Origin of the sequence: Clostridium manihotivorum (genome assembly GCF_004015185.1) — a bacterium.
GTDB classification, from domain to species: Bacteria; Bacillota; Clostridia; order Clostridiales; family Clostridiaceae; genus Clostridium_AR; species Clostridium_AR manihotivorum.
Genome location: NZ_CP025746.1, coordinates 4,901,662 through 5,132,347, shown reverse-complemented (window position 1 = coordinate 5,132,347; position 230,686 = coordinate 4,901,662). Strand labels below are relative to the sequence as shown.

The window sequence follows — 230,686 nt, the reverse complement described above, 5'->3', positions numbered from 1 at the left end:
CTTACGCCTAAGCAAGCTATACTTATGTCTGCTTTCTTAAACTTTGTAGGTGCATTTATAAGTACTAGTGTTGCTAAGACTGTGGGATCAGATATAGTTAATACACAGTTAATATCGCAGACAGTTGTACTTGCAGCATTGGTTGCTGCAATTATATGGAATCTTATCACTTGGTATTTTGGTATACCTAGTAGTTCTTCACATGCACTAATTGGAGGCCTTATAGGAGCTGCAATAGTTTATAAAATGAGTTTTGCAGTTGTTTATTGGCATAGCTTTTTATTGAAAATAGTATTATGGTTATTTTTATCACCAGTTATAGGTTTTATAATGGGGTATTTATTCATGACTGCTCTAAATTGGATACTAAGAAAAGCTAAGCCAGCCCAAGTTACAAAGTCATTTTCAAAGCTTCAGATATTGTCGGCTGCGCTAATGGCATTTAACCATGGCGGAAATGATGCTCAAAAATCAATGGGTATAATATCGATGGCTTTAGTAAGTGGAGGGCTTATAAGTACATTTCATGTACCTTTCTGGGTAAAGGCTGGATGTGCTATCTCAATGGCACTTGGAACATCAATTGGTGGATGGAAAATTATAAAGACAATGGGTGTTAACATGGCTAAACTTGCGCCAGTTAATGGATTTGCAGCTGAAACTGGAGCTGCTGCAGTTATATTTACTGCGACTATGCTTCATGCACCTGTAAGTACTACTCATATAATTTCAGGATCTATAATGGGTGTTGGTGCATCAAAGAGATTTTCATCTGTAAGCTGGAGTTTAGCACAGAGTATAGCGTGGACATGGGTTATAACAATTCCAATCTGTGCAACGTTAGGTGGACTAACAATATTCTTAATAAAGCTAATATAATTACATAAAGATATATGGTTCCAAAGTGGACTGAAACAACTAATATAGAAACATCTATTATTAGTATTACAGTTCATTTTGGAACCTTTTTGTTTGTCAGAAGATTAAGAAAGTATTTATACTTAAATTAACCGATTTCCAAACGTAGCTTTAACAACATGTTGTTTTTTAAGAAGTAGTATAAGAAAAGTTATAGATTGTTAGAAAGTAAATCTCTCAATACATCTGGATAATTGGTTATTATACCATCCACACCTAAATCTATTAGTTTTGACATATACTCAGGGTAATTAACAGTATAAGTGTTTATTTCAAAGCCTTTTTGTTTTATGTCATCTACAAATTTCTTATCTAGTACGGAGCAAAATTGAGGATGCATAGCATCAGCATTGCAAAGCTTGCAGTAGTCACCAGGCTTATATATCCATGAGTCATATAGTAGGCCGGTCTTTATGTTGCTATCTATGTTTTTTAGCTTTACCATGGAATAATGATTAAAGGAAGAGATTATGACTTTATCTTTTGGATAGTTATACTTATAAAGCAGCTCTAAAGTTATATTTTCTAAATTACTATAAGGTATTATGCTGTTTTTTAGTTCAATATTCATGAATAGGTTATTTCCTTTGGAAAAGGCTATGAACTCTTCTAGGGTTGGTAGCTTCTCACCATTTCCAAAGTCTAATTTTATAAGTTCAGAGTAGTTGTAATCTTTAATAAATCCAAAACCGTTAGAAGTTCTATTAAGAGTTTCGTCATGAATCAAAACTGGAATATTATCTTTAGTCAACTGTACATCTGTTTCAATTCCATCACACTTCGCCTCAAGGGCCTTTTGAAAAGCTAACATAGTATTTTCTGGGTATTGTCCACTAAATCCTCTGTGTGCAATATTAATAGTCAAGATATCACCTCGCAAATATTTATTTTTGGCTATGTTTAATAATACTATTAAAACTAAGTGGATATGTAGCTCATGATTAACTGCATAATTTTAATAAAGTAGCTTAACAGCACCATATAGACTTAATAAAATTAGTTTAGTACATTATTTTTGTATAAACAAGCATCAAGGTATTAAGATGCTGTAAAGTTTTTATATTAAACTTTGATTTTTTACTAAAAAGTTGGTAAAATTTTATTTATGAAGTCAGATGTTGATTTGGGTTTATATATTCATGTAAATAAAAGTAGGAGATAAGTAAAAAAATATGGCGACAATAAAAGATATAGCAAATAAAGCAGAAGTTTCAATAGCTACTGTCTCTAGAGTACTAAATTTTGATGATACTCTTAATGTATCTGATAGTACTAAAAAAAGAATATTTGAGGCTGCGGAAGAATTAAATTATATAACAATGAAACAAAGAAAGAGCAAAAGGAGCATATATAAAATTGGATTGATTCATTGGTATACTGATAAGGAAGAGTTAATCGATCCGTATTATATGTCTATAAGAATGGCAATTGAGAAAAAATGCGCTGAAGAAAGTATTTCCTTTATTAGAATAAATGAGGTTTATAATTTAGTTGATGAGGTGGATGGTTTAATTGCTATAGGAAAGTTCGGGCAAAAAGATATTGATAAATTTAAGAACTTTTCAAAGAATATAGTTTTTGTAGATTGTTCTCCAGATGAAGAAACTTATGATTCGGTAGTTATTGATTTTAGGAGAGCTGTTAATAATATACTAGATTATTTAACTAGTCTTGGCCATAAGAAGATAGGATTTATTGGTGGACGTGAAGTTATAAACCAAGGAACTGAGGATATAGTAGACTATCGAGAGGTAACTTATATTCAATATATGAATAGTAATAATAACTTTAATCCTAATTATGTGAAGTTAGGGAAGTTTACACCAGCTAGTGGGTATGAATTAATGATTGAACTGTTAAGGCAAGAAGAGGTTCCTACAGCAGTTTTTATAGCTAGTGATTCAATGGCTATAGGAGCGTATAAAGCTATAAATGAATTAGGGTTATCAATTCCTAAAGATATAAGCGTGATAGGCTTTAATGACATTTCTACTGCTCAATATATAACGCCTTCTCTTACCACAGTAAAAGCGTATACTGAATTCATGGGAGAAGTGTCTGTAGATCTACTGATAGAAAGGCTAGGGAAAGACAGAGAAATTTCAAAGAAGGTTATAATACCTACTAAGCTTATAGTTAGAGAAAGTTGCAGAGAACCAGGAGAATGTAAAGTAGACTAACATACATTATTACGAAAGATAAGGATGAGAAAAGTGAAATATAGGAGTACAAAAGAAGGTAGATTGAGAAAATTTATTTTCTTAATTTATTGTATTTTAATTGGTAAAACTTTTTTATATGACGGTTACAGCAACATAATTATGAAGTTAATTTTATACACGGTTATTTTGTTTATTGTATATTTAGGATTAAATAGATATATAAACAGAAAAGTACTTAAAAGTGGTATTGATAAAATTGATAGGCTTAGCGGTGAAGACTTTGAAGAATATTTGGCTGTAAAGTTTAAAGCCTTAGGCTATAAAGTAAAGTTAACACCTGTTACTGCTGACTATGGCGCTGATCTAGTATTAAAAAAGCATAAGGAAAAGATTGTGGTTCAAGCAAAGCGATATAGTAGCAAGGTTGGTGTAGAAGCAGTACAACAAGTAGTAGCTTCCATGAAATACTATGATGCTGATAAATCTATAGTTATAACAAATAATTACTTTACAGAAAATGCGAAGATTCTTGCCAAATGCAATTCGGTAGAATTGTTAGACAGAAAATATTTATATCAGTTATTAGAAATGGATTCTAAGTTTAGAACTAGATACGAAGATAAAAAATTATGTCCTAGATGTGGAGCTAAATTAGTTGTTAGAGAAGGAAAGTATGGCAAGTTTTATGGCTGTGAAGGCTATCCAAATTGTAATTTTACTGTGAATTTTGATGATAAAGCTAAAAGCTATAATTTAAAATAACATGTTGAAATTAAATGGTTAGTCATCCGATACTTAGATGAGCATCTCCTTCATAACCACTTAATTTCAATAATATTATTAAAAATAGCTTTAAATAAAAGATTAATTAGGACAGTAAAATAAATAAAAATTTACAAAATAAGGAGATACAAATGAAAGTTGAAGTTTACCTAAATGGTACGAAAGAACCACTAGTGTATATAGGTGATAGAATAGATGTTTTAGATCTTAATCTGAATAATATAAACTATAAGCAGATAAGATGTTTTAAAAATGGATTCAGTAAAAGTGAACTAATTGAGGCAAAGTTGGTTAAAAGAGTAACAGAAAAGGCTGAATAAAAAGAGGGACTATCTCTAAAACTAAAGATAATAGTTTGGAGGTGATTTTATGTCTAAGAAGAACCAACAATGGTCATGGAACAGTAAAAGATTTAAGAGTCCTGAAAAAAATGAACAAGAACCTGTCAAAGAGATTCAAAATAAACATAGAGATAAGTAATATAAATATAGATAATGAAATAATAAGCAGATTACTTTAAAAGTAATCTGCTTATTATTTTGCTTCTTTTAAAGTGTCGTTTTGAAATTAGGTTTAGTGGGCTTTAGTAAAATTTATATTAACATACATATTTTATTTAAATATAAGGAAGATTAATAGGGAAAATTATTAATACAAAAAGGAGTGTTTTACTGGTGAAAAGAAAGCTTATCATTTCTACATTACTTATTATGGTCTTATCTATTCCTTCTGTGGCTTATGGTATGGTAGGAGAGCGTAAAGATAATAATACTAATATGAAAAGTTCCACTTACGAAGATAGAAATAACAAGGAACATCATCATAAGGTTGATGGGCATATAACTAATCATAAATATAAGGCTCTATTAGAAGTTGAAGGGCTTAACAACGATAATAAGAAAGCTATGGAAGCTGCTTTAGATAAAAGAGCTAAGTTGAAAGAACAGTTCATTACTGCGACTAAAGGTAAGGATAAAGAGAGAATTGGGTTTGATGAGTTTAAGAAAGAAGCTAAAGCTATAAGAGATAGAGTTATCAACAAAGAAATAACAGAAGAAGAGGGAAAGAAACAGCTTGAAGGACTACAGGTTAAGAAAAGGGAAGCTTCAGAGATCTGGAATAGCTTAAGTGAAAAGGGGAAGAAGGATATAGAGGTATTAGAAAAAGAATCAAAGGCCATAAGAGAAGAAAATAGAAAGTACTTTGAGGAATACAGAAAGTCTGCCGAGAGTAAAGATTCTAATGGCTTGAATACTTCTGCTAAACATGTTATTAAGGCTATAAATAGACAAAATGAACTAATAGAAAAAAAGATAGAAATTATTAAAAAAGAGATGAAGTAGTATATGAAAAAACTTAAAAATGGATAAGGGTTTCATAATTACATTCAGGGATAATATATTAAAAATCGCAAAGTATATGACTTAGCGATTTTTTTACTGTATAGAGATTATAAATAAGCAAGTTACAGCAACTTATAAGTTATAGATTTGATATCATTAAGCGAATAAAAGAAAGGAATCACCTGTAATAATTTCGTCATATGTAGTTAATAAAATATATATGAATAAAAAAATATTTGCATAATTTGTTATAAAATTAGTACAAGTTTATATAAAAATACATTATAATAATCTAAGGGAAAATGACAATAATATGAAGAGGCGTGGGGGAAATTATGCAAGGAGACTTAATTTTACTATTAGGTATTGCAAATATACCATTATATAAGACCATTTATGATACCTTCTTCCAAGAGACTATGAGAAGAGATGATCCTAAGAATAGGGATGCTTCTTCAACACATATTACAAGAATAAAAAGTATTGGAAAAAGAGATGAAAGACTTTCGCTTTTTATATTACTATGTGTTTTAGCTGTTATGTTTGAGTTCTTCATAATTGAAGGAGCAATTTCTATTTTTATCTAATATAGTAAATATTTGTGCATACAGTAGGCAAAGGCTATTCTTAAAAGTCGTTGATTATGTCAATATTAACTTGCTGACCATACAATATATCTATAAATGCAAAAACAAGATTATTATAAAAAAGGTTTTACATAAGATCCTTAAAATAAATTTTACACCATTAATAAGTTTAACAATGATAAGAAATGAAGTACTATTTTAGGAGGCTATTATGAATAAGAGAAAACCAATAATAGGAATTATGGGGAATTTGCTTCCCATTGAAAATGGGGCATTCCTAGGAAGTGAAAGGGTATATGTTACTGATGCCTATGTAGACTCTATAGTAAGAGCGGGAGGAGCTCCAATAGTCATTCCTCCAATTTTAGATAAAGAAGCACTAGATATAATATTAACACAAGTAGATGGAATACTATTATCTGGTGGATATGATGTAGATCCATTTCTTTATGGGGAAGAACCAAAGCAAAAGATTGGGTATGTACACAGAACTGTTGATGATGCAACCATAGAAGTGATAAAAAATTCATATGATAGTGGTAAGCCGATCTTTGGAATATGCAAAGGGATTCAAATACTAAATGTTGTATTTGGTGGAACCTTACACCAAGATATGTCTTATATTGAAGGAAGTTATGTTAAACACGAGCAAAATGCACCTAATTTTAGAGGAACACACTCTGTAACTGTTGAAAAGAACAGCCAGTTGTATAAAATAATAGGTGGCGATGTATTAGTTAACAGCTATCATCACCAGGCTATAAATAAAGTAGCTGACGGATTTGATGTGGTAGCAACTGCAGATGATGGAGTAGTAGAAGCTATTGAAAAGCCTGGAGATAGCTTTGTAATTGCAGTACAATGGCATCCAGAGATGATGAGCAAATACAATCAAAATATGCAAGCTCTTTTTGATACATTTGTTGAGGCATGTTATAAATAGATTTAGATAAATATTTTTATAAAGGATTGAAGTTATGAAAAGAAATGTAACATTGTACACAGTAGATAGCTTTACTGAAGAGATATTTAAAGGTAATCCTGCTGGTGTATGTATACTAGATGAAGAGTTAGATGATCATACAATGCAGTCAATAGCTAAGGAACTGAAATATTCTGAAACCGCATTTATACTAGACTTCAGAGATAATATATACAGTATTAGATGGTTTACACCAGAATATGAGGTTGATTTATGCGGACATGCTACCTTAGCTGCATCACATGTATTATTAAATGATATAAAAATACCTTTTGATTCAATATTATATAGTTATAATAATGGAGTTATCAAAGCTTCAAGTGAAGAAGACGGCAAGATAGGTATGGACTTTCCAATGGATGAGCCTGAAGCTAATGTTAGCTTTGATTATAGTGATATACAAAAGGCATTAGGTATAAGTGAATATACTAATGTGATACTTGGTAAGCATACAGGAAAGCTAGTCTTTGAATTGAAGGATGAAAACTCAGTAGAAGCTATAAATCCAGATTTTGATATGTTGAAGAATATCAGTATACAAGGTCTAAAAGGAGTAGGTGTTACAGCTAATTCCTTAGGGCAATACGATTTTGTTACTAGATACTTTAATCCTTGGGCTGGAGTAAATGAGGATTATGTTACAGGTTCTGTTCATACCTTGCTAGCTAAGTATTGGTCCGTTAAGAAGAATAAGAAAGATTTAAAGGCTAAGCAGCTTTCTTCAAGGGAAGGGGAAATAGAGCTGCATATAATAGATGATCTAAGAGTAAAGCTAACTGGAAAAGCTAGAATATTTACAAAAGGTGAAATTTTCTTATAAAGAAAGAAATAGAGTATAGACAAAGTCTATACTCTATTTCTTTCTTCGTTTTTTAGGAAGGAATCAATATTCTTATATACTTCTAAGATTAATTTCTGTCTTGCTTCTATGCTTGCCCAAGCTATGTGAGGAGTTATAAACAATCTATTTGAATTTTTTACTTGCATTAGAGGATTATTCTCTTCAATAGGCTCCTTGCTTATTACATCTAAACCAGCACCAAGGATTAGATGCTCATCTAAAGCTTTTGCTAAGGATTCTTCGTTTATTATTCCTCCACGTCCCATATTAAGTAGAATAGCAGTGTTTTTCATTATTTTAAGCTCTTTGTAGTCTATAAGATTTCTGGTGAGTTCATTTAATGGGCAGTGAATAGTTACTACATCACTTTCCATAAGCAGTTGATTAAGTTCAACTCTTTTATAAGAGCTGTTTGAGTTTTTTCCAGAGGTTGAGTAGTAAATTACTTTAGCGCCAAAGGCTTCAGCAACAGCTGCTACTCCTCTACCAATTTCTCCTAGGCCAATGATTCCAAAGGTTTTATTGGTAAGTTCCCAAAAGTTTTTCCCTATATGTGTAAAAATTTCACTGTTAGCATACTGACCACTCTTTACATATTCATCATAGTATCTGAGATTTTCTAGAATATAGAGTAATGAAGCAAAGGTATGCTGAACAACACTGTTTGTTGAATATCCAGCTACATTTGTAACCACAATGCCTCTATTTTTAGTATAATTCAAGTCTACATTGTTAGTGCCGGTAGCTGTAAGGCAAATTAGTTTTAAGTTAGAACACACATTAAGATTAGATTCATTTAACAGAACCTTATTAGTTATTATTATTTCTGCATCTCTTATTCGTTCTACCACTTTGCTTTCAGTTGTTGTTTCGTATATAGTAAGCTCACCAAAAGCTTTTAATATGCTTAGGTCTATATCAGATCCCAGGGTCTTAGAGTCTAGAATAACTATGTTCATTTTATCTCCTCCATAATCTTGAATTGGTATATATACATTATATGATAATAGCTTACTTATTTATAGATAGTTGACTACATAATATACATATTCAAAATAAGTGTTTTCAGACGATATTATAGATTGTAGGCTTATGAGTAATTTTATAAGTTTAGGTTTAACATTATCAAGGAAATAATGATATAATAAAAAGGTTAGGCTTTATAAGTGGTAAATCACTTTCAGCTATAACGGGAGGTGAAGTTTATGAACTTTAAGTATGGTAATTTAAAAGATTTATGTAAACCTCATATATTGAAAAAAGGAGAATCCTATTATGCAGGAGATTATGCTTTTGATTTTGAGGTTCAGGAGTTAGAAGAAAACTTAGCTAAAAGCATAAGATGCTATGTAGCTTCAGAATATTTTGATCAGTATCTAGTTAATTTTGAAATAGATTTAAAGAACAATCTTTTAACTGGTAGATGTACCTGTGCAAATTATGCAAAGGATGGAAAAGTATGCAGTCATATAGCTGCAGGATATTTATATTATCTTAATAGGCTTGCTAAGAAAGAAAGAAAAGCTTTAGGAATTGTTGATCAGATTCTAAAGTTATACGATGGTTCAATTAAAATTAATGATAAAAGGGAACAGCTGAAATTAGATATAAATCTATCTATAGATAAGTCTAATATACTATTAGATTTAAAAATAGGAGTAGACAAATTATATTCAGTGAGGGATTTACAAAGCTTTATTATAGATATAGATAAAGAAAGCTGTATTATTGAATTTGGTAAAGGGTTTATTTTAGACTTTCAACAGCATTATTTTTGTGAAGAGGATCGTAGATTCTTAAAGTATATTCAAGATTTAGCTCTTATAGGAGAACTGGCTTCAGATAAAAACTCTGCAAACAAAATGTTTGACGGAAAATATATGAAACTTGTAGATTCAACTGCAAAGAACATATTGAACTACTGTGAAGATAAGAGTTTTTCTATTACAGTTGGTTCGGATAAATATGATGATTGTATAATTGCAGAAGAAAACTTGAAGTTTGATATAAATATCGAGGAGACCTCAAAGGAAATATTGGTGACGGCAGTTAACGAATTACCTATACCTGTAACATCAGATTATGAGTATGTTTTTTATCAAGGTAAAGTTTATAGATGTAATGAAAATACTATAAAAAGATTTAAGGCTATTTTGCCTTTTCTTTTAAATAGTGAAGAAAAATCATTTGTGATCCATAAGAAGGAAAAGAACTTGTTTGTAGGAAGAGTACTACCGCTACTTAATTCCATATCTCAAGTAGAGCTTTCAGAAAATCTTAAAAATGAAATAGTTGAACCGGGTCTTAATCTAAAGAGTAAGTTCTATTTTGATAAGGTTGGTAAATCGGTAGTATTGTTTATTAAGTTCGACTATGGTGTGGTAGAGATTGATGCTGTTACAGAACAATACAATCCTAAGGATATAGCTGTTATAAGGGATATAGATAGTGAAGAAGAAATAAAAAAATCAGTATTAGCTATGGGGTTTATAAAGAACAAGAATCACTTGGCTATAACGGATGAACTTAAAATAATTGAGCTTCAAAATGAAGGCTTAGAAAAGCTTGGTCATTTAGGAGAAGTATATTATTCGGAAGCTTTCAAGAAATTTAAAATTATAAAGAAGCTTACCTTTACAGCTGGAACTAGAGTTAATTCAGAAGATTTGTTGGAGTTTTCATTTAATATAGAAGAGCTTACTAGAGAAGAGCTAATGGGAACCATTAAGGCCCTTAGAAGTGGAAAGAAGTATTATAAGGCATCTGAAAAAGGCTTTATAATGTTAGATGATCCGGTATTAGTTAAGCTGAACAACCTTTTGGAATCACTAAATATAAAGGAAAACAATATTCTAGAAGATGCTGTTGAATTGGAGAAATATAATGCTCTGTATTTAGATGAAAAATTGAATCAGTACCTTGGAGATAATACCATAAATAGAGATGAGAAATATGTTAAATTGTTAGAGTCAATAAAGAAGGTAGATATAGAGGATATAGATATACCTAAATACCTAAATTGTAATATGAGAAACTACCAGGTTGCTGGGTATAAGTGGTTAAAGACTTTAAATAAGTACGGGTTTGGAGGAATATTAGCAGATGAAATGGGCTTAGGAAAAACACTTCAGACTATTTCCTTGCTTTTATCTTATAAAGAAGAAGAAAAGCTTAATCCGTCTATAGTTGTATGTCCGACTTCACTTTTATATAATTGGAAAGAGGAGTTAGAGAAATTTGCACCATCATTAAAAGTGCTTATCTACTATGGAAGTAAAGCTCAAAGAAATAAGCTTGAAACCGAATTTTCTAATTGCGATGTAATACTAACGACTTATCCAATTGTAAGAATCGATATTGAAGAATTGAAGGGCTATAGTTTTAATACTATCATAATAGATGAAGCTCAAAATATTAAGAATAGTACCTCTCAAAATTCTAAGAGTGTAAAAGAGTTAAGAGGGAAAAATAGATTTGCACTTACTGGTACTCCTATAGAAAATTCTCTTATGGAATTATGGTCTATATTTGATTTTATAATGCCTGGATTCTTGTTTTCTTCAAACTCTTTTAGAAGAAAGTATGAGGTGCCTATAGTTAAAGAGGAAGATAAGAAGGTTTTAGAAGATCTTCTATCTAGAGTTACTCCTTTCATATTAAGGAGAAAGAAGAAGGAAGTTCTAAATGAGTTGCCTCCAAAGATAGAAAGAAAAGTCACTGTAGAACTTAATAAAGATCAAAGAAAACTATATTCAACCTATGTTAAGGAATTTAGAAGCGAGATAGAGAGCAATATTGAGAAGAACGGAATAAACAAGAGTAGAATTCAGATACTATCTGCAATAACTAGGCTAAGACAACTATGCTGTGATCCATCAACTTTTATAAAGGATTATGCAGGCGGTAGTGGTAAGCTGGATACGTTGTATGAATTAATAGAAAGCTGTATACAGGAAGGGCATAGGATATTACTTTTCTCTCAATTTACTTCAGCGCTAAAGAATATTGCTAAGCAGCTTAAGCTAATGGATGTATCCTATATGTATTTAGACGGTTCAGTAAAGTCAGAGGAGAGATTAGAGCTTGTAAACTCTTTTAATAGAGGAGATACTTCAGTGTTTTTGATATCATTAAAAGCTGGAGGGGCTGGGCTTAACCTTACATCAGCTGATGTAGTAATACATTTTGACCCATGGTGGAATCCAGCTGTTGAGGACCAAGCAACTGATAGAGCACATAGAATAGGTCAAGAAAATAGTGTGGAAGTTATAAAGCTTATTACAAAAGGAACCATAGAAGAAAAGATTTATAAACTTCAAGAGAAGAAGAAGGATATAATAAATAACGTTATGGAAGAAGAGGCTATAGCTTCTTCAGTGATAAGTAGCATGGACTTAGAAGATATCAAAGATTTATTCAAAGAAATAGATATATAGAAAGAGGTACCATATAAAAAACTTCACTAAAGAAGGTAGCTTTAGTGAAGTTTTTATATTTAAGCTATTAGTTCATTCCTTTGAATTCTAGATATTCATCGTAAGATGATTTTCTATCAACTACTGTTTCAGGAGTTACTTCTATAACTCTGTTTGCAATAGTTTGAACGAATTGATGGTCGTGACAAGCGAATAATAATACGCTCTTGAAGTCTATAAGACCATTATTTACAGCTGTAATTGATTCAAGGTCTAAGTGGTTTGTAGGTTGATCAAGAATTAATACGTTAGCTGAGCTTAGCATCATTCTAGATAACATACAACGAACCTTTTCTCCTCCAGAAAGTACGCTAGCTTCTTTTAGTGCTTCTTCACCGGAGAATAACATTCTTCCTAAGAAGCCTCTTAAATAGCTTTCAGACTTCTCGTCTGAGAATTGTCTTAACCAATCAACAAGGTTTAGGTTGCAGTTGTTAAAGAACTCAGTGTTATCCTTAGGGAAGTAAGCTTGAGAAGTAGTTATGCCCCACTTGAAGCTACCGCTATCAGGTTCAAGTTCGCCATTTAGGATCTTGAATAAAGTAGTAACAGAGATTTCATCTCCTACGAAAGCTATTTTATCTTCTCTTCCAACCATGAAGCTTACATTGTCAAGTACTTTAACTCCATCTATTGTCTTGCTTATTCCATCAACAGTAAGAACATCATTTCCAACTTCTCTTTCAGGCTTGAATCCTACGAATGGATATCTTCTGCTTGAAGGTTGAATATCATCTAATGTTATCTTATCTAATAATTTCTTTCTTGAAGTAGCTTGTTTAGACTTAGAAGCATTAGCACTAAATCTTGCGATAAAGTTTTGAAGTTCTTTAATCTTTTCTTCCTTTTTCTTGTTTTGATCCTTTGACATTTGAAGAGCTAATTGGCTTGATTCATACCAGAAATCATAGTTACCAACATAAAGCTTAATCTTACCAAAGTCAACATCACAGATGTTAGTACATACCATGTTTAAGAAATGTCTATCATGGGATACTACTATAACTGTGCCTTCAAAGTCTGCAAGGAAGTTTTCAAGCCAGTTTATTGATTTTATATCAAGGTGGTTTGTAGGTTCGTCAAGTATTAGTACGCCTGGTTTACCAAACAAAGCTTGAGCAAGTAAAACCTTTATCTTTTCTCCACCAGTTAGTTCACCTACATTTCTATAATGAAGATCAGTTCCTATACCTAAGCCTTGAAGTAAAGCTGAAGCTTCTGATTCTGCTTCCCACCCATTAAGATCTGCAAATTCACCTTCAAGTTCAGAAGCTCTTATACCATCTTCATCGCTAAAGTCTTCTTTAGCATATAGAGCATCTTTTTCAGTCATTATTTCATAAAGTCTTTCATTACCTCTTATTACTGTTTCTAAAACTTGGCTATCGTCATATTGATAGTGATCCTGTTTAAGTACAGAAACTCTCACATTTGGAGCAACAATAACTTCTCCAGTGTTAGGTTCCACTTCCCCTGATAATATCTTAAGGAAGGTTGATTTTCCTGCTCCATTTGCTCCTATAACACCATAGCAGTTTCCAGGAGTAAATTTTAGGTTAACATCTTCAAATAGTTTACGTCCACCATATCTTAAGCTTACATTACTTACGTTTATCATTTACACTTTCCTTTCCGTTTTTCATCATTTTTATAACAAAAGCATTTTGAATTATAATTATTAATGCTTTTTATTGCAATATATAAAATATATTAGTAAACAACTTTAAGAATAATACTGTCTTAACAAACACAAACTAAAAAGTTGCTGTAGGTTAAAACACTTTCAACACAATTCAAGATTATATCATAAAAAATAGGTTTTAGTATATATATTAGAATGGAAAAAAAGTAAGCTATCTCTTATTGAGATAGCTATAGTTCTTTAGGTTTTATGCGTAATTTTCTGCTTCACTAATTAGTTCATCCATTAATTCTCTAACAGTTACAATTTTATCAACTCTATGGGCATTGCTTCCACAGAAAATTAAAGCATTATCAAGGTCACCTTCAACTGCATTGATAAGAGCCTTGGTTATGCAGTAAGGGGTAGTAGCTGGATTACACTTAGTTATGCACTTGTAGCACTTTGTAACCTTAATATTTCCTTCCTTTGTTCTTTCAACAAAAGGATTAAGTATAGCACGGCCAGGCATCCCTACAGGACTTTTAACTATTGATATATCTTCAATAGTAGAATTTACATAGGCCATCTTAAAATTGATGTGGGCATCACATTCTTCAGTTGCCACGAATCTAGTTGCCATTTGAACTCCACTTACTCCTAGTTCAAGCATTTTTGCTATATCGGTACCAGTAAATATTCCGCCAGCAGCTATAAGTGGAATAGATTTATTATATTTTTCTTCATATATTTTAATAGTCTTTAGGATTTTCGTTAACTCATCTTCTACAGAATAAGCTTCATTAGTTAACTCAGCAAGTTTAAAGCCAAGATGACCACCAGCTTGAGGGCCCTCATACACTAATGCATCAGGAGCAACTTTATAGTTTCTATCCCAAACCTTCATTATTACATTGGCAGCTTTGTCAGAAGATATGATTGGTGCCATTTTTACATCAGAACCTTTACATAGTTCAGGTAGATGAGTAGGAAGACCAGCACCAGATATTATTATTTGAGCACCAGCTTCTATTGAAGTTTTTACTAGTTCATCATAGTTATTAGCAGCACACATTATATTAACACCGATAATACCATCTTTAGCTTTGCTCAAAGCAGTCATTATATGATTCTTTAATGCTCTTAAGTTTGCTTCCAGTGGAGATTTTTCAAAATCAGGCTCTTTAAAACCTATTTGAGCAGCTGAGATTATTCCAATCCCACCACAGGATGCAACAGCAGATGCTAAGTTTGATAAAGAAACGCCTACTCCCATTCCTCCTTGTATTATCGGAACCTTTGCGATTAAATCACCAATTTTCAGTGGTTTTAGTTTCATAAAAATTTCCCTCTCTCGAATAAAAAAAATATTTTGATAGTCAAAGTATTTATATTATAGTATAGTAATGTATGTAGAGATTAATGTCAACTAGAGATTTACATAACAATTCGTAGCTTACTTATCTAAAATAATCATCATTAATAATAAATTGAAAAAACAAGCTTAAATCAACTAATTTGTTACATAAATATAGTTATATATGTAATTATAGGCAATAATTAAAAATAATCAATGAATTTGCAATATTTCATATTTGAATATAAGGATTTGGAATGCAGTATATTTCGTAATTATTATAGTTTAATAATAAAAAGTCATAGAAATATATTGATTTTATTAAATTATAATGCAATTTATTCATTAATTAATCTTGCCAGATAATATTTTTTGTAAGAAAATAAAAGTAAGTTGTAGAAAGAAAATAATTAGATTTGGGAGAAACTTAATGGAAACTATTTTAGATTTTTTTAAGAATAGAGGTTTTAAAAGAATAGCAATCTTAGCAGTAATTGCTGTTTTGGCTTATTTGCTTAGAAGCTTTGCTAATATATTTTTGATAACTTTTATATTGGCTTATCTTATGTATAGGCTTCAAAGCTCTATTAATAGAAGGCTTAGCAAATTTGTAAGGTTTGATAAAAGAATAACCATAGGTATATTATATGTTTTATTAATAGCCATAGTTGCTTTTGGGCTAAGTAAGTATTTGCCTATAATAGTTTACCAAGTTATTCAAGTAGTAAAACAGGCAGTTGCCTTTTATATGGCTCCTCATGACAGCCCTATACTAAACTACGCAATAGAGCATACAAAGAAGCTTGAAATAGGTGGCTCTGTAAATCAGTGGGGAGATGCCTTAATAAGATATGTAGCGGATATAAGCAAACTAGGCTTTAATATATTTGTTTCTCTAATTTTAAGCTTATTTTTCTTATTAGAGCAAGGTAAAATCGTTGAGTTTACTAAGAAATTTAAGTACAGCAAGATTTCAAGCTTTTATATAGAATTAGAGTATTTCTGTCAAAAGTTCATAAGATCCTTTGGTAAGGTAATAGAGGTTCAGATAATAATAGCGGTTGTAAACAGTGTTTTATCAGTTTTTGCCCTGACACTTGTTGGTCTTCCTGATGTATTAGGATTAGGAATAATGATTTTGATTTTAGGGTTGATACCTGTAGCCGGTGTATTTATATCCTTAATACCTCTTGCATTGACAGCCTATGCAGCTGGTGGAACAACAAAGGTTATATATGTGATAATAATAGTTGCAATACTACATGCACTAGAAGGATATGTATTAAATCCTAAATTAATGTCATCAAAAACTGAACTTCCAGTGTTTTATACCTTTATAATACTGATAATATCAGAACACTTTTTTGGAGTTTGGGGACTTATCATAGGAATTCCAATATTTATATTTTTGATTGATTTAGTTGAGATTGATGATGGTGAGGAAAAGAAGTTGTTGTAAATAATGATATAAAGAGGAGAAGATCATGTATAGTATAGTGAATATAAGCAATTTGTGTGGAAATCTATATACAATTGAAGTTAATGCAAAAAGAGTGGCTAAATCAGCAAAACCAGGTCAATTTATAATGCTTAGAATAGATGAGAAAGGTGAAAGATTGCCTTTCACCATTTGCGATATTAATAAAGATAGTGGGACTATAACCATAGTTTTTAGATTGGTTGGGGATTCCACTAAAGAGTTAGCAGCTTTAAAGCTAGGAGATGAGCTTCTAGACTTTGCAGGACCTTTCGGACAACCATCAAAATTGATAAATGAAAAGAGAGAAGTTCTTAAGGACAAAAAAATACTATTTATTACTGAAGGAACTGCAGCAACAAGAATTTACTCAGAAGTTAAATATCTGGCTGAGATAGGAGTAGGTTTTAAGGCCGCTTTGAACTTTAAGGATAGAAATAGTCTAGTATACATAGATGAAATAAAAGAAACTACTGATAATTTATTTATATCAACTGTTGATGGATCAGTAGGCTTTAAAGGTACAGCAATAGATACTTTAAGTAATTTGCTCCAGGAAGAAAGCTTTGATCTAGTTATTGCTATGGGTTCTATAGATATGATGGAAGGTGTATGCAATTTAACAAAGGAAAAAGAAATTGAAACAGTAGTTAGTTTGACCACTCTTATGTTAGATGGTACGGGTATGTGTGGAGCGTGTAGAGTGACTGTAGGTGGAAAAGTGATGTTTGCTTGCCAAGATGGTCCAGAATTTGATGGACATAAGATAGATTTCGATGAAGTAAGAAGAAGACAGAATATATATAATTCATATGAAGCAAAGGCTGAATTTAGAGATTTATACGGTAAAGAACACAGAATTCAAGAAGAGGCTGCATTTGAGGTGAGTGAAAATGATTAGATTAGAAAGAGTTCCTGTAAAAGAGCAAGAGGCTAAGATAAGAATAAATAATTTTAATGAAGTTAATCTAGGGTATGATGAAGATGAAGCTGTACAAGAAGCAGAAAGATGTCTTCAATGTAAGGTACCAAAATGTGTAGCAAAATGCCCAGTTAATAATAAGATTCCAAGTTTTATAAAATCCATTAAGGAGAGAAACTTCAAAGAAGCTGCAGATATAATAGCAACAGCAAATGCGCTTCCTTCAGTTTGTGGAAGAGTATGTCCTCATGAATTACAATGCGAAGGTGGTTGTGTTATGGGGATAAAAGGAGAGTCTATAGCTATAGGAAGACTAGAGAGATTTGTAGGGGATTGGAGTATTCGTAACGGAATAGAATTTGATAAGCCTGAAGTTATTTTGGATAAGGCTGTAGCTGTTATAGGTAGTGGACCAGCAGGGCTTGCCTGTGCAGGTGATTTGGCTAAGCAGGGATATCAAGTTACCATATTTGAGGCGCTTCATGAATTTGGCGGTGTTTTAACTTGGGGTATACCAGAGTTTATACTGCCTAAGGAACTTGTTGTTAACAATGAGATAGAAAAGCTTAAAAAGCTTGGGGTTAAGTTTGAAAAGAATGTTATGATAGGTAAAACTATAACTATAGATGAACTTTTGGAAGAAGAAGGCTTTGATGCAGTTTTTATTGGAACAGGAGCTGCTATGCCAAGCTTTATGGGCATTAAAGGAGAAAACTTAAACGGTGTAATGTCAGCAAATGAATTTTTGACTAAGAATAATCTTATGAGAGATTACAAAGAAGATTATAAAACTCCTCTAGTTGTTGGCAAGAAGGTAGTAGTTGTTGGTGGAGGAAATGTTGCTATGGACGCTGTTAGAACTCTATTGAGAGTTGGAGCAGAAGCGCACATGGTATATAGAAGATCTGAAGCGGAGCTTCCAGCAAGAAAAGAAGAAATAGAATATGCAAAAGAAGAAGGAGTACACTTTCATCTTCTAAACAATCCAATAGAAATAGTTGCAGATGAGCATCAATGGGTAAAAGGGGTAAGATGTATAAAGATGGAACTAGGAGAGCCCGACCAGTCAGGAAGAAGAAGTCCAGTTCCAGTTGAAGGCTCTGAGTTTATCTTAGAGGCTGACATGGTTATAATGGCTATAGGAACAAAGGCAAGCTCCTTAATAGGTGATACTACAAGTGGATTAGATACTAATAAGTGGAATCTAGTTGAAATAGATGAGGAGACCGGAAGAACTTCTAAAGAATATGTTTATGCTGGAGGAGATGTTGTAACTGGACCAGCTACAGTAATAAAGGCTATGGGAGCAGGAAGAAAAGCTGCGAAAGCCATAATCGAAGATTTATCAAGATAAGCTTTTTAGTATACACAGTAATGGAAGCCATGCATAAAAGTAGATTAATCTGCTTTCTGTGCATGGCTTTTTTACTTTATAAGAATTCACTATGCATCCTAAAGTCGCCACAAAGTATAATTAAAAGTTTCTTTATTTGTAGGTAAGTATAGAAGTTTTTGTGGTTAAAACTAGCAATTTCAGGGAGCTAAAAAACTTCCTCCTCTATTGCTGTAGCTTCCATGTAGTTTATAAAACGTCTTAGTTTACTTGCAGTTTCACGAGTTATTTCATTATTTTCAAGTAAGGTTTGAACTTCATCTCTTTCAGCTTGAAGAGCCTTAAGATGAAGGCGGCTTCTTTGCTTACTTATATCATTGGAGATTTCACCAAGGTTAATGGTATTAAGACGTCTTATTATTTCGTTATAGTGATCTATTACTGCAAGTGAAGCGTTTCTATTTTCACTGTTTATCTGTGTTTTAATTGCTTCAACTGCAGCCTTTGAGGTTAATATTTTAATTCTCTTTACCTCCTTCATATTGATTGGGTTGATATTTAACTGTTTCTTAATAAGCTTTGCTAAGGCTTTCCTTATTAAATCAATTTTAGTTAAGGTTTGAATAATAGGAGGTTTATCTAAACAACTCTCTACTTTAGATATAGCTTCTTCAAATTTTTCTACAGTAGCTGGATTTATTTTTTTATCTTGTAGCAGTCTATTTATTTCCTTTCGTTCAGCATTTAGACCAATTAGGAAAATATCTCTTTCCTTTTTTCTATCTTCTATTGTAAGATTAATATTTTCAGCGTTTATAGGATTATCATTTTTTATTTTTTCGCATACGGTTATAAGGGAAGAAGCTGCTAGTTTATTTTCTTGATTAGTTTCGTCGTTTATAAGTCTTATTGCAGCATCCATAACTTGTTTAAGTGCCTTGTGGCTTGATTTATTAGTATTATCAGCTTCATTAGTTTCTTTGCTCAATACCATTGGTAGAATAAAGCTTGCTATTGATATAGTTAGTAGTATTACACCAGCACATATAAATATGATAAGATCACGTTGCGGGAAGGAGCTGCCATTGTCAAGGTAAAATGGGATTGAGAATGCTCCTGCAAGTGTTATGGTGCCTCGAGCTCCTGCTAGTGCGGTTATAAGTGAATTTAAAAACCTATTTGGTTTGTCTTCCATGCATTCATCCTCACTCCACTTTTCATTCCACATACTATATACCCATAGAAACCTCAATAAAATCATGCTTAAAGAGATAATAATAATGTACATTAATACCTTAAAGTTACTTATGGTGTCATCTCTAAATATTACTGACATAACCGCTGGAACTTGAAGTCCTAAAATTAAGAAAACTAATCCATTTATTATAAATAAAAGTACAGCCCAAGTGCTTCTAGAAACGAACTTTAATTTTGATATGATAGGCTCAGAATAATCAGCTTGTAAAGAATGGAGTATACCTGCAGAAACTACTGCTAGTATTCCAGATACTCCAATCTCTTCAGATATCAAATATATTATAAAAGGAGTAAGAAGCTGCATAAGTACATGGAAGGTGGCATCTTCAAGTCCTAGTCGGCGTATGAAAGCCGTAAGTTGAGCAATTACTAAGGATAGAACAGCACCAATTAAGAAGCCGCCTATTGATATAATAAAAAAGCTAAAAGCTGCATTTGAAAAGGAAAATGCTCCAGTTACAGTGGCAGCTATGGCAAACCTAAAGGTAACTAATCCTGATGCATCGTTTGTAAGAGCTTCTCCTTCTAAAAGTGTCATGATCTTAGAGGGAAGATGTATTCTTTCTGACAAGGAACTTACTGCTACAGCATCCGTAGGAGATAAAATAGCTGCCAAGGCAAAGCAAGCGGATAATGGAATATTGGGAATCATAAGATTGATAATATAACCAACTATAAAAACAGTGGCAAAGACCAAGCCGAAGGCCATCAAAAATACTGGACTTTTTAGCTTCCAGAGCTCTTCCTTTGGAGTCATTTTTCCATCATTATATAGTAGCGGAGCTACAAATAATACCATAAATAGTTCTGGTTCTAGAGGCATATGTATTCCAGTAGGTAATATAGCTAATATAATTCCTATAGTAATTTGAATTAGAGGTACTGGTATAAAGGTAATAAGCCTACTGAGAATATTAGATACTACGATACTAAGAAGCAGAATTAGCACAACTATAAATATATCCATATATTTTCACCTTTCTTTAGCTGTGAATAAAGAGTTAATTAAGCGAACTCTACATTTAGTATTTTGTGCAGCATTTTGTATCATATTAATAATACAGAAATATTAATTGCAAAAACTATTAATTATAAGACTTGAGATAAAATCCTATGTCTACATGTAAGAAACCAGGCTTAGTTAAAATAATGTGCTGAAATTGAAATATGAAAATAATACTATATGTTAATAAAATAACAGTGATGTACTTAAAAGTATTGATATTAGATCCATAAGGAGTACTGAAATTTAATATAAAGTAAAAAGACTGTCTATAAATAATGCCTATGCTTAAAATCTTGCACTAAAGTATGTAAATTGATTGAAACCCAGGGCATAGCCTCTAAGTGTGAGTAATAGACAAGGTTAGTTCTTATAAAATTAAAAAGAAATCATAGCTTTAAAAGGGTAATTCATAAATAAAATTTATGGATTATGCTTAAAAAATTAATTGGATTAATATAAGACACCACTATATAATAAAGATGTCACATTGTTAAGTGATTAACTTCACAATCTTTTTCACAACGCTAGTAACAATTATAAGAATATATTTTTAATTTGAAGGAGAGATTTATTATGGCAGAACGTATTACAGGACATACAGAACTTATAGGATTAATAGCTTACCCTATTAGACATTCAAGCTCACCAAGAATGCATAATGAGGCTTTTGCAAAGTTAGGTTTAGATTATGCATATCTAGCTTTTGAAGTTGATAACAGCACTTTAGAAGATACTATAAAAGGTTTTAGAGCTATGAAGGTAAGAGGAAGTAATGTTTCTATGCCTAATAAAACTGTTGTACATAAATATTTAGATAAACTATCCCCAGCGGCAGAGCTTTGTGGAGCTGTAAATACCATAGTAAATGATGATGGAGTATTAACTGGACATATTACAGATGGAATGGGATATATGGCAGCATTAAAAGATGCAGGTATAGATGTGATTGGTAAGAAGATGACTATAGTTGGAGCTGGTGGAGCTGCTACAGCTATTGAAATCCAAGCAGCCTTAGATGGAGTATCTGAAATATCAATTTTTAATATAAAAGATGGTTTTTGGGAAAGAGCAGAGCAAACAGTAAAAAATATCAATGAAAAAACAAACTGTAAAGCCACACTATATGATTTAGCTGATTTAGATGTGCTAAAGAGAGAAATAGAAAGTAGTTACATTTTTACTAATGCGACAGGGATGGGAATGAAACCGCTAGAAGGAAAGACATATATTCCAGATACAAGTTTCTTCAGACCTGAGCTTATAGTAGTAGATATAGTTTACTCTCCAGCAGAGACAGCTATGTTAAAGATGGCTAAAGAAGTAGGGTGCAAGACAATGAATGGACTTGGTATGATGTTATTCCAAGGAGCTGCAGCCTTTGAAATGTGGACAGGAAAAGCTATGCCAATTGAATACATGAAAGAGATATTAGACATCAAGTACTAATATATTGAAGGGATGAAAGAATAATGGAACAGAAGATTAATTATAAAAAGTACTACCTGACGGCATTTGTATTGTATTTAAATTATTTTATTCATGGTATAGGAGTTTCGATTTTAGCTCAGTATAAGCAGCAATTTGCAGCTCAATGGGGCGGAAAGCTTCTAAGCAACGGTACTTATGATGTTAGTTCAGTTGTAATGGTTATAGCAGCACTTGGGCTAGGTCGTTTAGTAGCACTTCCTTTTGCAGGGCCACTATCTGATAAGATTGGTCGTAGAGCTTCAGCATTAATAGGTATTGCTTCATACATAATATATCTAGTAGGTATAGCTTTTTCACCAAATGCTTCAGTAGCATATGTATGTGCACTAGTAGGTGGTATAGCTAACTCCTTCCTTGACACAGGAGTAATACCTGCTTGTATGGAAATATTAGTAGAATCAACTGGACTTGCAAGTATATTGACGAAGTTATTTATATCAGTAGGACAGTTAGGGCTTCCTATGATGATAGGATACATAGCCGCAAACCATATGTCTTATAAAACATTATTTTATGTTATGGCTGGTTTATTTGTTGTGATAGCTTTACTTGTAGCTATTATGCCAATGCCTAAAACAAGTCTTGGGAGCAAGGGACAAGGAAAAGAAGAATCATTATTTCAAAAGATTAAGTCAGTTAAGTTTACACCAACAAGTATCGCGCTTATCTTAATTGGATTTACTTGTACTTCAACCTTCCAATTATGGTTAAACTGCATACAAGAGTTTGCTAAGTCAACAGGACTTAAGAATCCAAGTGTTATACAAACATATTATTCAATGGGAACAATTGTAGCTGTTATTTTAACAGCATTATTGGTAAAACAAACTGTTAAGCCTGTTAGAATATTGGTTGTATATCCTCTTATAGCTATGATAATGCTTATAATTGTTTATGTGGTTAAGACGCCTCAAATAACACTTATAGGTGGGTTTGTAATTGGTTTCTCAGCAGCTGGAGGAGTATTGCAGTTAGCAGTTTCAACTATAAATGATATGTTCCCTAAGATAAAGGGTATAATCACAAGTATAATAATGATAGCATCTAGTGCAGCTAACTACGCGGTGTTATCAGTAGCTGGTGGTATAACTAAGTCTTTTGGAGTGAATGGACCTAAATACGTATTATTATTGAATATAGCTATAACATGTGTTGGAGTGTTACTTGCAATATATGTTAATATGAGTTATAGGAAAACTTCAGTATCAAATAATAGTGCAAAGGCATAATACATGGAGGTAATCATGAATACAGTTAAAGTTAAGGATATAGTTTTAGGAGATGGAATTCCTAAAATTTGTGTACCAATAGTAGCTAAGACAAAAGAGGAGATTATAGCAGAAGCTCTAAGCTTTAAGGAAATACATGTAGACGTAGTAGAATGGCGTGTAGATTGGTTCGAACATGTATTTGACATAGAAAAAGTTAAAGATGTGTTGAAAGATCTAGTACCAGCGTTAAATAATATACCGCTTCTATTTACCTTCCGTACTTCAAAAGAGGGTGGAGAAAAAGCAATAGAACCTAGAGCTTATGCTGATCTTAACAAGTCAGTAGCAGCTACTGGTTTAGTGGATTTAGTTGATGTTGAAGCTTTTACGGGAGATGAGATAGTTAAAGAAATCATTGAAGGTGTACATGCATATGGAGTAAAAGTAGTGGCGTCAAATCATGATTTCGGAAAAACTCCATCTAAAGATGATATAATATATCGTCTAAGAAAAATGCAGGATTTAGGAGCAGATATTCCTAAGATTGCGGTAATGCCAAAGTCAAAGCTAGATGTTCTGGAATTATTGGAAGCAACAGTTATAATGTCAGAAAAATATGCTAATAGACCAATAATAACAATGTCAATGGCTGGAACTGGTGTTGTAAGTAGACTGACAGGAGAAGTTTTTGGATCTGCCTTGACTTTTGGAGCAGCTAAAAAAGCTTCAGCTCCAGGACAAATAGGTGTTGAAGACTTATATGGAGTACTGCAGTTATTACATAGAAGTATTCAATAAGTATACATTTAAATAAGGTTCTGTTAAAGTAACGTGTTTAAATCATGTCACTTGCTAGAATTTTTTCGCATAACGTTCATAAAAAACAGATGCACAAAAAAATCCACTGAAGAAGATCGCTTCAATGGATTTTTTATTCTTTAAGAAATTATATTCTAGATAAATTTGTGGATAACTATGTGTAGATGGCTTAAATGCATATATTGGAGAAAGAATAAAAAAGAGAAATTATGTCGCCTGCCAGATTTTCCTCATATACATTCGGAAAGGCAGATGCGCAAAAAAATCCACTGAAGAAGGGCGCTTCAATGGATTTTTTATTCTTTATCCTGTGTAACTGAAAAGTTATTTTGGCTATAATTTACAGCAAAGTCTTTAAATAAATGAACTGTAGGACTTAGATATTTATTCTTTATGTAGGCCATATAAATAAAACGTTTATGTGGAGGATTTGTTATCTTGATGGTTTTTATATCAAAATGGTTGAGAACCCATACCTTTGGGACAACAGCTATACCATAGTTTATTGCAACCAAGCCAGCGGCGGCGCTATCTTCTTCTACCTCGCAAATTATTTTTGGCGTAACACCTATCTCATTAAATAAACTATCAATTAAGGGACGGATTCCACTTTGCTTATTGTAATAAACAAAAGGATAATCAGAGGTTTCTTTTAAATCTATACTATCGTAGTTAGAAAGAGGATGGTCTTTAGAGGTTATAAGTACTAGTTCTTGCTCAACTAGCGGTGTGAAATTTATATTTTGTTCATCCTCAACTAAAGAGCAAAAGGCCAGATCAAACTTTTCTTCTTTTAGCCCCTTAATGATATCCTTAGTATTACCTTGATTGAAGTTAAAGGATATATTTTTATTTGCATCATCGCTGATAAATTCCTTAATCATATTAGGCACAAAATGAGGGCCTAGGGTATAAATAAAAGCTAAATCAATGGTTCCGTGAGAAGGATTAACTAATCTCTTGAGCTCTTTTTCACCTCTTTCAAGCTCATTTAGAGATCTATCAACATAGTTAAGAAAAAAACGACCATATTTGGTTAGTCTTATGTTTCTTCCTTGTTTTTCAAATAGATAAACCCCCAGTTCTTTTTCTAGTTCAGAGATGGCGTAAGTCAAATTAGGCTGTGTTATTGATAGTTTTTCAGCAGCTAAGGTAACATGCTCAAGCCCCGCCAATACTCTGAAGTACTCTAATTGTTTTAAGTTCAAAGGTATTCACTCCTTACATATCTGTTAGTATAAGTATAATTTAATTCATAAAAAATATCTATAGATAAAGCTAAAAATATTGATTAGATTTATGATAATCAACATATTATAATTAATTATGTTAGTTTGTTATTTAACAAATTAAGTTTCGGTGTTGTGATGGAAAAGTGTGAAAATTATTTTGTAACTATAACTTTATTACTTCATTAAAAAATATTTTTAATCTTCTTAGCTTAGAGAAATGGCTAGCGATTTTACTGGTGTTAATAAGATGGAGAAAGTATAGATATAGGTGAACGTATGCAAAAGAATAAATAAGAAACAGTTAAATTACTTGTTTTTTTATGGAGGTAAGAAACTTATGAAGTATAGTAATATTTTTAGTCCTTTAAAAGTTAAAAACATGACAATAAAGAATAGAATAATAATGCCGCCAATGGGAAGTAACTATGCTAGCCAAAGTGGTGAAATAAATAACGATCATATAAAATACTATGAACAAAGAGCAAAAGGTGGAACAGGACTTATTATTGTTGAGAATGCAGCAGTAGAGTTTCCATTAGGTTCAAATGGTACAACTCAGCTAAGAATAGATCATGATAGTTTTATTCCAGCTTTATATAGATTAACAGAAAGATTACATAAGTATGGAACTTGTGTAGCTATGCAAATTAATCACTCAGGAGCATCAGCAGTTCCAGAAAGAATAGGCTGTCAGCCGGTTTCATCTTCTAATATACCTTCAAAAACTGGAGGGGCAGTTCCAAGACCTCTTGAAAAGGAAGAGATATTAAGGATTGTTGAAAAGTATGGTAAAGCTGCTAAAAGAGTTCAGACTGCAGGCTTTGACGCAGTTGAGATACATGCTGGACACTCGTACTTGATATGCCAGTTTTTATCACCACTGTATAATAAGCGTACTGATGATTTTGGTGGAAGCTTAGAAAACAGAGCTAGATTTGCTAGATTAGTAATAGATAGTGTAAGAGCTGCGGTAGGACCAATGTTTCCAATATCACTTAGAATAAGTGCTGATGAGCTTCTAGAAGGTGGCAATACCTTAGAGGATACTCTGAAGATATTGGAATGCTTAAATGAAGAGGTTGATATATTTAACGTTTCTGCAGCGTTAAACGATTCTCTTCAATATCAGATAGACAACATGAATTTAGAGGATGGCTGGCGTTCTTATATGGCTAAGGCAGTAAAGGAAAAGTTCAATAAGATAACCATAACTACAGGAAATATAAGAAGACCAGAAGTAGCTGAGCGTCTTCTAGCAGAGGGACATGCTGATTTAATAGGAATTGGCCGTGGGCTTATAGCTGATCCTAATTGGGTAAAGAAGGTAGAAAATAATGAGGAAGATATGATAAGAAAGTGTCTTTCTTGTAATATAGGCTGTGCAGGTCATAGAATAGGTTTAAATAGACCTATAAGATGTACTATGAATCCAGATACAATCAATGAAGATGAATATAAGAGTTTAAAGGTTAAAAAACCTACTACAGTTGTAGTTGTAGGTGGAGGAACTGCAGGACTTGAAGCAGCATGCACAGCAGCTGAAGTAGGGTGTACAACTTTCCTATTTGAAGAAAAAACTTACTTAGGTGGACTAGCAAAAGATATTTCTACACTGCCAGATAAAAATAGAATATCATTTTTGCCAGAGTACTTAATAAGAAGAGCAGAAAGCTTAGATAACTTGGTGATTTACACAGGTACAAAAGCTGATCTTAAAGCTATAGAAAACCTTAAGCCTAATGTTATAGTTAATGCAACTGGTTCTAAGCCATTACTTCCACCTATAAATGGTTTGCTTGATCGTATTGATAAAGAAGGAGAAAATGTTCATTCAATTTTCGGGCTTCTTAAAAATATAGATGGATTTGGGGATGCTGAAGGAAAGAAAGTAGTAGTAATAGGTGGAGGAGCTGTAGGACTTGATGTTGTGGAGTTCTTTGCTGAAAAGAAGGCTGAGGTATCAATAGTTGAAATGATGCCTATGTTAGGAAGAGATTTAGATGTAATAACAAAGCTTTCAATGATGGCCATAATTGAAAAGAATAAAGTACAGGTACATACAAGCACAGCTCTTACAGAAGTTGCCTCAGATCATTTTAAAGTTAAAAAGGATGATGTAATAGAAAACTTAGATTTTGATTATGGTTTTGTATGTTTAGGAATGAGACCAGAAAATCCAATATTAGATGATTTAAAGAAGTATTTTGATGATAAGAATATTGAAATATTAAATATTGGAGATAGTGCAAGGACCAGAAAGATAATAGATGGTATTGCAGAGGGTAGAGATATAATTCTTACATTAGAAAAGATAGGCTCTATATAATATAAATGATTGAGTACTAGGGAAAAATAGCATAAAATATATTAACCAAACACCTGAGTTCATTGAAATTTTTACAATGCTTAGGTGTTTGGTTAGCTGGTTTTGTAGGGTTTCTATATCGAAACTTATAGATAAAACTAGTTTTGTTTATACAATTAATAAAAGTTAGATTTAATTACAAGGTAAATGAACTTTTGCTAAACTACTTACTCAACTAAAGAAAATTGGAGGATTGTATGGGGAAAAATAAATACTTTAAGACCGCGCTTGGAATATATATAAGTTATGGGATGCTTGGAATGATTCTTATCCTGCTTTCATCAAACTTAGTTTTTTTAACTAAGCAATTCAATACTGATGCAGCAGGGATAAGTTTTCTTATATCAGCAGAAGGTATAGTTCGTTCTGCTACATTATATATTGCAGGGAGACTATCAGATAAATATGGAAGAAAGAAGTTCTTATGCTTAGCACCATTGGTAATGATAGTGTTTTTAGTGGGGATACCTTTATCTCCAAGCTATGAGCTTGCTATAGTATTTTCAGCCTTTGCAGGGATATCACATGCATTTATGGATGCTGCAAGTTATCCTACACTTATGGAATGCTTTCCTAAGACCCCTGGTACTGCTAATGTTTTAATTAAGGCATTTATAGCCACAGGAGGTGCACTGCTTCCTTTCATAATAGCTTTCTTTGTAGAAAGAAATATGTTTTATGGAAACACCTTCTTTTTAATAGCTATAATCCTGTTCATCAATGGAGTGTTCATAATGGGAAGAAAATTTCCAGATAAGACCGAGATAGCAGCTTCAAATCAGGAAGTACAGGAAAATAATAATATAGTTTCAGAACCTGTCTTTAGAAAGGAAGGAATAGCGGTAATTATAATTGGGTTTACTTCAAATTCAATATATACAGCTTTCCAAATGTGGATGCCAACTTTCGGACAGAAGATGCTTGGTCTAAGCCAGTTGACCTCTTTAAAGTTCATAACTTATTATAGTTTAGGAGCTATTGTATCTGTATTTATTTTGGCAAAGCTTTTGCAAAATACCATCAAGCCAGTATTAGTTACAGTTGTATATCCTATAATTGGAATAGTAATGCTTATATTATTACTAATCTTTAAGACAACAACCATTGCTATTATAAGTTTTACTTTAGCAGGTTTTTCCTCAGCGGGGGTTCTTCAAATGGCTCAAACTACTATGGGGGAGTTGTTCTGGAAAAATAAAGGAGCTATGATAGCTTTAGTATCTACAGCCAGTGGTATAGCTGCAGCGGTGATACCAGCTTCCACAGGGCTTATATTAAGACATTTTGGTATAGTAGCAGTATTCTATTTTCTACTGGTTATATACATTATTGGAATAATAGCATCAATTGTTGCAAAATCAAGGTATGATAAGGTATATGGAAGATAATTATAGGGAAAATATCCTTAAATCTATGAAAATACATATTGGTACAATTCGTAATAAATAAAAAGTTACATAGTTAGTAAATTAAGAAGGCAGAGATATATTACATAATATAGCTCCGCCTTCTTGTTTGTATTTTTAAAAAAATTTGATAATATTAAATATGTAATACTTAGGAAATTCTAAAAAATTAATATGGAGATTAGTGTTATGACAAAAGATATGACTTCAGGAAGCCCAACAAAGCTTCTTATTCAATTTTCTATCCCATTACTTATAGGTAATTTATTTCAACAACTTTATAGTATGGTGGATAGCATCGTTGTAGGAAAGGAGATAGGAGTTAATGCCTTAGCTGCTGTTGGTTCTACAAGTTCCATAAGCTTTATGATTATAGGTTTTATAACTGGACTAGCCAATGGCTTTGGGATTTTAGTTGCACAAAGATTTGGTGCTGGAGATAAGAGTGGTGTAAAAAAGGTAGTTGCTATGTCAGTTTATCTTTCTATCCTGATAGCGGTAGTAGTAACGACCTTAAGTCTTATTGGTTCTAAACCTCTATTGAGGCTGTTAAATACCCCTAAAGATATAATAGATGATGCAAACATCTATATAAGTATAATTTATGCCGGCATTGTAGCCACTGTTTTTTATAACCTGCTTTCAGCTATCTTAAGAGCTTTTGGAAATAGTAAGACAACCTTGTATGTAATGATTATTTCTTCCTTAGTAAACATAGTTTTAAATATTACCCTTGTTATAGGCTTTAAGCTAGGTGTTGCTGGCTCGGCTATATCAACAGTAGTAGCTCAAGTATTATCCTGCATTCTTTGCTATAGTGTGGTTAGAAAATATGATGAACTAAAGATGAAAAAGGAAGACTGGAAGCTAGACTTGTCGGTGTGTAAAAGATTGTTCATCTTGGGTATTCCAGCGGCGCTGCAGAATTCAGTTACTGCAGTTGGTGGAATGATATTACAAACTCTTGTAAACGGCTTTGGAGCAGTATATGTAGCCGGTTATACTGCGGCTATGAAGATAATGGCCCTAGCTGAACAGCCTGGGGTTACCTTTGGCTTTGCAATGTCTACTTTTACGGGACAAAATTTAGGAGCTAAACAATACAATAGAATAAAGCTAGGAATTAGGAAATGCATAAAGATATCAACTACAGTTAACATAGTAATTAGTTTGATTCTATTTTTCTTTAATAAACAAATAGTAGGTTTATTTGTACCATCAAATGAAATAGAAATATTTAAAGTTTCAGGACAGTTTTTAATAGTTATGTCACTTCTTATATGGAATCTAGGATTACTTTTTATATACCGCTCTGCATTGCAAGGTATGGGAAATACTATGATTCCTATGGTTTCAGGTATACTTGAATTAGTTATAAGACTTTCAGTGGCTATGATATTACCGATGTATCTTGGATTTTTAGGAATTTGTATCGCAGAAGTTGCTGCATGGGTAGGTGCGGAGGTTCTGCTTATGGTTGCTTATTATATTTCTATAGCTAAATACAAAGATTTAATGGTAAGTGGCAAAGTGCAAGAACTTAAGGCTTCTCAATAAAAAATATTAAGGCTGTATTATAGCTATATATGTTAAAAAGTAAATAAATAAAATTATGTCGCTGAAGGTTGCTTCAGCGAATTTTTTATTTCTTAAAAGTATATTGCTCCAAGCATTAGCATTGGTGTAAGAATTTTAAGTCTATATTTGAATGTATTAAAAAAATGTGGGTGACTTTATTTTAGTTTATGATTGTATTAATTAATGAAATACTTGAAGTCCTATTCTGCTTTGCAAAGATTATTGGTGTTTTCTTAAAGAACCACAGCTACTAACAGTAAGGAGTAACCTTCTGGCCAACTTATGTGGAAACTTTAATTAGCGTGCTAAATTATACCTGACTTAAAGGTAGTAACAACATTTATTGAATACATAGCAATATATCACTAAAATATATACTTTAATAGATTGTTTTTTAAATAGATTTTGAATCAAAGTGGTACATATTTAGTGAAGGCTTATATTGTAGACCTCAGCAAAACTTAGTAGACTTAGTAGAAATATCTTGACATTGATGTGGCTCCAGGTTTTATAGTAAAGCTAAGAATATAGCAAGAGTGGTTATATTAGGTATCCTTTACGAAAACTTAATTTATACATGTTTGATAACACAGGCTTCTGGGGATTATCTGGCATGCATAAATTAATAGTTGAAGTTGGATAGCTATAGAGATAGTGGAGGAGATTATGGATATTGGTGAGTTTTCAAAAAGTACTGGTATAAGTATTGACACCTTAAGGTACTACGATAAGTTAGGAGTACTAACCCCTAGAAGAGTCAAAGCTAGAAGAGATTATGGAGAAGTAGATGTTGAAAAGGCTTTTGCAATCATAAAACTAAAAAAGCTTAATTTTTCTTTAGAGGAGATAAAAGCACTATTTAAGCTTGAGGATGATATAGAAGCCTCTCAAGAGAGCTTAACTAGTGGAGGAGAGCTGAATTATGAAAATTCAGAAGCATTGAGTAGCTGCATCAAGATAGTTGAAGAAAAGTATAGAGAAATAGAGAGACAAGAAGAGGAGTTAAGGCAAGTGAAATTATCATTAGGCAAAATGATAGATAAAGCCAATAAACTAATAACCAATAAATATTAAATATTAAATATTGGCTCTGTTAAAGTACTGTGTTGAAATTAAGTGGTCAGTCATCCGATGCTTAGATGATAGATGTATCACTTCGTAATAAAATTTATATTTTTAAATTCTCTCACCAAAACAAGTGAGAGCTTTAAAAATGGTTTAAGGATCGAAGTGATACATCTGTTCAGATGAATAGATAAACTACTTCAATCCTTGAACTCAAAATAAAGCTTTCGATGAATCTGCGAAGTTTTATTTTGACAAATTTCAATATGAAGTAGTTTATCTCTAGCTTGTGCAAAGAATTAATATGATTTTGTCATATTCCATGGCTAAAACTGTAAACTCACTACGTTCGAACATACAGTTTTACTCTTTAATGATCATAACTTTTATAAAATTCTTATATTTTGATTTAAATGAAAATAATATAAAATGTCTTGATTAAAAAGAGTAAAGAGTAAAAAATTATGTCGCCTGCCAGAATTTCTTCACATACGTTCAGAAAAGGCAGATGCGCAAAAAATCACTAATGAAGAACGTATTAGTGATTTTTAAAGCCATTCCATCTGAAAAAATCATTTAATTCTAATTGCTCGCTCATATAGCATCTCCTTCATGACCACTTAATTTCAACAATATTATTAAACATAGCCTAAATATTAAGTTGATTTTAGGTATAGCTTAGAAAAGTGATTTAGAATCTAATATAAAGGGGACGAGTATATATGGATTTTATATTTAAAGTGTTAATTATCATTTATGGTAGTTTTGATATTATAGCGGGAGCATTTGGACTAAAGTATAAGAAAGGCTCCAGGTTAGGATCGATACTTATGATAGTAGCAGGGGGGATGCTTATAGTTGTAGGTATTACAAGAAATCATAGCATTCTAAACACTACAACTCTTCTTGGAGGTCTTATTCTTACTCATATAGCAGCTATGTTAAATGGTATTAAGATGTATGTAAATATAAATAAGGGACATCATATAGTTAGACTGATAATTTCCTTAGCTATGATAAGTTTATATCTTTGGACAAAATAAAAGATAGAGGTTAGAGCTAGTATACTGATAGATAAGTTATAGAGATAGGACATAAAGTAAAACTGTACAGGCGTTTTAATTGGTATTAATTCGAAAAATCATTGAGGGTAACTACAAAAATATATATATAGTCCTATGTAATATATAAGCTAATAAATTATTCGTAGATAACCATACTAAATTTATCAAAAGGTCGCTTTAGCGACTTTTTTTGTATATGTGTTATAATTTTATAAGAAGAATACAAGTATTTCTATATATGTTGTTTTAGTAAGGAGAAATTATGTACAAGATAATGATTATAGAGGATGAAGAAAAAATAAGAGATATAATTAAGGATTCCTTGAAAAAATGGGGATTTGAAGTTTACTGTGTTGAAGAATTTAGCACAGTTATGGAGCAATTTACACAGGTATCTCCAAGTTTAGTTCTTATGGATGTAAATCTTCCAGTATTTGATGGTTTTCACTGGTGCAATCAGATAAGAAGCATATCTAAGGTTCCAGTTCTATTTTTATCTTCAAGAAACACCAATATGGACATTGTTATGGCTGTGAATATGGGAGGAGACGACTATATAACAAAACCTTTTTCTATGGAAGTGCTGATAGCAAAGATAAATGCAATCTTAAGAAGAACTTATTCTTATTCTGATACTTCTATGGATGTAATTAATCATAATGGTGTTATGCTATCACTTAAAGATAACATTTTATATTATGAGAATAAAAGCATAGAGCTCACCAAAAATGAATTTAAGATACTTTATATACTTATGAAGAATAATGAGAGAATAGTAAGTAGAGAGAAAATAATGCAGGAGCTATGGGAAGATGAAAGTTTTATTGATGATAATACCTTAACTGTTAATATAAATAGGCTTAGAAAAAAAATAAAGGAAATGGGGCTTGAGGACTATATAAAAACCGTTAAGAACCAAGGGTATATAATAAAATGAGTTTCTACAAATATTTAAAAGAAAACTTAAGGCTGTTGATTTTTTACATTATCCTTATAACTTTTATTTCAGCGTCTATATATCTTGATAGAAGCAATAGAATGCTGCCTTCAAATGCTATATACATATTAGTTGTATCGATGATAATGATGATATTTTTCTTAATCTATGATTATGTTAGAAAGAATGATAGCGTTAAAAAGTTAAAGGAAATCCAATCCTCAGAAGATAAAACTCCTATATTTCCAGAAGCCAATGAATGTAAGGACGAACTATACCAATTAATCATCTCTGATATATATAATGGATATGTTGAGTCCTTGAGAAAGATAGAAGAACAATTTACGGAGAATAGCGAATTCTTGATAAGCTGGGTGCATGAGATAAAAACTCCAATTACAACTATTAAACTTATCTTAGAAAGTGGAGATTTTACTGAAGAATCTACTGTTAGTTCGCTGAAGGAGGAGCTTGACAAGATAGATGATTATGTTGAGAAAGTTTTATATTATTCAAGAAGTAACGATTTTTCAAAGGATTATGTAATAAAAGAGGTTGTTTTGAACAGTGTTATTAAGGAAAGTATAAAGAAGCACTCTATCATCTTTATAAGAAAGCATATTAGCTTTTCAAGTACCATAGATGATAAGTTAGTAGTAGACAGCGATAAAAAGTGGTTAAGTTTTATAATAGATCAGATAATATCCAATTCTTTAAAATATACTGATAAAGGTGGAAAGATAAGCTTTAATACCTCCAACAATGAAAAGGAAGTAATTCTTACAATAGAAGATAACGGCGTAGGAATAAAAAAGGAAGATTTAGAAAGAATATTCGCCAAGTCCTTTACGGGCAATAATGGAAGAGACACTAATCTAAAAGCAACTGGTATGGGATTGTACCTCTCTAAAAAGCTTGCAAAGAAGCTAGGTCATTATTTAACCGCTGAATCGGAATATGGAAAGGGAACAAAGCTTCATGTACACTTTCCACGTTACATGTAATGTACAACTTCATAATAGAAGTTATATTTTCAAATTATCCTTTTAGAACCAAGAGGAGTTTTGAAAATAGTTTTTCGATTAAAGTGGTACATCTTTATAGGGTTCCAACTTCAACTATTAATTTATACGTTCCCGAAAATCCCCAGAACTCGGGATTTTCGAACAAGTATAAATTAAGTTTTCGTAATGGAACCCTATATACTAATATTACAAAAATGTAAGTTTTGAAAACAAAATGTAAGCTGAAGAAATGGCTGAGCATTTTGTTTTTTTATATAATTTAATCATAGGTTGTGAGCTTGATACTTAATAAATGCCTAGTAGGGATAAATATTTAATTGCTTATTAGATACAAAATTAATTTCTATTATTAAACTCACAGTTATTAAAAAGTATGGTTCTAGTGCATTGGTAAAATAAATTTGGAGGTATTGGTATGGAAGTATTAAATATAAGAAATTTGAAAAAGGTTTATGGATCAAGATTTGGGGGAGTAAAGTATACAGCTTTAGATAATATAGATTTAAAGATAAATCAAGGTGAGTTTGTTGGGATAATGGGGCCATCTGGCTCAGGAAAGACAACCTTTTTAAATGTTATATCAACTATAGATAAGCCGACTTCAGGAAGTGTTTTTATAGATGGAAAGGATGTAACTAAGCTTAGAGAGCCACATCTATCTCAGTTTAGAAGAGAAAAATTAGGATTTATATTTCAGGACTTTAATCTTTTAGACAATATGACTCTTAAGGAAAACATAGTGCTTCCTTTAGCGTTGTCAAAGACACCTTATAGTACAATAGAGCAAAGACTTAGTGACATAACAAAAAAACTTGGAATAAATGAAATCTTAAATAAACACCCGTATGAGGTTTCAGGAGGGCAGAAACAAAGAGCAGCAGCGGCTAGAGCTATTATATCCAACCCGTCTTTAGTTCTTGGAGATGAGCCAACAGGAGCACTGGATTCCAAATCTTCAAAGGAGCTTTTAAGTGCATTACAGAATTTAAATGATAATAATAATGCAACTATACTAATGGTAACTCATGATAGTTTTGCAGCTTCTTATTGCAAGAGAGTTATTTTTATAAAAGATGGTAAGTTATTTAACGAGATATATAAAGGAGATATGAGTAGAAAGGATTTCTATCAGAGAATATTAAAGATTCTTTCTGTAATAGGAGGTGATTCTGATGACATTGGTTAGTATTACAACAAGAAATATAAAAAGTAATTTTAAAAGCTATTGGTCATATTTCTTGAGCCTTTCCTTTAGTATATTTTCTGTATATCTCTTTATGTCTATTCTATATAGTAAATATATACAAGACGAGCTTGGTGAAATGAAGAAGTTTATGATACTGTTCAATATTGGGGCAGTAATGATTATTATGTTTTCAGCCTTCTTTATATGGTATTCAAATTCCTTCTTTGTGAAATCTAGAAAAAAAGAGTTTGCAACCTATATGCTCTTAGGAATGTCTAAGAATCAAGTTGCAAGGGTAAATTTTTACGAGAATACATTTATTACCTTGGCTGCATTGATTACTGGTATTTCATTAGGATTAATTTTTAGTAAGTTTTTTATAATGCTATTATTTTATATGATTAAGACTTCCGCAGTGGTGCCTTTTCAGTGGAATATTAGAGCGATAATACAATCGCTTAAGATATTTGTTGTTATATATATTGTTATTTCTCTACATGGTTCTATTATAGTTAGAAAAAGCAGTTTAATAGATTTATTCAACGCATCTAAGAAAGTAGAAAAGGGACTTAAGGTATCTGCAATAACCTTACTTTTCGCTGTGGTTTCAATTGTATGCTTGTATTTTGGTTATAGCATGGCAATAAAGCAATTAGGAAGTAACCTGCTAAAAGCTCCTATAGTAGTACTATTGGTAGTGGTAGGAACAATATTATTCTTTACTTCTGCCACAACCTTTTTAATTTATGCAAACAAAAAAAATGAAAAGAGTTTATTCAAAGGGACAAAACTAATCTCTACCTCTCAATTGTATTTTAGATATAGAGGGAATGTTGGGACTTTGAGCATTATAGCAATAAGTATTACAGTAGCACTTTGTGCTTTAGTTACTTGTGTAGGCTCTTATACGAAAACAGAGGAAAACTCAAGATATATGAGACCATTTTCTATAGAGTACTTTAGAACAAAGGACGAGAATAAGACTTTTAATAGTATATTAGATAAGCATAAGGAAGTAAGCGTAAAATTCTCTGATAGTATAGATATTGTAAAAGTTACGGCTAAAGATCCATTAGTTAATAAGGATTCAGGTTTCTATGTCATAGGTGAAAGCGAATTTAATAAGCTTAGTAAGCAACAAAAGCTTGATAGAAGGGCTAATCTTAAGGATGAGAATGACTGCTATTTTATACAGTTACAAAGCTTTGCCACAAACGAAGCAGCTCTTAATAAAGTCGTTAATATTAATATAAAGGATAAGAGTTACAATCTAAAAGTGACAGCATCGGATATAAAACCGTTTTTAGCTTTAGATCATTTTACCCAAACCTTTGTTGTTAAAGATAATGTATATGATTCAATAAAGTTAAATTCTGATGAGGCAAATATAAGCAAATTAGATGGATATATGTTAGAGGATGACTTTAAAGCCGAAAGCTTCATAAATGATTTATCTAAGAATTTGCCTAAAGAAAGTGGTATGGTGACTTTTTACGAGCATTATAAAGATGGGTTAAAGCTTTTGGGAATGATGGCGTTTATAGGATTATTTATTGGAGCTTTATTTATAATGGCTACAGGAAGTATAATATACTTTAAGATGGTGATGGAAGCAAGAGAAGATAAAGAGAAATTCATTACCTTAAGTAAAATTGGCGTAAGTAATAAGGAAATAAAAACTGCAGTTGCCAAGGAGTTAGGTTTGCTTTTTGGAGCACCTTTCGTAGTAGCTTTTGCTAATTCATTACCTGCAACCATAGCATTAAGTAAAATGCTTTCCTTAAAGTTAATGAACAGTTTCTTAATAATAGTTTCCATATATGCTTTAATCTATTGTATATATTATTTTGTAACCTTAAATACTTATACTAAAGTAGTTAGAGATAGTAATTTATCAGATTAAGCATTGAAATAGGGAATAAAGTATAATATTATATAAATAATTATTATTGTTTATAATTTATTCCCTAAGGAGATGATGTTTTGAAGATATATTCTTGGAATGTTAATGGGCTTAGAGCAATTATGAAAAAAGAATTTCTAAGCTTTATAGAAAATGATTCACCAGATGTACTATGTATTCAAGAGACAAAACTGCAGGAGGCTACCTTGGATGATGCAGCTAGAAATATAGAAGGGTACCACTCTTATTTCTCTTTTGCAGAAAAGAAGGGATACAGCGGAGTAGCTACATATACTAAGGTTGAACCAATAAGTGTAAGTCACGGTATAGGTATTGAAGAGTTTGATAGTGAAGGAAGAATCTTAATAACTGAATTTGAGAACTTTACTTTATTAAATATTTATTTTCCAAATGGACAGCAGAACGAACAAAGACTTGACTATAAGATGAGATTTTATGATGCCATACTTGAGTACTGTAATGATAAGGTAAAGGATGGCAAAAAACTTATAATTTGTGGAGATTATAATACTGCTCATACTCCTATGGATATAAAAAATGCTAAGGCAAATGAAAAGACCTCAGGCTTTTTACCTATGGAAAGAGAGTGGATGGACAAATTTATAGCTAATGGGTACACTGATACCTTCAGATATCTTAATCAAGAAACAATAAAGTATTCTTGGTGGAGTTATAAGTTTAAGGCAAGAGAAAGAAATACAGGGTGGAGAATAGATTATCATTTCGTATCAAATAATCTTCTTGATGAAGTTACTGGCGCGGAGATATTGAATGAGGTTTATGGTTCAGACCACTGTCCTGTTGTAATAGAGTTGAAGGACTAAAACTATGGGCTTTGTTAAAGTACCGTGTTGAAATTAAGTGGTCAGTCATCCGATGCTTAGATGAGCTTGCGCTGAAAAATCGCCGAAGAAGGTCAACTTCGGCGATTTTTTACTGTTGTGATAAGTTATACAATAAAATTTCTTTTTATCTAGACCGGCAATATCAAAGGTTTAGAACAGGTACTTAGGGCAAACATTAAAAAAATAAATCATATTCGCCTGCCAGAATTTCTTCACATACGTTCAGAAAAGGCAGATGCGCAAAAAAAGCCGCTGAAGAAAGGTCGCTTCAGCAACTTTTTTATAAGACATGGCTCAAATTTTATATTTTTTAGATTAAATAGGGAATAGGTTATAGCTTGGGACTATCTCTTTCTTATTTGTTGATGAGGACCATTGCAAGGCTATCTTGCCCTTTGAGTTTCCAACGTAGGTTATTTCTATATCATAAAAATTATCTTTTTCAAAATCTATCATATCAAAAGCATAAGGCAAGGAGTAATAATCCTTGACAGTCAATATTTCTTTTCCGTTTAGCTTAACTGTGGCATTGCCTATGCAGAATAACTGCAGTTTATATCTTTGAGGAGTTGATGCTTTTATTTTTCCAGTCCATTTAACTGAGAATTCTTCTTCTAAGTCCTTGGGCTTGTCACAGCTCCAATCAAAGCTTATTCTTTCATCCAGTCTTTTCAGTATAACGTCATCAAATTTCTTATCTCCATAATAACTTCCAAGGAGACCTCCAGATTCAGGAGCATCTATTTGAATATAGGTAAGCTGTCCACCAGGATAAGTTCCGTCATTAGTTACCTTATAGTCGTCATGGTTGTGCATAGGATAAAATTGAGGGAAGAAGTTGATGTTTGGACTGTCTTTTGGTTCATCACAGATTTCTATATAGTTTACAGTTTTTATATTATTTACATCTACAGGCTCAGTAGGTATATTAGCTATAACAGATGGATCGGATTTTTGAAGAGTATGGAACTGACTGCATATTGAAGGTATAAGATCTTGCCCCCTAACTATATACTTTCTATAAATAGGACTCTTATTCTCAGCATTTATTAGAAGGTCATAGGTTTCTCCTGAACCAATGGTACAAGTGAAGCCCATTTCTGTTATAGGATGTTCCATGTGATCCATACAATCCATTGTAGTTGAAGTTGAGTTCATTTCTAAGAATGGACTTATATGAGAATCCTTACCGATGACTTTAAAATGCCAGCCATGTATATGCCAAGGAATAACTTGATAACTAATATTAATCATTCTTAGTAAAAAGTCTTCGCCAGTTTTCACATGGACATAGGATTCATAATTAATTTGTGATAAGTCTTCATCGCTGCCCTTTGGAGGAGTTTGAGGATGTGGAAGTAATGAATATGGGAATGGTCTTCCGTTAACAAGCCAAAAGTTAGGTTTGTAATCAACAGGATTAAATGGTGTTCCGTTTAAGATACTGTCGTGCCATGCTTGATCTATATCAGATAACAACATTATATATTCTCTGTTGAAGAAGGAGTGAATATTGTTGTAAGCAAAGTTTCTATTTGTAGCAGTAGAAGGTATAGAAGGTACATATTCTCCATTGTTATACCATCTTCCACACTTATCCTTTTTGATTCCATTCATAGCTAGACTTTCATATGATGGATATATTACAAGTGCACCATACATACCCATTTGAACATGTTCAGAGGCTTCTTGATGACAATGGTACATTAGAGTACCAGGATGTTCTGGGTAGAAGTAATAAGTTAAGGTGTCAGGTTTGTTTTTGCCAGTAAACTCCCACATAGGTACGCCTACAGACATTTCTGGGAAACCGTCTATCTGAGTGGCTACATGAGCACCATGCATATGCACAGTATGAGGATCCATTATATCTACATATTTCATGCCAAGATTTATTAAGGTTACATATATTTTATCTCCTACTTCACCCCAGATAATAGGAGATGGGAGAGATGCGTTGCCTTTTAAACTATATAAGTAATTCCAATTTGAGGACTTATGCCAATTTAAATTTTCATCAACTACCTTGTCATCAACTTTGTATAGACCGCCTACAAAACCATATATAAGAACCTCCACTTCTGTGGCAGGGTCTGGTGGAAGGTCTGGAGTTGTAGGAAGCTTTGTTTTTCCATCTGTAGCAAGCAAAACATAATGTCTTACGGCCATAATAATCATCCTTTCACATACAAAATACTTTCAAAGTTTGTACATTGGTATATTATATGGCGTAATATGTAAAAGGTTGAAGAAAAATAAAGTATATTAAATAAAAAAATTGCTAAAGAACTGTTCTTTAGCAATTTTTTGTGCAAGTTCCAATAAGCAGAAAGCCTGAAGGAACTTTGCAGGTTACTAAGTTTTTTCATTGTAGAGAGAGAATAACCTAGTTTAATTTATCTTAAGCTTTATGGATATACCACTTCATGTAAAAATTTATATTTTCAAATTTTCCTCTCAAAAGCAGAGGAGTTTTGAAAATAAATATTGGATTGAAGTGGTACAGTTTTATATTGCATTAAGAGCAAGACTTCCGATATATTCACAAGCTCTTTCTAATCCTTTAAGTGATTCTTCTTTTGCTGAGAATCTTACTCTTATAGGAAAAGCTACATCGGACATACCAGTGGATTTGATTACAGTTGATGTGTCAAGAACCTTTGCATTGGTTTCTAGTAGATAGTCTTGAATAACTTCTATAGCTTCACCACTCCAACCATAAGAACCAAAGGCTGCTAAAAGTTTATTGGATAAGTCCATGGCTTTTAATTCTTTAAGGATGTCTTCTAAGGAACCTATCATGTCACCGTATCTTGTTGAACTTCCAAAAAGAACAATGTCTGAGCTACTTATCTTTTCTAATACTTCTTCTTTTGAAGTTTTGTTTACATCAATAGAAGATGAAGATATACCTTCAGCAGCAAGATATTCAACTATATTTTGGGATAACTTTTTAGTATTACTTGTCATAGTTGAGTAGATAACAACTGCTGATTTGTTGGTACTAGTGTTTCTGCTAAGCTCATCGTAAAGTGCTATATACTTGTTTATTTCAGTTCTAAGCACAAAACCATGAGAAGGCGCAATGATTTGGATATCTAGATTTTTTATCTTGTTTATCATATATTGAACATGTTTTCTATGAGGATGCATGATTAGTGTATAATAAACTTTGAAGTCTTCAAATATATCGTACTTAGCTAAATCATTAAATACTTCAGTGTTAGCAATATGTGTACTAAATATATCACATGGGAATAAAATTTTATCTTCTATACAGTAAGTGATCATGGTCTCTTCAGTATGTAGATAGGGGGTTTCTAAGAATATTAAAGTCTTTCCACCTATGTCTAGTTTATCTCCGTCTCTTACTACTAAAAAGTTTCTGTTATGAAGTTTATACATTTCCTTAAGCTCTTCTACTGCTTTATCTGTGCAGACTATTGTTGCATTTTTAGCTTGTGATGCTAAGCTTCCAAGCCCCCCTGAATGGTCAGGTTCTGTGTGGTTTATAACAATATATTGAATCTTCATCAAGTCAATAGTTGCTTTTAAGCTATCAACAAATTCTTTACCAAAGCTTATGTCCACAGTATCTATTATTGTTGGTTTATCAGTGTTTAATAGATAACTATTGTAAGTTGTGCCTTTAGTTAATGTAAGTCTATGGAAAGGAACGTCTCTATCATCGACCTTAGCTATACTATAAATATTTTCTGCTAATTTCATTTTATTTATCATAATTAAGCCTCCTAGAATTTATATCAAATATGTTTTTCTTTTCTATGGCTTAATTATATGAGTATTAGAATTTAAAAAATATGATTCAAATCAAATTATAAAAAATCATTTAATTTATTAGGATCTCTTATTATTAGAGTCTTATTTCCCACAAGAGATATAGCTCCTGAGTCTTGTAACTTAGTTAATTTTCTGCTTATGGTTTCTCTTGTAACTCCAATATAATTGGCCATATCTTCCCTATTCATTGGGAGGTTGACCTCAATACCTAAATCTGTATTGTGACCAAACTTTTCTCCAAATTCGGCAATGAGGCTGGCTACTCTTATGTCTGCATCATTTGTAGCTAAGTTTTGTGCCAGATTTTCAGCTTCCATAAGTCTTTTTGACACTTCAGTTAATATTTTTATCGAAATTTCAGGATTCTCCAAAAGTATTGAATTCATACTTTCCTTACTTAGTGAACAGATTTTCACCGAAGAAAGAGCATAAGCTGAAAAGTTATATTTGTCTTTTTCATTAAATATGCTTAATTCTCCAAAAAAATCTCCAGAAGATAATACCCTTATTATTTGTTCTTTTCCTTCCTTAGTTACCTTCGTAAGTTTTACCTGTCCCTGATTTATTATTACTAAGGCATTAGAGTAATCACCTTCTATACAAACGGCCTCGCCTTTATTAAAGCTTAGGTGATTGATTTTAGAAACAACCTTAGTCAAATGCTCTCTGTTAAGAGAAAAAAATATAGGAACCTTGCTAGCGCAAAGTTTTGTTTTACAACTTTCACATTGAATTTTATTCAAAACTAACACTCCTTAATCGTAGTATTTTATCTATAATATAATACTTTTAGAGTACCTAACTCAACTATTAATTTATACGTGCCCTAAAATCCTCAGAAACCATGATTTTAGTACAAGTATAAATTAAGTTTTCGCAAAGGTTACCTATAAATTCAAATCTTAAGTATCATTTTAGATTTAATTACGTATATTGTAATAAAAGTGAAACTTGCTTAATATTTTATTGCATATTTTGAATATTGTCTCATAAAAATTAATTAATATATTGATTTTTTTGACACTTTAGTGATATTATTATTTCACAATATAAAATAAAAAAATTAATGTAGTGTTAAAAAATACAAAGCAAAAATGTGGAAGATATCTATTTAGTGAAAGAATATTAATAATCTATAAGGTAATTGATGTTTTTTATAAACATATTGATATTTAATAGCTAAGGATAGACCACTTAAAGCATAAAACTATTTTCAAAAGTTCTTTGTATTCTTAAAGAAAAGTCTTTGAAAGTATAAGTTTCATTATGAAGTCGTAACTCTATGGCAGTATAGGCTGTAAGAGGTACAGACATCTATGCATATCATAAAAATTAGCAGCAGATACACAATAAATCTATAATTATACTAAAAGTAATATTAAAGGGGGACTGGCTATGTTTTGTAACTTTCCAAAAGAGCAAGGGATGTATGATCCGAGTTTTGAAAAAGATGCCTGTGGTATTGGGGCGATAGCACACATCAAAGGTAAAAAAAATCATGCTATTGTAAAAGATGCATTAGACATTCTTGTAAAGTTAGAGCACAGAGGGGGCGCTGGTGCTGATCCAAACGTTGGAGACGGAGCAGGAATATTGATTCAGGTATCACACAATTTTTTTAAAAGAGTATGTGAGTTTGAACTACCGAAGGAAGGGCATTACGCTGTAGGAATGTTCTTCTTATCACAAAATAAAGAAAACCAAGAAAAAGCAAAGGCGCTTTTTGAAAATATTGTTCTTAATGAAGGGCATTGCTTTTTGGGATGGAGACAAGTTCCTGTTAATCCAGAGGATTTAGGGGACGCATCTAGAGAAGCGATGCCTTTTATAATGCAAGGATTTGTAGCTTCAAGCAGTGAAGATTTTGATTCAAAGACTTTTGAAAGGGAACTTTATGTAATAAGAAGATTGTTTGAAAAAGAAGCTGTAGAGGCATATGTTGCTAGTCTTTCCTCAAAAACCTTAGTTTATAAAGGTATGCTTACTGCTCTTCAAGTAGAAAAGTTCTATCCAGATCTACAAAGTGAATATATGGATACAGCCATCGCTCTTGTTCACTCAAGATTTAGTACAAACACTTTCCCAAGCTGGGAAAGAGCACATCCAAACAGATACATCATCCATAATGGTGAGATAAACACCATAAGAGGTAATGTGAATTGGATGAATGCAAGAGAATCTGATTACAAATCTGAGGTCTTTGGAGAAAAGTTAAACAAGGTTCTCCCTGTAATAAATAAAAATGGTTCAGACTCTTCAATGCTGGACAATACTATAGAGTTTTTATATATGAATGGAAGAGAGCTTCCACATATAATGATGATGCTTATACCAGAACCGTGGAGTAAAAACCATGAGATGGACAAAGAAAAGAGAGCCTTTTATGAATATAACTCCACAATGATGGAGCCTTGGGATGGACCAGCAGCTATAGCTTTTACTGATGGAGAAATTCTAGGAGCTACTTTAGATAGAAACGGTCTTAGACCTTCAAGATATTATGTAACAAAGGATGACTATTTAATCTTATCTTCTGAAGTTGGAGTTATGAACGTAGATAGTGATAATGTTAAGTATAAAGGAAGATTAACTCCAGGAAGAATGCTTCTTGTGGATACTGTAAATGGACAGCTTATAGATGATAGCGATTTAAAGAAAAACTATTCAACCTTAAAGCCATATGGCTCATGGGTTAAGAACAATCTATTGAAGCTAAGAGAAATTCCTTCTAATGATTTTTTAGAAGAGAAAGTATCAGAAGAAAAACTAGCAAGACTTCAAAAGGCCTTTGGATATAGCTATGAAGATGTAACTTCAACTATAACACCAATGTGCTTAAATGGAGACGATCCATTAGCATCTATGGGAATTGATACTCCATTAGCAGTGCTAAGCGACAGGCCACAGCTTTTATATAATTATTTCAAGCAGTTATTTGCTCAGGTAACTAATCCACCTATAGATGCAATAAGAGAGGAAATAGTAACTTCAGTAAGGGTATATCTTGGTGCAGAGTCAAACATTCTATCTGAAGGAGAAGAAAACTGCAGAAGATTAAAACTAGACAATCCGATATTATCAAACAATGACTTTAATAAAGTACTTTCTATTAAGGATGATAACTTTAAGAATATAGTTATTCCGATGGTATTTGCTAAGGATAAGGAAGAATCAGCACTTGAAAATGCTTTAGATGGAATATTAGAAAAGGCTGACAAGGCTATAGAAGAAGGAAAAACTATAATTGTGCTTTCTGATAAGATGGTTGATGAGAATAATGTTCCAATACCTGCATTACTTGCAGTTTCAGCTTTGCATCATCACTTGGTGGAAAAGGCTAAGAGGACAAAAGTAAGTATAGTTGTAGAATCAGGAGAACCTAGAGAAATACATCATTTTGCTTTATTACTAGGTTTTGGTGCCAATGCTATCAATCCTTATATGGTGTATGAATCTATAAGAAATCTAGCTGAGGAGCAAGAAATAGCTTTAAGTTACGAAAAAGCGGTTTATAACTATAATAAAGGGGCTTTGAAAGGTATTGTAAAGGTAATATCCAAGATGGGTATATCTACAATTCAGTCCTACAATGGAGCGCAGATTTTTGAAGCTATAGGAATAGCTAAAGAGGTTATAGACAAATACTTTACACTAACTCCATCAAGAATAGGGGGAATAGATCTAGCTGATATCGAAAAGGAAGCCGTATTAAGACATACACAGGGCTTTGATAGAAGACTTATAGATTTTACCCTTGATTCTGAAGGAAGTCATAAGTTTAGAAGCAATAAGGAAGAGCATTTATATAATCCTCTAACTATTCATAAGCTTCAAAATGCTTGTAAGACCGGAAGTTATGATGAATTTAAAGAGTATACTTCTTTGATAAGCAACGAGAAAAATAACCTTACCCTTAGAAGTCTTTTAGATCTGAAGTTAGACAATGAACCTATTGCTATAGAGGAAGTTGAATCAGTAGAATCAATAGTAAAAAGATTTAAAACAGGAGCTATGTCTTACGGGTCAATAAGTAAAGAAGCTCATGAATGTTTGGCCATAGCTATGAATAGAATTGGTGGAAGATCTAACACCGGTGAAGGCGGAGAAGAGAGAGAAAGATTTGTAGTTGATGAAAATGGAGATTTAAGATCTTCAGCTATAAAGCAAATAGCCTCAGGTAGATTTGGAGTTACTTCTGAATATCTTGTGGATGCAAGAGAAATTCAGATAAAGATGGCGCAAGGAGCTAAGCCAGGAGAAGGTGGACAGCTTCCAGCAACTAAGGTGTATCCTTGGGTAGCTAAAGCAAGACACTCAACTACTGGAGTTGGCCTAATATCACCACCACCACATCATGATATATACTCAATTGAGGATTTGGCTGAGCTTATATATGATCTTAAAAACGTAAACTCAAAAGCTAGAGTAAGCGTAAAGCTTGTGTCAGAGGCTGGAGTTGGTACTGTTGCAGCTGGAGTTGCAAAGGGTGGAGCTGATGTAATACTGATAAGTGGATATGATGGAGGAACTGGTGCATCACCAAGAACTTCAATAAAACATGCAGGTTTGCCATGGGAACTTGGACTTGCTGAAGTACATCAAACCCTGATACTGAACGGTTTAAGAGAAAGAGTAGCAATAGAAACAGATGGAAAGCTTATGTCAGGAAAAGATGTTGCTATTGCAGCACTTCTAGGTGCAGAGGAGTTTGGTTTTGCTACAGCACCATTGGTAGTTATGGGATGTGTAATGATGAGAGTATGTAATCTGGATACTTGTCCTGTAGGGATAGCAACTCAAAACGAAGAGCTTAGAAAGAGATTTAAAGGTAAACCAGAACATGTTATAAACTTCATGTACTTTATAGCACAAGAACTTAGAGAATATATGGCTAAGCTTGGCTTTAGAACAATAGATGAAATGGTAGGACGTACTGACAAACTAGTACAAAAGTCTGTAGGAGGCTGGAAGTCTAAAAAGGTAGACTTAGCTAGACTTCTATATAATCCAGAGATTCCGCACGATAAGATATATAAGTATAAAGAAAGCTATGATCATAAGTTATACAATGTTATAGATTCAAAGGTATTAGTTCCTAATGCATTAGAAGCCTTAGAGGGAAGAGGTAAAGCTAAGCTTGAAGTCAAGGTTGGCAACACAGACAGAGTATTTGGAACAATCTTAGGAAGTGAGATAACTAAGAGATACGGAGAAGCAGGACTTCCAGAGGATACTATTTGGGTAAGGACAACTGGTGCAGGAGGACAAAGCTTTGGAGCATTCATCCCTAAGGGACTTACTTTAGAACTTGAAGGAGATGCTAATGACTATATTGGAAAAGGTCTTTCTGGTGGAAAAATAATTGTGTATGAACCAAAAGAGTCAGCCTTGAAGCCTACAGAAAATATACTTGTTGGTAATGTAGCTTTATATGGAGCTACTAGTGGTAAGGCCTTCATAAAGGGAGTTGCAGGTGAGAGATTTTGTGTAAGGAACTCAGGAGCAACAGCTGTAGTTGAAGGGGTAGGAGATCATGGTTGTGAGTATATGACTGGTGGAACAGTTGTTATCTTAGGGCCTGTAGGAAGAAACTTTGCTGCTGGTATGTCTGGTGGAGTAGTCTATATTTTAGATGAAGCTGGATCAAAGAGAAAAAATATAAATGAAAGTATGGTTTATGTAGAAGAATTAGATGCTTCGGATGAAAGTAACTTACTTGAGCTTCTACAACAGCATGAAGAATATACTGGTTCAGAAGATGCTAAGAGAGTAGCTTCCAATTTTGAAGAATATAAAAAAGCATTTATAAAAGTAATGCCAAAGGATTATAAAAATATAATCACTTTAATAAAAGAATATGTGGCTTCTGGATCTTCTAGGGAAGACGCAGAGAGAATGGCCTTTGATGTAATAAAAGGAGTAAGAAAGTAGGAAAGAGGAGGGGTAATAATGGGAAAGCCAACAGGTTTTTTAGAATATGATAGGAAAGTTTCAGCAAAGAAAAAACCAAAGGAAAGATTAAAAGATTACAATGAGTTTGTAGCTCCTCTTTCCAAAGAGGAACAGCAAGTACAAGGGGCTAGATGTATGGATTGCGGCATACCATTCTGTCAGTCAGGAATAATGATAAACGGAATGGTATCTGGATGTCCAGTTAATAATCTTATACCTGAATGGAATGATTTGATATATAAAGGCAATTGGAAAAAAGCTGTTGAGAGACTGCTTAAGACAAATAATTTTCCAGAATTCACAGGCAGAGTGTGTCCAGCTCCATGTGAATCAGCATGTACTGCAGGAATTAACGGACCAGCAATATCTATTAAGGAAAATGAACGATCTATTATTGAAAGAGCCTTTGAAGAGGGACTTATAAAAGCTAATCCTCCTAAGGTAAGATTGGATAAAACTGTTGCGATAATCGGTTCAGGTCCAGCTGGACTTGCTTGTGCAGATCAGCTTAATAAGAGTGGGTATAATGTAACTGTATATGAAAAAAATGATAGAGTTGGCGGACTTCTTATGTATGGTATTCCAAATATGAAGCTAGATAAGGCTGTCATAGATAGAAGAGTTAATATCATGAAGGAAGAGGGCGTAAGCTTTATAACAAACGCTAATGTAGGAGAGAATATAGATGCTAAAGAGCTATTAGGAAAGTACGATTCTGTTGTACTAGCTTGTGGTTCTTCCAATCCTAGAGACTTGAATGCTAAGGGAAGAGAGCTTAAGGGAATTCACTATGCAGTGGATTTCCTAAGAGCTACAACTAAGAGTTTATTAGATTCTAATCTAGCAGATAAAAACTATATTTCCGCTGAAGGCAAAGATGTTATAGTAATCGGTGGAGGAGATACAGGTACAGACTGCGTAGCTACTAGTTTAAGACATAACTGCAACTCCTTAGTACAGTTTGAGATAATGGGAAAATCACCAGAGCAAAGAACAGAACTTAATCCATGGCCTCAATACCCTAGGATTCATAAGGTGGACTACGGTCAAGAAGAATATGCTGATTTATACGGAAAAGATCCAAGAGAATTCTTAATTACAGTAAAAGAGTTTATTGGAGATGAGGACGGGAACTTAACAGCAGTAAAAACAGTTAACGTAAATTGGGAAAAAAACGAAAAAGGGTCCTTTATTCCAAAAGAAGTTGAAGGGTCTGAGAAGGTATGGAAAGCAGACATGGTGCTTCTTGCCATGGGGTTCGTTGGAGCTGAAAAGTATGTAGTAGACAGTTTTCAAGTAGAAACTGACGGCAGAACTAATGTAAAAGCTCAGTACGGAAAGTTCCAAACCAATGTGGAAAAAGTGTTCTCTTGTGGAGACATGAGAAGGGGACAAAGTCTAGTGGTTTGGGCTATAAACGAAGGAAGAGCTTGTGCAAGAGAAGTTGACAAGTTCTTAGCTGGTGATACTACACTGGTTTAGTAAATATAAAAATTTAAGAAAACATGCATATTAGGGAATATCCTTAAGTATGCATGTTTTTTCTATATGATTATAAGGAGGTTAAGACATCAAAAATAGTATATATTAACTTTACATAGAGGTGTAACTAAATAGATGATATAATTATCTAAAGTAGTATTAATGTTAAAGTTATATTTTAGTTAAAATAGAAAATTGTTTTGAAGGTACTCTTATTTAGAGCGTCTTTAATATAAATGAAAATTAACCTATGTAAGCAGGAGGAAACTTTGAGGAAAGATATTTATCAAAGGCTCATAGCCTTAACAGAAGAAGAAGAAAAGATATTAAACGGTGAAGAGACAGTAAATAAGAGTTTATATACTGATGATGGAGAGTTTATAATAGATAGTAAAAAACTTCTTCAAGCTGGTGAGCTTATTGATATTAGAAGACACACTCGTTTTGTAGATTTTCCTAAACATAAACATAATTATATAGAGTTCAATTACGTTTATGAGGGAAAGTTAACTCAGACTATTGATGATAAGAAGATTACTTTAAAGCAAGGAGAATTGATTTTTCTAAATCAATATATAACTCATGAGATAGAAGCATCTAGCGAAGAGGATATAATAATAAATTTTATAATAAAGCCAGAGTTTTTTGATTACATAATAACCTTATTAGATGATGAGAATATAATAAGTAAGTTTCTCCTTACTACCTTATATAAAGACTATAGTGAGGGAGAATACTTGTATTTTAAGGTAGCTGAAAAGAAACATATTCAGGAGCTTGCAGAGAAAATAATAACTGAGCTTTATGAGCCTTCCATCATGAGTAAAGCCACAATTAAGCTTTTGGTTGGCTTGCTATTAGTTGAGTTGGTAAAGAGATCTAAGGACATTGAAACCTACTCAGCTAACAATTATGATAAGCTTTTAATTATTCAGAGTCTTAAATACATAGATAAACATTATAAGGATGCAAATCTATTTGAGCTTTCAAAAAAATTAAATCAGCCTCATTATAAGCTTAGTAAGCTTATTAAAAAGCATACAAAGATGACTTTTAAGGAATTGCTTCAGGAGAAAAAACTTAGTAAGGCTGTAGAGCTTCTAAAATTTACAGAGTATTCGATCGTAGAAATAATAGATTTGATAGGCTATGAAAATCCTACATATTTCTATAAGATATTTAAAGAAAAATACGGGGTTACTCCAAGAGAGTATAGAGAAAACTCATAGTTATGTTGATTATAAATATAATTTAAACCGTATATTAATGTTATTAGTAAAGATACCACAGCGATTTCGCTGTGGTATTTTTTGTTAGGTTTTGAAGTCAATTCGGTATGTTTTTTCAACATTTTAGTAAATTAATATACAACTATATAAAATAATCGTATACAATTTCACTTGTAAAAAACAGTAATACAAAAAGTAGGTGACTATTGTATTACTTAAAAATATTTATATAGGGGGAAGAGAGATGAGAAAGATAACTTCACTTAGAAAAGTTTTAGCTTCACTTATGATTATGCTGTCAGTTCTAGTTGTTAGTGAATTTGGTGTACAACCTATAACGGCTTTAGCTGCTTCAGCGCCAATAGTCCGTAGTGACGAAGTACCAGGTGCATACACCGGAAATGGTCCATATTCATATAGTACGTACAGTTTACCAACTAGTTATTCAACAGGAGGTGCAACAGTATATTATCCAACTAGCTATAAAGCTATAGCTCCATTTTCAGCTTTAGTATATTGTCCTCCTTATACAGCAACACAAATTGCACTTGCAGCATGGGGACCATTTTTTGCTAGTCATGGCATTGTGTTAGTAACTTTTGATACAACAACAATCTATGATACAGTTGAGTCTAGAGCTGCTCAGCAAAAAACAATTTTAAATACTTTAAAAGCAGAAAATACTCGTATTGGCAGCCCGCTTTACGGAAAATTAGCTACAGATAGAATTGGAGCTATGGGCTGGTCTATGGGAGGTGGAGCAACTTGGATAAACTCAGCAGAATATCCAGGGTTAAAAACAGCAATGACTTTGGCTGGGCATAACCTCAGTGCTATGGATATGAACTCTAGAGGAGTGAATACTAAATGTCCAACGCTTATAATGAATGGTGCAATGGATATGACCTATTTAGGTGGAATGGGACAATCAATTGGTGTTTATAGCAATATACCAGTAGGAGTTCCTAAGATAATATATGAAGTTGCATCAGCAGATCATTTTAGTTGGACAACCCCAACATATGCTAGCCCTAATGTTGCAGTTATATCACTAGCTTTCCAAAAAACATATCTAGATGGTGATGCACGTTGGGCTAAGTATATAACAAGACCAAGCATAAACGTTGCAACATGGCAAACCTCAAGTCTTAAATACTAATAAGACTAGCATAAAGAATAATATTACAACAATATATATATAATATGATTGCATTACCCTTCTATAAATTATTGAAGACACTGCATCAGATTGAAAAATGACTTCTAAGTTGCTTAGAAGTCATTTTTTTACCTTATAGTAATCCACAATGAACCCAAAATCCATCACAAAAGTATAATGCAAAAGTTTTTTCGTAAGAAAGTATAAAATTTTTTCCTAGGTAAACCAAGTAATTTCAAGGTATTATTACAGATATTCATGGTAGACAGTAAAAAAAGTTATTTAGCGTGGCAGAGCTGCTTCACATATGCTCAAAAAGACAGCTGTACAAAAAACTCACTGAATAATTGGTTTCAGTGAGTTTTTACTAATTATTATGTACTTTAAAGTAATACTACAATAGATTATGACTATTCTAGATCCATATAATAATCTAACAAATCTTCAATGGTTACTATACCTAAAAGTTTATCATTTTCAACTACAGGCATAGAGATAATATCATTTTTCCTTAAGCGCTTGGCTACAACTTCAACATCTTCATTAGCTTGAGCTAGAATAACAGAATTTGACATAACCCAGTCTACAGGACAGTTTTCGTAGTGACCAGGGGTTATCATAAATCTATAGATATCAGCCTTTACTACCATTCCAACTAGTGTGTTATTTTCATCGACTACAGGCATACCATTTAGGTTAAGTTCATCCATTATCTTTAATGCTTTGTCTATGTCATCGTTTACTATAAGTGCTTTAGTGTTGGACTTTAATATACTTTTTATCTTCATGATATCATCTCCTGTTTAAGTGATTTTATATATTTATTTTACTACAAAATAATATATAAAAAAACATTTATTCAGAAAATTTCGAATAAATAAAATGATAAGAATGCATATTTTTACTAGAGCAAATTATTACTGGTGTTATTTTGATATAAAGTTATAATTTTAATATACATATTTTGTAATATATTATATAATAAGCATGTATATTTTAGTTGTAGCAGAGTATCTTCAGAATATCAATAAGGAGGAAAAGCTATGAAGTATATCTATAGGTTGAAGTATTTGATTATAGTAATAATTTTCGGAATATTCAATTTTATACTTTTGGGAATCTTTCGAGAGCCTGCTACTGAGAGAGCGCAAATAAAACCAGAGATAGTACTTATTTGCCATGTAAAGTCTAATCCTTACTGGCAATATATAAAGAATGGAGCGGAAAAGGCAGCGAAGGAAAGAAATGCAGTTGTAAAGGTTGAAGGACCTGACTACGCCAATGTGGATGAAGGGCTTAAGCTTATTAATATGGCTTATGCAGCAAAGGTTAGTGGCATAATAACTTATGTGCAGGAGGAGAATAAGTATAATTCAGTAATTAACAAGGTTGTTGATAGTGGAATACCTATTTTAACCATTGATTCAGATGCTCAGGAAAGTAAACGTTTAGCATATATTGGTACAGATAATATAGGTGCTGGAACTGAAGGAGCAAAAGAAATGATAAGACAAATAGGTACAGAAGGAAACATAGGCATAGTCATAGGTGGAAAAGAGGTAACTAATCAAAAAGAAAGAGTAGAAGGGTTTAAAAAGTATATAAATGACAACTCTAAGCTCAATATAGTAAGTATAGAATCCTCTGACTCCTATCTTCTAGAAGCGGAGCTGGCTGCTAAGAAGATTTTGACTAGTAATTATAATATAAAAGCATTATTTTGTACCTCAGCACTTGATGGAGTAGGTGCAGCTAAGGCAGTATCAAGTCTTGGACTTGTAGGAAAAGTAAAGATAGTAGCTTTTGATGACTTACCTGAGACTCTTCAGCTTATTGAATCCGGTGTTATCTCTTCAAGTATTGTACAGAAACCGTATCTTATGGGATACAATTCAGTAAACATGACAATGGACATATTAGAAGGAAAGAAAGTAAACAAAATAAATTTAACTGATGTACAAGTAGTTGATAAAAATAATATTGACTCATATAAGAAAAAGCAAGGAGAGTAGAAGGATGAAGAATAGTTTAAGGAGAAAATTCATTATTTTTGCTCTCATTATTATTGTGCCTTTAGCTACAAGTAATATAACCGCAGTATTTACTAATAGAAAAATAAATGATAATTATTCCATAATGCTAAGCAAGTTAAATACAATAAATGAAATAAAAAATCTTCTTAGTGAGTCAGCGGATAACTTTAATAAATATATTCAGACTAATAATGGACAGTGTAAAAATGATTATGAAAGATATTTGGACGAGGCATTAAGTAAGGTCAATTCTCTTAAGGAGATTTCTGATGTTGAAAGTCAATATATTTTAAGAGATTTGATAAATACCCTTTACAGTTATAAGGCTGAGGGAGATAAAACCATAGAACTCTACGGAAATCGAGGACCTATAGACACCTATTATGATCACTATGTTTCTGCCAAGGAGGTTCAGTCTTACTGCAATATTTATATAACTAATCTAACTGACAGTTATATAAGTTATAACGACAGTATTTATAAGAACTATGAAGTGAAGGAAAGAAATATAAACAAGATAATAATTCTATATATTGTTCTTGCTTTGCTTATAAGTTCCTTATCTACATTGTTTTTTATAAAAAATATAAGTTTAAAATTGAAACAGTTAGTTAAGGCTTCTAAGAAGGTTGCTAATGGTGATTTTGAGCTTGTTGAAGGAGAAAACACAGGTATATATGAATTGGACTTATTATCAGAAGCCTTTAACAGCATGACAAAGGATATAAATATATATATAAGTTCTATAAAGAGAAATGCGGAGCTTGAACGTAAAGTAATAGATGATGAAATAACCATACTAAAATATGAAAATGCACTAAAATTAAGTCAATTAAAAGTACTTCAGTCACAAATAAATCCCCACTTCTTATTTAACACTCTAAATTGTATAAATCAAACAGCCATAAAAGAAAATGCAGCTACTACCGAAGAGCTTATAAAATCTGTAGCTGGAATTCTACGATACAGCCTAACTATGATGGAAAGAAATGCGACTTTAAAGGAAGAAATAGATTTGGTAAAGCAATATATATTCATACAAAAGGTTAGATATGATGATAGAGTTACATTTATACTGGATTTTAAAATTGATTTGTCGAAAGTAAAGGTTCCTGGCATGACACTCCAACCTTTTGTGGAAAATGCTTTTATACATGGCATAGAACCTAAGGAAGAGGGAGGTAATATAGGAATATTTATATATGAAGAGGATGAGTATACAATGGTACGTATTGAAGATAGCGGTTGTGGGATTGATGAAGAAACTCTAACTAGGATAAGTTCAGAAGAAAATTCTGGTGAACATATTGGACATACTACTGGAATGGGGATAAAGAGTGTAATTAACAGGCTGGAGCTGCTTTACGATGAGAAAAACTTATTCTCCATAGAAAGTAAAAAGGGGCTAGGTACAAAAATCTATTTAAAAATTCCTAAAAAGGAGTTGATGTAGACATGGTAAAACTTCTTATAGCTGACGATGAAAAGTATGATAGGGAAGCTATTATAAGTATTCTAAATGGGGAATTCGGTAATAAGCTTGAGGTGTTTGAGGCTCGTAATGGTAGAGAAGCTATTGAAATATCTGAGCAATATAGACCAGATATAGTTATAACTGATATAAAAATGCCTGGAATAAATGGAATTATTGCTATCGAAGAGATAAAAAGATCTCTTCCTAATACTTATTTCATAATACTAACTGCTTATGACTACTTTGATTTTGCAGTTGAGGCTGTTAAAAATAATGTTAAGGAGTATATACTAAAGCCCTTTGGAAGATTAGAGCTTGTGGACAAAATAAGAAAAGCTATAACTTATGTGGATAAGGAAAAAGCCAAGAGAAAAAGCGAAATTGAGAATGCAGAAAAACTCAACAATTTGATTTCAGCCATGGAAAATGAACTAAGCTACTATATATTAAGTAATACTTTTGAAGCCATAGATGAACAGATGTATAAGGATTATCTAAACTTGACCTTTGAGAATACCTGCTCTATGGTGATAGAAATAGATGATAATACTGGACTTTGTAATAATCAAACTAAGAAAAAGATTGGAGAGTATATTAAAGGATATATTAATTTGAAGTATAGAGCCATCGGAACTTATAGGTTTACTAAGGAATTGGTGTACTTTATAGAGGCTCCTATGGATCGTAGTGATGAAGATAAGAAGATTACAGTTGTAAAGCTTGCAGTTGATATAAGAAAAGAAGTAAAAAGATTATTTGAGCTTCCTATAAATGTAGGAATAGGTAGGTGCTACACTGGACTTTCTGACATTTATATTTCTTATAAGGAAGCTTGTGCTTCCTTAGATAAAAGAGGTGATAGTAATATTACGCATATTGATAACATTAAGGAAAATCAAAATGATAGTGGACATAATGTAGATAGTAATAAATTAAGTCTATTTAAAGATATAGAAAAATATATAATTGATAATATGGTGGAGGAGCTTGATCTAGATACTGTAGCTGCAAAGTTTAACTTGAGCTGTTATCATTTCAGCAGAACCTTTAAAGAGGTGGTAGGGTGTAACTTTTCAGATTATATAAATATAGTTAGGATAAAAAAGGCTAAAGAAATGCTTAGAGATAATTCAAAAAGTATAAAAGAAGTTTGTTTTTCTGTAGGTTATAATGATCCAAATTACTTTAGTAAGGTTTTTAAAAAGTACGAGGGACAAAGTCCTACAGAATTTAGAAGATAGACCTTGGCTATAGCAGCTCCATAGTACAACTTTATATATAGGGAACCAACTTCACCTATTAATTTATACTTGTTATAAATTAAGTTTTCATAAAGGTTCCCTATAGTACTGTTTATCCATGAGGTAACTTGATTAAAGCTAGAGGGCAAATAATCTATAACAGTACCTATGTAGTAGTTTTATAAATTACTATATAGGTATTTTTTTGTCTTTAAAATCTCAACAATAGATTACCAGTATAAAGCAAGTAAATACCTTTAGTTAAACGTATTCACAAACTATAATAAGGCTGTGGTCAAAATCCAAAAACAGTGTGAAATAAATTTACACTAACTTATAAAACAAGGGGGAATAGAAATGAAAAAATTACTTGCATCTATCTTAAGTTTAGGCTTAGCGGTAACTTTAGCTGGCTGTGGAGGTACTGGTGGAAAGAAATCAGATTCTGCAGCTTCAAACAAGCAGCTTATAGGTGTAGCTATGCCTACGCAATCACTTCAAAGGTGGAATCAAGATGGAGCAAACATGAAATCTGAATTGGAGTCTAAAGGCTATAAGGTTGAACTTCAATATGCCAATAATGATGTTAATACCCAAACTCAACAGTTAGAAAACATGATAACAAAGGGTTGCAAGGTTCTAGTAATAGCTTCTATTGATGGATCTGCTCTTTCAGATGTACTTAAAAAGGCTGCTGACAATGGAGTAAAAGTAGTAGCCTATGACAGATTGATAATGAAGAGTCCTAACGTAGATTATTATGCAACCTTTGATAACTTTAAAGTTGGAGTTATACAAGGGCAATATATAGAAAAGCAACTTGGATTAAAGGATGGAAAAGGTCCATTTAATATAGAGTTATTTGGCGGTTCACCTGATGACAATAATGCTACCTTCTTCTATAACGGAGCAATGAGCATATTACAACCTTATATAGACAATGGAAAGTTAGTAGTTTCTAGTGGACAAAAGGATTTTACTACTATAGCAATCCAAGGCTGGGATTCTGCTAAAGCTCAAGCAAGAATGGATAACTTAATTACTGCAAACTATGCAAAAGGCAAAAAACTTGATGCAGTATTATCTCCAAATGATAGCTTAGCAATAGGTATAGTAGCATCTTTGAAAAATGCTGGTTATGGTAGTGCAGATAAGCCATACCCAATATTAACTGGACAAGATTGTGACAAGCCAAATGTAATAGCTATGATTAATAAGCAGCAATCAATGTCAATATTCAAAGATACAAGAACTTTAGCAACTAAAGTGGTTGAGATGGTTGATAGTTTATTACAAGGTAAGGAAGCTTCTGTAAACGATACAAAGACCTATAATAACGGAAGTAAGGTTGTACCATCCTTCTTATGTGATCCTGTTTACGCTGATTCTTCTAACTATAAGCAAATACTTATAGATAGTGGTTATTACAAGGAAGCAGATTTAAAATAATAAAAAACAGTAGTAAATTTAGCCGAGTTACAGTGCTCGGCTTTATAAACATAGCATGAAAACAGAAATAAATGTATCAAGATTGGAGGGGACAAGATGGAGGATTATATTCTTCAAATGAAAGACATAACAAAGACCTTTCCTGGAGTAAAGGCTTTAAATAATGTAAATATAAATGTAAAAAGAGGAGAAGTTCATGCTCTTATTGGAGAAAATGGAGCAGGAAAATCCACTCTAATGAATGTTTTAAGTGGTATATACCCCTATGGAACTTATACTGGAGACATCGTATATGAAGGAAAAGAATGCAGATTTACTAATATAAAGGATAGCGAGAAGCAGGGAATAGTAATAATTCATCAGGAATTAGCCTTAATTCCATATCTATCAATAGCTGAGAACATATTTTTAGGTAATGAAAGAGCAAAAAATAGTTTTATAAGCTGGCGTGAAACTAAAGATAAAGCAGCAGAAATGTTGAAAAGAATAGGTTTAAGTGAAAATCCCAATAAACAAATTATTGATATAGGGGTTGGAAAACAACAGTTAGTAGAAATAGCGAAGGCTTTGGCTAAAAATGTTAAGCTTCTAATACTAGATGAGCCTACGGCAGCTTTAAATGAAGAAGATTCGGATCATTTGCTTAATCTTATATTAGAACTTAAGCAGCAAGGAATTTCCTCAATACTGATTTCTCATAAGCTTAATGAAGTGGTAAAAGTAGCCGACAGAGTTACAGTAATTAGAGATGGAGCAACTATAGAAACCTTAGAAAATGATGGTGATATAAGTGAAGATAGAATCATCAAGGGAATGGTTGGAAGAGACCTAACCCATAGGTTCCCAGAACATACTCCGAAGATTGGAGAGGTAGTTTTCGAGGTAAGAGATTGGAATGTGTATGATCCGTTGATACCTCAAAGAAGAGTAATTAAGGACATGAATATAAAAGTAAGAAAGGGAGAAATAGTGGGACTTTCAGGTCTTATGGGAGCAGGAAGAACAGAGTTTGCTATGAGTATCTTTGGAAAGGCTTATGGTACCCATATTAGTGGGCAACTACTAAAAGACGGAAAGGAAATCACAATTAATAATATAAGGCAAGCTATAGAAAAGGGAATAGCCTATACTACAGAAGATAGAAAAACTGCAGGCTTAAATCTAATAGACAACATAAAAAATAACATAACTATAGCCAACTTATTTGGAATAAGCAGAAATTATGTTATAGACAAGGGAAGACAAACTAAAGTTGCTGAAGAGTTTAGAAGAAAATTAAATATAAAAACTCCATCAATACTTCAAAATGTAGGCAATCTATCCGGTGGGAATCAGCAAAAGGTAGTCCTAAGTAAGTGGATATTTACTGAACCGGATATTCTTATATTAGATGAACCGACAAGAGGAATAGATATAGGTGCTAAATATGAGATATATAAGATAATAAACGACTTAGCTGATAGTGGTAAGTCAGTAATCTTTATATCCTCAGAATTGCCTGAGATACTAGGAGTTTGTGATAGGATCTATGTTATCAATGAAGGAAAAATAGTAGGTGAGTTGGATAAAAAAGATGCATCTCAAGAATCAATAATGAAATGCATAATGAATAGTAATAGGGAGGTTATTTAGGATGCAAACAGTTCAAAAATCTGGAGAAAATACTAAGCACAATGTTGCAGATTTAATAAAAAATACTTTTAGGAGCAATGTAAGGCAGTATGCAATGCTTATTGCATTGGTAGTTATTATAATTATATTTCAGGTTTTAACCGATGGAATACTGCTAGTACCAATGAATGTAGCCAATCTAATACTTCAGAATAGTTATGTATTCATTTTAGCCATAGGTATGACTTTATGTATCTTGACAGGAGGAAATATTGACCTTTCTGTAGGTTCTGTATGTGCATTCATAGGAGCTTTACTTGGAACCTTTATCATAAGTATGAAAATGAGCACTGGTGTAGCTATAGTTCTCTGTCTTGTAGCAGGATTGATCATAGGCATATGGCAAGGTTTTTGGATAGCCTATGTCAGAATTCCGGCATTTATAGTAACGCTTGCAGGTATGCTTATATTCAGAGGTCTTACTATTACAATGCTTAAGGGACTAACCTTGTCGCCATTTCCAGAAAGCTTTCAAAAGATAAGTGGAGGTTATATACCAGATATTTTTAAGGGAACTGGTGGATTAAACCTAACAGCACTTATAGCAGGAATCATAATTTCTATAATCTATGCTCTCTTAGAGGTAAGAAAATGGACGCTAAGTAAAAAGAATGAGTACGAAAGTAACTCCCTATATCTTTTAATAGGAAAGCTGGCAGTTGTAGTTTTGGCTACAAACCTAGTATTTTATTGGTTTGCAAAATACAAGGGAATACCTGTAATCTTTATAATAGTTTGTATATTGGTATTCATATACTCTTTCTTTGCAAACAACACTGTTCAAGGAAGATATCTATATGCTATGGGAGGTAATGAAAAGGCAGCCAAACTATCAGGAATAAATACTAATAGGGTACTATTCTTCTCCTATGTAAATATGGCGGTATTAGGAGCAGTAGCTAGTATAGCATTTACTTCAAGATTAAATGCAGCAGCACCTCAATCTGGTACAAACTTTGAGCTTGATGCAATCGCAGCTTGCTTCATAGGAGGGGCTTCAGCTTATGGTGGTGTTGGTACGGTAATAGGAGCTATAATAGGAGCTCTTGTTATGGGTGTATTGAATAACGGTATGTCAATAATGGGAGTTGGCAGTGATATGCAGATGACCATAAAAGGTTTCGTACTACTGATGGCAGTAGCCTTTGACGTATTTTCTAAATCAAAGAAATAATTAAAAGGAGGGGATATCCCCTCCTTTTAATATGACATATGAGGAGTTTCAACTTTATCTGATTTTAGATCATTATAATATAAATAGGCATTAGAGATTTTAAACACATTTTCAGATATGAAATATGACTCTTTTAAAATAAGTTTCCATCTTTTTATAAAAGGTGGAGTATAATTTGTGAACTCACTGAAGAAGATCGCTTCAGTGAGTTTTTAATTAAGAATTGCAAATAAGGATAATAAATTATACAAACCTAGACATTATATTATCTTAAGGCAAGAACTATAATTTACTTGTGTAAATGATTTCGAAGCTAAGGAGGATAAGTTATGGAATATCATCTAGCCATTGATATCGGTGCTTCTAGCGGAAGACATATCTTAGGCTATATAGAAGATGGACAAATAAAGATAGAAGAAGTATATAGATTTGAAAATGGAATAAGTAAGGTTGAGGGTGAATATTGCTGGGACTTAAAAGGCTTATTTGAGGATATAAAAAAAGGTATCCATAAGTGTAAAGAACTTGGCAAGCTTCCTAAAAGCATAGGAATAGATACTTGGGCAGTAGATTTTGTACTACTAGATGAAGAAGACAAGATTCTTGGCAATACTGTAGCTTATAGAGATGATAGAACAGAAGGTATGATGGAAAAAGTTTTTGAAGTAATACCTCAAGATATGCTTTATCTGTATACGGGGATACAGTTCCAAAGATTTAATACAATATATCAGTTGATGGCAATTAAAGATAAAAAGCCAGAAATATTGTACAAGGCAAAGACCTTTCTAATGGTGCCAGATTATTTAAACTATCTTTTAACTGGAGTAAAGGCAAATGAATATACCAACGCTACAAGCACTCAGTTAATTAATTCCTTTGATAGAAACTGGGATGAAAAGATATTAGATGAGATAGGAATTGATAAATCTATATTCCAGGAAATAAAGCTTCCTAAAACTATTCTTGGAAATCTTAGAGAAGAATTAGTTAAGGAGTTTGGGTTTGATATGGAAGTCATACTTCCAGCTACTCATGACACTGGATCAGCCTTTATAGCTTCAGTATGTAATGATAATGACAGTGTTTATCTAAGTTCTGGAACTTGGTCACTTATGGGAGTAGAAAATCATTTTCCTATATGTGTACCTCAATCAATGAATTATAACTTCACTAATGAAGGCGGAATAGATTATAGATTTAGATTCTTAAAGAACATAATGGGACTTTGGATCATTCAAGAAGTTAGAAGAAAGTATGATAATAAATACTCTTTTGCAGAACTAGTAATAAAAGCTAGAGAAGCTGAGTATTTCACTTCAATAATAGATGTAAACCATGACAGATTTTTAAATCCAGAAAATATGATTGAAGAGATAAAGACTTACTGCAGAGAAACAAATCAAAAGGTTCCAGAAACCGTTGGAGAAGTTGCCTTCTGTGTGTTTAATAGCTTAAGTTCTAGCTACAAAGATTCCATTGGAGAACTAGAGGAGATTTTTGAAAAAGAATATAAGAGGATAAATGTTTTTGGAGGAGGCTGTCAAAATGAGCTTCTAAATGAACTGCTTGCAAAGGTAACTAAGAAAGAAGTACTAGCAGGTCCAGTAGAAGCTACAGCCATAGGAAATATAGTAGCACAGCTTTTAAGCTATAAGAAGGTAGCAGATTTGGAAGAGGCAAGGAAGCTTATAAAAAAATCTTTTGAAATAAAGACTTATATGCCTTAAAGCTAACAATATTTTAAACATAAATCTAAATTTAATTATGGCTGAGATTATATTTAGGGTAACTCATATAGGAATGAGTTAAACATTAAGCTACAGTCCATATATAAGTTATTTGTAGAAATTCACTTAAAGTATTAGGGATAAGTTAAAACCATGGAAATGAAAGTTAATTAATTGTATAAAGGAGAACTATGATGAATATAAAAGAAAAATATGAAGCAGCAAAACAAGAATATGCAAAGTTTGGCATTGATGTAGATAAGGTATTAGAGGAACTTCAAAAGGTTAAGGTTTCAGTTCACTGCTGGCAAGGGGATGACGTAACTGGTTTTGAGGTAAGTCAGAATCAATTATCTGGAGGAATACAAGCTACAGGCAACTACCCAGGTAGAGCAAGAAATCCTGAGGAACTAAGAGCTGACTTAGATAAGGCTTTGAGCTTAATACCAGGAAAGCATAAGATTAACTTACATGCTATATATGCAGAAACTAATGGTAAAGCAGTTGAAAGAGATGAGATTAAGCCAGAACATTTTGAAAATTGGGTAAACTGGGCTAAGGAAAGAGGACTAGGTTTAGATTTTAATCCAACTATATTCTCACATCCAAAGGCTAGTGATGGATTAACCTTATCTCATCCAAACAAAGAAATAAGAGATTTCTGGATAAGACATGCAATAGCTTCAAGAAAGATAGGAGAATACTTCGGTAAGGAACTTGGACAAACTTGCTTAACAAATCTTTGGATTCCAGATGGATATAAAGATATTCCAAGTGATCGTTTAGGCCCAAGAAAGAGACTTAAGGACTCTTTAGATCAAATATTTGCAGAAAAGGTAGATACAAAATACAACTTAGATGCAGTTGAATCAAAGGTGTTTGGAATAGGAGCTGAATCTTATACAGTAGGTTCTAGCGAATTCTATATAAACTATGCTGCTAAGAATGGAATATTATCATTATTAGATACAGGACACTATCATCCAACAGAAGTAGTTTCTGATAAAATCTCTTCAATGCTATTATTCTCAGAAAAGGTTGCGCTTCATGTAAGTCGCCCAGTACGTTGGGACAGTGATCATGTTGTTATATTTGATGACGAACTTAAAGAAATAGCTAAGGAAATAGTAAGAAATGATGCATTAGATAGAGTAATAATAGGCTTAGATTTCTTTGATGCAAGTATTAATCGTATAGCGGCCTGGGTTATAGGAACTCGCAACATGCTTAAAGCATTACTTTCTGCAATGTTAATACCTCATGATCAGTTAATAAAACTACAAGAAGAAGGTAACTTCACAGAAAGATTAGCTCTAATGGAAGAATTAAAAACATATCCATTAGGTGATATATGGAATTATTATTGTGAGATAAACAATGTTCCAGTAAAAGAAGACTGGATCAAGGACGTTAAAGAATATGAAAAAACAATATTAGAAAATAGAAAGTAGGGAGAAAATATGGCTTTACAAGATATGAAATTTATAAAAACTTTTGTTAAAATAACTCACGATGCATGGCTTAAGGGCTGGCATGAAAGAAACGGCGGAAATATATCCTATAGATTAACACAAGAAGAAACTAATATAATTAAGGAATATATCGATGAGTCAGCTGAATATACTCCAATAGGAATAAAGGTTGAAAACCTAGCAAATGAATACTTCCTAGTTACTGGAAGTGGAAAATTCATAAGAAATATATCTGTATGCTTAGAAGAAAATGTTGGACTTATTAAAATAGATGAAAAGGGAGAAAACTACAAGATAGTTTGGGGACTTGTTAATGGTGCTAGACCGACAAGTGAACTACCTTCACACCTTAACAGCCACTCAATAAAGAAAGCTGCAACTAATGGGAAACACAGAGTTATAATGCATTCACATACTACTAACCTAATAGCATTAACCTTCGTTCTTCCTCTAGATGGAAAAGTATTTACAAGAGAGTTATGGGAAATGGCTACAGAATGTCCTGTTGTTTTCCCAAGTGGTATTGGCGTAGTTCCTTGGATGGTGCCTGGTGGAGCTGAAATAGCAAGAGCTACTGGTGAACTTATGAACCATCATGACATAGTTATATGGGCTCATCACGGAACCTTCTGCTCAGGAGATGATTTAGATTTAACTTTCGGACTTATGGATACTGTTGAAAAGTCTGCTGAAATATTGGTTAAGGTACTATCAATGGGCGGAAAGAGACAAACAATAACTTCAGATAATTTTAGAGACTTAGCTAAGGGCTTTAATATAGAAATAGACGAGAAATATCTATAAAACTAGGAATTAAAGCATCTTGCTTAAGTATATATTATAAATAGGTTGATCCACTTTGGGTTGTATTTCAGATATATTGTATATATAGCAAATTGTGTACTAATGAAACACAAGACATAAAAAGTGGACAAACCTTTAACAATGTAATACTAAAAAATTAAATATAAATCATATATTGAATATTTTGGGAGGGAATTTATTATGGTAAACAGAATAGTATTAAATGAGACCTCATATTTTGGTCCAGGAGCTATAAGTATAATTGGAGAAGAGGCTATAAATAGACAGTTTAAAAAGGCTTTTGTAGTAACTGATAAGGATCTACTAAAGTTTAATGTGGCTCAGAAGGTTACAAAAGTACTTGAAGAAGCAAAGCTTCCTTATGTTATATACGATAATGTAAAACCAAATCCAACAATAGAAAACGTTCTAACAGGGGTTAAAGCTTATGCAGAATCAGGAGCAGATTTCATACTAGCTATAGGTGGAGGATCTTCAATAGATACAGCAAAAGGAATTGGTATTGTAACTAACAACCCAGACTTTGCAGATGTTAAGTCACTTGAAGGTGTTGCTCCAACTAAGAATAAATCAGTTCCTATAATAGCTGTTCCTACTACTGCAGGTACTGCTGCTGAAGTTACTATAAACTATGTTATAACTGATGAAGATGCAGTAAAGAAGATGGTTTGTGTTGATCCTAAAGATATACCAGTTTTAGCTGTAATAGATCCAGAAATGATGACTTCAATGCCTAAGGGATTAACAGCTGCAACAGGAATGGATGCTTTAACTCATGCAATAGAAGGTTATACTACTAAAGGCGCTTGGACTATGAGTGACATGTTTGAGTTAAAGGCTATAGAATTAATAGCTAAGAACCTTCCAAAGGCAGTAGCTAATGGCAGTGATGTTGAAGCTAGAGATGGAATGGCTACAGCTCAATATATAGCAGGTATGGGATTCTCAAATGTTGGACTTGGAATAGTTCACTCAATGGCCCATCAATTAGGTGCTGTATATGATACTCCACATGGTGTTGCCAATGCTTTATTGCTACCATATGTAATGGAATATAATGCTCCAGCTACTGGCGAAAGATATAGAGAAATAGCTCGTCAAATGGGTGTAGCTAATGTAGACTCAATGACTGAAGAAGAATACAGAAAAGCAGCTGTAGATGCTGTAGTTAATCTTTCAAAGAGCATAGGGATACCACAAAAATTAGTTGAAATTGGAGCTAAAGAAGAAGATTTAGAAAAGTTAGCTAAGATGGCTTATGCTGATGTTTGTACTCCAGGAAATCCAAGAGATACAAATGTTGAAGAAATATTAGAGATATATAAGAAAGCATTTAAATAGAAGTAATTTTAGAACAATAGGGCTAGTAGTCTTATTGTTCTTTTTTACTGTTAAGTAAGGTAGAAGAAAACATTATATAATAAAGATAGTGATTTTTTGGGGATAAAATAGGTTCTTAGAATATATTTGAAAGTAAGTATGTTGTAAATATTATATAAACATCCATATTATATAGTATAATAGAAAAATAAAAAGGTATAAATATAAAGCTGAATATACATATGAAAGGAAAATAATTATGTTTGGTTTTGGAAAAAAGAGACAGCAAGATAATAAAGAAAGAGAAGAAGTTTTAGAAGCTAGAAAAGAAGCGATACAAGATGGCTTCATGCCAGTTTACAATGTTCAATTGCTATATTCTAAGGAGCCTAAACTGAAAGTTAATAATATAATTAATAGAATTAAGGCTTATTGTGGGGAAATAGATCTGATCACTGGTGATGATAAAGGAAATATGATTGGATTAGCTTTTAAGGAGCATTGCGTAACTTATAAGGATAATAAACAAATTCCTTCACAAGGAATCATTACTCAAGGAAGTTTTGAACTGGATTTTGAAAAGATAAAAGATTCACTTCAGCAAAGTTGGAGCTTTAGAGAGGCAGAGCAAGTTGTGAAACAGGCTAAATATCAGGTAATAATAACAGATATGATGGCTGGAGGTCTTGAATATAAGGAGAGATTGAATTTATTCCAAGGTATGGTGAGAGCTGTACTTGAGGAAACTGATTGTATAGCGGTTAGTTGGAATCCAAGCAATCAATTTATAGAACCTAAAAAATATTTAGAATGCATATCTAATGATCCTTTAAATGCAGCTATAAACGTTAGATTTTATAATATATCAAACGGAGATAATGGAGAAATGCTAATGGATACCGTTGGGTTAGCTGCCTTAGGTATACCGGATTTACAATGTCACTTTTATAATCTAGATCCAGATAGTATAGCTAGCATGCTTTATAATACTGCTTACTATATCTATGAGAATGGTGACATAATCGAAGATGGACATACTGTTCAAGGTATAAAACCAGAGGATAAATGGAAATGTCAACATGAAATGTCTTTAGTAGCTCCTGAAAGGATAGTGTTGGACATAAACCCTGGAAAGGGATTTGCAGCTGGTAACAGAGAATAAAATTATAAGTAAATAAAACTCATATAATTTGGAGTATTCTTTTGTGTAGGTTAATAAGTAGGTTTCTTTTATATGGTTCCTAGCTCAACTATTAATTTATACGTGCTCGAAAATCCCCAGAAACCGCGATTTTCGAACAAGTATAAATTAAGTTTCGATATAGGAACTCTATACTTAGAAGCTTTGTTTGAGTTTCTAAGAAATAATAGTATATAATTGAAGTATACAATATATAGAGTTCTTAACTGAACTACTAATTTATGGCTGTCCCAAAATTCAAAGAACCAATAGATTTTAGAATAATTGTAAATTAAGTTTAGTTATATGAATTCTTTAGAAACCGAAAGGATAGTAGAAAATGGACAATAAATTTGAAATATTATCAGATGTAACAAGAGAGTATAGTGAAGATGACTTAGGATTTGTAATATTTAAGGGAAATATCTTAGTGAAAAAGACAAGTAACAGTTCTAGTATTCCATCCATGAGAGAAATAATTGAAGTAAATTTAAATAAAAATGATAAATTCTTTATAGGAAAAATTGGAGATAAGGCTTGTTTTGCAATGGACTGTGACTCTGAGCCTAGGATGCCAGAAAACTTTCAGCTTATTTCTTTAAGAGATTTTGCTATAAATTCAGAGGAGTACCTATTCTTAGCTGCAGGAAGGGCAAATCAGATATTACATTGGAATAATACACATAAGTTCTGTGGTAGCTGTGGTACTAAAACAGAAAACAAAGTTGATGAACTAGCAAAGGTTTGTCCTAGTTGTAGTAATGTAATGTATCCGGTTATTTGTCCTGCAATAATAGTAGCAGTAAAGAGAGATGATAAGATACTTCTTGCTCATAATGCTAATTTTAAGAATAACATGTATAGTTTAATTGCTGGATTTGTTGAAGCAGGTGAAGAATTAGAGAGAACAGTAGAAAGAGAAGTATTTGAGGAAGTAGGTATAAAGATTAAGAATATAAGGTACCACCATAGTTCCCCTTGGTCTTTTCCGAACTCATTAATGCTTGGCTTTGTAGCTGATTATGAATCTGGAGACATAAAGGTTGACGGTAAAGAAATACTTCATGCAGATTGGTTTGATATAGACAATTTTCCTAACATACCTGAGAAGTTTACACTTGCTAGAAAGCTTATTGATGCAGTTATGAATATTTAAGAATTGATATATATAATGGGTTTAAAATAATTAGAAAGGAATCTAAGATTCCTTTCTAATTATTTTTTTAAGTTTTCTCTTAAACTTTCAATTATGTTCTTAGGGTCTTTCTTAATTTCGTCTACAATAAAATCTATAGTTTTAATAGAATAACTATAATTAGGACTAGAATTTATTTTATATATAAAGCATAATTTAGGGTTTTCCTTTATCCTGTAATATTCACAAAAAAGTTCAAAATGATATCTGTTAAATTTTAAATTTATACCTAAGCTCTTAAGTCTTTTGTTTATTTCGTTATTGCAGGATCTCATATTATATTTATGGGTGTTATTAGGATCCTTGAGTTCCTTTATTATCTTGATTCTATCCTCATTGTTTATTGAAAGAATACTTTTATCTTTAGTATTAGCTATATGGTTATAATTTTCTATATTTGTAGCAAAAGTATGATTATTTTGAGATGTTAAGGTTGAAATGTAATTATTAGCATTAATTATTTTATTAGCTATTTCTTGTGGATATTTGGCCTTTACTTCATTAGCATTTATAGAATTTATATTTAAAGTCCGTGTAAAAAGGTTTGGTGGTATAATTTTTGTCATATCAATATCATGAAAATCCTTCATTTTTTCTATGAAATTAAAAATGCAAGATTGAAACAATGGCAAGTAAATAAATTCATACTCTTCAGTAACAAAAATTGTGCTCATATTTCTCAATTCAAGTATCTTTTCTAGGTTAAGTCTAAGCGGTGAGGTTTCGTTAGCAAAGACAATGCTAATGCATCTTTTTAAGGTTATAGTTCTATTGGGGTTGTTTTCATAATAAATACTATCTTCACCAAGCTTATGAATCATATAAGCTTTAAGCATAAGCTCCCAAGAATTGCAAATAAAAAAGCTAAAACCTTCAGCTCTGTAATGAAGTGTGGGCTTATTATATATTTCGATTGCTGTCATAAAGGCTTCTTTTGATTTATATAATAGTTTGGTTATCATTCTGTCCATGTAATCTCACCTCTTCTCATTTGAATCTTAATTAACAGCTTTATGCAGGAAAAAGAACAATAAGACCAGTTAGTCCTATTGCTCCATAACTAATTCTATTCATAAGCTTTTTTGTATATTTCTAGTATGTCTTCAGCATTTGTTTTTCTTGGATTTCCTGAAGTACAAACATCAACGTAAGCCATATTAGCTAACTTCTCTAAATCTTCTTCCTTAGCTCCAATTTCAACTAATTTTTGTGGTATCCCTATGCTCTTTGAAAGATTAACTATAGCATCTACAGCTACTTTTCTGTATTCTTCCTCAGTCATTGCGTCTACACTAGCTATGCCCATTTGGCGAGCAATTTCTTTATACTTTTCTCCAGTAGCAGGAGCGTTGTATTCCATAACATATGGTAGTAGTAAGGCATTTGCAACTCCATGTGGGGTATTATATACCGCCCCTAATTGATGAGCCATTGAGTGAACTATTCCTAGACCAACATTCGAGAAACACATACCAGCTATATATTGAGCGGTAGCCATCCCATTTCTAGCTGCTATATCATTTCCATTGGCTACTGCCTTTGGAAGATTCTTAGCTATTAGTTCTATTGCCTTTAAAGCAAACATATCACTGACAGTCCAAGCTTCTTTTGTTATATATCCTTCTATTGCATGAGTTAAAGCATCCATTCCTGTTGCAGCAGTTAACCCCTTAGGCATTGAACACATCATATCTGGATCTATTACTGCTAAAACTGGTATTACTTTAGGATCAATACAGACCATCTTTCTTACTGCAGCTTCGTCGGTTATAACATAATCTATTGTAACTTCTGAAGCAGTACCAGCAGTAGTAGGGACAGCTATTATTGGAACGGATTTGTTCTTAGTTGCTGCAGAACCTTCAAGTGGCTTAACCTCTGAGAAATCTGGATTATTAGCTATAATTCCAATTCCTTTTGCTGTATCCATTGAAGAACCTCCGCCTATAGCTAGTATAAAGTCAGCTTCTGAATCTTTATACTTTTTAACTCCAGTTAGTACATTCTCTATTGTTGGATTAGGCTTTACATTGTCGTATATAACATATGCAATATTGTAGTCTTCAAGAACTTTGGTAACTTTTTGAGCTACATTAAATTTTAATAAATCTTTGTCAGTTACAACAAAAGCTTTATTGAATAGTCTGTTTTTTGCTTCTTCTCCTATCATACTAATAGAACCTTGTCCGAAATAAGCTGTTTCGTTAAGAATTACACGATTTACCATAAAGTTCTGCCTCCTTAGATATCTTTTATAAAACTAAATTTTTATCTTAGTTATCTGAAAGATAGTCATAAACAATCTTAGGTGTTCCTAGAGTTAAATCTGTAAGAATATGAGACGCTGATATAATTTCTAATACAGGTAAATCAGAAAGAGGAGCCAGTGCATGGCTAAACAGTTGTAAACGGGCACTGCCAGTCCAAGCTTCATGGATTGTTATATTGGTATTTTCTGCACATATAAGCTCACAAATTCTTGGATTACCATCATAGCCTTGTATGATTTTTAGCATGAAATTAGGTCTAGCAATTTGTTTGTAAGCTTCCTTAAGGCCCAAGGGTGCATGTTTATATCCCATGGTAGCAGTTGCTACAGGTAATGTGCCATATTTAAGTGTTCCAACTAAAGTATCTGAATCTACAAATAGTTTTGGACTTCCAAGTTTCTTAGGATAAGCACTGCTTTCTCTGCCAACAGCAATAGCAGGTTCATTATCTAGGTACATCATGTGCAAGTAATCACCTTCAACCCCATTAAACCTTACAGGAATAGCTTGACCGCATTCTGTATATGCTCCCAATCCAGTTGTATCAGGCATAGCCATCATCTCGAATCTAACATATGGAACGTCAAGTTCAAGAGGCTCTGGAACTATCTTTCGAAGAGCTTCCAAATCTGTTCGGTATATGATGTTTAGGTACTCTCTATTGTGAAACCTATATGGTCCTCTAGGAAATGCTGGAGCAGATATAGGAGTTGTAATTTGTTTTAATATTTCACTTTTTAACATATAATCATCACACTCTTTTCTTATTAAAAATATCCATGATTCTTTAGCAATATAATTTCAACATGATACTTTCAAAGTGTTAAGTTTTAAAATACTAGATCTATACATTCATAATCCTTATATTATCTGGGATAATTAAATTTGCATCAGTCAAAGATTGTATTTCTTTAACGTTAGTATATTTATGAATTTCTTTTAATACCAATCCATCACTTGTCACTTCAATTACACATAGTTCTGTAACTATTAGATTAACTTGAGCTCTTGCAGTAAGTGGTAGAGTGCATCTTTTTAATATTTTAGGTTTTCCTTTTCCGGTGTGCTGCATTGCTACTATTACTTTTTTTGCACCAACAGCTAAATCCATAGCACCGCCCATGCCTGGAACTAATTTATTTGGAATAATCCAGTTAGCTAGATTTCCTTTTTCATCTACTTCTAATGCTCCTAAAACCGCTACATCGACATGTCCCCCTCTAATCATTGCAAAGGACATTGAGCTATCGAAAAATGAACCTTGTGGCAACAGTGTTACGTGCTGACCACCAGCGTTTATTATATCTGGATCATTTTCACCAGAGGATACTAGCTTGCCCATACCAACCATACCATTTTCAGATTGAAAGCTGATGTTCATATCCTGTGGTATATAATTTGCAACTAAGGTTGGAAGACCTATACCTAGATTAACAAGTTGTCCTGGTTTTAATTCTTGTGCAACTCTCTTAGCTATTATATCTTTTATTAGGAATTTATCAGAAAACACCTAAATAACCTCCTTTACTATATAATCTACTAGTACTCCTGGAGTCATTATATTTTCTTTATTCAATTCATCGGGTTTTACTAAATTTTCAGCTTCTACTATAACTGTTTTGGCTGCCATTGCCATGTATGGATTAAAGTTTTTAGTAGTTGCCTTATAAAAGGTATTTCCAAATTCATCTACTATGCTGCCTTTTATAAGTGATATATCAGCATACAAAGGTAATTCTAATAAATATTCCTTACCATCAATAGTAACCTTCTGTTTTCCGTTTTCTACATTAGTTCCTATTCCAGTTGGTGTTAATACTCCACCTAAACCAGAGCCAGCTGCACGAATTTTCTCAATCAATGTTCCTTGTGGATAAAGTTCAACCTGAAGTTCACCAGAAGTCATCTTTTTTCCTGTCTCGGGGTTTGTTCCAATGTGTGAGGCAATCACTTTGGATACTTGGTCATTTACAATAAGTTTTCCTATACCTTTATCTGGAAAAGCAGTATCATTGCATATGACAGTGATATTTTTTATATTTAAATCAACTAAAAAGTCAATGATTTTATCAGGTGTTCCGCAGTCTAAAAATCCACCTATCATAACTGTCATACCATCCTTGAAGATATTTTTTAATGATTCTAGATCAGTAACTTTAGTCATTTTAGAAGCTCCTTTCTAAATATTTTTTAAGATTTTAAATGAAAGTATATAAATGGAAGTGATAGTTTAGCAAGTGAGTACACATCTTCTCTGTCTTGTAAAGTTCTTTGCAGAAGTTATGCCTTCACCACTAGAGCCTGCAATGGTGAAGGTTGTAAAGCCCTCAGCGTTATAACCAATTCCTGAAAATGAACTACCGTTTTTTACGAAAATGGTAGTATCTATCTCTTTTTCAAACCTATTTAAGTTGTCTATATTTTTTGAATGAATATAAGCACTGTGTTTTCTGTTTTGTTCTGCTATCTTTGCATATTTAATCGCTTCGTCAATATTTTTAACTCTTACAATTGGAAGAATTGGCATCATTAGCTCTGTCATTACGAATGGATGATCTGCAGCTACTTCGCAAATTATACACTTAACGCTAGAAGAAGCTTCTACATCTATCTCATCTAAGAATAATTTTGCATCTTTTCCTACCCAATCTTTATTGATGATATATTCTTGAGTTTGATTATTTCTTAATAGTACTAAATCAACTAGTCGTTGAACTTGGTCTTCATTTATGATAACAGCATTATTTTTCAGCATATTGGTTATTAAACTATCTGCAACATGGTCAAATACAAATACTTCCTTTTCTGCAATGCAAGGCAGGTTATTATCGAAAGAGCAACCTTCGATTATATTTTTACTAGCTTTTTCTATATCAGCAGTATCATCGACAATAACAGGAGGATTGCCAGCACCAGCAACTATGGCCTTTTTACCAGAATGCAAAAGAGTCTTTACCATTCCTGGACCTCCAGTTCCACACAAAAGTTTTATTGAAGGATGTTTTATAATTGTATCTAAAGACTCCATAGTTGGATTTTTTACAGCGGTTACTAGATTTTTTGGGCCTCCACAGGAAATAATAGCTTTATTTATCATATCTACAGCAAAAGCTACACATTTTTTTGCACCTGGATGACCGTTGAATACTACAGAATTTCCTGCAGCTATCATGCCAATGCTATTACAGATTACAGTTTCAGTTGGATTTGTTGATGGAGTTATTGCTCCTATAACTCCATAAGGAGAGGTTTCAACTACTGTAAGTCCATGATCCCCTGTCCAAGCAGTTGTGGTTAGATCCTCTGTGCCTGGAGTATATTTAGCAGCGAGTTCATGTTTTAATACTTTATCCTCATATCTACCCATTTTTGTTTCTTCTAGGATCATTTTAGCTAAAAGCTCTTTATTTTGTAGCGCAGCTTTTCTTATCTCAGTTATTATTTCTTCTCTTTGCTCTTTTGTGTAATAAAGAGATAACTTTTCTTGAGCTTTTATAGCTTCATCAATAGCGACCTCAACATCTTGGAAAACTCCTAAATATGAAATATCCTCTAGGCAATTTTTATAATCAATGCTTTCAATAGTTTGTTTTAGTTTTAAATTTTTGGTTGAAGATATTACTGTTTCTTTATTCATAATAATTCCTCCATATAATTTAAAAAATAGTGTAGTATAAGCTTGCTTGTAAACCATATAATTATTATTAGGTTAATAATTACTGTCTTTCTAATAAGTATGATAGCACTGTATGTTACAAAAACAATCTGTATATATGATAAAATTAGGATGAATGAAATAAAACGTTAACATATTATGAAATATAGAAGTATTTTTATGTTATAATTTGTAAAGACGAAAGATTATAGTATTTAATCAATATAGACTAATATAAGAGTTTATTATATCTTTATAAGTTGTATTTATCTTCAATATGAAGATAAACTTACGAGGTTTTTGGATCTGTTTGCATTAGATTGGCTTGAAAATATATAAAAGATGAAGCTTAAATTAAACTTCATCTTTTATATATTTCTTAACCTTTTACTAACATTACTAGAAAAGTAGACGAGTTATTAACTTACAAACATTGATTAGAGATATGGCAATTAGACACGAAAGCTATAGTTAAAGTTCCACTAGTTCCTGAAGGTATAATTGGAGAATATAAGATTATAACAATATAAAATGTTAAAAATATAAGAAGTTATAAATATAACTTCTTAAGAATTTATTGGAAAAATGCGGGCTTAGAGGCTTTTTTCTATTAAACTAATACCTAAATTAAATGCCTTCTTCAAGTCCTTAGGGAACTCTTCATCTCTTACTTTTGCCTTTTGAGTTTCGTCAAACATTGTGGAAACATATTTAGAGTAATCATCGAATTGATAAGTATCATTTACGATTAGTGATTCAGCTTCTCCAAAGAATCTTTTCATCATTTCTTCAGTACTTAAAAATTTTTTATCATAGCCTGCTAAGCTCATATGTTCACTTCCAACATTCATAGTATAAATCAAGCCTATAGGTAATTTCTTATTAAATAGGTTAGTGTGATCTTTATCATATACTAAATATTGAAATAAGAAACGTTCTAAGAAGGATCTAACTTCACCAGTTACTTCACCAAAGTATATTGGAGAGCCTATAAGTAAAGCATCACACTGTTCAATTTTTCTAAGAACAGATTGTAAATCATCCTTCACTGCACATTTTCCGTAGCTTTGTCCACCAATTCTTTTACAAGCAAAACAACTAATGCACCCTTTGTAGTTTAAATCATAAAGATTGATTAATTCAACTTCGGCACCTTTTGACTTAGCTCCTTCTAGAGCTTCATTTAATACTTTTGCAGTATTTCTGTTGCGTCTTGGACTTCCGTTTAGGGCAATGACTTTCATCTTAAACTCCTCCTAATATAATAAATTTAATGCTATATTTTAAAGCGAAGAATCATGACGGCAAATAAACATATGTCTTGTCTTTTATAAATATATGTAGCATTATCTTATAATATAGATTATATATTCTTGTGGTAGAAATATTAAGTATGCACTTATTTGTTATATACTTAACAAAAGGTAAGTAAAGAGATATAATGTAGGATGAAAGAAGTATATATTTAAATTAGGTATAACATCTTATAGGGGGAAACTATGGACAACTTTAATGATAGATATGGGGAATGCCCTATGTATTATACAATTTCTATTTTAGAGGGGAAATGGAAGTGGATAATATTATGGGAGATATATAGGCAGGAAGTAGTAAGGTATAGCAGATTAAAGGAAGCTCTTCATAGCATTGCTCATAAGACCTTGAGTCAGCAGCTCAAGGAGCTTGAAGCCGATAAAATAATAAATAGAAAGCAATATAATGAAGTGCCTCCAAAAGTTGAGTACTCTTTAACTGATAGAGGAAAGAGTCTTATTCCAATTCTTGAAATGATGTCTAATTGGGGACAAGACAACAGGTTATAGAATAGAAAGGAGTATCATTATGGGTTTTAGAAAAGAGAAGGATATGCTTGGGGATAGAAATATAGATACTTCCAAGTATTATGGCATAAATACTCTAAGGGCAATGGAAAACTTTGATCTTGGTGATAGGTATGTAAACTTAGATTTCGTAAAGGAAATAGCTTTGATAAAGAAATCTGCAGCAATGGTCAATATAAGATTAAAGAGTTTGGAAGAGGAAAAAGGAAAGGCAATAATTAAAGCAGCTGAAGAGGTTATAGAGGGCGTTTTTGATGAAGATTTTAAGATAAATGCCTTTCAAGGTGGGGCAGGAACTTCTACTAATATGAATGTTAATGAAGTAATTGCAAACCGTGCTTTGGAACTTTTAGGAGCAGAAAAGGGGAGTTATGATTTAATTCACCCATTGAATCATATAAATATGTCTCAATCTACCAATGACGTATGTCCTACAGCTTTAAGGATAGCAGCTATAAGGAAGATTAGAAAGCTTGCAGATGCTTTAGCAGAGCTGCAAGAAGCTTTTCAAATTAAGGAAAATGAGTTTGCAAACATATTAAAGTTAGGAAGAACAGAACTTATGGATGCTCTTCCTATGATGGTTGGACAAGGCTTTGGAGCCTATGCAAAAGCTATTGAGAGAGATAGATGGAGGATATATAAGGTAGAAGAGAGACTTAGAGTTGTAAACATAGGTGGAACTGCCATAGGTACTGGATTAAATGCTACTAATAAGTATATATACATGATGACAGATATGCTACAGCAGCTTACAGGACTTGGGCTTGCCCGTTCTGACTTTCCTATGGATGTTACTCAAAATGCAGATGTTTTCGTAGAAGTATCTGGGCTGTTAAAGGCTTGTGCAGTTAATCTTATGAAGATATCCAATGACTTAAGGCTTTTAGGTTCTGGACCTAAGGGAGGTTTGGGAGAGTTAGTTCTTCCTATGAGACAGCCAGGTTCATCAATAATGCCTGGAAAAGTAAATCCTGTAATTCCTGAAATGGTTGCTCAGGTAGCAATGAGAGTGGTTTCAAATGATGCAGGAATAACCTTTGCTGCTGCTAGTGGTCAGCTTGAACTTAATGCATTTATTCCACTAATAACAGAAAATCTATTAGAATCTTTAGAACTACTTGAGAAAGCTGTTATAATATTTAGAGAGAAATGCATTGAAGGCATTGAGGTAAACAAGGAAGTTTGCAAGGAAAATCTAGAAAAATCTACAGCAATGACCGCAGCATTAATACATCATATTGGCTATGATAAAGCTAGCGACATTGCAAAGAAGGCATTATCACTTGGAATAACCCTAAGAGAAGCCATATATCTTGAAAATATACTAACTAAGGAAGAAGTAGATAAAATACTTAATCCTCTAGAGCTAACAAAACCAGGTATACCTGGTAAGTAAGGAGAGTAAATATTATGAGTTTAAATTCTACACCTCGTTCAGAAAGAGTTCATATAGCTCTTTTTGGAAGACGAAATGCTGGGAAATCAAGCGTGATAAACGCTATAACAGAGCAGGAAATTTCAATTGTTTCAGAAGTTAGAGGAACTACAACAGATCCAGTTTATAAGTCTATTGAAATACTTCCTATAGGGCCATGTGTGATAATTGATACCGCTGGTCTTGACGATGAAGGTGATCTTGGAGAACTTAGAAAAAAGAAGACTATAGAAGTATTAGATAAAACTGATGTAGCACTAATAGTTGTTGATGGTACTGTTGGCGTAACAGAAGAAGATATAAAGATAGTAAAAGAGGTAAAAGAGAAGAATATACCTGTTCTAGGGGTTTTAAATAAAATTGACCAGTTGACGTCTTACGATGAAGTTGCTCAAGACATGGCTAAAAAACTTTCAATTCAAGTTGTACCAGCTTCAGCGGCTTTAAATAAGGGAATAAAAGAAATCAAAAATAAGATAATAAGCCTTCTTCCACAGGAGGAAGATAAGTTTAAAATAGTTGGTGATCTTATAAATCCAGGAGACTTGGTAGTGTTAGTTACTCCTATCGACAAAGCTGCTCCCAAAGGAAGATTGATATTACCTCAGCAGCAAACAATAAGAGATATTCTAGAAAGTGATGCTATAGCAGTAGTTACAAAGGAGCATGAACTAAGACAAACTCTTGAAAGTCTAGGAAGAAAGCCTAAACTTGTTATTACAGATTCACAGGTTTTCTTAAAAGTTTCTGCAGATACACCTAAAGATATAATGCTTACATCCTTCTCAATCTTATTTGCTAGATATAAAGGTGACCTTGCAGAAATGGTTAGAGGAATTAAAGCAATTAAAAAGCTTAAAGATGGAGACAAGATATTAGTATCGGAGGGATGTACTCATCATAAGCAAGCGGATGATATAGCTAGAGTAAAGATACCTAGATGGCTTAGACAGCTTACAGGTAAGGAGCTTACCTTTGAGTACTCTTCTGGGGTAGTATTCACAGATGATGTTAAGCAATATGCATTAATAGTACACTGCGGAGGCTGTATGCTGAATAGAACTGCAATGTGTTCAAGAATTGATGATGCAAAGGCATACAATGTTCCTATAGTAAACTATGGAATGCTTATCGCTTATGTTCAAGGAATATTAGAAAGAGCCTTAGAGCCATTCCCAATGGCTAAACTTGAATATGAAGAATTAGACTAATAAAAAATCAGGTATAGTATGGCGAGGATTTGCCTATTATACCTGATTTTTTAAATTTTGGCATATGTTTAATAATATTGTTTAAATTAAGTGGTCATGAAGGAGATGCTATATGAGCGAGCAATTAGAATTAAATGATTTTTCCAGATGGAATGGCTTTAAAAATCACTAATACGTCCTTCATTAGTGATTTTTTGCGCATCTGCCTTTTCTGAACGTATGTGAAGAAATTCTGGCAGGCGACATAATTTTTTACTCTTTACTCTTTTTAATCAAGACATTTTATATTATTTTCATTTAAATCAAAATATAAGAATTTTATAAAAGTTATGATCATTAAAGAGTAAAACTGTATGTTCGAACGTAGTGAGTTTACAGTTTTAGCCATGGAATATGACAAAATCATATTAATTCTTTGCGCAAGCTCATCTAAGCATCGGATGACTGACCGCTTAATTTAAACATTGTACTTGAATAGAGTCTAATATTAAAAATTTTTCTTCATTGAAAGATTTTATAATGGTATAATAACTCCTAATAATAAAATTCTTATACTTACAGACAGATAAGTTTGCTCTTTCTGCCTACGATAAAAAAACTTCTAAAATTAACCTATTTATATAAAAAATAATAACCATGTATATGTAATTAGAGTATAATTATGATAATAAAATTACAAGCATGCTTAAGAGGAGATAAAATATGAGCTATAAGATATTCTTAGTTGAAGATGACAAAAATTTAAATTCAGTTTTATGCTCTTATTTAGTAAGAGAAGGGTTTGAGGTAGTCAGTTTCCATAATGGAGAAGAAGCTATTGAGTCTATAGATAAAAGCCCACATCTATGGATATTAGACATAATGCTTCCTGATGTAGATGGTTTTACAGTATTAAAAGAGATTAAAACAAACAATAGAAATACACCTGTAATATTTATATCTGCTAGAGATGCTGATATAGATAGAATAGTTGGACTTGAGATGGGAAGCGATGATTATCTTTCCAAACCATTTATGCCTAGAGAATTAGTTATAAGGACAAAGAAATTGCTGGACAGGACGTATAAAGAATTGGATCTTTCTGAGGGACAGTATTTATATGGATATTTGATAGAAACAGATAAAAGAATAGTAATAAAAGATGGACAGGATGTAGGTCTTAGCTCTAAAGAATTTGATTTATTGATGTTATTTCTAGATAATAAACAAAAAGCTTTCTCAAGAGAAGATATATTAGAGATTATATGGGGAGAAAGCTATTATGGCAGCGATAGAGTAGTTGATGATTTAGTTAGAAGACTTAGAAAAAGAATGCCTGAACTAAGAATTGAAACTGTTTATGGTTTTGGATATAGGCTTAATTAAGGCGTGAGGTGTTATATATGAAAGATAAATCATTGGCTTTCCAGGTTTGGGCTGTAAGCGCAGGGATATTAGCCGGAGTTTTTATATGTTTGGTGTTGTATTTTAACGTTTCAATAAGTTCTTTTTTTACTGATGAAACCTATAAAACCATAGAACTTGCCCAGGATACTTTTTTGGAATCTAAAAATAAAGAAAAAAATCTTCAGTTAGAACAAATAACTGCGGAGAATTTAGGCATGATTCAAGATATAAGGTCAGTAACTCAAGTGGTTTACCCCTATCAGAACTTAACCATAATAAAGAGGTTTTCAAAGTCTTCCCTTACTAATAATCTTATGAAGATAATAGAAAATGAAACGAGAACACAGACTGAAGATAGTAAGAGATATGAGTATAAGCTTAGTAGTGGCAGGTTGTATTATGTAATAAAGAAGATTACCTTTGAAGGAAAGGAAGCTTATCTCGTTTCTTTTATGATGGATACTTACAGAAATAAACTTGTAAAAGATGTTACTGAAAAACTTATAGTTGGTGGAGTAATAGCTATAATTATCAGTCTTATGGTTTCTATGGTTTTCTCAAATTATATCACAGCGCCTATAAAGTTTTTAGAAAATAGGGTAAAGAGAATTGCGAAACAAGACTGGTTTGACTCTCTTAGTCTAGATAGAGAAGATGAGCTGGGGAGTTTAGCGGCAAGCATTGAAGATATGAGGATTCAGCTAATAGAGAGAGATGAATGGAAGCAAAACATGTTGCAGCAAGTTTCCCATGAATTAAAAACACCAGTTATGGTTATTAGGAATTATGTACAAGCTGCTGAAGATGGAATATATCCTAATGGAGATATGCCTGGTACTATGAGAGTTATAGATGAAGAAGCTATAAGGCTTCAGAAGAGAATAAAGGACCTATTACAGCTTTCAAAACTTGAGTATATAAACTCAAGAGCATTAAAAAAACAGCCTTATTCCCTCTGTGATATGATATCAGAAGAATTTTATAAAATAAAAGCAAATAATATGAATCTTCAGTGGGATATTGAAACCTTAAAAAATGCTTACACCTTAGGGGATAAAGAGCAATTTACTGTTGTAATAGAAAATCTTTTAGATAATGCATCTAGATATGCAAAGGAAAGAGTTGAAGTAAGCATATATGAAGAAAATGGAAAATATACTATAAGAATATTCAATGACGGAGATAAGATTAAAGAAGAGGAATTTGAAGGTCTATTCAAACCTTTCAACAAAGGAAAGAATGGTAAGTACGGTTTAGGTTTATCAATAGTAAAAGAAATAGTGGGATATCACGGTGCAGAGATTGAAGCTAAAAACGAAGATTTAGGAGTAGCTTTTTATATAAAAGGTATACGGAATATTGATTAAAAGAGGGTGATTGTTTGAAACTTGAAAAACTACTATCTTTGCCTAAGGTTCATCTACATTGCCATTTAGATGGCTCTGTAAGACCTTCTACTATGTTAGGGTTATTAAAAGCTGATTCAAGTATAAAAAATATTGAAGAGCTTTTACAAGAGGTGGCTGTTCTTGATAAAACCTCTTCCTTGGAAGCTTATCTTAAAAAGTTTGATATTCCCATAATGGTTATGCAGACGAAGGAAAATATAAAAAGAATAGCTTATGAATTAATAGAAGATTGTAATATAGAAAATATAAAGTATATTGAAATAAGATTTGCACCATATTTTCATTGCAAACAAGGATTATCAATGGAAGAAGTGATTCAAGCAGTTCTAGACGGAGCAAATGAAGGTAAGAGTAAGTACGGAGTAGAGTTTAATCTTATCGTGTGTTTTCTAAGACATGAAAGTTATGAGAAAAATCTTCAGCAACTTTATGTTGCAAAGAAGTTTTTAGGACACGGTGTAGTAGCGGTAGATCTTGCAGGAGACGAGGAACTATATCCTGCAGACAGCTTTGTAGAACTATTTGATGAAGCAAAAAGATTAGGCTTCCATATAACTATTCATGCTGGAGAAACAGGCAACTTTAATAATATTAATAAATCTATAACTCTGCTGCATGCTGAAAGAATTGGACATGGAACAGCTGCAATGTCTAGCGAAGAGACTATGGAGCTTTTATATAATAGAAGGGTGCCTTTAGAAGTCTGCGTTACAAGTAACTATAATACTGGAATAATTACCAGATTAATAGACCACCCAGTATACAACTTTATAAAGAAAAATATAGTTGTTACCGTTAATACTGATAATAACACAGTTTCAAATACTACACTGACAAATGAGTACTCTAAGATAATAGATAATTTTAAGCTTACAGATTCAGAAATTATAAATACAATACTAAATTCTATAAATTATGCTTTTTGTGAAGAGCATATCAAAGAGAGATTAAGAAGAGGATTAGTGGAAGTAACTGATAAAAAGTAACTTGTGCTAAAAAAGATACTATGTTATAATTTCAAAAATAATATGTTAATATATTTAAGGATGTAATTAATTTGTACTTTATATAAGTAAATGTATTATATCTAAAGACTTCTTATATTTAAACTCAATTTATACTTGTTATAAAATTGCGGGTTCTGATGATTTTCGGGCGTGTGTAAGTTAATGGTTAGGTTATGAAGTCTATACAATTAATAGAAGATAAAGTAATGGGGGCGTAAACATGGAAGATATAAAAGTTTCTTTAGATGCTAACAGAGAAGAAAATTATAAGTTTATGGTATGGGGAGTAAGAGATCAGCTTGAAACTGAAACAGATTTAATAGCTAATCTTTCCAATATTTCTGCTCTTATAAAATTCTATATGGATGATTGTAACTGGGCTGGATTTTATATTATGAGAGAAGATGAATTGGTACTTGGGCCTTTCCAAGGATTGCCAGCATGCTATAGAATAAAGCTTGGAAGCGGAGTGTGTGGAACAGCTGCACAAGATAAGAAGGTTCTTAGAGTTCAAGATGTACATGAGTTCCCAGGACATATAGCTTGTGACAGTGCGTCTAATTCTGAAATAGTACTTCCAATAATTAAGGATGGAAAAGTTTTTGGAGTATTAGATCTAGATTCTCCAAACGTAGGAAGATTCGGAGAGCTTGAAGAAAAGTATCTAAGAGAAGCAGTAGCAATAATAGAAGCACATATTTAATAGCAAAAGACCTCCAACATTTGTTGGAGGTCTTTTGTTAGATTGGGTGTATCAATCTAACAATACAAAGGACGAATATTTAATCAGGCATATAGTTAGAAGAGGTTAAGAATATAATGCTGGTGGATTTTGGATAGGATGGCTGCGATAAATTTAATTCTTCAAGATAATGAATTTAAAATAAATTATTATGAGAATCCTAATCCAAAATCATAATTGACCTATCTAATATACATCTACAACTTATAATATTTCTCCCCTTATCATAAGTTAATGCTCTTTAGATAATATATAGTATTAACCATAAGCAAAAAATGTTACTAAATAAATTTTAATTCTATTTGCTCGCTCATATAGCATCTCCTGAATAAACACTTAATTTACTAATATTTTTTAAAAGTAGTTTATTTATTATAGACGAAAAAGTTAGGTTTAGTATTGACTGAATTTATAAATTGGATATAATTTACACTGTATAGAAGTTTACAAGGCCAGAGATTATTGATGAACCGCCTAGTAATAAAATTTTATTTTTTAAAGCCCTTCTTATTAATAGAAAATAGATCGTGCTTTTGAAAAAAGTTGAGCTATGTAGTGCGGCAACACATGAGTTAAATGTGAGTCTTTACAAATAATTACAAGTAGACTGATGATAATACAAAATATTATTAATATTTCTCGGGAAATATGGTGTGGAGATTGGAAGGAGAAAAGATGGATAACGAACAAATTAAGGCAATGGATCCGAATATATTAGTAAGTATAATAAATATGAAATTGAGAGATTTTTATGAAAGCTTAGAAAGTTTATGCTACGATATGGATATTTCTAAAGAAGTTTTAGAAAACAAACTACTTTCAGCAGACTACAAATATGTGAAAGAAAATAATCAGTTTATAGGTTAAATTAATTTTAATTATATAATTTTTTCACATGACTTAAGAAAATTAGTGGTTAGTTAAGAGAATTAACAAATTCATAAAGATGTATAACTTCATTTTAGAATCTGTATTTTTAGATTGAAGTGGTACATCTTTTAATATATAAATAATTATTGTGTTAAATATATTAATGGATACAAGTTAGTTTGTGAAATTTAGGACTAAATACAAAGTATAATGTAAAAAAAATAATTTATATGAATAAATATGTTTTCAACAGCAATAATTTCTAATATAATAATTTATATGTTAGTCAATGTAAAGGAGATTATTCTTATGAAAAAAGGAAAATTGTTACTGTTAGTAGCTGCTTCAGCAACACTTATAGCAACTTTAATAAAAGACAAAAAAAATAATGAAGTTGAAAACAGTAGTTTTGAAGTAGAAACAAATCTTGATTTAACTGAAGATAAGCAATAATTTACTCAAACTTTACATAAATTTGGAGGTAATTATTTGAAAAAGAAAATATATATATTAGGATATGTTATTTCTATATCAGCAATGGTAACTATAAATATAGCTGATTTAGAAATTATTGAAATCCTATTTAATTGGGCAATTATATCCTTCTTATTTATGGTGTTGTTAAGGCTAGATCGTGAAAAAACTGCGCTAGTGAAGCTAAATAAGCAACTACAGGAAGAAGAAGAAAAATATAATGTAGCTGTAGAAGGTACTAGAGATATAATATTCCAGTGGAATATAGTTAAGGATGAAGTTCATTTTAGTGAAAGAATTAACGAAATAATTAAACTGGACAATAATAGTGATCTTAGCTATAGTAAAGATTGGCTTTCTATTATTCATGAAGAGGATAAAACAAAAGCTAAAAAGCTTTTGTTTGATAAAATCCAAGACGAAAATGTGAATTATTATGAGACCGAATATAGGATAGTAAACCATGAAAATGCTGTAAAGTGGTTGAATATAAAGTCGAAGATTATAAGAGATGAGACTGGAAGAGCAACTTGGATTTATGGTTCAATATCAGACTCAACAGATGCAAAGGAAAAAGAGTTAAAGATAAGTTATATGAGCTATTATGATTCTGTAACAGGACTGCATAATAGAAACTATCTGAAGGCACTTATTAACAAATCTGTTAAGGAAAATAAAGTAGTATCAAGTAAATCAGCACTTATTTTAATAGATTTAGATAATTTTAAGTACATAAATGATGTATTTGGTCATGACTATGGCGATGATATGTTAATGATTATAGCAGATGCTTTAAGAGATGTAGTTAGTGCTAGAGGTGACTTACTATGTAGGTTTGGTGGAGATGAGTTTGTAATCTTTATGCAGGATATAGATAATATACAAGAGGTTGAAAGAACAGCTAAGCAAATAATTACTGTTTTTAATAATACTAAAAAGTTGATGGACCAAATGATATTCACTACAGCAAGCATAGGAATAACTATTTTTCCTGATGATGCGTCTGACTATAAATCTTTATTGAGAAATGCTGATGTAGCTATGTATAAAGCTAAAGGAAATGGAAAGAATAGTTACCAATTCTTTGATGATCAGATATCCCGTGAGCAAAATAGATTCTATACTTTGGAAAAGGGATTGAGAAATGCTTTAGAAAATAGAGAATTATATGTTCAGTTTCAACCAAAAGTGGTCCTTGATGATGCGAAAATTATGGGTTTTGAGGCACTTATTAGATGGAATAGCAGAGATCTTGGAATGGTAAGTCCAGCAGAGTTTATACCTGTAGCAGAAAACACAAGGCTTATAATACCAATAGGTTCCTTCGTAATAGAAGAAGTATGCAAAAAGTGTAAGGACTTGTTGGAAAAGGGACATGACGACTTTAAGTTAGCTCTAAATTTATCAGAAATTCAACTTAGAGATGATAACATAATTGAATCTTTTAGAAAACTGACAGAAAAATATAATATAGACCCTAAATACATAGAAATAGAGATTACTGAAAGTTTACTTATGAAATCTTTTGATAGAAATATAAAGATACTAGCTTTTTTAAGAGGACTAGGCTTTAGCATAGCGTTAGACGATTTTGGAACAGGATACTCCTCGCTTAATTATCTAACTAAGCTGCCAATTGATGTGTTAAAGATCGACAGGTCTTTCGTTTCAGAACTTGGAGATAATCAAAAGAGTCAATACATAGTTGAGAACATAATACAATTGTCGCACAAGCTTGGAATTAAGGTAGTAGCTGAAGGTGTGGAATATAAAGATCAAGTGGACTATCTAAAGAGCATATTCTGCGATTTTGTTCAGGGGTATTACTATAGTAAACCTGAAAGTTATGAAAAGATAGTTAAGCTTATGGAAGAAAGATATATTGTAGCATAAAGTTTAGGAAATTATCCTAAACTTTTTTACTGTTTAGGGTAAACAGTAAAAAAATCCTATTCGCCTGCCAGATTTTTCTAATATGCATTCGGAAAGGCAGATGCGCAAAAAATCCACTAAAAAATTTCGCTTTAGCGGATTTTTTACAGTAAAAGAAAAGTCAGATAAACTAGAATGGGATTAATAAACCAGGGGGATAATCAATGAAAGAAAGAATTACACTTACAGAAGGTAGTATACTAAAAACTCTTATTAAGCTTTCTATACCTATAATGGGAACTTCTTTTATACAGATGGCTTACAATATGACTGATATGCTTTGGCTTGGTAACTACGGAAGCAAGGCTGTGGCAGCCGTTGGAACTGCAGGTTTCTTTAGTTGGTTTGGAAATTCTTTGGTGCTTATATCAAAGACAGGAGCAGAAGTAGGAGTAGCTCAGGCTTTAGGGAAACAGGAAGGAAATGAAGCGAAAAAATTCATAAACAACAGTATAAGATTAAATTTAATCATAGCAATTATATATGGTTTAGGGCTTATCTTGCTTAGAAAGCCATTAATAGAGTTCTTTAAGCTTGGAGATGCTGAGGTAATAAAAGAGGCAAATATATTTTTGGTAATATCAGCATTAGCTATGGTTTTTACATTTATTAATCCAATACTTACAGGTATATTTAATGCCTCTGGAGAAAGTAAAATACCGTTTTTAATAAACACTATAGGGTTGATATATAATATGGTGTTAGATCCTATTCTTATATTTGGTATAGGTCCCGTACCTGAAATGGGAGTAACCGGTGCTGCTATTTCAACTGCAACGGCACAAATGGTTGTAACCTTACTTTTCTTATACGCACTAAAAAATAAAAGAGAAGCTTTCTTTAAGATAAAGGTATTTGAAAAGCTTGATATTGTATCTATAAAGAAGATAGTAAAATTGGGTTTGCCAGTAGCTATGCAAAACGGATTATTTTCAATATTTGCTATGTTCATAGCTAGAATTATAGCTGTATATGGATCTACTGCCATTGCTGTGCAAAAGGTAGGTGCACAAATTGAAGCTATATCTTGGATGACTGCTGGAGGTTTATCCACAGCTCTAAGTGCTTTTGTTGGACAAAACTTTGGAGCTAAGAAATATGATAGAATAATAAAAGGTTACTTTGCGACAATGTTTCTTGCTTCAGCTGTAGGAGTATTTGCTACTGTTCTATTGGTATTCGGAGGTAAAGCCATATTTGGTGTATTTATACCTGAAACACAGGCCATAGAACTTGGTAGTATGTATTTGAAAATACTTGGATATTCACAGTTATTTCAATGCCTAGAGATAACAACTAGTGGGGCTTTTAATGGCCTAGGAAAAACTATTTATCCTTCGATAACTAGTATAATATTGACAGGGGCGAGAATACCTATGGCTATACTTCTATCAAGACCTAATCTACTAGGGCTTGATGGAGTTTGGTGGAGTATAAGCATAAGCAGTATATTTAAAGGAATTATATTAACAACTATTTTCGTCATAATTATCTTACGTCCTATAAAAAAACAGCTTAAATCTGTACAAGCTATTTATTAAATATATTTGAATCTAAATGTTGACAGTAGATTTAATTAATGATATCATGAAAATAAATAATGAATCCTTTGATAAGGGATAGTAACGGGAATAAAAGTGTTACAGAAAGCTGCGTTGATGAGAAGCAGTACATGGATATCCAGTGAATGGGCCTTGGAGGAACTATACGAAATCTTTTGAAAGTAGTTGATGTCGTGTTCTGCACGTTATAGCAGAGAAGGTATGATTGTACCTGATTGAATGAGAGACCTTTATTGGTAACTTAGGTGGCACCGCGGATATATACTCCGTCCTATTTTTAGGATGGAGTTTTTTTATTTTTAAATTTAAGGTGAAACCATTAAATAGCATTTAGAAAAGGGGTCTTTAAATTTGTTAAATTGTACAGAAACTTATTTTATATTTGTTCGAAAATCCAGGGTTCTATGAGGGCATGTATAAATTAATGGTTGAGTTAAGAACTCTATAATACAAAAATGTACAAGAACAATCTTAATATATTAAGGAGGTGATTCTGATGAAGTGAAGTTATAAATTTAATGTACTGAATATTCAAAATTATAAAAAAATATTAATTAATCAAGGAGGTTTTCGTGATGAAAACAAGAAAAATGATAATAAATGCAATACTACTAGCAATTGGAGCTTTGCTACATCAGATTACACCGGCTTTAGGACTACCTATACAGCCAGATTTTGCGCTTACAATGTTATTTATAGTTCTTATGATAAACGATGATTATAAAACTGCTTTCATAGCAGGGATAATTATAGGGATATTTACAGCAATGACAACAAAGTTTCCAGGCGGACAAGTACCTAACATGATAGATAAGATAGTTACTGCCAATATAGTATTTGTGATTTTGAAGGTCTTAAAAGGTAAGTTAAAAGATAATATTACTATGGCAATAGTTCTTCCTATAGGAACACTTATAAGTGGATTGGTATTTTTAGAGTCTGCAGCACTTATTGTAGGACTACCAGGAGCATTTACTAGCTTATTTATGGCAGCGGTAGTTCCTGCAATGGTATTAAACTTGATTGTAGGTTTGATAGTATATAAAGTAGTTGCGAGTACCTATAAAATGTATAATAAAGCTGATACAATGTAGAAAATATTTTATTACCTTAAGAAAATGCACATATGCAAGAAAAAATCGCTAAAGTAATTTGCTTTAGCGATTTTTTATTCTTCTAATACATAATCTAAAAAGTTATGTAAAGGTTTAACTTAAATCTAAATAAAAAAATTTAGATATGAATAAAAATTATTCATATTTAAATTTTACTATAATTTCTTTAATTTCACCCTTGCTGTTTTTTCTAATTTTGAAGTCTCTAATATCAGCAAAATCATTACTTAGTTGATAGTTCAATTCTGTAATAGTTGCTTTAGCTTTTTTTGCAAGATCGCTATCTTCAACCACAGTGAATCTATCTTTTTTTGTAGTAATTTCGTTTTGAGTATCGTCTAAAATAACGTAATATCTGTCACCTTCATCAATAACTAGATATTCTTTGCCAAGAGTTAAGGTACTGCATAGTGTATTATTTGAACATTTCACTAACATATAAAAATCCTCCTTTTTAATAGAATTACCCTTAAGTAAAATATATCATAGAATGAACAAATTTAAATGCTTTTTTTCAGGAAAGTGTATTTAAAAAGTAAAATTGTATATTATGACAAATTATAATTTGGATTTAATTATAATATTATTAATACTCACAAAAAAAGTATGAGTGGCTAAACTAATGTGCCAAACTCATACCCTTTATTCTTTAAATCATCTATTATATCAGGCAAGGCATCTGCAGTTGTATCCTTTCCGAAAGAATCATGCATAAGTATAACTACCTTATCTTGACCACCAAAAGTTTGTTTATATCTATTAAAAAGTTCAGTTCTTGATTTTGGACTACCTTCTGCATCACTTGTCATATCATTCCAATCTATAAAAAAGTAACCTTCCTTACTTAACATTTTATCTACTTCTGCTGTTTTATGCCAGGTTTTATGTCCTCCTGGGAATCTTATTACTTTTGTGTGAAAATGATCTCCTAGTACTGACTTGAGGACTTCTTCGTTCTTTTTTATATCTTCCATAAAGTATTTTGCATCAACATTTGTTTTAGGATACAATTTAATAGGGTCGTGATCATAGGTATGATTTCCTATAGAATTTCCTTGAGTATAAGTATCTATAAGAATTTTTCTTGAGTCAGGATATAGATCTAGCTGCTTTCCTACGATGAAAAATGTGGCTTTTATACCATTATCGTTAAGTATCTTTAGTATTCTAGGTGTTACAGTAGTAGAAGGACCATCATCAAAGGTTAAGAAAGCAACTTTTTTACCGTCGGATTTTTTCTTGTTTTTCACCAAATAATCATGTATCATAGATGCATCAAATTTATTGTTTGATGTATCAGTATGAGCAGGGGGAGCAGAAGCAGGCGGAACAGCAACGTTAGTTACAGGGGCTTTTTCATCCTTTACATCTTCTTTAGCATGAGATTTATTATCATCATGTTGATCCGATACTCTATCAGAAGCTTTAATGTTTGTCTTTTCTGATGTTTCTAAAGATAGGGGCTCAACCTTATTCTTATAGCTAGTTCTTTTGTAACATAGGTAAATTAGTGATGTAGAAAGTATAATGATGATGATTAGAGGTAAAAGCCTCATATTCTTTTTTTTATAAAGTTTTTTAAATAAATTCAATTATCTGACCTCCATTGATGAGACATACAAACAATGTATGACATTTTTTCCAATAATAATTATAATCGCAGAGCATTCGATTTTATTTACAAATAAATAAAAATAAATTACAAAATTAAAACAAAAATAATATGTAACTTTAGTTACCGAAATTTTATAATTTTTATTATAAAATAAGATTGTTAAATAAATACGATAGAAATGTAAAGAATAATTATTATATTTGAGGTCGATAAAATATATAGTATCTTTTATGAAAACTTAATTTATACATGTTCTCTTGGAATTATAGGGCATGCATAAATTAGTAGTTGAAGTTGAGAACTATACAGCAATATTTGAATTATAAATATAATATTTTATACAAAATTATACGAGGTGATTTTAAGATGAGCATGTTTTTAGGAAAAATTCATTATTGGTTATTTAATAAAATAGAGTGGTTTGAAGGTTTAGAAGAAAGTATCGTTAAGGCTGCTGAGAATAAAGGAATAGATGTTAGTACCTTAAGAGATGAGATTTATTCAAAATACGGAGCGCCAACAGAAGATAGACCTTTAGAAGATATGATCGATACAAACAATATACACGGATGGCTTCAAGGCAAGATAAGTGCAGCAGAGGCAAGACAGGCAGCTTGGGTTACTAGATTACTAGAAAAGGATAGCATGCTAATAAATGATATGCTAGAAGTTTTCAAAGAACAAGGTAAGATTGCTGCTAAGGAATATAAGAATGACAAAGGAACACCTAACTTACCTTCAGAGCTTTACACAGCTATGAACGATTATATATTAGAAGGTATGCCTTGTGACAGAGTAAATGAGATAACAGCTAATACAGAAGAGAGAATTGAATGGGTAGCAACTCAATGTATACACCATGAATATTGGGATAGAGAAAATGGAGATGTTGGGTTATTCTATAGATTAAGAGATAACTGGATAAAAGAATTTGTTTCTGAATTAAATAGTAGTTATGAGTATAGAATAAATGATAATGGAACAAAAATAATTAAACTAGTAGGCTAGGATGTGAGATTATGAATTCGATTGAATTAATGATGGAAGAACATAAGAATATAAAAAGAATGCTAAGGGTTGTTAGAAATTTTTGTTTTGAACTTTTAAAAGGAAAAGATGTTTCTTATGATGATTTGTATTCAATGATAGATTTCATAAGGAATTATGCAGATAAGCATCATCATGGTAAGGAAGAACAATTGCTTTTCAATAGAATGCAAGAAGAATTAAACGAAGCAATTAAGAAAACAATTCAATATGGGATGCTTGTTGAACATGATGAGGGAAGATTTTTCATCAACAGCTTAGTGGAAGTAATAAAGAAAGTACAAGATGGTAATGAGGAAGCAAAACTTGATGTTATAGCTAATGCTATAGCTTATACAAACTTGTTAGATAGACATATTGATAAAGAAGATAAAATTGTATATAAGTTTGCAAAAAATAATTTATCTAATGATTCTAAAGTTGATATAGATGAAAAATGTGAACAGTTTGAAGTTGAGGCTAAAAGTCAAGGTATTCAAGATAAGTATATAAATATGCTAGAAAGATTAGAAAAGATGTATATATAGATATAAAGCTATTAGTTCTAAATGAAGGACTAGTAGCTTTTCCTTTTATGTAGGCACAAATGATTTTTAATGAATAATAGTTACCTTTATAACAAACAAGCATAGTATGAATATATAGGACTATTATTTTAGGTGGTGATAGAATGCGGATTGCAAAAGGATCTACTATAAGTGGAGATGCTGGACATAACTGTTATCCTGATATAGGAGCCAAAGGGATAAGAAGTGAAGGTAGTTGTACTAAGGCTGTATGGAAGCTTGTAATTAATAAGCTTGAGGCAATGGGATATGAAACCGTAGACTGTACGCCGTGGGATAAAACCTTTAATTCTGCTGGAGCTTCAAAGGGATATAGGGTTAAACTTGCAAATGGGAGTAATTCATCACTGCATCTTTCTATTCATTTTAATGAAGGAGGTGGAAGAGGGGTAGAATGTTGGGTAAGCAAACTAGGAGGAAGATCGGAAAAGTTTGCCTACCAGATTTGTGCAGAGATCTCAAAGCTCGGTTTTGTTAATCGAGGAGTAAAGTATAGTAATATATATGTAACAGAGTATACAAAAATGCCTTCTGTTTTGATTGAATGCTGTTTTATTGATTCTAGAGAGGATATGGATAACTATAATCCTGACAAAATAGCATCAGCAATTGTTGTGGCTATAACTGGTCAACAAGATACATTAAAGCAATGAAAAGTGGATAAGCTATATTTTTTCGATTACTAGAAGAGTCGAAAAGGAAAAACTCACTAATGCTAATTTCATTAGTGAGTTTTTCAATATTTATAAACTTATGTTTTATATTTTGGCTCTGTTAATGTACCGTGTTGAAATTAAGTGTTCAGTCATCCGATGCTTAGATGAGCTTGCACAAAGAATTAATATGATTTTGTCATATTCCATGGCTAAAACTGTAAACTCACTACGTTCGAACATACAGTTTTACTCTTTAATGATCATAACTTTTATAAAATTCTTATATTTTGATTTAAATGAAAATAATATAAAATGTCTTGATTAAAAAGAGTAAAGAGTAAAAAATTATGTCGCCTGCCAGAATTTCTTCACATACGTTCAGAAAAGGCAGATGCGCAAAAAATCACTAATGAAGGACGTATTAGTGATTTTTAAAGCCATTCCATCTGAAAAAATCATTTAATTCTAGTAGCTCGCTCATAGAGCATCTCCTTCATAACCACTTAATTTCAACAATATTATTAAACATAGCCTGAATTTTATATAAAGATTCTTACATAGTAGATGGTATCTTTAAAATATTGACTTTTTATATGAGAGTTTAACTCATCATAAGTATGTTGAGATATTAAAGGTGTTCCATCTTTATCAAAAGAGGTAACTATTGAGCCGTGGAAAACTTTCTTGTTAGAATTCTCAAAAAAAATTAAATCCCCTAGAGTAAGTTCTTCGATTCCATTTAAAAGTCGTCCTTTTGGGCCTAGATTTTTCTTGGAAGCATTACTTATTAAAAATGAGTACAAAGAGCTTGCTACTGACCAATTTAACGAACACTTATAGTAAGGAGAATATGATACTGGTTCATAGAACCATGGAAGGTTATCATATTTCATTTTTGCACCACCAGCTATAAGACATTGAGATAAAAAACTGGCACAGTCTCCTCCTATTTTACCGAAAGGTTTCATATACACATATTTATTATTTGGGGCTAAAGCGTGAGTGCATGCATATGAGATCGCTGCTATATTGTTATAATACATAATATTACCATCTATAATTATTATCCTTATATAATATTCAAAATTAAGGAAAGGTTACTTAGGATACATTAATTACCTAAATAAGGTAAGTTAAAGTTTCGATTTACTAAACACATAATTTTATCATGAGGCTTTAACAATGCCAAAAATAAAAATTCGTAGACTTACGTAAATCCACGAATCTTTATAACTATAGGATAACTATCTGTTCTTTCTTAGTTTATATACTTCTGGTGTATCTTCGGTTATTACCTTGAATTCATAGCCTTTACTTTTATAGTAGTCTATTATCTCTGGAAGAGCTATAGCAGTATTTTTGTTTAAATAGCCACAATGCATTAGTACAACTGCTGGATTTTTATCACTTTTTGCTTTAGATAAAATCTTATAGGGCGCTAGTTTAGGGTTCATACCATCAGTTGTATCTACATTCCAATCATATATTTTGAAGTTATTATCATGAAGAGCGGTTACCATAGAGGTAGTAAGTTTATAAATATTGTTATTACAGCCAAAAGGAAATCTTAAAATATTTGTTTTTACCCCTGTAGTATCATAGATTATTTGCTGGGTTAAACGCATCTCATCAACAAAACTAGTATTGTTTCTGTAGATTTTATCTTTCTCATGACTATAAGTATGAAGCCCCACCGAATTACCTTCATCTACCATTCTTTTAACTAAGGCTTCTTGACCTTTTATCATATTTCCTATCAGAAAAAAGGTGGCGTGAACATTCTTTTCTTTAAGTATATCTAATACCTTATTATTCAACTTTCCGCTAGGACCGTCATCAAATGTAAGGTATACTACCTTAGGTTCTTGACTTGCTTCTTCAGTAGCTAGTGCTTTAACGCTGCTTAAATCAGTTAACATGATAAAAATAAGTATAAAAATGAAAAACTTACTAATACGCTTCATAAAATCACCTTCTAAATATTTTGTTATTGTTTTAAAATTTATCACTTTTTTATTATTTCTATTAAGCAAAAAAATATTGACTTAAATAATAGGTAATATAAACCATGACGAAAGAACACTTTATTAAAAGGTAGTATTTACCTCTTTAAGTGGTATTCTAAAATAAAGTTAACAGTTTGTTAATATACTTTTTCTGTTGAGATGATATAATTAAATTAACTTAATTATAGTGTTCCATTACAAAAACTTAATAGTTGCAATTGAAACCCTATAATGATGTCCAAGTTCAATAAGAAAACTATTTTTAAAATACTTTTATGATGAAGTTGTATATCGTTAAGCTAATTTAGAATGAATATAAGTATTTAAAAAGATAGCAACAAATCAGCATTGACATCCTGATTAATATTTACTTATGGGAGAGAGGTATCAATTAAATATGAGTGATTTTTCAAAGGTTTTTATAGTTTTAGTAATAGTAATAGGAGCTGTATTGTTTATTCGCTTTTTATTGCCGGTGATATTAGTGATAGGGATAGGTATATGGATATATAGAAGTATTAAGCGTAATATAATGTTCTCAAAATCCACCCCTAGTAATAAGGAAAATATTGCAACACCTAAAGAGAATATAAATAGGCAAAATTCAAATAATGAAAAAAAAGTAGTGGATGTAGATTATGAAGAAATTTAATTCTACACTACATTAAGATCTAGCAGTTTTATAATGCTAGATTTTTTTATTCTTTAGGAATTTATATTAAAGATAGGCTCTGTTAAAGTACAGCTTTGAAATCAAGTGGTAAGTTATCCAATGCTTACGCAAAAAATATTAGCTAAACTTAGCGATTTCATGAGATTAGAATAGTTTGTAACTTAAGGGACCAGGATGAATTAATAGGATATACATTATATAATAAACCGTAAAAAGTGGCATAATACCTGTAATATATTAATAATAATAATATTGCTCAAGAAAAATAAGTTTTTTGCTTTTTAAAGTTATTATCATCTATGATGAACTTGGACACAAGTATGATTAAAACATTATACTATGATGTAAGTGAGAGAATAAAAAAGAAAGAATAAATTACTTAAAAAATACAAACAATAGTATTATAGAGAAAAAGTTAAATAAACCATGATAAATTAAAAATTTCCATGAATACGATTAAAAAAAAAAAAAATAAGTCTAAAAAATGTTGACAACGTATTCATCACATCTTATAATGAAATTACAGTAGATCACAAACATTAATGCAAGCGATTGCACGGTGTTTGCAAAAATTATGAATAATTAAACAAAATAAATTAATTGATTATGGGGGGTACAATATGAGTAAACGTGTTAAGGTTTTAGCAACAGTGATGTCAGCTCTAGTAATTTCAAGTGCATTTATAGGATGCAGCAAGAAGGATGATTCTTCAGCATCAAATGGAGGATCTAAGAGTGGAAAAGAAATAGTTGTTTGGTCACACTTAACTACAGTAGAAGTAAAAGAAGTGGACAAGATAGCTCAAGAATGGGCAAAGCAAACTAATAATAAAGTTAAGGTTGTAGAAGATAAAGGTGATATGCAAGGTTATATCCAAGCAGCTCAAAGCTCTAAGGGACCAGATATAATGTTTGGTTTAGCACAAGATAACCTTGGAACATTCCAAAAAGCAGGCTTACTTGCAGAAGTTAAAGATGGAGTAATAGATGAAAGCAAATATGCTTCTAAGTCAGTAATTGATGCAGTTACTATAAAAGGTAAGAAGTATGCAGTTCCTCTTTCAATGGAAACTTATGCTTTATTCTACAATACTGATAAGGTAAAAACAGTACCAAAAACAATGGATGAACTAGTAGAACAAGCTAAGACAGTAGGATTCAAGTATGATGTTAACAATTTCTACTATGCATATGCATTCTTAGCTGGAAACGGTGGCTATGTATTTAAAAACAACAATGGTTCACTAGATGCAAAAGATATAGGCTTAAACAATGAAGGTGCTATAAAGGGATATCAATTCATTCAAGATTTAGTAGTTAAGAATAAATTTATGAATGCAGACATAAAGGGAGATGCAGCTAAGGGAGACTTCCAAGCTGGGAAGATAGGTTTCTACATTTCAGGACCATGGGATGTTGATGGATTTAAGACTGCTAAGGTTCCATTTGCAGTAGCTCCACTACCACAAATTAATGGAAAAGCAACACCATCATTCATGGGTGTTCAAACAGCTTTCGTAAGTTCAAAATCTAAGAATCAAGATACAGCATGGGATTTAATGAAGTACTTAGCAGACAAGACAGCAATGCCATTATTTGAAAAAGGAAACAGAATACCAGTTTTAAATGATGCATTAAACAGTGATACATTCAAAGCTAGTAAAGAAGCTGTACAGTTTGCTGAACAAGCAAAGGTTGCAGAACCAATGCCTAACATACCTGAAGTTCAAGCTATGTGGACACCTGGTGGAAATAATCTACAACTTTTAACTGCTGGTAAAGAAGATGCTAAGAAAGCAGCTGATACTACAGTTGAACAAATCAAACAAGGTATTGCTCAACAAAAATAGTTTGTAATAAAATATAGTAGGGGGAGAAATCCCCCTTTTTTAAAAAAATAACTAGGGGGGTTAGTTGTGGAAAGAGTTATTAAAACCAAAAAAGACGGAGCTAAAGCTATTCCATATTTATTACCAGCACTTATTTCTATATTTGCATTAACATTTTTACCAATAGTATATACAGTATACATCTCTTTAACTGATTTCACCATGTACACACAAAGTAATTATCATTTCATAGGTATTCAAAATTTTATTGATGTTTTAACAGGGCCTTTTAAACAAGTTTTCTTACCGGTTTTCGGATGGACATTCTCTTTTGCATTAATATCAACAGCAGGTTGCTTTTTTGTAGGATTGATAATAGCGCTTGTGCTATCTAATAAGCATATGAAAGAAGCGTTCGTATATAAAAGCTTTTTGGTTATACCATGGGCATTACCAGTAACTGTTGCTATACTATCATGGCAAGGCTTATTAAATACAGATTATGGTGCAATAAACAGAGTACTAATTAATCTTCACATACTAAGTGCACCAGTGCAATGGCTTACTAATCCTTGGTGGGCAAGAGTTGCAGTAATAATAGTTAACATATGGTTAGGATTCCCTTATATGATGAATATCTGTATAGGAACTATATCAGCAATATCAGAAGATCAATATGAAGCTGCTGAAGTTGATGGAGCTAGCAAGTTCACTCAATTTGTAAAGATAACTTTACCAGAACTTGCAAGAACAGCATATCCTTTATTAATTTCAAGCTTTGCATTTAACTTTAACAACTTTGGATCAGCATTCTTACTTACTGAAGGTTTACCTGCAAGACTTGATACTCAGTTTGCAGGATATACAGACATACTTAGTTCAACAACATATAAATTAGCAACTCAATTTGGAAGATATGATATAGGATCAGCTTTATCAATAATAATATTTGTAATAATCGCAATAATTTCAGGAACACAAATGAAAATGTCTGGACAATTTAAGGAGGTTGATTAGTATGCTATCAGTTAACCAAAGTAATGTTAAGAGTAATTTGAAATACAAGAAAAAGTTAAGACCTTCTGAACTTAGAAACTTATGGATTTCTAGAGTATTCATGTGGGTAGTAGTAATAGTTACTATGATACCTATAATAGCCATTATTTCTTCATCAATGGCTACAGGCGATGCATTTGTACAAACTACCTTCTTCCCTAAAGTGTGGACACTTAAGAACTATGCTAAAGTAATTAATGAAACAGATTTCTTAATATGGATGAAAAACTCTTTATTATTATGTTTTTCTGTTGCTATAATTCAATTAGCTATGACAGTACCAGCAGCCTTTGCTTTTGCTAGATTAAGATTCAAAGGTAGAAAAAATGGATTGATGACATTGCTTATACTTCAATTCTTCCCAGCAACAATGGCTTTACCTGCTATACTAGGAATAGCAATGAATTTAGGATTTATGGACAGACTTTGGACATTAGTGCTTCTTCTTGCAGGCGGATCTGCTTATAACATTTGGTTGCTTAAAGGATTTATAGACGGTATTCCAAAGGATTTAGATGAAGCTGCTTTTGTGGATGGTGCTACAACTTGGCAAATGTTTGTAAAGATAATATTGCCTTTAACAAAATCTATGCTAGTAGTTATCTTCTTATTTTCCTTTATAGGAACATATTCAGAATTTATGTTTACTTCAGCACTTATGAAGGATGCTGGTAACCAGACTATAGCAACAGGACTTAGATCATTCATAAGGAATCAGTTCTCTGCTAACTGGACTCAATTCTCTGCAGCATCTGTAATGGCATCACTTCCAATAGTTATAGTATTTACTGCTTCACAGAAATTTATAGCTAAAGGACTTGTTGCAGGATCAGTAAAAGGTTAATAATAACTTAGCAAGCAACCCCTTGATAAGTATTTATATAATAATCTAATAGTTAAGATTTCAAAACTTTCTTATGTAAAAGTAAGAAAGTTTTGAAATTTAATGAGAACTTTGAGCTTGTAAATCTATATATAGTAAAATGTACATATATATTAGAAAATAAAGTTTGTCCATTCTACTTAGAATTGAAGTAGATATCTTACTGTAAAGAAAAATATAATTTATTTTCTAATTAAGTAGTAACATATATAATAATAAAAATACTAAGGGTGAACACTTCATTGTTACTAGTATTTTATGCTGAAGTGAAGAGCATCCACATATATTTTGATTAAGAGGTGATACAGATGAATAAACAGGCAATACATCATATTACAGAGGCACCCTATGCTTATGGAGTAGGTGAAAAGAGTCTATGTTTAAAACTTAGATCAGCAAAGGATGATTTAAGTTCAGTAGTGGTTTATTATAAGGATAGATATAATTGGGAAGGAGAATTTCAAACTTCTTCTTTGAATAAGGTCAACACTTCAGATTTATTTGATTACTATGAAACTATTGTAGAGGTAGATGAAAAGAGATTTAGATATTTCTTTGAAATAACAGACCTTGAAGGCAATATTTCTTATATGAATGAAAGAGGGATATTAAATAAGAAGCCAGATATTGCAAATACATTCCAGTTTCCATTCCTTTGTAAGGCTGATTTGTATAACGAAGTTAAATGGGCACAGGAAGGGGTAGTTTATCAAATATTCCCTGATAGGTTCAATAACGGAGATAAAAACAATGATCCAAAGGGAATAAAACCTTGGGGAGATAAAGTAACTACTGAAACTATGTTTGGAGGAGATCTGCAAGGTATAATAGATAAAGTTGATTACCTAAGTAAATTAGGAGTAAGTATACTTTATATGACTCCTATATTCATGTCTAGATCTAACCATAAATATGATACTACAAACTACTATGAAGTTGATCCTCAATTCGGAGATAATGAAAAATTAAGAGAGCTAGTTAAGAAATGTCATGATAATGATATAAAAGTTGTCTTAGATGCAGTATTTAATCATTCAGGAAGTGATTTCTTTGCATTTGAAGATTTAATTGAAAAAGGTGAAAAGTCAAGATATAAGGATTGGTACTTTGTTGATTCTTATCCTGTTGATACTAAGGAAGTCAACTATGTAACCTTTGCAAACAAGGTTTCTAGAATGCCAAAGTTAAATACTGGCAATCATGAAGTTAAGAACTATCTACTAAAGGTATCTAAGTATTGGATTGAAGAGATTGGTATTGATGGTTGGAGACTTGATGTTTGTGATGAAGTAGATCATGCTTTCTGGAGAGATTTTAAGAAGGCTGTTAAAGAATCAAAGGATGATGCGTTTATAATAGGGGAGATAATGCATGAATCAAATTCTTTCTTAAAAGGAGATCAGTTGGATTCCATTATGAACTATCCTTTTAGAGAATGCTGCTTAGATTTCTTTGCTAGAAAAGCAATTGACGCTGATGAACTTGATCATATATTAGCGGAAAGCAGAGCTTTATATATGAATTCAGTTAATAGACAGCTTCTAAATCTTATAGACAGTCATGATACTGCTAGATTTCTAACTGAATGTGATGGAGACAAGGATAAGATGAAGCTTGCTATAGCTCTTCAATATACATATGTTGGAATACCTTATATCTACTATGGTGATGAAGTTGGTATGGAAGGTAAAACTGATCCAGACTGTAGAAGATGTATGATATGGGATGAGAAGGAACAAGATTTTGATATGCTTAACCATTACAAAAATCTAGCTGAAGTTAGAAGTCAATCTAAGGCTCTTGTTTACGGAGACTATACAAATGTATGTAAGGATGGAATGGCTTTAGGTTTTACTAGAAAGTATGAGGGTGAAGAAGTGTTAGTGTTGATTAACAACGGTACTGAAGCTTATGAATACTCACTAGGACTTCAAGGAAGCTTTAGCAATCTTTATGATGGAAGAGAAGAGGCTATAGATAATAAGATAGTATTAGAGCCTATGTCTTTTAAGATACTAAAAATCAAATAATTAGCTGTAGGGTTTCAACTTCAACTATTAATTTATACGTGCCATAAAAGCCTCAGAACCCGCGATTTCGAACAAGTATAAATTAAGTTTTTGTAAGTACCCCTATACATAGCGATTAAAAGGTAAGCATTAATAAAAAATGCTTACCTTTTTTACTGTCTAGAAAATTATAAAGTTTTTTATTAGCTAAATCTAATAATATCAAAGATTGAGAGTAGTTATTTAGGCTGAATAGTAAAAAAAAATCATATTAGCTTGTCAGATTTTTTTAATATGAATTTGGGAAGGTAGATGCAAAAAATATATATTTCCATGATTCACCACAAGTATTATAGAAGAATATAATATTTATTGCTATAATCGAAGGCTTTATAAAAGAAAAGAATTATAATTTTACACTAGCTTTATTGTCGAAGGCAATCACATAACTGGTATCTCTTACATAATATGTAGAAGAAGGATGAAAAGGAGGGATACCACTATGGGTATGAAGTTCTCTGATGACTTATATAATAATGATACTTTAGATTGGCTAAATGGAAATCACGAAATGGGAAGTAAATATAATACTAGTGAAGAAGTTGACATTCAAGGCGATTTTGATCTAGAATTTAGTGAACAAACTATAAGAGAAGAAAAACATCACGACGGATGCAGTAACAATAACAACGATCACCACGATGATTGCGATCATCACGATCACCATGACGACTGCGATCATCATCATGACCATCATGACGGATGTGATCACCATCATGATCACCATGATGATTGTGACCATCATCATGATCATCCTGCAGTAAGAGGTGGCAGAATAGAGGTAACTTCTAAACTTGGAAGTGATTGTGGGGAACCAATAAGTGGAGTAAAGGTATACCTATTTAGAATTGAAGACTATAATCTAAGATTTGCTTGCTTTAAGATTACTAACAAGCATGGTAAAGTTGTATTTGATGGACTAAGAGATGGAATATATAAAGTAGTTCAACCTATGGATAAATGCATCTTCAGAGATCCAGTTTATCTTCCAAGTGACCAAGTGCCAATAGATAGAGTTCATAGAGACTATAATATAACTGTTATCAATAGAATAAGACCAAGTGTTTTAAGAGAATTTAATGACCGTCGTAACTGCTGTAATAATAATTGCAATTGTTGTGGCGGTGGCTGGAATAATGGTTGGGGCTGCGAAGGCTTCTGGATACTACTATTATTATTTGGATTCTGTGGCTGCGGATTCTGGTTTTAGGTAAAGATGTAACACTTCAATTCTAAAACAATTTTCAAAGCTCGTATCGCCTTTGAGAAGAGAGTTTGAAGATATAAACTTTATTATGAAGTGGTACATCAAAGCTATTACAAACTTGATATAAATATATATTATTTCTAATAGCAGTTGACAATTTAGAACTAATTTGAGCTTAGATTATTAATATATATTGAAAGTATAAAATAGGTAAGGTGCTATTTTGGTACCTTACCTATTTTATTTCTTTTTGCTATAATAAATAGAGTTCTTAATATGAAGAAATTTACCTATTAGAACATATTAAATAAAATGTACTTAAATGGAGGATAATACTATGGGAAACTATACATTAAAAGTTAAGAAAATAAATGATGACGCTATATTACCAAACTATGCTCATGAAGGGGATGCAGGCCTGGATTTGTATTCTGTAGAAGAATTGATTCTTCATAGTGGTGAGTGTAAACTTGTTAAAACTGGAATAAAGATTGAATTACCTAAAAATACTGAAGCACAGGTAAGACCAAGAAGTGGATTGGCATTGAAGCATACAATAACTCTTTTAAATACCCCAGGGACAATAGATGAAGGTTATAGGGGAGAGGTTGGAGTTATAATGATCAATCACGGTAAGGGTGATTTTAAGGTAGAAAAAGGTATGAAAATTGCGCAATTAGTAGTAAAGCCTGTATGGAAGGTAAACGTAGAAGAAGTAATAGAACTTACAGATTCAGATAGAGGAGAAGGCGGATTTGGATCTACTGGGTTAAGATAGTAGATTTAAATATACCCCTTAATAGGATAAATATGGTATAATGTTTCCTATTGGGGGAGATAATATGAAAAAATATATAGCCAAAAGGACAGCACAGGTTATCTTAACTGCAGTTGTAATTGTAATACTTCTTACAACCATATTTGTACATATGCCTGGAGATTATGCCTCAGGATTCATGGGGAGAGAACTAAAGATTCATATGAGACAGGAACTAGGGCTTGACCTGCCTAAATCAGTGCAAATTATGAATTTGGTAAAAAGTATTTTGACTGGAAAGTTATTCTCTGTAAATTCTTATGCTTATAATGTACCAATAGGAAAGGTATTGTTGCCTGTTGTTACGAGAAGTTTATTCTTATATGGAATATCTTTCTTTTTGAGTAGTATTATAAGTATTTTTTTAGGAGCACTAACTGCGTGGAAAGGCAGAAGTAAGCTTGATGTAATAGTAAGAATAGGATGTGTTTTGGGTATAAGTGTACCATTTGTTATTATGGATCCTATTATAGAATATTATTTATTCTGGGTAAAAAGAATTTCTTATGATACATATGATCAATATTTTTTAATAAGAATAAATATAGTGGTTATGTTGTTGTACATGTTGCCTCTTATGACTAAATATACAAGAGCCATAATGATTGATGTATTAAGCAAAGATTTTATAACAACAGCTAGAGCAAAGGGCCTTAGAGAAAGTATTATAGTATTTAGACATGGCATGAAAAATATTTATACTGAATTATTTACTATAATGGGGGTTAATATAAATAAAATTTTATTTTATGGGTTTCTTATAGAAGCTATATTTAATTACCCAGGGCTTGGTACACTTTCTACCTTTGCATTTAAAGTTAGAGACTATCCCTTAATGATAGGGTGTACAATAGTAACTTCTTTAGTAATAATCCTTTTTAACTATATTTTTGATATACTTGCAGGTTTGTTAAATCCTCTTATTAAAATAGAATAAGGGTATGTATTAATTTTAACATGTTAATTTAAGAAAGTCTAAAATAAAAAAGTAGATTAATAATGAACTTTAGATTTCAGTATTAATCTACTTTTTAACTATTAAGAATTTGCTTCTAGCTCTTCCCATTCTTCATATAAAGCATCTATTTGGGTTTGGGTATCAAGTATTTCCTTATTTACCTTTCCGCTTTCGGTAGGATTGGAGTATACTTCTTCTAAGCACAAATCTTCTTGAAGCTTAACTAATTTTTCTTCCAGCAAAGCTATATTTTTTTCAAGGTTTTTTAACTTTAAGCTATTTTCTTTTTCTAATTTTTCAGCTTCTCTTTTCTTTTTACGTTCTTCTTTTATTTGAGTTTTAGTTTTTCCAGATTGATCTTCTTCATTATCATCGTATCTATTTGGATTTTTCTTCTTCTCTGTATAATAGTTATAATTTCCTAAATATTCTTTTATACCACTTTGCTCTAATTCATAGATTTTGTTTATAACTTTATTTAAGAAGTATCTATCATGAGAAATTACAACAAGGGTACCATCATAATCCATGATAGCATCTTCTAGTGCCTCTCTAGACATTATATCTAAATGGTTGGTAGGTTCGTCTAGCAAAAGAAAGTTAGATTTAGAAAGCATCAATTTAAGTAGGTTTATCCTACAACGTTCTCCACCACTTAAATTCGAAATCTTTTTAAATACATCTTCATTATAAAATAAGAAGGATGCCAAAGCAGTTCTTATTTCAGTAGTAGTCATCTTAGGAAATTCATCCCAAACTTCATCAATTACTGTTTTTTCTAGATCTAAATTGGATTGCTCTTGATCATAATATCCCAAGAAAACATTCTTGCCTAAGTAAGTTATTCCACTGTCAGCTTCTAGATTTTTCATTATTATTTTGAAGATAGTTGTTTTGCCTCTACCATTTTCTCCTATAAGAGCAACCTTATCGCCTCTCCTTAAATCAAAATTCACATCCTTAAATAAAAGCTTATCTCCATATCTTTTTGAGAGATTTTCTACATGAAGTACATCATTACCGCTTTTTATCTGGGATTGAAAAGAAATTCTTGTGCCCATTTTTTCCCTGTCAGGAGCATCAACTCTTTCCATCTTATCTAAGGCTTTTTGTCTGCTTTCAGCAGCCTTAATACTTTTTTCTCTATTAAAAGAACGGAACCTTTCTATGATTTCTTCTTGCCTTTTAATTTCGGATTGTTGTAGATTAAAAGCTTTTAGCTTTGTCTCGTAATCTTTCTTTCTCAACTCTAAATACTTTGTATATGGAGCATTATAGCAATTTACATGACCGTTGATAAGTTCATATGTATGAGTTGTTATGCTATCTAGGAAGAATCTATCATGGGAGATGACTAGAACGGTCCCTTTGTAGCTTTTTAAGTACTCTTCCAACCATTCAATAGCATCTAAATCTAAATGGTTTGTAGGTTCATCTAAAAGCAATAGCTCAGGTTTTATCAAAAGAAGCTTACAAAGTGCAACTCTTGTTTTTTGTCCTCCACTTAGAACGTTTATTGATTTACCAAAATCCTCTTCTACAAAGCCAAGCCCCTTTAATACTCTGGATATTTCTCCTCTAAATACATAGCCGCCTCTGTTTTCGTACAGTTCTTGACCTTGGGTATAATCTTTAATTAGTTTGTCGTGATAATCTTGTTTTGATGGATCATAAGGCTCATTCATCTTTTCTTCTAAAGTTTGAAGCTTTTTTTCTAAGTTAATAAGATCTGAAAACACAGTAAGCATCTCTTCCATTATTGTGTTTTCAAAATCTAAATCAAGATGCTGAGAAAGATAACCTAAAGTACTTCCTTTATCTATAAAAACTTCTCCACTATCATAGTATACTTCCCTTGTAAGTATGCGGAATAAGGTGGACTTGCCTTCCCCGTTTGCTCCTATAAGTCCAACTTTTTCTCCTTCATTTATATTAAATGTCACGTCTTTTAAAATTTCATCTATTCCAAAACTTTTTTTTATGTTTTTACAACTTAATACTATCATTAATTAAACTCCTTTGAATAAGTTAAGTATTACATCTTTAGATATACCGCTTCATACTAAAGTTTATATTTTCAAATTCTCATCTCAGAATCCAGAGGAGTTTTGAAAATAAATGTCGGATTGAAGTGTTACATCTTTATATACAAACACGATTAATTATACTATTCATACAAGTTTTATACAAATGGATAAATTAATAATATTATTTTTACTATTATAGATAATAATATTATGTAGATTAAAAAAGTTAGGGAAAGGAAGTGAACCTATTAAGGGTGATATGAATAAGAAAAGAAATATTATAGCAGCAATAATTTTGGTAATTCTAATAGGTATAACCTGGGCAATCGTATATTATACCAGAAGTAAAGATGATGTTATTTCAGTAAAAACAGAAATAGTAGGAAAGGGAAATATAAAATCTTATTTAAATACCACTGGAGTTATAAAGGCAAAAAGTATTAGAGATTATTATGGTTCACAATTGAAGGTAACAGGTATTAATTTTAAAGTAGGAGATAAAGTTAAAAAGGGGGATGTTCTTATATCTTATGATAACTCAGATCTTCAAAACGCTGTAAAACAAGCACAAATTCAATACAATAATACTGTTTTACAAAGGGAAGATTTATTAAGTCAAAGCAAAAAGATAAATGGCACCATAAAAAACTTAGACAGCGAAATAAAGGATATTAAGAACAAGATACAACAGTTGAAGAATAGTACAAGTTCTTCCATTTCAACCATAGAAGGTATAAAGAGTACAATTAGTGGATGGAAGGGAAAGCTTTCTAAGGAAGAAATCTCAGAAGCCAATATAGCAGATGCTGGAGAAAAAGATCTAAAGCTTGCACAAACAGAAAATAGCTCAAATGCCGAGCTTATAAAGCAGCTATCAACTGCATTAATATCTTTAGAGAGCCAAAGAAATAGTATACAGCCAATTTCAGAAGAGAAGATAAAGCAAATGGATAATGCAGTATCTTTGTCTAAGTTAGCATTAGATTCAGCTAACTCTAAGCTTAATACCTTAGCTGGAAACGTAACTGCTGATTTTGATGGTACTGTCACTTCAATTAATGCCAATATTGGGGGTGTTTCTAATCCTACATCGCCGGCCATTACGATTGCAGATCTTAACAACTTGAAGGTAGTGGTTTCTTTAGGAAAGTCTGATGCAAGTAAAGTAAAGCTGGAGCAAGCTGCCACTATAAGAAGTAATGGCAAAGAGTATAATGGAAAAGTATCTTTTATTAGCCCTTCTGGTAAAAAAGGTGTCAGCGGTCTGGGTGCTATTTCAGCGGCTCCAAGTAGCGATGTGACAATGGATGCAGAAATTGAACTTTTAAATTCTGATGAGAATTTGAAAGCAGAGTTTGATGTTGATGTAGATATACTTACTGCAGAGCGAACTGGAGTAATAGTAGTCCCTACTGAAGCAATTAAAGCTGAAAAAGGCTCAAAATACGTAATATATACAGTAAGTAACGATAAAAAGGTATCAGAGCATAAGGTGGAAGTTGGTATACAATCTGATATAAATGCTGAGATAGTTAGTGGAATAAAAACAGGGGATAGAGTTATATTAAACCCAAGTGCAATGGTAAAACAAGGTGTTACTGTTAAAACTAATGCTGGAGGAAGTAGTTAATGATTGAGATAGTAGATGTTTACAAGACGTATAAGACAGGGGATTTATCCTTTACAGCATTAAAAGGAGTGAATCTTAAGATACAGCAAGGAGAATTTACATCTATAATGGGGCCATCAGGTTCTGGAAAAAGTACGCTTATGAATATTCTTGGATGCTTAGATAGGTTAGATAGAGGTAAATATAGATTAAACAATAAAGATGTTTCAAATATGGGGGATAATGAGCTAGCTAGGGTAAGAAACAAAGAAATAGGCTTTGTATTTCAAAACTTTAATCTTCTACCTAGGATGACAATTCTCGAAAATGTTGAGTTACCTATGATATATGGGGGAGTTTCATCTAAGGATAGAAGAGAAAGAGCCCTTTCTGCTCTAGAAAAGGTTTCTTTGACAAAATGGATAAAGCATCGTCCAAATGAGATATCCGGTGGCCAAAAACAAAGGGTGGCTATTGCTAGAGCTATTGTAAATGCTCCATCGTTTATAATGGCAGATGAGCCAACTGGCAACCTAGATTCTCAAGTTAGCTTGGAGGTTATGAAGATATTTCAAGATTTAAATGAAGAAGGTTCTACTATAATAATGGTAACCCATGAGCCTGATATAGCCTCCTATACAAAAAGATTGGTAAAAGTTAAAGATGGTCTAATAATTGCAGACGAAAAGGTTAAAAATAGAATAGTTATCAAAGACAACTAAAACAGTATGGGGGATTAATATGCACTTTATAGAAAACTTCAAAATGTCCCTAGATAGTATAAAATCTAATAAACTAAGATCATTTTTAACGATGCTAGGTATAATAATAGGAATAAGTTCAGTAATTGCCATATTATCATTGGGGAGCGGAGGAAAAGCCAGTATAACTGGTGAACTGGAGAAAATAGGATCTTCAACAGTAGAAATTAAGGTTAGCGGACAAGAGATAGCACAATCAGATTATTTTAATTTAAATGATATAAAGGCCATAAGAGAGAAGAGTGATAATGTCAAATATATATCACCTTTAATACAAAAATCAGGAACAGCTAGAGTAAATAACAAAAGTAAAAGAGCTGTAGTATATGGTGGCAATACGGATTTTAGTTATATACAAAACTACGAATTTTTATATGGCCGTTTTTATAATGAGAAAGAACTAGAAGATGGTAAGAATGTAGCGGTGATTGATGAAATTTCAGCTGAATATTTTTGGGGATATAAAGATGTAGTAGGGGAATCTTTCTTAATAGGAAGAAGTGGTTCTCCTAAAAAGGTTACTATAATTGGGGTAACAAAGTCTTCAGAACTAATGGCTGGATTTGCTCAAGATCAAATACCAGTATTTTTATCAGTACCTATAACTACATCGCAGTGGATTTATGATATTGGTGGAGATTTTGACGGCATATATATATTAGCAGAATCAAAGGATGAGGTGGATAGTGCAACCAGTGAGGCAATAAATATCTTAGAATCGCGGCACAATAATAAAGGGAAAAATGTTTATACTGGAGAAAAGTTGATGAAGCAGGTTGAACAAATCAATAGAGTAATTGATATATTTACTTCATTTATAGGTGCTGTTGCAGCTATATCTCTACTAGTTGGTGGCATTGGGGTAATGAATATAATGCTTGTTTCAGTTACAGAGAGAACTAGGGAAATAGGTATAAGAAAAGCTATTGGAGCTACAACTAACACTATATTGATTCAGTTTCTAACTGAATCAGTTATAATATCTCTTATAGGTGGAGTAATTGGTATGATTATAGGTATTGCTGGTGCTTATGCCATAGGGAGCTTAGCAAATGTGACACCTATATTATCTCTAAAGCATATTTTATTAGTAATACTATTCTCTACAAGTGTAGGTGTTTTCTTCGGCATATACCCAGCGAGAAAAGCAGCAAAGCTGGATCCTATAGATGCATTAAGATATGAATAAAAAACAAAAATTATGTGGCCTGCCAGAATTTCTTCACATACGTTCAGAAAAGGCAGATGCGCAAAAAACTCACTGAAGAAAATCGCTTCAGTGAGTTTTTTACTGTTAAGTAAAGAATAAAATTTTTTATTAGTAAACCTAGTAGCGTCAAGGTTTTGGAGTAGCTATTTAGGGTTAACAGTAAAAAATAAAATTATGTCGCCTGCCAGAATTTCTTCACATACGTTCAGAAAAGGCAGATGCGCAAAAAAACTCACTGAAGAAAAATCGCTTCAGTGAGTTTTTCATTAATTCTATTCATTTGAATTGTATTGTAAGGACAGATAGATTACTTTTTTTATAATCAATCTATATACTGGTGCAGGGATCTTATAAGCAGCCAAACTTTTGATTATTGAATCATTATTGAGCTCAATTTGATTTAATATTTGATTTATTTTTTCACCCACTATTTTATCATCAAAATCCTTATCTAAGTCTTCGAATAGATGAAGCGGAACAGGAACATAGCCTCCGTTTATTTCTGTCGAGTTATTGAACAGTGAGTTGAACCAATAAGTAGAAGAAAGCTTCACTTTATTAAAAGTATCGCCTAGAGCTGATCTGTTATTCAAATTGCCTAAGTATAGATTTTCAGAAAATTGAGCCGGTGTATCTGAAAATGGAATAAATTTGTCTGTAAATATGTTGGAACTTTCGTAAAGTGGTATTGGAGCATCAGGAAAGGAAGATTCATACTCACTTTTAAAAGGTTCAAAGTTTAAATCATCATAAACTGGTTTATTCACTTAATAATACCTCCAAATAAAACTCTTATTAAGTATATGTGATATATATACGAATATTTCATTAATTTCATATAAATTTACATTGGGTAATGATAAAACTAAAGTTGCTTATTATATCTGACCTTGAAGTTAAGGCTATGTTAAAGTACTGTGTTGAAATTTTTAAAAATATTATTAAACATAGCCTAAGTTAAAACAGTAATATAAACAATAGTATTTAATTGATGATTTTATTTCTTTGAAATAATTAGTTTATCAGCAGAAAGAATATAGGGAGTTTTATGGACATTAGGCTAAAGTGTGAATAGTATATATTGGAGGGAGTTTGTTATGATGAGAAAAAGAGAAATGAACTTTAGAGAATTGTTTGTAGGTATAGAACAAGCTGTTCCATTAGCCAATGGAAGAAATATAACTCCTATTAATTTTGATAATGCTGCTACTACACCACCATTAAAAAGAGTTTTGTACTGCGTAAATAAATTTTTACCTCTTTATGGATCCATAGGAAGAGGTAAGGGGTATAAGTCGAAAATAAGTACTGAGCTCTATAATGAAGCAAGAGATGAAGTGCTGAAGTTTTTTAACCTCATCAATAGAGATGACTATACTGTTATATTTGTAAAAAATACTACCGAAGGTATAAATGTATTAGCTGATACTTTGGTAACTGATAAGAAAGATATTGTTTTAACCACAAGAATGGAACATCATTCAAATGATTTACCCTGGAGAGAGCGATGTTCAGTAGAATATGTTGAAGTGGATCATAGTGGTAAACTTAAAGTAGCGGATTTTGAAGAAAAACTTGTTAAAGCTAATGGAAGTATAAAATTAGTTAGTGTAACAGGAGCCTCCAATGTTACTGGTTATGTAAATGACATTCATAGAATAGCAAGTATTGCTCATAAATATGGTGCCCAAATAATAGTCGATGGTGCACAATTGGTGCCACATAAAAAAGTAGATATGAATTATGTGAATGATGACGATGATATAGACTATTTGGTGTTTTCTGCACATAAGATGTATGCACCCTTTGGAAGTGGGGCAATAGTTGGTAAGAAAGATGAATTTAATAATAAGGTACCATTTTTAAAAGGTGGAGGAACAGTTGATATTGTTACAGATGACGAGATTTATTGGTTAGATGCCCCTGAGAGAGATGAGGCGGGGACTCCTAATGTGCTTGGAGTTATAGCACTTGTAGCAGCTATCTACGAATTCAATAGGATTGGCTTTTCTAATATAGAGGAACATGAAGAGCTTCTCAGAGATTATATGATTGAAGGTCTTAGAACCATGCCGGATGTTATTACCTATGGAGATATAGAAGATAAAAATAAACTTGGCTTGATATCTATCAATTTAAGAGATATGTATCATGAGGAATTAGCTTCAAGGCTATCAGATTTAAGGGGAATAGCTGTTAGAAGTGGTTGCTTTTGTGCACAACCCTATGCAAAGAGGTTGTTGGGTGTTAGTGATAAGGAAGTAATAAAGTTTATCCATGGAACCGATGAAGGAAAGCCAGGGATGGTTAGGATAAGCTTTGGTATGTACAATTCTATAAATGAGATTAATGAATTTTTGAATGTTTTAGAGTTTATAATAAGAAAGAATCTCTATAAATAGAAGATAATCAGAAGGCAGATATTATTAAAGCCTCCCAAAGTAATGGGAGGCTTTAAAGAAGTATTTTAACTAACTTCTAAATACTTTATATTGTGGAAGTGAATCTGAGAATTTAAGTTCAGGTATATCAAAAACTAGAGGCTTAAGGTAAGCAATTGCCTCTTCAGTTATATTATTACCTTCACTGTTTACCCAATCTAATGGGAAATACTTAACCTTATTGGCTACTTTATCTGCTTCTATTAAGAAAGAAGAAGAACTATAATCGTTACCTTCACTTCTCTTTATAGCAACCATATAACCAGTGTAGCCTTCTGCAGAGTATTTAAGGGCGTCTCTTCCTACCATGTGAGCTTCTTCAAAATCAATCTTCGAAGCAGAGTGCATTGCACATCTTTGAAGTACACCAAGCTCTAAAGTCTTTACTCTACTTGTAATTCCAGCATCTATTATTAAAGTACGAAGGTAATGAGCAACTCCACCAAGTTGGGTATGTCCAAACTTATCGTGATTAGCTCCAAGTGAAGAGGCTGTTAAGAAGCTGCCTGTTTCATCTCTTAGTCCCTCTGATGCTACTATATAAACATGATTATTTTTCATAAAGGTTTCTCTTACATCATTTATAAACTTTACTTTATCAAAAGCGACCTCAGGAAGATATACATAGTCCGCTGCTCTTCTACCATCTACAGTAGCTAGTGCTCCAGCAGCAGCTAACCATCCAGTGTCTCTTCCCATAGTTTCTAATATAAATATACCATTATCTATATATACTGTTGAGTCAAGATAAGTTTCCAGTACAGAAGTAGCTATGAATTTTGCTGCACTACCAAAGCCAGGGGTATGATCTGTAAACATCAAATCATTATCAATAGTTTTTGGAATACCAATAAATTTGATATCAATACCATGTTCCTTCGCATATTTGCTAAGCTTAGCAGTAGTATCCATAGAATCATTTCCGCCTATATAGAAGAATGCCTTAATATTAAGCTCATTAAGTATTGACATAAGTGAAATATATTCATCTTCACATAAGGAAGAATCCTTAAGCTTATATCTGCAAGAACCTAAGCCTGAAGATGGAGTTCTTCTAAAAGTATCAAGTTCATTACTATCCATTGCAGATAAATTTATTATGTTCTTATTTAAGATTCCTTCTATGCCATTTAGTCCAGCATAAACATTATCATAGATTTTTAATTCTTTATTAGCCTCAACTAAACCAAAAACACTAGAATTTATAACTGAAGTTGGACCACCTGATTGGGCAACAATACAATTCATTATATCTCTCCTTTGTACTACTTAGTTTAAATGTGCTATACTATTTCGATAAATAATACGTACAATGAATACTATACTATAAAATATAACTGATATAAACCCCATTAATCAAAAAAGATATAGTTTATATATTTAGAATTATCTCATAATTATATTTAGTAATAATTGAATTGTTTCCTAAATATAATATTATGAAGATTTTGCTTATTTCTCGCTTATCCATAAATAACATTTTATGCAGAAAAACAAATCTTATTTATGATAAGATATTTTGATCTATGAAGAAAAGAGGGACAAACTATGGATATTAATTGTTTAATCATTGTTTCCATTGCATTAGCTATGGATGCATCGGCTATCGCATTGAGTATAGGGATAAATTCCAGCGTGAAAAGATACAACAAAGTGGTATTTGCTATATCCTTTGGATTTTTTCAATTTCTACTATCTTTTTTAGGAATTTATTTTGGAGTGTTGTTTGAGCACTACATAACATCTATACCTAATATAATTGGTGGAATGATAATTGCCTTTACTGGAGTGTTTATGATAAAGGATGGTATGGAGCAGAAAGATCAGTGCCTACTTTTAAATCCAAAAATGTACCTTGTATTAGGCATTTCTGTGAGTATAGATGCTTTGGTTGTAGGGTTTACAGTTTTTCATCATATGGAGAAGTTTTATATGATAGTTGTTAGTTCCGTTACCATTGGGATAGTTACGTTATTCCTTAGTATATGCGCTTTTTTTCTTTCAAGGTATATGAGAAGGATAGAGTTAATCTCGAAGTATGCAGACTACATAGGTGGAATAATTCTTTTGTTATTTGGATTAAAGATGATATTTTCATAATTAATAAATGGACAACCATCTTATGTAAGAGGCTGGCGTAATAAGTTTAGAATTATATATGGCACCATATGTTGAAAACACCATATTATATGATATAATTAAAGAAAAATGTTAGGAGTAGAATATGAGAATTGGCGAATACTTAAATGAAAAAGGAATAAAGGTAACAAAGAGTAGGATAGCCATATACGAAATTCTCTCTGACAATGATTCTAGTATATCTGCAGATTTCATTTATGATAAATGCAGAAATATCGGTATGGATATAAATCTTTCAACAGTGTATAGGACCTTAGAAATATTTGAAGAGAAAGAGATAATAGAAAAGTTTGATTTAGGCAATGGTAAGTATTCCTTTACTATCAGAAAAAATAAGCACATGCATAAGCTTGAGTGTTCCAAGTGTCATAAACAAATAGAAGTGCCTTGTCCTATGCAGCAAGTAGAAGAGCTTTTAAAGAATCAAACTGGCTTTGTACTTACAGAACATAAATTGATGCTTAAAGGTATTTGTGAAGAATGTAAGGATAAAAAGTAAAATAAGTGTTAATTAATTATTAATTAGCACAATACTTTTAGTGTGGTTGTAATAATTAAAAAAACTAATTAAACCGCAGATAAATTCTGTTAATAATACGTATAGTTAGTAAGTTAACTATTGAAGTATATTAATAAAATTGTGAATAAATTTTTAATATATTAGGAATAATATAAAGCTATGATTATTTTCGCTATATAAAAGTGAAATAATCATAGCTATTTTTAATTAAATGGATTAAATATGTAATTTTGAGCACATATCATTAAAAACTCTCTATTGACTGATATAAATAATTCCCATATACTTTGAATATAAAAAAGTTTGATTATCAAAATATATTAGGAGGCAATATGAATAATACTCATAGTATTATCAACTCTTTACTGGTAGATATTTTTAATGAGATTTTAAACATAGAGGAGTATGCTCTAAAGTCAGGTAAATTTAATGATGTTTCCATAACTGAGGTTCATACCATTGAGGCCATAGGGTACTATGACTCAAAGAGTATGAGTGAGGTGGCAAAACAATTAAGTATTACAGTTGGCACCCTGACTATTGCTATAAATAATCTTGTTAAGAAAGGTTATGTGGAGAGAATAAGATCTGAAGAAGATAGAAGAGTTGTGAAGATTAGTCTTACCAAAAAGGGTAAGTTACTTTATAGAATTCATGAAAAGTTTCACTTGGAGATGGTAAAGGCAACAGTAACTGACTTATCAGAACAAGAAGAAGCGGTACTTATTCATGCACTGGAAAAGCTAAGTGTGTTTTGCAGAAATACATATGATTTATTCAATAAGGAAAGCAAGGAGTAGTTATGATTTATACAAAGATAATATCAACAGGAAGTTATGCACCAAGCAACGTAGTTACTAATGATGATTTATCAAAGATAGTTGAAACTGATGACCAGTGGATAAGCTCTAGGACTGGAATTAGAGAAAGAAGGGTATCAGAAGGAGAAAATACTTCTTCTTTAGCTGCAAAAGCAGGAATTGAGGCTATAAAAAATGCAGGATTAACTGCGATGGATATAGACTTGATAGTAGTATCTACTACTACTCCAGATTGCTTTACACCTTCAACTGCATGTATAGTGCAGGATATAATTGGAGCAAAGAAAGCTTATGCATTTGATGTAAGTGCGGCATGTTCAGGTTTCATATATGCTTTATCTGTGGCAGATAAAATTATGAGAGCTGGGGAGGAACAAACAGCTTTAGTTATAGGAGCTGAAGTTCTATCAAGGATTGTTAACTGGGAAGATAGAAGTACCTGTGTGCTTTTTGGAGATGGAGCAGGAGCTGTGGTTCTTAAGAAGAGTGAAACTAAAGGAATCATAAGTTCAATTTTAGGTTCAGACGGAACCTTAGGAAGAAGCTCGCTTACTTGCGGAGAGTTCATTACTAAAAATCCATATGTTAAAGAAGCTAAAGAAGAACAAGACATTAACATACATATGGATGGGAAAGAAATATTTAGATTTGCAGTAAATACTATTCCCCAAGCAGTAAAAGAAGTTCTTGAAAAGTCTGGTACAGGATTGGATGAGCTGAAATATATATTCCCTCATCAAGCCAATCTTAGAATAGTAGATGCGGCAGCTAAAAAATTAGATATGCCGAAAGAAAAATTCTTTATAAATCTAAATAAATATGGAAACACATCGGCTGCATCTATTCCATTAGCGGTAGATGAAGCAAATAGAGAAGGATTGCTAAAGGAAGGCGATAAGCTTGTACTTGTTGGTTTTGGTGGTGGTCTAACTTGGGGAGCTATATACTTACAATGGTAATAAGCTCTGATTAGGTTTCAAGTATACAAATAGTTTTAGTTAATATTCATAATATAAAATTACTGACTTGATAAAACTTATACTTAGCATTAATATTTACTAAATTAATTCAATATAGATCTAGAAGTTTCTAAAGGAATAGCTTTAGAAACCTGATTATTACTATATGTTTATATGATTTTATAAATATATGTTTTTATGCAATTATATCAGTTATTTTAAATTTAAGATGTACCACTTAAATCCGAGAATATAAATTTTATTAGGAAGTTGTACATCTATAGAGTTCCTAACTCAACTATCAATTTATACATGCACGATAATCCCCAGAATCCGTGATTTTCGAACAAGTATAAATTGAGTTTCGATATAGGAACTCCTTATAGACAAATCGAAGTTTATCCAGTCAGATAATAATAAAACATCAAAGATATTAGGAGGAAAAAGTAATGGTATTTGAAAAAATAAAAGAGGTAATAGTAGAACAATTAGGAGTTGACGCAGAAACTATAACTTTAGAAACAACATTTCAAGAGGATTTGGGAGCAGATTCATTAGATTTATTTCAAATAATAATGGATTTAGAAGAAGAATTTAACGTGAAGATAGAAGATGTAGAAGTTATAAAGACAGTTGGAGATGCAGTTAGTTTTATAGAAGAAAGAGTTTAAAACTTAGGAGGGAAATATGATTAAAGCAGATATATGTGAACTTCTAAATATAAAATACCCTATCATTCAAGGGGGTATGGCATGGGTAGCAGATGCTTCTTTGGCATCTGCTGTGTCTAATGCTGGAGGTCTAGGTATAATAGCTGGAGCAAATGCACCAGTTGATCATGTTAGAGAACAGATAAGAAAGGCTAAGCAATTAACAGATAAGCCTTTTGGTGTAAATATAATGCTGCTTAGTTCAAATGCTGATGAACTTGCAAGAGTAGTTTGTGAAGAAGGCGTAAAGGTAGTGACTACTGGTGCCGGCAATCCAGGAAAGTACGTTGAGATGTGGAAGAGTCATGGTATAAAGGTAATTCCTGTTGTACCGTCTGTAGCTTTAGCAAAGAGAATGGAAAGAAGCGGAGCTGATGCAGTTATTGCAGAAGGCTGTGAATCAGGTGGTCATGTAGGTAAGCTTACTACAATGGCATTAGTACCTCAGGTAGTGGATGCCGTTAATATTCCAGTTATAGCCGCTGGCGGAATTGGAGATGGAAGAGGTATTGCAGCTGCTTTTATGTTAGGAGCAAAGGGTGTTCAGGTTGGTACTAGATTTTTAGTAGCCAAAGAATGTACAATACATCAAAACTATAAAGATATAGTTATAAAAGCTAAGGATATAGATACAGTAATTACAGGAAGAGCCACTGGTCATCCAGTTCAAGTAATAAAGAATAAGCTAGCGAAAAAGTTTGAAAGTCTTGAGAAAGAAAATGCACCTTCTGAGGCTTACGATGAACTAGGCCGTGGAGCTTTAGCAAAAGCTGTAGTTGAAGGCAATCCAGATGAAGGCTCATTTATGGCAGGCCAAATAGCTGGTATGATATCAAAAGAACAAAGTTGTGAAGAAATCATAAAAGAGATGTTTGAAAAATATGATTCTCTTATAGCACAATTTAGCTAGGAGGACAAAATGAAGATAGCATTATTATTTTCCGGTCAAGGTGCTCAGTATGTTGGTATGGGAAAAGAACTATATGATAATTATGACTCTGCAAAGAGAGTTTTTGATAAAGCCGACAAAGTTCTAGGAATTTCACTAAAAGAAATTTGCTTTGAAGGACCAGATACAGAGCTTAATAAAACAGAGAATACGCAACCAGCCATATTAACTACATCTATTGCTGCACTTAAAGTGATAGAAGAAAAAGGCATAAAATACGATGTGGTTGCAGGTTTAAGCTTAGGTGAGTACTCTGCTCACGTAGCTGCAGGAACTATAAACTTTAATGATGCAGTTACTTTGGTAAAAAAGAGAGGCTCATATATGCAAGAAGCTGTTCCACTAGGTATAGGTGCTATGTCTGCAGTACTTGGTATGGAAACAGAAGCCTTAAATGCATGTGTTGAAGAAAGCAAACAGTTTGGTATAGTTGAAGTTGCTAACTATAACTGTCCAGGACAAATAGTTATAGCTGGAGAAAAAGATGCAGTAGAAAAATGTGGTGCATTACTTGTTGAAAAAGGTGCAAAGAAAGTTGTACCATTAACTGTAAGTGGACCATTTCATACATCAATGATGAAACCTGCCAGTGAAAAGTTATCAGTTGAGCTAGATAATATAGAGTTAACACAATTTAATACTCCTATTATTAGCAATGTTAATGCAGAGTATGTAATTTCTTCTGATGAAGTAAAAGCTTTATTGGTTAATCAGGTTATGAGTTCTGTAAAATGGGAAGAATCTATAAGACTTATGATTAAGGATGGCGTAGATACGTTTATAGAAGTAGGTCCAGGTCGTGCCTTAAGTGGATTCTTAAAGAAAATAGATAGAAGTGTAAATGTATTTAATGTAGAAGATATAAAGTCTTTGGATAAAACAATAGATGGATTAAGCAAGTTAAATGGCTAGGAGGGTGTGAATTCATGTTAAAGGGAAAAACTGCAGTCATTACTGGAGGAAGTAGAGGTATAGGCAAGGCAATTGCCTTAAAACTTGCTGAGATGGGTGCTAATATAGTTGTTAATTATAGAAGCAGCTCTATAGAAGAGGTTTTAAACGAAATAAGAGCTTTAGGCGTAAATGCAATAGGAGTTCAAGGTGATATATCCAATAGTGAAGATGCCGATAAGCTTATAAAAACAGCTCATAGTGAATTTGGCTCAGTAGATATACTTGTAAATAATGCAGGTATAACTAAAGATGGACTATTAATGAGAATGAAAGACGCAGATTTTGATAGTGTTATAAACACAAATCTTAAAGGTACCTTCAATACTATAAGATCAGCGTCTTCAATAATGATGAAACAAAGAAGCGGAAAGATAATAAATTTAACTTCTGTTGTTGGTATAACTGGTAATGCAGGTCAAGCAAACTATGCTTCTTCAAAGGCTGGTGTTATAGGACTTACAAAATCAGTTGCAAGAGAGCTTGCATCTAGAGGAGTTACTTGTAATGCTGTAGCTCCAGGATTTATAGAGACAGACATGACAGAAGCATTATCAGACAAAGTAAAAGAAGCTACTTTAAGTACCATACCTCTAAAAAAGTTAGGAACAACAGAGGATGTAGCTAATCTTGTGGGATTTTTAGCAAGTGATTTATCAAATTATATTACTGGCCAGGTTATAAATGTAGATGGCGGAATGGTTATGTAAGGATGGTGTAAATATGGAAAGAAGAGTTGTAGTAACGGGAATGGGAGCAATAACTCCTTTAGGCAACAGTGTTGACTCTTTTTGGAAGGGTATAAAGGAAGGCGTATGTGGAATTGATGAAATAAAAGCCTTTGATACTACAGAACAAAAAGTAAGATTAGCAGCAGAAGTTAAGAACTTCATACCAGAAGAGTATATAGATAAAAAAGAAGCTAGAAGAATGGATAGATTCTGCCAGTTTGCATTGGCTGCAGCTCAACAGGCTGTAGAAAATTCAAAACTTGACCTTGATAAGGTAAACAGAGAAAGACTAGGAGTAATAGTAGGAGCAGGTATAGGAGGTCTTTCAACTATAGAAGAACAGACTATAAAGCTTCATGAAAAGGGACCATCTAGGGTTTCACCATTTTTCATACCTATGTCTATATCAAATATAGCTGCAGGAAATATAGCTATAAGATTTGGAGCAAAAGGTATATGTACATCAGTAGTTACTGCTTGTGCAAGTGGAACAAATTCTATTGGAGAAGCCTTTAGGAATATAAAATTTGGATATAGTGATATAATGATAACAGGAGGAGCTGAAGCTTCAATTACTCCTCTTGGAATTGCAGGCTTTGCATCAATGAATGCTCTATCTAAGAATGAAAACCCTAAGAGAGCATCTATACCTTTTGACAAGGACAGAGAAGGTTTTGTAATGGGTGAAGGAGCAGGTATATTAATCCTTGAAGAGTTAGAGCATGCTATAGAAAGAGGCGCTAAAATATATGGTGAAGTAGTTGGTTATGGAACTACCTGCGACGCATATCATATGACGTCACCATCACCAGATGGAGAAGGTGCTGCAAGAGCTATGGCACTAGCTATAGCAGAAGGCGGTATAGCTAAAGAAGAGGTTAGTTACATAAATGCTCATGGAACAAGTACACCATACAACGATAAATTTGAAACAATAGCTATAAAAAGATTATTTGAAGAGCAAGCTTATAAGGTAGCTATTAGTTCAACAAAATCAATGACAGGTCATCTTTTGGGAGCTGCAGGTGCTATAGAAGCTATAGTTGCAGTTAAGGCTATGGAAGAAGATTTCATACCAGCTACAATAGGATATGAGAATGCAGATGAAGATTGCGACTTAGACTATGTAGTTAATGAAGGAAGACATGCAGAAGTCAATTATGTACTTTCAAATTCCTTAGGATTTGGTGGTCATAATGGAGTACTGCTATTTAAAAAATGGACTGAGAGGTAATATTTTATGGATTATGGTTCAATTAAAGAATTGATAAAAATAATTAACTCTTCTGATTTGACTAATTTTGAAATGGAGTTTGATGGAGTTTCCTTGAAGATGAGTAAAGAAGGCAATGGTACTCCAAAGACCTCAACAACAAAGGAAATAAAAGCTGTTGAAGCTAGTAAACTAGAATATATATCAGAAAGTAAGACAGAACAAGTTATAGAAGAACCAGAAGTTAAGGGAGGAACTTATGTTAACTCCCCAATAGTAGGAACCTTCTACACATCAGCAGGTTCAGATAAGCCGGCTTATGTAAAGGTTGGAGATAAGGTTAAAAAAGGTGACGTACTTTGTATTATAGAAGCTATGAAGATAATGAATGAAATACAGAGTGAAATTGATGGAGAAGTAGCTGAAGTGCTAGTTTCTAATGAACAAATGGTAGAATACGGCCAAAAGTTATTCAGAATTAAATAATGGGGGCAGATTTTATGCTAGATATAAAGCAAATACAGGAAATAATACCACATAGATATCCATTCCTATTCATTGATCAAGTGGTGGAGCTTGAAATAGGAAAGAGAGCAGTGGCAATAAAAAATGTTACAATGAATGAATGGTTCTTTCAAGGACATTTTCCAGGTCACCCAGTAATGCCAGGAGTTTTGATGGTAGAAGCAATAGCTCAAGCAGGTGCTGTTGCATTGCTTTCAGTTGAAGAAAACAAAGGGAAAACTGCATATTTTGGAAAAATTGACAAGGTTAAATTTAGAAGAAACGTTGTCCCAGGAGATACCTTAAGATTAGAAGTGGAAATAATTAAATCAAAGGGTAAAGTTGGTATAGGAAAAGGAATAGGCTACGTAGGTGATGAAGTAGCTGTAGAAGGCGAGTTTATGTTCGCTATAGGAGAGTAATTCCTTAATTGAGGTGATTAAATGATAAGAAAGATACTTATAGCAAATAGAGGCGAGATAGCAGTAAGAATAATAAGAGCATGTAGAGAGATGGGAATTGAAACTGTAGCTGTGTATTCTGAGGCTGACAGAGAAGCTTTGCATGCTGAAATTGCAGATGAAGCAGTTTGCATAGGACCTGCTAAGTCAAAGGACAGCTATCTAAATATGGGTAATATAATAAGTGCTGCTGTACTTACAGGTGCTCAAGCTATACATCCTGGTTTTGGATTCCTATCTGAAAACTCTGTGTTTGCAAGAATGTGTGAAGAATGCAACATAAAGTTCATAGGCCCATCTCCTGAAACTATAGAGATGATGGGTGACAAATCAAGAGCTAGAGAAGTGATGGTTGAGGCAGGGGTTCCTGTAGTACCAGGTACAGATGGCATTATTGAAAGCATAGAGGAAGCCTTTAAAAGTGCTGAAAACATAGGTTATCCGGTTATGGTTAAGGCTTCTGCTGGTGGCGGTGGAAAAGGTATAAGAATAGTTAATAAAGAAGAAGAGCTAGAAAAAGCCTATGAAACTGCTAAGAGTGAAGCCAAAGCTAATTTTGGAGATGACAGGATTTATATGGAGAAGTTCATAGAAAATCCAAGACATATTGAATTTCAAATCTTAGGTGATGAATACGGTAGTGTGATTCATTTAGGTGAAAGAGATTGCTCGCTTCAAAGAAGAAACCAAAAGGTACTAGAAGAAGCTCCATCAGTAATTTTAGATAGAGAATTACGTGAGAGAATGGGAGCAGCGGCAGTAAAAGCTGCTAAGGCAGTAAACTACAAGAATGCAGGCACTATAGAATTTCTTCTAGACAAACATGGCAGATTTTACTTTATGGAAATGAACACTAGAATACAGGTAGAACATCCAGTAACAGAAATGGTTACAGGAATTGATCTAGTAAAAGAGCAAATAAGAATTGCATCAGGGGAAAAGCTTTTAATATCTCAAGAGCAGTTAGAGATAAAAGGTCATGCCATAGAATGTAGAATAAATGCTGAAAATCCTCATAGAAACTTTGCACCTTCACCAGGTAAGATAGATTTCCTTTTCATGCCAGGAGGAAATGGGGTAAGAATAGACAGTGCTGTATTTAATGGATATGTCATACCTCCATATTATGACTCAATGATAGCTAAATTAATAGTTTATGGAAAAACTAGAGAAGAAGCTATAGAAAAGATGAAAAGAGCCTTATGGGAGTTTACAATAGATGGTATAGAAAATAATATAGACTTTCAATTAGAAATCTTAAATCATCCGAAATTTATAGAAGGAAACTTTGATACAGGATTTATAAATAAGGAAATAATTAAATAATAGGTGAAAGCTTATGGGATTGTTTAAAAAGAAAAGATATTTTACTGTTCCTATGAACGTGGAAAATAACAAAGAAGAAGACGAAATACAACCAGCAATTCCTGATGGAATGTGGGTTAAATGCAATTCTTGTGGTAAAATCATATACAAAAAGGAAATAGATGAAAACCACAAGATTTGTACTAACTGCGGTGGTTATTTTAGAATGTCTGCAGAAGAGAGAATAAGATCTATAGTGGATGAAGGTACTTTTAAGGAATTTAACAATGGAATGATTGCTAAGAATCCATTGAACTTTCCTGGGTACAAAGAAAAACTTATTGAAAGTCAAGAAAAATCAGGTATTACAGATGGAATAACTACAGGTCTTGGAAAGATTAATGGGTCAGGCATCGTTTTGGCTGTTATGGATAGCAACTTTATGATGGGAAGCATGGGGTCTGTAGTAGGTGAAAAGATTACTCAGGCCATAGAGATTGCTGCAGCTAGAAAAGAACCTATAATTATCTTTACTTGCTCTGGTGGGGCAAGAATGCAAGAAGGTATTATTTCATTAATGCAAATGGCGAAAACAAGTGCTGCTTTGAAGCGACATGATGAGGCAGGTTTATTATATATATCAGTTATTACAGACCCAACTACAGGGGGAGTTACCGCATCTTTTGCTAGCCTTGGTGATATAATACTAGCTGAGCCTAAAGCTCTTATAGGCTTTGCAGGAAGAAGAGTAATAGAGCAAACAATAAAGCAAAAATTACCTGATGAATTCCAAACTTCTGAATTTTTATTAGAGCATGGTTTTATCGATAAAATCGTGAAGCGAGAAGAAATGAAAGAAACTTTATCACTGCTTCTTTCACTTCATGGATGTTAATTAAGGATGTGACTTTATGAGTGAAGTATTAAGTGCATGGGAACGATTGATGATAGCGCGTATGGCTGATAGACCTACTGCTTTAGATTATATTAATAGAATATTTACTTCTTTTATTGAATTGCATGGAGATAGATCCTTTGGAGATGATAAGTCAATTGTCAGTGGTATAGGAAGACTGGATGGAGAAGCTGTTACCATAATAGGCATACAAAGGGGAAGAGATATTAAGGAAAATATAGAAAGAAACTTTGGAAGTCCAAATCCAGAAGGTTATAGGAAGGCTTTAAGACATATGAAGCTAGCTGAAAAGTTTAACAGGCCTATAATATGCCTTATAGACACCAAAGGAGCTTTTTGTGGAGTTGGAGCAGAAGAAAGAGGTCAAGGTGAAGCCATAGCAAAGAACTTAATTGAGATGGCAGGAATTAATGTTCCTATAATATCTATAGTTATAGGAGAAGGTGGAAGCGGTGGTGCTTTAGCTTTAGGTCTAGCTGATAGAGTTTGGATGTTGGAAAACTCTATATACTCGATTCTTTCACCTGAAGGTTTTGCCTCTATCTTATGGAAGGATTCTAAAAGAGCTAAAGAGGCTGCGGAAGTTATGAAGATAACCTCTTTAGATTTATATGAGATGGGAGTTATCGATAAAATAATAAAAGAACCTAAGGGTGGAGCTCAAAAAGATGTTGAACTTGTAAGTAAGTCAATGAAGGATAATCTCATAAAAGAACTTAGAGTATTAAGAAAAAAATCAAAAGAAGAACTTCTTGAGTTTAGATACAGAAGGTTTAGAAAATATGGCGAATTTGACTATATATAGTAGTATAAAAAGACATTAATGTAAATTTCATTAATGTCTTTTAGCTTTTGAATTATAATAAACTATGTATACGAATTTATTCCTCTAACAGAAACCTCACCTGAGAAAAGAGGTTTTATGCTTCCATCTTCATAGGTTACTATTAAGTTTCCATCTTCGTTAAGGTCTGCAGCTGTTGCATAAGTCTCAGTACCTCTATGTAATATCTTTATTTCCTTACCTAAAACAGAAGAGTTCACTTTACATATTTCCAAGGCTGCACTTATAGAACCAGATACTAAAAAATCCTTATAAAGAGCTTCAAAGTTTTTAATTATGTCAGCTAAGATAACTTTTCTGTCTATATTTTTAGAAGCTTCTAGCTTTAAAGAAGTCGCCTTGTCCATTACTTCTTCAGGGAAATCTTCTTGGTCTAAGTTGATGTTAAGACCAATTCCAACTACTATATAGTTTATCTGAGACATCTCACAGCTCATCTCAATTAATATACCACCAATCTTTTTGCCATTTAGTATAATATCATTTGGCCATTTTATCTTAGGAGACAAACCTTGCTCAGATATTGCTAGATATACCGAAGCAGCTGCAATTTGAGTTATTCTAGTGACTAAGATTGGATCTATATCTGGTTTTAATATTATAGAACTCCAGATACCTTTGTATTTGGGTGATATCCAAGTTCTATCAAAACGACCTTTACCTAAGGTCTGTTCTTCAGCTATTACTAAAGTACCATCTAAGGCATCGTTAGCTACTTTTTTTGCATAAGTATTTGTAGAGTCAATGGACTCAAAATAAAGTATATCTTTAATTAAATTACTGTTTTTTAAATAAGGTTTTAATTCAGGCTTACTTAGATGATCTGGACAATTTATAAGCTTATAGCCCTTTTTAGTGAAGGATTGAATATCATAGCCTTCCTCTTTTAAAGCTTTTATATATTTCCATATGGCAGATCTAGTTATTCCGAACTCTTTACAAATTAATTCACCTGAAACAAAATCATCATTTTCTTTTAGTATTCCTAAAATTTTATCTTTCATATAACACCTAAATTCTAAAAATTATTCTCTCTTAAACAATATAAGGACAATTATCAATAAAGCTACTGATGTTAATGCTATGGTTCCCCCTGGAGCAGAGTTATATATGTATGAAGCGAAAAGTCCAACTAATATATCTATAAAACCGAAAAGCATTGAAAATACTAATGTTAATGAAAAGCCTTTCTTCAATTGCATAGCTGTTGCCACTGGCACTACAATAATAGATGATATAACCAGGATGCCCATAACTCTGATTGAAACAGATATTGTAGCACCTACTATCAAAGTGAAAATATAATTTATAAGCTTAACATTAATTCCAGAAACCTTGGCACCTTCTTCATCAAAAGTAGTATAAATTAATTTTTTATATAATAATGCAATAGTTGCAAAGCAAATTATACCTATGATAACAATAAGTGTAAGATCGCTTTTTGAAACGGTTAAGATACTTCCAAATAGATAACTATTAACCTTAGCACTAGCCTTACCGGTGCTAATAAGCACAATGGCTATGCCTAGACTCAGTGTTAAGATTATAGACATTACAAGCTCAGCGTATTTTTTAAAGTAATCTCTTAACAGTTCTATGACAATAGCACATACTGAGGTAAATATAAATGCAGTAATAATTGGATTAAAGCCAAAGACTAAACCTATTGCAACTCCTGCAAAGGAAGAATGAGAAAGCGTATCTCCAATCATGGAATATCTCTTTAACACTAAGAATAAACCTATGCAAGGACATAAAAGAGAAATCATAATCCCTGCTAGAAAGGCATTCCTCATAAATTCGAATTCAAACATACTATTCTACCTTCCTATCCAAGTAAATTTTACTATCATTTATTATTTTTTTATATTCATTTACATTGTATAGGGTTGCAGAACCTTCGTATAATTCAAGAATATGAGTAGAATACTCCACAGCCATTCTAAGATTATGCTCTACAGAAATTACTGTTATATTATGCTCCTGGTTTAATTTCCTAATTAACTCGTATATCTCTTTTTGAGATAAGTGATCTACTCCAGTGCTCAATTCATCTAAAAATAGAAGTTCTGGTTCTCCCATAAGAGCTCTAGATATAAATATCTTTTGCTGCTGGCCGCCAGAAAGGGCGCCAATAAGTTTATTGGAGTACTTAAGCATATTAACTTTTTCTAAAGCCTTATTAATTGAAGCTTTATCACTTATTTTTAGTGCGTTAGCATGACAGGACAGTACTTCTTTTACTGTTATCGCAAACTGTGAATTAAAACTGTCTACTTTTTGGGGCACATATCCTATTTTGTTTGTTGAAAGTTTTATGCTACCCTTTGTAGGGGAAAGTTGATTCAACATTAACTTAACCAAGGTAGTCTTAGAACTACCATTTGGACCTATTACTGAAACAAAGGTACCCTTCGGGATATTCAAGTTTATATTGTTTAAAATATACGGTTCTTTTCCTGTATATGAAAAACACAAATCCTTTATATTTATCAAATTTATCAGCTCCGTTTTATAATCTAAACTTTATTATACAACTAAATGCAAATGGTTTGCAATAAAAGGACAAGATAAAAACTTGAAATGTATAAAAATTTTTAATTGTTTTTGTTAATATCATCCGTAATATCCTTTATATAATCTAAAGTCCACATTTTGCCCTTATTTTTAGAAAGTGAAATCTGATATTTTTTCCTAAAGTGAGGGGCTTCATAATAAAGACCGCTTACTTCAGCTATAGTTTTATTATCATCAGAAAATGTAAGCTTCATTCCGTTAACCGCAAGTACCTTATTATTATTGAAAATACCACTTGTCATATAGTAGTCTATAGCGTAATTTATATCCTTACACCTAGAATTTACATAATTAATTCTAATTAAGACTAATATAATTACTATTATTAGAGATACAATTGATATTTTTCTTATGTTTGCTTTTTGACGTTTTTTTGATAAAGATGTATTTTTCATTTTAACCTCCACTTATGGCTATTTCTGAAACATTAAACTTCTTTGGATTTTTTATTAATAATTTATATAGGCTTACCGCTTCGTAAATAAAAAATATATTTTTAAAATATTCTCCTGAACCAAGAGGAGTTAGAAAGATAAATTTCAAATTGAAGAATTATATCCGCTAGGAGAAAGATTTATTCTGTCCTAGTAACTAATAAAATTAAAGCGACAAAGATATATTACCAAATTATGTAAAATAAATAAAGGCATAGATTTCTTTAAAATATGATTCATAGTTGAAAAAATTAATGGATAAAATAATTTAAGGATAGTTTATTCATATAGATAAAAATATATTTTTTCTTTGTATAAAATAAAGCATGGGATGACTAAAAGCTTAATTTAAACAGGATGCATTAATGGTTAAATCCAATAACATAAGTAAAATAGCTTTTTAGAACATATAAAAGGATTTATTTTAAGAAAATGTATGAGATTACTTGAAAAAGTGGTTATTATAACAATATAATATATTTATAATTTTTTACATTCTGAAAGGAAGAACATTATGGATTTTTCATCATTAGTATTAATAGAAAAAGATAAAGAGACAGGAAACATAATAAGTGAATTAGGAAGCTATGCTGTAAATGACGGTGCTATATATGTTACAAAATTATATTGCATAGACAATGAAGTAAGTCTATATTTTGATACGAATAGAGATGTAGAAGAATGGGAATATTCAGCGATATACGATCTTTTTGAAATCGAAGCTTTTGAAGAGATTGGGTATGATATAAAGGAAAAAGATGATGAATACAATCCAACTTGGCTTGTAAAGTTCCCTTATGATAAGGATCACGAAGAAACTAGAGCAGTGATTAATGAGCTATGTACCATAATAAAAGAGAAGATAGAGAAGGTTTTCGAGGATATTAAAGGGAAAGAAGAAGAATATAAATAATTGATTATAGATAAAAGGTATAAATTTTGAGAGGAGTTGTTATATATGGGAGAAGTAAAAAGTCTTAAAAAAAGAGATGAAATTGATTTAAAACATAAATGGAAGGTTGAAAAGATATATAATAGCACAGAGCAGTGGGAAGCTGATTTTAAGAGCTTAAAAGAGGAAGCTTTAGAGACTAGGACTTATGAAGGAAAGTTAAATAGTAGTAAGGAGCTAGAGAACTTTTTAAAGCTTAACGAAGAGATAGTAAGGAAAGCAGAGAAACTCATGATATATGCTCATTTGAGAGCTGATGAAGATACTTCTAATCCTGAGTTCCAAACTTTAAAAAGTAAGATAGATTCATATTTTGCTGAACTTGCTAGCTACTTAGCTTTCTTTGAACCTGAGTTATTATCCTTACCTGATGGAACAATAGAAAAGTTTTTAGAAGAGAATTCTGAACTTAAGGTATATGATTTCCTATTAAAAAATATTTTAAAAGAAAAGCCACATATACTTACCAAGGAAATGGAAGAGGTTCTAGCTTCAGTTTCTGACTGCCTAGATGCACCTTCAAATATATTTAATATGCTTACCAATGCAGACATGACTTTCCCTGTCATAAAAGACGAGGATGGAGATGATGTAGAGCTTACAGAAGGTAATTATTCTAGTTTTATAAAGAGTAAGGATAGAAGCGTAAGAGAAGCTGCTTTCAAAGCTTTATTCAATGAATATAAGGGACTAGAGAATACTTTATCAGCTTCATTGTCTTCTTCAATAAAGAATTTTATATTTAATGCAAGAGTTAGAAAGTATGCAAGTGCATTAGATGCGTCTTTGAACCCTAATGATATACCACTAGAAGTATATAAGAACTCTGTTGACACTATTAATAATAACCTAAACTCACTGCATAGATATGTTACTTTAAAGAAAAAGCTTTTAGGTTTAGATGAAATTCATATGTATGATCTATATGTTCCAGTAGTTGATATAGAGAAGGAACGTATAGAGTATGATAAAGCGGTAGATATGGTAACAGAAGGGTTGAATCCTCTAGGTGCAGAGTACCTAGGAATATTCCAAGAAGGAATTGCCAGTGGATGGATTGACGTGTTTGAGAATAAAGGTAAAAGAGGCGGAGCTTATTCTAGTGGAACCTATGATACAATGCCTTATGTGCTTTTAAACTATAATTATTCATTAAATGATGTTTCAACACTAGCTCACGAAATGGGCCATTCGATCCATACTTATTATTCTTCTAAGAATCAACCATACATCTATTCAAACTACACTTTATTCTGTGCAGAAGTTGCTTCTACAACAAATGAGATAATTCTAATACATCATTTGATTGATAAAGAGCAAGATAAGAATAAGAAGCTTTACCTTGTTAATCAAGAGTTAGAGCAGATAAGGACCACTGTATTTAGACAGCTTATGTTTGCAGAGTTTGAACTTAAAACTCATGAATTAGTTGAACAAGGAGAGGCATTAACTGCTAAAGAGTTCAATAGTTTATGGCATGATTTAAATACAAGATATTTTGGTCCAGACATGGTGGTTGATGAGGAAATTGATATTGAGTGGGCAAGAATACCTCACTTCTATAGAGATTTCTATGTTTATCAATATGCTACTGGCTACGCAGCTGCATCTGCTTTTGCTAAAAACATATTAGAAAATGGGGAAACAGCTGTTGAAAAGTATAAAGGTTTCTTAAAAGCAGGCGGTTCAGACTATCCAATAAACGTACTTCAGAAAGCGGGAGTAGATATGACAACTCCAGCCCCACTTGAAGCTACAGTGAATAGATTTAATGAACTTTTAGATATGCTAGAAGAGTTAATATAGTTATTTAAAATTAAATTTTAAAAATATTGTGTTAGAATATAACTTTATTTTTCTATAGACCAAAAAGGGTTGCTTAGGCAATCCTTTTTATGTATATAATAAAAAAAGGCGATGTTAAAGTACCTTGTTTAAATTAAGCGGTCAGTCATCCGAGGCTTAGATAAAGAAGTATAGTTTAGATATTAATATTATGCAAAATAGTATTACTTTTGAAGATGAGAATTATAAGTTGAATTGTTAAGGAGAAAAATATGAAAATTGATGAAAACTCAGTACTGCAATATTTAGTACAGAAACAAGGGTTTTTTATAGAAGAATATGACTGTGTACCGATGAATACGAAAAGATGGATTGCCATTAGAGATATTGATAATGGAGTATATGCAGTAATTGTTTCAGAGGAGAGTTATGAGGAAGTTAGTGCAGAGTATGCAGGATATTATTTGAGGCAAAGAGGGGAAGCTTTTACTTTAATAAATGTAGTTATAACAGAAGGCAATTATAACAATAACGAGGAGAGATTTTATTCCAGAGTTATATATGATAAAAATAATAATCAAGTACTAAGATTTGAAAGGAATGGAGAGTTTGTTGTTAACTGCATAAAAGAAATGAATGGCGGTACTCAAAACAAATTTAACTTTTCTGGAAAGTCAAAGATAACCTTTGTACTTATTGCTATAAATATAGTTATGTTCATAATAACAGCTTTGGCATCAGGGGATTTTTTTGATATAAACGGTTATGTGCTTGTGTATTTTGGAGCTAAGCAAAATGATCTTATACAAGCAGGGCAGTACTACAGATTGGTAACAGCTATGTTCTTACATGGAGGGTTAATGCATATTGCTTTCAACATGTACGCACTTTATGGTTTAGGTAATATGATAGAAATGATATATGGAAAGTGGAGATATTTAGTTATATATTTTGTCGCTGGAATCTTATCCACTCTTACAAGTTATATATTTTCTTATGGGGTATCTGTAGGAGCTTCCGGTGCAATATTTGGACTTTTAGGAGCGGCAGTTGTATTTGGATTAACAGAGAAAGATAAGATTGGAAAGGGCTTTTTAAGAGAGATGGTCACTGTTATAGGCTTAAATGTTTTGATTGGGATATCTACTCCTAACATAGATAACTTTGGCCACTTTGGAGGTTTACTAGGGGGAATAATTATTTCATTCCTGATATATGATAGAAGAAGGTTAAAGCAGGCATAGTTTTAATATCATGTGCTGTTAAATAATGTTGTTAAAACTAAGGCTTTATACTGTATGAAAGTAGCTGAAGCGCCATTACAAGTATATAAGAAGATATCAGCAATCATAGAGGACAGTAATGTCCTTTTTTACTATTTATAAGGCGGGTATAGTTTGCAAAATAAAGTTGGGTGTTTACTATGCGAAATGTTACTATCCCAGTGTATATGATGAGAATATGTCATGTAAATCAGATTTGTTTTTTTACTGCTTCTCCTAAATAACTCTTATAGACCTCTGAAATTACTAGGTTTGGCTAACAAAAAATATACTTTTATAAATAGTAAAAAAACCTCCTCGTGAAGAAGAGGAGGTTTAAATATAATGTTAAGATTGAAGTGCTTTATCACTACTCATTTCGCGAGCAAGGTCTTCTTCAAATAGGGTTTCATTTTCAAGAAGGTATAGAGACATACTGTGAAGCCTATCAATATTATCAAGCAATATCTGCTTAGTTTCCTCGTACAATTCGTCTATCATTGCCTTACACTCTTCCACAACAGAAGTTCCACAGGAATTAGCAAGTTCTCCAAGACTTGATATCTTAAGTAAGCCTAAGTTTTTACCCATTCCATATTCAGATATCATATCCTTAGCCATGCTTGTAGAATGAGTTATATCACTATAAGCACCAGTAGTTATATTGTCACTGCCAAATATTATCTCCTCAGCAGCTCTACCACCAAGAAGAACCATGATTCTCTTTCTTAGGTAGCTATAAGTCTTGTAGGCAGAGTCCTCGGGGATAGTTAGAGTATATCCGCCTGCCCCCTTTGTAGTTGGAATAATCGTTACCTTAGATATTTTTTCCTCAGGAAGTTTTATAAGAGAAATTATAGCATGTCCTGATTCGTGGTAAGCAGTAATCTTTCTATCTATTTCTCTTATGGAACTTCTATCAGCTTTTTCATGACCTGCGATAACTATTGAAAAAGCTTTGTCCATATGAATTTCACTTATATTAGAAGCATTGTCTTTAGCGGCCAATATAGCTGCTTCATTAACTAGACTTTCAAGCTTTGCGCCTGAAAAGTAAGTTGTCTTGTTTGCCCAGTTTCTAAGGTCAATATTGTCACTAACTGGTTTATTTTTAAAATATAATTTAAGTATCTTTTCTCTTGCATTTACATCAGGTAGTATAACTTCTACATGTCTGTCAAACCTTCCAGGTCGTAATAGTGCTGGGTCTAAGATATCTAATCTGTTAGTAGCAGCCATTATCACTATACCTTCTTGTTCTCCGAAACCAGACATTTCTGTGAGAAGAGCGTTTAGCGTTTGATCTCTTTCATCTGATCCTCCAGAGGCTTTACCGCCATCTCTTCTTTTTCCTATAGCGTCTATTTCATCAATAAATATAACTGCTTTTCCGTTAGCTTTAGCCTTTTTAAATAAACTTCTTATTCTAGCAGCACCTACACCTACATACATCTGAACAAAGTCAGAACCACTCACAGCATAAAACGGTACATTTGCTTCACCTGCAACTGCTTTTGCAAGAAGGGTTTTTCCTGTACCAGGCTCCCCGTATAGTATTATTCCCTTTGGCATTCGTGCACCATACTTTTGATATTTCTCTGGGTTTTTTAAGAAGTCTACGATGTCCTGAACACTTTCTTTAGCTTCCTCATTTCCTGCCATTGAGTGAAAACCAAAGCTTTTTTTATTATTTTCCTTAACATCAGCTCCTTCCACCACTGTCATAGAAGAGGTTGATACTCTGCCGCTATAAACTGATATCAATATTATAGAAAAAATAGATATAGTTAATATTGTTGAAGGAATGGTTTTCTCTAGTGGAGCTGTAAGTGAACTCTTCACATCTATGCCTTTAGTAAGCAAAGTTTCCTTTAAAGTTGGACTATTTGGATTTTCAACCATATAAACTTCTCCAGTTTTTAGGTATACTGTAAGCTTTGTTGAATCGTTTATATTTACCTTACTAACAGTACTTGAATCCAAGTCCTTTACAAATTCCGAATAATTCTTCTCCATTTTTGTACTAGGCAAATAATAAGTGTAAAAGATTAACGCAAATAAAGACATTATTGCTGTAATAATAGGAACAATAATAATCTTGTTCTTTAATTTATTCATTGGTATCCCCCTACCCCATAGTCATTTATCATAATTTAAATTATACTTTTTTAAAATCTTATGTCTAATCAAAATCATAACTTTTGCCAATGTAAGTTATGGTGGATTTGGCTTTAAAAAATATAGTAAATAATGTATACTGAATAGATGAATGAAAGTTAGATTAACATAGGTTAAGAGGGGGAGCGGGAATGCAAATTTCTCAAGTTACAGCTAGAATAAGTGGACAAGATATAATGTCTATAATAAGTGATTTTGTAAAAGTTGAAGGACTAAGTTTTGAGAATATAGAAATAAGGGATACTATAGAGGTAGAGGGAAACTTTAAGAAAATAGTAAATATTAAGTTTAAGGGTAAAGTTGAAATATATGGAGTTAGTGATAATATTATTTCCTTAAACATATCAAACGTTAAGGTTATGAAGTTAGGTATACTTAATTTTGTAAAGAACTTAGCTTTAAAGGTTGCGTTTAAAAGTTTAGGGGATATGGGTATCTCTTTAGAGGATAATATAGTTAAGATAAATGTAAACAGTATCTTGAGATTGGTTCCTTTTCTTAAGTTAAATATTAATAAGCTTAACCTAAAAGACGGTTTTGTTATGGCAGATATTGATTCTGCAAGTATTGATATGAAGAGGATAGGAGAAGAGCCAGAGGATATAAAAGAAGCAATAGCTGAGGATGAAGCTTCTTCACAGACTATAGTTTTATCAGAGATTGAGAAGGTAAAAGATGGTTATACAGAGAAAAGAGATAAAGTAGCTGAGAAGCTTCCTAAAAAGCTTGAGAAATACTCTGAATACATATTCATACTACCAGATATAGTTGCATTGATATATAGGTTATTAAAAGATAAGAGAGTGCCTAAGAAGACTAAAATAAGTCTTGTAGCTTCTATGGCGTATGTTACTTTACCTTTTGATTTTATCCCAGATAAACTGCCTTTTATTGGGTCAGTAGATGATCTTGGTGTTGTTTTCTTTGCATTAAATAGAGTGGTTGAGGATGTGCCTTTAGAGGTTATATTAGAAAACTGGCAGGGAAAAAATGAATTTATAGAGATATTAAAAAGCGCAGTTGAGTATTTAAGTAAATATACTGCGGCTAAGAATATAGATAAGGTTTATAATGTAATAAATCAGCTTGTAGAGATTTAAGAAAGTCACATAAGGGTGTACCATTTCAAGTTGGTAATATAAATTTCAACTCAGTTTTAATACGAATCGGTACATCTATAAAAATATAGCGAGGTTATATATGGGAAAGAAAGTATACGCAATAAAAGAAGGCTTTGACTTTTCTAAGAATGAAAAGGTAGAAAATATAATAGTAAACACTTGGGATCAGTGCTTGAAGCTTGTTAAGGGCGTAAAAGGAGCAAAATACAAGAGTTTTGAAAGCTTAGAGGAAGCTAGGAAGTTCTTAGATGAACAAGGAAATATATTGAAAAAGGGTGAGCATGAATACCCAATGGATTGTTTGCATGCCTATGTTGATGGAAGTTATAACATAAGTACTGAGGAATATGCCTACGGGGTAGTGGCGGTTCGTGACAATGTGGTGGAATATATTGATAGTGGTGTTGGAAAGAGTAGTTCCGAAAAGAACATAAGGCAAATTGCTGGAGAGCTTGAGGCAGCTGTAAAAGCTGCAGAGTATGCTCTTAGTATTGGAGAGAAAAAGATGGTTCTTTTCCATGATTATGCTGGAATATGCTATCATGCTACTGGGTTTTGGGAAAGAAAAGATGACTCATCTAAGCAGTATCATGCCAGGATGAATGAGATTATGAGTAAGGGTCTTGAAGTAATATTTGTAAAGGTTGATAGTCATACCGGTGATTTCTTTAATGAGCTTGTAGATGAAAAATGTAAAGAAAAACTAGGCATAGCTTCTGAGAAGGTTGTATCTAGATGGCTAAGCAGCAATACATTAAAGGTATCAAATGAAACGATAAAAAGGGAAATCGAGAGATTATCTCCTAAGCACTCAGAGAATATTATTGTAGATGGTGAGGATAATACTAAGGTTTCTATGGATAGTAATAAATCTAAGATTCAAGTGCCTGCATCAATTATAGATATAATAGAGGCTCTTCCAGAAGGAAAACAAGAAGAGATTATAAGTTATGCTAAAAAAGTTTATTTAGATCACTTCAATAAGGCTTAAGTTAGAGGAAGCACTCAGAAAAAGCCACTCAACAATATATAATAGAGAAGTTTCTATGTTTTTTGTGGAAAAGTAGGAGTTTCATAGGAATATATTGGAGCAAATAATTTGTTGAAAAATGCATAATCTATAAATGAAAATTTAATAAAAAGAGGTGCTGGATTATGGGAAAATTTATGAGTGGTGTAACTACTGGAGCAATAGTCGGAGCAGCATTTGGCATGATGATCTTGCCTCAGCTAGATAGAAAAACTCAAAAATCTTTAAAGAGAGCAGGAAGAATGGTTATGAGTCTTGCTGAAGATAGAGCTGATGGAATGATGAACATATTTAAGTAAAAATACTCGAGGATTTTCCTCGAGTATTTTTTTGCTTTAGTAATCAAACACTAAGACTAGATATCTAATAAAGTATAATTTAAAAGCTTGTCTCTTTCATAGAAAATTGTATTTCAGATAAAGTTGTGGCTAAATGTCACTGGGTAGACTAAATGAATATATAGGACAAGAAATGAAAATATGTATTATACTTCATATTTTACCCATATGTAGCTGGAAAAAAGGAGGCAAAAAAGTGAAGTATTTCCAGTAATTAATCCAAAAATAAAATTAAAAGTATAAAATCTTACAAAAACTTTGTATAAAATAGGGAATTTTATAAAAAATAAAAGAAATTTGTTAGTTTAACAGTTCTAATAGTATATATTTATGTTATAATAAATTATAATTTTAATTTATAAAAAAATTACATAATTAAGGAAAAAGGAAGAGTGCGTATGGAGATTCTTTCATTAGGAGAAAAGATAAAAAGAAGAAGAAAAGAATTAGATATGACATTAAAGGATTTAGCTGGTGACAGAATCACACCTGGGCAGATAAGTCTTGTAGAGTCTGGAAGATCAAATCCATCCATGGATTTACTTGAATATTTAGCTGCAACATTAAAAACTTCTGTAGAGTATTTAATGGAATCAGAAGAAACTCAAGCGGAAAACATATGTACGTATTTTGAACAAGTGGCAGAATCTTATATATTAGATAATGATACAATAACCGCAGAGAAGTATATAGAAAATTCACTTTACTATGCGGAAAAATACAACTTAGAATATAGAAAAGCTAGGAACCTATATTTAAGGGCTAAGATCTATATGGCTAAGGGTGAGAATGTGTCTGCACAACAGTTTTTCCTTTCAGCTAATGTTATTTTTATAAAAAACAACAACTACGAGGAAATGGTAAAAACCTTTCTATATTTAGGAAAGATAACACTTGAGTTAAAAGCGTATCATTCAGCTACATCATATCTGAAACAAGCGGAAAAGCTATATATAGATCGTAATATTGGTGATGACTTCTTACTAGGAGAGATATATTTTACAATCTCAAAGACATACTTTAAGTTAGAAGATGCCAAGAATTCAATGAATTATGCATTTTTAGCTAAGCAAAAGTTTGAACAAATATATGACCAGAAAAAATATGCAAAAACTTTGTTGTTAATATCAGAGGAATATAATAGTAAGGGTGACTTAACTAATGCTATAAAGTATTCTAAGAAAACTTTAGAAGTGTATAAAGGACTAGAAGATCTAGAGAATATATCTTATATTGAAAATAATTTAGGAAGATTATTCTATCAATTTGAAAACTTAGAAGAGTCTTTCAAGCATTATGAGATAGCTAAGGAACTTAGAGAGAAAAATAAGGACAGCAAATTACCTGAAACACTTATTAATATCTGTGAGAATTATATTAAGCTAAAAGACATTTCCAAGTGTACAGCGGTTATGAAAGAGATTGAAGAACGTATAGATCCAAGTAATTACTCAGATATTATAGAGTTTATGCTTATCAAGTTTAGAGTTCTAGTAATAAAAGAAAGCTATTTGGAGGCAGAAGCTGTGTTGTTAGATGCTTTTAAAGTTTCAAAGGATAGCGAAAACTTTAAAAAAGCTGGAGAAATTGCCGTTATGGTAGGAAAGTTCTATTTAGATCAAAGAAACGATAGCGAAGCAGCAAAATTCCTAGATGAAGGTGTAGGAATTTTTAAAAAAATTGGCGTTATTAGAAATTAGTTTTTTTTGATAGGTGAGGGGAATGGAGATTTTATCAACCGGAGAAAAGATAAAAAGAGCTAGAATATATAAGGGAATAACATTAAAAGAGTTGTGCGATGAGAATATATCTATTTCTAAGATGAGCTGTATTGAGAATGGTAAAGTAAAAGCAGAGCCTTGGATCATAGAGATTGTTGCGCAAAAGCTAGATTTAGATGTAAGTTACTTAAATGAGGATGTTAAAGATCAACTTGAAAATAATCTTGAAGCTTTTAAGAAGAGAATCAAGGATTATGACTATGAGGAAGATTTAAGGTTGAGTATAAGTTACGCTATACATTATGGTTATAATGATTTAGCTTTTGAATTTATGCATCTTCTGTTTACTTATTATTTGGACGAGCTTAAGTATAGTGATATACAAGGTATGATGAATGAATACTATGATATATCTCAAAAGCTAGGAGACAAAACCGTTACATTTTATAGAGATATGGCTAAATATTTCTTCAATAACAAAGAATTTAATGAGGCTTTAGCTTATTACAGCAAGCTAAGAATAAGCTCTGATGATATCAGTCAGGAATATATTGCAGATATCATATATTCTGAGGCTCGCTGTTACTTAAAGTTAAAGCAGGATGATTTAGCCTATGACTTGCTAAAAAAATATATTAATAGTTTTGAAAAAATAGAAGATGTCATCATAAGGGGCAAGGTATTAAGCTTATATGCAGGACTATTAATAAGATTTGGTGAAATTGATGGTGGGGATTCTAGGGATAAGGCCTTGACTTATCTTAAGGAAGATCAAAGGGAATTAGCAAAAGCAAAGTTATTTTATGGAGAGTGTTATTTTAAGAACAGCGAAAGAGAAAAGGGGATAAAAGAAGTAAAGGAAGCAATGGATATGTTTCCGAGAGACAGAAATGACTATTTTTGTGAGTTACTAAATAAGGCTGTTGCCATATACATAGAAAATGGAGAGTTAGAAATTGCAGATGAAATAGCTTCAGAGGCACTTAACATAGCAATAGGCTGCGACAATGTGAGACTTATTGAGAGATCATATTATTTAAAAGCTTATGTATTCCAGAAAAAAGGACTTTATGAGCAATCAGAAATGTACATGAATCTCTCTATAGATTCATTGGTTAAGTTCGGAAACCATTCTCAAAGATATACCAGATACATTGAGATGGCAAATATGTACCATGAAATTGGTGAAGTGAGAGAAGCAATTAAATATTTTACGCTTGCAATGAATATAGAAAAGAGGCTTTAACTTTAGGGTTAGAGCTTCTTTTTTTATTATATTTGTAAGATAGATAAAGTTGTGCGTAAATATGCTTTTGATGCTTAAATGCAAGTATAGTATAAAGAATAAAAAAGAAAATAGCTAAATTTTCTTAATTTATCATAATTGGTATAGTATTCTTAAAAAAAGTATGATAGAATGATTTATAATAAAAAGTGTATATAACTATACGTAATAAATTATAAGTTAAAATTACAAAAGATGACAAAATATGTATTGATTAATGTGATAGTTTGTCGTGCAATAATTAAAGGGGGTTACTCAAATGGCTGTTTTTGAAAAAGGAACAGGTAAAAAAATTTATGTAGTGGATACAACATTAAGAGATGGTGAACAAACAGCAGGTGTTGTATTTGCAAATCATGAAAAAGTGTCCATAGCTGAAATGTTAAGCGATCTTGGGGTGGATCAGCTTGAGGTTGGTATTCCAACTATGGGAGGAGACGAAAAAGAAGCTATAAAGGCAATTGCAAAGAAAAACTTAAAATCAAGTATAATGGCTTGGAATAGAGCTGTTATAAGTGATATTGAGCAATCAATTGACTGTGGGGTGGATGCAATAGCCATATCTATCTCTGTTTCTGACATACACATACAGCATAAACTTCAGACTTCAAGAGAATGGGTGCTTGAAAATATGATTAGAGCAGTAGAGTTCGGAAAGAAAAATGGACTCTATGTTTCTGTAAGTGGTGAGGATTCATCAAGAGCTGATAGAGATTTCCTTGTTCAGTTCATAAACGAAGCAAAGAAAGCTGGAGCTAATAGGTTTAGATACTGTGATACTGTGGGTATAATGCATCCAGCAAAGATACTAGAAGATATAAGTTTTTTAAGTAACAATACAAACTTTGATATAGAAATGCATACACATAATGATTTTGGTATGGCTACTGCCAATGCCTTAGCTGGACTTGCTGGTGGAGCAACTCATTTAGGAGTTACAGTAAATGGGCTAGGTGAAAGAGCTGGTAATGCTGCACTAGAGGAAGTGTTGATGGCTTTAAAACATGTATATGGATATGATGTAACTGTGGATACAAAAATGTTCAAGGAAGTATCCGAATATGTTGCTAAGGCCTCAGGAAGAGAAATTCCTGCTTGGAAGGCTATTGTTGGTTCTAACATGTTTGCACATGAATCAGGTATACATGCTGATGGTGCTATAAAAAATCCTTTAAATTATGAAGTGTTCCAACCTTCTGATGTAGGACTAGAAAGACAAATAGTTATAGGCAAGCATTCAGGAAAGGCAGCAATAGTTAATAAATTTAAGGAATATGATATAGTGCTTTCTCCAAAAGAAGCTGATGAGCTACTTGCTATGGTTAGAGAGCTATCAGTGAAGCTTAAGAGAAGTCTTTTTGATAAGGAACTTGTACAACTATACAAGGACTTTTCAGATAAGTAATACTTAAAACAAGGGGGAGCCTACTATGGGATTAAATTTAGTATATAAGATTTTAGAAAAACATTTAGTTGAAGGAGAACTTGTACAAGGGGAACCTATAGGGATAAAAATAGATCAAACTCTTACGCAGGATTCTACTGGAACAATGACGTATCTTCAATTAGAAGCAATGGGAATAGATAGAGTAAAGACAAAAAGATCTGTAGCCTTTGTTGATCACAATATGCTTCAACAAGGTTTTGAAAATGCAGATGATCATAGATATATACAAACAGTAGCAGCCAAATATGGAGTTTTATTTTCAAAGCCTGGCAATGGTATATGTCATCAGGTGTTCTTAGAAAGATTCTCAACTCCTGGAGATACCTTGATTGGATCTGATAGTCATACTCCAACTGCTGGCGGAGTTGGAATGATTGCTATAGGAGCAGGTGGACTTGATGTAGCTGTTGCTATGGGAGGCGGAGCTTATTTTATAAATGCTCCAAAAGTATGTAAGATTAATCTTACTGGAAAGCTTTCTCCAATGGTTTCTGCAAAGGATGTAATACTAGAAGTTCTTAGAAGGCTTACTGTAAAAGGCGGAGTTGGAAGAGTATTTGAATATGGTGGAGAAGGTGTCAAGTCTCTATCTGTTCCACAAAGAGCTACAATTACTAATATGGGAGCAGAGCTTGGTGCAACAACTTCCATATTCCCAAGCGATGAAAGAACCTTAGAGTATTTCAAAGCTCAAGGAAGAGAAGAAGATTGGAAAGAACTTCTACCAGATGAAGATGCTTTATATGATGAAGAAATAACTATAGAGCTAGAAAAGCTAGAACCTCTAGCTGCAAAACCACATAGCCCTGACAATGTTGAGGAAATAAGAACAATCGGCAAGATTAAAGTAGATCAAGTAGCAATTGGAAGCTGTACTAATTCTTCCTATGAAGATCTTATGAAGGTGGCTAAGATACTTAAAGGTAATAAGGTTCATTCAGATGTATCCTTAGTTATAGCTCCTGGTTCAAGACAAGTTATGGAGATGATTTCTCGTAATGGAGCTCTTGGAGATATAATCAGTGCTGGAGCAAGAATACTAGAAAATTCTTGTGGCCCATGTATAGGAATGGGGCAAGCGCCTGGAACAGAAGGGGTTTCTCTTAGAACCTTCAATAGAAATTTCTATGGAAGAAGTGGAACTTTAACTGCTAAGGTTTATCTAGTAAGTCCTGAGACTGCAGCTGTCAGTGCAATAACTGGAGTATTAACAGATCCAAAGGAATTTGAAGCTGATTTAACTGTAGAGCTTCCTGAAAGATTTATCTTAGATGATTCTATGATACTAAAACCATCTGAAGCTTCTTCTGAGGTTGAGGTTGTAAGAGGACCAAACATAAAGCCATTTCCAAACGGTGTACCATTAACAAATGCTCTAGAAGGGAAGACTTTATTAAAGGTAACAGACAATATAACTACAGATCACATAATGCCATCAAACTCAAAGCTTTTACCATATAGGTCAAATGTACCTTATCTTTCAGATTTCTGCTTTAATACAGTAGATACAGAATTTCCAGCAAGAGCTAAGGAATATAAGGGCGGATTTATAGTTGGAGGAAACAACTATGGTCAAGGTTCAAGCAGAGAGCATGCTGCTTTAGCACCATTATATTTAGGCGTTAAGGCGGTAATTGTGAAGAGTTTTGCAAGAATTCATAAGGCTAATTTAATAAATAGCGGAATACTACCTTTAACCTTTAAAGATGAAGCTGATTATGACACTGTTGAACTCTTAGATGATTTAACAATAAACAATATTGAAAAAGATATCTGTAATGGAGAGCTTACAGTTGAAAATATAACTAAGGGAACTAACTTTAAGGTAATAGCTGACTTATCCCAAAGAGAGATCGAGATACTTTTAGCTGGTGGAAAGCTTAATTACACTAAAGATTTAATGAAAGAAGGTAGCGTCAATGCATAAAATAACCTTAATACCTGGAGATGGAATAGGACCTGAAGTAAGTAATGCTATGAAGATGGTGTTAAGAGCATCAGGAGTTGATATAGAATGGGAAGAGGTTGAAGCAGGAGAAGCTCAGATAGAAAAGTATGGTACACCTCTTCCAGAACATGTAATAGAAGCTATAAAGAGAAATAAGATTGCTATAAAAGGGCCAATAACCACTCCAGTTGGAAAGGGATTTAAAAGCGTAAATGTTACTCTAAGGCAAAATCTTGATCTTTATATAAATCTTAGACCGGTTAAGAGCTTTAAGGGAATAGAATCAAGATACTCTGATGTGGATCTAGTAATAGTGAGAGAAAATACGGAAGATCTTTACGCTGGCATTGAACATAAAATTGGGGACTATGCTGCTGAAAGCATAAAGCTTATAACAAAACCAGCCTGTAAGAGAATTGTTGAATTTGCTTTTGAATATGCAAAAAACAACCAAAGATCAACGGTTACTGCTGTTCACAAAGCTAATATAATGAAGCTTTCAGATGGCTTATTCTTGAATACTGCAAGAGAATTAGCGGAAGAAAACAAAGAAGTTAAGTTTAACGATTTAATTGTAGATGCTGCAGCTATGAATCTAGTTATAAATCCTCAAAAATATGATGTTATGGTAATGCCAAACTTATATGGAGATATATTATCGGATTTATGTGCTGGTCTTGTTGGAGGTCTTGGAATAATCCCTGGGGCTAACATAGGAAAAGATTATGCTGTTTTCGAAGCGGTGCATGGAAGTGCTCCTGACATAGCAGGTCAAAATAAAGCAAACCCTACTGCATTAATCCAATCTGCTATAATGATGCTTAAGCATATCGGTGAATATGATCATGCAACAAAGATTGAAAATGCTCTTTCAAAGGTGTTTGTAGAGGGAAAGGTACTTACTACAGATTTAGGCGGCACAGCTACAACCACTGAATTTGCAGAAGAGATTTGTAAGAATTTATAGTTTTTTACAAATCAGTTATGTTTGGAATAATATTTTGAGTTACAAAAAAATCGCTAAAAGACTTTAGCGATTTTTTTGTTAATGATTAGTGTTAGATGAAAATTGATTCATAACCGTTTGAACTTCTGCTATTTTTTCAGGTTTTAGTATAGCAAGCATCTTAGGAATAAACTCCATAATATCTTGTTGTGTGAAAGTATCTTCATCTTGCTTTCTGAAGTTTTCAAGAAGCATTACTTTTGCTTCTTCTAATTTATCTTCTTGAACTCTTTCTAAAATAAAATTTAAAAATTTCTCTTGACCATTATTCATAAGTTAATCTCCTTAAAGTTTTTTATTCTATATCTTTAAAATATCGTGAAAGTCTATCTCTGTTTGGGATAATAATCTTTTTACTTTCAAATAACATCAAATCTAGTTCTGTAAGCTTTTTTAAGGCTCGAGAAACAGTTTCTCTTTGACTTCCAAACATATCTGCAAGGTAAGTTACAGATACATTAAGATCTATTAAAGTTCCTAAAGGATGAGGAATACCGTAGTCCTTGGATAGTTTCCAAAGTTTTGCGGCGATCTTTTTCTCTATTTTTATAGGCGTTGTGTTTTTCATTTGCCTATAAAGTCTTCTTACTTTTATTGCTAAGGAATTGAGAACATTTCTAGTAAGGTCAAAGTCTTCCCTCATAAGTTCAATAAAAGCCTTTTTATCATATACAAGAAGATTACCATCTTCAAAGGTTTCGCAGTAGATTGAAGCTGGAAGATCGTCTAAGATTACTTCATTTAGTATTTTTCCTTCTCCAAGTATAAATATTATTTTCTTTTGAGCGTTTTCGCTTAATTTATATAAAGAGAATTTCCCACTGAGGACAATAAATATATTGTTTACAGTATCCTTATCTAAAAACACCTGAGAGTTTTTTTTATATTCCTTTATGGTTCCAAGATCACAGAGTTTCTCTAAAGTTTCATTATTAAGTCCTAGAAATATCTCTAAATCTTTTATGTTTTCAATACTGAGCTTTGTCATATAAACCTCTTCTTAAAAAATGTATAAAACTATTTTATCAAACTTTAGGTTAAAGATATACCACTCCTAAGCATATAAGTTCTAAAAATCTTATGCATAGGAAAGAGTAGTAGAGTCAGTTATTCAAAAAAGTTCTCTACTGTGAATTATTTATAGACTATTTACACATAATAATTTCGTTGAAAAGAGGCTTGAGAATATATATTATAGTTCTCTGGTCAAATTATATAAAAGGAGGGATTAGTGATGGCAAACGCAAGACAAAACGTTCAAACTACATTTGATGAGTTAAACCATTGCAAACAACATCTTCAAGATGCTTTAAACACAGTAGAAAAAGATCAAAACAGACAAAAGATTCAAAGATCTTTAGATGCTGTTAATAATGCAATAAACGTAACTCAAGATACAATCTCAACTTATACTGAAAGCTAGTATACCTTTGGTAGATAAGAACCCTTGAAGACTCAAGGGTTCTTTTTTTACTTTTAAGGAAAGTGAATTTATAATGTTAGTTACACTTGGAATTATAAAGAGTTTAGGATAGCTTTTTAGTATAAAAAGTAAAAAAAGAAATCTTATTCGCCTGCCATATTTTCCTCATATACATTCGGAAAGGCAGATGCGCAAAAAAAGCTCGCTGAAGAAGGGCTCTCAATGGCATTAAGTTAAGGAAAGGCTTGCATCACAAATATGTGCTGTGGGTCTTTTTTATTTTTTTAATTATCACTTGACAGCATTTCAAAAATATGTGGCCGCTTTCACTACCAATGGTTTTAAAGGTAGTGAAAGCGGCCCTTGTAATTAGAGAGAAATTTCAATTACGAGGAGAATACATATGAATACTAAGTCACAAGAATTGAGATCCACTTTATTTGAACTTATTCAAGAGCTTCGCGATAATCCTAAAGAGAATATTAGGAATCCCGACAAGGATTTCCTTAGAAATCGAAAACTTCCCTTTGATAAAATAATTTTTTCTTTGCTAGGAATGGAAGGAAATACTTTAAGTAATGAGCTTTTAAATCAATGGGGATACTCTATTGACACAGCTACATCGGCGGCCTTTGTTCAACAAAGGGCAAAGATCTTGACTACGGCATTTGAAAAATTATTTCATAACTTCGTTAACAAAACAACAACTGATTATCTATTTAAAGGCTATCGCCTTTTGGCTGTCGATGGATCTGACATACATATTCCAACAAATAAAAACGATTTGGATTCCTTATATGAATTTAAAGACTCTAGGAAACCGTACAACCTTTTGCATTTAAATGCATTATACGATCTTAATCAACATACCTACGAGGACGTAATTGTGCTGAGAAGAAAGCTTTCCAATGAATGTAAGGCATTAACAGACATGGTAGACAGATCTACTATTAAAACTCCAGCAATTATCCTTGCGGATCGAGGGTATGAATCTTATAACAATATGGCACACATTCAACAAAAAGGATGGAAATTCCTAATAAGAATAAAAGATTTTCATGGTCATGCATCAGGTGTTTTACATGGATTTAAACTTCCATCTGCTGATGAATTTGATGTTGATATTGATTTAAACCTTACTAGAAAACAAACTAATAAAGTGAAAGAATTGCTTAAGGATAAAAATCATTATAGACTAATTGGGAAAAATAAGACATTTGACTATCTCCCAGAGACAAATAGAAAAAGTGATCCTACAGTAATGTACAAACTACCGTTTCGGATTGTACGATTTAAAATTACTGATGATACTTATGAGGTTGTTGTTACAAACCTAGATAGAACGAAATTTTCACCTCAAACACTAAAAGAACTCTATTTCAAGCGTTGGGGAATTGAAACATCATTCCGTGATTTGAAATATACTATTGGATTGCTACATTTTCATTCAAAAAAGGTGGAGTACATACTCCAGGAAATATATGCAAGGCTAATTATGTACAACTTTTCTGAAATAATTACCCAACACGTAATCATAAAGAAAAGGAACAGGAAATACGACTACAAAGTCAACTTTTCTGTTGCAGCGCATATATGCCGACAGTTTTTCCTTGGTAAAGTTACTCCACCTAATATAGAAGCTTTGATTGCTAGGCACATAACACCGATTCGACCTGGTCGTTCGCGACCTAGAAATATGTCTGAAAAAACATCCGTAAGCTTCATGTATAGAGTAGCATAATAATGATTAATTTAATAGTTTTTTTTAGCGGGATATATGCCTGCTTTATTTGCATGCAATTTTTAAAATTATTTTCTTCATTTCGGTTGAACATTTACAGCTAACTCTGAAAAAAGAAGCTATCACTTTATGTAATAGCTTCTTGAATTCTCTTAACTTAATGCCATTGAGAAGGGCTCTTCAGCGACTTTTTTAGTATTCTTTATTTATAAGATAGTACTTTAGGTGAAGTATTATTTAAATATGCATAAATGGATTAAATGTATACACGACATAAAGAATAAAAAAAGAAGAATTATTATCGCTTGTCAGAATTTTTTCACATAGGTTCAGAAAAGGCAATTTGGCCAGTTTTTTAGATTTGTATGAAATTACCATGGGATAATGTGTTGTAAATAAGAATTATTTTTGATACAATGAGTCTGCTATTTTTGGATAAAGGAGGGTAGGGTGTTAAATAATTTAATTTTTGTAAAGGAGATTTTATGAAAAGTTTTAAGGGATTTTTAAAGAATTTTGTAATTATGTTTTTAGTCACGGTTTTCACTGCTATAACTGTGTCTGAAACAGTTTTAGCAGTTGAAAGCAGTGATTTAGTTGGATTGGAAATGGAACTTGCTTCAAAGACTATCTATGTAGGGAATAAGATAGATTTAAAGGCCTATGGCGTTTACAAAGAAAGCACTATAGAGCTAAGAGATGATGTTAAATATGAGTCTAATAATAAAAAGGTTTTTACCATAGAAGATAAAAAAATAGTAGCTGTAAGCACTGGTATGGCTATATTGACAGCTTCTTATAAGGATAAGACTGTCACTAAGTTTGTAGTAGTACAAGATCTAAAAGCTCTAGAAAATAAGTTAGATAAGAATAACTTACAGATTAAATTGAATTGGAAAAGAGAGCCTAACAGTATAGAATTAAAGTGGGACAAGGTAGAAGCCTTAAAGTTCTACACAATTTCAAGAAGAGCTGTTGGTGAAGAGAATTATAAGACTATAGTAGAAAGAGCAGAGGGAAATCTGTTTTTAGATGAAACTATAGACTTAGATAAGGAATATGAGTATCAAGTAGCTCTTATAGATGATAATGGAGCTAAATATCCGTTAAATAACTTTAAGGTTCCTTTATATCATGAAGAAGAAAAGGAAGTCTCTAAGGTAAATAAAGAACAAAAGGCTGAGGTGGCAAAGGAGAAGAACGTAAATATCAATGAGCAAAGTAAAAGTGATGCTACTCCTAATAAAGCCAACACAGTTCAGTTAAGTAATGAGGAGTATGAAAAGCTTTTACAAAAACTGAAGGAGCAGTCAGAGCAGGAATTTAAAGAACATAGCTTTAAGGCTGTTTCTGAGGATCTTTATGGTGTAGAAGATTTGATTGTTATCAATAAGGATAACACAGAGGTTATCAATAGGGAGTTAACCTTAAGTTATTATTATGATAACAATATAAAAATAGATGAGAATAAACTCACTATATATGCTATGGACGATAAAGGCTTACTTACAGAGCAAAAAAATGTGAAGCTTGAAGTAAGTACTAAGAAAATAAGTTTCCTAGTAAAGCAGCCAGGCATATATATGATAAGAGAACGAGCAGAGCAGCAAGAGATAGTAACTTATGTGGATGAGGTTACAGAAAATAAAGCTGATAAAAATGAGGCTTCAACCAATTTAGAAAATGAAGCTAATGTAAGAAATACAAAAAAAGATGAGCAAAAACAAGAGAACACTAATCAGAAGGAAGATAAAAAATCTGATGAAAATACTGTAGGAGCTTCAACGGAAGCTAATAGCGAAAACAAATCAGGAGAAGCGCAAAAGATAGCTGTACCTGATAGTAAAGAAAAGAAAGAAGCAGACAAGGTTAATACTTTTGATACAAGTACTAAAGCAGAGGAAGAAAAGCAGCAATTTAAGGAAGATGTGAAAGATACTTCTGAGAAAAAGGAAGAACCTACCTTAACTAATAAAGAGGAAAATAGCAAGCAGCCTCCTAGCACTGAAATAAAAGCAGTAGAAAAAGTAAATATAACTGAGGAATTTATTGAAAGTACCTTAGACACAGAGCTTAAGATAAACCAAGAGTATATTGAAAAACATAATGGAAAATTAAGTTTTAAATATATTATAGCTAATAATTCAAATACAAAGCCTGAAGCGTTAGGAATATATTCCTTAGAGAATAATGAGTATAAGGAAGTAGGTAAGGAGTTTGTATTAGATAAGGAAAAAGGTTTAATAAATATTACCTTAGATAAGGCTGGCAGCTATTTTGTAAAAGACAAAGCTTCAATTTTACCAAAACAAGATGGCAATAATCAGCCTGAAAAGCCTTTAGAGGATAAAGCTAAGCCTGATATTGCAAATAATAAACCAGAAGAAAAGCCAGAAGTTAAAGAAGAGAATCCATTAACTACGAAGGAAGGTAAGTTCGAAGCAGGCATAGCGGGACTGTTTTCTGAGGCTACTTCTCTAGAAAAAGATAAGCTATCAACTTATCTTAATAAACTGCCAAAGGAGAACGGTATATGGATACCAGAAAAAGATAGGCAGTTTGTACTTAACTTAATTAATTATATTTCAAGCAAGAAATACTACATAAATGAAAAAGGCTATCTAAAGTCAGAGGAAAAGGGAATTATAGATTCATTAAAATCAGATATCTTTTCTAAACTTTTAGATAAGCTGATCAATGGTGATAAAAGGATAATACTTAGCAAGGATAATGGCTTTGTATATTATGATGATAAAACTGACGCTTTATTAAAAAGTAAATTTACGACTGAAGAAAGTTACAAGCTAATCAATGAGACTAGTGAGCTAATTATATTAAACTCTAAGGTATTTGAAGAGCTTGAAAGCGGCAAGTTAAGCAATGAATTAGCCTTAAAGCTTCTAAATCAGCTTGACGAAAGTTCAAGGGAAAGCAATGCCACTATACTCAAGGAAATAAGTGATAAGAAGCCAAAAACTAAACTTAGGGTTGTAAGTAGAGTTGCATTGTATGCAACTATAGGTACACCTAGTACAGTGCAGATGCTTCAAGGAAATGCTGTGTATACAGGGCCAGATACAGTAAACTATGTTAATATAGGAAGTGTAGATACCAATGAGATGGTTACTGGCTTTGGAGCAGAGAGAGGATGGCTGTACATTGAATATAGTACAGCAAATGGGCCTAAAAGAGGTTTTGTTCCCCTTACTAGTGTTAAAGATAAAGAAGATGTATTTTCACGACTAGGAAGTATATCTTATACTGGCTACAGTGATGGATTGACAAGTGATTCAACTATATATTCAGGACCAGGAACTAATTACGTTTCTGTAGGTACAGTATATAATGGAGAAGGTATCACTGTATTTAATAAAACTCAAAACGGATTTGTGTATATTGAATACAGCAGTAGTTCAGGAACTAAGAGAGGTTTTGTGCAAGCGAACCTTCTTATGGGAAGAAAAAGAGGGTTCTTAGGTAGTGCTAAGGTAGATACACCAACATACTCTGGCCCAGGTAATCAAGGCACATATGTATCTATTGGATCTGTGAATAATAGTGAGTTTGTTATTGCTTTAGAGTGGAACGATAATTGGTATCATGTTGAGTATAATACCAAATCAGGAAGAAAAAGAGGGTATACGGATAGAAACAATATAGCAGATAGAGGGAGTCTTTCTGATGCTCTTTATATAAGATCTCAGCAATATAGAGGAATATCAAGTACAGCTCAAACTACTTACACAGGACCATACTCAACCTATGCAACGCTTGGAAGTATTGAAAATCAAGAAAGAGTATCTGTACTAACTCCAGATGAATACGGATATGCATATATAGAATACAGTACTCCAAATGGTTTAAAAAGAGGTTATGTACCATCTAATACAATCTCTAAAGCTGAACCTATAGTTTTACCAACTATATCAGTGCAAGGTGTACAGGCAAATCAGTATGGGACAAGCGGTGAAGGAAGAAGTCTTAATGTATACAGAGTAGGAAATGGAAAAAATGCTTTAGTGGCAGTATTTGCTATTCATGGTTTCGAAGATGCGTGGGCCTCTGATGGTCTAGAATTAGTTAAGATAGCAGCGAATCTTATCTCTAATGTAGCTGGTTACTCAGCAGCCAATGGAGGTTTGGATGTTTGGTCAGTATATATAGTGCCATGCGCTAACCCTGATGGAGTTATAGATGGTATAACCAATAATGGACCTGGAAGAACAACTATAAAAGAAGGAATAGATTTAAATAGAGACTTCCCAGATGGTTTTAGTATATTTACTAATCCAAGAAATAAAACAGGAAATACTAGCTTAATACCATCAGAAGCTAAGGCTTTAGCAAACTTAGTAAATGGTATTAAAGCACAGTCTGATGAAATGGTAGTGCTAGATATTCATGGATGGGAAAATACAACTATAGGAAATAGTGAAATTGGTGGATATTTTGATAAGGAATTCGGATTTGCTCATAAGGGTGGATTAAATGGGCAAGGATATTTTTCTTCTTGGGCACAGTCCATAGGAGCGAAAGCAACCTTAGTAGAATTACCTTGGCCAAGTAACAGTCAAGATATCATTAACAGAGCTTATTCACAAAAAGTAAGCAACGCAGTAATTAATATATTAAAATCTAATATTGGCAAACTACCTTCAGTTATGAATCTTGATTATCCTACTAATGACCTTGTGCTTAAAGGAGACTTTAATGTAGAAGGATGGGCGTTAGTTCAAACAGGAGTAAGTAGAGTAGAAGTATATTTAGATGGAAAATTACAAGGCAATGCTAGTTTAGGAATTTCAAGACCAGACGTAAAAAATGCTTATCCTAAATATGAAAATGCAGATACAAGTGGATTTAGGTATACAATAAATGAGGGAGCTGTCTCACCAGGAAATCATACAATATTAGCTAGAGTAATAGGTAGAGATGGAAGCAGTATTGAAAGCAGCAGAAATATAGTAAAGTTAATTCCAAGAATTAATATTGACTCTTTGACTGAAGGACAGAATATTAGTAGTAGTTTAAAGGTATATGGATGGTCCTTAAACCAAAGTGGAGTAAGCCAAGTTAAGGTATATATAGATGGAAACTTTATAGTTAATGCAACTACTGGCTTGTCAAGACCAGATGTAAAGAAGAGTTTTTCACAGTATGATAATGCTGAGAATAGTGGTTTTCTATATAATTTAGATATAAATACACTAAAGGCAGGAAATCACAATATAAAGATAGAGTCCATAGGAAATGACGGAAATGTGGTAAGCCAAAGTAAAAATGTTACTATAGCAAAAGCGCCAGTAATGATAAATATCGAAAGTGTAAGTACCTATGATAATGATAGTAATAATTTAATGGTTAGAGGGTGGTCACTAAATCCTTCAGGGGTAAAATCAGTTAAAATACTAATAGATGGGAACTTTAAAAACTATGCAGTGACAGAAATAGAAAGTCCAAAGATAAAGGAACAATACCCTAGCTATATAAATGCAGATAAGAGCGGATTTGAGTATGCTATAGAAGTATCAGAATTAGCAAATGGAGATCATACAGTAACGGCAATAGCAACAGGAAATGACGGAAGCTACGCTCAACAGACTATGGGCTTCAATGTAAATGTAAGCAATAGTGGAAGTAAAGTAACTGCTTTAACTTTGATAGGAAGTTTCTTAGGTGGGATAAAAGATGCCGCAGCAGATAATCTACAAGGAATGTTTCAGATTATAACACATCCGATAAAATCTGCAGAAGCAGTTGGATTCTTGTTATATGCAGCAAACAATAAAGACTCAGAAGAGTACAAAATGCTAATGGAAATGGTAAAAAATGAACTTGATGAAATAGCTAATAAGTTCACGAATGGTGATGGCAATGTAAAGGCAAGAATGATAGGAAGAGCAGTTGGAGAGCTCTTTATAGCAGTAGTAGGACCCAAGGGTATAAAACAAGGCTTAGAGCTTCTGAGCAAGGTATCAAAAGGAACAAAGCTTGGATCACTAGTACAAAAAGGAATGACGGCTGCTGAGGCGTTGAATATTACTGAGGGAGCGGCAGAAGCTGTTTCTAAGATAAGAACTGTTTCAAGTGATTTCCTAAACTATGTAAGTGGTAAAGTAGTCAAGTTGAGAGATGGACTTGGATTTAGACCAGCTTTTGCAGGGGGAGGCGATTCTGAAGAACTTCTGACGATACTAAATAATTCAGAAATCAGCAATATGTCAAAGATTGAAAGTATTGCTGGAGCAGCGGGAAGATATTTAAGTATCGATGAAGTAGCATCTGACATTGCTGGAGTAGTTAAAAAAGTAAGGTTTAGAGGAACTGTTTTGGATTTAATGGATGATTCAGGAAAAGTTTTAAGAAGGGTTGTAGTACCAGAAGGATATAGAAGTACTCAGCAATTACTTTATAAAGCTTTTACAGGCGAAATTGATGTAACTAAATGGGGATATACAAATGCAAATAAACTTGAAGAAACTATTAATAATGTAAACAGATATCTTAATAGAACTGATTTAAATAGGGCACCATCTTTAATAAACTCTAAGAATGCAGGAAAGGTTATTGATTTTGGTGGAGGAATTGTAGTTGAGTATGACCCATTAGGCTTTCCGATTTTTAAAGGAAATCAAGTTAAGGTTGATTTACAGATAGTTGATGATGTGGTTGTAAAACAAAAAGGGCTTAGTAATATGGCTAGTGAAGAACATATGAAGGTAGCTACAAGAAAATTTAAAAGTGCTATGCAACAAGAATCAAATAAATCAGGACAAACATTAGAAAGTTACCTTAAAAATAAAGGATTTAATGATGTTCAGATTAGTGATATAATAAACGAAGAATCAAAGATAAGAAATTACACTTGGCATCATCATCCTGAAACAGGTAGAATGCAGCTTGTTGATGAAACGACACATGCCACAGCAAAACATAATGGAGGAGATTCTATTTGGGGGAGTGGTAGTGCTGACGAATAATTTTAAATTAACAAGGAGGATGTAATATGAACGAAAAGTTTAAATGGGATATAAATGTTAAAAACTCTGAAGATATTATTAAAAAGATTGAAAGTAATTTTAATATAAAATTTCCTGAAAAATATATTCAGGCTGTCACACAACATGATGGTGGAATGCTTAAAGTAAGAGATAAAATAGGACTATGGAAAACGGCAATAATTAACATTGAAAATTGGCATGGTAAAAATGCTGTTGTTGCATTGTTAAGTTACGATAATAATAGTAACATTGAAAATACAAAAGTTATAAAATTCTATAATGTATTTAAAGATAGTTTACCAGAACCTAAAATAATAATTCCATTTGCAATTGATGGAGCTGGGAATTTATTTTTCTTTGATTACAGAAAGAATATAAATGAACCTTCAATTGTATTTCTTGACCATGAGACAGCTTATACAGAGGAAGATTTTACAGAAGAAGAGATAGAGCAAAAAACATTAAATGAATTACTAAATGATAATTTATATTATGTATGTGATTCTTTTGATGAACTACTTAATATGATAACACCTTGTGAGTAACTGCATAATTAAATTGTAACAGACTACAAAATATTCGACTAAATGGAATAGGTTGAAATTATATTGATTTTAATCATCTGAGTTGGTGAGATATAATAAAAACTGATAGCATAATATTAATAAAGCAGTGAGTAGGGGCAAAGGGGGAAGAGTGGAAGATAATTTTTAAAAGATATTTTAACTTAATGAGATTAAAAATACTTTAAAAAACTCTACCACCTTATCCCCCTCTTCAACCTAAAGTAAGAAGAAAATACCGTTGTAACTGAAATATCGATACTTCAATAGTGTCGATATTTTTTACTTTAAATTAGGTTAATAATAGATTTTGAAAAAACTAAATAATTCCTAATGTGGAAATAAAAGAGGTGGAATGATAAAATTAGGTTAATAGACTAAGGCAATTAATGTTAAAATGCTAACTACATAACATTAAAAATGGTAAGTGATTAGAAGTAGTTTAAAAATAGTGTGAAACATTGAAAACACTAGGTTGATAGAAAAGACAGACTCTGCCCCAAGACCAGCTATGTGAAGTCAAGTGGAATAATTGAAAAAAATCCATTGCATAATCTTAAAAATGCTAATATTGATCCTAGAAAACTAGCACAATATGCATTTGAATCTTGAATAAGTAAAATAAATTTAATACACGATAAATAAGCCATTAAAGAAACAGATTTTTTAATAGCTTTATCAAAGAAGTATTTAGATAAGGATTATGATAAAGGTTCATAGTCCTTATTGTCTCTCATAATAGCAAAAACAATATGTGTAAGTTTATGAGCTACCGCTCCCACGGCAGTGAGATGGTGTTTTCCTTCACTACGTTTTTTATTATAATAATCATTAAGGGAACTTTCGTGTAATGTACAAGTAGAAGCAGCAAGAAATAAGGCTCTTCTGAGGTAAGGAGAACCACGCTTAGACATTCTATTATTGTTAGATGAAAATTGGCCAGATTGCTTTACCGTAGGATCAATTCCGGCATAAGCTACTAGGCTAGATGAATTACTGAAACGCTTAATATCGCTTATTTCACTTAGTATAATAGCTGCAGTTACAGCTCCAATACCAGGAATTGAGGTTAAATGACAGTCAAACTGATTATAATAAAATTCAATTTCCTTGTCTAAACTTTTGATTTGGGATTCTATAAATAATACTTGATCAATAAGTTGTTTAAGTTGGAATTTGAATGCACTTTGAGCTACCTTGATACCAAAAGTGTTTTGAGCTGCTACTTTTATTTTTTCGGCCTTGGCATAGCCAAGTTGGCCACGACTACTTTCACTTAAAAAGCTAGCCAATTCACTTGTATCAATTTCTAGTATTTCTTCAGGAGTTTGATATTTTTATAGTAGTTTTTTAGAACTTATCCCCCATGTGTCAGAAAACAGTTTCTCATATTCAGGGAAAACTTGATCTAGGACCGTAATTATTCTACATTTAAGTTCAGATACGCTATCTACTAAAGATAACCTATATCTGCAAAGCTGTCTTAAGGAAAGTAACTTATCATCAGCTAGCTTAGTTGTTGTAAATCTCCCAAACCGTATAACCTCAGAAATAATAAATGAATCTTTAGTATCATTTTTTGTTTGACGAATATATAGATTTCTAAAACTGTCTGATTGTATGGGATTTATAACATGAATCGTATAACCTTTATCTAATAAAAATGAATATAAAGAGAGCCAATAGTGACCGGTAGCTTCTAAGCCGAAGGTAACGTCGGATTGGCCAATATTCTTAATTATGTAGTCAATTAATTTATTCGCTCCGATATGAGAATTTGAAAACTTAAGAGATTTGCCGATGATGGTACCAGTTTCATCGATTATAGTAGCTTCATGATTAGCTTTTCCAATGTCTATGCCAACAATATACATAAAAACATCTCCTTGTAATTTAGATAGAATCCTCAATTCAATGCAAGTTGCATCCTGGTTAGATATACGAAGAATTATAATAATATAATCAACATCCAGCTTATACGCAATATCTCGCAGAGATGAGGTAACAGTCTTAGTCACGAGGTCAAGGCCTCAAGGGGGCGTACGTAAACCTCTATCTATACGAGATTATTGTCTCAAAATTAGAGTTATTAAACAATAGACATAGATATCTTATTGATATTGTAAAAAGAAATACAACTAAAGATTTTGGGGAGATCCATTGATTAATCTTTACAAGCTTATCATACCAGGGGGTAGCTGAAGCTGTTATTAAACTCAGAACTGTTTCAAATGATTTTCTAAACTATGTAAAAGATAGTATAATAGATTTGGGTAATAGAATAGCATATAAACCTGCTTTAGCTGGAGCTAATGATGATATGTTTTATTACTTGAATAAATCTGAAATTAGTGATGCTAATAAATTAAGAAGTACTGCAAGTGAGGCAGGTAGATATATTGATGAAGCTTGTGAAGATGTTTATAAAGGTAGTAGAGTTATATCTATGGCTGAGAGAATAGCTGAGTATGAAAAGGTCATGAATAATACAAGCTTAAAAGTTTCGCATACTGCTAGTGAATCACATGCTGATATATTAAGAAAAGAATTGTATAATGGAAACATAACACCGCCTCCATATGGGAATGCATGTCACCATATTGTGGCATGGGATGCTGAGAAGGCTAGTGTTTCAAGAGGAATACTTTCTAAATATGGAATAGATGTTGATTCGGCATCTAATGGAGTTCTATTACCTTATGAGAGGAATGAATATGTTACTACTGAGGCTATGCATAATGGAGGACATTCAGCTGAGTATTATAAGGCAGTTGAAAATAGGATAACATTGATTGATGATTATGTTAAAGCACATGGTATATCAGCAACACAAGGTAAAATGTTAGTTAGTGAAGAATTGCAAAATATAAGAAAAGACCTACTGAATGGTATATTAAAAATCCATAATTAGAATATAAAGAAAGGGAGAAACTTGAATGAAAATTTGGAAAATAGATAAGAATGTTAATGATTTTGCAGGATTCTTTTTAGAAGATGAAGATAACAAAGCTATACTTGAAGAATTCTTGGATAAAGGTATATATATTGATAAGTGGTCTGAATTGGAATTAAGAGCCTGTGATACTGATAAGCCTTTTGCAGATTGTTTACATTTGTGGTCTGGAGGTAATCCATTGATTGTTAGTGAGAAAGCCAAAGAAATAATGTCCAGTAAGTTTAATGAACATGTTCAATTTTTACCAATGATATATAAAAGGGATAATAAAAACTATTATGTAATGAATATATTAAGTATAATTGATTGCGTTGATTATGAAAAATCTGACTTAAAGATACTTATGGATAAGTATATTATTGATGTTAATAAATATTGTTTTAATGAAAATGCTAAAAAAGTACCTATATTTAAAATATATTTAGATGGTGTAATAAAGAGAATAGATAGTTTTGTAAATGATGAATTTAAAAATCTAATAGAAGATAGCGGATTAGAAGGATTTAAGTTTACAGAAGTATTCGATTTTGAAGCTTAATGCATTATAATATAAAAAGTCACTGCATAAGATTATAAGTATGGATAAATATTATAAAATACAAAGAGTATATGTATTTATAATAATAGGTTTAATTATAAATTGACTGCATAATATTAATAATGCAGTAAGAGTAAGACTAAATGAACTAGCTGAAAAATAAGTAGGCTAGTTCATTGTTTTTTATAAGGATAAAATAGTGGTAGATGTTGAAAAGAGTAGGCTCTACCACTAAAAGAAAATAAGACAGACTCTGCCCCAAGGGGCGGCAGAAGCTGAGGAACAGCTTATAAAAGGATTCTGGAATATGGATGAGGCTGGAAGTGTGATTAATGGACGTAGATATTCTAAACATGCCCTTGAAAGAATGGCGCCTAATACTCCGAGGTAAAGGCAGAACTATATAAAAAGGCTACAGATAAAGCAAAATCTAAAGGACTAGAGGCAACTACTAAAGAATGCAGTGATTTTGTTAATAAGTATGTAGAACCAAGAAATATTCCACCAATGGTAATTGAAGATGCAGTTAAAAACACACCTGCTATTCCAGGAAATAGTGAAGGGACATTTTTACATGAAACAGAAAGTGTGAAAGTTGTTGTAAATCAGAATGCAGATGTAATTACAGTAATACCTAAATAGGAGGGAACTATGGATATTAAGTATGATGAATATGAATTACTAGAGTTATTTTGTAATGAACCCATTAGCATTGCAGAAAAAGAGGCAGGAGAATTTATTTACTCATTTGAAGATGGTAAGGGATTCAAACTTGTTATGCTAATGGATGTTTATCGTAATGAGTGTAATTTGACATTAACTTTTAAAGAATTAATAGGTTTTACTTGTAAAATTAATGAAGTAGAAAGCATTAATAAAATTAACGATGACATGGTAATTAAAGATAAAAGTAAAAATATTTTAAAGGTTAAATTTAAAGAACAAGTAGGAATTGAACTGCTATAAAGTAGTTCACTGCAAAATTTAAACAATACTAACTAAAAAAACTTTAAAAGTAATTAGTATGATTGTTAAGATTTACAAATCAAGTGTTTAGTAGCAGTTTAGGTACTAAAAATTTAATTCATAATTTGAATAATGTAGTGAGCTGTAATTAAAAGAAAAACTAAATATATATTATAACAATGATAAGAGTCAATGTTTCTAATGAAGAAGCATTGGCTCTTTTTCCATGTAAAGAAATTGAAAAGAGTAAAGATGATGTGGCAATTAATTGTAGATTTCAAGATGAGCCTAATTGAGGATGGTAAGAGTGCTAAAACAATAGAAAGATATGTTGGGGACATTAGGTTTTTTTAAAATACTTCATATTTTAACCAAAACATAATAAGACGGACTCTTCTCCAAGGGTAGCTGAAGCTGTTGGAAAGATAAAAAACAGCAATTATGTTCACAAAAGACATAGGAGCAAGTATTGCTTAAAAACATAATAATTCATATTAGTAGGTAAATCTTATTAATAGAAAAGTTAAAGACTGTGATTTTTATCACAGTCTTGTTTTATTTTTTTAAGTATACTAAAGACAAATAGGAGGGGTTTTGTATGTTTAGTGAAGAAATTAACAAAGTTGCCCAGGCAGCAAGAGGGAAAAGTGATTTATTAAAAAAGAATAAGGTTGGATATTTGTTATCGTCAGCTTTTGCAGGTTTATATGTTGGCTTAGGAATTATGCTTATTTTTACAGTAGGTGGACTACTATCAGCAGCTAGCTCACCATTTACCAAAATAGCAATGGGAGCATCCTTTGGAGTTGCACTTTCTTTAGTTGTTTTTGCAGGTTCGGAATTATTTACAGGTAATAATTTTGTTATGACAATTGGTGCTTTAAAGAAAACCGTTTCATGGTTAGATGTTATTTTAGTTTGGGTAGTAAGCTTTATAGGAAACCTTGTAGGTTCAATCTTTGGAGCTTGGTTATTCTATGCTACTGGACTAGCTTCAGGACCAGTTGGAAAGTTTATATTAAGTGCTACAAATACAAAAATGCATCTATCTAGTCAAGAGCTTTTTGTTAGAGGTATATTGTGTAATATATTAGTTTGTCTTGCAGTATGGTGTTCTTTTAAGATGAAGGAAGAGATAGGGAAACTTGTTATGATCTTCTGGTGTCTATTCGTATTTATAACAGCAGGCTTTGAACATAGCATAGCAAACATGACTTTATTATCAATAGGTTTATTTATTCCCCATCAAGCAGCAATAACAATTGGTGGTTTTGTTCACAATTTAACATTTGTAACACTAGGCAATATCGTAGGTGGAGCAATAATATTAGCAATACCTTACTACCTAATATCTAGAGAAAAATAAGGAGTGTTATTATGGGATTTAAGATGACTGTAGAAAGCTATAATGAATATTTAGCTAAACTATCTGAAAAATATAAAATATTTGCACCAAAGGTCTTCGAAGGTAAAGGAAGTTATTCTGATACTGATGTAGTTAGATATGGTGAAATAAGTGATATAAACCAAGTAGTATTTGATAAAAAATCAGATTTTTCATATAAGGAAGTCTTACTTCCAATAACTCAGACTTTATTCTATTTTACAGAAGATGAATGGATAGAACCAAAGCAGGAAGAAAAAGGAGCAATAATCTTCTTAAGAAGCTGTGACATGCATTCTGTTAGAAGAATTGATGATATATATTTGAGAAATGGTTTTGAGGATCCATACTATAAGGCCCTTAGAGAGAGAACAAAGTTTGTTCTTATAGGATGCCAGGAAAGCTTTGACAATTGCTTCTGTGTAAGTATGGGAACTAACAAAACTGATGAGCATCAAGCTTATATAAAAGTAGAAGATGACATGGTGTACTTTGATGTAAAGGATGCGGAGTTAGAAGCTTTACTTGAAGAGCTTACAAGAGAAGAATTGGAGGTAGAACCTGACTTCGTTACAGAAAACGGAGTAAAGGTAAATATACCAGAGAACTTAGATGTAAGCGTAATGGATTCATCTATGTGGAAGGAATACTCTGCTAGATGTATAGCATGTGGAAGATGTAACTTTGTATGTCCTACATGTACTTGCTTTACAATGCAAGATATCTTCTATAAAGATAATAAAAAGTCTGGTGAAAGAAGAAGAGTTTGGTCTTCTTGTCAAGTTGATGGTTACACAAACATGGCTGGAGGTCATAGCTTCAGATTGGACAAAGGACAAAGAATGAGATTTAAGGTTCTGCACAAGGCTTATGACTATAAGAAGAGATGGGGCTACAACATGTGTGTTGGTTGTGGAAGATGTGATGACATATGTCCAGAATATATCTCCTTCTCAAACTGTGTAAATAAATTAGCAAAAGGAATGGAAGAGGTGAAAGCAAATGACTAACCCATATATGCCACTAAAATCAAAGATATTAGATATAAAAAAGCATACTGAAATAGAGTATACCTTTAGACTTTCTTTTAAAGGCGATGTAAAGCCAGGACAATTCTTTGAAGTATCTCTTCCAAAGTATGGGGAAGCGCCAATATCAGTAAGTGGAATAGGTGAAGACTATATAGAACTTACTATAAGAAGAGTTGGTGTTGTTACAGATGAAATATTTAACTATTACGTAGGTCAAGAGCTTTTCTTAAGAGGACCATATGGTAATGGTTTCGATATAGAGAATTACAGAGGTAAAGAAGTAATTGTTGTGGCTGGTGGTACAGGACTTTCACCAGTAAAGGGAATAGTTGATTACTTCTCGCAAAATCCAAAGGAAGCAGAGAGCTTTACTCTAATATCAGGCTTCAAATCTCCAACAGATATTCTTTTCAAAGAAGATATGGAAGCTTGGAAGGAAAACATAAACTTCATACTAACTGTTGATACAGCTCCAGAAGGTTATGAAGGAAAGGTTGGTCTTGTAACTAAGTATATTCCTGAACTCCCAATAGAAGATATGGACAATGTAGAGGTTATAGTAGTTGGACCTCCAATGATGATGAAGTTTACTGTAGGAGAATTCTTAAAGAGAGAGATAAAAGAAGAAAAGATTTGGATATCTCATGAAAGAAAGATGTGTTGCGGTTTAGGTAAGTGTGGTCACTGTAAGATAGATGATACTTATGTATGCCTAGATGGACCTGTATTTAATTATTCAGTTGGAAAGCTTCTAAGAGACTAGAGGGAGGTAGAAATAATGGATATAAACACTAAAGCACTTAAAAAGAATGCCTTCAGAGTTACTAAAAAAAGAGGGATAACTTCATCTAGAATAAGAGTTCCAGGCGGTCATCTTGATGCTAAGTATTTAGCAAAAATAGGAGAGATTGCTGAAAAGTTTGGAGATGGATCCGTTCATATAACTACAAGACAAGGCTTTGAGATCACTGGTATAGAAATGAAGGATATGAACGAAGTAAACCTAATGCTTCAAGGCTTGATTGAAGGACTTGACATCAATCAAGAAGAAGAAGGAAAGGGATATCCAGCAGCAGGTACTAGAAATGTAACTTCCTGCATAGGTAACAGAGTATGTCCTTTTGCAAACTATGATACAACAGCTTTTGCTCAAAGAATAGAAAAGATGATATTCCCAGATGACTTACATGTGAAGGTAGCCTTAACAGGCTGTCCTAATGACTGCTTAAAGGTTAGACAACATGACTTTGGTATCATTGGTATGACTGAACCTCAATACGATTCTTATAGATGTATAGGCTGTCAAGCTTGTGTTACCAATTGTAAAAAGAGAGCAACTGGAGCTTTAAAGTTTGAAAACTTTAAGGTTGTTAGAGATCATGATAAGTGCATAGGTTGTGGAGAATGTGTAGGTAAATGCCCAACTGGAGCATGGACAAGAAGTGAAGAGAAATATTATAGATTAGCTATAATGGGAAGATCCGGTAAGAAAAACCCAAGACTTGCAGAAGACTTTATAATTTGGGTAGATGAAGAAAGCATAAAGAAGATAATAATGAATACTTACGAGTATGTAAGGGAATATATAGATAAAGATGCTCCAGGTGGAAAAGAGCATATAGGATATATAGTTGATAGAACTGGCTTCCAAGAGTTCAAGAAATGGGCATTAAAAGACGTTGAACTAGGACCAAAGGCTATTCTTAAGGATAATGTATATTGGAGTGGAATAAGGTACTAATAACTAGGAAGCAGGTGACTGCTTCCTTTTTGTATCAAAATTGCCCACTTTGTTGAAGTATAACTGTTATTAGGTTATACTTTTGTTGATAGATAAGGAAATAGGACGTAAAATATACTTTATTAGAGTTATGGTTACATAGCATATTATGAAGTATAATTATAACTTAAGATATAGACAATCATTTACATCAGCAATAGTAACTATATATTCATTTTGATATAATCATAAGATTATATATTTTTATATTTATAAGAATCTTTAATTATATAATTATAAAATCATATAAATATATAGTGATACTGCGGGTTGAGGATATTTGGAGTGATAGAAAATGAACCAACTTATTGGATTTAAGAGAAACTTATCTCTTGATATAAGAGAGAGGTTTGCGTTAAGACAAAGTCAGATAGATTTATGTATGCCAGAACTGGTTAAGAGGTTCAAAGAGATTATAATAATAAATACCTGTAACAGAACTGAGATATATTTTACTGCTGAAGCTTACAGCGAGGATAACTTAGATTACATATTTAATTTATTTGACTGGGATCTTAATTTGAAGGAATATATTTTTTATGAAAAAGAAGACAAAGTCACAGTGCATCTACTGGAGGTTGCCTGTGGCTTTCATTCTAAGATCTTAGGAGAAGATCAGATCCTTGGTCAGATAAAAGCCAGCTTTCAATATTCCAAGGAGAAAGAAGCTGCATCAGGAGAGCTAGGAAGGCTCTTTCAAAATGCTATAACCTGTGGGAAAAAGTTTAGAACAGAGGCAAAACTTTATGAAATTCCAGTATCTTCTTCATCTATAGCAGTTCATGAAGCTATAGATAGAGGTTATAAACACTTTATGGTTATAGGCTATGGTGAGATTGGTAGCTTGGCTATGAAGTATCTATTAAGTCACCATGTTGAAAAGATATTCCTAGTGGTAAGGACTCCTAAAAATGTTAAGGATATATTTGATAACAGAGTTCAGATTATTAATTTCAATCAAAAGAATGAGGCTATGAAAGAGGTTCAGTGTATTGTATCCTGTACTTCTGCTCCCCATACTGTTGTAAAGTATGAGGATATACCTTTAGATAGGGAGCTCTTTATTTTGGATCTAGCTGTACCTAGAGATGTGGATACAGAGATAAAGACTTTAGAAAAAGTACAAATTTTTGATATTGATGATATATCAAAAATAGACGATAGCAATAAGCTTCAAAGAAAAGAGAGAATGAATAAATTTAAGCACTTGATTGATGACTGTACTAGAGAGTATAACAACTGGTTAAGGATCAGGGAACTGTCACCAATAATTGCAGCAATTAAGGAGAAGGGTAAGGAAGTAGTCAGTGATAGATACGAAAGCTATAAGAATAAAGCTAGTGATAAAAAGTCAGAAGGTCTAGCGGAAGTTCTTATAAAGAGTACTTCTGACCATTACATAAATAAAGCCATAAAAGTGCTAAAGGAAGCAAAGTTAAAGGGATGTGATGAGCAGTGCATGGAGATAATAAGCCAGATATTCCTGAACTAGAGTATATGTTTTTATCCTTAATAAGCAATAAGATAAATGCCATTATAATTGGTGGGGGTAGGGCTGCATATATCAAAGCTAAGTCCTTGATAGAAAAAGGCTGTAAGTTAACAATTGTGTCAAAGGAATTTGATGAAGAGGTGGAAGCTTTAAGCTGCAAGGGTACGGTGCTTGTTAAAGAGGGCTACGATAAAGCTTTTATATTAGATAAGCATTTGGTATTCATATGTATAGATGATAAAGCTGTTACTAATGAAATAATTAGTGACTGCAATGAGCTCAGTAAGCTTTATATAAACTGTATTGATTCCAAAGAAGGCTTGGCAGTAATGCCTATGCAGGCTAACAATAAAGCAATATCTTATGCTATAAATACCAATAAGGGAAATCCTAAGATGGCACGAAGAATATTGAGGGACATAGAAAAAGCGGTGGAACCTTTAGCTGAGCTTACAGCCTTTTCTACGGAATTAAGACAAAGGATGAAGGCATTAGGAAAAATAGATAAAGTTGTTATGGAGTTTATCACTTCAGAAGAGTTTAGTTTCTTTTTTGGAAGAGGTTATGGAGAAAAGGTATTATATTTATATTTTGATAAAGAGTATATAAATGATTTGATAGAGGACGATTTTTTGATTTACGGAGGATATTAACATGAGTTTAGTTATAGCCACTAGAAAAAGTAAGCTTGCGCAAACCCAAACAGAAATTGTAATGAGCTTATTGAAGGAAAAATGTGGAGAAGATAGTGAAAAACTTCTTATGTCAACGGAAGGAGACAGACGTCTTGATGTAGCCTTAAATAAGATAGGTGGAAAAGGTTTGTTTGTGAAGGAGATAGAGTATGCTTTACTTCAGGGGAAAGCAGACATAGCTGTACACAGCATGAAGGATGTACCTTTTATGCTAGAGGAGCCTTTTGAGATAGTTGCTATGCCTGAAAGAGAAGACCCAAGAGATGCTTTTATATCTTTAAAAGGCATAAGTTTTTATGATTTACCTAAAGGTGCAAGGATAGGAACTTCAAGCATAAGAAGAAGTTCTCAGCTTAGAGCCTTGAGAGCTGATATAGAGATTGTTCCTATAAGAGGGAATGTACAGACTAGAATAGAAAAGATTGAAAAAGAAAGTTTAGACGGCATAATACTTGCAGCAGCAGGACTAAAAAGGTTAGATATGGATCATATAATCACCAATTATTTTGAAGAAGAAACTTTTCTGCCAGCAATTGGTCAAGGAGCTTTAGGTATAGAATGTTTAAAGAATAGTGATAAAAAAGATATTTTTTCAAAGCTTGATCATAATGAGACAAGAGTTGCAGTTGAAGCAGAGAGAAGTTTCATGCGAGAACTTAATGGAGGATGTCACTCTCCTATAGGCGCCTACGCAAGGATAGAAAAAGATGATATTTATATAATAGGAATATACGAAACTAATTATAGATTGGTAAAAAAAGATATTCAAGGTAAGGTTTGTGATCACCTTGAGCTGGGTAAGTCATTAGCAAAAAAGGTTATTAAGGAATTATAATATTATTATTTATATATTTGTTTTGAGATAATAGCACTTATATGTAAAGTAAAAATAGAAGCTACTTTCAAAAAGTAATTTCTAAAATACTAACTAGGTGATATTTATATAGTTTCTAGCTCGACTGTTGATTCTGAGAGTATAATTTGAAAATATATATTTTAGTATGAAGTGTTAAATCTAGATATAAGATCAAAGAGGTGAAAAGATGTCAAAAGCGTATATAATTGGTGCAGGGCCAGGAGATGAAGGCTTACTAACTCTTAAGGCTGTAAAGGTAATGAAGGAATGCACTGCGGTGCTTTACGATAGATTGATAGGAAACAATGTACTTTCTTATCTAAATGAGGATTGTGAGGTTTATTTCTGTGGTAAGGAACCTGGTTGTCATTACAAGACCCAGGATGAGATAAATGCTATGTTGGTAGAACTGGCGAAAAAAGGGCATACTGTTGGAAGAATAAAAGGTGGAGATCCATATGTGTTTGGAAGAGGTGGAGAAGAGGTCTTAGCACTTGAGGAAGAAAACATTCCCTTCGAGGTTATTCCAGGGGTTACTTCTGCCGTTGCAGTTATGAGCTATGCTGGAATACCTATAACTCATAGAGGCTTGTCGCAAGGATTCCATGTGCTTACAGGAATGAGTGCAGCAACTCTTAACATACAATGGGAAGTTTTAACTAAGTCTCAAAATACTATTGTATTTTTAATGGGACTAGAGAACTTAGGAGATATAGTAAAAAATCTTGTGGAAAACGGGAAGCCAAAGGATACTCCATGTGGTGTCATAATGAGAGGTACTACGGCAAAGCAGAAGAAGGTTATAGGAACTTTAGAGAACATTGAAGAGTTAGTTAAGAACAATGGCTTAAAGTCTCCTTCAATTATAGTAGTTGGTAAGGTTGTAACTTTAAATGATAAGCTAAATTGGTTTGAGAAACTACCGCTTTTTGGTGCAAATGTATGTGTTACAAGAACTAAAGAGCAGGCTGGGTCCATGAAGGCAAAGTTAAGAAGCTTTGGAGCTGAAGTAACGGAGATACCTGCTATAAAGATAGTTAACACTTCAGATAACTTAAATACTTACAAAGATGAATTTGACTCCTTTGATTATATAATTCTAACGTCAGTAAATGGGGTAAACATATTCTTCGATTATCTTAAAGATAATAATATTGATGTAAGAAAGATAAAAGCAGAATTTGCAGTTATAGGTAAAGCAACTCTAAAGGCCTTAAGTGAAAGAGGTATAGTTGCAAGTGTGATGGCTGACGAGTTTGTAGCTGAAGGACTTGTGAAGCAGTTAGAAAGTCACGAGCTTAAAAGTAAAAAGGTTCTTATGCCTATATCAAAAAACTCAAGAAACTTAGTAGGAGAGTTTTTAAAAGAACAAGATGCTGAAGTATATAGGATACATACCTATGAAACTCAGAAAGCAGATTTTAGGAATTTAAATGCCTTTGATAGTGTTAATACAATAATATTTACAAGTCCTTCTACAGTAAACAATCTAATAGAAGCAGTAGGTATTGATAAGGTGAAGGATAAGCTTTGCATAGCTATTGGACCTATTACCTATAAGGCTCTTAAGGATAAAGCTGTAGATGCTGTGCTATCAGAAGTTCATAGTGAAGATGGTGCTATAGATAAGCTTATAAAAGTATGGGGGGATAGAAATGTATAAAAGAAATAGAAGACTTAGAACAACAAAAGAGATAAGGGATTTAGTGAGAGAAAACTCATTATCCTCTAAGGATTTCATATATCCTATATTTGTGGTTGAAGGTACTAATATTAAAAGAGAAATAGAATCTATGCCTGGAAACTATCATTTCTCAATAGATAGATTAGAAGAAATTGTTAAAGAGATAGAAAAGGCAAAGGTTAGAGGAATAATGATTTTTGGTATTCCTGAAGAAAAGGATTGTTGTGGGTCAGAAGCCTTTGCAGAAGACGGAATAGTTCAAAGAGCAATTAGAAGAATTAAAGAGCTTAATAGAGATTTGTGGATAGTTACAGATGTGTGCTTATGTGAGTACACAGATCATGGCCACTGTGGAATCATTGAGAACGAATATGTTAAAAATGATGAAACTCTAGAAATCTTAGCTAAGGTAGCTGTATCTCATGCAAAAGCTGGAGCTGATATGGTGGCACCTTCTGATATGATGGACGGAAGAGTTAGAGCTATTAGAGAAGCCTTAGATGACAATCACTTTGAAAATATAGGCATAATGGCTTACAGTGCCAAGTACTGTTCAGCTTTCTATGGTCCTTTTAGAGAAGCTGCCAATTCAGCACCTCAATTTGGAGACAGAAAGAGCTATCAGATGGACCCAGCCAACAGCAGAGAAGCGGAGAGAGAGATAGAAAATGATATCGAAGAGGGAGCAGATATAATAATGGTTAAACCTGCTTTATCTTATTTAGATATAATAAAGATGGCTAGAGAAAAATATAACTATCCAGTTGCCGCATACAGTGTAAGTGGCGAATACGCTATGATTAAAGCTGGTGCAAAGCTTGGTTATATAGATGAAAAGAAGGTAGCTTTAGAAAGTCTTCTTTCTATAAAGAGAGCAGGTGCAGACATAATAATAACTTACTATGCACTAGAAGCATCAGCTTGGCTTAAGGAGGAATAGATATGAATAATAGTGAGATATTTCAGTTATCTGAGAAGTATATGCCTGGTGGAGTTAACTCGCCAGTAAGAGCTTTTAAAGGTCTTGATATGACTCCGCCGGTTATTAAAAGAGGAGAAGGAGCTTATATCTATGATGAGGATGGCAAGGAATATATAGATTTTGTTGGAGCATGGGGGCCTATGCTTTTAGGCCATAAGGATGAAGATGTAATAAATGCCATGAAAGAGGCTTTAGACAATAGTTTGGCCTTTGGAGCACCAACCTTATTAGAACTAGAACTAGCTAAATTTATGTGTAAAACTCTTGATAATATCGGCATGGTAAGAATGGTCAATTCAGGTACAGAGGCAACTATGAGTGCTGTAAAGCTTGCGAGAGGCTATACTGGAAGAGATAAGATAATAAAGTTCTCTGGATGTTATCATGGCCACTTTGATGGTTTCTTAGTTAGTGCAGGCTCAGGTGTGCTTACAGGGGGCATACCTGGTAGTGCTGGGGTACCAAAGGGAAGCATCTCAAATACTCTTGTAGCAGAATACAACAATATATCTTCAGTAAAAGCAATTTTTAATGCCTTTGGTCAAGAGATTGCTGCGGTGATTATCGAACCAGTGGCAGGTAATATGGGGGTTATAAAAGCTGAAGATGATTTTATGAGAGAAATTAGAGCTTTATGTGACAGTAATGGAAGCCTTCTTATTTTTGATGAAGTTATGAGTGGGTTTAGAGTAGCTTATAAGGGCGCTCAGACTTTATTTGATGTAAAGCCTGATTTAGTTACCTATGCAAAGATAATGGGTGGAGGAATGCCTTGTGGCGCATATGGTGGAAGAAGAGAGATAATGGAGAAATTATCACCTTCAGGTCCTATATACCAAGCAGGAACTATGTCTGGTAATCCTATAGTCATGACTGCAGGGATTGCGACCTTAAAGAAGCTTTACAATAACAGCTGTTATTATGACAACATAGAAAAGTATGGAGCTTTATTGGAGAAGGAAATAAGATCTATACTAACTGAAAAAGGAATAAAGCATGAAATAAATAGATGTGGTGGTATGATGACTTTATTCTTCACAGATAGTGAAGCTGTAAAAACTTATGATGACGTTAAGACCTGTGATATAGATATGTTCAACAAGTATTTTTCACATATGCTTAAGGAAGGCATCTATCTTCCACCATCACAATATGAAGCAATGTTTTTATCTGTAAGACATGGGGAGAAAGAGATAGAAGGTTTTGCGGAGGCTTTGAGAAAGCTATAATAGTTATGAATGTAGGAGAGATAAATATAGAATTTTAGGTTGGTCTTTAATGCTTGATTTTTAGTCTATACTATAAATTTATGTAAAGAGGTAAGCAATGGAAAAGGGTTTGATTATACTTAGCAATGGAACTGCAGATATTGAGGCGTTAGAAAGATATGAAAATGTTATTAAAAGTGTAGATACAAGCAAATACAAAAAAATTATTAAAGCTTTTTCATCGGAGAAAATCATAGGTAAGTTAAAAAGTAGGTATGATCTTAAAGTACCTAAGCTTAGTGAGGCTTTAGAACAGCTTATAGCTAGTGGTATGGAAGAAATATCAGTAGCAACCTTATTCTTAATCGAAGGAAAAGAGTATGAAGAAGCAAAGACAGTAGTTAATGAATATAGAGCCCAAAATAAATCTATACTCTTTAATATAAGTCATGGAGCGCTTATAGAAAAAGATAAGCTTAGATATTATGAGTTTATAAATAGAATAGAGACTCTGCTTAATACGGAAGATGAGATTGTTATGGTAGCTCATGGATCAAGTCACTGTGCTAAGGTTTGCTACTGTGAGCTTGAAGAGTGTTTAAGCGAAAAAGGCTATAGCAATGTTCATATAGCTGCAATTGAAGGAGAACCGTCCTTTGAACAAATAGTTAAAAAGCTTAGAAAAAGAAATGCTAGTTCAGTGCTCTTACAGCCATTACTATTTGTCTTAGGTTTCCATGGAAAAAGAGACTTACTCTCTGACAATGAAAACTCTTGGAAAAGCAAACTTTCTAAAGAAGGATTTGAAGTTAAGATTTCTCATAAGGTTCTATCAGAAATAGAAGAAGTTATGGAGTTTATTGTAAGCAATATACAATAAAAAATAAAACTTATTCGACTGTAGGATTTTCTACAGATACACCCGGAAAGGTAGCTGCGTAAAAAAACTCACTGAATGTCGCTTCAGTGAGCTTTTTTTACACTTTTAAGACCAGTATAAAATGCAAGTTTCTTATTCTAAATTACACTCAAACTGAAATATTTCAGCGGTTTTTCTAAAACGATTAGCCTTTTCCATATCGCCTTTAAGTTCTTCTAGCTTAGAAATAAGGTAATAAGTTTCTCCACAGTCATCTTTTATAGTAAGGGTTTTCTTCAAAACTTCCTCAGCTTTTTCAAGTTCATTTTCATCTATTAGCTTTTTAGCAAGGGTTAAATGAGCTATTAGGTTGTTTTTTATTGAATCCTTTTTTAATACCTCATCCAATACAGCTTTCACTCTCTTGCTTGTAAAAGGTTTTTGAAGGTAAGCTGCTGCGCCGAGTTTTGTACACTCAACAGCATTTTTTATAGTTCCGAAGGCAGTCATAACTATTACAGTTATACTTTTGTTATACTTCTTTATTAGCCTTAAAAGTTCAGTTCCACTTACTTCAGGCATCTTTATATCAGTAAATACAATAGAGATGTCTTCATTCTTTATTATTTCAATTGCTTCTGTTGCGTTTATAGCTTCGAATACATGAAAACCCTCCATGTCAAGATAGGTTTTTAGCATTTCTCTTATGTTTTTTGTATCATCTACCACCAATACCTTTTTCATGTTTAATCCTCCCTTATAGGTAACTCAAAAGTAAAAGTACTACCTAAGCCATACTGGCTTTCACAATAAATATTTCCACCATGAAGTTCTACAATTTGCTTAGAAAGTGCTAGTCCAAGACCAGTACCATCACTTTCGCTGTTTGCTCTAAAGAACTTTTCAAATATTCTAGTCTGATATTCATTGGTGATTCCTATACCTGTATCTTTTACAAATATACTTACATATCCATTATTTTCATAGGCTCCTATCAGTACTGAGCCAAAGTTTTTAGTGTATTTAACAGCATTGGACAACAGATTGTTTAATACCCATCCTATCTTTTCCTCATCAACATGAAGTTCTGGAAGGTTGTCCTGAAGTCCTATACGAAGCTCAATGCTTTTGTTTTCTAATAGTGAATAATATTCTTCTACACTCCTATTAATGATATCATATGCAGAGCAGAAGTCCATATTTAAAAGTTTTTGATCTGATTCTAATTGCCCATATCTTAAAAAGTTATTTATTAGATTAAGTAGCTTTTGACTGTCTTCACTTATAGCTGAAACAATCTTATTAAAGTTTTTATTTGATTCCATCATCTCTGAATCCTCTAATAAGCTGGCACCCATCATGATAGAGGTAAGCGGAGTTTTAATTTCGTGAGATAAAGAAGAAATCAAATCATGTTTTAGTTTTTCTACTTTCTTTATTTCTGTTATGTTCTGGAAGTAAACTACTATACCGTTGGTTTTATTCATATTGTCATTAATTTTAGATAGATTGATCTTAAAAATAGTGCTGTTGTTTTTAAAACTCATTATCTTGCTATCTTTTTCTATGTTATTGTCCATTACATTGGAAATGAAGTCAAACAATTCTCCATAAGTAAGGGTTTCCAATACATGACGACCTGTAGCTTGAGCTTGAGTAATTCTAAAGTAATTTTCTGCTTCATCGTTTAATAGTACTATTCTATAATTTGTATCTAAAACTATGATAGGATCAGAAATACTTTTTATTATTGTCATAGATCTATTCTTTTCATCTAACAGCTTTCCAAAAGTACTATGCTGAAATTGGTTTATTTTTTCACTCATGTTATTGAACTCTTCAGCCAATATACCTATTTCATCGTCCGTAAGTATTTCAGCCCTATGAGTGAAATCGCCCTCCTTAGCTTTAATTATATCGTCATGAAGAGAATATAATGGGTTAAGAAATTTATTTATATATTTTACGGATAAAGCGAGTCCGACTAAGATTAAGAATAAACTTAAGCAAATAGTTACTTTTATTGCTGATTCTATATTTTTATTCATAGAGTCTTTTTTATCTGTCATTGCTTTATCATTTATTTCAGATATATCTCTAAGGGACTTATTTAATTTTTCATATAGAGGTTGAATTTCATTGGTGTATTTATTCAAGGCTGCTTCTTTTCCCTTAGAGTCTCTAATTTCAATAAGGCTTGTTAAAGAATCTAGAAAATCCGAATATGTGCTCTTTATATTTTCATTAATAACTTTTTCGCCTTCCTCAGTGGCGTTGTTTGATTGAAAGGTGAAGTTTTCATGAAAGTTGTTGTTTGTATCATAAAAGTTTCTTATGTATATGGGGTTTTTTGAGTTTATATAGCTTATAATATCTTGAGCTTCCTCATCAATAATCTGAAGCATCTTATTAGTAGCTTTTATGCTGGCATAATTGCTTGAGGTTAACTTTGAAGTATTATTTTCTACTTTAAATAAGTTATAGAGGGATACTCCTCCTATAACAAAGTTAGTAAATAAAAGTGCAAGAAATAAACAAAAAAACTTTAGTTTTAGACTGGTTTTCATATAGGCACCATTATAATCCTTTATAGTAATATTGGTTTTTCATGGAAAACGCTTAAAATATTTTATAATACTTGGCTTGTTAAAGTACCCTGTTGAAATTAAGCATAACCTAGAATTTATATTTTATAAAGCTGCAAAAATGTTAGCTGTAGATTTACAGTTCAAATTATATAGCTTTAAGGTTTCTTATATGTATAAATAAAATATGCCCTTAACATAGAGCAAGTTTCATATTTGTAAAAACTATAAGAACCCTATAGTTTAAATATTAGAAACTATAAATTGCTATGTCAAGAGCAGATTTTAGCCTTAATTACTTTATTTTATCAGAATAAGCTTTAAAGCCATAGTCTGAGGTCGCATTTTTTACTCCTCTAAGGATTGCTTTTTCCATAACCCTTGCAGCTAGAAGGCCAACTACATTTATATCAGCTTCAACCTTGTTAGTAGCCATTGTGAAGATTGTATCACCATCAACCATGGTATGAGCTGGTCTCATGGTTCTTCCAAAGCCATTGTGAGCCATGGAAGCAATCTTATTAGCTTCTGCTTTTGTAAGCAGTGCATTTGTTACTATTATACCAATGGTGGTATTTCCATTAAATACATTATTCTTTTTTGAATACTGAGATATCATAACTTCTTCTGTATTAACAAAGTTTTTAAGCTCACTGTCTAGAGCTCCAGCTATTATCTCGTTAGTTGAGGGGTCTATTACATCACCAAGGCAGTTTACAGCAACAACTGCTCCAACCTTTAAGTCACCTACTTGCACTGCATAGGTTCCAAGTCCACCCTTCATTGAGTACTGAGGTCCTAGTATCTTACCGACAGTTGCTCCTGTTCCTGCACCGATGTTGCCGTTTATATCTTCTATATAATTTTCAGAATTCACACAGGCATCAAAGCCCATCTTTTTGTCTGGTCTTATTTTTCCGTTACCACAAACTAAATCAAAAAGAACTGCTTGACATACTATAGGTACCTTTGTTACTGATACGTCGAAGCCTATATCGTGATTTTCTAAATACTCCATAACTCCAGAAGCTGCATCTAGTCCAAAAGCACTTCCTCCAGATAGGACAACTGCATGGATCTTATCAACCATTTCAGTAGGATTTAATAAATCAGTTTCTCTAGTACCAGGTGCACCTCCTCTTACGTCTACGCCACCAGAGGCACCATCTTCACATATTACAACTGTGCAACCAGTACCAGCTACAAAGTCTTGGCTGTGGCCCATTCTAATTCCATCTATGTCTGAAAAGTTTATTTCCTTCATTTTAGAGCTCCTTCCTAATTTCTATATAAACGTCTTTACACTTGATAGGCGAATATGTTTTGTTTTTTTACTGTCTATAATAACTAGTTACTCTAGACTCTTGATATTATTAGGTTTTGATAACAACAAATTATATAATTCTATATAGTAAAAAGTGTGCTGCTATTTTCATAGTCGCACACTTCAAATATTATTTTCTAATCTTTAGTATTGCCATTACTACTGGAACTACTATTATAGTTGATATTAATGCTTCAGGAATACCGTTTGTCATTCCTATAGTAACTATAGCCTTTCCAGCTAGAGTAGGGTTTACATTGATAGCTTTCGCAAATCTATCAACATAAAATACATAAATTAAGGTTAATACTAAAACTGTATTTGTAAGTGTACCAAGCAAAGAAGCTGTACCTATTGAAAGAACCTCGCTCTTTTCGCTTAACTTGTATTTTATAAATAAGAAAGTTAACACAACGAAAACAGCAGCTGCTATTATACAACTTACATATATAGGGAAGAATATCTTTAAAGCTAAGGCTATCATGATAGATAAGAAGGCTATTACTGCCATTCCTGAAGCCTTTGCATTTATTTTTACTGTTTTCTTTATTCCTACGAATGCATAATAACTTATAACACCAATTAATATTCTTGGAAGAAGTGCTACTATTGGATTCCAGAATACGAAACTAGTAGGAGTTGGAGCAGTAAATGCTTGATACATACTAAATAGTCCAAAACATAAACCTATTAATCCACCTACGATAGGCCCCTCAATAATAGAGCCTATTATTACAGGGATGTGCATTATAGTAGCATTAACTGGTGGAATTTTAATGAATCCTAAACCACTTAACCCTAAAAAAATTGATATGGCAGCTAGCATAGCAGTAGTCACCATTTGTCTTGTACTGAAATTCGATTTGTTTAAACCTTTTTCCATACTTTACCTCCGTTCTTATTCCTTAAAATATAGGATATAATTCGGCTTTTAATTAAAAAACCAATTAGTTCGGTTTCCATATGAATACCGACAAATGTATTTTAGCATGTATTAAGTTTTTATCAAGTGATTTAGATAAAAAATAAAATTGACAGGATTTATTTTACAATTGCAGTGGTTGAAATTACTATACTAAGTGTTAGTATAAAAAAAATTCAGAAAATAAAAACTTTATCTGTTATCTATTTTATTGTTTAAAGTTTAACAATTCAAGAGAGTGTTAAAGCTAAAAATGGAATGTTTATAAAATTACATCCTTGAAAAGGATAAAGATTAAAATGTCTATTAATTTACAAATTAATATTTTATAAACATTATAATGATAATAGAATACAAATACTTACATTTGATGCTATAATCTAATTAATAATAAGAGTAACTTTAAGATATTTATTAATAGTTAAAAGCTATAGATTTGCCAAAGAAGGTAGCTTTAACAAATTTCTAAGGTCACATAGGAGAAGGTATAAAAAGGTAGTGTTATTAAGGTTGTGGTATTTATGAAACTTATATATGTGAAATTTATAGAATGAATTAGGCAATAATAAATTATAGAATGGAGGTGTTTAGCTTGGAAGATATGGATATATTTAATGAAATTGAAAAGCATTTATTAGAAGATGATAGACCATCTAACTATTTAGATAAGCTTAAAAAGGATGGAGTATTATATAAAAGACCTTTTGACATAATTGGTGGTTTAGATAAGATAGAGCAGGAGAAAAAGTTCCATCCTGAAGGCAATGTATGGAATCACACTATGCTTGTGGTTGATGAAGCTGCATTAAGAAGAGATATTAGTGAGGATAAAAGAAGTTTAATGTGGGCAGCCCTTCTTCATGATGTAGGAAAGATAAAAACTACAGTTAAAAGAAACGGAAGATGGACCGCTTATGATCATGATTCAGTGGGAGCTGAGATGAGTAGAAGATTTTTGAGAGAGTTTTCTTCAGATGAGCATTTTAATGATAAAGTTGTAGGACTTGTACGCTGGCATATGCAAAATTTATATGTTAATAAGAGATTACCTTTTGCACATATATCTAATATGGTTGAGGATTGTTCAGTACATGAGATAATATTGATTTCTCTTTGTGATAGATTAGCTAGAGGCAAAATGAGTGAAGAAGAAATAGATGAAATTGTAGAAAAACTGGAGAAGTTTGTAGATACTATTGCTTCCACCACTGGAGATAGCTATGAAGAGATTAAAGAGGAAATATTGTTTAAGAGATTACAGCAGGTTTAAAAAATAAGTTTTACGATTTATGGTAATAAAACAATGAAAGGTACAATGAACTAGCTAAAATTCAATAAGCTAGTTCATTGTATTTTTAAACTAGTTTAACGATAAAATTTTATGAGAAAATAAAATAATTAAGATAAAATTAAGATAAAATTAATTTACTTTTTATTAATTCATAGTAAGATGTATATAGAGGTATCCTTTATGAGAACTTAGTAGTCGAAGTTGGATACTTATACTAGGAAGATATGAAAGGGACGTTTATAGTTCCTAAACCCAGTCACTTCGCTTTAAAGACTATTTTAATCACTTCTCTATTTTATGATAGGGGTAAACTTAAAATATAGATGTTATCATGAAGTGATAAACTTATAAAAAGCATATAAGGTAGACTATCAAAGAGGAGGAGTTTATGAATAGACTGATAAGCTCATTAAAAAAGTACAAAGGAATAATAATTCTTGTACTGTCCATTATAGCCTTATTCTTATTGTTCTATATATTTAGAACACAGATACACAATATAACAGAAACTTTGAAGAATAACGAAAAGTTTAAAAGGTACCTACTTTCTTTTGGACCTTTAGCTCCAATAGTTTATACGTTTTTTCAATTTCTCCAGGTGGTTATATTTTTCATTCCAGGAGAAGTTTTTCAAACAGCTGGGGGTTACGTATTCGGCACTATAGAAGCTACTATATTATCTATAATCGGTATAAATTTAGGGTCAGTAATATTATTCCAGCTTACTAAGAAGTATGGAACTAGTTTTGTTAGTAAAGTAGTACCAGATATAGCTATAAAGCCTTTTGAAAAGATTATGAATACAGAGAGATTAAATCTTGTTGTTTTCTTAATATATTTTTTGCCAGGAATACCTAAGGATAGCTCTATATTCCTGTGTGGACTTTCAAAGGTTTCCTTGAAGGACTTCCTAATATATTCTACTTTAGGACGATTGCCAATGCTTATATTATCAAGCTATTATGGCGCTAATTTAGCAATGGGCAACAGAATAGTGATTTATTCAGGAACAACTATATTTATAGCTTTAATAATAATAGGAATAGTGTTTAAAGATAAGTTATTTAAAGGTTTAGAGAAGGCTAGCTAAAAAATAATAACATAAAATTGATTATGATGTCTAAAACATGCAAACTAGGAGTTTACCCTGTATGCATGTTTTTTTACTTTATAGACCAGTATAAGTTTTTTGGGGCTAAAACTAGTGATTTCAATGGATTAGAACAGATAAATAGGGTGTAAAGTAAAAAAACTTATTCTTTAGAAAATTATATTTTAGATAATACTTACAGTTATTATTTAAACATTGAAAAAAAGAAGAATTTCATGTAAAATATTATATTTGATGATAAAAGATATTTTGTGATTGAATTTTGTATAGAGTGTGTATGGTTAAGTGGGAGATTAGTGTTGTAAAAGGTGTATATTTTCCGCAAAACAGATATTAAAGTATTATATATACTGAGAGGGTGATAAGATGGAGGTGTATTTTGACAATAGTGCTACCACAAAGCCTATTGATGAAGTTATTGAAGCCATAAACTATGGGATGAGAGAATTCTATGGAAATCCTTCTTCCCTGCATAAGATGGGGATAAAGTGTGATAGAGAACTTTTAAATTGTAGAGAGAGACTAGCTAATATAATAAATTGTACTAGAGAGGAAATATATTTTACCTCTGGTGGAAGTGAAAGTAACAATATGATAATAAAAGGCTTAACTAAGTCTGGAAATCATATTATAATTTCTGGTTTTGAGCATCCAAGTGTTTTGAGCACTTGTAAGGAGCTGGAGGAACATGGAGTAAAAGTTACTTATCTTGATGTTGATGAATTTGGACAAATAGATATAGAACAGCTTGAAGAGAGTATATGTAAGGATACAGTATTGGTATCTATTATGCATGTTAACAATGAAATTGGTGCAGTTCAAGACCTTGATAAGATAGGAAAGTTAGTAAAAGAGAAAAGTAAAAGAGCCAAGTTCCATGTAGATGCGGTTCAAAGCTTCGGTAAGTTTAAGATAGATATTAAAAAGTCTAACATAGACGCACTTTCTGTAAGTGCCCATAAGATACATGGTCCAAAAGGTACTGGGTTTTGTTATATTAGAAAAGGCCTTTCTTTGGCTCCTCTAGTAAGTGGAGGCGGACAGGAAAAAGGTTTTAGATCCGGAACAGAAAACCTGCCAGCAGTAATGGGAATGGTAAAAGCAGCAGAAATAATTTATAAAGATATAGATGATAAGTTTAATAGGACTTTAGAATTAAAGAGATATTTTATAAATCGATTAGAAGATGTAAAAGATATAAGAATAAATAGTCCTTTAAATGATAATATATCACCATATATTTTAAATGTATCTTTTATAGGAGTTAGAGCAGAAGTTCTTCTTCATCTACTTGAGGAAAAGGATATATATGTTTCAACAGGATCAGCTTGTTCCTCTAGACATATTTCAACTAAAGGCAGTCATGTGCTAAATGCTATAGGATTATCTGAAAAAGAAATAACTGGAGCAATAAGATTCAGCTTTTCAAGCTTCAATACAATTGAAGAAGTTGATTATGTTATAGAAGTATTAAAAAATTCATTAACTTTTTTAAGGAGAGTAAAAATATGAGAAAATTAATTCTTGTTAAGTATGCACCTGAGATATTTCTTAAGGGACTTAATAGAGGTAAGTTTGAGAGAAAGCTTAAGGAAAATATTAAAAAGAAATTAGCTGGGCTTGATTTCGAAATAATAGAAGATCAAAATAGATGGTTTATAAAGTGTGATGATTTAGAAGAGGCTAGCAAAAGAGCTAAAAACGTATTTGGAGTAATGGAGATTTGCATAGTTACTCAGGTTGAGAGAGATCTAGATGCTATAAAAGCATTAGCTCTTGAAAAGGTAAAAGAAAGCGGAGCTTCAACCTTCAAGGTAGAAACTAATAGAGCTGACAAGCTGTTCCCATTTAATTCAATGGAAACTTCAAGAGGTGTTGGTGGATACATACTTAATAAGCTAGAACACATATCAGTAGATATACATAATCCAGAATGTAGATTAAAGGTAGAAATAAGAGAAAAGAATGCTTATGTCTACACAAATAAAGACAAGATAAAAGGTGCTGGCGGACTTCCATATGGAATGAATGGAAGCACTATGCTTATGCTTTCTGGAGGTATTGACTCTCCAGTAGCTGGTTATCTTATGGCAAGAAGAGGCGTGGAGCTTAACTGTGTATATTATCATTCTCATCCGTACACTTCAGAGAGGGCAAAGGATAAGGTTAAAGACTTAGCTAAGATATTGGCTCAATATACTGAAAAAGTTAATCTATACGTAGTACCTTTTACGGATATTCAAATGTCAATAATAGAAAAGTGCAGAGAAGATGAACTTACAATTATAATGAGAAGATTTATGATGAGAGTTGCCTGCAAGCTTTCAGAAATAAAAGGAATACAATCTGTATCTAGTGGAGAAAGTATAGGTCAGGTAGCATCTCAAACTATGGAAGGTTTGATAGTTAGCACAGATGTAGCTGATAGACCAGTCTTTAGACCTCTTGTAGCAATGGATAAGGAAGATATTATAGAAATAGCAAACAACATTGGTACTTTTGAAACTTCAATATTACCATATGAAGATTGCTGTACTATATTCGTTCCAAAACATCCAAAGACAAAGCCAAGAGTTGATGCTATAAGAAAGTCAGAAAGTGTACTAGATATAGATTCACTAGTTGATAAAGCTATAGAAAACTTAGAGAAGTATACTTTCTAGTTCAATAATTAGTAAAGAAAAGTTATAAATAATCCATTATATAAAATAAAAAAGATAAGAGGAGATAAAGGTATAATACCTGTATCTCCTCTTATCTTTTTATTTAGATTAGAAATCTTCATAAAAATTATATTAGCTTATTGAGAACTTTTACATTTATTATTAAAAGCTCTTTTTAAAAGAAAATTAGTATGATAAAATGATTGTGAAACCGTATGCACAAATATTTATTTTTTTATAGAGGTGATAATTAATGGAACAAAAGTGGTGGAAAGAAGGCGTAGTTTATCAACTTTATCCTAGAAGTTTTAAGGATTCTAATGGTGATGGAATAGGCGATTTAAAGGGAATAATAGAAAAGCTAGATTATCTTAAGGAGTTAGGGATTGATATAATATGGCTTAATCCCATATATAAATCTCCCAATGATGACATGGGATATGATATAAGTGACTATAGAGAAGTAATGGATGAGTTTGGCACTATGGAGGAGTTTAAATTATTACTAGAAGGACTTCATCATAGAGGCATTAAACTCGTAATGGATTTGGTGGTTAATCATACATCAGATGAACATAAATGGTTTGTAGAAAGCAGAAGATCCATAGATAATAAATATAGAGATTATTATATATGGCAAAAAGGTAAGGATGGCAATCCGCCAAATAACTGGGGGTCATGCTTTAGCGGAAGTGCTTGGCAGTATGATGAAGTTACTGATGAATATTACCTTCATTTATTCTCAAAGAAGCAGCCTGATTTAAACTGGGAAAATCCACAGTTAAGAAAAGAAGTTTATGATATGATGAAACATTGGTTCGAAATGGGCGTAGATGGCTTTAGAATGGATGTTATAAACTTTATATCTAAGGTTCCAGGACTTCCAGACGGACCAAAGGGAGAAGGAGATCTATATGGTAACTTTGCTCCATATTCGATGAATGGACCAAGAATTCATGAGTTCCTACAGGAAATGAATAGAGAAGTTTTAAGTAAGTATGATGTTATGACAGTGGGCGAGTGTCCAGGGGTGTCACCAGAAATGGCTAAAACTTATGTAGGAAAAGATAGAAATGAGCTTAACATGATATTCCAGTTTGAACTTATGGATATAGGAAAAGGCAGAACAAAATGGGAAGAAAAGAAATGGACACTTAGAGAGTTTAAAGGGATTATGAGTAAATGGCAAGAGGAACTAAGTGATGACGGATGGAACTCCTTGTTTTTAAACAATCATGATCAGCCAAGAATGGTATCAAGATTTGGAAATGATAAAAAATACAGAGTTGAATCTGCTAAGATGCTGGCAACGATGCTACATACCATGCAAGGAACTCCATATGTCTATCAAGGTGAAGAAATTGGGATGACTAATGTTAAGTACTCTGCTATCGAGGACTACAAAGATTTGGAGATACTAAATGCTTATAAGGAGCTTGTTGAAGGTGGCCTTATGAAAAAGGAAGACTTCATGGCTGGAGTATATAGAATGGGAAGAGATAATGCTAGAACTCCAATGCAATGGGATGATACTTTAAATGGTGGTTTCTCCACTGGAACGCCATGGCTTAAAGTAAACCCTAACTATACTGATATCAATGTAGAAGCAGCTTTGAAGGATAATAACTCCATTTTTTATTATTACAAAAAACTAATTCAATTGAGAAAAGAAAATCCAGTTATAGTATATGGAGAGTTTAAGGAATACTATAAGGACAGTGAAGAGGTTTATTGTTATAAGAGAGAACTTAATGGAGAAAAACTTCTAGTAGTATTAAATTTCTTTGGTAATGAAGTTGAATTTGCTGTACCTGAGGAACTAAAAGCTTTGGAAAGAACTATATTTATATCTAACTATATAGAGGTTTCAGTGGAGAATAATATAAAACTTAGACCTTATGAGGCTATAGTTTATAAGCTTTCTTAGAACTTAATCCTATCAAGAAGATAAGCTATTAAGTGTAAGGGACGAATTCATGCATCTGTATATAATATAAAGCTAAATTAGGGATGAACCATTTCAATCAAAAAATTATTTCAAAAACTCTATTGGTTTTTGATAGAAAAATTTGAAAATATAAGTTGTAATATGAAGTGGTACATCTATAGTGATATTGGTCAAGCTATAGTGCTAAGTGGATAATAGAATTGATAACTTAAGGAGGATTTGCGGTGGAAAGAAAGTGGTGGAAGGAAGGCGTAGCTTATCAAATTTATGTTAGAAGCTTTAAAGATTCTAATAATGACGGAATTGGTGATCTAAGAGGGATAATCGAGAAACTTGATTATATAAAGTCTTTGGGAGTTGATATGATATATTTAAATCCAATAAACAAGTCTCCTAATGACGATAATGGATATGATATAAGTGATTTCGAAGATATAATGACCGAATTCGGTAGTTTAGCTGATTTTGATGAATTGCTAAGTGGTATTCATAATAGAAATATGAAACTAATAATGGATATGGTAATAAATCATAGTTCTGATGAGCATCCTTGGTTCATAGAAGCTAAGAAAGCTAAAGATAATAAATATAGGGATTATTATCTTTGGAGTAAAGGAAAAGGAGAAAATCCACCTAATAATTGGGGATCATTTTTTGGAGGAAGCGCTTGGGAGTTAGATAAAAATACAGGAGAGTATTATCTTCATATATTCTCAAAAAAGCAGCCGGATTTTAACTGGAGCAATAAGAACTTAAGAGAAGACATGAAGAAGATGATTAAGTACTGGATTGAGAAAGGCGTAGATGGATTTAGAATGGATGCTATTAATCATCTAGCAAAGGATATGGATTTTCCTGATGGCGAGATGAAGGAAGGTGCACTGTACGGAGATTTCATTCCATATGTTCAAAACCTACCAGAGGTTCATGACTATCTTAAGGAACTAAGGAAAGACGTATTTACTGGTGATCAGGTTGTAATAGGTGAAACAGGAGGCATAAACTATGAAAATGCTCATGTTTACACAGGATTGGACAATAAAGAACTTGATTTTACATTCCATTTTGATATGCATAGTGTAGGTAAGGGTGAAAAACCTTGGGAGAGGGTAGAGATAGACCTAATAAAGGATATAAAAGAAAAAATGACAGGGTGGGCTACAAGAGAAGAAAATGAAGGTTGGTGCCCTATATTTTATTCTAATCATGATACTACTAGAACTGTGTCTAGATTAGGGGATGACAAAGAGTATCATGCACTTTCAGCTAAAATGCTTGCAACTCTTCAATTGACACATAAGGGAACTCCATTTATTTATTATGGAGATGAAATTGGAATGACCAATGCAGCTGATTTTCAGCTTGAAGACTATAGAGATATTTCAGTAAGTTATGGGTATAGAGAGTATGTTTTGTCAGGACTTGTAAGCCATGAAAATTATGTTAAGGGGTTAAACCTTACTTCCAGGGATAATTCAAGAACTCCTATGCAGTGGAATGATAGAAAAAATGCAGGCTTTAGTGATGTTAATCCTTGGATTAGAGTAAATTCCAATTATAACAGCATTAATGTGGAAAAAGAAGAAAAGGATCAAAATTCTATTTTAAATTATTATAAGAAATTGACTTTACTTAGAAAAGAAGAGCTTGCACTTGTTTATGGTAGTTTTAAGGAAATTGATGAGGATAATAAGTCTGTATATTCCTATGAAAGAAGCTTAGGTGGCAAGAAAATATTAGTTGTTTGTAATTTCTTCGGAAGGGATGCAGAAATAAATTTATCAGATGAAGTAGTTGATAGTGGATATAAGCTTAAACTTGATAACTATGGAGTATATAACAAGGGGAGCATAAAACTTCAAGAAAGGTTAGTGAAACTTAGACCTTATGAAGCTAGGATATATATAAATTAGGCGCTGTTAAAGCATCGTTGAATTTAACTAGTCAGTCCTACGATGCTTTAATAATATTAAGCAAATAGTTAGTGTTAGTTTACAGGTTTTTAATACTTTATTGGTGGAAGCAGAATAATATAGTTAAGGAGAGTAATTATGAGAAAGAAAGTAAGTATAGCGATGAGTCTTATACTGATAGTTTCTTTATTTTTGGGGTGTTCCAAGCAAACGGTTGCGCAAAAAGACCAACAAAATTATGATGGAAGAACTTTTTATGAAATTTTTGTAAGATCATTTAATGATAGTAATGGGGATGGTATAGGAGATCTTAATGGGGTAACTGAGAAGCTAGATTATCTTAAGGATTTAGGAGTTAACGGCATATGGCTTATGCCAATAAATGATTCACCTAGTTACCATGGGTACGATGTTACTGATTACTACAAAATAAATCCGCAGTATGGAACCATGGAGGATTTGAAGAAGCTTTTACAGGAAGCTCATAAACGTGATATTAAGGTTTCTATGGATATGGTAATAAATCATACTTCTACAGAGAATAAATGGTTTAAGGAAGCTAGAGCGGACAAGAATAGTAAATATAGAGATTATTATATTTGGAGTAGCGATTCCAGTGTGGAAGATGTTATTTCAAAAATGAATACAAAGACTTGGACTAAAAATGATGTATTAAATGACTACTACTATTCTATATTTTCTGAAAGTATGCCTGATTTGAATTATGACAACAAGGAAGTAAGGCAAGAGGTTAAAAATATAGCTAAATACTATATAGATATGGGCTTAGATGGCTTTAGATTAGATGCAGCTAAGTGGATATATGAAGATGATAGCAAGAATATTCAGTGGTGGCAGGAATATAGCAGTTACTGCAAAAGTCTTAATAAAAACTTCATACTAACTGGAGAGGTGTGGGACAATCTTTATGCAATAGCACCGTACCAAGAAGCTTTAGATAGTACATTTAATTTCCCATTGGCCGATTCAATAAATAAAGGCTTAAGTAGCCAAAGTATTGAAGACTTGCCTTCTGAGATAAAAGATAATTATAGCATATTAAAAGAGAAGAATAAGAACTTTGTTCCTGCTCCTTTCTTGAGCAATCATGATCAGAATAGAGTTATGAGCAATCTTGGCGATATTGAAAAGGCTAAAATGGCTGCTGCTATATACCTAACACTTCCAGGAACTCCATATATTTATTATGGTGAAGAAACAGGAATGACTGGAGCAAAACCAGATGAACATATAAGAGAACCATTCATTTGGGATAATAAGGATACGAGCAAAAATACTAAATGGATGGAAAGCACCAATGATATTGATAAGATTGCTTTAAACGTTCAAAAGGAAGATAAAAACTCAATTTATAACTTTTATAAAAAGCTTTTACAGCTTAGAAACAACTACAAGGCGCTAAGACTTGGTGAAGTTGATAAGATTGAAACTAATGATAGCGGAGTTCTTAACATGAAGAGAACTTATGATAAAGACAGCATATATGTTATAGTTAATAGTACTTCTGCTGACTGCAAGATTCCACTTGAAAAAGGTAAGTATGAAGTATTGCTTGATAACAAAGAAAATAAAAAGGTAAAAAGTAATGGTACTTTAGAAGTAAAAGCAGGAGAAATCCTTATTATCAAGAAGTAAGCTTATAAAGGTGTACCACTTTAATAGAGAATATATTTTTTAAGCTATTCCGGGTTCTGACAATAGAGTTAAGAATATAAACTATTATTCTATATTGAAAAAATAAAGGTGAGCAACATAGTATTGTCCACCTTTATTCTTTGTTAAATATTATGAATTTATTCACAAGAAATCCTATTAGACCTGTGGCCATAGCAGCTAGCATGGCACATATATTGGCCCACATATGCCTATGTAAGTGGAACACATTGTGCATGGTCATATAGGATATGATTACTGCATCTAGAAAGGACAAAATACCTAAAAGGCTAACATATCCAAAGTAGGAGGAAGAGTTTGCATCTCCTTTAAAAGTGAAATGCTTATTTAGTAAATAACCACTTGTAGAGTATATACAGAAGGATATTAACTTAAATAGAAAGTTTATTGGTCCGAAGTAGCGACCTGTAATGGTCCATAGTATGTTTAAGACTATTATATCTATTATAACATTACTAGCTCCAACCATAGAATAAGTAATAAATTGTAGCAAAGCCTGTAGCTTAGAATTTTTGTTCATAATACACACTCCTAGTAGTTATTGCCTCTATTTAATATAACCGTTTTCTTGTTTAAATTCAACTGATATATTATGTCGAAATTATAAAGTTTTTGTTGATAAAATGTAGCGAGAGTGCTATTATAAAGCATGTACAAAAATATATAGAAAAAATTTTATCCATATATTTCTGATGATAAGGTTCAGAAGTCTCTACGAGAAAGCCGTAAAATTTCTCACTATGGGTAAATCAAAATGGTTAATGCCGTTATTTGATTTGCCTCAAATAACGGCATTTTTTATTCTTTATTCATTGAATTTTAGTTGCTAATAAGTATATAAATAGAAGACTTAAATGCTGATTCAAGTGTAAGAATAAAAAGTATTACTTTTATTTTGAAGGGAGAAAACTTAATATGAACAATTTACTGGAGAAGCTGTTTAAACTAAAAGAAAATAAAACAGATGTAAAAACAGAGCTTCTTGGAGGGTTAACATCCTTTATCACTGTTGCTTATGCGCTTTTAGTAATTCCTAATATACTAAAGTTAAGTGGAATGAACATGGCTGGCCTAAAAGGTGATGAAGCTGCTAAGCTTCTTATTTCTAATGATCCTATTGTAGCATCTGCTTTTGCATCAACATGTTTAGCGGCAGCAATAGGAACACTTATTATGGCTTTTCGTGCTAATCTTCCATTCATATTGGCACCAGGCTTAGGGTTAGTTTCATTCTTCTCGTTTAATGTCTGTCTAAACTTAGGATATACTTGGCAACAAGGGCTTGCTGCTGTATTTATATCTGGTCTAGTATTTATTTTAATTACATTAACCTCAATTAGAGAGAAGATAGTAATGGCACTGCCAAACAATTTGAAGCTTGCTATTACAGCAGGTATAGGTTTGTTTATAGCCTTAATTGGTCTTAAAAGTGGTGGAATAGTAGTTGCTAATCCTTCGACTTTAATGGCTTTTGGAAGTTTTACAAATAAAGCTACTATATTAACTGTTATTGGAATAATAATTATAGCTGTATTAATGGCTAGAAATATAAAGGGTTCAATATTGATAGGAATAGTTGCTACTACTCTAATAGGTATACCTATGGGAGTTACAACTATAGATCCTGCAACAAAGATTTTTTCAATGCCAACTATAGGGGCTACATTTTTTGCATTAGATTTTAAAGGACTTTTATCTCATAATGGCTCAGGAATAGTAGGAGCATTTTTAAGTATAACTATGGTGGTAATAACCTTAAGTCTTGTGGATTTATTTGATTCCATAGGTACATTGGTTGGAACTGCAGGTAGAGCTGGTATGATCGATGAAGAAGGTAATGTTAAAAACCTTAGAAAGGCTCTTGAGAGTGATGCTCTAGCCACTACTATAGGTGGTCTACTAGGGACTACAACAATTGCTACAGTGGTTGAGTCAGCATCTGGTATATCAGAGGGAGCTAGAACAGGATTAGCAAATGTTGTTCCAGGAATACTGTTTATTATTGCTATGTTCTTTAGTGGAGTAGTTGGTTTGATACCATCTAGTGCTACAGCACCAGCGCTTATAATAGTAGGGGTTCTTATGTTAAGCTCAGTTAAGGATATAGATTTTAGTGACTTTACAGAAGCTGTTCCTGCATTTTTCACTATAGCTATGATGCCTTTTTCCTACAGTATAGCAAATGGTATAGCAACTGGCTTGATATTTTATCCACTTATGAAGGTTCTAAACGGAAAGTATAAGGAAGTACATCCTATTTTATATGTATTTGCGGTTTTATTCATAATAAGATTTGTCTTACTACCAGGCTAAAAACAATTAGTATATGTACGTTTTTAAGTTAATAAATTTGATACATAAACAAAAAATTCACTGAAGTTACTTCAGTGAATTTTTTGTTCCTATATCTCTAAAAGTTTAGCTGTAACATACTCTAAAGAATTTAATTCCTCAGTTAGTTTTATAATCTGATTTTTTTCATCTCCTAATAGTTCAAGTAGTATTAAACCAGAAGCTGAGCAAGCATCTACTGAGGCTTCGTGAAGCCCTAACCTTACTTTTATTATACAGCCGTATCTAGTCAATATTTCTTGAACTGTTGGGGCTATCTTATTTCTTGGTGATAGCTTTATTGCCATTATCGTATACATAGAAAAACCTCCTAAAATTAATACTTTTGTCTCCATTAAAGTACTGTGCTCAAATTAAGTGGTTAATCATCCAATAAATCTCCTGTATAACCACTTAATTTCAACAATGTTAATGATATAAATGCTCCTATAAATACCATAAGAAAATCTAAATGAAAATGCTTTTCAAATTAAGAATTTCTAATATAATAAGAATATATATAATTTTATAGGAGTGAGTTTATGAAAAAGAAGAAAAAACTATTATTATTCTTGTCAATAATGTTAGTTCTAATACTTACAACAGGCATAATTTATTTAAATACTTATTATAAAGCAGAAGAGAGCATAGAAACTATGGCCAGTGAAGATTCTGGTGTTACAGTAAATGATAAAGCCGGGTATATAGAGATAGTACCAAAGAGTGAAAAGAGCGATGTGGGGTTCATATTTTATCCAGGTGGAAAAGTTGATGAGAATGCTTATATAAAGTTTATGGAAAAGATTGCGGACAAGGGCTTTAATGTGTATATTGCTAAAATGCCATTTAAACTGGCGGTATTTGATAGCAAGGCAGCAGATAAGATTATAGCAGATAATAAAGATGTTAAGTCCTGGGCTATTGGGGGGCATTCACTAGGTGGAGTAATGGCAGAAAGCTATGCTTATAGCAACCAAGATAAGATAAAGGGAGTTGCTTTTTATGGTTCTTACCCATTAAAAGATAAAAGCCTGAAGGGGAGTAACTTAAAGGTAATAAGCCTTTGGGGGGAGAATGATAAGGTAGCAAAATTAGATAAAGTAAAAGCTGCAAAAGATGAACTACCAGACACAGCGGTTTTTAAACAGATTGATGGCGGAAACCACGGTGGTTTTGGAAGCTATGGACATCAAAAAGGTGATGGAAAAGCAACTATTAGTAGTGATCAGCAGCAAGCAATAGCTGCAGAGCTTACGGCTAATATGCTTAAGAGTCTTAAAGAGTAAGTTAAGTAAATACATCGGATTTTTAAAATAGTAGTTATAAAACTATGAAGAGAATAGTTTTATGATTACTATTTTTTACCTTTTAGGAAATTATATCTTGGATGTAGTTATTAGGAAGAGTGAGTATAAAAATTGAAATAAGGTTACGTTATGAAAATTTTTACTATATTTTTATGAATAGAGTGAAAAAGTATAAAATCTAATCATGAAAAGAATAAAAGTAGTAAAACATATACTATGACCTTATAAGCGGTCTTTTAAAAACATTATTAAAATACTGAAGAAATAAAAATTATTAAATTAAAACTTGTATTTATTAATGGAATTAATTACTATGGAGTAAAGTAGAAATTTGAAAGGAGAGCTTTAGATGACATTAAGAATAAATGAAGTGCTACATGGTTTTAAGCTTAAAGATACAAAGGAGTTAAAGGAGATAAGCTCAAAGGCCTATGTTTTTGAACATGAAAAAAGTGGAGCAAAGCTTATTAAGATAGAAAATGATGATGATAACAAAGTATTTTCCATTGGATTTAGAACTCCACCTGAAGATAGCACAGGACTTACACATATATTAGAACATTCAGTTTTATGTGGATCAAGGAAGTTTAATACAAAAGAACCTTTTGTGGAGCTTTTAAAAGGATCACTAAATACCTTTTTAAATGCAATGACTTATCCAGATAAGACAATTTATCCAGTAGCATCAAGAAATGAAAAAGATTATTTTAATCTTATGGATGTATATATGGATGCAGTTTTATATCCTAATATATATAAGTATCCAGAAATATTTATGCAAGAAGGCTGGCACTATAATATAGAAGACCCTAAAGATGACTTAGCTTATAATGGAGTTGTTTATAATGAAATGAAGGGAGCCTACTCTTCACCGGAATCCTTGCTTTATAGAATGGTAAATAAAACTGTTTTGCCTGATACGCCATATAAAGAATCATCTGGGGGAGATCCAGAATTTATTCCAGATCTAAGCTATGAGCAATTCTTAAACTTTCACAAGAAATACTATCATCCATCAAACAGCTATATATTAGTTTATGGTGATGGAGACTTGGATAAAGAATTAGGCTTCTTAGATCAAAACTATCTAAGTAATTTTGATAGAGTAGAGGTTGATTCAGATATTCCAACTCAAAAGGCTTTTCAAGAGATGAGCGAAAATGAATTTGAGTATGGAGTATCAGAAGAAGATAGTTTAGAAGACAAAACATACTTAAATCTAAATTTTGTTATAGGCAATGCAGATGAAGGTGAATTAGCTTTAGCTTTTGAGATATTGGCTCATATGCTTTTGAAAACACCTGCAGCTCCTTTAAAGAAGGCTTTACTGGACAATGGAATAGGTAAGGCTATTTCAGGGGAGTACAGTGGTTCTATAAAGCAACCTGTATTCTCTATAATAGCTAAGAACTGCAATGAAGGGGATAAAGAAAAGTTTAAAGCTATAGTGTTCTCAACTCTAGAGGAACTTGCAAGCAAAGGCATTGATAAAGAGACTGTAGAGGCATCTATAAACAGAATAGAGTTCGAATTAAGAGAAGGCGAGTATGATGGATATCCAAAAGGACTTATCCACTATACTAGAATAATGGATAGCTGGTTATATGGAGGAGATCCTTTTGTACACCTACAGTACGATAACTATTTTGAAAATATTAAGGCTGCTTTAAAGGAAGACTATTTTGAGAATCTTATAAGAAAATATATTTTAGAAAATAAGCATAGCTCATTCATCATGCTAAAACCTAAGAAAAATCTTAACGAAGAAAAGCAAAAAGCTTTAAAAGATAAACTGACTGACATTAAGAAATCCTTCAGTGAAGAACAAGTTAATGAATTAATAAATAAGTGTAAGAACTTGAAAGAAAGACAAAACGCTCCAGACACTGAGGAAGACTTAGCTTCTATTCCTATGCTGTCTATAGATGACATAGATAGGAAAGCTGAAATACTTCCAATAGAAGAAAGAAATATCAATGGAGTTAAGGTGTTATATCATAAGTTATTTACTAATAAGATTGCTTATTTAAATCTGTATTTTAATTGTGACGCACTTAATTCTGACGATGTAGTTTATGTAAGATTTTTAGCAGATATTTTAGGTAAGCTAGATACTAAAAATTATGATTATGGAACTCTATCAAATAAGATAAATATAAACACTGGTGGAATTGCATACAGCCCAGTAAGTTATTCAATAAATGGAGATCCAGATAACTTCAATCCTTATTTACTGATAAATCTTAAAACACTTCTTAATAAGCTTGATAATGGTGTAGAGTTATTAGGTGAAATAATTAAGAATACTGTTTATGATAAGGAAGACAGACTTCTTCAGTTAATAAAAGAGATTAGATCGAGAATTGAAGGAAGACTTATAGATAATGGTCATAGATTGGCTCTAAGAAAGATTTTATCTTATTGCACTGAAAAAGGTAAGTATGATGAGATAACCTTAGGACTTAGTTATTATGAATTTTTATGTAAGCTTGAAGACAGCTTTAGCACAGAAAAGCAAGATATTATTTCCAAGTTAAAAGAAGTATCTAAGGCTTTGTTTAACAAAAATAATCTAATTATAAGTTATTCTTCTGAAGAAGAGGACTATAAGACTCTAGAAGAAGTTGCACCAAAACTTGTAAGCTATTTAGAAGAAAGCGATATAGATGCTAGAGTATTTAGCTTTGGAGAAATCGTAACTAATGAAGGTCTCTTAACTCAAGGAAATGTGCAATATGTTGCTAAGGGTGGAAACTACATTAAGAAAGGTTTCAGTTATAATGGAGCTTTGAATGTATTAGAGACTATATCTGGCTTTGATTATTTGTGGAATAATGTAAGAGTTAAAGGTGGAGCATACGGTGTATTTGCAAACTTCAGAAGAGATGGTGGAGCATATATTGTGTCCTACCGAGATCCGAATCTAAAAGAAACCATCAAAATTTATGATGATATGAAGGATTATCTAAACAACTTTACTAGTAACGAAAGAGAAATGACAAAATATATCATAGGTACTATAAGAAAGTTGGATTATCCTCTTACTACTGCATCAAAATCGGAGGTTGCTGTTGCTAACTACCTTAGCAATATAACATCAGAAGATATACAAAGAGAAAGAGATGAAGTTCTTAAGGCCGACGAAAAGGTAATAAGAAGCTTTGCACCATTAGTTCAGTGTGTAATGGAGCAAGATTTGATTTGTGTAGTAGGAAATGAAAACAAGATAAAAGAAAATAAAGAACTATTTAATACATTAGAAAAAGTAATTAAATAAGTAAAAAAGATACTGAAGTTTTTCAGTATCTTTTTTATGTTTAGTAAAGTATAAAAAGATTCTAGCTAAACCCGGCAATGTCAAGGCTTTAAAAAAGCTATTTATTCTAAACATTAAAAAACAAATCTTACTTGCCTGCTAGATTTTTCTTGTATCAAATTCAATTTATAGGAATTCGATACTATAATTATAAGAATTGTATAGTTGTTGATATTTTACATTATTAGTTATAAAATAATTAGTATGAATTAAAATAGCGAATAATGTTATTATTTAAGACTATTTCTGCATATTGCCTATCAAATTTAGATTAGGAGTGATTGTGTGTTTGGTAATAAGAGGAATCTAGAGTATATAAGATATATTTGGCCAAAGGGAGCGGAAAGAAAAAGAGAATTTAAGAATATAAGATATTTTCATGATTCAATAAAAAAAGAAGAAGAATTCTATATAGATGATCAGACCTGGAATGACTTGGATATGGACAAGATATATAGCAATATTGATAGAACTCTTACTTCTCCTGGAGAAGACGTATTCTATCATATGCTTAGAAAACCAGCGAATGATATTGAAGAATTGAAAAATAGAGACAAAATAATTGATTTTTTTAGACAAAACAAAGAGGCAAGAGAAGAAATACAACTCCAACTATATAAGTTAGGAAGAAAGAGAAATAATTATACAGTACACATGCTTAAGGAAGGGTTAGTTGAAGATAATTCTAAAAGATGGATGTACAACCTACTAGGATTAGTTTTTCCAATATTAACAGTAATCACGGCCTTGTTTATGGGATCAAGATACTTAACATTGCTTGTTCTAATATTTATTATCAATTCCTTTATCCATTCGCGAGAGAGAAATAATATGAATGTTGATAGCATTTTATATTTAGGTTCTGTTATTAAGGCTGCTAAAAGGATAAGTGGTAGCGGTTATGAGGAGATAAGTTGTTATACCTCAAAGCTAAAGGCTTTATATGGTCAAATACAATATATAGCTAAAAATTCTGTATCCTTTGGAAGAGCAGAAGGAAATGATGGCTTATTAGATTCTTTATATATAATGTTTTTAGCTCAGGAAAGAGTATATCTTAAGATGTCAAATAAGATAAATCAAAAATCAAAGGAGCTTTTAGACATTTACCAGTTAATAGGGGAACTTGATAGCTTAATAGGTTTTTCTGCTTATAGGGAATGCTTAGAGCAATTTTCAAAACCTAATTTTATTGAGGGAGATGCCTATTTAAACATTGAAAAAGGAGTGCATCCATTAATAGATGAGCCAGTTCCTAATTCTATTCTATTGTCTAGGAAAGGAATAATTCTTACAGGAACTAATATGTCTGGAAAGTCTACCTTTCTGAGAATGGTTGGAATAAATGTTTTACTTGCTCAAAGTTTTTATACATGCTTATGTGACAAGTATGAAGCCTGTTATATGAAGCTTATGTCTTCCATAAGTCCATCTGATGATGTAACCAGTGGAAAGAGTTTTTACTTAGGTGAAGCTGAAGCGATGTTAAGATTAATTAATAATGCTAAAGATGGAAAACCAATTCTTTGTTTGATAGATGAAATTTTCCGAGGTACTAATCCTATAGAAAGAATAGCGGCTTCAGCAGAAATTCTTAAATATATCATAAATTTTAATACAATTGTAATAGCTGCAACTCATGACCATGAAATTGCAAGACTTGTTGGACAAGATTACCGATGTTATTACTTTAGCGAGAAAGTTAATGAAGCTGAAGGCTTAACTTTTGACTATAAGATAAAGGAAGGAATTTCGCCTACAAGAAATGCTATAAAGCTTTTAAAGTTTCTAGGTTATCCTAAGGATATAATAGAAGGGGCTCTAAGTAATATAGGCGATAATTAAGCTGTGGAGGGTTAATGTTGAAAGAAATTAGTGAGAGCTTGTTTTCAGCAACTGATAATAATTATGATGAAGAGTTAATAAAGTTACGTAACAGATATAATTATAAGAAAAGTTATTTTGCCTTAAGAATTTTGGGACTTATAAGTTTAATGCTTGCATTAGTAGGGTTTGTATATGTTGCTATATATAAAACTGATATACCTGAATATAGTCCTATCCATTATAGAATTAATTATCTTGTTCTTTTTTCTATATCGCTGACTTCGATTATAATACTAAATATTATAAAGAAGAAAAAAAGATTCGTAGAAAAGTATTTTTTGTTTATACAAATGCCGATTATCTTTATAGTTATATTATGGACAATATGGTATATGAAAAGCTCAAATTCTGACTATATGATTAATTCAATAGTGTACAACCAAGTTATATTGTGTACCTCAATAATATTCTATCTTTCTCCGAGACAGATAATACTCACTTATGCTTTTGCGTATGTATCATTCCTCGCAGTGTTAAATGATATGGTTATCTATGGAAGACAAGATATGGTGTTAGTTAATACAACTATATCCTGTATAGTATCAATTCTTATTGCCATAAGAAATTATGGAAGAATGATAGAGAGTTACAATCAAGAAAATAGCATAAGGAACAAAAATTTGAGTTTAATGAAGATAAACAATTCTCTACATTTTGCAAATAAGAAACTAAAAGAGATGAGCGATAAAGACTTTTTGACCAATATAGCTAATAAAAGAAAACTTGATAGAATGACCTATATGTATTGGAACAGCTTAAAGAAGTTATCAGGTAGCTTATCTATTATGATAGCTGATATAGATTTCTTTAAGCAATATAATGATCATTACGGACATGTCAAGGGGGACAGTTGTTTAGTTAGGGTTGCTACGGCTATTAATGAAGTTGCGGAAAAGAACTTAGGTGTTGTAGGTAGATATGGTGGAGAAGAGTTCTTTGTCATACTTCCTAATAGAAGTTTTGATGAGGCTGTAGTAATATGTGAGGAAATAAGAAAAAAGGTAGAGGAAGAGAGTATACCCAATAAAGCCCTTGGAGAAGATAAAATCGTTACAATAAGTGCAGGGGTAGCAACCATTGTTCCTACTGACGACTTTAATCTAGATTTTTTTATAAATGTATGTGATAATAAACTTTATGAGGCCAAGAAAAATGGCAGAAATAGAATAGAAAGTATTTACTTATGATAAGGATGTGTGACAGTATATGAAACCGTTATTTGTAATACAAGATGAAATGTTTTATAAGGAAGATTTTTTAGATGATATAACTGAGTATGATGATATAATCCCTATAATTCAAGAAAGAGCTAAGCTCATAAAGCTAGATATTATTGAATGTACAGATTTAAACGATTGCTGTAATAAAACCAAAAGCAACCTTTATGGAGAAATTGTTGGTTATATAGATGAAGAAGAAAACTTTATATTTCAAGAAGAAATAGAAGAGTATAGAAAGCAATATGGAGAAAAATTTCTTAACTTATATGTAATAAGAATATATAAATGTTTAAGCTGTAAAAAGTGGATTATAGACATAATGGAATAAGTTCAAAATTAAATATGTACATAAATCAAGAGCTATTTTGATTGTAGATAGGGTATTAAATTGATACAACTATACAATCAAGATAGCTTTTTTAGTGTCTGCATTTCTAAATATATGGAAAAAGCTGTAGGATGATATTGTTTCTCTTTTTTTGCTTTATCATTTAGATGCTCTTAAGCAAGCTACGAATACTTGTCCATAGTTTTATCTAGGATATAATTTCCTAAACAATAAAATAGGTTATGCTAAAAAAGCATAACCTGAGAAATAGAGTTTTTGGCTGGCAAAAAAATTGCCTCTGTTAAAGGAGAATTTCTTTGTTTATATTTTATGATAATGGGAGAATATTAAGATAATGTTATTGTAGAATTAAGTCTATGTTAACTTTATAAAAATGTTTTAGCTTATTAATAAAGTGTCAATAAATTAAATGAGGTGATTTTATGGATATAATTAGAGATTTTAAGTTTATGATTAGCTTCTTTATATTATGCATAGTAGTTAATAAAATATTAGGAATTTTTGCTGTAATTATTTCTAAAGAGGGGGCAGATATAAGGCAGGTATATAGATTATTTTGCAGCAGTGACCTTAAGCTTATGAAAAATGAAGAAGTATTAGAATATATCTGCAGTATATTAGAAGATTTAGGATATAAAAATCCTGTAATAGCAGAAAATCTTGAAGAGGTTTTATGCTATAAGGATAATTCGCCTACGGTTGTATATCTACTAAAGTCTGTAGATGATTTAGTAGACTTAGATATATTCTATTCAATAATAGGAAAAATGAAATCTAAAAAGCTTAAGAAAGGTATATTGATAACTAAAGGGGGATATATACCTCAATGCTATAAGGAGATTAAAGATATAAGAAACTCAGGTATAGATATTAAGATAATAGATGGCAAGGAGCTGGTTAAGCTAATAAGAAAGAACATAGAGAAAGATATGATCTCAGAAGGAGCTGTTTAGAATGTTTACTATAACTGGTATAATAGTAATATTGTCTATGTATCAACTATTCAAGGTTGGTAGAACTCTGATAAGAATAGTTAATATAATAAAAAAAGATTTTAAAATAAATACTTTAGGTGAAGAATTAGATAGGCTTAGCTCTGAAGAGTTTATAGATTGGTGCGTTGAATACTTGAAGACTAAAAATTATATATTTATTAATAAGTTTGATACTAATACATTATTATGCAAGCATAGAGGTGAAAAGGTTTATGTTAGCTGCGTTAAGTCAGGAGAGTTTGACAAAATAAATATGTATAAACTTATAGGAATTAAGGCGTCTAAAAAAATTGATAAAATTGCAGTTTTAGCTAACATAGATGAAGCAAAGCTAGATGATGAAATATTAAAAGAATTTAACTCATTAGGAATAGAGATCATTTCTGGGGGAGAATTCAATGTAAGTTATGAAGAGTATGTGAAAATGAATAGTTTAATTAGGTAAGTAAAAAATTCTACATAAAATCTTTACATAAAAATACTAATATGATTATGAAAGTTATCTTATGTGAGGATATATTTAGCGAAATAGACTAGACTTACGGGGAGGAATAGTGTGAATACTGTACTTATTATAGAGGATGAGAAAACTGTAAGAGAGGTAACAAAGGCATACCTAGAAAAGGAAGGTTATAAGGTGCTTACTGCTGAATATGGTCTGGATGGTCTTTCGATATTTATTAAAGAAAAGGTAGATCTTGTGATCTTAGATTTAATGCTACCAGATATTCAAGGAGAAGAGATCTGCCAAAGACTTAGAAAGATATCAGATGTGCATATATTTATGTTGACTGCAAAAGGTGCTTTGGATGAGAAAATACATGGCTTAAACATAGGTGCAGATGAATACTTGGTTAAACCGTTTAGTCCAAGAGAGCTAGTGGCTAGAGTTAATTCCCTGTTTAGGAGAATTTCACACAAAGATGACACTGATTCTATATTGGCTTTTAATGATAAAAGTTTAATAATTAATACTGAAACTAGAGAAGTATTGGTGGATGGAAAATATGTAAGCTTAACTCCAAATGAGTTTGATATACTTTATGTTATGGCAAAAAATAAAGGCAAGGTTTTTAGCAGAGAAGCATTGATTGAAAGCGTTTTTGGAATGGATTTTGAAGGTTATGATAGAACAATTGATGTTCATATAAAGAATTTGAGGAAAAAAATAGAGAGAGATACCAGGAATCCACGATATATCATAACTGTAGTAAAATTAGGTTATAAATTTAGTGGAGAGTGAAGCTAATGAGAAATATAAGAACACACCTATTTCTAATTATGATATTAACTGTTATTTTCTGTATAGGAGTAACTGGAATGATAATAAATATTTCTATATCGTCGCATTTTAAAAGCTATATGGAAGAAAGTCAGAAAAAGAGAGAGGATAGAATTGTAGCTAGTTTTGAAAGTATATATTCAAAGGATAAAAAGTGGACAACAGTATCAGGAATTGAGTTACAACATGAGGCTCATATGAGCAATTTTTGTATATCACTTCTAGATGATAAGAAGAATATGATATGGGGAATGGATCCTAAGTTAATTACAGAGACCTTGGGCTTTGATAACATGGTGGTAAGTAATCATAAAGGTGATTACGTAAGCAAAAATCTACCAATACGTTATAATGGAAGTGTTGTCGGATATGTTAATATAGGACAATATTCGGATCTGCTGCTAACTCAGGATGATGTGGATTTTAGTAAAAAAATTAATGGAAGCATAGTTATAGCTATAACTATTTCTATTGTTATAGGACTAGCTGTTAGCTTAGTAGTAGGAAAGCAATTTAGTCTCCCAGTTAGAAGAATTGCAGAAGTGTCAAAAAAAATAGCTAATGGGGATCTAGATGCAAGAGCATCCTATGAGACGAAGATAACAGAAATTAGAGAGTTGAAAGAAACTATAAATGACTTAGCTGATAAGCTTAACTACCAAGATGATCTTAGAAGAAGACTGATATCTGATGTTTCTCATGAAATAAGAACACCGTTAAATGTGCTGCAAAATATAATAGAGGCTATGATAGATGGTATATATCCAATTAATAATGAGACCTTAGAACTTATCAACAGTGAAGTTATAAGATTTGGTAAGTTATTGAATAATATGAAATCATTAACCTACATAGATGAAAGAACTGATAACGTGGATAATAAACCGGTGGATTTAGATATTCTTATAAAAAATATATTAGAATACTACAAAGGCGAAATTGATTCTAAGAACTTGATGCTTCAGTATGAGAATAATCTTTCTGATGATGATGTAGTATTGGGAGATGAGGATATGCTAAAGCAGGTTTATATAAATTTAATATCTAATGCAATAAAATATAATAAAACTGAGGGGAAGCTAAAGGTAACCTTGCTCGAAACGAGAGGGATTATTAGGTCCACTATAGAGGATACCGGAATAGGCATTAAGAAAAGCGATGTACCTTTTATATTTGAAAGATTTTACAGAGGAGACAGAAGTAGAGAAGTTACCGAAGGTACAGGTGTGGGATTAACTATTTCTAAGAAGATAGTAGATTTACATAAAGGTAGTATAAAAATAGAGAGTGAAGATGGCAAGTTTACAAGAGTTGTAATAGAGTTTAATAAAATCATAAAAGTGTAGCTAAAATCTATCGAAATAAAGCTTCGTAGATTCATAGAAAGCTTTATTTTTAGTCTAAGGATTGAAGTATTATGTCTGTTTGGAGGAATAGATATAGAACAATGTTCAATTATTTTACAATATACACTATAAAAAGCAAAACTTATATGGAAATTGTAAAATTAATTTAAACAAAGACATAAAAATCAAAAAATAATGATATTGTGCTGAAATTTGTAGTATAATTAAAAATAGAATAATAACTGGGGGTAATGACAGATAAGATGAAGAAGAAAATTTTATCTTTAGTACTTTGTTGCGTTCTTATATCTGGCTTAAATTCGGTACAAGCCTTTGCAGCATCATCGGACTCATTGCAAAATCAAATTGATGCAAACAAAGACAAGATTGATGATTTGCAAGATCAAAAAAATCAGATACAAAATACTAAAAATCAAGAGAATGACAAATTGAAATCAATTCAAGACCAATTAGACAAAAAGAGCTTAGAGCTTCAACAATCTCAAGGTAAGGTTGATGAATATCAAGGAAAGATTAATACTCTTCAGGGAAAGATTAATTCAGTCCAATCTGACATAAATAAGACTTCAAAAGATATTGAAAGTGTTGAAAAAGATATAGAGAAGAAAGAGCAAGAAGAGGCAGAAAAAAGAGAGTTACTTGGAATGAGACTCAGAGCTGCATATAAGACCAATATAGGAGAACAAATTCTTGGCGTAATATTAGGAAGTGATAACTTAACTGATTTTATGCAAAAAATGACTGTAATAACTACAATAATGCAAAAAGATAATGAATTAATTACAGAAGTAAAAAAAGTTCAAGAGGATTTAAAGAGTAAGCAAAAGGATTTATCTAGCAAAAAGTCAGAGCTTGATAAGCAGAAGAGTGATGTGGTGGCTCAGCAATCACAGCTTAAGTCAGCACAGCAGTCTCTAATGCAACAAAGAGATGATAATAAGCAGAAGTATGATGAACTTTCATCATTAAGAAATCAACAAAATAGTATCATAAGTTCTTTAAGTGATACTGAAAAGAAGATTGCAGCTAAGGTGGCGGATTTAGAAGAAGATAACGAATCGCTTCAAAAGCAGCTAGACTCTACGTTTAATAGCATTAATAATGAAAAGGCAGATGACGGAGTTGCATCAAATGGACAAGCTTTTAATAAGCCTGCTTCTGGACCGATTACAGATGATTATGGTCCAAGAACTAATCCTGTAACTGGCTTGAAGGGATTCCATACTGGTGTTGATATAGGTGCACCATTGGGAGCTCCCATAAAAGCTTCTAAGAGCGGAACTGTTGTAAGAGTTGAATTGAATAGCATATATGGTCATATGGTAATAATCGACCATGGAAATGGATATCAAACAATGTATGGACATATGAAGATAGTATATGTTCAGGTAGGTCAAAAAGTTACTCAAAGTACAGTTATAGCTCTAGTGGGAAGTGAAGGTAGGAGTACTGGTCCACATGTTCATTTTGAGATAAGAGTTAATGGACAGGCTAAAAATCCACATGATTATGTTTCTGGATTATAATAGAATGATTTTATTATGAAGAAAAAGAGCTATTAGTTTAGTTCTTTTTCTTTTTAATGTTTAGAAAATTATAAGACTTTTTATTAGTTAAATATTAATGACAAGGGCTTATAAATTAGCTTTTTAATATAAACAGCAAAAAAGGAATTATATTCGTTTGTCAAGCTTTCCTCATATGCATTTGGTAAGGCAGATGCGCAAAAAGTCACTTAAGAAACAAAATATATATCGAAGTAATAATAATTTTTATATTATGGTAGATAATTATATTATTAAAGATTATAATTATTTAGATAAATATTATATTTATATAATTCAGAGCTTTAAGCGTGAGGTGTATATATGATTCAAATACAGAAGAATTCATATCTTAAGGATACTCCTGACTATGAGGACTACAGTGAAAATGTTGCAACGCTTACTGAAGATGAAGCTAAAGTCTTGGGGATAAGTCTTGGTTGTTGTCAAAGCAGTGGAGGTTGTAGTGGTTGCAGTGGATGCTCATCAAAGGGTGGTTGTTGTAATAAATAATAGAGATGTACCATTTCAATCAGGAATCTATTTTTAAAACTTTTCTGGATTCTAAGAGGAGAAGTTGAAAATATATATTTTAATTCTAAGTTGTGCATCTGTATATATAGAAAGTGATCTAGTGGAAATAACTGCTAGATCACTTTTTTTCGTCAATCTAATTGTTGGAGCTTACTCTTTCTATATATAAGAAACAGTAACACAATTATTGCAATAGCACTTATAATTGTATCAGCAAGTCCGCCTTCAGGGCCGAATAACCCACCATTTATAAGGTTATTTGTTCTATATTGAACATATAGAAATGATCCGCCGTAGGCATTAGTACCGCTTACTAAAAAGCCATAAACATTTCCCTCAGCAAAGTTCCATGCACTGTGAAGAGCACAGCTTGCCCAAAGATTTTCAGTGTACAATGCCAAAAGTGCAGCTATTATTCCAAATAAAATTAGATTTATTATAGCTAATAGAGATACTCCAGGATTGAGCATGTGAAGTAATGCAAATATTACTGATGATACCAATACTCCAACTACAGTATTATATCTAGCAGATATTGATTGTAAGGCAAAACCTCTAATTAAAATCTCTTCAGAAGCCCCTTGCACCACCCAGGAAATAATCACAACTATCAAGCTTAACAATCCATAACTAGAAACATCACCTTTTGATATATAAGCATTGTTAGTAATGCTAAGTATTATTGCTTCAATAGACATTAATAGTAATCCTATTAAAAATCCTTGAATGTAGTTTTGGATTGCGTTCTTTTTATAGAAGCCTAAGGATACAGGCTTTCTTTTCTCATAAAGGTATACCCATAAAAAGCATAGTGCAATAGAAATTGAGGTGGTTAAAAGCATTGAGTAGCTGCTAGATACAAAGTTCCTATATTGATTAAATGATAGATTAAGATAGTGAACAGCAAAACCAATCGCTATTCCACCTATTATTTGTGAAAGAAATGCAAAGACAAAACACAGAATAAACACTAGTATGAGAGGTGTAGATTTTTTCCTTGAGTTAGAATTCCTTATTAAATTATTATTATTAAAATAATTAAGCATTATGCCCTCCTTTAATATTTGTGGTTGTTTCTAGTTAAAATCTGAATATAAGGTTATTTATAGGGAACCTTTATGAAAACTTAAGCTATGAATGTTCGAAAATCGGGGGTTCTGGTCTTTTTTTGAGGCATACATAACCTAATAGTTGAAATTGGGAAACTATATATACTCATTATAATTCTATTTAATATAATATAAGAATATACGGTTGCTTATAACAAATTTAAAAAATGTACTACTTCCTCCTAAAGTATTTGTTAGGATTAGTAGTACATTTAAAAAAGCATTTCTATTAAGCTAATCTTCGGCTTTTACTAAGTCAATTATTTCTAGATCCGTTGGGACAATTAAATTGTCACTGAAAAAATATCTTCCTTCAGCGCAGTAATACTCAGGTTTACAATGATAATTTTTATCTTCTGTATGAATTAAAATAAGGTTCTTGATATTTAGGTTTCTTCCGTTTTCACAGGCTTCTTTTACTGTAGTATGATGTTTTTCGTAAGGATTAAATAGGTGTTTTTCTTCAAATAAACAGAATGCCTCATGCATCATATAATCAGAGTTTATACAATACTGTTTAAGAGATTCTTTATATGGTTCATCTCCTATGAAGGTGAAGGTTATACCTTCACTGTCTTTAAGTTTAAAACCATATTGAAGACGCTTTGCACTATTTATATCAAAAAAAGTAATATTGAAGTCTATAATATTCTTTTCTTCATTATCTTTTACAGGTATGAATAATATTCTGTCATCAAAGAACTTGGTGAATTTATTTTCTAGCATTAGAAGACAAATTTGTTTAGCAACTGATAGAACATCTGAATGACCGAAGAAGTTCAGGTTTCCAGAATATTTATCATTGTTTATGGCTTGAGCAACAGCTCTAACAATCCAAGTTATGCCAGCTATATGATCATTATGTGTGTGTGATAAAAATATATTATGTATTTTTGAAATAGGGATATTAAGCTTTTCTAAATTGGTAAGTAAGGTGTTTCCACCTCCAGTATCAACTAGTAAGTGCTCCCCTGCCAAATTAGAAATTGTAAAACACGTATTGTAGCACTTGGTTACCATAGCACTACCAGTGCCTAAAATGTGCAATTTCGTCATGGTGACCTCCAATCATAATTAGGTAAGTTATAGTCTATTATACATTAAGATATGAATTTTTACAAAAATTATTATTAATTTTGCTATCATTAAGGTATAATATATATGGTTCCTTAAAGACTTACAATTAAGATAAATGAAATATGGATTATCAATTATATTAATATAATGCCTTTTCATAATAATAAAATAAAAAAGACTAAATCAACTAGGAGGTAATAATATTGGGAAAACCTAGTATATTCAGTAAGGAATATCAAAAAAGGATGAAAAGAAGAAAGAGGCTAGCATCTGCGTTAGTTGTATTATTAGTTGTAGTAGTAGCTGCTGTTTTACTATCTACTAAAATGAATTTCAGTACTAGTATAAAAAACAAGGTAGCAGGTATCTTTACTAATAAGAACAGTAAAGATAAAGTTCAGAAGGATAAGGAAACAGCATCTCAATTAAAAAATGATAAAGAAAAAGATAATAGTAAACAATCCGATGCGCCTGCCAAAGATGATAAAAAACAAGAGGACAGCAAGGACGATAAGTATATAGAAGTGACACTTTCTAGTGGGGCTGTATCAAAGGCTTTTTATGATGAGGTTTCAGGTGCTAAAAAGTTTAAGTTATTAGATCCCATAGATAATGGAGTGTCCTTTGATATAAGCCCATCACAAACCTCTATTGTAATAAACGAAACAAATACACAGCAGATAAAAGTAGTAGATGGAAGTGGTCAGATAAAGGATGTTACGAAACCTAATTATACAACAAAGGATGGAAGAGCCTTCTCAAGGGAGACTATCTTAAAGCAGTATCAAGGTTATTTGTGGTCTGTAAATGCTAAGTTTATAGATGATAGCCATGTGGCATATGTGAGTCAGCTTCCATGGTTTGGAGTTCCGGATCTTTATTCTTATATATGGGTAGTAGACATAAATACTGGGGAACACAAAGCTGTAATGAATACAAAATCAAAGAATTTAACAATAACTAGTTTAGCTTCTGATGGACTACATATAAAAGCTGATGATGGTGATAAGGTTATTCCTGTTCAGCAACTTATAGGGTAGATATTATGATGAAGGTTGGTATGTCTTCAGCCTGTTTGTATCCAAGTGTGAATGCAGAGGATAGCGTCAAAGTTATGAAAGATATAGGCTTTGATCAAGGGGAATTATTTTTAAATACATTTTCAGAATATGAAGAAGAATTTATACTTAACATAAAAGAGAAATGTATAGAAAATGATTTTTATGTAAACTCAGTTCATATATGTAGCAGCATGGTTGAGCCATTTCTATTTGATTCATATAACAGAAGACGAAATGACATGATGAAGGTTTTTAAGAAAGTTTGCAAGTCTATAAGTCTATTAGGTGGCAACAAAATATATACTTTCCACGGTATGAGAAAAGTTGATAATTCCCAGTTAGACTATGATTTAATAATAGATATGTATGATAGACTTACCTATTGTGCTCAAGAAAATGGTGTTAAGTTAGCACAGGAAAATGTATCCTGGTGCATGTCTTCAGACATAAGATATTTGGAAATGCTAAGAGAAAGAGTTAGATATCCTTTATACTATACTCTGGATTTAAAGCAAAGTTACAAGGCTAATGTTGAACCAGAACAGTACATTGATGTAATGGAAGATAGGTTATGTAACTTTCATATTAATGATAAAAGTGAGTACGAAAGTTGCATGCTGCCAGGTAAAGGCGATATAGATTATAATAAAATTTTTAAGAGGTTAATTGATATAAACTATAAAGGTATGGCAATAATTGAGGTATATAGTGATAATTATTCATCTTATAATCAAATAAACCACAGTAAAAACTACTTGGATAAACTTATAAGAAGTTTATAAGAATAACCATTGTAGAAGTTAATGGTTCTTTTAGATAATTATATAAATAAATGTTTGTAAATAAAAGAAGTAATGTGTTATAATATCTTAGTCTAAAGACGATTAGTACACTTTTTAGGAGGAATTTTATAATGGACGTTAAAATGGAAAAAATAGAAGCAAATATAGTTAAATTTGAAGTTAAGGTTGAGGCTAAGAAATTCGATGAAGCTTTAAATAAAGCCTACAAAAAAAATATAAAAAAATTCAATGTTCCAGGATTTAGAAAAGGTAAAGCACCAATGAACATAGTAAAGCAATACTATGGTGTAGGAGCATTACTTGAAGATGCTATAAACATTGCTATAGATGAAACATATCCAGAAGTTTTAAATACTAACAATATAAAACCAATAGACTATCCTAAGGTAGATGTTTTAGAAGTTGGAGAAGGTCAAGATTTAGTTTATACAGCAGAAGTTACTACTTATCCAGAAGTAGAACTTGGAGAATACAAGGGATTAGAAGTTAAGAAAGTTTCTTACGAAGTTTCAGAAGAAGAAGTTGAAAGACAATTAAAAGCAATGCAAGAAAAGAATGCTAGAATAGAAACAAAGACTGAAGGAACTGTTGAAAAAGGAAACATAGTAACAATAGATTTCAAGGGATTTGTAGATGGAATAGCTTTTGAAGGTGGAGAAGCAACTGATTACTCTCTTGAAATAGGTTCAGGTACATTCATAGATACATTTGAAGACCAATTAGTAGGTGCTGCAATTGGAGAAAAGAAAGATGTAAATGTAACTTTCCCAGAAAACTATGGTAAAGAAGATTTAAATGGAAAACCAGCAGTATTTGAAGTTACTGTTAAGGAAATAAAGGTTAAAGAACTTCCAGCATTAGATGATGAATTTGCTAAGGAAGTATCAGAATTCGATACTATAGAAGAAGTTAAAGCTGATATAAGAAAGAAGATAGCTGATTCTAACGAAGATAGAGCTAAGAAGGAGTTTGAAGAAGCTGTAGTTACTGCTGCTGTTGATAATGCAAAAGTAGAAGTACCAGCAATAATGGTAGACAGAGAAGTAGAAACTATGGTTAAAGATCTTGAAAACAGACTTGGATATCAAGGACTAACTCTTGATCAATACTATGAATTCACTGGAAGCAGTGAAGAACAAATGAAAGCTTACATGCAAGAAAGTGCAGTTAAAAAGGTAAAAACTGATTTAGTTTTAGATAAGATAGCTGCAGTTGAAGCTATAGATGCTACAGAAGATGAAAAGAAAGCTAAGGCAATTGAATTAGCTAAGATGTATGGAGCTGGAGAAGATGAAAAAATGGCAGAAATGCTATTAAAGGCTCAAGAACAAGTTATAAGATTAGATGTTGTTACTGAAAAAACAATTAATTTATTAGTAGAAAATACTAAAGTAACTGAATAATATATTGTGTAAAATGGATTGCCAGAAGAAATTCTGGCAATCATTTTAAATATATAATCTTCAAAATTTGTTAGCTATGCTTAAATACACTTATTTTAATTTTGATAAAATTTTAAATTTATTGGGTAAGTTGCATAAGATATAAGGGAATATCTTTAAATTTGAATTAAACATTAATTTTTGTTGCAACTTATATATATATTGATTAACAAATGATAAAATATTTTATATAATTTAATTATAATAAAATATCAAAATAGGATATATTATAAATAGAGTATTTTGAATTGAAGGAGGATTGAAAATGAGTTTAGTTCCTATGGTAATTGAACAAACAAACAGAGGAGAAAGAAGTTACGATATATTTTCGAGACTTTTAAAGGATAGGATTATTATGCTTAATGGAGAAGTAAATGATACTTCTGCTAGCTTAATAGTGGCGCAATTATTATTCCTTGAAAGTGAGGATCCAGATAAAGATATTTATTTATACATAAATAGTCCAGGAGGATCTATTACATCCGGAATGGCTATATATGATACAATGCAATATATAAAATCTGATGTAGCGACTATATGTGTTGGTATGGCTGCTTCAATGGGATCATTCCTTCTTTCATCTGGGGCTAAAGGAAAGAGATTTGCTTTGCCAAACAGTGAAATAATGATTCATCAACCACTTGGTGGGTTCCAAGGCCAAGCAACAGATATTGATATACATGCTAGAAGAATACTAAAGATAAAGGATAATTTAAACCAAATACTAAGTGAGAATACTGGCAAACCATTAGAAAAAATCAAAGCTGATGTTGAAAGAGATTACTTTATGAGTGCTGACGAAGCAGCAGAATATGGATTGGTTGATAAAGTTATAAGAAAAAATGAAGAGGTGAAAAATAAAGAATAGTTTCTTTGTTTGACCTTAGTGAGGTGTAGTTAATGGCTAAATACGAAGACAAAAAGCAGTTAAGATGCTCCTTCTGTGGTAAAAACCAAGATCAGGTTAAAAGACTGATTGCTGGACCAGGCGTATATATATGTGATGAATGTATTGAATTATGTTCTGAAATAATAGCAGATGAATTTGAAGAAAGCATTCAATTTGACTCAACTAGCTTGCCAAAGCCTGTAGAGATAAAGAATTACTTAGATCAATATGTTATAGGCCAAGAAGCAGCTAAAAAGGCACTTTCAGTTGCAGTTTACAATCATTACAAGAGAATAAACTCCAATGAAGCAGATGATGATATAGAATTGCAAAAGAGTAATATACTTCTTTTAGGTCCTACAGGATCAGGTAAAACACTGCTTGCTCAAACCTTGGCAAAGTTTCTAAATGTTCCATTTGCTATAGCAGATGCGACTACATTAACTGAGGCAGGATATGTTGGAGAAGATGTAGAAAATATCTTATTGAAGCTTATTCAAAATGCTGATTATGATGTTGAAAGAGCTGAAAAAGGTATTATATATATTGATGAAGTTGATAAAATAGCTAGAAAGTCAGAAAATCCATCAATAACAAGAGATGTTTCTGGAGAAGGTGTTCAACAAGCTTTATTAAAGATACTTGAAGGCACAGTAGCTTCAGTTCCTCCACAAGGCGGAAGAAAACATCCTCATCAAGAATTTATACAGATAAATACTAGCAATATATTATTTATTTGCGGTGGAGCTTTTGATGGTATTGATAAGATAATAGAAAAGAGAACAAGTAAGAGTGCTATTGGCTTTGGTGCTAATGTTCAATCTAAAGAGCAAAAGGATATAGGTAAATTATTAAAAGATATAATGCCTGGTGACCTTTTAAAGTTTGGATTGATACCAGAGTTTGTAGGCAGATTGCCAATAGTAGTTACTTTAGAATCTCTTGATAAAGGTGCTTTGGTAAATATACTAACCACACCAAAAAATGCTCTAGTAAAGCAATATAAGAAGTTATTTGAGTTAGACAATGTTGATCTAGAGTTTAATAATCAAGCATTAGATGCAATTGCTGATGAAGCGATAAAGAGAAATACTGGTGCTAGAGGTCTTAGAGCTATAGTAGAAGAAATGATGACTAATATAATGTTTGATATCCCTTCACAAGATAATATACTAAAAGTAACGGTAACTGAAGATTCAGTTAAGGATAAGAAGGAACCAGAAATTACTTTAGTTGCAGAAGGTGAAACAAGGCCAGTATTAAAGGGTAAAAAATCTAAACCTAAAAAAGGTATAGAATCTGCATAACATGACTGACGACTTAGTTCGTCAGTCTTTTTTACTCTTTAATAAATTATATCGCCTGCCAGATTTTCCTCATGTACATTCGGAAAGGCAGATGCGCAAAAAAATGTCGTTTAAAATATTTTCGAAATTCGAAAAATAAACACTTATATACCATTATATGGGTTATATTCTATGTTTTATATGAGCATAATACAAAATAGGAAATTAGAAAGTAATAAGGTGGCGATAATAAATGACCAATATTCTTATTTTGTTGCAGGTGATTATGCTTGTTGTACTTTTTATCTATATGATAAATAATTCTAGTAATCAGAGGACAAATAAATTAGTAATAGATAAAGAGAATCATAAGGAACTAGACAAACTTAATAAATTAAGAGCGATAAAACTTACTCAACCTTTAACAGAGAAAAGTAGACCTAAAAACTTTGAAGAAATAATAGGCCAGGAAAAGGGTATTAAGGCCTTGAAAGCCGCTTTATGTGGTGCTAACCCACAGCATGTTATAATATATGGTCCCCCAGGGGTTGGAAAGACAGCTGCTGCAAGATTAGTTCTTGAAGAAGCTAAAAAGAGTAATAATTCACCATTTAGAGATTTGGCAAAGTTTGTGGAGATAGATGCTACAACTCTTAGGTTTGATGAAAGAGGAATAGCTGACCCGTTAATTGGGTCTGTTCATGATCCAATATATCAAGGTGCTGGTACATTAGGAATAGCGGGGATACCTCAACCAAAGCCAGGTGCTGTTACTAAGGCACATGGGGGTGTATTGTTTATTGATGAGATAGGGGAGTTGCATCCAATACAACTTAATAAGCTTCTAAAGGTATTGGAAGATAGAAAAGTATTCTTAGACAGTGCATATTATAGTTCTGAAGATCCTAATATGCCTACTTACATTAAGGAAGTATTTGAGAAAGGATTGCCAGCTGATTTTAGATTAATAGGGGCTACTACACGTAGTCCAGAAGAGATAGTTCCAGCAATTAGATCTAGATGCGTTGAGATATTTTTCAGAGCTTTAGTACCAGAAGAAATTAAACAAATAGCAGACAACGCTGTAAAAAAAGTAGGTCTTGAGATATGCAGTAATGGATTAGATATAGTAAGTAGGTACTGTTCCAATGGTAGAGAAGTAGTTAACCTAATTCAACTATGTTCAGGATTGGCCATAAATGAAGGCAGAACTATAATAAATGAAGAAGATATAGAATGGGTAGTTGAGAACGGACAATATTCCTTAAGACCTGAAAAGATGGTTGGAACTAAACCTAAGGTTGGTGTAGTAAATGGATTAGCTGTTTATGGTGCTAATATGGGTACAGTAATAGAGATTGAAGCTAGTGCTAAGAAAGTTATAGGAAGAAAGGGGACTCTAAAGATTACTGGTATTATTGAAGAAGAAGAAATCTCATCCTCTAACAGAAAAGTGAAGAGGAAGAGTACTGCTTATTGTTCGGTAGAAAATGTGCTAACAGTTCTAAATAATAGTTTTGATATAGAGTGTGAAAATTATGATATACATATAAATTTTTTGGGTGGTGTTCCAATAGATGGTCCTTCGGCAGGTATAAGTATTGCAACCGCAGTGTACAGTGCAATAAAAAATATCCCTATTAATAATCAGGTTGCAATGACAGGAGAGATTTCTTTGCAGGGGTTAGTGAAACCTATAGGTGGAGTAAATGCAAAGGTATCTGCAGCTCAAAAGGCTGGTGCGAAGATTGCAATAGTTCCAAGCGAAAATTATAGTCAGTCCTTTGAGGCCTTAGATGGGATAAAAGTTAAGCCTGTAGATAATATCGTTGAGGTAATAAACTTGGCATTGGTTAATATATGTGATAAAATAAGTAGTAATACTCCTACAGAACAATCAGTAGAAGTTTTATCTGCAAGATCACTAAATAATTGAGATATAAGTGCTGCTGATATCAGCAGCACTTATTGTGTTAAAAATCAATACTAATATTTATTGAAAAATAGCCATATAATGTGTATACTAAATAAGTCTAATTGATAAAATTAATTTGTGGAGGGGAGAAGCATGAATAAAGAGATAAAAGTTCTTCCTTTAATTCCTCTTAGAGGAATAACCATTTTTCCAAACATGGTTATTCATTTTGATGTAGGTAGAGAGAAATCCATTGCTGCTTTAGAAGAAGCGATGTTAAATAATCAGCAAATTTTCCTTGCGACTCAAAAGGATGCTAAGATTGAAGAACCAGTAAAAGAGGATATATATGAAGTAGGAACGCTTTGTACAATTAAACAACTTTTAAAACTACCAGGAGATACTATAAGAGTATTGGTGGAAGGTGTTAATAGAGGAAGAATACTTTCTCTAAGCGATGATGATAAGTACTTTACAATAGAAGCTGAGATATATACTGAGGATGAAGAAGAAACATTAAGTGAAAAGGTTAGATTAGAGTTAGAAGCACTTACAAGATCACTTAAGGATGAATTTAGTGACTATTTAAGTTTATCAGGTAATACCTCTTCAGATATCATTATCTCATTGGATGACATTGAGAGTTCTGCTAGATTAGCGGATGTAGTAGCATCTTACTTATTGTTAAAACAAGAAGTTAGACAAGAAATATTAGAAGCTTTTGATATTAAAAAGAGATTAGAAAAATTAATTGTAATTGTTAAGAATGAGATGGAAGTTCTAAAGATAGAGAAGAAAATCGGCTATAAAGTAAAGAAAAAGATGGATAAACTTCAGAAGGAATACTATCTTAGAGAACAACTTAAAGTTATACAAGAAGAATTAGGCGAAGACGATGAGGATAGAAAAGAAGTTGAAGCTTATGAGAGCAAAATCAAAAAGCTTAAACTTCCTAAAGAAGCTAAGGAAAAAGCTTTATATGAGCTTTCTAGACTGAAGACTTCAGGAAGCTATTCTTCAGAAGGAAATGTAATAAGGACCTATTTGGATTGGATTTTAGATTTACCTTGGAGCAAGCAAACCAAAGATAACGTAGATATCAAGAAGGCAAGAGAAGTTCTTCAAGAAGATCACTATGGCTTAGAGGATGTAAAAGAAAGAATTATAGAATATCTTTCTGTTAAAAAGGTAAGTAATACTTTGAAAGGTCCTATTATATGTTTAGTTGGACCTCCAGGAGTTGGTAAGACATCTATTGCTAGAAGTGTAGCTAAGGCTCTCAATAGGAACTTTGTTAGAATGTCCTTAGGTGGAATAAGAGATGAAGCTGAAATAAGAGGTCATAGAAGAACTTATGTTGGTGCTATACCTGGAAGAATTATATATGGTATGAAGCAAGCTAAGTCAATGAATCCTTTATTTTTATTGGATGAAATAGATAAAATGGCAAATGACTTTAAAGGCGATCCTGCAGATGCACTTTTAGAAGTGTTGGATGCAGAGCAAAATTCTACTTTTAGAGATAATTATCTAGAAATAGAGATGGACTTATCGAATGTTATGTTTTTAACTACTGCAAATTCTTTAGATACAATTCCTAGACCTCTTCTAGATAGAATGGAAGTTATAGAAGTTTCTGGTTACACATATGAAGAAAAATATCATATAGTGAAGAAATATCTTATTCCTAAGCAACTAGAAGAGCATGGTATAAAGAATAATGAGATAAAGATAACTGATAATTCTATAAAGCTTATTATAGAAGGATACACAAGAGAATCAGGTGTAAGAAGTCTTGAGAGAAGAGTAGGCAGCATAATAAGAAAAGCAATAAAAGATATGATGGAAAAAGAAAAAACAAGTGTATTAGTAACTCCAACTGTAGTTGAAAAATATCTAGGACCTAAGATATTTAACTATGATAAAGTAGATAAAGCAGATAAAGTTGGGGTAGTTACTGGAATGGCTTGGACCGCATATGGCGGAGACACACTACCAGTAGAGGTTATGGTAATGGACGGAACTGGTAAGCTAGAGTTAACTGGTCAGCTTGGTGATGTTATGAAAGAGTCAGCTAGAGCAGGATATACCTATGTTAGAGCTAATGCTAAAAGATTTAATATAGCAGATGATTTCTATAAATCAAAGGATATTCATATACATGTGCCAGAAGGTGCTGTACCTAAAGATGGTCCATCTGCAGGAGTTACTATGATAACTGCGCTGGTGTCTGCGCTTTCTAACAAAAAGGTTAAGAGCAATGTAGCTATGACTGGTGAGATAACTCTTACAGGAAGAGTCCTTCCTATTGGAGGATTAAAAGAGAAGAGTTTAGCTGCTTATAGAGCTGGAATAGATACAGTAATAGTTCCTAAGGAAAATGAAAAAGATATATTAAAGATACCACAAAGTATAAAAGGTAAACTTAATTTTATACTTGCTGAAAAAGTAGACACAGTACTGGAAAATGCATTGGTTGGAGCTGATAAAAATGAAGATTAAGAACTCAGAGTTTATTACTTCCGCAGTTAGAAGGGAGCAATATCCTACAGATGAGAGAATAGAAGTCGCTTTCGTAGGTAGATCGAATGTTGGTAAGTCATCAATAATAAATTCTATAACTAACAGGAGAGGACTTGCAAAGGTAAGTCAAACTCCAGGGAAAACTAGACTTATAAACTTTTTCCTAATAAATAATGATTTTTATTTGGTAGACTTGCCTGGATATGGCTATGCAAAGGTATCAAAGACTGAGAAGGCTAGTTGGGGAAAGATAATTGAGACATATCTTAGCTCAAGATTACAATTGAAAAGAGTTGTGCTTTTAGTTGATTGTAGACACAAGCCTACAGAAGATGATATTATGATGCATGAATGGATAAAGCACTACGGGTATGATGTTTTAGTTATAGCTACTAAGAGTGATAAATTATCTAAAAATGAACTTAGAAAAAGCGAAAAAGTAATAAGAGATACTCTTAAACTAGCACAAGAAGATAAGCTATATTATTTCTCTTCCTTAAATAAAATTGGAAGAGATGAGCTAGTGGATTCAATTTTTGATGATATTATACTAAAAGAAGATAATGAACAGTCAAAAGAATCCTAATATGTTAATTGACTAAACTTACAAAGTTAATAAAAAGACATTAAATCACTTGAGGATTTAATGTCTTTTTTACTTTCTAGGAAAGCAATGAACCTGTGGATTTGCATCAAGAGAGAGAAGGCATACGAAGTAACTTCAAAGTATATAGAAATTATGTATGGATGTACCGCATAGTAATTAAGTTTATATTATTAAAATCTCCTCTAAAAACCAGAGTAGCTTTGAAAATAGATTTCTGATCGAAGTGGTACATATTCAGTTTAATATCATATCTTAAAATTATATCTTAAAATTATATCTTAAAATTATATCTTAAAATTATATAAATTCATATCCATTCGCAACCTCAGAAAAAATCCTAGAAAGAATGAATAATTAATAAAATAAAATAATATATTCTCTCCTGCCGAATTATATTCCTAAAAACAGTGTCAAATTAGAGATGATAGAATAGTATATACTATAAAACCAAATAAATCCATTTTAACAAAAGGGAGGAAGATTTATGGAACTAAATGAAATCCTAAATGGATTAACAGGCGGCAATGACAACTGTAATGATAACTGTGGAACAGGTAATAGAGGGTTTGGAGGATCTTGGATCTGGATTATATTCTTACTACTAATCTTCTGTGGATGCGGAAACGGTGGAAATTATGGTGGAGGCTATGGTGGTTATGGAGCAATAAACCCATGCTGCTGCAATGTTAAGAAAACTAAACATGGATGCTGTAAGCAAACATGTTATTATCCACAACAAAATCCATGCTGTGGAGGAGGATATCCTGGATACGGCGCTGGATATGGTGGATATGGCCTAGGCGGTGGATGTGGCTTTGGTGGCTACGGATCAAACTGGCTATGGTTCTTAATAATAATCCTATTCTTTGTATGTGGAGGATGGGGCAGAGGTAACAACTGTGGATGCAACGATAACAACACATGCGTAAACGACTAATAAACAATGAAATACTAAAGTATAAAAAAATGATGATAGGAGGATTTTGATATGTCAAAGAAAAAATGCTGCTGTAACCCATGCTGTAACCCATATGGTGGTGGATACCCAATGCCAATGTACGGTGGTGGATATGGTCCTGGAATCGGTGGATTTGGTGGTGGCTCTAGCTGTGGAGGCTTCGGTGGAAGTCCTTGTACAATAGCTATACTACTATTGATATTCCAGTATTCTGGATTACTATGCAACAATAAGGGATTTCTTCTAATATTATTATTCTTATTATGTGGCTGTGGTGGTTTCGGCGGTAACAGAGGCGGAGCTGGATTCTTCCAACCAAGATGCTGCTAAAACCATAAGTTAACAATGCTAGGGAAAGGAGCTTTAAGATATGTGTAATAGTTGTTGCAACTATGGATATCCTGTATTTGGTCCCCAGTATGGTTATTATCCTAATGGAAGAAGTGGAAGTTATAACGGATGTGGTTGGCTAATAGCTTTCATTATCTTATGGATTTCCGGAGTACTATGTAATAAAAATGGGTTCATACTATTCTTATTATTCTGGCTATGCGGCTCTGGTAGAGGCTGCAATACACCATACGGTGGCTATGGATATGGCTATCGCTAGAATATAGATTGGAGGGCTTTATGCCCTCCAAAAAAATATATTATTTTATTCCTTAGCAAATTTTAAATAATACATACACAGTAATTAATTGGAGGGAGTATGATGCCAAAGCATAGACATAGAGGCAGAAATGAAAATCTTGGTGGCATGAATAACATGGGCCCCATGGGAAACATGGGAAACATGGGGAATATGAACAACATGAATAACATGAATAATATGAATAATATGGGACCTATGGGGAACATTATGAATAGTATGATGGGATCAATGGGAAGCATGAACCCATTAAGTTTTCTTACAGGAGGATTACCATTTCCTTTTAGCATGAATCCTCAAATGTCCGAAATGTTTAATAATATAGATCTTAATAATTTATCTTCGCTATTTTCTTCCATGTCACCTGAAGGATTTGATTTAAACAATTTAGGTGCTATGTTTAACTCTTTTAATGGTGGAACAAACAATGCTGGGTTTAATAGTAATCAAACACAGTATAGTGGTCCGGTTAATTTTTCAGGTGGTGAAGATGGTAACATATCTATGTTAAGAGCAGTAAGAAGTTTTGTAGATCCAGCAAGAGCTAGATTTATTGATAGAGTTATAGAAATGTACCAAGATGGCGAAATAGAATATTAATGTAATAAGTATGTATAAAAAAAGCAAACTAGTCAATAATAATAAATGTAGTTAGGAGAAATCTCCTATAGCTAAATGAAGACTGTCTTCATTAAAGCTAAAACCCCCCATCCCCCTTTTGGGTCGCGAAAGCGACCCTTTTAATTTTTCTGTATTTTTATAGAGTTTATTTTAAATTTATCATCTTCCTTCATAACATTAATTTTTAATTTTACTTGAGTAGGATCACCAATGCCCTGAGCTATAACTTTCTTAAAATTTAAAGTCCACTGTATTTCTCTTGGAGAACCTTTATCATCCCATTTAGTATCGTTGAAAAGTGCATCTTGAAATTCATAAATATAATCTTTCTTATCAAGTTTCCATATAAGAGACATACTATCACTATCTATATCTGAAGTGAAGACATCATAAGTGCTATCTAGTTCACCTGAACTTTCAATCATGTCGATAAAAAGTAGCACATTTTGAAGACCAGGTATTGTTAAGGTATCAGAACTAACTTTTTTTAGAGAATCCTTTATTAGTATATACTGAGAGATATCCTTATTACTGCTTTTTAAATTCATGGATATAAGCTTAGGGGTCTTGTTGTTTTTAGAATCTAATATACCAAAGACATTATTTGATCCAAAGTAAATATCATTATATTGTCCACTAGAGTAGTAAAAAATATGCTGAATTGGGACCTTGTCCTGTGAAGCTTGTACGAGTATTTCTGGTATTTTATCTCTAGAGAGGTCTATTAGAGAAACACTCATAGGCCAAAAACTTGAGTAGGTTCCAACAGTTCCAATCTTTTTATCAGGGTCTAAGAAAATTGTTTTTCCTAAGCTATGAACTTCCATATAATATTTATTGTTTTGAGTAGATATATACAGTATATCGTCCTTACCATCGCCATTTAAGTCTTTTTTTATAGCTTTCTCATTTGTTACTAAGGTGTTGGTTGATACAGCTTGGTCAACTTGCGGCTTGGACTTTAACATAGAGAAAATAGCTATAATTATCATAATCAAAATAACAATTAAGCTAAATGTTAAGATATAGAAAAGTTTCTTGTTTATAAGCACTATTGTTCTTTTCATTTTATCACCTCGTAAAATTATATGAAATAAACATAGAATAAATTAATTTACACAAAATATTATTAAGTTATTTTAGGAGGTGTAATATGAAAAAGCTGAAGAGTGTAATTTCTATTGCTTTATCAGTATTTTTAACTTGTAATATTATTACAAGTTGCTCAAAGAGCAAAACAGAATCTAGTGGTAAGCTCAGCATATTAATTCAGAACAATGCTTCACAGGATGTTGATGGAATAAATACATTGATTGCAAACTATAAAAAAGATCATCCTCAAATAGAAATAAAAATTGAAAATATGACGGAGCCAGATAAGATAGAGAAGGTGACATCTGAAAAGTCAGATTACGATGTTCTGATTTGTGAAAGAAATCTTATGATAAGTATGGCTAGACAAGGAAGCTTGGCAGACATATCTAGTAGTATTGGAAATAATAAAGTTATAGATAAGTTTTATGGAATTGTATCTACATATGGAAGGGTAGATAATAAATATTTTGGTATGGGGATTATACCATATTCAATGAATTTTATATACAATAGGGAACAAGCAGCTGCTATTGTAGGAAATTCTGATGATACTAACTTAGCAGCATTATTAAAGATGTCTAAAGACAAAAATATAAAAATACCAGTAGCTTTGCCAAAAGACATGGATATATCTTTAGCAATAGCCTCGATAGTTGCTGATAATATGATTAATGAGTCTGATTTAGAAAAAAATTTTGATATAGGTGAAGAGAAGTATAAGAACTTCTCTCAGATGCAGCAGGTTTTTAATTATATGAATACCTTAAATAAAGACTATGGCATTAATACTGATAAGTTTTTGGCAACTGATAGTAGTATAGTAAAAAAGGTAGAGAGTGGGGAAGTTCCTTTCGCATTTGTTACTACATTAAGTTCAAAGGAATTGAGTGAAAGTAAGAAGATTGGAGTTGCAAATAGTAATCTTATGGATAGTTTGAAGATAAATCCTCCAGTAATAATTGATCATATAGTATGTCAACTACAAAATGCTAAGAACAAAGATGAAGTTTCTAGATTTATAGATTATATCTCTGATGATAAAGCCTATGAAAGTTTAGCTGCAGAAGGAATAATAACTGGTAATAGAAGTGCAAACTCTAAGTTAAAGGAAGTACAATCTCAGATGCTTTGGCCAATTACTGTTGCAAACGAAAATAACATAGTATTTTATCATAATCTACCATACAAAATGAAACCTATTTTAATAGAACAGACAAAAAGTATATTAAATGGTGGATATAGTGGTAGTGAATGGCAAAATATTCTATCTAAAACTTACTCAAAAGAAAAATAAAGCTACTTATATAAGTAGCTTTATTTTTCTTGACATTCCTGACAAATACCATAGAAATAAACTTTGTTAGAAAGGATCTTGTACTTACTATGATTTTCAGCTTCCTTATTAAGCCCGCTTAGATCTAATTGATCTAAATCATCAACTCTTCCACAATTGACACATTGAATATGTGGATGAGGAGTAGAAAAAGCATCGTATCTGAAATTTCCTTCGCCCACGTTAATCTCTTGTACTAAACCAACCTCAACTAGAGTTTTTAAAGCTTTATAAACAGTAGCTAAACTCATAGTAGGATAGTCAGTTTGAAGTGCTTTATATATAACTTCAGCAGAAGGATGTTCCTTAGTTCCTTTTAAGTATTTATATACAGCAATTCTTTGAGGTGTTAGCTTTAATTTTTTTTCTCTAAAGATACTTGTTATATTATCCATTTTCACCATCCTCAATATTGTGATATCTATATTATATAATAATTATTATTAACTGTCAAATACTACTACTTAACACTTGCGAAAAAAGTAAAAAATATTTTTTAATAAACTATTGTAATACTAATCTGTATCTGTTAAAATATAAACGAAGTTGTTAATTTATTAACAAATTTCAAGTCCATGTTCATTTTCTATTTATCCTTAAGAACAGTTTTACTGTTCTTTTATTTTTTTGCTGTAAAATAATCATTGTTGAAAGCATGTGATGTTTACATTTAAGATAGATACACATTCTTAATGGTGGCTTTATATAAAATATAATTTTCTACGGAAAAGGCTGGCTATTTTTCATTGTTACTTTGTGAATGCCTTGGTCTTCGTGGAAGTTCCTAAAGAATAAAAAACGTCATATTCTAAATATGACGTTTTTATTTCTTATTAAGTATTAATTTATATAGAAATGTTTTATCTAACTACAAGTTCTTATTGTGGAACTTTCTTAAATAAGCAGTTATTACTATAGTTAATGCATAATCAAATACAAGAAAGCCTACTTGAGCTGCTAGGATAATACCCCAAGTTGGTACTCTTTTCATAGCATCAGTGATTAAAAACGCACTATATAGTTTATAGATTACAAAAAAGCATAGATTGAAGAATATTATTTTTATTACATACTCTATTAATATAGAATTAATACGTTCTATATAATATTTTATAAATCCATAGGATCCAAAGAATATTATATATAAAAAAGCAGTAAGTTTATTTACCAGAAGCAAAGCTAATATAGAGGTTGAAACATAAATTAAAACTGATGTTGATATGGAAGTGGCCATGATCGCTATTGGAATCAAAATTGATGCCAAAGCAATAAAAGCTAATCTATTTGTAGGTAAGATACCAGACAAATATAAGAATATAACTGATAGGGCTGTAAGAATGCCCCCTTTTGCCATATGACTTGCTTTCATATAACATATCTCCTTTTCCTATAGCTTAGCAACAACCAATTAGATCTCCACCAAAGCATTCGCATATACTGTCAAGACACCATAATTGCATGCAGCATTCAAAAGCGTCGTTGTTTCTACTTGTTCTATAGTAGGACTGTCTATAATTATTGTTTCTTGAAGATACTCTATTTAGAGTGTCTCTGTACTCTCCATTGTTAGGATCTAAAGAGCAAGCTTGCTGAAGATAGCTGTAAGCGGAGTCCATATGTCCTTTTTGAAGCATAACTATACCATATAGGTAATTCCACTCTGCATCGCGCATTTTCATAGCGTTTAATTTGTATTCTGCATCTGAAACTCTTCCAGAAGCTAAGTCTCTACGAATTTCAGCATAGTTAGCATTGTATGATCCATTGGAAGAGCTATTACTATCATACCCAGAGTAATTATTTCTATAGCTATTCTTTGCATTTTTAAGAAGGTAATCATAAGCTTCGTTTAATTCTCTCATCTTATCTTCGGCCAAATCTTTTAATGGATTATTTCCATATTGATCGGGATGATATTTTTTTGCAAGCTCTCTATAAGCTTTCTTTATCTCTTCTTCTGAGGCTCCTTCTTTAAGTCCAAGTATTTCATAAGGATTATTCATAAAATGTCCTCCTGTCAGTTGAATTGTTGTCTTCATATTTTTTTATTACGGAATCTAACTTATCCATCAATCCGAGTCTTAGAATATTGTCTAATATTTCATTATTTTTGGTAACATTTAGCTCCATAAATGAATTATAACACTGAGATGCATAGCTTAAAAGAGAAAACTCTGCTCTTTGTAGTATGCTATGATAAAATTCAGGAAAACTTAAGGTTTTATCATTAAGACAATTATTAAATACATTAAATTTTTTCTTTTCCATATCTTCTTTAAGATCATCTAAAGCATCTATTAGATAAATCCATTTACCAAGATTATATCCTAGATTGTACAAGTTATCCCTTAACACTTGGGAGTCATTTATAAATTCACCAGGAAATTTTCGCATAAGTTCTCCAGTAAGATTGCCAAAAGGATGAGCAATTTCATCTAATGTATAATTGGTATGATTTAGTTCTTTATAGGTAAGGTCATTAAGTTCTGTGTTTATAATTTCATTAATAGTAGAATATTTTTTTGAAAATAGTTTTTTGCTATTAACGAACATTATGGACATGAATTTAGCTTTTAAGCTTTTATCATCATTTATATCATCTACTAACTTATAGTAAAATAGTGCTACATTTATATGTGCAGAATAATCTAGTGCAGAACTATTTTTTAATATTATTTTCTTTTGGGTGGGATGAAGTGCACAGACGATCCTATTATAATCATTTTCTTCTTTAATTAAAGCATCAAGCAAGATAGATAAAAAGGTCATATCATAATTTAGCGATATTCTAGGCATATTGCCATAAATTGATTTTATAGAGTGGCATAAGCCGCAATAATAGGCTTTGAATCTTTCATAATCTTTTACTTTAAGCTCCATCCTGTAGGGCAAAACATATCCAAACAAATATCTACACTCCTTAGTCTTTACTCTTTGGCAAACTTATACTATTAAACAAATTTGTGAAAAGTATATTTTAGTAAAATAAAAGTACATTTTGGTATAATAATTGAAGCAAACAAATCAGATCATATATATTTACCGATTCTAAATAAAAAACAAATTACAATATAATTGGCTTTAGCGCCTAATGTCATTATAGTAATAGTTTATCTATAATATATAATTAAATAAAGAATATAGTCAATAACCTTTACTAAAAGATGCTAAAGTGATAAACTTAACTTTAGTAGCGGAAGTCATATATTTTATTTTAAGGAGGGACTGAAATATGGCAAAATATAAAATTGGTGATGAGTTACTTATCATTAATGACCCAAACGAAGAAAAAGAAAGACTTAAGGATCTTACTAAATTAAGTATAGATGGTGACTATGCACAGATATCATGGGGACTAAAAGTAATTAAGGTAGAATATGAGAAACCTTATGTTACATTGACATATAGAAATGCCAATGGTGAGCTAAATAAAGTATTTGCAGAATGTCGTGATGTAGAGAACTTCGATCAAGAAAAAGTACTTGAAAAAGCATTACTTAAAGCATTCCAAAACGAAATTATAAATATAAGTGTTACTAAAAATACTATACACCCTGAATGCAGATATAACAGATAGTAATTAAGGTTTTATTAAGAGTTTTTTAATTAATGATAATATCTACAAAAGAAGATGTGAAAGCATCTTCTTTTTTCATTCTCTAAAAAATTATTTTGAAGATACTCTAAAAAATAAGATAAAGCAACTGTTACCTTCCAAAACTTCTTAAGTGCATTTTAGAAAGCTTAATATGCAAAATAGTACTTATTGTATATTCAATTAAAAATATAAAATATATTTGAAATTATTGCAACATTCTAATAAAATATAGATAATAAATATTTAAATTGAAAAACAAGCAGTAATTAAAAAATACCTTTTAAAATACCCATTATAAGTAAAAAAATACTTCCTTTGATATAATATGTCGTGAATAAAATGTTAAAAATAGATTAAATTAGATTATAATAATATAAGAGGAATTTGTAGAAATAAAAAAGGCAAAGACTTAAAAGTCTTTACCAGTGATTTTTAGTGCATTTACGATATTCTTGTTTTTTAATATTACGTTAAATAATATGTACCCTATTATAGAAACTACTACGAATTCTCCAATTGCTACAGAAACGCAGGAGAATATTAGAGGATGAATTCCAAAGGTTGCATTTGTTGCAAAACCTAAAAAGTAAAGTTCTCCTCCAACTATAAGACCATTGAATATGGTTGGCCATAATGTAGCAATAAATAAGTTTTTGGTTCTACTTGTGAAGAATACTGCTAAAAAAGTTGCGAATGCGCCTAGTCCTATATCAAGAGGTCCAATTGGACTTGATAAATTGGCTAAAATACAGCCTAAAACTAAGCCAGGTATGTATTTTCTGTCTATAAAAGCCAGAAGCACCAAAACTTCAGAAATTCTTAACTGGATAGGGCCGTAAGCCATCCAAGAAAATGAAAGTGTTATTACTACATATAATGCAGCAACAATTGCCGTGTAGGCTAAAAACCTGATTTTTGATTGTGTATTCATAAAATAACCTCCTTTTTTTTATGTGGGTACAAGGATAAAACACAAAAATCGAGTGTTATTATATCATATGTATGGACTTTATGAAATAGAAATCGTATCTTTTTAGACATAAATTTTACTTTACGGAGACTTGAGGAGATTATATGGAAATTTTTATAGCTAGACAACCTATATTTAATAGAAATAAGAGAGTTTTTGGATATGAATTATTGTACAGGAATAGTAATGTGAATAGGTTTGCTAATATAGATGGTGATATTGCAACTAGAAAGCTTTTGTCTAACGCAGCGGTACTTGAGTTAGATAAAATTACGGAAGGTAAAAAAGCCTTTATAAATTTCACTAAAAATACTCTTATTGAGGAGCTGCCAACTCTTTTACCAAAGGAAACAGTTGTAGTTGAAATATTAGAAGATGTTGAACTTACCGATGACGTTATTACAGCCTGCAAAAAGCTTAAGAGTAAAGGTTATACTATTGCAGTTGATGACTTTGCTAATGAGAGAGATGTAACCCCTTTAATAGGTATGCTTGATATTGTTAAGGTAGACTTTTCTTTAACTACAGAAGAACAACAGAAAGAGATATGTAGCACTTTTAAAAAGTTAGGAATTAAGGTTCTAGCTGAAAAAGTTGAAAATAGTATAGATTTTGAAAAGGCATTGGATGTAGGCTATGATTATTTTCAAGGTTTCTTCTTTAGTAAACCTAAGATTATTTCAGGAAAGCATAGCCCAGTGGCGAGTACAAGTTTCATTATATTTATGAGAGAATTAAAAAAGAGTGATGTAAGTCTTGAAAGTTTGGAACAGTTTATAATAAGAGATGCATCATTATCTTATAAGCTAATAAAGTATATAAATTCTGCAAGTTTTGGAATTCCTAATAGGATAAAATCAGTTAGGCAAGCAATTACTCTGCTAGGAATTAAAGAGTTAGAGAAATGGGTAATATTGCTTAGTTTTAACTTATTTACAGATCCGGATTATGAAGAGCTTTCTAAAAATGCCATGGTTAGAGCTCATTTTTGTGAAGCTTTATGCGAGGCTATTGGAAATAATCTAGCAGCATCCGCTTTTATGGTAGGATTATTCTCTCATTTAGATGTAGTACTTTCAACAGATATGGAAACTTTACTTGAAGAACTTCCAGTTGATGAGGAGATAAAAAGAGCATTAATAAAAAAAGATAATTTTCTTTATGAAATATTAGATATATCAATTAGCTATGAAAATATGGACGTTGATAAACTAATGTTATTTACAGAAAAACACAATATAGCTATAGAGAAACTGTCTAATATATATATTGATTCATTAGAATGGGTTGGAAGTATGAATGAATAAATAAGTTTAGTTAAATTGTTAACAAAAAAATTCTTTATTTTTTTCTAAAATTAAAATATAATATCTCTATAGAAAAATGGGAAGAATTTTCTTAATTGTTAAAGGGGGGATAATTATGGGGAACTGTCCTTTTTGGTCGAACTATAATCAAGCAGTTGAATGTAATCAAGAATGCCCTATGAAAAGTAGTACACAGGATAAAGAAGATTGTGTATTTAGAGCGCATCTTACAGGAGTTTCGCTAAAGGAAGTAACTGGTGTTGTTGAATTCTCTGAGGAAATTGAAGAGGATTATTTTATCAAAAAGTTTAAGACTTCCACAGGATATTAAAACTTACATATATTAAATTAAACGATCTATAAGCATATAATTAGGTTTTGTTTAAAATATATTATGTTTAAAGCCTAAAAATAAGTGCCCTTCAGATAGTATGTTTTATCTGAAGGGCACTTATTTTGGTGATTTTTTTAGTTCATATGGTTTTAACACTGTCTAAAATAAGAAGTTTGATTTGCTTAGGCTAACCTCTTACGTTCTTATTTGTACTGATCTGTATACTTATGTAATAGACTTTGCTTTAGACTCCATAGATTACTTGATAAATCAACATAGTAAGTATGAGGATTCTCAAATCTTAAAACTTCTGGCCAAAGCTTTTCGGTTTCTTCACTAGCAAAATCTTTTATTTCAAGTACAGAAGGATTTTCGTAAACTTGCTTACCTTTATCAAAAACTTGTACCATCAAGTCTTTAACATAGAAATTCGTAAGTTTTTTTCTTTTCCAAGTATAAACTGGATCAAAAATTTCTAAACTGCTTTCGGTGTTTATTACTTCATTGTTAAGAGCTATAAGATCAGCAATAGCCATATCATTGTCCTTGTCAAAGATTCTATAGATCTTTTTAAAACCAGGATTTGTTATCTTTTCTTCATTTTCGCTTATTTTAATCTTAGGGACTATTTTATTATCTTCTTCTATAGCAACTAACTTATATACTCCGCCAAATACTGGTTCTGATTTGGCGGTTATTAGTCTTTCTCCTACACCAAAAGAATCAATCTTAGCTCCTTGAGCTATTACATCACTTATTATATGTTCGTCAAGAGAATTTGAAATAACTATCTTACAATCATTATAACCAGCAGCATCAAGCATCTTTCTACATTTTTTTGTAAGATAAGTTATATCCCCGCTATCTATTCTTATTCCCTTAGGTCTAAGCCCCTTTGGTTTTAAAACTTCATCAAAAACCTTTATAGCATTAGGTATACCTGATTTTAATACATTATAGGTATCTACTAAGAAGGTGCAGTTTTCTGGATAAACTTCAGCCCAAGCTTTAAAAGCTTCATATTCATTGGGATAAAGTTGCACCCAAGAATGAGCCATTGTTCCAGAAGCAGGAATGTCAAACATTTCTTCTGCTATAGTACAAGCTGTAGAAGCACAGCCACCAATTACGGCAGCTCTCGCACCATATATAGCACCATCATACCCTTGAGCTCTTCTAGAACCAAACTCCATAACTGTTCTTCCTTGTGCGGCTCTACAAATTCTATTTGCTTTTGTAGCGATGAGAGTTTGATGATTTATAGTAAGAAGTATCATAGTTTCAATGAACTGTGCTTGTATTACTGGCCCCCTTACTGTTACTAAAGGCTCATTTGGAAATACTGGATTACCTTCAGGCACAGCCCATACATCACAGCAAAACTCAAAGTCTTCAAGATATTTTAAAAATTCATCAGCAAATATTTGCTTGCTTCTTAAATAATCGATGTCTTCTTTGGTGAATTTTAAATTGCTTAGGTATTCAATAAGCTGCTCAACTCCAGCCATTATACAGTATCCACCACCATCAGGAACTCTTCTGAAAAACATATCAAAATAAGCTATCTTATCTTTCAATCCATCTCTAAGATATCCATTTCCCATAGTAAGTTCATAGAAATCTACAAGCATAGTCAAATTTCTAGAACTTCTTACATCGAAGTTAATTTCTTTTGTCATAGTTAATCTCCTTTACATGAAATACCATAAGGATATTGTAACCTTATAAATTAATTATTACAATATACTTAGAAATTTTTAGGGCTAAGCATATTTCTGAGTTTGAGGTTTATTATATAAAGGCAATAATTTATATGGAGCCCTTATAAAAACTCAATTTAGACTTATTATAAGATACAGACTTCTTAGGATAAGACAATTCTGGATTCTGGGGATAAGATGATGACGGATTCTGGGGATCATCGTCCATGTATAAATTAATTGTTGAAGTAAGTTACCTGTGATTAGGACAATGGAAGAGATATCTGCTTTTATATAAGTGAAGTTTAATGTTATACTTAAGAATGTATTTCATTTGTTATAATTATATATAAGTTTCAAGTCAGTATATAGCTTCAGAGATGTAGTTATAGAAGTAATAATTGTTAATATATATTTTAAAGGTTCCTAGAAGATGTAATATATAGATATCCATAAACTTAATTTATGCATGTTCTATAATCCAGAATTCTTGGGATTATAAGAAATGATTGAAATTGGATACCTACGTAGGGTTCAAGGCTGAAGTATAAATTATACTCATATCGAAGGCCTTACAAAGTCTAGTGTCAGGAAAGCTTATAACTTAGAGTTTGGTTTTGT

The 230,686-nt window shown here is 32.1% G+C and carries 196 protein-coding genes, 1 riboswitch and 1 other annotated feature (1 of these 198 cut by a window edge); of the genes, 147 read left to right on the top strand and 49 right to left on the bottom strand.

Annotation, left to right across the window (positions count from 1 at the left end; translation table 11 throughout):
- On the top strand, positions 1-879 hold the 3' portion of the coding sequence (locus C1I91_RS23000; RefSeq protein ID WP_128215002.1) for an inorganic phosphate transporter. Its footprint begins 120 nt before the window's first position; only the last 879 of its 999 coding nucleotides appear in the window; its start codon lies off the left edge, out of view; the stop codon is at positions 877-879.
- Positions 880-1,069: 190 nt separating this feature from the next.
- Here C1I91_RS23000 and C1I91_RS22995 read toward each other — a convergent pair whose 3' ends face one another.
- Positions 1,070-1,729 carry a glycerophosphodiester phosphodiesterase family protein gene (locus tag C1I91_RS22995; RefSeq protein WP_238476058.1) on the bottom strand — a complete coding sequence of 220 codons (660 nt, stop codon included), beginning with the start codon at positions 1,727-1,729 and terminating at the stop codon, positions 1,070-1,072.
- Positions 1,730-2,090: 361 nt separating this feature from the next.
- Here C1I91_RS22995 and C1I91_RS22990 point away from each other — a divergent pair, with 361 nt between their 5' ends.
- The 7 genes from C1I91_RS22990 (at position 2,091) to C1I91_RS22960 (ending at position 7,595) form a co-directional block, all read left to right on the top strand.
- Entirely contained in the window at positions 2,091-3,098 is a 1,008-nt protein-coding gene (locus tag C1I91_RS22990; protein WP_128215001.1) for a LacI family DNA-binding transcriptional regulator, read from the top strand.
- A 33-nt stretch (positions 3,099-3,131) separates the two neighbouring features.
- Complete coding sequence (locus tag C1I91_RS22985) at positions 3,132-3,842, top strand: restriction endonuclease (RefSeq protein WP_205694248.1); 711 nt, start codon at positions 3,132-3,134, stop codon at positions 3,840-3,842.
- A gap of 152 nt (positions 3,843-3,994) precedes the next feature.
- Complete coding sequence (locus C1I91_RS22980) at positions 3,995-4,183, top strand: hypothetical protein (RefSeq protein ID WP_128214999.1); 189 nt, start codon at positions 3,995-3,997, stop codon at positions 4,181-4,183.
- A gap of 354 nt (positions 4,184-4,537) precedes the next feature.
- The gene (locus C1I91_RS22975; RefSeq protein ID WP_128214998.1) at positions 4,538-5,206 is read left to right on the top strand and encodes a hypothetical protein; all 669 of its coding nucleotides are present in this window, start codon (positions 4,538-4,540) and stop codon (positions 5,204-5,206) included.
- A gap of 335 nt (positions 5,207-5,541) precedes the next feature.
- Complete coding sequence (locus tag C1I91_RS22970; protein WP_128214997.1) at positions 5,542-5,793, top strand: hypothetical protein; 252 nt, start codon at positions 5,542-5,544, stop codon at positions 5,791-5,793.
- A gap of 211 nt (positions 5,794-6,004) precedes the next feature.
- Complete coding sequence (locus C1I91_RS22965; protein WP_128214996.1) at positions 6,005-6,736, top strand: gamma-glutamyl-gamma-aminobutyrate hydrolase family protein; 732 nt, start codon at positions 6,005-6,007, stop codon at positions 6,734-6,736.
- Positions 6,737-6,770: 34 nt separating this feature from the next.
- A complete protein-coding gene (locus C1I91_RS22960; RefSeq protein WP_128214995.1) occupies positions 6,771-7,595 on the top strand; it encodes a PhzF family phenazine biosynthesis protein in 825 nt (274 codons plus the stop codon).
- Positions 7,596-7,621: 26 nt separating this feature from the next.
- Here the strand turns inward: C1I91_RS22960 and C1I91_RS22955 are convergent, their stop codons facing one another.
- Positions 7,622-8,575 carry a D-2-hydroxyacid dehydrogenase gene (locus C1I91_RS22955; protein WP_128214994.1) on the bottom strand — a complete coding sequence of 318 codons (954 nt, stop codon included), beginning with the start codon at positions 8,573-8,575 and terminating at the stop codon, positions 7,622-7,624.
- Positions 8,576-8,821: 246 nt separating this feature from the next.
- Between C1I91_RS22955 and C1I91_RS22950 the strand changes: the two genes are divergently transcribed.
- Positions 8,822-12,052: a DEAD/DEAH box helicase gene (locus C1I91_RS22950; protein ID WP_128214993.1), complete on the top strand. Its 3,231-nt coding sequence runs from the start codon at positions 8,822-8,824 to the stop codon at positions 12,050-12,052.
- A 67-nt stretch (positions 12,053-12,119) separates the two neighbouring features.
- On the opposite strand, the gene C1I91_RS22945 is transcribed toward C1I91_RS22950, so the two are convergent.
- Positions 12,120-13,709 carry an ABC-F family ATP-binding cassette domain-containing protein gene (locus C1I91_RS22945; RefSeq protein WP_128214992.1) on the bottom strand — a complete coding sequence of 530 codons (1,590 nt, stop codon included), beginning with the start codon at positions 13,707-13,709 and terminating at the stop codon, positions 12,120-12,122.
- Positions 13,710-13,980: 271 nt separating this feature from the next.
- Positions 13,981-15,051, bottom strand: coding sequence for an NAD(P)H-dependent flavin oxidoreductase (locus tag C1I91_RS22940; protein ID WP_128214991.1), 1,071 nt, complete (start codon positions 15,049-15,051; stop codon positions 13,981-13,983).
- Positions 15,052-15,499: 448 nt separating this feature from the next.
- On the opposite strand from C1I91_RS22940, the gene C1I91_RS22935 reads away from it, so the two are divergent.
- Genes C1I91_RS22935 through gltA form a run of 3 tightly spaced genes read left to right on the top strand, consistent with a single transcriptional unit; the run spans position 15,500 to position 18,822 of the window.
- On the top strand, positions 15,500-16,528 hold the full coding sequence (locus C1I91_RS22935) for an AI-2E family transporter (protein ID WP_128214990.1): 1,029 nt from the start codon (positions 15,500-15,502) through the stop codon (positions 16,526-16,528).
- 25 nt (positions 16,529-16,553) lie between these two features.
- On the top strand, positions 16,554-17,447 hold the full coding sequence (locus tag C1I91_RS22930; protein WP_128214989.1) for a sulfide/dihydroorotate dehydrogenase-like FAD/NAD-binding protein: 894 nt from the start codon (positions 16,554-16,556) through the stop codon (positions 17,445-17,447).
- Positions 17,440-18,822 carry an NADPH-dependent glutamate synthase gene (gene gltA, locus C1I91_RS22925; protein WP_128214988.1) on the top strand — a complete coding sequence of 461 codons (1,383 nt, stop codon included), beginning with the start codon at positions 17,440-17,442 and terminating at the stop codon, positions 18,820-18,822. Before C1I91_RS22930 ends, gltA begins: the two co-directional genes overlap by 8 nt.
- Positions 18,823-19,009: 187 nt before the next feature.
- Here gltA and C1I91_RS22920 read toward each other — a convergent pair whose 3' ends face one another.
- Positions 19,010-21,025, bottom strand: a complete 2,016-nt coding sequence (locus C1I91_RS22920; protein WP_128214987.1) for a Na+/H+ antiporter — start codon at positions 21,023-21,025, stop codon at positions 19,010-19,012.
- A gap of 612 nt (positions 21,026-21,637) precedes the next feature.
- Here C1I91_RS22920 and C1I91_RS22915 point away from each other — a divergent pair.
- Genes C1I91_RS22915 through aroD form a run of 3 tightly spaced genes read left to right on the top strand, consistent with a single transcriptional unit; the run spans position 21,638 to position 24,561 of the window.
- Complete coding sequence (locus C1I91_RS22915) at positions 21,638-22,510, top strand: shikimate dehydrogenase (RefSeq protein ID WP_128214986.1); 873 nt, start codon at positions 21,638-21,640, stop codon at positions 22,508-22,510.
- 23 nt (positions 22,511-22,533) lie between these two features.
- The gene (locus C1I91_RS22910; RefSeq protein WP_338032573.1) at positions 22,534-23,781 is read left to right on the top strand and encodes an MFS transporter; all 1,248 of its coding nucleotides are present in this window, start codon (positions 22,534-22,536) and stop codon (positions 23,779-23,781) included.
- Between the two features lie 12 nt (positions 23,782-23,793).
- Positions 23,794-24,561, top strand: coding sequence for a type I 3-dehydroquinate dehydratase (gene aroD, locus C1I91_RS22905; RefSeq protein ID WP_338032626.1), 768 nt, complete (start codon positions 23,794-23,796; stop codon positions 24,559-24,561).
- 317 nt (positions 24,562-24,878) lie between these two features.
- On the opposite strand, the gene C1I91_RS22900 is transcribed toward aroD, so the two are convergent.
- Positions 24,879-25,790 carry a LysR family transcriptional regulator gene (locus C1I91_RS22900; RefSeq protein ID WP_128214984.1) on the bottom strand — a complete coding sequence of 304 codons (912 nt, stop codon included), beginning with the start codon at positions 25,788-25,790 and terminating at the stop codon, positions 24,879-24,881.
- Between the two features lie 361 nt (positions 25,791-26,151).
- Between C1I91_RS22900 and C1I91_RS22895 the strand changes: the two genes are divergently transcribed.
- The 10 genes from C1I91_RS22895 to C1I91_RS22850 all read left to right on the top strand — a co-directional run bounded on the left by C1I91_RS22895 (position 26,152) and on the right by C1I91_RS22850 (position 39,188).
- Positions 26,152-28,140 (top strand): oxidoreductase, encoded by a 1,989-nt coding sequence (locus tag C1I91_RS22895; RefSeq protein WP_128214983.1) that lies wholly within the window; start codon positions 26,152-26,154, stop codon positions 28,138-28,140.
- A gap of 236 nt (positions 28,141-28,376) precedes the next feature.
- The gene (locus tag C1I91_RS22890; protein WP_128214982.1) at positions 28,377-29,567 is read left to right on the top strand and encodes an MFS transporter; all 1,191 of its coding nucleotides are present in this window, start codon (positions 28,377-28,379) and stop codon (positions 29,565-29,567) included.
- A 207-nt stretch (positions 29,568-29,774) separates the two neighbouring features.
- Positions 29,775-31,142 (top strand): MATE family efflux transporter, encoded by a 1,368-nt coding sequence (locus tag C1I91_RS22885; protein WP_128214981.1) that lies wholly within the window; start codon positions 29,775-29,777, stop codon positions 31,140-31,142.
- Positions 31,143-31,829: 687 nt separating this feature from the next.
- Positions 31,830-32,237, top strand: coding sequence for a helix-turn-helix domain-containing protein (locus C1I91_RS22880; protein ID WP_128214980.1), 408 nt, complete (start codon positions 31,830-31,832; stop codon positions 32,235-32,237).
- Between the two features lie 713 nt (positions 32,238-32,950).
- A complete protein-coding gene (locus C1I91_RS22875) occupies positions 32,951-33,271 on the top strand; it encodes a hypothetical protein (RefSeq protein WP_128214979.1) in 321 nt (106 codons plus the stop codon).
- 283 nt (positions 33,272-33,554) lie between these two features.
- Positions 33,555-34,229: a response regulator transcription factor gene (locus C1I91_RS22870; protein ID WP_128214978.1), complete on the top strand. Its 675-nt coding sequence runs from the start codon at positions 33,555-33,557 to the stop codon at positions 34,227-34,229.
- Complete coding sequence (locus C1I91_RS22865; RefSeq protein ID WP_128214977.1) at positions 34,226-35,233, top strand: sensor histidine kinase; 1,008 nt, start codon at positions 34,226-34,228, stop codon at positions 35,231-35,233. The genes C1I91_RS22870 and C1I91_RS22865 overlap by 4 nt, the downstream gene beginning before the upstream one ends.
- 436 nt (positions 35,234-35,669) lie before the next feature.
- Positions 35,670-36,440 carry an ABC transporter ATP-binding protein gene (locus tag C1I91_RS22860; protein ID WP_128214976.1) on the top strand — a complete coding sequence of 257 codons (771 nt, stop codon included), beginning with the start codon at positions 35,670-35,672 and terminating at the stop codon, positions 36,438-36,440.
- Complete coding sequence (locus C1I91_RS22855) at positions 36,427-38,343, top strand: FtsX-like permease family protein (RefSeq protein WP_128214975.1); 1,917 nt, start codon at positions 36,427-36,429, stop codon at positions 38,341-38,343. Before C1I91_RS22860 ends, C1I91_RS22855 begins: the two co-directional genes overlap by 14 nt.
- An 80-nt stretch (positions 38,344-38,423) precedes the next feature.
- The gene (locus tag C1I91_RS22850; RefSeq protein WP_128214974.1) at positions 38,424-39,188 is read left to right on the top strand and encodes an exodeoxyribonuclease III; all 765 of its coding nucleotides are present in this window, start codon (positions 38,424-38,426) and stop codon (positions 39,186-39,188) included.
- A gap of 336 nt (positions 39,189-39,524) precedes the next feature.
- Here the strand turns inward: C1I91_RS22850 and C1I91_RS22845 are convergent, their stop codons facing one another.
- The 3 genes from C1I91_RS22845 to C1I91_RS22835 form a co-directional block, all read right to left on the bottom strand.
- Positions 39,525-41,378 carry a multicopper oxidase domain-containing protein gene (locus tag C1I91_RS22845; RefSeq protein WP_164880624.1) on the bottom strand — a complete coding sequence of 618 codons (1,854 nt, stop codon included), beginning with the start codon at positions 41,376-41,378 and terminating at the stop codon, positions 39,525-39,527.
- Between the two features lie 339 nt (positions 41,379-41,717).
- The gene (locus tag C1I91_RS22840; protein ID WP_128214973.1) at positions 41,718-42,950 is read right to left on the bottom strand and encodes an FprA family A-type flavoprotein; all 1,233 of its coding nucleotides are present in this window, start codon (positions 42,948-42,950) and stop codon (positions 41,718-41,720) included.
- A 95-nt stretch (positions 42,951-43,045) separates the two neighbouring features.
- Positions 43,046-43,753, bottom strand: a complete 708-nt coding sequence (locus C1I91_RS22835; RefSeq protein WP_128214972.1) for a Crp/Fnr family transcriptional regulator — start codon at positions 43,751-43,753, stop codon at positions 43,046-43,048.
- Positions 43,754-44,405: 652 nt separating this feature from the next.
- Between C1I91_RS22835 and gltB the strand changes: the two genes are divergently transcribed.
- The 4 genes from gltB (at position 44,406) to C1I91_RS22815 (ending at position 52,832) form a co-directional block, all read left to right on the top strand.
- The gene (gene gltB, locus C1I91_RS22830; protein ID WP_128214971.1) at positions 44,406-48,941 is read left to right on the top strand and encodes a glutamate synthase large subunit; all 4,536 of its coding nucleotides are present in this window, start codon (positions 44,406-44,408) and stop codon (positions 48,939-48,941) included.
- 18 nt (positions 48,942-48,959) lie between these two features.
- Positions 48,960-50,444, top strand: coding sequence for a glutamate synthase subunit beta (locus tag C1I91_RS22825; protein WP_128214970.1), 1,485 nt, complete (start codon positions 48,960-48,962; stop codon positions 50,442-50,444).
- A 269-nt stretch (positions 50,445-50,713) separates the two neighbouring features.
- Entirely contained in the window at positions 50,714-51,673 is a 960-nt protein-coding gene (locus C1I91_RS22820) for an AraC family transcriptional regulator (protein WP_128214969.1), read from the top strand.
- A gap of 244 nt (positions 51,674-51,917) precedes the next feature.
- The gene (locus C1I91_RS22815) at positions 51,918-52,832 is read left to right on the top strand and encodes a poly(ethylene terephthalate) hydrolase family protein (protein ID WP_128214968.1); all 915 of its coding nucleotides are present in this window, start codon (positions 51,918-51,920) and stop codon (positions 52,830-52,832) included.
- 410 nt (positions 52,833-53,242) lie between these two features.
- Here C1I91_RS22815 and C1I91_RS22810 read toward each other — a convergent pair whose 3' ends face one another.
- Positions 53,243-53,620 (bottom strand): CBS domain-containing protein, encoded by a 378-nt coding sequence (locus C1I91_RS22810; RefSeq protein ID WP_128214967.1) that lies wholly within the window; start codon positions 53,618-53,620, stop codon positions 53,243-53,245.
- A 255-nt stretch (positions 53,621-53,875) separates the two neighbouring features.
- On the opposite strand from C1I91_RS22810, the gene C1I91_RS22805 reads away from it, so the two are divergent.
- The 12 genes from C1I91_RS22805 to nudC all read left to right on the top strand — a co-directional run bounded on the left by C1I91_RS22805 (position 53,876) and on the right by nudC (position 69,557).
- Positions 53,876-54,844, top strand: coding sequence for a substrate-binding domain-containing protein (locus tag C1I91_RS22805; RefSeq protein ID WP_128214966.1), 969 nt, complete (start codon positions 53,876-53,878; stop codon positions 54,842-54,844).
- A 4-nt stretch (positions 54,845-54,848) separates the two neighbouring features.
- Positions 54,849-56,318, top strand: coding sequence for a sensor histidine kinase (locus C1I91_RS22800; protein ID WP_128214965.1), 1,470 nt, complete (start codon positions 54,849-54,851; stop codon positions 56,316-56,318).
- 2 nt (positions 56,319-56,320) lie between these two features.
- Positions 56,321-57,580 (top strand): helix-turn-helix domain-containing protein, encoded by a 1,260-nt coding sequence (locus tag C1I91_RS22795; RefSeq protein WP_128214964.1) that lies wholly within the window; start codon positions 56,321-56,323, stop codon positions 57,578-57,580.
- Between the two features lie 357 nt (positions 57,581-57,937).
- The gene (chvE, locus tag C1I91_RS22790) at positions 57,938-59,029 is read left to right on the top strand and encodes a multiple monosaccharide ABC transporter substrate-binding protein (protein WP_128214963.1); all 1,092 of its coding nucleotides are present in this window, start codon (positions 57,938-57,940) and stop codon (positions 59,027-59,029) included.
- A 96-nt stretch (positions 59,030-59,125) separates the two neighbouring features.
- Complete coding sequence (gene mmsA, locus C1I91_RS22785; protein WP_128214962.1) at positions 59,126-60,661, top strand: multiple monosaccharide ABC transporter ATP-binding protein; 1,536 nt, start codon at positions 59,126-59,128, stop codon at positions 60,659-60,661.
- Position 60,662: 1 nt separating this feature from the next.
- Positions 60,663-61,874 (top strand): multiple monosaccharide ABC transporter permease, encoded by a 1,212-nt coding sequence (gene mmsB, locus C1I91_RS22780; protein WP_128214961.1) that lies wholly within the window; start codon positions 60,663-60,665, stop codon positions 61,872-61,874.
- Positions 61,875-62,203: 329 nt separating this feature from the next.
- Positions 62,204-63,604: a rhamnulokinase gene (gene rhaB / locus C1I91_RS22775; protein WP_128214960.1), complete on the top strand. Its 1,401-nt coding sequence runs from the start codon at positions 62,204-62,206 to the stop codon at positions 63,602-63,604.
- 194 nt (positions 63,605-63,798) lie between these two features.
- The gene (gene rhaA, locus C1I91_RS22770; RefSeq protein ID WP_128214959.1) at positions 63,799-65,055 is read left to right on the top strand and encodes an L-rhamnose isomerase; all 1,257 of its coding nucleotides are present in this window, start codon (positions 63,799-63,801) and stop codon (positions 65,053-65,055) included.
- A gap of 9 nt (positions 65,056-65,064) precedes the next feature.
- Positions 65,065-65,880, top strand: coding sequence for a rhamnulose-1-phosphate aldolase (rhaD, locus tag C1I91_RS22765; RefSeq protein ID WP_128214958.1), 816 nt, complete (start codon positions 65,065-65,067; stop codon positions 65,878-65,880).
- Positions 65,881-66,081: 201 nt separating this feature from the next.
- Entirely contained in the window at positions 66,082-67,242 is a 1,161-nt protein-coding gene (gene fucO / locus C1I91_RS22760) for a lactaldehyde reductase (protein WP_128214957.1), read from the top strand.
- Positions 67,243-67,480: 238 nt separating this feature from the next.
- Complete coding sequence (locus C1I91_RS22755) at positions 67,481-68,383, top strand: DUF4261 domain-containing protein (RefSeq protein WP_128214956.1); 903 nt, start codon at positions 67,481-67,483, stop codon at positions 68,381-68,383.
- Between the two features lie 358 nt (positions 68,384-68,741).
- Positions 68,742-69,557: an NAD(+) diphosphatase gene (gene nudC / locus C1I91_RS22750; protein WP_128214955.1), complete on the top strand. Its 816-nt coding sequence runs from the start codon at positions 68,742-68,744 to the stop codon at positions 69,555-69,557.
- 59 nt (positions 69,558-69,616) lie between these two features.
- On the opposite strand, the gene C1I91_RS22745 is transcribed toward nudC, so the two are convergent.
- The 7 genes from C1I91_RS22745 to C1I91_RS22715 form a co-directional block, all read right to left on the bottom strand.
- Positions 69,617-70,567: a DUF3644 domain-containing protein gene (locus tag C1I91_RS22745; protein WP_128214954.1), complete on the bottom strand. Its 951-nt coding sequence runs from the start codon at positions 70,565-70,567 to the stop codon at positions 69,617-69,619.
- A gap of 95 nt (positions 70,568-70,662) precedes the next feature.
- Positions 70,663-71,823 carry a lactaldehyde reductase gene (gene fucO / locus C1I91_RS22740; RefSeq protein ID WP_128214953.1) on the bottom strand — a complete coding sequence of 387 codons (1,161 nt, stop codon included), beginning with the start codon at positions 71,821-71,823 and terminating at the stop codon, positions 70,663-70,665.
- 46 nt (positions 71,824-71,869) lie between these two features.
- Positions 71,870-72,610 carry an acetoacetate decarboxylase gene (gene adc, locus C1I91_RS22735; protein WP_128214952.1) on the bottom strand — a complete coding sequence of 247 codons (741 nt, stop codon included), beginning with the start codon at positions 72,608-72,610 and terminating at the stop codon, positions 71,870-71,872.
- A 100-nt stretch (positions 72,611-72,710) separates the two neighbouring features.
- Positions 72,711-73,376 (bottom strand): 3-oxoacid CoA-transferase subunit B, encoded by a 666-nt coding sequence (locus C1I91_RS22730; RefSeq protein WP_128214951.1) that lies wholly within the window; start codon positions 73,374-73,376, stop codon positions 72,711-72,713.
- Positions 73,377-74,030 carry a butyrate--acetoacetate CoA-transferase subunit A gene (gene ctfA, locus C1I91_RS22725; protein WP_128214950.1) on the bottom strand — a complete coding sequence of 218 codons (654 nt, stop codon included), beginning with the start codon at positions 74,028-74,030 and terminating at the stop codon, positions 73,377-73,379.
- Positions 74,031-74,096: 66 nt separating this feature from the next.
- A complete protein-coding gene (locus C1I91_RS22720; RefSeq protein ID WP_128214949.1) occupies positions 74,097-75,503 on the bottom strand; it encodes an aldehyde dehydrogenase family protein in 1,407 nt (468 codons plus the stop codon).
- A gap of 611 nt (positions 75,504-76,114) precedes the next feature.
- Complete coding sequence (locus C1I91_RS22715) at positions 76,115-76,765, bottom strand: flavodoxin family protein (RefSeq protein WP_128214948.1); 651 nt, start codon at positions 76,763-76,765, stop codon at positions 76,115-76,117.
- Between the two features lie 255 nt (positions 76,766-77,020).
- Here C1I91_RS22715 and C1I91_RS22710 point away from each other — a divergent pair, with 255 nt between their 5' ends.
- From C1I91_RS22710 to C1I91_RS22660, 12 genes are all read left to right on the top strand, one after another.
- Positions 77,021-77,344 (top strand): winged helix-turn-helix transcriptional regulator, encoded by a 324-nt coding sequence (locus C1I91_RS22710; RefSeq protein ID WP_128214947.1) that lies wholly within the window; start codon positions 77,021-77,023, stop codon positions 77,342-77,344.
- Between the two features lie 19 nt (positions 77,345-77,363).
- Complete coding sequence (locus C1I91_RS22705) at positions 77,364-78,761, top strand: aspartate ammonia-lyase (protein WP_128214946.1); 1,398 nt, start codon at positions 77,364-77,366, stop codon at positions 78,759-78,761.
- 14 nt (positions 78,762-78,775) lie between these two features.
- Positions 78,776-80,011 carry a [FeFe] hydrogenase H-cluster maturation GTPase HydF gene (gene hydF, locus C1I91_RS22700; protein WP_128214945.1) on the top strand — a complete coding sequence of 412 codons (1,236 nt, stop codon included), beginning with the start codon at positions 78,776-78,778 and terminating at the stop codon, positions 80,009-80,011.
- A 702-nt stretch (positions 80,012-80,713) separates the two neighbouring features.
- Positions 80,714-81,376, top strand: a complete 663-nt coding sequence (locus C1I91_RS22695; protein ID WP_128214944.1) for a response regulator transcription factor — start codon at positions 80,714-80,716, stop codon at positions 81,374-81,376.
- 17 nt (positions 81,377-81,393) lie between these two features.
- Positions 81,394-82,764 carry a sensor histidine kinase gene (locus tag C1I91_RS22690; RefSeq protein ID WP_128214943.1) on the top strand — a complete coding sequence of 457 codons (1,371 nt, stop codon included), beginning with the start codon at positions 81,394-81,396 and terminating at the stop codon, positions 82,762-82,764.
- Positions 82,765-82,778: 14 nt separating this feature from the next.
- Positions 82,779-83,792: an adenosine deaminase gene (gene add, locus C1I91_RS22685; RefSeq protein WP_128214942.1), complete on the top strand. Its 1,014-nt coding sequence runs from the start codon at positions 82,779-82,781 to the stop codon at positions 83,790-83,792.
- A gap of 241 nt (positions 83,793-84,033) precedes the next feature.
- Positions 84,034-84,516 (top strand): GAF domain-containing protein, encoded by a 483-nt coding sequence (locus tag C1I91_RS22680; RefSeq protein WP_128214941.1) that lies wholly within the window; start codon positions 84,034-84,036, stop codon positions 84,514-84,516.
- Between the two features lie 714 nt (positions 84,517-85,230).
- The gene (locus C1I91_RS22675) at positions 85,231-85,422 is read left to right on the top strand and encodes a DUF4250 domain-containing protein (protein WP_128214940.1); all 192 of its coding nucleotides are present in this window, start codon (positions 85,231-85,233) and stop codon (positions 85,420-85,422) included.
- A 312-nt stretch (positions 85,423-85,734) separates the two neighbouring features.
- Complete coding sequence (locus C1I91_RS28375; protein WP_160679624.1) at positions 85,735-85,878, top strand: hypothetical protein; 144 nt, start codon at positions 85,735-85,737, stop codon at positions 85,876-85,878.
- A gap of 36 nt (positions 85,879-85,914) precedes the next feature.
- Positions 85,915-87,792 (top strand): putative bifunctional diguanylate cyclase/phosphodiesterase, encoded by a 1,878-nt coding sequence (locus C1I91_RS22670; RefSeq protein WP_128214939.1) that lies wholly within the window; start codon positions 85,915-85,917, stop codon positions 87,790-87,792.
- A 203-nt stretch (positions 87,793-87,995) separates the two neighbouring features.
- A complete protein-coding gene (locus C1I91_RS22665; protein ID WP_128214938.1) occupies positions 87,996-89,372 on the top strand; it encodes an MATE family efflux transporter in 1,377 nt (458 codons plus the stop codon).
- A 59-nt stretch (positions 89,373-89,431) separates the two neighbouring features.
- Positions 89,432-89,670, top strand: a binding site (T-box leader).
- Positions 89,671-89,968: 298 nt separating this feature from the next.
- Complete coding sequence (locus C1I91_RS22660) at positions 89,969-90,487, top strand: tryptophan transporter (RefSeq protein WP_128214937.1); 519 nt, start codon at positions 89,969-89,971, stop codon at positions 90,485-90,487.
- A gap of 156 nt (positions 90,488-90,643) precedes the next feature.
- On the opposite strand, the gene C1I91_RS22655 is transcribed toward C1I91_RS22660, so the two are convergent.
- Together C1I91_RS22655 and C1I91_RS22650 are read right to left on the bottom strand one after the other, a co-directional pair.
- Positions 90,644-90,946 (bottom strand): hypothetical protein, encoded by a 303-nt coding sequence (locus C1I91_RS22655; protein WP_128214936.1) that lies wholly within the window; start codon positions 90,944-90,946, stop codon positions 90,644-90,646.
- Between the two features lie 176 nt (positions 90,947-91,122).
- Positions 91,123-92,100 (bottom strand): polysaccharide deacetylase family protein, encoded by a 978-nt coding sequence (locus tag C1I91_RS22650; protein ID WP_128214935.1) that lies wholly within the window; start codon positions 92,098-92,100, stop codon positions 91,123-91,125.
- A 389-nt stretch (positions 92,101-92,489) separates the two neighbouring features.
- Between C1I91_RS22650 and C1I91_RS22645 the strand changes: the two genes are divergently transcribed.
- The 3 genes from C1I91_RS22645 (at position 92,490) to C1I91_RS22635 (ending at position 94,389) form a co-directional block, all read left to right on the top strand.
- The gene (locus tag C1I91_RS22645) at positions 92,490-93,131 is read left to right on the top strand and encodes a hypothetical protein (protein ID WP_128214934.1); all 642 of its coding nucleotides are present in this window, start codon (positions 92,490-92,492) and stop codon (positions 93,129-93,131) included.
- 11 nt (positions 93,132-93,142) lie between these two features.
- On the top strand, positions 93,143-93,697 hold the full coding sequence (locus C1I91_RS22640; protein WP_128214933.1) for a hemerythrin domain-containing protein: 555 nt from the start codon (positions 93,143-93,145) through the stop codon (positions 93,695-93,697).
- 143 nt (positions 93,698-93,840) lie between these two features.
- Entirely contained in the window at positions 93,841-94,389 is a 549-nt protein-coding gene (locus tag C1I91_RS22635; RefSeq protein WP_128214932.1) for an N-acetylmuramoyl-L-alanine amidase, read from the top strand.
- A gap of 105 nt (positions 94,390-94,494) precedes the next feature.
- Here the strand turns inward: C1I91_RS22635 and C1I91_RS28370 are convergent, their stop codons facing one another.
- The 3 genes from C1I91_RS28370 to C1I91_RS22625 form a co-directional block, all read right to left on the bottom strand.
- Positions 94,495-94,632 carry a hypothetical protein gene (locus C1I91_RS28370; protein WP_164880623.1) on the bottom strand — a complete coding sequence of 46 codons (138 nt, stop codon included), beginning with the start codon at positions 94,630-94,632 and terminating at the stop codon, positions 94,495-94,497.
- Positions 94,633-94,931: 299 nt separating this feature from the next.
- On the bottom strand, positions 94,932-95,435 hold the full coding sequence (locus C1I91_RS22630) for an amidase domain-containing protein (protein ID WP_128214931.1): 504 nt from the start codon (positions 95,433-95,435) through the stop codon (positions 94,932-94,934).
- Positions 95,436-95,636: 201 nt separating this feature from the next.
- A complete protein-coding gene (locus C1I91_RS22625; protein WP_128214930.1) occupies positions 95,637-96,356 on the bottom strand; it encodes a polysaccharide deacetylase family protein in 720 nt (239 codons plus the stop codon).
- Between the two features lie 439 nt (positions 96,357-96,795).
- Here C1I91_RS22625 and C1I91_RS22620 point away from each other — a divergent pair, with 439 nt between their 5' ends.
- The 8 genes from C1I91_RS22620 to C1I91_RS22585 all read left to right on the top strand — a co-directional run bounded on the left by C1I91_RS22620 (position 96,796) and on the right by C1I91_RS22585 (position 105,869).
- A complete protein-coding gene (locus tag C1I91_RS22620) occupies positions 96,796-97,050 on the top strand; it encodes a hypothetical protein (protein WP_128214929.1) in 255 nt (84 codons plus the stop codon).
- Between the two features lie 641 nt (positions 97,051-97,691).
- Positions 97,692-98,921: a sugar ABC transporter substrate-binding protein gene (locus C1I91_RS22615; RefSeq protein ID WP_128214928.1), complete on the top strand. Its 1,230-nt coding sequence runs from the start codon at positions 97,692-97,694 to the stop codon at positions 98,919-98,921.
- 66 nt (positions 98,922-98,987) lie between these two features.
- A complete protein-coding gene (locus tag C1I91_RS22610; RefSeq protein ID WP_238475868.1) occupies positions 98,988-99,917 on the top strand; it encodes a carbohydrate ABC transporter permease in 930 nt (309 codons plus the stop codon).
- A 1-nt stretch (position 99,918) separates the two neighbouring features.
- Complete coding sequence (locus C1I91_RS22605) at positions 99,919-100,800, top strand: sugar ABC transporter permease (protein ID WP_128214927.1); 882 nt, start codon at positions 99,919-99,921, stop codon at positions 100,798-100,800.
- Positions 100,801-101,147: 347 nt separating this feature from the next.
- A complete protein-coding gene (locus C1I91_RS22600) occupies positions 101,148-102,869 on the top strand; it encodes a glycoside hydrolase family 13 protein (protein WP_128214926.1) in 1,722 nt (573 codons plus the stop codon).
- Between the two features lie 481 nt (positions 102,870-103,350).
- Complete coding sequence (locus tag C1I91_RS22595; protein ID WP_128214925.1) at positions 103,351-104,118, top strand: prealbumin-like fold domain-containing protein; 768 nt, start codon at positions 103,351-103,353, stop codon at positions 104,116-104,118.
- Positions 104,119-104,452: 334 nt separating this feature from the next.
- On the top strand, positions 104,453-104,893 hold the full coding sequence (gene dut / locus C1I91_RS22590) for a dUTP diphosphatase (RefSeq protein ID WP_128214924.1): 441 nt from the start codon (positions 104,453-104,455) through the stop codon (positions 104,891-104,893).
- A 64-nt stretch (positions 104,894-104,957) separates the two neighbouring features.
- A complete protein-coding gene (locus C1I91_RS22585; protein WP_164880622.1) occupies positions 104,958-105,869 on the top strand; it encodes an ABC transporter permease in 912 nt (303 codons plus the stop codon).
- A 101-nt stretch (positions 105,870-105,970) separates the two neighbouring features.
- Here the strand turns inward: C1I91_RS22585 and abc-f are convergent, their stop codons facing one another.
- A complete protein-coding gene (abc-f, locus tag C1I91_RS22580) occupies positions 105,971-107,896 on the bottom strand; it encodes a ribosomal protection-like ABC-F family protein (RefSeq protein ID WP_128214922.1) in 1,926 nt (641 codons plus the stop codon).
- Positions 107,897-108,176: 280 nt separating this feature from the next.
- Here abc-f and C1I91_RS22575 point away from each other — a divergent pair, with 280 nt between their 5' ends.
- Genes C1I91_RS22575 through C1I91_RS22565 form a run of 3 tightly spaced genes read left to right on the top strand, consistent with a single transcriptional unit; the run spans position 108,177 to position 111,476 of the window.
- Entirely contained in the window at positions 108,177-109,547 is a 1,371-nt protein-coding gene (locus tag C1I91_RS22575) for an efflux RND transporter periplasmic adaptor subunit (protein ID WP_128214921.1), read from the top strand.
- Positions 109,547-110,248 (top strand): ABC transporter ATP-binding protein, encoded by a 702-nt coding sequence (locus C1I91_RS22570; RefSeq protein WP_128214920.1) that lies wholly within the window; start codon positions 109,547-109,549, stop codon positions 110,246-110,248. The genes C1I91_RS22575 and C1I91_RS22570 overlap by 1 nt, the downstream gene beginning before the upstream one ends.
- 19 nt (positions 110,249-110,267) lie before the next feature.
- On the top strand, positions 110,268-111,476 hold the full coding sequence (locus C1I91_RS22565; RefSeq protein ID WP_128214919.1) for an ABC transporter permease: 1,209 nt from the start codon (positions 110,268-110,270) through the stop codon (positions 111,474-111,476).
- A gap of 293 nt (positions 111,477-111,769) precedes the next feature.
- Here the strand turns inward: C1I91_RS22565 and C1I91_RS22560 are convergent, their stop codons facing one another.
- Positions 111,770-112,264 (bottom strand): hypothetical protein, encoded by a 495-nt coding sequence (locus tag C1I91_RS22560; protein ID WP_128214918.1) that lies wholly within the window; start codon positions 112,262-112,264, stop codon positions 111,770-111,772.
- Between the two features lie 330 nt (positions 112,265-112,594).
- On the opposite strand from C1I91_RS22560, the gene C1I91_RS22555 reads away from it, so the two are divergent.
- Complete coding sequence (locus C1I91_RS22555; RefSeq protein ID WP_128214917.1) at positions 112,595-113,899, top strand: aminotransferase class V-fold PLP-dependent enzyme; 1,305 nt, start codon at positions 112,595-112,597, stop codon at positions 113,897-113,899.
- A gap of 69 nt (positions 113,900-113,968) precedes the next feature.
- Here C1I91_RS22555 and C1I91_RS22550 read toward each other — a convergent pair whose 3' ends face one another.
- Positions 113,969-115,186 carry a 6-phosphofructokinase gene (locus tag C1I91_RS22550; RefSeq protein ID WP_205694247.1) on the bottom strand — a complete coding sequence of 406 codons (1,218 nt, stop codon included), beginning with the start codon at positions 115,184-115,186 and terminating at the stop codon, positions 113,969-113,971.
- A 300-nt stretch (positions 115,187-115,486) separates the two neighbouring features.
- Between C1I91_RS22550 and C1I91_RS22545 the strand changes: the two genes are divergently transcribed.
- The 14 genes from C1I91_RS22545 (at position 115,487) to C1I91_RS22480 (ending at position 126,922) form a co-directional block, all read left to right on the top strand.
- The gene (locus C1I91_RS22545) at positions 115,487-116,038 is read left to right on the top strand and encodes a manganese efflux pump MntP (protein ID WP_128214915.1); all 552 of its coding nucleotides are present in this window, start codon (positions 115,487-115,489) and stop codon (positions 116,036-116,038) included.
- A 124-nt stretch (positions 116,039-116,162) separates the two neighbouring features.
- Complete coding sequence (locus tag C1I91_RS22540; RefSeq protein WP_128214914.1) at positions 116,163-116,576, top strand: Fur family transcriptional regulator; 414 nt, start codon at positions 116,163-116,165, stop codon at positions 116,574-116,576.
- Between the two features lie 353 nt (positions 116,577-116,929).
- On the top strand, positions 116,930-117,397 hold the full coding sequence (locus tag C1I91_RS22535; protein ID WP_128214913.1) for a MarR family winged helix-turn-helix transcriptional regulator: 468 nt from the start codon (positions 116,930-116,932) through the stop codon (positions 117,395-117,397).
- Between the two features lie 2 nt (positions 117,398-117,399).
- A complete protein-coding gene (locus tag C1I91_RS22530; RefSeq protein WP_128214912.1) occupies positions 117,400-118,377 on the top strand; it encodes a beta-ketoacyl-ACP synthase III in 978 nt (325 codons plus the stop codon).
- A gap of 449 nt (positions 118,378-118,826) precedes the next feature.
- The gene (gene acpP, locus C1I91_RS22525) at positions 118,827-119,048 is read left to right on the top strand and encodes an acyl carrier protein (RefSeq protein WP_128214911.1); all 222 of its coding nucleotides are present in this window, start codon (positions 118,827-118,829) and stop codon (positions 119,046-119,048) included.
- A gap of 16 nt (positions 119,049-119,064) precedes the next feature.
- Entirely contained in the window at positions 119,065-119,997 is a 933-nt protein-coding gene (gene fabK / locus C1I91_RS22520) for an enoyl-[acyl-carrier-protein] reductase FabK (protein WP_128214910.1), read from the top strand.
- A 9-nt stretch (positions 119,998-120,006) separates the two neighbouring features.
- Positions 120,007-120,948 (top strand): ACP S-malonyltransferase, encoded by a 942-nt coding sequence (gene fabD / locus C1I91_RS22515; RefSeq protein ID WP_128214909.1) that lies wholly within the window; start codon positions 120,007-120,009, stop codon positions 120,946-120,948.
- Positions 120,949-120,962: 14 nt separating this feature from the next.
- Complete coding sequence (fabG, locus tag C1I91_RS22510) at positions 120,963-121,697, top strand: 3-oxoacyl-[acyl-carrier-protein] reductase (RefSeq protein WP_128214908.1); 735 nt, start codon at positions 120,963-120,965, stop codon at positions 121,695-121,697.
- A gap of 13 nt (positions 121,698-121,710) precedes the next feature.
- Positions 121,711-122,952, top strand: coding sequence for a beta-ketoacyl-ACP synthase II (fabF, locus tag C1I91_RS22505; RefSeq protein WP_128214907.1), 1,242 nt, complete (start codon positions 121,711-121,713; stop codon positions 122,950-122,952).
- A 6-nt stretch (positions 122,953-122,958) separates the two neighbouring features.
- A complete protein-coding gene (gene accB, locus C1I91_RS22500) occupies positions 122,959-123,417 on the top strand; it encodes an acetyl-CoA carboxylase biotin carboxyl carrier protein (protein WP_128214906.1) in 459 nt (152 codons plus the stop codon).
- Positions 123,418-123,431: 14 nt separating this feature from the next.
- Positions 123,432-123,857, top strand: a complete 426-nt coding sequence (fabZ, locus tag C1I91_RS22495) for a 3-hydroxyacyl-ACP dehydratase FabZ (protein ID WP_128214905.1) — start codon at positions 123,432-123,434, stop codon at positions 123,855-123,857.
- A gap of 21 nt (positions 123,858-123,878) precedes the next feature.
- The gene (locus tag C1I91_RS22490; RefSeq protein ID WP_128214904.1) at positions 123,879-125,222 is read left to right on the top strand and encodes an acetyl-CoA carboxylase biotin carboxylase subunit; all 1,344 of its coding nucleotides are present in this window, start codon (positions 123,879-123,881) and stop codon (positions 125,220-125,222) included.
- Between the two features lie 13 nt (positions 125,223-125,235).
- Positions 125,236-126,096 (top strand): acetyl-CoA carboxylase, carboxyltransferase subunit beta, encoded by an 861-nt coding sequence (accD, locus tag C1I91_RS22485; RefSeq protein ID WP_128214903.1) that lies wholly within the window; start codon positions 125,236-125,238, stop codon positions 126,094-126,096.
- Between the two features lie 16 nt (positions 126,097-126,112).
- Entirely contained in the window at positions 126,113-126,922 is an 810-nt protein-coding gene (locus C1I91_RS22480; RefSeq protein ID WP_128214902.1) for an acetyl-CoA carboxylase carboxyltransferase subunit alpha, read from the top strand.
- Positions 126,923-126,984: 62 nt separating this feature from the next.
- Here C1I91_RS22480 and C1I91_RS22475 read toward each other — a convergent pair whose 3' ends face one another.
- The 4 genes from C1I91_RS22475 to C1I91_RS22460 form a co-directional block, all read right to left on the bottom strand.
- Positions 126,985-127,965 (bottom strand): biotin--[acetyl-CoA-carboxylase] ligase, encoded by a 981-nt coding sequence (locus C1I91_RS22475; protein WP_128214901.1) that lies wholly within the window; start codon positions 127,963-127,965, stop codon positions 126,985-126,987.
- A gap of 21 nt (positions 127,966-127,986) precedes the next feature.
- Positions 127,987-128,775, bottom strand: coding sequence for a metal ABC transporter permease (locus C1I91_RS22470; RefSeq protein ID WP_128214900.1), 789 nt, complete (start codon positions 128,773-128,775; stop codon positions 127,987-127,989).
- Between the two features lies 1 nt (position 128,776).
- Entirely contained in the window at positions 128,777-129,457 is a 681-nt protein-coding gene (locus C1I91_RS22465) for a metal ABC transporter ATP-binding protein (RefSeq protein ID WP_128214899.1), read from the bottom strand.
- A 101-nt stretch (positions 129,458-129,558) separates the two neighbouring features.
- Positions 129,559-129,933, bottom strand: a complete 375-nt coding sequence (locus C1I91_RS22460) for a hypothetical protein (protein WP_128214898.1) — start codon at positions 129,931-129,933, stop codon at positions 129,559-129,561.
- A gap of 553 nt (positions 129,934-130,486) precedes the next feature.
- Between C1I91_RS22460 and C1I91_RS22455 the strand changes: the two genes are divergently transcribed.
- The 3 genes from C1I91_RS22455 to C1I91_RS22445 all read left to right on the top strand — a co-directional run bounded on the left by C1I91_RS22455 (position 130,487) and on the right by C1I91_RS22445 (position 133,953).
- Entirely contained in the window at positions 130,487-130,885 is a 399-nt protein-coding gene (locus tag C1I91_RS22455; protein WP_128214897.1) for a DUF6762 family protein, read from the top strand.
- 45 nt (positions 130,886-130,930) lie between these two features.
- Positions 130,931-132,730: an oligoendopeptidase F gene (gene pepF, locus C1I91_RS22450; protein WP_128214896.1), complete on the top strand. Its 1,800-nt coding sequence runs from the start codon at positions 130,931-130,933 to the stop codon at positions 132,728-132,730.
- A gap of 251 nt (positions 132,731-132,981) precedes the next feature.
- Complete coding sequence (locus C1I91_RS22445) at positions 132,982-133,953, top strand: rhomboid family intramembrane serine protease (protein WP_128214895.1); 972 nt, start codon at positions 132,982-132,984, stop codon at positions 133,951-133,953.
- 366 nt (positions 133,954-134,319) lie between these two features.
- On the opposite strand, the gene C1I91_RS22440 is transcribed toward C1I91_RS22445, so the two are convergent.
- Entirely contained in the window at positions 134,320-136,089 is a 1,770-nt protein-coding gene (locus C1I91_RS22440; protein ID WP_128214894.1) for an ATP-dependent metallopeptidase FtsH/Yme1/Tma family protein, read from the bottom strand.
- Between the two features lie 191 nt (positions 136,090-136,280).
- Here C1I91_RS22440 and C1I91_RS22435 point away from each other — a divergent pair, with 191 nt between their 5' ends.
- The 8 genes from C1I91_RS22435 (at position 136,281) to C1I91_RS22405 (ending at position 146,006) form a co-directional block, all read left to right on the top strand.
- On the top strand, positions 136,281-137,249 hold the full coding sequence (locus tag C1I91_RS22435) for a YkvA family protein (protein WP_128214893.1): 969 nt from the start codon (positions 136,281-136,283) through the stop codon (positions 137,247-137,249).
- 100 nt (positions 137,250-137,349) lie between these two features.
- On the top strand, positions 137,350-138,261 hold the full coding sequence (locus tag C1I91_RS22430; RefSeq protein WP_128214892.1) for a ribonuclease H1 domain-containing protein: 912 nt from the start codon (positions 137,350-137,352) through the stop codon (positions 138,259-138,261).
- A 164-nt stretch (positions 138,262-138,425) separates the two neighbouring features.
- Positions 138,426-138,599: a hypothetical protein gene (locus C1I91_RS28365; protein ID WP_164880621.1), complete on the top strand. Its 174-nt coding sequence runs from the start codon at positions 138,426-138,428 to the stop codon at positions 138,597-138,599.
- A 437-nt stretch (positions 138,600-139,036) separates the two neighbouring features.
- The gene (locus tag C1I91_RS22425) at positions 139,037-140,338 is read left to right on the top strand and encodes a helix-turn-helix domain-containing protein (protein WP_128214891.1); all 1,302 of its coding nucleotides are present in this window, start codon (positions 139,037-139,039) and stop codon (positions 140,336-140,338) included.
- Positions 140,339-140,360: 22 nt separating this feature from the next.
- Positions 140,361-141,605 carry a helix-turn-helix domain-containing protein gene (locus tag C1I91_RS22420; RefSeq protein ID WP_128214890.1) on the top strand — a complete coding sequence of 415 codons (1,245 nt, stop codon included), beginning with the start codon at positions 140,361-140,363 and terminating at the stop codon, positions 141,603-141,605.
- Positions 141,606-141,903: 298 nt separating this feature from the next.
- Positions 141,904-143,049: a homocitrate synthase gene (nifV, locus tag C1I91_RS22415; RefSeq protein ID WP_128214889.1), complete on the top strand. Its 1,146-nt coding sequence runs from the start codon at positions 141,904-141,906 to the stop codon at positions 143,047-143,049.
- A gap of 25 nt (positions 143,050-143,074) precedes the next feature.
- Positions 143,075-145,018, top strand: coding sequence for an aconitate hydratase (locus C1I91_RS22410; RefSeq protein ID WP_128214888.1), 1,944 nt, complete (start codon positions 143,075-143,077; stop codon positions 145,016-145,018).
- Positions 145,011-146,006, top strand: a complete 996-nt coding sequence (locus C1I91_RS22405; protein ID WP_128214887.1) for an isocitrate dehydrogenase (NAD(+)) — start codon at positions 145,011-145,013, stop codon at positions 146,004-146,006. Before C1I91_RS22410 ends, C1I91_RS22405 begins: the two co-directional genes overlap by 8 nt.
- 78 nt (positions 146,007-146,084) lie before the next feature.
- On the opposite strand, the gene C1I91_RS22400 is transcribed toward C1I91_RS22405, so the two are convergent.
- Both C1I91_RS22400 and C1I91_RS22395 read right to left on the bottom strand, forming a co-directional pair.
- Positions 146,085-146,318, bottom strand: coding sequence for a hypothetical protein (locus C1I91_RS22400; protein ID WP_128214886.1), 234 nt, complete (start codon positions 146,316-146,318; stop codon positions 146,085-146,087).
- Positions 146,319-146,340: 22 nt separating this feature from the next.
- Entirely contained in the window at positions 146,341-147,033 is a 693-nt protein-coding gene (locus C1I91_RS22395) for a Crp/Fnr family transcriptional regulator (RefSeq protein WP_128214885.1), read from the bottom strand.
- Positions 147,034-147,279: 246 nt separating this feature from the next.
- On the opposite strand from C1I91_RS22395, the gene C1I91_RS22390 reads away from it, so the two are divergent.
- The 4 genes from C1I91_RS22390 to C1I91_RS22375 all read left to right on the top strand — a co-directional run bounded on the left by C1I91_RS22390 (position 147,280) and on the right by C1I91_RS22375 (position 156,755).
- Positions 147,280-147,468 (top strand): EscE/YscE/SsaE family type III secretion system needle protein co-chaperone, encoded by a 189-nt coding sequence (locus C1I91_RS22390; protein ID WP_205694246.1) that lies wholly within the window; start codon positions 147,280-147,282, stop codon positions 147,466-147,468.
- 403 nt (positions 147,469-147,871) lie between these two features.
- Complete coding sequence (locus C1I91_RS22385; RefSeq protein WP_128214883.1) at positions 147,872-149,209, top strand: IS4 family transposase; 1,338 nt, start codon at positions 147,872-147,874, stop codon at positions 149,207-149,209.
- A gap of 485 nt (positions 149,210-149,694) precedes the next feature.
- On the top strand, positions 149,695-156,189 hold the full coding sequence (locus C1I91_RS22380) for an Ig-like domain-containing protein (RefSeq protein ID WP_128214882.1): 6,495 nt from the start codon (positions 149,695-149,697) through the stop codon (positions 156,187-156,189).
- 26 nt (positions 156,190-156,215) lie between these two features.
- A complete protein-coding gene (locus C1I91_RS22375) occupies positions 156,216-156,755 on the top strand; it encodes an SMI1/KNR4 family protein (RefSeq protein WP_128214881.1) in 540 nt (179 codons plus the stop codon).
- 719 nt (positions 156,756-157,474) lie between these two features.
- Here the strand turns inward: C1I91_RS22375 and C1I91_RS29220 are convergent.
- Positions 157,475-158,065 (bottom strand): IS110 family RNA-guided transposase, encoded by a 591-nt coding sequence (locus C1I91_RS29220; protein ID WP_238475867.1) that lies wholly within the window; start codon positions 158,063-158,065, stop codon positions 157,475-157,477.
- 45 nt (positions 158,066-158,110) lie between these two features.
- Positions 158,111-158,647: an IS110 family transposase gene (locus tag C1I91_RS29215; protein ID WP_238475866.1), complete on the bottom strand. Its 537-nt coding sequence runs from the start codon at positions 158,645-158,647 to the stop codon at positions 158,111-158,113.
- Positions 158,648-159,042: 395 nt separating this feature from the next.
- Here C1I91_RS29215 and C1I91_RS22365 point away from each other — a divergent pair, with 395 nt between their 5' ends.
- The 15 genes from C1I91_RS22365 (at position 159,043) to C1I91_RS22295 (ending at position 173,225) form a co-directional block, all read left to right on the top strand.
- A complete protein-coding gene (locus tag C1I91_RS22365) occupies positions 159,043-159,684 on the top strand; it encodes an AHH domain-containing protein (protein ID WP_128214880.1) in 642 nt (213 codons plus the stop codon).
- A gap of 25 nt (positions 159,685-159,709) precedes the next feature.
- Positions 159,710-160,267, top strand: a complete 558-nt coding sequence (locus C1I91_RS22360) for an imm11 family protein (protein ID WP_128214879.1) — start codon at positions 159,710-159,712, stop codon at positions 160,265-160,267.
- Between the two features lie 507 nt (positions 160,268-160,774).
- Positions 160,775-160,909, top strand: a complete 135-nt coding sequence (locus tag C1I91_RS29480) for a hypothetical protein (protein WP_275051634.1) — start codon at positions 160,775-160,777, stop codon at positions 160,907-160,909.
- 9 nt (positions 160,910-160,918) lie between these two features.
- Complete coding sequence (locus C1I91_RS22355) at positions 160,919-161,233, top strand: hypothetical protein (protein ID WP_128214878.1); 315 nt, start codon at positions 160,919-160,921, stop codon at positions 161,231-161,233.
- Positions 161,234-161,831: 598 nt separating this feature from the next.
- A complete protein-coding gene (locus C1I91_RS22345; RefSeq protein WP_128214877.1) occupies positions 161,832-162,599 on the top strand; it encodes a formate/nitrite transporter family protein in 768 nt (255 codons plus the stop codon).
- 11 nt (positions 162,600-162,610) lie between these two features.
- Positions 162,611-163,627 carry an anaerobic sulfite reductase subunit AsrA gene (gene asrA / locus C1I91_RS22340; protein WP_128214876.1) on the top strand — a complete coding sequence of 339 codons (1,017 nt, stop codon included), beginning with the start codon at positions 162,611-162,613 and terminating at the stop codon, positions 163,625-163,627.
- Complete coding sequence (gene asrB, locus C1I91_RS22335; protein ID WP_128214875.1) at positions 163,620-164,411, top strand: anaerobic sulfite reductase subunit AsrB; 792 nt, start codon at positions 163,620-163,622, stop codon at positions 164,409-164,411. Before asrA ends, asrB begins: the two co-directional genes overlap by 8 nt.
- 15 nt (positions 164,412-164,426) lie before the next feature.
- Positions 164,427-165,389, top strand: coding sequence for a sulfite reductase subunit C (asrC, locus tag C1I91_RS22330; protein WP_128214874.1), 963 nt, complete (start codon positions 164,427-164,429; stop codon positions 165,387-165,389).
- 334 nt (positions 165,390-165,723) lie between these two features.
- A complete protein-coding gene (gene hemA / locus C1I91_RS22325) occupies positions 165,724-166,920 on the top strand; it encodes a glutamyl-tRNA reductase (RefSeq protein WP_128214873.1) in 1,197 nt (398 codons plus the stop codon).
- A complete protein-coding gene (locus C1I91_RS22320) occupies positions 166,884-167,573 on the top strand; it encodes an NAD(P)-dependent oxidoreductase (protein WP_128214872.1) in 690 nt (229 codons plus the stop codon). The genes hemA and C1I91_RS22320 overlap by 37 nt, the downstream gene beginning before the upstream one ends.
- A gap of 1 nt (position 167,574) precedes the next feature.
- Positions 167,575-168,450 (top strand): hydroxymethylbilane synthase, encoded by an 876-nt coding sequence (gene hemC, locus C1I91_RS22315; protein WP_128214871.1) that lies wholly within the window; start codon positions 167,575-167,577, stop codon positions 168,448-168,450.
- A 208-nt stretch (positions 168,451-168,658) separates the two neighbouring features.
- Entirely contained in the window at positions 168,659-170,134 is a 1,476-nt protein-coding gene (cobA, locus tag C1I91_RS22310; RefSeq protein WP_128214870.1) for a uroporphyrinogen-III C-methyltransferase, read from the top strand.
- The gene (hemB, locus tag C1I91_RS22305) at positions 170,127-171,095 is read left to right on the top strand and encodes a porphobilinogen synthase (protein WP_128214869.1); all 969 of its coding nucleotides are present in this window, start codon (positions 170,127-170,129) and stop codon (positions 171,093-171,095) included. The genes cobA and hemB overlap by 8 nt, the downstream gene beginning before the upstream one ends.
- A gap of 2 nt (positions 171,096-171,097) precedes the next feature.
- Positions 171,098-172,366: a glutamate-1-semialdehyde 2,1-aminomutase gene (gene hemL, locus C1I91_RS22300; protein WP_128214868.1), complete on the top strand. Its 1,269-nt coding sequence runs from the start codon at positions 171,098-171,100 to the stop codon at positions 172,364-172,366.
- Positions 172,367-172,463: 97 nt separating this feature from the next.
- Positions 172,464-173,225: a sirohydrochlorin cobaltochelatase gene (locus C1I91_RS22295; protein WP_128214867.1), complete on the top strand. Its 762-nt coding sequence runs from the start codon at positions 172,464-172,466 to the stop codon at positions 173,223-173,225.
- A 132-nt stretch (positions 173,226-173,357) separates the two neighbouring features.
- On the opposite strand, the gene C1I91_RS22290 is transcribed toward C1I91_RS22295, so the two are convergent.
- The 4 genes from C1I91_RS22290 to C1I91_RS29870 all read right to left on the bottom strand — a co-directional run bounded on the left by C1I91_RS22290 (position 173,358) and on the right by C1I91_RS29870 (position 177,996).
- Positions 173,358-173,948 (bottom strand): response regulator, encoded by a 591-nt coding sequence (locus tag C1I91_RS22290; protein WP_128214866.1) that lies wholly within the window; start codon positions 173,946-173,948, stop codon positions 173,358-173,360.
- Positions 173,949-173,950: 2 nt separating this feature from the next.
- A complete protein-coding gene (locus C1I91_RS22285) occupies positions 173,951-175,771 on the bottom strand; it encodes a sensor histidine kinase (RefSeq protein WP_128214865.1) in 1,821 nt (606 codons plus the stop codon).
- Between the two features lie 313 nt (positions 175,772-176,084).
- A complete protein-coding gene (locus C1I91_RS22280; protein ID WP_128214864.1) occupies positions 176,085-177,053 on the bottom strand; it encodes a P1 family peptidase in 969 nt (322 codons plus the stop codon).
- Between the two features lie 190 nt (positions 177,054-177,243).
- Positions 177,244-177,996, bottom strand: a complete 753-nt coding sequence (locus tag C1I91_RS29870; RefSeq protein ID WP_128214863.1) for an ECF transporter S component — start codon at positions 177,994-177,996, stop codon at positions 177,244-177,246.
- 640 nt (positions 177,997-178,636) lie between these two features.
- Between C1I91_RS29870 and C1I91_RS22270 the strand changes: the two genes are divergently transcribed.
- The 7 genes from C1I91_RS22270 to C1I91_RS22240 all read left to right on the top strand — a co-directional run bounded on the left by C1I91_RS22270 (position 178,637) and on the right by C1I91_RS22240 (position 188,617).
- The gene (locus C1I91_RS22270; protein ID WP_238476056.1) at positions 178,637-179,305 is read left to right on the top strand and encodes an HD domain-containing protein; all 669 of its coding nucleotides are present in this window, start codon (positions 178,637-178,639) and stop codon (positions 179,303-179,305) included.
- Between the two features lie 409 nt (positions 179,306-179,714).
- Positions 179,715-180,416 (top strand): TVP38/TMEM64 family protein, encoded by a 702-nt coding sequence (locus tag C1I91_RS22265; RefSeq protein ID WP_128214861.1) that lies wholly within the window; start codon positions 179,715-179,717, stop codon positions 180,414-180,416.
- A gap of 387 nt (positions 180,417-180,803) precedes the next feature.
- The gene (locus tag C1I91_RS22260; RefSeq protein WP_128214860.1) at positions 180,804-181,949 is read left to right on the top strand and encodes a cysteine desulfurase family protein; all 1,146 of its coding nucleotides are present in this window, start codon (positions 180,804-180,806) and stop codon (positions 181,947-181,949) included.
- Entirely contained in the window at positions 181,946-183,100 is a 1,155-nt protein-coding gene (thiI, locus tag C1I91_RS22255) for a tRNA uracil 4-sulfurtransferase ThiI (protein ID WP_128214859.1), read from the top strand. Before C1I91_RS22260 ends, thiI begins: the two co-directional genes overlap by 4 nt.
- A gap of 253 nt (positions 183,101-183,353) precedes the next feature.
- Complete coding sequence (locus C1I91_RS22250; RefSeq protein ID WP_128214858.1) at positions 183,354-185,027, top strand: glycoside hydrolase family 13 protein; 1,674 nt, start codon at positions 183,354-183,356, stop codon at positions 185,025-185,027.
- A 245-nt stretch (positions 185,028-185,272) separates the two neighbouring features.
- Positions 185,273-186,961, top strand: coding sequence for a glycoside hydrolase family 13 protein (locus C1I91_RS22245; protein ID WP_128214857.1), 1,689 nt, complete (start codon positions 185,273-185,275; stop codon positions 186,959-186,961).
- 138 nt (positions 186,962-187,099) lie between these two features.
- Positions 187,100-188,617 (top strand): alpha-amylase family glycosyl hydrolase, encoded by a 1,518-nt coding sequence (locus C1I91_RS22240; RefSeq protein ID WP_128214856.1) that lies wholly within the window; start codon positions 187,100-187,102, stop codon positions 188,615-188,617.
- A 133-nt stretch (positions 188,618-188,750) separates the two neighbouring features.
- On the opposite strand, the gene C1I91_RS22235 is transcribed toward C1I91_RS22240, so the two are convergent.
- A complete protein-coding gene (locus C1I91_RS22235) occupies positions 188,751-189,176 on the bottom strand; it encodes a GtrA family protein (protein WP_128214855.1) in 426 nt (141 codons plus the stop codon).
- A 139-nt stretch (positions 189,177-189,315) separates the two neighbouring features.
- Positions 189,316-189,417, top strand: a riboswitch (purine riboswitch).
- A 154-nt stretch (positions 189,418-189,571) separates the two neighbouring features.
- Between C1I91_RS22235 and C1I91_RS22230 the strand changes: the two genes are divergently transcribed.
- Entirely contained in the window at positions 189,572-190,969 is a 1,398-nt protein-coding gene (locus C1I91_RS22230; RefSeq protein WP_128214854.1) for an NCS2 family permease, read from the top strand.
- A gap of 89 nt (positions 190,970-191,058) precedes the next feature.
- Here the strand turns inward: C1I91_RS22230 and C1I91_RS22225 are convergent, their stop codons facing one another.
- Positions 191,059-191,307, bottom strand: a complete 249-nt coding sequence (locus C1I91_RS22225) for a CPF_0552 family protein (protein WP_128214853.1) — start codon at positions 191,305-191,307, stop codon at positions 191,059-191,061.
- 222 nt (positions 191,308-191,529) lie between these two features.
- Between C1I91_RS22225 and C1I91_RS22220 the strand changes: the two genes are divergently transcribed.
- The 11 genes from C1I91_RS22220 to C1I91_RS22170 all read left to right on the top strand — a co-directional run bounded on the left by C1I91_RS22220 (position 191,530) and on the right by C1I91_RS22170 (position 204,767).
- Positions 191,530-192,273, top strand: coding sequence for an alpha/beta family hydrolase (locus tag C1I91_RS22220; RefSeq protein ID WP_128214852.1), 744 nt, complete (start codon positions 191,530-191,532; stop codon positions 192,271-192,273).
- 370 nt (positions 192,274-192,643) lie between these two features.
- Positions 192,644-195,571, top strand: a complete 2,928-nt coding sequence (locus C1I91_RS22215) for an insulinase family protein (RefSeq protein ID WP_128214851.1) — start codon at positions 192,644-192,646, stop codon at positions 195,569-195,571.
- A 324-nt stretch (positions 195,572-195,895) separates the two neighbouring features.
- Complete coding sequence (locus tag C1I91_RS22210) at positions 195,896-197,455, top strand: MutS-related protein (protein WP_128214850.1); 1,560 nt, start codon at positions 195,896-195,898, stop codon at positions 197,453-197,455.
- Positions 197,456-197,469: 14 nt separating this feature from the next.
- The gene (locus tag C1I91_RS22205; protein ID WP_128214849.1) at positions 197,470-198,684 is read left to right on the top strand and encodes a GGDEF domain-containing protein; all 1,215 of its coding nucleotides are present in this window, start codon (positions 197,470-197,472) and stop codon (positions 198,682-198,684) included.
- A 19-nt stretch (positions 198,685-198,703) separates the two neighbouring features.
- A complete protein-coding gene (locus C1I91_RS22200) occupies positions 198,704-199,045 on the top strand; it encodes a hypothetical protein (RefSeq protein WP_128214848.1) in 342 nt (113 codons plus the stop codon).
- Between the two features lie 443 nt (positions 199,046-199,488).
- Positions 199,489-200,019, top strand: a complete 531-nt coding sequence (locus C1I91_RS22195) for a restriction endonuclease (protein ID WP_128214847.1) — start codon at positions 199,489-199,491, stop codon at positions 200,017-200,019.
- A 1-nt stretch (position 200,020) separates the two neighbouring features.
- Positions 200,021-200,506 carry a hypothetical protein gene (locus tag C1I91_RS22190; protein WP_128214846.1) on the top strand — a complete coding sequence of 162 codons (486 nt, stop codon included), beginning with the start codon at positions 200,021-200,023 and terminating at the stop codon, positions 200,504-200,506.
- A 111-nt stretch (positions 200,507-200,617) separates the two neighbouring features.
- The gene (locus C1I91_RS22185) at positions 200,618-201,304 is read left to right on the top strand and encodes a response regulator transcription factor (RefSeq protein ID WP_128214845.1); all 687 of its coding nucleotides are present in this window, start codon (positions 200,618-200,620) and stop codon (positions 201,302-201,304) included.
- Positions 201,305-201,309: 5 nt separating this feature from the next.
- Positions 201,310-202,689: a sensor histidine kinase gene (locus C1I91_RS22180; protein ID WP_128214844.1), complete on the top strand. Its 1,380-nt coding sequence runs from the start codon at positions 201,310-201,312 to the stop codon at positions 202,687-202,689.
- A 263-nt stretch (positions 202,690-202,952) separates the two neighbouring features.
- Positions 202,953-204,236: a murein hydrolase activator EnvC family protein gene (locus tag C1I91_RS22175; RefSeq protein ID WP_164880619.1), complete on the top strand. Its 1,284-nt coding sequence runs from the start codon at positions 202,953-202,955 to the stop codon at positions 204,234-204,236.
- Positions 204,237-204,578: 342 nt separating this feature from the next.
- Positions 204,579-204,767, top strand: a complete 189-nt coding sequence (locus tag C1I91_RS22170) for a hypothetical protein (protein WP_128214842.1) — start codon at positions 204,579-204,581, stop codon at positions 204,765-204,767.
- A gap of 152 nt (positions 204,768-204,919) precedes the next feature.
- Here C1I91_RS22170 and C1I91_RS22165 read toward each other — a convergent pair whose 3' ends face one another.
- Both C1I91_RS22165 and C1I91_RS22160 read right to left on the bottom strand, forming a co-directional pair.
- Positions 204,920-205,834 (bottom strand): CPBP family intramembrane glutamic endopeptidase, encoded by a 915-nt coding sequence (locus C1I91_RS22165; RefSeq protein WP_128214841.1) that lies wholly within the window; start codon positions 205,832-205,834, stop codon positions 204,920-204,922.
- 297 nt (positions 205,835-206,131) lie between these two features.
- Positions 206,132-206,953, bottom strand: coding sequence for an MBL fold metallo-hydrolase (locus C1I91_RS22160; RefSeq protein ID WP_128214840.1), 822 nt, complete (start codon positions 206,951-206,953; stop codon positions 206,132-206,134).
- Positions 206,954-207,177: 224 nt separating this feature from the next.
- Between C1I91_RS22160 and C1I91_RS22155 the strand changes: the two genes are divergently transcribed.
- From C1I91_RS22155 to C1I91_RS28620, 12 genes are all read left to right on the top strand, one after another.
- On the top strand, positions 207,178-208,014 hold the full coding sequence (locus tag C1I91_RS22155) for a hypothetical protein (protein WP_128214839.1): 837 nt from the start codon (positions 207,178-207,180) through the stop codon (positions 208,012-208,014).
- Positions 208,015-208,022: 8 nt separating this feature from the next.
- Complete coding sequence (locus C1I91_RS22150) at positions 208,023-208,817, top strand: sugar phosphate isomerase/epimerase family protein (protein WP_128216071.1); 795 nt, start codon at positions 208,023-208,025, stop codon at positions 208,815-208,817.
- A 131-nt stretch (positions 208,818-208,948) separates the two neighbouring features.
- On the top strand, positions 208,949-210,241 hold the full coding sequence (gene tig, locus C1I91_RS22145) for a trigger factor (RefSeq protein ID WP_128214838.1): 1,293 nt from the start codon (positions 208,949-208,951) through the stop codon (positions 210,239-210,241).
- 304 nt (positions 210,242-210,545) lie between these two features.
- Positions 210,546-211,148, top strand: a complete 603-nt coding sequence (gene clpP, locus C1I91_RS22140; protein ID WP_128214837.1) for an ATP-dependent Clp endopeptidase proteolytic subunit ClpP — start codon at positions 210,546-210,548, stop codon at positions 211,146-211,148.
- 32 nt (positions 211,149-211,180) lie between these two features.
- A complete protein-coding gene (gene clpX, locus C1I91_RS22135; RefSeq protein WP_128214836.1) occupies positions 211,181-212,476 on the top strand; it encodes an ATP-dependent Clp protease ATP-binding subunit ClpX in 1,296 nt (431 codons plus the stop codon).
- Positions 212,477-212,708: 232 nt separating this feature from the next.
- Positions 212,709-214,391: an ATP-dependent protease LonB gene (gene lonB / locus C1I91_RS22130; RefSeq protein ID WP_128214835.1), complete on the top strand. Its 1,683-nt coding sequence runs from the start codon at positions 212,709-212,711 to the stop codon at positions 214,389-214,391.
- Positions 214,392-214,523: 132 nt separating this feature from the next.
- Positions 214,524-216,872: an endopeptidase La gene (gene lon, locus C1I91_RS22125; protein ID WP_128214834.1), complete on the top strand. Its 2,349-nt coding sequence runs from the start codon at positions 214,524-214,526 to the stop codon at positions 216,870-216,872.
- Positions 216,862-217,479 (top strand): ribosome biogenesis GTP-binding protein YihA/YsxC, encoded by a 618-nt coding sequence (yihA, locus tag C1I91_RS22120; RefSeq protein ID WP_128214833.1) that lies wholly within the window; start codon positions 216,862-216,864, stop codon positions 217,477-217,479. The genes lon and yihA overlap by 11 nt, the downstream gene beginning before the upstream one ends.
- Before the next feature lie 505 nt (positions 217,480-217,984).
- Positions 217,985-218,437, top strand: a complete 453-nt coding sequence (locus tag C1I91_RS22115) for a hypothetical protein (RefSeq protein WP_128214832.1) — start codon at positions 217,985-217,987, stop codon at positions 218,435-218,437.
- Positions 218,438-218,488: 51 nt separating this feature from the next.
- Positions 218,489-218,788 carry a hypothetical protein gene (locus C1I91_RS22110; RefSeq protein ID WP_128214831.1) on the top strand — a complete coding sequence of 100 codons (300 nt, stop codon included), beginning with the start codon at positions 218,489-218,491 and terminating at the stop codon, positions 218,786-218,788.
- A 40-nt stretch (positions 218,789-218,828) separates the two neighbouring features.
- A complete protein-coding gene (locus C1I91_RS22105; RefSeq protein WP_128214830.1) occupies positions 218,829-219,068 on the top strand; it encodes a hypothetical protein in 240 nt (79 codons plus the stop codon).
- A gap of 102 nt (positions 219,069-219,170) precedes the next feature.
- Entirely contained in the window at positions 219,171-219,707 is a 537-nt protein-coding gene (locus C1I91_RS28620) for a hypothetical protein (protein WP_205694245.1), read from the top strand.
- A 140-nt stretch (positions 219,708-219,847) separates the two neighbouring features.
- Here C1I91_RS28620 and C1I91_RS22095 read toward each other — a convergent pair whose 3' ends face one another.
- On the bottom strand, positions 219,848-220,795 hold the full coding sequence (locus C1I91_RS22095; protein ID WP_128214829.1) for an FG-GAP repeat domain-containing protein: 948 nt from the start codon (positions 220,793-220,795) through the stop codon (positions 219,848-219,850).
- 86 nt (positions 220,796-220,881) lie between these two features.
- On the opposite strand from C1I91_RS22095, the gene C1I91_RS22090 reads away from it, so the two are divergent.
- Positions 220,882-222,117, top strand: coding sequence for an ABC transporter substrate-binding protein (locus tag C1I91_RS22090; RefSeq protein WP_128214828.1), 1,236 nt, complete (start codon positions 220,882-220,884; stop codon positions 222,115-222,117).
- A 20-nt stretch (positions 222,118-222,137) separates the two neighbouring features.
- Here C1I91_RS22090 and perR read toward each other — a convergent pair whose 3' ends face one another.
- The 4 genes from perR to C1I91_RS22070 form a co-directional block, all read right to left on the bottom strand.
- Positions 222,138-222,551 (bottom strand): transcriptional regulator PerR, encoded by a 414-nt coding sequence (perR, locus tag C1I91_RS22085; RefSeq protein ID WP_128214827.1) that lies wholly within the window; start codon positions 222,549-222,551, stop codon positions 222,138-222,140.
- 473 nt (positions 222,552-223,024) lie between these two features.
- Positions 223,025-223,525 carry a hypothetical protein gene (locus C1I91_RS22080; protein ID WP_128214826.1) on the bottom strand — a complete coding sequence of 167 codons (501 nt, stop codon included), beginning with the start codon at positions 223,523-223,525 and terminating at the stop codon, positions 223,025-223,027.
- A 25-nt stretch (positions 223,526-223,550) separates the two neighbouring features.
- Positions 223,551-224,159, bottom strand: a complete 609-nt coding sequence (locus C1I91_RS22075) for a J domain-containing protein (RefSeq protein WP_128214825.1) — start codon at positions 224,157-224,159, stop codon at positions 223,551-223,553.
- Positions 224,152-225,063, bottom strand: a complete 912-nt coding sequence (locus C1I91_RS22070) for a DUF5685 family protein (protein WP_128214824.1) — start codon at positions 225,061-225,063, stop codon at positions 224,152-224,154. Before C1I91_RS22070 ends, C1I91_RS22075 begins: the two co-directional genes overlap by 8 nt.
- 325 nt (positions 225,064-225,388) lie before the next feature.
- Here C1I91_RS22070 and C1I91_RS22065 point away from each other — a divergent pair, with 325 nt between their 5' ends.
- Complete coding sequence (locus C1I91_RS22065) at positions 225,389-225,733, top strand: hypothetical protein (protein ID WP_128214823.1); 345 nt, start codon at positions 225,389-225,391, stop codon at positions 225,731-225,733.
- 430 nt (positions 225,734-226,163) lie between these two features.
- On the opposite strand, the gene C1I91_RS22060 is transcribed toward C1I91_RS22065, so the two are convergent.
- On the bottom strand, positions 226,164-226,685 hold the full coding sequence (locus C1I91_RS22060; protein ID WP_128214822.1) for a QueT transporter family protein: 522 nt from the start codon (positions 226,683-226,685) through the stop codon (positions 226,164-226,166).
- 143 nt (positions 226,686-226,828) lie between these two features.
- On the opposite strand from C1I91_RS22060, the gene C1I91_RS22055 reads away from it, so the two are divergent.
- Both C1I91_RS22055 and C1I91_RS22050 read left to right on the top strand, forming a co-directional pair.
- Positions 226,829-228,031: an EAL and HDOD domain-containing protein gene (locus tag C1I91_RS22055; RefSeq protein ID WP_128214821.1), complete on the top strand. Its 1,203-nt coding sequence runs from the start codon at positions 226,829-226,831 to the stop codon at positions 228,029-228,031.
- 115 nt (positions 228,032-228,146) lie between these two features.
- Complete coding sequence (locus C1I91_RS22050; protein WP_128214820.1) at positions 228,147-228,362, top strand: hypothetical protein; 216 nt, start codon at positions 228,147-228,149, stop codon at positions 228,360-228,362.
- Between the two features lie 206 nt (positions 228,363-228,568).
- Here the strand turns inward: C1I91_RS22050 and C1I91_RS22045 are convergent, their stop codons facing one another.
- Positions 228,569-230,044, bottom strand: coding sequence for a nicotinate phosphoribosyltransferase (locus C1I91_RS22045; protein WP_128214819.1), 1,476 nt, complete (start codon positions 230,042-230,044; stop codon positions 228,569-228,571).
- Positions 230,045-230,686 lie beyond the last annotated feature (642 nt).

Bases quoted from the DNA above. Each gene is read 5' to 3' on its own strand.
- C1I91_RS22535 (WP_128214913.1), top strand. From the start codon at position 116,930: ATGAATAATACTCATAGTATTATCAACTCTTTACTGGTAGATATTTTT.
- C1I91_RS22605 (WP_128214927.1), top strand. From the start codon at position 99,919: ATGCTATCAGTTAACCAAAGTAATGTTAAGAGTAATTTGAAATACAAG.
- nifV (WP_128214889.1), top strand. From the start codon at position 141,904: ATGGCTGTTTTTGAAAAAGGAACAGGTAAAAAAATTTATGTAGTGGAT.
- C1I91_RS22570 (WP_128214920.1), top strand. From the start codon at position 109,547: ATGATTGAGATAGTAGATGTTTACAAGACGTATAAGACAGGGGATTTA.
- clpP (WP_128214837.1), top strand. From the start codon at position 210,546: ATGAGTTTAGTTCCTATGGTAATTGAACAAACAAACAGAGGAGAAAGA.
- perR (WP_128214827.1), bottom strand. From the start codon at position 222,551: ATGGATAATATAACAAGTATCTTTAGAGAAAAAAAATTAAAGCTAACA.
- C1I91_RS22550 (WP_205694247.1), bottom strand. From the start codon at position 115,186: ATGAATTGTATTGTTGCCCAATCAGGTGGTCCAACTTCAGTTATAAAT.
- C1I91_RS22955 (WP_128214994.1), bottom strand. From the start codon at position 8,575: ATGAACATAGTTATTCTAGACTCTAAGACCCTGGGATCTGATATAGAC.
- C1I91_RS22095 (WP_128214829.1), bottom strand. From the start codon at position 220,795: ATGAAAAGAACAATAGTGCTTATAAACAAGAAACTTTTCTATATCTTA.
- C1I91_RS22690 (WP_128214943.1), top strand. From the start codon at position 81,394: ATGAAAGATAAATCATTGGCTTTCCAGGTTTGGGCTGTAAGCGCAGGG.
- C1I91_RS29870 (WP_128214863.1), bottom strand. From the start codon at position 177,996: ATGGAAAAAGGTTTAAACAAATCGAATTTCAGTACAAGACAAATGGTG.
- C1I91_RS22935 (WP_128214990.1), top strand. From the start codon at position 15,500: ATGGAAACTATTTTAGATTTTTTTAAGAATAGAGGTTTTAAAAGAATA.
- accB (WP_128214906.1), top strand. From the start codon at position 122,959: ATGGATTATGGTTCAATTAAAGAATTGATAAAAATAATTAACTCTTCT.
- C1I91_RS22720 (WP_128214949.1), bottom strand. From the start codon at position 75,503: ATGAATAAAGAAACAGTAATATCTTCAACCAAAAATTTAAAACTAAAA.
- C1I91_RS22295 (WP_128214867.1), top strand. From the start codon at position 172,464: ATGGAAAAGGGTTTGATTATACTTAGCAATGGAACTGCAGATATTGAG.
- C1I91_RS22220 (WP_128214852.1), top strand. From the start codon at position 191,530: ATGAAAAAGAAGAAAAAACTATTATTATTCTTGTCAATAATGTTAGTT.
- C1I91_RS22635 (WP_128214932.1), top strand. From the start codon at position 93,841: ATGCGGATTGCAAAAGGATCTACTATAAGTGGAGATGCTGGACATAAC.
- fucO (WP_128214957.1), top strand. From the start codon at position 66,082: ATGGTAAACAGAATAGTATTAAATGAGACCTCATATTTTGGTCCAGGA.
- C1I91_RS22065 (WP_128214823.1), top strand. From the start codon at position 225,389: ATGGCAAAATATAAAATTGGTGATGAGTTACTTATCATTAATGACCCA.
- C1I91_RS22285 (WP_128214865.1), bottom strand. From the start codon at position 175,771: ATGAAAACCAGTCTAAAACTAAAGTTTTTTTGTTTATTTCTTGCACTT.
- C1I91_RS29215 (WP_238475866.1), bottom strand. From the start codon at position 158,647: ATGTATATTGTTGGCATAGACATTGGAAAAGCTAATCATGAAGCTACT.
- C1I91_RS22870 (WP_128214978.1), top strand. From the start codon at position 33,555: ATGTACAAGATAATGATTATAGAGGATGAAGAAAAAATAAGAGATATA.
- mmsA (WP_128214962.1), top strand. From the start codon at position 59,126: ATGGAGGATTATATTCTTCAAATGAAAGACATAACAAAGACCTTTCCT.
- C1I91_RS28370 (WP_164880623.1), bottom strand. From the start codon at position 94,632: ATGTTCGAACGTAGTGAGTTTACAGTTTTAGCCATGGAATATGACAAA.
- C1I91_RS22755 (WP_128214956.1), top strand. From the start codon at position 67,481: ATGTTTGGTTTTGGAAAAAAGAGACAGCAAGATAATAAAGAAAGAGAA.
- yihA (WP_128214833.1), top strand. From the start codon at position 216,862: ATGAAGATTAAGAACTCAGAGTTTATTACTTCCGCAGTTAGAAGGGAG.
- rhaD (WP_128214958.1), top strand. From the start codon at position 65,065: ATGGCTTTACAAGATATGAAATTTATAAAAACTTTTGTTAAAATAACT.
- C1I91_RS22695 (WP_128214944.1), top strand. From the start codon at position 80,714: ATGAGCTATAAGATATTCTTAGTTGAAGATGACAAAAATTTAAATTCA.
- C1I91_RS22160 (WP_128214840.1), bottom strand. From the start codon at position 206,953: ATGACGAAATTGCACATTTTAGGCACTGGTAGTGCTATGGTAACCAAG.
- C1I91_RS22950 (WP_128214993.1), top strand. From the start codon at position 8,822: ATGAACTTTAAGTATGGTAATTTAAAAGATTTATGTAAACCTCATATA.
- mmsB (WP_128214961.1), top strand. From the start codon at position 60,663: ATGCAAACAGTTCAAAAATCTGGAGAAAATACTAAGCACAATGTTGCA.
- C1I91_RS22195 (WP_128214847.1), top strand. From the start codon at position 199,489: ATGGATATAATTAGAGATTTTAAGTTTATGATTAGCTTCTTTATATTA.
- fabG (WP_128214908.1), top strand. From the start codon at position 120,963: ATGTTAAAGGGAAAAACTGCAGTCATTACTGGAGGAAGTAGAGGTATA.
- C1I91_RS22530 (WP_128214912.1), top strand. From the start codon at position 117,400: ATGATTTATACAAAGATAATATCAACAGGAAGTTATGCACCAAGCAAC.
- C1I91_RS22235 (WP_128214855.1), bottom strand. From the start codon at position 189,176: ATGAACAAAAATTCTAAGCTACAGGCTTTGCTACAATTTATTACTTAT.
- C1I91_RS22230 (WP_128214854.1), top strand. From the start codon at position 189,572: ATGAACAATTTACTGGAGAAGCTGTTTAAACTAAAAGAAAATAAAACA.
- C1I91_RS22640 (WP_128214933.1), top strand. From the start codon at position 93,143: ATGAATTCGATTGAATTAATGATGGAAGAACATAAGAATATAAAAAGA.
- C1I91_RS22455 (WP_128214897.1), top strand. From the start codon at position 130,487: ATGGATTTTTCATCATTAGTATTAATAGAAAAAGATAAAGAGACAGGA.
- asrA (WP_128214876.1), top strand. From the start codon at position 162,611: ATGGGATTTAAGATGACTGTAGAAAGCTATAATGAATATTTAGCTAAA.
- C1I91_RS22565 (WP_128214919.1), top strand. From the start codon at position 110,268: ATGCACTTTATAGAAAACTTCAAAATGTCCCTAGATAGTATAAAATCT.
- C1I91_RS22490 (WP_128214904.1), top strand. From the start codon at position 123,879: ATGATAAGAAAGATACTTATAGCAAATAGAGGCGAGATAGCAGTAAGA.
- C1I91_RS22920 (WP_128214987.1), bottom strand. From the start codon at position 21,025: ATGGATATATTTATAGTTGTGCTAATTCTGCTTCTTAGTATCGTAGTA.
- C1I91_RS22645 (WP_128214934.1), top strand. From the start codon at position 92,490: ATGAGCATGTTTTTAGGAAAAATTCATTATTGGTTATTTAATAAAATA.
- asrC (WP_128214874.1), top strand. From the start codon at position 164,427: ATGGATATAAACACTAAAGCACTTAAAAAGAATGCCTTCAGAGTTACT.
- C1I91_RS22945 (WP_128214992.1), bottom strand. From the start codon at position 13,709: ATGATAAACGTAAGTAATGTAAGCTTAAGATATGGTGGACGTAAACTA.
- C1I91_RS22795 (WP_128214964.1), top strand. From the start codon at position 56,321: ATGGTAAAACTTCTTATAGCTGACGATGAAAAGTATGATAGGGAAGCT.
- C1I91_RS22800 (WP_128214965.1), top strand. From the start codon at position 54,849: ATGAAGAATAGTTTAAGGAGAAAATTCATTATTTTTGCTCTCATTATT.
- fabF (WP_128214907.1), top strand. From the start codon at position 121,711: ATGGAAAGAAGAGTTGTAGTAACGGGAATGGGAGCAATAACTCCTTTA.
- C1I91_RS22865 (WP_128214977.1), top strand. From the start codon at position 34,226: ATGAGTTTCTACAAATATTTAAAAGAAAACTTAAGGCTGTTGATTTTT.
- C1I91_RS22660 (WP_128214937.1), top strand. From the start codon at position 89,969: ATGAAAACAAGAAAAATGATAATAAATGCAATACTACTAGCAATTGGA.
- tig (WP_128214838.1), top strand. From the start codon at position 208,949: ATGGACGTTAAAATGGAAAAAATAGAAGCAAATATAGTTAAATTTGAA.
- C1I91_RS29480 (WP_275051634.1), top strand. From the start codon at position 160,775: ATGGTAATTGAAGATGCAGTTAAAAACACACCTGCTATTCCAGGAAAT.
- C1I91_RS22855 (WP_128214975.1), top strand. From the start codon at position 36,427: ATGACATTGGTTAGTATTACAACAAGAAATATAAAAAGTAATTTTAAA.
- C1I91_RS28375 (WP_160679624.1), top strand. From the start codon at position 85,735: ATGAAAAAAGGAAAATTGTTACTGTTAGTAGCTGCTTCAGCAACACTT.
- C1I91_RS22845 (WP_164880624.1), bottom strand. From the start codon at position 41,378: ATGGCCGTAAGACATTATGTTTTGCTTGCTACAGATGGAAAAACAAAG.
- C1I91_RS22555 (WP_128214917.1), top strand. From the start codon at position 112,595: ATGATGAGAAAAAGAGAAATGAACTTTAGAGAATTGTTTGTAGGTATA.
- C1I91_RS22825 (WP_128214970.1), top strand. From the start codon at position 48,960: ATGGGAAAGCCAACAGGTTTTTTAGAATATGATAGGAAAGTTTCAGCA.
- C1I91_RS22615 (WP_128214928.1), top strand. From the start codon at position 97,692: ATGAGTAAACGTGTTAAGGTTTTAGCAACAGTGATGTCAGCTCTAGTA.
- C1I91_RS22430 (WP_128214892.1), top strand. From the start codon at position 137,350: ATGGGAAAGAAAGTATACGCAATAAAAGAAGGCTTTGACTTTTCTAAG.
- C1I91_RS22840 (WP_128214973.1), bottom strand. From the start codon at position 42,950: ATGATAAATAAAATGAAATTAGCAGAAAATATTTATAGTATAGCTAAG.
- C1I91_RS22385 (WP_128214883.1), top strand. From the start codon at position 147,872: ATGAATACTAAGTCACAAGAATTGAGATCCACTTTATTTGAACTTATT.
- C1I91_RS22240 (WP_128214856.1), top strand. From the start codon at position 187,100: ATGAGAAAGAAAGTAAGTATAGCGATGAGTCTTATACTGATAGTTTCT.
- C1I91_RS22435 (WP_128214893.1), top strand. From the start codon at position 136,281: ATGCAAATTTCTCAAGTTACAGCTAGAATAAGTGGACAAGATATAATG.
- rhaA (WP_128214959.1), top strand. From the start codon at position 63,799: ATGAATATAAAAGAAAAATATGAAGCAGCAAAACAAGAATATGCAAAG.
- rhaB (WP_128214960.1), top strand. From the start codon at position 62,204: ATGGAATATCATCTAGCCATTGATATCGGTGCTTCTAGCGGAAGACAT.
- fabD (WP_128214909.1), top strand. From the start codon at position 120,007: ATGAAGATAGCATTATTATTTTCCGGTCAAGGTGCTCAGTATGTTGGT.
- C1I91_RS22400 (WP_128214886.1), bottom strand. From the start codon at position 146,318: ATGAATAATGGTCAAGAGAAATTTTTAAATTTTATTTTAGAAAGAGTT.
- C1I91_RS22420 (WP_128214890.1), top strand. From the start codon at position 140,361: ATGGAGATTTTATCAACCGGAGAAAAGATAAAAAGAGCTAGAATATAT.
- hemA (WP_128214873.1), top strand. From the start codon at position 165,724: ATGAACCAACTTATTGGATTTAAGAGAAACTTATCTCTTGATATAAGA.
- C1I91_RS22705 (WP_128214946.1), top strand. From the start codon at position 77,364: ATGGGTTTTAGAAAAGAGAAGGATATGCTTGGGGATAGAAATATAGAT.
- C1I91_RS22425 (WP_128214891.1), top strand. From the start codon at position 139,037: ATGGAGATTCTTTCATTAGGAGAAAAGATAAAAAGAAGAAGAAAAGAA.
- C1I91_RS22200 (WP_128214848.1), top strand. From the start codon at position 198,704: ATGAAACCGTTATTTGTAATACAAGATGAAATGTTTTATAAGGAAGAT.
- C1I91_RS22940 (WP_128214991.1), bottom strand. From the start codon at position 15,051: ATGAAACTAAAACCACTGAAAATTGGTGATTTAATCGCAAAGGTTCCG.
- C1I91_RS22655 (WP_128214936.1), bottom strand. From the start codon at position 90,946: ATGTTAGTGAAATGTTCAAATAATACACTATGCAGTACCTTAACTCTT.
- C1I91_RS22860 (WP_128214976.1), top strand. From the start codon at position 35,670: ATGGAAGTATTAAATATAAGAAATTTGAAAAAGGTTTATGGATCAAGA.
- C1I91_RS22895 (WP_128214983.1), top strand. From the start codon at position 26,152: ATGAAGTATAGTAATATTTTTAGTCCTTTAAAAGTTAAAAACATGACA.
- C1I91_RS22395 (WP_128214885.1), bottom strand. From the start codon at position 147,033: ATGACAAAGCTCAGTATTGAAAACATAAAAGATTTAGAGATATTTCTA.
- C1I91_RS22280 (WP_128214864.1), bottom strand. From the start codon at position 177,053: ATGAAGGAAATAAACTTTTCAGACATAGATGGAATTAGAATGGGCCAC.
- hemL (WP_128214868.1), top strand. From the start codon at position 171,098: ATGAATAATAGTGAGATATTTCAGTTATCTGAGAAGTATATGCCTGGT.
- hydF (WP_128214945.1), top strand. From the start codon at position 78,776: ATGAGTTTAAATTCTACACCTCGTTCAGAAAGAGTTCATATAGCTCTT.
- C1I91_RS22265 (WP_128214861.1), top strand. From the start codon at position 179,715: ATGAATAGACTGATAAGCTCATTAAAAAAGTACAAAGGAATAATAATT.
- C1I91_RS22180 (WP_128214844.1), top strand. From the start codon at position 201,310: ATGAGAAATATAAGAACACACCTATTTCTAATTATGATATTAACTGTT.
- C1I91_RS22440 (WP_128214894.1), bottom strand. From the start codon at position 136,089: ATGAATAAATTAAAGAACAAGATTATTATTGTTCCTATTATTACAGCA.
- C1I91_RS22965 (WP_128214996.1), top strand. From the start codon at position 6,005: ATGAATAAGAGAAAACCAATAATAGGAATTATGGGGAATTTGCTTCCC.
- C1I91_RS22150 (WP_128216071.1), top strand. From the start codon at position 208,023: ATGAAGGTTGGTATGTCTTCAGCCTGTTTGTATCCAAGTGTGAATGCA.
- C1I91_RS22215 (WP_128214851.1), top strand. From the start codon at position 192,644: ATGACATTAAGAATAAATGAAGTGCTACATGGTTTTAAGCTTAAAGAT.
- pepF (WP_128214896.1), top strand. From the start codon at position 130,931: ATGGGAGAAGTAAAAAGTCTTAAAAAAAGAGATGAAATTGATTTAAAA.
- C1I91_RS22405 (WP_128214887.1), top strand. From the start codon at position 145,011: ATGCATAAAATAACCTTAATACCTGGAGATGGAATAGGACCTGAAGTA.
- C1I91_RS22970 (WP_128214997.1), top strand. From the start codon at position 5,542: ATGCAAGGAGACTTAATTTTACTATTAGGTATTGCAAATATACCATTA.
- C1I91_RS22360 (WP_128214879.1), top strand. From the start codon at position 159,710: ATGAAAATTTGGAAAATAGATAAGAATGTTAATGATTTTGCAGGATTC.
- C1I91_RS22665 (WP_128214938.1), top strand. From the start codon at position 87,996: ATGAAAGAAAGAATTACACTTACAGAAGGTAGTATACTAAAAACTCTT.
- C1I91_RS22960 (WP_128214995.1), top strand. From the start codon at position 6,771: ATGAAAAGAAATGTAACATTGTACACAGTAGATAGCTTTACTGAAGAG.
- chvE (WP_128214963.1), top strand. From the start codon at position 57,938: ATGAAAAAATTACTTGCATCTATCTTAAGTTTAGGCTTAGCGGTAACT.
- C1I91_RS22600 (WP_128214926.1), top strand. From the start codon at position 101,148: ATGAATAAACAGGCAATACATCATATTACAGAGGCACCCTATGCTTAT.
- C1I91_RS22475 (WP_128214901.1), bottom strand. From the start codon at position 127,965: ATGAAAGATAAAATTTTAGGAATACTAAAAGAAAATGATGATTTTGTT.
- C1I91_RS22620 (WP_128214929.1), top strand. From the start codon at position 96,796: ATGAGTGATTTTTCAAAGGTTTTTATAGTTTTAGTAATAGTAATAGGA.
- C1I91_RS22375 (WP_128214881.1), top strand. From the start codon at position 156,216: ATGAACGAAAAGTTTAAATGGGATATAAATGTTAAAAACTCTGAAGAT.
- acpP (WP_128214911.1), top strand. From the start codon at position 118,827: ATGGTATTTGAAAAAATAAAAGAGGTAATAGTAGAACAATTAGGAGTT.
- hemB (WP_128214869.1), top strand. From the start codon at position 170,127: ATGTATAAAAGAAATAGAAGACTTAGAACAACAAAAGAGATAAGGGAT.
- fabZ (WP_128214905.1), top strand. From the start codon at position 123,432: ATGCTAGATATAAAGCAAATACAGGAAATAATACCACATAGATATCCA.
- C1I91_RS22625 (WP_128214930.1), bottom strand. From the start codon at position 96,356: ATGAAGCGTATTAGTAAGTTTTTCATTTTTATACTTATTTTTATCATG.
- C1I91_RS22540 (WP_128214914.1), top strand. From the start codon at position 116,163: ATGAGAATTGGCGAATACTTAAATGAAAAAGGAATAAAGGTAACAAAG.
- C1I91_RS22170 (WP_128214842.1), top strand. From the start codon at position 204,579: ATGATTCAAATACAGAAGAATTCATATCTTAAGGATACTCCTGACTAT.
- C1I91_RS22345 (WP_128214877.1), top strand. From the start codon at position 161,832: ATGTTTAGTGAAGAAATTAACAAAGTTGCCCAGGCAGCAAGAGGGAAA.
- nudC (WP_128214955.1), top strand. From the start codon at position 68,742: ATGGACAATAAATTTGAAATATTATCAGATGTAACAAGAGAGTATAGT.
- C1I91_RS22980 (WP_128214999.1), top strand. From the start codon at position 3,995: ATGAAAGTTGAAGTTTACCTAAATGGTACGAAAGAACCACTAGTGTAT.
- C1I91_RS22460 (WP_128214898.1), bottom strand. From the start codon at position 129,933: ATGAAAAATACATCTTTATCAAAAAAACGTCAAAAAGCAAACATAAGA.
- C1I91_RS22915 (WP_128214986.1), top strand. From the start codon at position 21,638: ATGGCAGAACGTATTACAGGACATACAGAACTTATAGGATTAATAGCT.
- abc-f (WP_128214922.1), bottom strand. From the start codon at position 107,896: ATGATAGTATTAAGTTGTAAAAACATAAAAAAAAGTTTTGGAATAGAT.
- C1I91_RS28620 (WP_205694245.1), top strand. From the start codon at position 219,171: ATGCCAAAGCATAGACATAGAGGCAGAAATGAAAATCTTGGTGGCATG.
- C1I91_RS22050 (WP_128214820.1), top strand. From the start codon at position 228,147: ATGGGGAACTGTCCTTTTTGGTCGAACTATAATCAAGCAGTTGAATGT.
- C1I91_RS22805 (WP_128214966.1), top strand. From the start codon at position 53,876: ATGAAGTATATCTATAGGTTGAAGTATTTGATTATAGTAATAATTTTC.
- C1I91_RS22875 (WP_128214979.1), top strand. From the start codon at position 32,951: ATGGATTTTATATTTAAAGTGTTAATTATCATTTATGGTAGTTTTGAT.
- lonB (WP_128214835.1), top strand. From the start codon at position 212,709: ATGACCAATATTCTTATTTTGTTGCAGGTGATTATGCTTGTTGTACTT.
- ctfA (WP_128214950.1), bottom strand. From the start codon at position 74,030: ATGACTAAAGTTACTGATCTAGAATCATTAAAAAATATCTTCAAGGAT.
- C1I91_RS22445 (WP_128214895.1), top strand. From the start codon at position 132,982: ATGAAAATTGATGAAAACTCAGTACTGCAATATTTAGTACAGAAACAA.
- C1I91_RS22890 (WP_128214982.1), top strand. From the start codon at position 28,377: ATGGGGAAAAATAAATACTTTAAGACCGCGCTTGGAATATATATAAGT.
- C1I91_RS22380 (WP_128214882.1), top strand. From the start codon at position 149,695: ATGAAAAGTTTTAAGGGATTTTTAAAGAATTTTGTAATTATGTTTTTA.
- C1I91_RS22225 (WP_128214853.1), bottom strand. From the start codon at position 191,307: ATGTATACGATAATGGCAATAAAGCTATCACCAAGAAATAAGATAGCC.
- adc (WP_128214952.1), bottom strand. From the start codon at position 72,610: ATGTTAAAAAGTGAAATATTAAAACAAATTACAACTCCTATATCTGCT.
- C1I91_RS22630 (WP_128214931.1), bottom strand. From the start codon at position 95,435: ATGTATTATAACAATATAGCAGCGATCTCATATGCATGCACTCACGCT.
- C1I91_RS22880 (WP_128214980.1), top strand. From the start codon at position 31,830: ATGGATATTGGTGAGTTTTCAAAAAGTACTGGTATAAGTATTGACACC.
- C1I91_RS22675 (WP_128214940.1), top strand. From the start codon at position 85,231: ATGGATAACGAACAAATTAAGGCAATGGATCCGAATATATTAGTAAGT.
- C1I91_RS22815 (WP_128214968.1), top strand. From the start codon at position 51,918: ATGAGAAAGATAACTTCACTTAGAAAAGTTTTAGCTTCACTTATGATT.
- C1I91_RS22080 (WP_128214826.1), bottom strand. From the start codon at position 223,525: ATGAAAGCAAGTCATATGGCAAAAGGGGGCATTCTTACAGCCCTATCA.
- C1I91_RS22165 (WP_128214841.1), bottom strand. From the start codon at position 205,834: ATGCTTAATTATTTTAATAATAATAATTTAATAAGGAATTCTAACTCA.
- C1I91_RS22810 (WP_128214967.1), bottom strand. From the start codon at position 53,620: ATGAAGATAAAAAGTATATTAAAGTCCAACACTAAAGCACTTATAGTA.
- lon (WP_128214834.1), top strand. From the start codon at position 214,524: ATGAATAAAGAGATAAAAGTTCTTCCTTTAATTCCTCTTAGAGGAATA.
- C1I91_RS22470 (WP_128214900.1), bottom strand. From the start codon at position 128,775: ATGTTTGAATTCGAATTTATGAGGAATGCCTTTCTAGCAGGGATTATG.
- C1I91_RS22115 (WP_128214832.1), top strand. From the start codon at position 217,985: ATGGAACTAAATGAAATCCTAAATGGATTAACAGGCGGCAATGACAAC.
- C1I91_RS22110 (WP_128214831.1), top strand. From the start codon at position 218,489: ATGTCAAAGAAAAAATGCTGCTGTAACCCATGCTGTAACCCATATGGT.
- cobA (WP_128214870.1), top strand. From the start codon at position 168,659: ATGTCAAAAGCGTATATAATTGGTGCAGGGCCAGGAGATGAAGGCTTA.
- C1I91_RS22595 (WP_128214925.1), top strand. From the start codon at position 103,351: ATGGGTATGAAGTTCTCTGATGACTTATATAATAATGATACTTTAGAT.
- asrB (WP_128214875.1), top strand. From the start codon at position 163,620: ATGACTAACCCATATATGCCACTAAAATCAAAGATATTAGATATAAAA.
- C1I91_RS22545 (WP_128214915.1), top strand. From the start codon at position 115,487: ATGGATATTAATTGTTTAATCATTGTTTCCATTGCATTAGCTATGGAT.
- C1I91_RS22990 (WP_128215001.1), top strand. From the start codon at position 2,091: ATGGCGACAATAAAAGATATAGCAAATAAAGCAGAAGTTTCAATAGCT.
- gltB (WP_128214971.1), top strand. From the start codon at position 44,406: ATGTTTTGTAACTTTCCAAAAGAGCAAGGGATGTATGATCCGAGTTTT.
- C1I91_RS22055 (WP_128214821.1), top strand. From the start codon at position 226,829: ATGGAAATTTTTATAGCTAGACAACCTATATTTAATAGAAATAAGAGA.
- C1I91_RS22355 (WP_128214878.1), top strand. From the start codon at position 160,919: ATGGATATTAAGTATGATGAATATGAATTACTAGAGTTATTTTGTAAT.
- C1I91_RS22575 (WP_128214921.1), top strand. From the start codon at position 108,177: ATGAATAAGAAAAGAAATATTATAGCAGCAATAATTTTGGTAATTCTA.
- C1I91_RS22090 (WP_128214828.1), top strand. From the start codon at position 220,882: ATGAAAAAGCTGAAGAGTGTAATTTCTATTGCTTTATCAGTATTTTTA.
- C1I91_RS22410 (WP_128214888.1), top strand. From the start codon at position 143,075: ATGGGATTAAATTTAGTATATAAGATTTTAGAAAAACATTTAGTTGAA.
- C1I91_RS22175 (WP_164880619.1), top strand. From the start codon at position 202,953: ATGAAGAAGAAAATTTTATCTTTAGTACTTTGTTGCGTTCTTATATCT.
- C1I91_RS22060 (WP_128214822.1), bottom strand. From the start codon at position 226,685: ATGAATACACAATCAAAAATCAGGTTTTTAGCCTACACGGCAATTGTT.
- C1I91_RS22715 (WP_128214948.1), bottom strand. From the start codon at position 76,765: ATGAAAGTCATTGCCCTAAACGGAAGTCCAAGACGCAACAGAAATACT.
- hemC (WP_128214871.1), top strand. From the start codon at position 167,575: ATGAGTTTAGTTATAGCCACTAGAAAAAGTAAGCTTGCGCAAACCCAA.
- C1I91_RS22585 (WP_164880622.1), top strand. From the start codon at position 104,958: ATGAAAAAATATATAGCCAAAAGGACAGCACAGGTTATCTTAACTGCA.
- C1I91_RS22480 (WP_128214902.1), top strand. From the start codon at position 126,113: ATGAGTGAAGTATTAAGTGCATGGGAACGATTGATGATAGCGCGTATG.
- clpX (WP_128214836.1), top strand. From the start codon at position 211,181: ATGGCTAAATACGAAGACAAAAAGCAGTTAAGATGCTCCTTCTGTGGT.
- C1I91_RS22680 (WP_128214941.1), top strand. From the start codon at position 84,034: ATGGAAGATATAAAAGTTTCTTTAGATGCTAACAGAGAAGAAAATTAT.
- C1I91_RS22045 (WP_128214819.1), bottom strand. From the start codon at position 230,044: ATGACAAAAGAAATTAACTTCGATGTAAGAAGTTCTAGAAATTTGACT.
- C1I91_RS28365 (WP_164880621.1), top strand. From the start codon at position 138,426: ATGGGAAAATTTATGAGTGGTGTAACTACTGGAGCAATAGTCGGAGCA.
- C1I91_RS22710 (WP_128214947.1), top strand. From the start codon at position 77,021: ATGGACAACTTTAATGATAGATATGGGGAATGCCCTATGTATTATACA.
- fabK (WP_128214910.1), top strand. From the start codon at position 119,065: ATGATTAAAGCAGATATATGTGAACTTCTAAATATAAAATACCCTATC.
- accD (WP_128214903.1), top strand. From the start codon at position 125,236: ATGGGATTGTTTAAAAAGAAAAGATATTTTACTGTTCCTATGAACGTG.
- C1I91_RS22290 (WP_128214866.1), bottom strand. From the start codon at position 173,948: ATGAAAAAGGTATTGGTGGTAGATGATACAAAAAACATAAGAGAAATG.
- C1I91_RS22260 (WP_128214860.1), top strand. From the start codon at position 180,804: ATGGAGGTGTATTTTGACAATAGTGCTACCACAAAGCCTATTGATGAA.
- C1I91_RS22745 (WP_128214954.1), bottom strand. From the start codon at position 70,567: ATGGACAGAATGATAACCAAACTATTATATAAATCAAAAGAAGCCTTT.
- fucO (WP_128214953.1), bottom strand. From the start codon at position 71,823: ATGGTAAATCGTGTAATTCTTAACGAAACAGCTTATTTCGGACAAGGT.
- C1I91_RS22075 (WP_128214825.1), bottom strand. From the start codon at position 224,159: ATGAATAATCCTTATGAAATACTTGGACTTAAAGAAGGAGCCTCAGAA.
- C1I91_RS22930 (WP_128214989.1), top strand. From the start codon at position 16,554: ATGTATAGTATAGTGAATATAAGCAATTTGTGTGGAAATCTATATACA.
- C1I91_RS22390 (WP_205694246.1), top strand. From the start codon at position 147,280: ATGGCAAACGCAAGACAAAACGTTCAAACTACATTTGATGAGTTAAAC.
- thiI (WP_128214859.1), top strand. From the start codon at position 181,946: ATGAGAAAATTAATTCTTGTTAAGTATGCACCTGAGATATTTCTTAAG.
- C1I91_RS22885 (WP_128214981.1), top strand. From the start codon at position 29,775: ATGACAAAAGATATGACTTCAGGAAGCCCAACAAAGCTTCTTATTCAA.
- C1I91_RS22995 (WP_238476058.1), bottom strand. From the start codon at position 1,729: ATGTTAGCTTTTCAAAAGGCCCTTGAGGCGAAGTGTGATGGAATTGAA.
- C1I91_RS22910 (WP_338032573.1), top strand. From the start codon at position 22,534: ATGGAACAGAAGATTAATTATAAAAAGTACTACCTGACGGCATTTGTA.
- dut (WP_128214924.1), top strand. From the start codon at position 104,453: ATGGGAAACTATACATTAAAAGTTAAGAAAATAAATGATGACGCTATA.
- C1I91_RS22270 (WP_238476056.1), top strand. From the start codon at position 178,637: ATGGATATATTTAATGAAATTGAAAAGCATTTATTAGAAGATGATAGA.
- C1I91_RS22205 (WP_128214849.1), top strand. From the start codon at position 197,470: ATGTTGAAAGAAATTAGTGAGAGCTTGTTTTCAGCAACTGATAATAAT.
- C1I91_RS22190 (WP_128214846.1), top strand. From the start codon at position 200,021: ATGTTTACTATAACTGGTATAATAGTAATATTGTCTATGTATCAACTA.
- gltA (WP_128214988.1), top strand. From the start codon at position 17,440: ATGATTAGATTAGAAAGAGTTCCTGTAAAAGAGCAAGAGGCTAAGATA.
- C1I91_RS22105 (WP_128214830.1), top strand. From the start codon at position 218,829: ATGTGTAATAGTTGTTGCAACTATGGATATCCTGTATTTGGTCCCCAG.
- C1I91_RS22250 (WP_128214858.1), top strand. From the start codon at position 183,354: ATGGAACAAAAGTGGTGGAAAGAAGGCGTAGTTTATCAACTTTATCCT.